The following is a 175879-nucleotide window of genomic DNA, read 5'->3' as shown; positions in this document are numbered from 1 at the left end:
AAATAATCGGAGTGTGTCACAGCAAGGCTGGTGACTAAAGAAAGTGTTGCCGCCGGTGATCTCGCAAACCTTGGTTTAAAAGAAGCGGCTAAGCGAGATGTCGGCACTGGGATTAATCAGATACCGGATATGTGGAGTTTTACCAGCTCAATGACCTCAACAGGCTGGATGAAGCGACCCGATGGTTTAATTGAACAATGGGGAGAATCATCCTTTTCCAGATCAAATGACCAGTTTTTTTATGCTGACGCTTTTTTCCCAATAGCGTTCCCCAATAAAGTTTTAAATATGAGTGTGACACTCCACGGCATCACCGATATTTCGATAATAGGAAAAACGCTCGCTGCGGATATGTTAGCAAGAACATGGGCAGCGATCCCACTGAGCAAGAAAAGCGGGGAAAACATCCCTACAGCGCAAAGAGTTATGTGGCGCGTTATTGGTTATTAAGTGAGGTTTAAATGAATTATTTCTACAGCCCAGCGAATAATGCCGCTTATCCAGAATCGTTAAAAACGGAATATCAGGCTGCGCAAACTTGGCCGGAGGATGCCGTTAAAATAACGGACGAGACTTATCAGACGTTTTTTGCCTGTGCTTCGCCAGCCGGTAAAACCAGAATAGCCGGAAAGCAAGGCCAGCCAGTTTGGGAGGATATTCCCGTTTATGTCCCTACCGAGGATGAATTAGCCGCCGAGGAGTTTGACGAGCCGATCCCCAGCTATCCAACGTTACTAAAATATGCGCAACATGGCATGATCTCACCGCCACCGTTTAAAGCTGGCAGGTGCTGGCGAGTGGACAAGAACGCACGATTTGTCGGCGTGACCGTCAAACCGGCAGTGAAGAAAGATGATGATCCAAGGTTGAAGAGGATAATGGAAGATGGCCAGACCTCGTAAGTACAACATAAATGTACCGGGTCTATCGTGCTATACCGACGCCAGAACTAAAAAGGTCTACTGGCGTTATAAGCATCCTATTACCCGTAAATTTCATGGATTAGGTGATGATGAGGCTGCAGCAAAGGCTATCGCTATTGAGGCTAATAGCCGTTTTGCCCGTCAACAAATGGGGCAATTGCTCAAAGCGCGAGATGAGATCAGTCTCAAAACTGGTAAGGCAATAACAGTTAACTCTTGGCTGGATCGCTATCTCACTATCCAGAAAGAACGTTACGACAGTGAGGAAATAAAACTCAACACACTTAAGCAAAAAAATGCACCAGTCGAAGCGTTCAGACGTCATTGTGGAATGCTAACCCTTCCTGATGTTGGCGCTAGAGATATAGCCTTTGTCATTGAAGAGTATAAGGAGAAGGGGCAAAAACGGATGGCGCAGGTTGTTCGGATGGTGCTGATCGATGTGTACAAAGAAGCTCAACACGCTGGGGAGGTGCCGCCTGGCTATAACCCTGCTCTGGCCACCAAGCAACCAGCAAACAAGGTTACCCGTATTCGCTTGAACTTTGATGAATGGGAGTCAATATTTAATGCCGCTGCCAATATGCAAGGTTATATCCAAAATGCAATGCTTCTTGCTTTGGTTACCGGTCAGCGCTTAGGTGACATCGCTGGCATGAAATTTAGCGATGTTTGGGATAATCACCTTCATATCGTGCAGGAAAAAACGGGCACCAGAATAGCCATACCCATAACCTTAAAATGTGAGACTGTCGGTTATACGCTGCAAGATGTTATAGCACGGTGTCGCAATATGATCGTTAGTCCGTACATGCTTCATTATCATCATACAACATCAATGGCTAAACGTGGTGGTCAAGTATCTAGCAACGCAATCACTACCGGATTTTCGGCGGCCAGAGATAAAAGTGGATTGCAATGGAAAGAGGGTACCCCACCTACTTTCCATGAACAGCGATCCCTAGCAGAGCGGTTATATCGAGAACAAGGAGTGGATACTAAAACATTACTCGGACATAAAAATCAGGCTATGACTGATAAATATAATGATGATAGGGGTAAAGAATGGCTGGTATTAGCTGTTTAATTGAGGGTGTTTTTTGTACAGTTTTGCAGAAGGGTTTTGCAGGAGTTTTGCAGAAGAAATATTAAGTAGCTGGAAAACCCACGGAAGCATAAGCTCCCGTGAAGTTTTATAGACATGTCAATATCACATGTGTTTAATGATAGCGTTGCCAAACTCTGAGCATTTCAGCAGCTTAGCGCCTTCCATCAAACGTTCGAAGTCATAAGTCACTGTCTTGGCCTGAATCGCGCCTTCAGTGCCTTTAATGATTAAATCAGCGGCTTCAGTCCAGCCCATATGACGCAGCATCATTTCTGCGGAGAGAATAATAGAACCTGGGTTCACTTTATCCTGACCAGCATACTTAGGTGCCGTGCCGTGGGTCGCTTCAAACAGCGCGCATTCGTCACCGATGTTGGCACCCGGAGCAATACCAATACCGCCGACCTGTGCAGCCAAAGCATCAGAAATATAGTCGCCGTTGAGGTTCATACAGGCGATAACATCGTATTCAGCCGGACGCAGCAAGATTTGCTGTAGGAAGGCATCGGCGATAACGTCTTTAACGATGATATCTTTGCCATTTTTTGGGTTCTTAATCTTAACCCACGGGCCGCCGTCGATCAGCTCACCACCAAATTCCTCACGCGCCAACTGGTAACCCCAGTCTTTGAAAGCGCCTTCGGTGAATTTCATAATGTTGCCTTTGTGAACCAGAGTAACTGATTCACGATCGTTGTCGATTGCATACTCAATCGCCGCACGCACCAGACGTTTAGTGCCTTCTTCTGAACAAGGTTTTACACCGATACCGCATTGTTCAGGGAAGCGAATTTTCTTCACACCCATTTCGTCACGCAGGAACTTGATCACTTTCTCAGCTTCTGGTGAACCGGCCTTCCACTCAATACCGGCATAGATATCTTCGGCGTTTTCGCGGAAAATCACCATATCAGTCAGTTCTGGGTGTTTTACCGGGCTTGGGGTGCCTTCGTAATAACGTACCGGACGCAGGCAAATATACAGATCAAGCTGTTGACGCAGAGCCACGTTCAGAGAACGAATACCGCCGCCAACCGGAGTGGTCAATGGGCCTTTGATGGCAACGCGATAATCGCGGATCAGATCCAGAGTTTCTTCTGGCAGCCAGACATCTTTACCGTAAACCTGAGTTGACTTCTCACCGGTGTAAATTTCCATCCAGGAGATTTTACGCTCGCCGTTATAGGCCTTCTTAACCGCTGCATCCACTACGTTGATCATAGCAGGAGTCACGTCAACGCCAATGCCGTCGCCTTCAATGAACGGAATGATCGGGTTATTAGGAACGACTAATTTACCCTTAGCGTCGACCGTAATTTTTTTACCTTCTGCCGGAACAACTACTTTGCTTTCCATCAACCTCTCCTTCAGCGCAATTTTTGTTAATGCCTTGTAAGATTCTTGTCAATAGTACTTGAATATTCGTTTCACGCCAATCCAAAACGGATTGATGTATAATGCGCTAATCAACTGGAAGCGCAATCATCATGAATAAAATCTCTGTTAAAAATCACAAAGTTAACCGATTCAGCTCCCGCTCACAGGCGAAACCTGCGCCGGTGCAAGGCCCACGTCGCGTGGTGTTACTGAATAAGCCATTTGATGTGTTACCACAGTTTACCGATGAGGCTGGACGGGCAACATTGAAGGGTTTTATTCCTTTTAATGATGTTTATGCCGCCGGTCGTTTGGATCGAGATAGCGAAGGTTTGCTGGTTCTGACTAACGATGGGAAATTACAGGCAAAACTGACGCAACCGGGGAAAAAAACCGGTAAGGTCTATTATGTTCAGGTTGAAGGTGAACCGGACGAAGAAGCACTTCGCCGTTTACGTCAGGGCGTGACGTTAAAAGATGGCCCCACGCTTCCCGCTGGCGCTGAAAAAGTGCCGGAACCGGAGTGGCTGTGGCCAAGAAATCCGCCAATTCGGGAGCGCAAATCTATCCCGACCCGTTGGCTGAAAATAACCCTGTACGAAGGACGCAATCGTCAGGTACGCAGAATGACCGCCCACGTCGGTTTTCCTACCCTGCGACTGATTCGTTTTAGTATGGGTAATCTTAGCCTGGGAGATTTACAACCCGGCCAATGGAAGGAGATTAACGATGTTTAAACCTCATGTTACCGTGGCCTGCGTGGTGCATTCTCAAGACAAGTTTTTAGTGGTTGAAGAAACTATTAATGGCAAAGCGCTGTGGAACCAACCGGCCGGTCATTTGGAAGCCGATGAAACCTTGCTACAGGCCGCAGAACGCGAACTGTGGGAAGAAACCGGTATTCGCGCGACGCCTCAATCCTTTTTACGGATGCATCAATGGGTTGCACCCGATAATACGCCGTTCCTACGCTTCGCCTTTGTGATTGAACTGGTAACCATTTTGCCTACTCAGCCTCACGATAGCGATATCGATCGCTGCCTGTGGCTAACCGCCGATGAAATATTGCACGCACCCAATCTGCGCTCTCCTCTGGTTGCCGAAAGTATCCGCTGTTATTTGCAGCCTGAGCGCTACTCGCTCGATCTAATTAGTACCTTTAACTGGCCACATTGATTCAGCCCGATAATTAATTGGCGTAATTTACCCTAAGCCGTGATTGTGCGGTGCGCCCCGACAGGCAACGTGATAAAATCCGACGCTTGTTTTTGTAATGCCTTGTTTGCCGCGCAATGCGAAACGGATTATCCATTGTCAGCACGCTCGGCGCTTAAGTTAGTGAGACTCCCATGTCAGATAACAGCCAGAAAAAAGTAATCGTCGGTATGTCCGGCGGTGTCGATTCGTCCGTTTCAGCTTACCTGCTACAACAACAGGGCTATCAGGTTGAAGGCCTGTTCATGAAGAACTGGGAAGAAGACGACGATGAAGAATATTGCTCCGCAGCGACCGATTTGGCCGATGCTCAGGCAGTGTGCGATAAGCTGGGCATGGAGTTACACACCGTCAATTTCGCCGCAGAATATTGGGATAATGTTTTTGAACTCTTCCTCGAAGAGTACAAGGCTGGGCGCACGCCAAATCCGGATATTCTGTGCAATAAAGAAATCAAATTTAAAGCCTTCCTTGAATTTGCCGCCGAAGATCTGGGCGCCGATTACATCGCCACCGGCCACTATGTTCGTCGCCACGATGTCAATGGCAAAAGCCAACTGCTGCGCGGTCTGGATGGCAATAAAGACCAAAGCTACTTCTTATATACGCTGGGCCACGATCAATTGGCGCAAAGCCTGTTCCCGGTTGGCGAACTGGAAAAACCGGAAGTCCGCCGTATCGCGGAAGAGCTGGATCTGGTTACCGCCAAGAAGAAAGACTCAACCGGTATCTGCTTTATCGGCGAGCGGAAATTTCGCGATTTCCTCGGCCGTTACCTGCCTGCTCAACCCGGCCCGATTATGACCGTTGAAGGCAAACACGTCGGCGAACACCAAGGTTTGATGTACCACACTCTGGGCCAGCGTAAAGGTCTGGGTATCGGCGGCACCAAAGAAGGTGGCGATGACCCGTGGTATGTGGTGGATAAAGACGTTGCCAACAACTTGCTGATTGTAGCCCAAGGCCATGAGCACCCGCGTTTGATGTCTACCGGTTTGATTGCTCAGCAATTACATTGGGTCGATCGCGAACCGGTTACGGCTCCATTCCGCTGCGTGGTGAAAACCCGTTACCGCCAGCAAGATATTCCTTGCACGGTTACGCCGTTGGATGACGAACGTATCGATGTGCGTTTCGACAATCCGGTTGCCGCCGTTACCCCCGGTCAGTCCGCGGTGTTTTATCAGGGCGAAATCTGTCTCGGCGGCGGTATCATCGAATCACGTCACCCCGTTAGCGACCAATAATCTCGACAGGAGCAATCGTGGCAAAGAATTATTACGACATCACGCTGGCGCTGGCAGGTATCTGCCAGTCTGCGCGTCTGGTTCAGCAACTGGCTCACGAAGGTCAATGCGACAACGAGGCACTGCATACTTCACTCAACAGCGTGCTGCTGACCAATCCCGATTCGACTCTTGCGGTGTACGGTGGAGATGAGAAATTCCTCACCATGGGGCTGGAAACCTTGCAGGTAGTGCTGAATGCCAACCGCCAAGGCCCTAGCGCCGAACTGACGCGTTACGCTCTGAGCCTGATGGTATTGGAGCGGAAGCTAAATGCTCACCAGTCAGCCATGAGCACCTTGGGCGAACGTATCAGTCAGTTAGATCGTCAGCTCGCTCATTTTGATCTCGAATCAGAGACTATGATGAGCGCTCTGGCCGCCATTTATGTGGATGTAATTAGCCCACTTGGGCCGCGCATTCAGGTTACCGGCAACCCGGCCATGCTGCAAAGCACCTTAATCCAGGCCAAAGTTCGCGCCGCCCTGTTAGCCGGTATCCGCTCTGCGGTGCTGTGGCAACAGGTAGGTGGAAGCCGTTTACAGCTTATGTTTTCTCGTAATCGTCTGTTTAAGCAGGCGCAGAGTATTCTTGCTCATCGTTAATATTTGATCCCAGGAGTTGCTACCGATGGAATTATCCTCACTGACCGCCGTATCCCCAATTGATGGACGCTACGGCGACAAAGTCAGCGCACTGCGCGCTATCTTCAGCGAATTTGGTTTGCTGAAATTCCGCGTGCAGGTCGAAGTACGTTGGCTGCAAAAACTGGCAGCCTGCGCAGAAATTAAAGAAGTCCCTGCTTTTGATGCCAACGCAAACGCTTACCTCGACAAGATCGTGGCAGAGTTCAATGAACAGGATGCCCTGCGCATTAAGGCCATCGAACGCACCACTAACCATGACGTCAAAGCGGTTGAATATTTTCTGAAAGAGAAAGTTGAAAGCATTCCTGCACTGCATGCAGTGTCAGAATTCATTCACTTTGCTTGTACTTCAGAAGATATCAATAACCTGTCTCACGCTCTGATGCTGCAAACCGCTCGTCAGGAAGTGATTTTACCTTTCTGGCGCCAGATGATCGACGCCATCAAAGCACTGGCCCACCAATATCGCGATTTGCCGCTGTTGTCCCGAACTCACGGCCAGCCTGCAACGCCATCCACCGTTGGCAAAGAAATGGCGAACGTGGCTTACCGTATGGAGCGCCAGTTCCGTCAGCTGTCTCAGGTTGAAATCCTGGGCAAAATTAACGGCGCCGTCGGCAACTATAACGCTCACATCGTGGCTTATCCGGAAGTTGACTGGCACCAGTTTAGCGAGAGCTTCGTGACCTCGCTGGGCATCAACTGGAACCCGTACACCACACAAATCGAGCCACACGATTACATCGCCGAATTGTTTGACTGCGTAGCGCGCTTTAACACTATTTTGATCGATTTCGATCGTGATATTTGGGGTTACATCGCACTCAATCACTTCAAACAAAAAACTATTGCAGGTGAAATCGGTTCTTCCACCATGCCGCACAAAGTTAACCCGATCGACTTCGAAAACTCCGAAGGTAATCTGGGTCTTTCTAACGCCGTATTGGGGCATCTGGCAAGCAAACTGCCGGTTTCCCGCTGGCAGCGCGACCTGACCGACTCAACCGTGCTGCGTAACCTCGGCGTGGGTCTGGGCTACGCGTTGATCGCCTATCAGTCAACGATGAAAGGCATCAGCAAGCTGGAAGTTAACGAACCTCATCTGTTGGACGAATTGGATCATAACTGGGAAGTGCTGGCCGAGCCGATTCAAACGGTTATGCGTCGTTATGGCATTGAAAAACCATACGAAAAACTGAAAGAGCTGACGCGAGGCAAACGTGTTGACGCCGCCGGTATGCAAGCCTTTATCGATGGCTTGGCGCTGCCAGAAGAAGAAAAAGTTCGTTTGAAAACCATGACGCCAGCCAATTATATTGGCCGTGCCGTCGCACTGGTGGATGAACTGAAGTAAGTCTTTGCAGCAGGCGGCTCCCCGTCGCCTGCTTATTTTTCAGTATCCGACGCTCTGCCGTTTAACTATCATTTACTTACACTGCCCCCTTGTTGAATAAAGGTTTAGTTTCTCCCGTTGATAATTGCCTGCGGACATCCAGGGAATAACTATCATAGGAGCAGTTATGTTCAGAAAATCTTTATTAGCAGCGGCACTTATCGCTACTAGCACTTTGGCTATCGCGGATGATTACACCTTTATCGCCGGTGGTATTCAATTCGGTTCCATTGATAATAAGCAAAGTTTCGATAAGCAATTTAACCAATCTGGCACCAGCCACATTGGTAGCGACAAAATGCACGGTTTCTACTTAAACGGCGGTTATGGCTTTGAAAACAATCTGTTCATGGCCGCTCGCCTAAGCGCTATCGCAGATAACGATCGCGGTATGGGCGATGGTTTGCTTGGCGTGGGTTATCATTTTGCTCTGACGCCAGATGCGGATATGTACCTGCTGGCCGGTGCAAGCCGCCACGCAATGCTGTACGATGTTAAGAAAGATGGCGATAAAACAGAAGCTTACAACAGCGCGACCGGTGAAGTCGGTATCAAGACTAAATTGACCCAGGACATTGGCTTAGACGTTGCCTATCGCCTGGCGGAATATGATAGCAAGATGTATCACGAAGCACGTATTGAGGCGAGCTATGCCCTAACGCAAAGTCTGGCGGCTGAAGTCGGTTATACCTACCATAACTGGAAGGTAGACGATCAGATTGGTCAGGTTGGTTTGCGTTATACTTTCTGATCCATCAATCTCACCCTTATTTTTCCGGGTAAGTTTTTACCCGGTTCAAGTTTTTTGAGGAATTTGGTATGCGCGTTTTAGTCGTAGAAGATAATGCTCTACTGCGTCATCACCTTTCGGTACAGATGCGCGAGATGGGACACCAGGTCGATGCCGCCGAAGATGCGAAAGAAGCCGACTATTTTTTGCAGGAACATGCTCCGGATATCGCCATTATCGATCTCGGCCTGCCGGGTGAAGACGGGCTAAGCCTGATTCGCCGCTGGCGTAGTCATCAAACCAAGTTGCCCATTTTGGTATTAACCGCCCGTGAAAGCTGGCAGGATAAAGTGGCGGTACTGGAAGCCGGTGCCGACGATTACGTCACCAAGCCCTTTCATCTGGAAGAAGTCATTGCCCGTATGCAGGCATTGATGCGCCGCAACAGCGGTCTGGCCTCGCAGATTATCGAATTCCCGCCGTTCCTTATCGATCTCTCTCGCCGTGAACTGTGCGTGAATCAGCAACAAATCAAACTGACCGCTTTTGAATACACCATTATCGAAACTTTGATTCGAAACGCGGGCAAAGTCGTCAGTAAAGACACGCTGATGCTACAGCTCTACCCCGACGCTGAACTACGCGAAAGCCATACCATCGATGTATTAATGGGCCGTTTGCGCAAAAAGTTGCAGGCCGAACACGAAAAAGAAGTTATCACCACTATCCGTGGCCAAGGCTACCGGTTTGATGCCAACTAATCGCCATGTTTAAATCGAACAGTAAACCTTTCTCCCTGCGCGCCCGCTTCCTGATGGCTACGGCGGGCGTGATTCTAGCGCTTTCGCTGTCCTACGGAATGGTAGCGGTGGTGGGCTATATTGTTAGCTTCGATAAAAACACCTTCCGCGCTCATCGGGGGGAAAGCAATCTGTTCTTTAGTCTGGCTCAATGGCATGACAACAAACTCAGCATTACCATTCCTCCCGAGCTGGAGCTGAATGTTCCTACGCTGGTACTGATTTATGACCATAACGGCAACATTCTGTGGCGACAGCGCCATGTGCCTGAACTGGAATCTCATATTCAGAAAAGCTGGCTTAGCAAACCCGGGTTCTATGAGTTGGATACCGGTACCGAAATCAGTAGCGCGGTATTAGGGGACAACCCCAAAGCGCAGGATCAGCTGAAGAAATACGACGACACCGACGCCAGCGCGCTAACGCACTCGGTTTCCGTCAACGCATATCAGGCGACCGAACGCCTTCCCGCTTTAACCATTGTGGTGGTAGATACTATTCCGCAAGAGCTACAGCGTTCGGATATGGTATGGAACTGGTTTAGTTATGTGCTGCTCGCCAACCTGTTGTTGGTCGTCCCCCTGTTGTGGCTGGCGGCGTACTGGAGCCTGCGCCCTATCAAAGCTTTGGTCAGCCAAATCAGCCAGCTGGAAAAAGGCGAGCGGGAACAGTTGGATGAAAATCCGCCGCGCGAGTTGCTCAGCTTGGTGCGAAACCTGAATATTTTGCTGACCAACGAGCGCCAGCGCTATACCAAATATCGCACAACACTTTCCGATCTGACCCACAGTCTTAAAACCCCGCTGGCGGTGCTGCAAACCACGCTGCGCTCGTTGCGCTCCGGCAAACAGGCCACTATCGAAGAAGTGGAGCCTATCATGCTGGAACAAATTAGCCGAATCTCCCAGCAGATTGGCTATTATCTCCATCGCGCCAGCATGCGCTCTGAACACAATGTATTAGCTCGGGAAATCCATTCAGTTCCGGCGCTTTTAGATAGTTTATGCAGTGCATTAAACAAGGTTTATCAGCGTAAAGGCGTCGTACTCACTCTGGATATCTCCCCCGAGGTCACCTTTATGGGGGAGAAAAACGACTTTATGGAAGTGATGGGCAACGTGCTGGAAAATGCCTGCAAATACTGTCTCGAGTTCGTGGAAATTACCGCCCTGCACTCGGAAAAACAACTCACCATCGTTGTGGACGATGACGGCCCTGGCATTCCGGAGAGCAAGCGCGAAGTGATTTTCCAACGCGGTCAGCGGGTTGATACCTTACGTCCTGGGCAAGGGCTGGGATTATCCGTCGCGGCAGAAATTATTGAACAGTACCAGGGGCGAATTTCCGTTACCGACAGTCCCTTAGGCGGAGCCAAAATGCTGGTAACCTTTGGGCGACAGCAAGATCAGCATCACGACGAATAATTCATAACCGGATTCATTTGCCAAATAAATTTCTCAAATGCTCTGTGCGGACGCAGAGAATCGTCCGCATTTTCTGCATCCAGTGCCATTCCTACAAAATTTGCCGCCCTGCCCCTGATACTGTCACGCGCCATCCGTTATAATCATTCGCAAGTTCACTCAATCCCTGGGATAAAAAATGGATTACCAACTCGATCTGGATTGGCAAGACTTCCTGCAACGCTATTGGCAAAAGCGCCCCGTGATCCTGAAACGCGGCTTTAAAAACTTTATCGACCCCCTATCTCCCGATGAATTAGCCGGTCTGGCTATGGAAACGGAGGTGGATAGCCGTTTGGTCAGCCATCAGGAAGGTCGCTGGCAGGTCAGCCACGGGCCGTTCGAGAGCTACGATCATTTAGGGGAAACCAATTGGTCTCTGCTGGTTCAGGCCGTCGATCATTGGCATGAGCCATCGGCAGCGCTGATGCGTCCGTTCCGTGCGCTATCAGACTGGCGAATGGATGATCTGATGATCTCCTATTCCGTACCGGGCGGTGGCGTTGGCCCTCATTTTGATCAATATGACGTATTTATTATTCAGGGTACGGGTCGCCGCCGTTGGCGCGTAGGTGAAAAAGTGCCGATGAAACAGCACTGTCCTCATCCTGATTTACTGCAAGTCGGCCCATTCGACGCCATTATCGATGAAGAAATGGAGCCGGGCGATATTCTGTATATTCCGCCTGGATTCCCGCACGAAGGCTACGCGTTGGAAAACGCGCTGAACTATTCCGTCGGGTTCCGTGCGCCTAACGGCCGGGAACTGGTCAGCGGCTTTGCCGATTACGTGCTGGCCAGAGAGTTAGGCAGCAAGCGTTATAGCGATCCAGATCTGAAACTGCGTAATCGTCCGGCGGACGTATTGCCAGAGGAAATGGATACGCTGCGCCAAATGATGCTGGAATTGTTCCAACAGCCTGAGCATTTCCAACACTGGTTCGGCGAGTTCGTGTCCCAGTCTCGCCATGAACTGGATATTTCGCCACCGGAACCGCCTTATCAGGCTGGTGAGATCTATGAGTTGCTGAGCCAAGGTGAAGAGTTACATCGCCTGAGCGGACTGCGGGTTATTCGCCTAGGTGATAATTGCTTTGTTAACGGCGAATTGATCGATACTCCGCACCTGCCTGCGGCCGATGCGTTGTGCCAACACTTTAGCGTTAGCGCCGAAATGCTCGGTGATGCGTTAGACGAGCCGTCCTTCTTGGCGACGCTGACCGAGCTGGTTAACAGCGGCTACTGGTATTTCCGCGATTAACTTGTGAGATATCCGGCAGTTTAAAGCTAAAAAAACGCCCCTCGGGTTTTGACCTAAGGGGCGTTTTTATTGGGCGAATCTATACGAAACACGCCTTTATTTATCGCAATATCATTTCATCAAAGCTGCGTTTTTCTCGCTCTGCGGTTCAGCGTTTTTGGCCCGTAGCGCGGTTAATTCGGCGATACGCATAATAACCGACACCGCCTGTTCCATTCCTTCCTGCGTAATAAATTCATGTTTTCCATGGAAATTATAACCGCCGGTAAAAATATTCGGGCAAGGCAAACCGCGGAACGACAGCTGAGCGCCATCGGTGCCTCCACGAATCGGTTTCATAATAGGTTCGATATCGCAATCACGCATCGCCTGCTGCGCCAGTTCAATAATATGCGGATGCTCCACTATGTGTTCACGCATATTGTAATAACTGTCATCGATAATGATTTCGATGTAGCAATCGCGATGTAACCCTTTACCGACCTGTTTGGCAATATCCACCATGTTTTTCTTACGAGCTTCGAAGCCATCGCGGCTGAAATCGCGCAGAATATAATGCATTTCAGCCCGTTCTACCGTGCCTTTAATGCTTTGAAGATGGTAAAAACCCTGATAACCCTCGGTATTTTCTGGGGTTTCATCTGCCGGAAGCGATTGATGATAACGAGTAGCCAATGACAGCGCATTGACCATGACCCCTTTGGCACTGCCGGGATGGACATTATTGCCGACAATTTTGATGGTCACCGAGGCCGCATTGAAGTTTTCATATTCCAGCTCGCCCACGCCGCCGCCGTCCACGGTATAGGCCCAATCGGCGTTAAAAGCATTTACATCAAAGAATTGCGCGCCTTTTCCCACTTCTTCATCCGGCGTAAACGCCACTCGAATCTTGCCGTGGGGAATATTGTTCTCTTTGAGATGCACAATAGCGGTGATGATTTCGGCAATACCAGCCTTATCATCGGCACCCAGTAAGGTTTTACCGTCGGTGGTAATCAGAGTGTGTCCAAGCAACTGGTGCAACACTGGGAACATGACCGGCGACAGAATTTCATCGCCCATGCCCAGCGCGATATCGCCGCCGCGATAGTTCTCCACAATTTGCGGATTGACATTTTTGCCACTGAAATCAGGTGCGGTATCCAAATGGGCAATAAAACCGATTGTGGGCACTTCCCAGTCAACGTTCGCCGGTAAAGTTGCCATCACGCAGCCGTGCTCGCTCAAGGTCACCGGCTCAAAGCCCAAGGCCAGCAGCTCTTGTTGCAACGCTGCCGCCAGCTTACGTTGCCCATCGGTGCTCGGCACGGATTTTACCTTAGCTTTTGATTGTGTATCGAAAGAGACATAGTTAAAAAAGCGATCGAGTAATTTGTCCATGGTTCCCACCCTCAAAATGATGGATATCATTATGGGGAAGTGATCACGATCAAATATTGCGTCAGGTCAGTTTTAAACAAACTTAAGCCAGAATAATAACGCTATGACAGAAATGACACAGGGACATTGCCAAGATGTCCCTGCATAAAAAAACGCAGTAATCCCTGAGGAAATTATTCGCCTTCGCGGTTTTCTCCGCGAGTGGTAAGAAACTCGCGGATATACTCCGGCACCACTTTACTGGCTAAGCCGTAATGTTTTTCCTCGAACTGGCTTTCTACCTGACTCGGCTCCAGATTCAGTTCTACAGTATGTGCGCCATTCAACGCCGATTCATGTACAAAACCTGCCGCCGGATAAACATGGCCGGAGGTACCAATGGAAATAAAGAAATCAGCCTCAGCCAACGCCTGATAAATATCATCCATCCCCATCGGCATTTCACCAAACCACACAATATGCGGGCGCAGCGGTGCAGGGAACTGGCAGCAATGACAACGCTCATCGGCGCTAAGATCGCCCGGCCAATCCAGAACCTGACCAGACTGAGTACAGCGTACTTTGAGTAATTCACCGTGCATATGAATCACTCGTTTACTGCCAGCCCGCTCATGAAGATCATCGATATTTTGCGTAACCAGCAGGAAATTATCGCCTAATACCGCCTCCAGATCTGCTAGCGCGAAATGTGCAGCATTGGGTGCCACTTCCGGTTGCTGTAGCTGGCGCCGACGCGCATTGTAAAAAGCCTGCACCAGTTCAGGATCGCGCTGGTAGCCTTCCGGCGTCGCCACGTCTTCAACTTTATGTTCTTCCCATAGACCGTCCGCCGCGCGAAAAGTACGAATTCCAGACTCAGCAGAAATACCTGCGCCGGTGAGTACGACCACGAAAGGTTTCTTCATTTCTGTACTGGCGGAACTATCACGGTGGAAAATACGAGAGCGAAAACGTTGATGACGCAGATGCTTATTCTTGCGAAACCGACACAGCCGATGGCGAATGCGCATAACCTATTGCCTCTTTTACTTTATTTATAATGTTTTTCTATCAGACAGATGCAAGAACGCCGCGCCACGCACCCCACCAGCATCGCCATAGCGAGCTTTCTCAATACGCGGTAAACGCGCAACGGGGAGCAAATGCGCAGCTAAACGCTGCGGTAATGCCTGATACAGATGTTCAAAGTTCGACAATCCGCCGCCTATCACAACCAAATGTGGGTCAATAATGGTCAACAGATTCCCCAGACAAATCGCCAGAACGGCGATAAAACGTTCGACATGCTCTGTGGCCTGTGCGTTACCGGCGTAGTAATTTTCGATAATACGCGTAGCGGGTAGCGTTTCACCGTAGAAATGGGCGTACATCCATTCAAAACCACGGCCTGAAATATAGTTTTCAATGCAGCCGTACTGGCCGCAACCGCAGGGAACCCGGGGAATATCTGCACCCAAAACGTCGAGCGCATCAATTGGCAGGCGAAAGTGCCCGAACTCACCGCTGATATGGTTACGTCCGGTCATCGCCTGACCGTTGAGAATAATGCCACCGCCAACGCCGGTGCCCAGGATAATCCCCAGCACGCTGGGATAAGACTGGAATTCTGGATCCCAAGCTTCGGATAAAGCGAAACAGTTGGCATCGTTATCGATACGAACTTCCCGCCCAATCAGACGGGAAAGATCGGCTTGCAACGGCATGCCCATTGCCGCCAGTACGTTCGCGGTAAACAACGTGCCGTCGTCATTGGGTAAACCAGGAATACCGATCCCTACGCTGCCCTGCGCGCCGCAAAACTCATCGGCTTCGTGGGTGAGTTCCGTCAGTACCTGCAATAATTGCTGATAATCCTGTTTTGGCGTTGGAACACGTTTTTGCCAAATACGCTGTAAATCGGCATCAAACACGCCCATTTCAATTTTGGTACCACCCATATCAAAACCGTAATACATAACTTTACCTTTATTCAGTAAACGGTTTATCAGTACCATTCAGTTCCGGCTAAAACAACCGGATTCCTCGTCTATTGTGATCGCGCTGTTACTGCCCGCTTAATACCCGCGCTGGGTCAATACGGCTGGCGCGACGGGCCGGATACCAACTGGCCACCAGACTTAGCACAATGGCCGTGGCTAATACGCAGGCCACGTCGAACCAATGCAGTTCTGAAGGTAGATAATCGATAAAATAAATATCGCTGGACAGGAAATGATGACCGATCAACGTTTCCAACCCACTGATAATATTGGTTAACTGCAATGAAGCGACAACACCGACCACCACGCCGCTGATACTTCCCACCAGCCCGGCCAGCAGGCCATACCAAATGAAAATTGCCCGAATCAGGCCGTCTTTGGCACCCAAAGTTCGCAGCACGGCAATATCACTGCTTTTATCTTTGACCGCCATCACCAGCGTAGACACAATGTTAAAACTGGCCACGCCCATCACCAGCACCATAGCTAAATACATAATGGTGCGAATCATTTGAATATCGCGATACATATAGCCGTAAGTGCCGATCCAACTGCTGTAATTCACATAAGCATTGGAGGCTTCTGCGGCGCTGCGCGTGAGATTATTGGCGTTGAAAACGTCATTAAACTTCAGTGCAATACCGGTCACGCTATCGCCCATATCCAGATATTGCTGGGCATCGCTGAGGGGCACCATCGCCAGACTGTGATCCAGTTGACCGCTGAGCTGGAACACGCCGGCAACTTGCAGACGAATACGCTTCGGCTGCAATAGCTTCATTTCCGGATCGCTATTTGGGATCATCACCGTCAGCCAGGAACCTTGCTTAACCCCTAATGCGTCCGCCAGCCCTTTACCTAAAATCACCTGCTGCTGACCAGCCTGAAAATCTTGCCAGGCGTTGTTCTGCACGAACTGTGGTAACGCGCTGAGTTTTTCTTCCTGCTCCGGATTGACGCCCTTGACCTGCACCGCCCGTAATTGGGTGCCGTTTTCCATCAGTCCAGTGAAATCAATATAGGGTGCCGCCGCCGCGACGCCGGGCACTTTTTCGATCCGCTGCAGGCTCGCCTTCCAAGCGTTAAACGGTTGATCGAGAAAAGCTATCTGACCGTGTGGAACCACGGCCAAAACGCGGTTTTTCAGCTCACGTTCGAAGCCGTTCATCGCACTCAGGCCGATAATCAGCACCGCGACGCCCAAGGCAATGCCCAGAGTGGAAATGATCGAAATCATCGATACCATCCCGCCGCGACGGCGACCACGACTAAACCGCAAGCCTATTAGCAGTGAAAGAGGTGAACTGCGCATTACTCCGCTCCCACCAACGTCAGATTTTGCTGTAACTGACCGTCACGCATTTCCAGTTGGCGGCTCATGCGATTTGCCAACTGCAAATCATGAGTAACCACCAGAAACGCAGTCCCCTGACGTACGTTCAGCTCACCTAACAGATTGAAAATACTGTCTGCGTTGCGCTGATCGAGGTTGCCGGTTGGCTCATCCGCCAACACCAGCGATGGGTTATTCACCAGTGAACGGGCAATCGCCACGCGCTGACGTTCACCGCCTGAAAGCTCGGAAGGACGATGCTGACTGCGCTGCTCCAGCCCCACCGCCGCCAACATGGCACGCGCTTTATCTTGCGCTTCTGCCGGTTTAGTCCCGCCGATCAACAGCGGCATCGCCACGTTTTCCAACGCGGTAAAGTCTGGAAGCAAATGGTGGAACTGGTAGATAAAACCGAGTTCGCGGTTACGTAACTCCGCTTTGGCGGCGGAAGAAAGCTGGCTCAGTGAGCGCCCCTGATAAATGACTTCGCCGGAGGTTGGCGAATCTAATCCGCCCAGCAGATGCAGCAGCGTACTTTTGCCGGAGCCGGAGCTACCGACAATCGCCATCATTTCACCCGGCTGAATGGTAAAGGTCACATTACGCAATACGTCGGTATGAAGTTGTCCTTCCTGATAGCGTTTGCACAGGTTTTCGCACTGCAATAAAGGTTGGTTACTCATAACGTAAAGCCTCAGCGGGTTGAGCGGCGGCAGCGCGCCAGGAAGGATAAAGCGTGGACAGCAACGCAATGGCCATAGCCAACAGCGCAATCACCGTCACTTGTAGCGGATTAATGGCAACCGGTAGCGCCGCGCCGTCTAGCAACAGGCCCAGAACCGGCATCAGCACATTGAGCTGGCTGGCGAGTAAAATGCCTAAGCCCGTGCCAAGCAACGCGCCAATCACCCCGGCGCTGGCCCCTTGTACCATAAACACCAGCATAATCTGGCGTCGGGTCAGCCCTTGAGTTTGCAGAATCGCCACTTCCCCTTGCTTCTCCATCACCAGTAATCCCAGTGAGGTAATAATATTAAACGCAGCAACGGCGATGATCAGGCTCAGCAGTAGCCCCATCATGTTTTTCTCCATGCGTACAGCCTGGAACAGTTCGCCTTTACGCTCGCGCCAGTCTTTCCACACCGTGCCTTCCGGCAGGTTTTGCTGGCTGAGAGAATCCACCTGCAACGGCTGATCGAGGAACAAACGCCAGCCAGTGATATTCCCCGCCGGGTAACGCATCAGACGAGAAGCATCCTGCTGATTCACCAGCAATTGATAGTCATCCACTTCGCTGCCAGCGGCAAAAGTGCCAATGACGTTAAACAAACGCTGGCTGGGAATGCGCCCCATCGGCGTAAACTGGCTGGCACTGGGCACCATCAGGCGAATGGTTTCACCGCGACTCACGCCCAGTTTTCCCGCCAGCTTTTCACCCATAATCAGGTTGTATTGACCCGGTTGCAGATCACGCAGATGTACATTCACTAGCGAATTGGTTAAGGGTTCGTGCTGTTCGGGATTGACACCCAGCATCACGCCGACGTTCACGCTACGCGGGCTTTGCAACACCACTTCACCGGTGGTCAAAGGCACAATATCGCTGACACCGCTTAGCCCTTTTAGCGCCGAGGCGGGGATTTTTTCCGGATCGATAGAGCCTTTGGGCGTAGTAATCAACGCCTGTGGCATCAGCCCCAGAATATTATTCTGCAAGTCCCGTTCAAAGCCGTTCATCACCGATAACACCGTTATCAGCGCCATCACGCCCAAAGTAATGCCAATGGTGGACAGCCAGGAAACAAAGCGGCCAAAGCGGTCAGAAGCACGCCCGCGCATATAACGCAGGCCAATAAATAGTGCGACAGGTTGATACATGAAATCTGTTGAGATCCTGTTGCTAAAGCAAAGTGATCGAGGATAATAAAGCGTACCGCCGCTTTATGGAACCACTAACAGCCTATATCTCCGGCTTTTATTCCAGAAATAGCGCCAATTCCACAGCCTTGCGTCATCGCATGCTAGGATAGGCAATATCGTTATTGCCGCAGTGCTGAACCAAAGAGATTGCTTAACTGCTTATGTCCCAACAATACCGTTACTCATTACCTGAGCGCCGTGGCGATATACGCCAGTTAGGCCAATTAACCGGCGCTGCCTGCGCCATCGAATGCGCCGAAATTATTGAACGCCATCCGGGACCGGTGATGTTAATCGCGCCGGATATGCAAAATGCCCTGCGCCTGCGGGATGAAATTCAGCAATTTACTGCCCACAGCGTCACGACTTTATCCGACTGGGAAACGCTGCCTTACGACAGTTTCTCCCCCCATCAGGATATTATTTCCACCCGTTTATCTTGCCTGTATCAGTTACCGGCGATGAAACGCGGCGTGATCATTCTTCCTGTAAATACGCTGATGCAGCGGGTCTGTCCTCACGAATTCCTGCACGGTCACGCGCTGGTCATGAAAAAAGGCCAGCATTTATCTCGCGATAAACTGCGTTCCCAATTGGAGCAAGCTGGCTACCGCAGCGTAGATCAGGTGATGGAACACGGTGAATTTGCTACCCGAGGAGCGCTTTTGGATTTATATCCAATGGGCAGCGAAGAACCTTATCGCATTGATTTTTTTGATGATGAAATCGACAGCCTGCGGGTATTTGACGTTGACTCTCAACGCACCCTGTCGGAAGTGGAACACATCAATTTATTGCCTGCTCATGAGTTTCCTATTGATCAGGCCGCCATTGAGCTATTTCGCAGCCAGTGGCGCGAGCAGTTTGAAGTCCGACGCGACCCTGAACATATTTACCAGCAGGTGAGCAAAGGCATCTGGCCTGCGGGTATTGAGTACTGGCAACCGCTATTTTTCAGTCAGGCGTTACCCACCCTATTTAGCTACCTGCCGGACAACACCTTATTGGTGAATACCGGCGATCTGGAAGCCGCCGCCGAGCGTTTCTGGCAGGATGTCAATCAGCGTTATGAAAGCCGTCGCATTGACCCCATGCGGCCTTTGCTGGCACCGGAAACCCTGTGGCTGCGGACTGACGGTCTGTTTAGCGAGCTCAAAGACTGGCCACGCATTCAACTTAAAACTGACGTTCTGCCGAAAAAAGCCGCCAACACCAATCTGGATTATCAGGGGTTGCCTGACGTCGCGGTACAGGCACAGGCGAAAGCTCCGTTAGATAACCTGCGCCGCTTTATTGAAGGCTTCAGCGGCAGCGTAGTGTTCTCGGTAGAAAGTGAAGGCCGACGCGAAACCCTACAGGATTTACTGGGCCGGATTAAATTACGCCCGACGCTGATTTCCCGTTTGGATGAAGTGAAAAAAACCGGTCACTATTTGATGATCGGTGCGGCGGAACGCGGTTTTCTCGATCATATTCGTCAGCTAGCGCTGATTTGCGAAAGCGATTTGCTCGGTGAACGCGTAAGCCGTCGCCGCCAGGATAATCGCCGCACTATTAATACCGATACTCTGATTCGCAATCTGGCGGAACTGCGTCCCGGCCAGCCAGTGGTGCATCTGGAGCATGGCGTTGGCCGTTATCTTGGTCTGACAACGCTGGAAGCCGGTGGTATCAAAGCAGAATATCTGATTCTGACCTATGCCGGGGAAGACAAACTGTATGTGCCTGTATCCTCCCTGCACCTCATCAGCCGTTATTCTGGCGGTGCCGATGAAAACGCGCCGCTGCATAAACTGGGCGGTGACGCTTGGACCCGCGCCCGTCAGAAAGCTGCGGAGAAAGTTCGGGACGTAGCCGCCGAGCTGCTGGATATTTACGCCCAGCGTGCGGTGAAGTCCGGCTTTAAATTCAAACAGGATCGCGAACAATATCAGCTGTTCTGCCAAAGCTTCCCGTTTGAAACCACGCCAGATCAGGAACAGGCGATTAATGCGGTGCTGAGCGATATGTGCCAACCGTTGGCGATGGACCGTCTGGTGTGTGGTGACGTCGGCTTCGGTAAAACCGAAGTGGCAATGCGCGCGGCTTTCCTTGCGGTGAATAATAATAAGCAAGTGGCAGTATTAGTGCCGACCACCCTGCTGGCGCAGCAGCATTTTGATAATTTCCGCGACCGTTTTGCTACCTGGCCGGTCCGTATCGAAATGCTTTCTCGTTTCCGCAGCGCAAAAGAGCAGCAGGTGATTCTGGAGCAGGCGGCAGAAGGGAAAATCGATATTCTGATTGGCACCCATAAATTGCTGCAAAGTGATTTACACTGGAAAGATCTGGGCCTGCTGATTGTGGATGAAGAACACCGCTTTGGCGTGCGCCACAAAGAGCGAATCAAGGCCATGCGCGCCGATGTGGACATTCTGACGCTGACCGCTACGCCGATTCCCCGCACGCTGAATATGGCGATGAGCGGTATGCGTGACCTGTCGATTATTGCCACGCCGCCAGCGCGCCGTTTGGCGGTAAAAACCTTTGTGCGCGAATACGACAATCTGGTCGTCCGCGAGGCCATTCTGCGTGAAGTATTACGCGGTGGGCAGGTTTATTATCTGTACAACGACGTTGAAAATATTGAGAAAGCAGCCCAACGTTTGGCGGAACTGGTGCCAGAAGCCCGCATTGCTATCGGCCACGGTCAGATGCGTGAGCGGGATCTGGAACGGGTGATGAATGATTTCCATCATCAACGCTTTAACGTTTTGGTCTGCACCACAATTATTGAAACCGGTATTGATATTCCTAGCGCCAATACCATTATTATCGAGCGAGCCGACCACTTCGGTCTGGCGCAGTTGCATCAGCTACGAGGCCGCGTCGGTCGTTCTCACCACCAGGCCTACGCTTACCTGCTGACGCCAAATCCGAAAGCCATGACGACCGATGCCAAAAAACGGCTGGAAGCCATTGCTTCACTGGAAGATCTCGGCGCCGGTTTCGCTTTGGCGACTCACGATCTGGAAATTCGTGGCGCGGGGGAACTGTTGGGGGAAGATCAAAGCGGCCAGATGACGACCATTGGTTTCTCATTGTATATGGAACTATTGGAAAGCGCGGTCGATGCATTGAAAGAAGGGCGCGAACCGTCGCTGGAGGATCTCACCAGCAACCAGACCGAAATCGAAATGCGTATGCCGGTGCTGTTGCCCGACGATTTTATTCCTGATGTAAATATCAGGCTTTCATTCTATAAGCGTATCGCCAGCGCCCGCGATGACGTCGAGCTGGATGAACTGAAAGTCGAACTGATCGATCGTTTCGGTCTGTTGCCGGATGCGGCGCGATTCCTGCTGCAAACCGCTTCGTTACGTCAACATGCGCAAAAACTGGGCATTAAACGGATTGAAGGCAATGAACGCGGTGGTTTTATCGAGTTCGGCGAGAAAAACAAGGTCGATCCGGTGTATCTGATTGGTTTATTGCAGCGTCAGCCGCAGATATTCCGATTAGAAGGCCCAACCAAGCTGAAGTTTATGCAGGATTTAAGCGATCGGACCAAACGTTTGAAATTTGTTGAGGAACTACTGGCCTCTTTCGAACAGCACCGTATCGCTTAACCACGCGGTTATAAGGTGGCCTCGATGACTATTGATATAAAGAATTTATCTAGATAATTGATGTAGGGAATAGTGTTGGCGCGGGAAAGGCAGAAGGAAACCCGCGTCAATGCTAATGCCACTCGCTTAACGGTAGGGGCGGATAACCACCCCGACTGACTATTAAACGATCAGAACTAACACTACACCGCGGGCTCTTGTTACGAGGTCTTGGACCACAAATATTTCGTTATGCTCGATTACTCAGAATCAGTTGACCATTTTTATCGACAGGAATCTGCGTACCTGGATCACGATCCATACGAATTTTTCCCTGCTGATCGCCAATTTTGTAGGTGACGTCATATCCCAGCATTTTCTGCGATTTGTCATACACCGTCTGGCAACGCTGCTGCGTGGTGGTGTAAGTGTCGCTTTCCTGCATATTGCTTTGCACCCGGTTACCGGCGTAACCCCCGGCTAACGCGCCTGCTACGGTGGCGATATCTTTACCGCGACCGCCACCCACTTGATGCCCCAATACCCCGCCTGCGACTGCGCCGAGTACCGATCCTGCAATTTGGTTTTCATCCTGCACCGGTTTACGGTGAGTTACCGTAACATTGCGGCATTCTTTACGTGGCGTTTTAACCGTTTCCTTTATTGGCGTAGCGGCTATCACCTGTGCGTACTGAGGACCGCTGGAAAAAACATCCATACTTGCCACGGCGGCAATTCCCAGAGCGGCAGCTATACCAATACCCACGCCTGCTAACATTGATTTGTTCACAGGAAATCCTCCTAAAATGTTACCACGCAATTTATGCCGTAGACTCCGTACCGCAGTACCTTCGCCTAACGGCGATAAATCTGACAGCGGCCTCGTAAGTTTGAACTTCGGGCGTCGGCGTGCGTGACTCGCCTCTGTTATCGGGAGTGAGTCTGCACAATGTCATTTAGGACAGCAATAAGATAAATACGCCAAATCAGCGGAAACCACAGGGAAAAGGCGGCTTTAGGACGAATCTTAGCAAGCTATTAAATGTAACGAAGGGTTTTATGCTAAAAGTTTGGCATTAGGTGCGCAATCCCAGCATGCGACTGGACAAACGGCCAATGTTGTTGCTGGCGAATTGGCGGCCTAAACTGCGTCATTGCGACTCTTGCCCGTTTGTGCGCCAAATCTTAGGTTAACTTTCCCTGACGCACACCATCGGCTCGAATGATTTTTACATCGCGCGCTGGCCGCTAATGTTCAGTTTACCTGCGGCACTGACCTCACAATTTTTCAGCGATAAACACTGAACCGGTCTTCTTAGATTTTCGCCAGCTCCAGCCGCTGCACTTTGACAACTCCGGGTTGGTCTGCCGCGACAATATCCAACTGCACCGCCCGAACGCCCGACTTCTGACGTAATCCATTCAACCAATCCAAGAGAGAATTAAAGGGCAAGGGTTCCAGCCCTATCTGAACGACCCCTTCCCGCTCCTGAATACGCTTCAGCGTAATCTTGTGCTCGGCGGCGCTGGTGCTGACCCTTTGTGATAATGAGGTAACAGAAGCGTTCTTTGCCACTGATGGGGTTTGCTGTCGCCACGCGCTAATTTCCGGTGCAGCGGCGCGCATTTTGGCAATCAACGCTCGTTGCTGTTGCAATACCCCTTCTTGCAGCGCGATCTGTCGGGTTAGCGGCTGCCATATTCCCCAATAGTATCCCCCCAAAATCAGGCTACAGAGGGCGGCACCAATCAGCCATTTCTCCCGAATTGAGCGAGGCTGCCAGTGCTGCGTCAGAATGCCTTCCCCGATGGACATGCCCTTTGATACCATCCGTTGATACAAAGGCCGTAAATTAAGACGCATGATTTTGCTTCCTTTTCAAAGTCATTCCCCCTGTAACCCGCTCGTTATCCTTCAGCAGTGCATCTTGTTTGACGGAAAAAACAGTCGCCAGATCTTCCCGCAGCGCCTCAAAGGTCGCAAAATCGGCGGCTCTCAGCCTGAGATACAATTCCTGCCGCTGTTGATCAAATTTAATTCCCTGAACATCTATCTGTTTCAGTATTCCTTTAGACTCAAGCGTTTCTGCGACCAAGGGTAGAATCACCAGCAGTTCGTCCTCTGCGGTCCCACTTCCCAGCTCCCGCAGCGCGGCATTGAGCTGCGCCCGTAAATTGACGATGCGCCGCTGTTCGGGGAACAATTGGAGGAAACTCTCTTCGGCCGCCGTGCGGGTCTGCTGCGCGCGTTCCGTGATGCTCCACAATGACACCAGTCGTTCCGCCGTCATGACACCGACAAGCACTATTAACGACGTCATCGTCGGACGCCAACGCTCCCACTGTTTCTGATAGTTCACTCGCGGTTTCCAGCGGCCACAGAGCAAACCCGCACCGCTAGTCTGAGGCGCGGGCAGCGTTCCTGATACCGTGTTCTCAATACCGCACGAATCCAGCGCCGACGCCAGTGCCGCAGGCAACTCACCGTAGACGCAGAGCTGGCTCACTGAATCACGGTCACGTAACTGTGCCTTGAGTAAGTACGGAGCCAGGGACGATTCTGCGCTCCATCCTTGCCATTGATGGGTGCGAAGCAGACAGCGTTCACCACTAACCAGCAGATGGCCTTCCGGCAACGCCAGCCAATCCGGCAATAACGTTGTCGCCAATATTTCGCCCTGATGTAGCCACTGAGTAAGATAATGCATTTTCTGATGAGTAATCACCGCAACGGTGGCCTGCTTTTCATCTATTTCCAGTATGGAAAAATGTAAATCATCAATGTCTTCGCATAAGTCTTCCTCTAACAGTGCGGGGATGATTTTCTCTGCATGTTTTTTGGAGACTTTAGGCAATTCAACTTTACGAACACCAGCCCATTCTCCGGGGAAAAACACCCGAATCGCATCGAATTTCGGCCATTGCGTCAACATATCCTGCGCCGCCCATGGGGAAATCCATTCCCCTTTAGTTTCTGGTACGAAAGGCGTTTCCGAGTCACGTCGCCATATGATCGGCTGCGCTTCGCCAAGGGGGAAAAAAAGATTCAGAGATTCACTCACTCCACTTCTCCTGTCTGATGCCACAGCACATCAAATTTTTGTGCGCCATTGCGCACGATCAAAGACTGCACGGTCAAGCTCACGTCGTTAACCTCAATACAGGAACGCAGCCAAAAGTAGCGGCTATTCACGCTCAATATCGGCTTTACCTGCGCTTTCACTTTGGCATCCACATCGGCTAATGGCGCGACGCTCAACAACTGCTCTATGCTTTCCCATCCTTTTTCCGGCCGCTGCTGCAACAGCATCTGCGCCTGAGTGGCACTAAGCCGGGGGTAAATAATGCCTCCAGAATGACACTGTGAGCGACATTTAGGGTATTAACATTAATGCTTTGTCTTGTCATGGGTAGTGTACATACCTGAGGATTAAGCCTTTGATAAACATCCGCATCTATTCCCTGAATAGCACTTAGTTCGCTGATATTCACCCGCGCTTAGGCGCAAAGAAAGGAATCGGGCAAACCAGAGACTCCCAGTCCTCTCTGCCAGACGGGTTTGCAGCGAGGCATCACTGTCGACAAACGCCTACAGACTTTCCGCAATATCCCAGCCGCACCAACACCACGATCATCGCGATGCCGCGTTTGGGTGCCGAATTCATGATTGATTTTCTGAAAACATTTGCGAGCCTTTCAACAACCAGACTCGTTCGATTTTGCGAATGACGGCGTGCGCAATGTCATGTGTATCGCCAGCGGAATAGCCTGCGGTGTCTGCCAGCTTTCCAGCCAAACCTTACTGTCATAGAATCTTAGGCTCATTTCACTGGCTGCTATAAGTTTCAGCATCGACGGTTTCACACCGCCGGGCGTATCAACCACCGGCCACGTTAATCGCTCAAGATAGCCCTGATAAAGGCGATAGTATGATCGCCGCCAAATATATTAAAAAACATTAATTGATGACGACCTAACCGCAAGGTTATTTTATTTACAACCATAAAAAGTCTATATATCAATGGAGGCATTCGAACTGATAACACCGGACATTATTTTTTTGCAATTTATTATTTATACCAGAACATATTTCTGCACTACGGACTATTATCCTTAAGCCTCACCTGGTGAAAAACTTAATATCCTGATGCGATAAAATTAGCTCTAAATACGCTGCTTGCATTTCAAACATAACAATATCAATTCGATACGCTAAATCTCTCTGATAAGAATCTGAATCACTGTTCGCAAAATCGGGTCAACCTCCGAAAACAAAAAACCGCCGCCACACTGTGACGACGGTTCTCTGTGCTACTACGAGTTTTAACTTCCCAGAACTCAATTTCCGGGTATCCGATTCGCTAAGCGAATACTGAACTTCAGGCTATTAATGCAGTTTTAACCGAGGGCGAATCACCCGGTTAATCCCGCCTACCAACATCATCAGGCCGGTTTTGGTGTAGCCATGTAACGCTACCTGATGCATACGATACAGGGAGATATATACCACTCGCGCCACACGCCCTTCCACCATCATTGAACCGCGCATCAAGTTACCCATCAGGCTGCCAACGGTGCTGAATTTAGACAGGGAAACCAATGAGCCGTGGTCTTTATACACGTAAGGTTTCAGACTTTGACCATTCAGCAACGCCAGAATGTTGCTGTAGCAACGGCTGGCCATCTGGTGAGCCGACTGCGCGCGCGGAGGCACAAAACCGCCGTTAGGCTGCGGGCAAGAGGCACAGTCGCCGATAGCGAAAATGTTGGGATCGCGAGTGGTTTGCAACGTTGGTTCAACCACTAACTGATTGATACGGTTGGTTTCCAGCCCGGCGATATCTTTCATAAAGTCAGGCGCTTTGATACCCGCCGCCCACACCATGAGGTCAGCGTTGATCAATTCGCCGTCTTTGGTATTCAGACCTTGACTGTCTGCACTAGTCACCATGGTTTTGGTCAATACACGCACGCCCAGCTTGGTCAGTTCCTGATGAGCCGCAGCGGAAATACGCGGTGGCAGCGCAGGAAGAATGCGCTCACCAGCTTCCACCAGCGTCACGTTCAGCGCCTGATTGTCCAAACCTTCGAAACCATAGCTGTGCAGCTGTTTAACTGCGTTATGCAGCTCGGCAGACAGCTCAACGCCGGTTGCACCGCCGCCAACGATAGCAATGTTAACCTTGCCTTTTTCACCCGGCTGAGCGGAATACTTCAGGAACAGATTCAGCATTTCGTTGTGGAAACGATGAGCCTGATGCGGGTTATCCAGGAAAATACAGTTTTCCTTCACGCCCGGCGTACCGAAATCATTGGATGTACTGCCCAACGCCATCACCAGAATGTCATAAGACAATTCACGCTCGGTCACCAGCACGTCGCCCTGCTCATCGCAGATTTTGGCCAGGCTGACGGTTTTGGTTTCCCGATTAATATTGGTTAATGAACCCAGTTGGAAATTGAAATGGTGATTACGAGCATGAGCCAGGTAGCTCAGCGCATCAACCCCGTCATCTAGAGAGCCAGTTGCCACTTCGTGCAACAATGGTTTCCACAAATGACTGTGGTTGCGATCGACCAGAACAATCTCCGCTTTTTTACTGCGACCCAGTTTATGGCCCAGGCTGGTCGCCAGTTCCAGTCCGCCGGCACCACCACCAATAATAACGATTTTTTTCTTTGGCGTTGTCAAAATGACCCCCTAAATGTGAACCAATTGTTAGCTAAGGGTAAATGAATAATATCCTTAGATAACATAGGGTTCGCTTGAGTAAATTCAATTATCTGACCGCAGAATATCATGCAGGGTTATTTGGTCATACCAAAATTGATATATATCAATTTATTTTGCTGAAAGACGCGGCGGGAGGATTTTTTCTAGAAGAATATTCAAATAGTTAGCGACAGGTCACAGTTTAATAATTTCAGACTTTTTTACCCAAAATCACCGTTTACCGATGGCTTTGGGAAAGAAAAAGCCCGAAGTTACCGTCAAAAAACGATCGCTTCGGGGCTCGAGTATGAGAAAAAAATGTTAATCGAGAGTTTTAAATGCCTTGATCCGCTGTAGGTGAACGGAAAGATCTTTAAACTTGTGCCCCTGCTTTTCATCCCAGACAATTTCGTAATAAGGATGCAATTCTGCCGCCGTGCGCTGACTGTCCAATGCCTCATCGTGACGGGAAAGCACCGCTAAGCAACGATCGCGGTTTTTCTCACGAAAATCCTGAACGCACTTGGTCGCGATATCCAGATACTCTTCCGGGCGGTCGATTTTACCGCTCATATTTTCCTGTGGGAACAGATTCGGGTTAAAAGCCACCTGCCGAATTCCACATAGAAAACCGATGCGTTCTGCCCAAAACCCGCCTAAACCGACGCCACAAATCAGAGGATGACTGTCACCGCCCTGCTGAATGGCTTTGTCCACTTCCTTCAATAAATGCTGCATATCGTGCCGGGGATGTAAGGTGCTGTAGCTGATAAAACGCACATCCGGATCGATGAACTGCAGTTGCAGAACCTTTTCGTGATTGCCGGGACTGGTTGAATCAAAACCGTGTAAATAGACGATCATCTTTATCCTCGCTACGACAGGGTAAATCGCACCGGACACACCCCGGTACGTGCTAGTTCCCTAACCCTTGTTTATGGGTGTCCCACCGCTCGCTGAGCGCCGTTAACGCTTTATTGGCCTGCTGCCAGCGTGGAGAGCCAAGTAGCTCTTCGCGACCGAACTGCCCACGATGATATAACCGACTCAGCTTGTCTGCTTTGACCGGAGACAGGTTATCCAGCACGCTGACGGCCCCCTGACGATTATTGCACACCAGAATCATGTCACACCCAGCATCCAGAGAGGCCTGCCCGCGTTCCGCATAGCTGCCCATGATCGCCGCGCCTTCCATCGAGAGGTCGTCAGAGAAAATAATGCCCTCAAAACCGAGCTCCTGACGCAATACCTGCTGAAGCCAATAAGCCGAGCCACTGGCCGGACGCGGATCGGCATCGGTGTAGATCACATGAGCAGGCATAATGGCATCCAGCAGGTTACGCTGAATCAGCTCACGGAATATAACCATATCATGTGCGCGGATTTCTGCCAGTGGGCGCGTATCTCTCGGCGTCTCTTTATGGGAATCAGCGGTCACCGCACCGTGGCCGGGGAAGTGTTTTCCGGTGGTTTTCATGCCTGCGCTATGCATTCCTAAAATAAAGCGTTCGGCCATTTCCAGCGCCTTTTGCGGCTCACTGTGGAATGAACGCTCGCCGATAGCGGCGCTAACGTGGCCAATATCCAATACCGGCGCAAAGCTGATATCAATATCCATGGCAATCATTTCCGAGGCCATCAGCCAACCGGCTTCTTGCGCTAAACGCCCGGCGGTTTCCTTATCGTTGAGAGCCGCAAAGGACTGCGCCGCAGGCAAACGTGTAAAACCTTCTCGAAAGCGTTGCACCCGCCCGCCTTCCTGATCGACCGCCACAACCAGCCGCTCGCGGGAAGCCGCGCGAATCTGTCGCACCAGCTCACGCAACTGTTCGGCATCGTGGAAGTTACGGCTAAACAAAATCAGCCCACCCACCAGCGGATGCTGCAAGATTTCGCGTTCTTCGGCATCCAGCTCGTAGCTGGCAACATCTAACATGACAGGACCCACAACTACCTCACGTCATTGAATAAAATATGTTGTTATCCGGCGGATGAATCCAGACCCGATAAATTAAATCGTCGGCGCAGCGGCGCTGCCCACTGCAAAAAACCTATCTCGCCGGTTTGTTTCCAGCGCACTTCAAACCACATCAGCATCAGATAATCGATCCACGGAGACCAGCGTGCTATTTGCCGCGTCAAAGCGGCGATATCCTGATAGGCTCCCGGCTGCTGACCATATTGGCGTAAAAACGCCTGCTGCCGCGCGTTGTCCCAACCGTTAAACCGAAACATCGCGGCCAACTCCAACGCCACGTCACCGTCTGCCGCATATTCCCAGTCTATTAATCTCAGACCAGAATTTGTCTCGATAATATTTCCAGGGTGAATATCCATATGCAAAGGAACCAGATTCAGCGGAAGCGGCGGTTTTTGCGCCATAAAGCGTTTATGCAGTCGCAACCAGTCCGCACTGCGGCGGGACGGATCCATTCTTTCGCTATAACCGAGTAATTGTCGATGGATATTCAACGGATAGCCGGTACGGGGAGCCTGATGCAGCCGCGCCACCAATTCCGCCAACGTGCCTCGATCGGCCAGTTGCAGGAACTGCTGGGGTTCGACCACCACGCCATCCAGCCATTCCACCACCAGCCAGTGTTGATTGGCAATCATCACTCGCGGAGATAACGCACGCGCCGACATCTGCTGCAAGATACGCTGCTCACGCTGACGATTAACGCCTAATTCTCTTTTGGCGACCGAGTGTTCCCGCGCCAGCCATTGGAAGTTTTGCCCGGTTATCCGCCAGCTTTCACCAGTTAGGCCGGATACCGGGCTGAAATGGCAACCGGCGGTATTCACCGCCGGTATCCGAGTTTCAATCAAGGCACGCAGACTCGCTTCAACGCTGTACGTTACCATGACCTGACCAGATAATTTCGCCCGTTTGTACCAACATCAGTTGCATATCGATCTCTGGCGCTTTCACGTCGCCGCTCACGTCGCTATACAGCACATATTGAGCGCTAACGTAACGTGCCAGACCAATGGCTTTGCTGCGAGAACCGAGGCTATCCTCCTCCGACAGACCTAAAGTCTGTTTCGCTGCGGTTAACTGCGCAGCCGGAATCAGGGCAAATTTCTTGTTGGATGCCAATACCTGATGCAGCGCGGCGGTAGCTTTACCGATCTGTAAGGCACCGTTGGTATTATTTTTAACGCTGTCCAGCAACAAAACGCTGCCTGCGGCAACATCGTTGGCGTTAACCATTTGCGCCACCAATGGTTCTACGCTAGCCGCCCAGTCAATAGGCTGGGGAGCTTTAGGCGGTTGAGGAACTTTATCGGCCGGTGGCGGTGTTTCAATCGGTGGCACCGGGGTAATAGGTTCAATGGTCGCAGGCTGCTCGGTCGGCTCTGGTGGCCGGGAAGGACAACCGGTCAGCACCAGCGCGGCCAACGCCACAAATAAATACCTTTTCATTATCCCACTCCAACAACACAATTATAAAAACAGATAGAGGCGCACGCTGCGCGCATCCAGATTCGGGGTGATTGACTGAATATCGACTGATGAGTTTGGCCCTATCGTGACCTTTCGGGGAGTTTCAAACGGCAGCAAATCCAGCCCCTGAGCGTCATACCAGTAGAAACGATAATTCACCGTGACGGCTTTGGTGCTGCTGCTCATTAAAGTTGATGTTGCAATACTCCGCCCCGAAAGCGTCGAGATTGCCGGCTTCTCTGCCAGAATTCCGGCGCTAAGAACCGGCGAATCCATCACAACCGCCTGCCGTTGGTTAACGGCGATACCCTGCGGCGCGCTACAGCCCAGTAAAGTGATAACAGGAATCAGAAACATTCCCGGCAGTAAAAACGCCTTGAAACGGCGCATAGGCATACCTCGATTTAGCGATGACCGGAAAAGTCGCGATGCACAGAGCCATCACTTTACCGAATAATTATAAATTGCTTAATTATTTTCGACTTAGCAGTGGCCCCAGTGGCTGACCGCCGACCAGGTGCATATGGATATGATAAACCTCCTGACCACCGTGACGATTACAGTTGATAATCAAGCGGTAACCGTCTTCGGAGATACCTTCCTGTTCTGCAATTTTTGCAGCAACGGTAATCATACGCCCCAGCGCCGCTTCATGTTCGACGGTGACATCATTAACCGTAGGGATCAGTATATTAGGAATAATAAGAATATGGGTGGGAGCCTGTGGCGCAATATCGCGAAACGCCGTAACCAGTTCATCCTGATAAACCACATCGGCCGGAATTTCACGGCGGATAATTTTACTGAAAATTGTTTCTTCGGCCATAACATATTTCCTTCGTAGGGGAAAAATCAGTGCATGCAGTATGAGCGACAATTTCTATCTGTTTCAACCTCATTAAGCAATTTCCGGCGCGAGTGCCGCAGAATCGCCCAGTTTTCTCAGTGAATTATCCTCCCCTTGGCGAGAGTCGGAAAATACCGCCCGCTGACCACAAGAAACATCAGCCAGAATCACACGTTGAAATCAAAGGTAAAGCCCATAAAAAAAGGAGGCCTAAGCCTCCTTTTTGCACTCCCCGACCTGAATTAGTGGTTACGAATGTATTCGTCCATATCCGTTTTCAGGTTATCAGATTTGGTGCCGAAGATAGCCTGAACGCCGGAACCGGCCACGACTACGCCCGCTGCACCCAGTTTCTTCAGACCAGCCTGGTCAACCTTGGATACATCCGCCACGCTCACGCGCAGACGAGTGATACAGGCGTCCAGATTGGTGATGTTCTCTTTGCCACCGAAGGCTTGAACCAGCGCAGCTGACATCTCAGTGCCGCCTTTAGTGTTTTGCTCGGTAGAGTTATCTTCGCGACCCGGCGTTTTCAGATCCAGTTTGGCAATCAGCACGCGGAAGATGGTGTAGTACACCAGACCGTAGCAGATACCTACCAGAGGGAACAGCCAGATGCGGCTACTGTTACCACTCAACACCACAAAGTCGATCAGACCGTGTGAGAAGCTGGTGCCGTCACGCATACCCAACAGAATACAGATTGGGAAAGCCAGACCCGCCAGAATAGCGTGGATAACGTACAGAATCGGCGCAACGAACATGAAGGAGAACTCGATCGGCTCGGTAATACCGGTCAGGAACGAGGTCAATGCCGCAGAAATCATGATACCGCCGACTTTAGCGCGGTTTTCCGGCTTGGCTGAGTGCCAAATCGCAATTGCCGCTGCTGGCAGGCCGTACATTTTAAACAGGAAGCCACCGGACAGTTTACCCGCAGTCGGGTCACCGGCCATATAACGTGGGATATCACCGTGGAATACCTGGCCGGCTGCGTTGGTGTATTCACCAATTTGCATTTGGAAAGGAACGTTCCAGATGTGATGCAGACCGAAAGGTACCAGCGAACGCTCAACTACGCCGTAGATGCCGAAGGCCACTACAGAGTTTTGGTAAGCTGCCCATTGGGAGAAAGTCTGAATCGCCGTACCGATTGGTGGCCAGATGAAGGACAGCGCTACGCCCAAGAAGATCGCCGTGAAGCCGGAGATAATCGGAACGAAACGTTTACCCGCGAAGAAGCCCAGATACTCAGGCAACTTAATACGATAGAAGCGGTTAAACATATAGGCTGCAATCGCACCTGCAATGATCCCGCCCAGCACGCCGGTATCGGCCAAATGCTTGGCTGCAATCTCTTCAGGAGGCAGATGCAGTACCAGCGGAGCCACAACCGCCATGGTTTTCACCATGATGCCGTAGGCTACAACCGCCGCCAATGCGGAAACACCGTCGTTATTGGTAAAACCTAAAGCTACACCAATAGCGAAGATCAACGGCATATTGGCGAAGACTGAACCGCCCGCTTCTGCCATAACATGAGAGACTACCGAAGGTAGCCAGCTAAAATTCGCGGAACCGACACCCAGCAGAATACCTGCAATAGGGAGTACGGATACCGGAAGCATTAGCGATTTACCTACTTTTTGCAGGTTTGCAAATGCGTTCTTAAACATAGTTGAGAGTGCTCCTGAGTAAATAGTGCTTTCTTACTGCTTCTCGCTTTTTATTGGCGTTACAAAGGGGGGAGTAAAGCCTTTGCGAATCGGGGTGTCTACAGCACCCCTTTAATTATTACGAAGAGTAAAATAAATAGCCTGCGTAATGTTTGATGACAGTCACGTTTCTTTGAAGAAGATGCCTTATCCAGTATAAAAAGGCTATTTTTTGTAAAGAAACGTCAGTGAAACCTTTCCACCCACAATAAAACGGGTGGAAACATTACTCGCTTAGGGAATTAATTACGAGCTTAAAAATAATTATCGTCGTAGGCTCTATTTGAGTGTGGCAGATTGTGCCAAATCATCCAGGTGGAACAGTCGACAGAAATTAGCCGTGGTGGCCTCGGCCAGCGTTTCCAGACTAATGCCCTTCAGCACTGCCATGTATTCCGCCACATCACGCACATAGGCTGGCTGGTTTTCTTTGCCCCGATGAGGAACCGGTGCCAGATAAGGTGAATCTGTTTCAACCAGAATACGATCCAGCGGCACATAACGAGCCACTTCGCGTAATTGCTCAGCATTACGGAAGGTGACTATGCCGGAGAAGGAAATATAAAAACCCAGGTCCAACAAGGTTTCTGCCGTCGCGATATCTTCAGTAAAGCAATGCAGCACCCCACCGCACTCCTGCGCCTGCTCTTCTTTCAGAATGGCCAGAGTATCTACGCGAGCATCTCGGGTATGCACAATAACCGGTTTATTCAGATCCCGGCCAATACGAATGTGTTCACGGAAAGACGCCTGCTGCAACGGAATATTGTCCTGCTGGTAGAAATAATCCAGCCCGGTTTCTCCCATCGCGATGACATTATCCGCTGCGGCCAACGCGCGCAGTTCGGCAAAATCATAGCCATCTTCCAGATTTAACGGATGCACGCCGCAGGAAAACGCCACTTCCGGACGTTCTCCGATCATTGCCGTCATGGCACGAAAACCCGGCAAGGTGGTAGCCACCGCCAGCATATAACCGACGTCACGCGCTTTGGCTTTAGCCACCACGTCATCGACGCTGGTGTGCAGCGCCTGATAATCCAAACTGTCCAGATGGCAATGGGAATCAACTAACAACATAATAAGTAAACTCTTTTACAACGAATGAGAAAATGTACGATCGGCGCCAGACAGTCTGTTTTCCCAATTGAGCAACTGCTCAGTGAGTAACAGCTCTCGGTTCACGCCGACGACTGAAGATAATTGATGGCGACAGTGCAGCCATTGATTGGCCGATTTTAGCAACACGGCGATAGAAGCTGACTCAGCCAATTGTTGCACCAACGGGCGCTGATCCTGATTGACGATAAAATTCCCTGCTCCCTGCTGCCATTTCAACGCATCCAGCAATAAAGAAGACAGCCAATACACACGATCGGCAACGTTATCCTGATTCAACTGCGGCAACAGTGACAACAAATCCTGACGGGCTAACGCCTCTACCAGCGCCTGACACAGCGCCGTTCGTTGCGCCCACTGCGCCGGTTGCAACAGTTGCTCTGCCGCAATAGGTGCGCCTTCGCTCAGCTGCAACGCCGCGAGCATGGCGACCGGCTCAGCGCTGATTTGCCGCCCCAGCCACTGCATGCTCAAGGCGGTTTCCGGGCAAGCCAGATGCCAGTAAAAACAGCGGCTACGCAGCGTTGGTAACAGGCGGGAAGGCTCAAAGCATCCCAGCAGGAAATACGTGTTTTCCGGCGGTTCTTCCAACGTTTTCAGTAAGGCGTTGGCCGCCGCATCGGTCAGGGATTCAGCCTGAGGCAGCCAGACCACTTTCGCTCCACCCTGCTGAGCATGGGAATAAAGGGTATCAATCAGGTTCCGAACCAGTTCAACGCCAATGCTGCTTTTGCCTTTTTCCGGCGACAGGACGTGCCAGTCCGGATGATTGCCAGCCAGCATCAGGCGGCAACTGTGACATTCGCCACAGCTTTTCTCTCCCTGACGTTTCTGGCACATCAGCCAGCGGCTCAATCCGTAAATCAGCGCATCGGCACCGTTGCCCGGCAGCGCATGGATCAGCAGGGCGTGATGGCCACGGCCGGCGATATGTTGCCCGACCAGTTGGCGGTAAGGTGCGTTTAACCACGGATACCAATTCATTACGCGCTTTCCCGCGCGTTTAACCACTGAGTCAGCGTTCGACGAATATCCGCGCTGACATTCTCTAGTGTCTGAGAAGCATCAATAGTTTGAATGGTTGAATCTGCTGCCGCCAGCGCCAGATATCGCTCCTGGGTGCGCTCGAAGAACGCCAAAGATTCTTGTTCAATACGATCTAACGCCCCGCGCTGGCGAGCGCGCTGCAATCCAATCGCCGGCGATAAATCCAGATACAGCGTTAAATCCGGGCGAAAATCGCCTAAAACCGTATCGCGCAGCGATGTCATCAGTTGGCTATCAATACCGCGACCGCCGCCCTGATAAGCCTGCGAAGAAAGATCGTGACGATCCCCTACCACCCAGGCACCGCGTGCCAACGCCGGTTTAATCACGTTTTCCACTAATTGCACCCGCGCGGCGTACAGCATCAGCACTTCGGCCTTATCTGTTAGCACTTCGCCATCAATACCTTGTTTAATCAGGTCGCGTAATTTTTCGGCCAACGGCGTACCGCCCGGCTCGCGGGTAAACACGATATCGTTAATACCCTGCTCGCGCAGTGTGGCAACCACGGTATCTCTGGCGGTGGTTTTACCCGCACCTTCCAGACCTTCGATAACGATAAATTTACTGTCCATTTTTATCCTTTAACGCCTGACGATAAACGCGTACTGCCTGGTTATGACTGGCTAAATTGGTGGTAAAGGTATGTCCGCCCTTACCATCAGCTACAAAGTAGAGATATGGCGTTTTAGCCGGATGTGCTGCGGCCTGTAACGATGCCAGCCCCGGCATGGCAATCGGCGTCGGCGGCATTCCCGCGATCACGTAGGTATTATACGGCGTTGGGGTGTCTAAATCCTTACGCGTGATATTTCCGGCATATTTATCACCCATACCGTAAATCACCGTAGGATCGGTTTGCAGCCGCATGCCGATACGCAGGCGATTGATAAATACCGAAGCCACTTTGGTTCGTTCATCGTTGATCGCGGTTTCTTTCTCAATGATCGAAGCCATAGTGACCAAATCATTCGGCGTTTTATATGGCAACGAGCTATCCCGCCCTTCCCACACTTGGGCAACGGCTTTTTCCATTTCTTTATGCGCCCGTTTCAGCAAAGCCAGATCCGTGGTACCTGCGGTATAAGAATAGGTGTCGGGATACAGCCAGCCTTCCGGATGTTCGGTATCTTTCAGGCCGATCAGTTCAGCAATTTCAGCGTTACTCTTACCCGCCAGCTCATGTTTGACGTAATCCGCCTGCTGCAAGGTTTCCATCCAGTCACTCAAACGAGAGCCTTCAATAAAGCGGATACTGAACTGGGCTTCTTTACCACTGGCCAGCAGTTTCAACATCTGACGTATCGTCATACCCGGCGTAAAACGATAGGTTCCGGCTTTGAAATTGGCGAGTTCCGGTTCGATCCGCAGTAACCACGGAAACAGAGTCGTATCCACAACGATATGATCTTGCAGTAATAAAGTTTCAAGCCCTACTCGGCCAGTACCCGCAGGCAGGGTAAAAATGGTGTCTTGCTTGATTTCCAGCGCGGAACCGGCGAAATTTTGCACTTTCTGATAGCCAAAAAACAGCAAACCCAAGCAGATCCCCACTAGGATGGTTAGTATTCTGAGGTTTTTTCTTTTCATCTATCGGCCATCTTTAAAATTTGGAATTGATATTAGCGATTAAATCGATATTAACAATGTGGTCGCATGAATTCATACAGCTCTCGCGAGCTATAAGTCCATTCATGCGCTTGATTAACCGAAACCAGCGGCATTAACGCGTTGCAGATCAGCACCTCATCTGCGTCTCTTAGCGTCTCTAAGGGTTCGGATACGCAGTGTAACGCGTATCTGGAAGCAAACAGTCGCGCCATAATACGACGACGCATGATACCCGCCACCCCAGAATGACTGAGATCCGGCGTAAATACTGCCTCGCCTTTGCGCCAGAATAAATTAGCCGCACAGCATTCCACCAGCTGGCCTGCAGTGTCAAGCACCAGAGCCTCGTCCGCCGTTGTCTGCTCAAGATGCGCGCGAATCAGTACCTGCTCCAAACGGTTAAGATGCTTAACCCCCGCCAGCAGCGGATTACGCGCCAACGCTACCGGACTTAACGCCAGCGTGATGCCCTCCTCGCGCCATAATGAATAATGTGCCGGATAACCACTAATCGATAATACGCGCGTCGGCTGTTCGCAGGCCTCACCGCTGTAACCCCGCCCACCGCTGCCCCGGGTCAAAATCACTTTCAGTACGCCCTGCTGAGCCTGCCACGCCAGTTCGGTCATTTCATGCTGTAATAGCGCCCAGTCAATAGTTGGCAGCAGTAAACGCTCCGCGCCTTGCTGCAAGCGTTGTATATGCATAGGCAGCCAGCAAACTTCACCATTAAGCACTCGCGCCGTAGTAAAACAGCCGTCCCCGAACTGCAAGCCTCTGTCGGTTGCAGAGAGCTGGTTTTGCGCCATACCGTTTATCAACATCATATCCAACTCTCTTTTATTTATTCGGTGGTTTATCTAGTGAGCAAACATATTAATAAGCTCTCATTGAGTTTACATCCCAAAGTTTTCTCAACCGGATATTCCACTACTTTCGGATTTATCTTTTTCTGTTCACTTACATTGGCAAACAATAGCTATAAAAAAACCCGGATAACCGGGTTTTTATCATCTGTGTTACTAATCGGTCGCTGTTACACTTTACGGAAAACTAATGAACCGTTAGTGCCGCCGAAGCCGAACGAGTTACACAGGGTGTATTCCATGCCTGAAACCTGACGCGCGGTGTGCGGAACGAAATCCAAATCACAGCCTTCATCCGGGTTATCCAAGTTAATGGTCGGTGGAATAGCTTGATCGCGCAGTGCCAGAACGGTAAAGATAGATTCTACCGCGCCAGCAGCACCTAACAGGTGACCGGTCATGGATTTGGTTGAGCTAACCATGACTTTCTCTGCATCAGCGCCAAACACCGATTTAACCGCCTGCGTTTCCGCTTTATCACCCGCTGGCGTGGAAGTGCCGTGCGCGTTGATATAGCCGATTTGCGAAGTAGTGACACCCGCGTCACGTAACGCATTCACCATAGCCAAAGCTGCGCCCGAACCGTTTTCCGGCGGCGAGGTCATATGGTAGGCATCGCTGCTCATACCAAAACCGACAACTTCTGCATAGATCTTAGCGCCACGCTTCTTCGCGTGTTCATATTCTTCCAGTACCATCATGCCGGCACCATCGCCCAATACAAAACCGTCGCGATCTTTATCCCATGGGCGGCTAGCCGCTTGTGGATCGTCGTTACGGGTTGACAAGGCTCGCGCAGCACCGAAACCGCCAACGCCCAATGGCGTACTGGCTTTTTCTGCGCCACCGGCGACCATCACGTCAGCATCATTATAAGCAATGATACGGGCGGCATGGCCGATATTGTGCACACCAGAGGTACAGGCAGTCGCGATAGAAATACTCGGTCCACGTAAACCAAACTTAATGGTCAGGTGGCCTGCGATCATATTCACGATAGTTGAAGGCACGAAGAACGGACTGATTTTCCGTGGCCCACCGTTAACCAGCGCGGTGTGGTTTTCTTCGATCAGGCCTAAGCCACCAATACCAGAACCGATAGCGGCACCGATACGGTCAGCGTTAGCGTCAGTCACTTCAAGACCGGAGTCTTGCATCGCCTGAATACCTGCCGCAATACCGTACTGAATGAAGGCATCCATTTTTCGTGCATCTTTGCGCGAAATGAATTCTTCACAGTCAAAATTTCTTACTAAGCCAGCAAACCGGGTTGCATAGGCGCTAGTATCGAAATGGTCGATCAGGCTGATGCCACTCTGCCCAGCAAGAACAGCATTCCATGTGGATTCTACTGTATTACCGACAGGAGACAGCATGCCCAGTCCAGTCACAACAACTCGACGCTTAGACACGTTTGTCCTCCAAGGAGGGAAAATAACACTTTGGGACAAAAACTTAGGCGGTCGAGTGACCGCCTAGATATGTTCGCTTACTGCTGACTAGCGTTGATAAAATCAATAGCTGCCTGAACAGTAGTGATTTTTTCTGCTTCTTCGTCTGGAATCTCGGTATCAAACTCTTCTTCCAGAGCCATTACCAGCTCAACGGTGTCAAGAGAATCAGCGCCAAGATCTTCTACGAAAGAAGCGTCGTTCAGTACTTCTTCCTGTTTAACACCAAGTTGTTCAACGATGATTTTCTTAACGCGTTCTTCGATAGTGCTCATACTCTTAAATTTCCTATCAAAACTCGCTTTCGCGATGGTTTTCGTAGTTTATAAAATGTTGAAAAAGATGCAACTAAATCTCGGCTGGTCGAACCACAATTTTGCATTATTTTGCGGTTTTCACCTCAAATAATGCAAAAAGTTCTGCCAGTGCTTAAACCATGTACATGCCGCCATTGACATGTAATGTTTCACCAGAGATGTAGCTGGCCTCGTCAGAGGCTAAAAATGCAACAGCGCTGGCGATTTCTTTAGCTTCCCCAAGCCGGTTAGCTGGTACTTGGGTTAAAATGCCTGCGCGTTGATCATCTGTCAACGCCCTAGTCATGTCCGTCTCAATAAAGCCAGGTGCCACGACGTTGACAGTAATGCCACGTGAAGCAACCTCACGCGCCAAAGACTTGCTAAAACCAATAACGCCAGCTTTAGCGGCCGCGTAGTTAACCTGCCCTGCATTGCCCATGGTCCCAACAACAGAACCAATTGTGATGATACGGCCAAACCGCTTTTTCATCATAGCTCGCATTACCGCTTTTGACAGACGGAACACGGAAGTCAGATTTGTATCCAGGATATCCTGCCACTCATCGTCTTTCATACGCATCAGCAGGTTATCACGCGTGATACCGGCATTATTCACTAAAATGTCGACTTCGCCAAATTCAGCACGAATAGTTGCCAGTACCTTGTCGATCGACGTGGGATCCACGACGTTCAACATTAAACCTTTACCCTTGTCACCCAAATAGGCGCTGATAGCTTCAGCCCCCTTCTCACTGGTCGCAGTACCAATTACAACGGCACCACGTTCGACCAATAATTCTGCAATAGCGCGGCCAATGCCACGGCTTGCGCCAGTTACCAGCGCAATTTTTCCTTCAAAGCTCATGCTATCCTCTTTATTATTGTTCAAGCGCTGCGGTCAAGGTCGCAACATCGTTTACCGGTGCTGCTGACAGAGTGTCCACGATACGCTTGGTCAGGCCAGTCAGAACTTTACCTGGGCCAACTTCCAGCAGCAGTTCAACGCCTTCTGCCGCCATAAATTCAACGCTTCCAGTCCAACGTACCGGATTGTATAGCTGACGTACCAGCGCGCTACGGATAGCTTCAGGTGACACTTCGGCTTTTACGTCTACGTTATTCACCACAGGGAACAACGGTGCCCGGAATTCAATGTCTTCCAGAGCAACGGCCATTTTATCCGCCGCGGGTTTCATTAATGCGCAGTGGGAAGGCACGCTAACCGGCAAAGGCAGTGCACGCTTGGCGCCAGCCGCTTTACAGGCCGCACCGGCACGTTCTACCGCTTCTTTGTTCCCGGCGATCACAACCTGCCCCGGCGAGTTAAAGTTAACCGGTGAAACCACCTGACCTTGTGCCGATTCTTCGCAAGCTTTGGCAATAGATTCATTATCCAGGCCAATAATAGCAGACATAGCGCCAGTACCTTCAGGTACCGCTTCTTGCATCAGTTGGCCGCGTAATTCAACCAGCTTAACCGCCTGTTTGAAATCCAGAACGCCAGCACATACCAATGCTGAGTATTCACCCAGGCTATGGCCTGCCATCATCGCAGGCGCTTTTCCGCCCTGCTGCTGCCAAACACGCCAGATGGCTACCGAAGCGGTGAGCAACGCAGGCTGAGTCTGCCAGGTTTTGTTCAGTTCTTCTGCCGGACCCTGCTGCACCAACTGCCACAAATCGTAGCCTAAAACCGAAGAGGCTTCGGTGAAAGTTTCTTCAACTATCGGGAATTGTGTAGCTAAATCAGCCAGCATACCCACGGTCTGAGACCCTTGACCTGGAAAAACCATTGCAAATTTCGACATCTTGCCTTCCTGTGAAATCAAAAGACTTTCTGTTAAATCAAAAACGAACCAGCGCAGAGCCCCAAGTGAAGCCGCCACCAAACGCTTCCAGCAGGACTAATTGACCGCGTTGAATCCGGCCATCACGTACCGCTTCGTCTAAAGCTGAAGGCACTGATGCGGCAGAGGTATTACCGTGACGATCGAGAGTGATCACCACTTTATCCAACCCCATACCTAATTTTTTCGCCGTAGCGCTGATAATGCGTAAATTTGCCTGATGCGGAACCAGCCAGTCCAGTTCTGAACGATCCAAGCCGTTAGCCTGTAACGTTTCATCGACAATGTGCGCCAGTTCGGTCACGGCCACTTTAAACACTTCATTACCTGCCATGGTGACGTAAGCAGGCTGATCCTGGGTTTCGCGATTCTGGTAAGGCAGAGTCAATAACCCGCCATAGGTGCCGTCCGCATGTAAGTGCGTTGACATAATACCCGGCTCTTCAGACGCACCCAGCAACACAGCACCAGCGCCATCGCCAAACAGAATAATCGTGCCGCGATCTTCCGGATCCAACGCGCGAGACAATACGTCGGAGCCAATCACCAGCGCATGACGCACTGCGCCACTTTTCACGTACTGATCGGCCACGCTCAGCGCATAGGTAAAACCAGCGCAGGCAGCAGCCAAATCAAACGCCGCGGTGTCTTTGATTCCTAACATCTGCTGCACCTGACAGGCAGAGCTTGGGAAAGCGTGACTTGAAGAGGTGGTGGCGACAATAATCAGCCCAACATCGTCTTTACTGACGCCAGCCATTTCCAGCGCGTTCTCTGCCGCACGGAAAGCCATTGTGGCCACATTTTCATCCGGTGCTGCAATACGACGTTCACGAATACCGGTGCGAGTCACGATCCACTCGTCGCTGGTTTCCACCATTTTTTCTAAATCAGCATTGCTGCGCACTTGTACGGGCAGATAGCTCCCCGTGCCGAGAATCTTTGTATACATGTACGTTCAGTCACTCTTGGGTAATACAGCTTCAAGGCGCGCGGCGATCCTTTCAGGAACCTGCCGCTGCACCGCCTGCACAGCCTGTTCTATTGCAACTGCAAACGCACGTTGGTTCGCAGCGCCGTGGCTCTTGATTACGATGCCCCGTAATCCTAACAGACATGCGCCATTATACTGGTCGGGGTTCAGATGCCCGAACCGCTTGGCCACGCGTTTTTGCAGCCAACGCCCCAGTAGTTTAAGCCACCAGGACTGTTTATTGTTCTCGCCCGATGATTTAAGCAACGACAAGAACATTCTTATCACGCCTTCCATGGTCTTAAGGGTGACGTTACCCACGAAGCCGTCACAAACCATTACGTCGGTTTTCCCGGTCAGCAAGTCATTGCCTTCCAGATAACCAATATAATTTATCGCCGGTGTATTTTTTAATACTGCGGCGGCTTCGCGGATATTATCTAAACCTTTGGTTTCTTCTTCGCCAATATTTAGCAGCGCGACACGCGGGGAGGTAATCCCCACGACTTCTTCGGCCATGACTGAGCCCATCACGGCAAATTGCACCAACATGGTGCTGTCGCATTCCACATTTGCTCCCAGATCCAACACCACGGTTTTACTACGGCGTTGGTTCGGGATCACCGTCATCAGGGCCGGGCGCTCTATCCCTTCTAACGGCTTAATCATCAACTTTGCCAACCCCATTAACGCTCCGGTATTCCCGGCACTCACACAGGCTTGAGCCTCACCGTTCTTAACTAAATCCAATGCGATACGCATCGATGTACCACGGCTGGCGCGAATTGCTTGTGAGGGTTTAGCGTCGCTGGCAATAACATGCTCAGCGGGAATTACCTGCAACCTTTCCAGCAACAAAGGATCGGTGTGGGCAAGTAATGGAGTGATGGCGTCGGGGTTTCCGACCAGCAGAAGCTTAAGTTGTGGATTAAAGGCCAGTGCCTGCAATGAAGCAGGCACTGTGACGCAGGGACCGAAGTCCCCGCCCATTGCATCTAACGCTAGGGTTAGACAAGTCAAGGTATCGCCTTGCTAAAGATTAGCAAGTACTACTCAGCCGATAACCTTGCGGCCGCGGTAGAAACCGTCGGCTGTGATGTGGTGACGCAGGTGAGTTTCACCGGAAGTTTTGTCCACAGACAGAGTGGCAGTGGTCAGAGCATCGTGTGAACGACGCATGCCACGTTTGGAACGAGTTGGTTTGTTCTGTTGTACGGCCATTGACCTTACTCCTTAATTACTTTTCTTTAAACTGGCTAATACGGCAAATGGATTCGGTTTCTCCACCTCTGCAGGCAGTTTACCAAATACCATGTCCGCCTCGGACACTTCACAGTGTTCAGATTCATGTACCGGAACGACCGGCAGCGAAAGAATAATTTCGTCTTCAATCATTGCCAACAGATCAACTTCGCCAAAATCGTCGACTTCGATCGGTTCGTACGCTTCCGGTAATGCTTCAGCCTGCTCGTCATTGACGATCGGGCTAAAACAATATGTTGTGTGGACATGGTGTGCGAAGGTGCCACCGCAGCGCTGGCACATCAACGTAACGTCGACGTCCGCATGACCTGTGATAACCGCCAGGCGCTGATTATCGATATTAAACGATAAGGAGGCCACGACATCGCTGTCCACACTAACCACGGATTCGGCAACGCGTGTCACTTGCTCAGGGGAATAGATACCTGCGTAATCTAATCGCTTCTGGGCAGTACGAACCGCATCAATGGTCAGGGGTAATTTTACTTTTTGCATAGGGCGCGCATATTAACTTTGTAACGACATAGAGTCAAAGAAAAAGGCCATTCAACCGCACCTTTCACCAATATTCGCTTCCTCAGCGGCGGACAGTTTAAAATGACTGATTAAATTACGCCACGGTTTATGGAAAATATTATGTCTCAGTTAGTTTTGGCTTCAACTTCTTCTTATCGCAAAGCATTGCTGGAAAAACTTCAATTGCCCTTTATTACCGCAGCGCCAGATATCGATGAAAGCCCGTTGCCGCAGGAAGACGCTCCAACCTTAGTGCAGAGACTGGCGAGCGCCAAGGCTACTGCGTTGGCTGAACACTATCCGCAGCATTTGATTATCGGCTCTGATCAGGTGTGCGTGCTGAACGGGAAAATAACCGGCAAACCGCACAATCATGAGAATGCGTTTAAACAATTACGCCAGGCCAGCGGCCAATGTGTCACTTTTTATACCGGTTTGACGCTGCTCAATTCCGCTAGCGGTCATATAAATATCCAGTGCGAAACTTTTCAGGTGTATTTCAGAACGCTAAGCGATGACGAAATAAACGGCTACTTAAGCATAGAACAGCCTTGGAATTGTGCTGGTAGCTTTAAAAGTGAGGGATTGGGAATAAGTCTGTTCGACCGTTTAGAAGGTCGCGATCCCAATACCTTGATTGGTCTGCCGCTGATTGCGCTTAATGAGATGCTGATGGAACAAGGGGTGAATGCGTTGTTAAGTCAGAACAGCGCAGATAAGCGCTAATAATAAGACAATAAAAAGAGTGATATAACAAAGTAAGGCGCACTTTTGCGCCTTACCGATGCTATTCGAAGCTGACAGCACGATTATTTTGCCGGGAAGTTTTTCCGCAGCATTAACAGGCAGTGGCGTAACTGATTATCCAACGGCGCTTCCAGCCGCATGGTTTCGCCGGTATTCGGATGCTCAAACCGTAAAGCTGCCGCATGCAGGAACAGGCGATGTAAGCCAGTGCCTTTAAGTTGCGCATCGAAATCACGGTCACCGTAACGGTCATCAAAAGCGATCGGATGGCCGGCATGCAATGCGTGAACGCGTATCTGGTGAGTTCGGCCAGTAATCGGGCTAGCTTTTACCAACGTGCAGTGTTCAAAGCGCTCTTCCACTTTAAAGCGGGTTTCCGACGGTTTGCCTTCGCTGCTCACCTTCACGACTCGCTCGCCGCTCTGCATAATATTTTTCAGCAACGGTGCCTGAACCGCCTTGCAATGAGATTGCCATTGGCCGCGAACTAGCGCCAGATAGTCTTTTTGCATACCTTTCAGCCGCAGCTGTTCATGTAGGGAGCGCAGCGCCGAACGTTTTTTCGCTACCAACAGAACGCCGGAAGTGTCGCGGTCAAGACGATGCACCAATTCGAGGAAACGCGCTTCCGGACGCAACGCTCTCAGCGCTTCAATTACGCCAAAACTCAGACCACTTCCGCCGTGTACCGCGGTTCCCGAAGGTTTATTCAGCACCAGCAGGTAATCGTCCTCAAACAGGATACAGTCGGCCAACGCCGCGACTTTATCCAGTTTTGCCGAAACGGGTGCGTCTTCACGCTCGGCCACGCGCACCGGCGGTACACGCACCACATCGCCGTCCGCCAGCTTATATTCTGGTTTAATGCGTCCTTTATTGACGCGAACTTCACCCTTACGCACGATGCGGTAGATCATGCTCTTTGGCACGCCTTTTAATTTAGCGAGCAAAAAGTTATCGATCCGCTGACCGGCTTCGTCGGCAGAAATGGTGATTAATTGTACTACTGGATTATCTGTTTTCATGGTGCGCGATTCTAATTATACAGAGGAATTAGCGCCACCCCTTTTTATGTGCTTAACTGTGAGTCTGGCTATTGAAGAGAACGTTTGCGCATTATTTTTGTTTAATAACACATCAATACTCGCCAACACTGTGAACACAGTAAAATAATCTTTACTTAGACAGCTAAAGTCACCTTGCTATATCAGTATCAGCAATGGAATAATGCAGTTAATTCCGCGTTGATTCTCGTTAGATCAAGGAACTTGTGGAATAATAAGTTTGCCTGATCGCACAAAAACGCAGCAATGGCGTAAGACGTAATGTGAAATCAAGCAATTAGCGGGCTGCGGGTTGCAGCTTGGCCGGCAAATGGGATCAGATCTGTTGTCATAAATTCAGAAGCTGCCCTCTACTAAAAGCGCTGTTTTTCAGAAAGAAACACAGGCTTACCGAGATAATGCGCCCCTATGCAGGCGACAACCGTGAGGTTGACGGCTTTGCTAGAAGACTCGGGGTCATCGGTTTATCCGGCCATGAGGTTATTTTGCCCGCAGTTCTAACGCCAATGTAAAAATAACGAGTAAGTTAAGATGAAAAGAATGTTGATTAACGCAACTCAGCAGGAAGAGTTGCGTGTTGCCCTTGTAGATGGACAGCGGCTTTATGATCTGGATATTGAAAGTCCGGGCCATGAGCAAAAAAAAGCGAATATTTACAAAGGTAAAATCACCCGAATTGAGCCAAGTCTGGAAGCTGCTTTTGTTGATTACGGTGCAGAAAGACATGGTTTCCTTCCTTTAAAAGAAATCTCTCGCGAGTACTTCCCAAGTAATTATTCCTCTCATGGCCGTCCAAACATCAAAGATGTATTGCGCGAAGGCCAGGAAGTTATTGTTCAGGTTGATAAAGAAGAACGTGGTAATAAAGGCGCAGCCTTAACCACATTTATCAGTCTCGCTGGCAGCTATTTAGTTCTGATGCCTAATAACCCGCGTGCCGGTGGCATTTCTCGCCGCATCGAAGGTGACGACCGTACTGAACTAAAAGAAGCCCTGTCTTCACTCCAGTTGCCTGACGGCATGGGGCTGATTGTCCGTACGGCTGGCGTAGGCAAATCTGCCGACGCGCTGCAATGGGACTTGTCATTCCGCCTGAAACACTGGGATGCGATTAAAAAAGCCGCCGAAGGCCGCCCTGCTCCGTTCCTGATTCATCAGGAAAGCAACGTTATCGTGCGTGCCTTCCGCGATTACCTGCGCCCGGATATCGGCGAAATCCTGATCGACAATCCAAAAATTCTCGATCTGGCCAAAGAGCATATTGCCGCTCTGGGTCGCCCGGATTTCAGCAGCAAAATCAAATTGTACAGCGGCGAAATCCCGTTGTTCAGCCACTATCAGATTGAATCTCAGATTGAATCTGCGTTCCAGCGCGAAGTGCGTTTGCCTTCCGGCGGTTCTATCGTTATCGATACCACCGAAGCGTTGACCGCGATTGATATCAACTCCGCACGCGCTACTCGCGGCGGCGACATCGAAGAAACGGCTTTCAATACCAACCTGGAAGCGGCGGACGAAATCGCTCGCCAATTGCGTCTGCGTGACCTCGGCGGCCTAATCGTTATCGACTTTATCGATATGACGCCGGTTCGCCATCAGCGTGAAGTAGAAAACCGTCTGCGTGACGCCGTTCGTCAAGACCGCGCCCGTATTCAGATCGGCCGGATTTCTCGCTTCGGTCTGCTGGAAATGTCCCGTCAGCGCCTTAGCCCGTCACTGGGTGAATCCAGCCACCACGTCTGCCCGCGTTGCAGCGGCACCGGCACCGTGCGTGACAATGAATCTCTGTCGCTGTCGATTCTTCGTCTGATTGAAGAAGAAGCGCTGAAAGAGAATACCCATGAAGTTCACGCTATCGTTCCAGTCCAGATTGCCTCTTATCTGCTGAATGAAAAACGTGAATCGGTTAATGCCATTGAGAAGCGTCAAGGCGGCGTGCGTGCAGTTATCGTACCTAACGACCAGATGCAAACCCCGCATTACTCGGTGCTGCGCGTACGTAAAGGTGAAGAAGTTCCGACCCTGAGCTACCTGCTGCCGAAACTGCATGAAGAAGAGATGGCTCAGCCACTGGAAGAAGCGCCAATGGAACGCAAACGTCCGGAACAACCGGCGCTGGCGACCTTCTCTCTGCCAACGGAAGTGCCACCGGAAGCTGAACCTGCGGCAGCGGCCAAACCTGCGGTGCAGCCAGCAAAAGCAGCCGTCAGTGCCGCACAGCCGGGTCTGTTTAGTCGCTTGATTAGCGGTCTGAAAAGCCTGTTCGCCGCACCAGCTGAAGCGGAAGTGAAACCGGCTGTCGTCGAAAAAACCGAAAATACCGATAATCGTCGTCAAGATCGTCGTAATCCGCGCCGTCAGAACAATGGCCGCAAAGATCGCGGTGACCGCACGCCGCGTGAAGGTCGCGAAAATACGCGTGAAAACGCGCGTGACAACGGCAATCGGGATGCAAACCGCGATAATCGTGACATCCGTGAAGGCCGTGAAGGCCGTGAAGATCAGCGTCGTAACCGTCGTTCTAACCAGCAAAATACCGCGGTTGAAGCTACGGTAGAAAATCGCGACAACGACAAAGCGCCACGGGAAGAACAGCAACCGCGTCGTGAACGTGGCGATCGTCAACGTCGTCAACGTCAGAATCCGCAGGAAGTGAAAGCGGCTGAAGTGGTTGAAAGCGTTGTAGCGGTAAATCTGGTAGAAGAAGTCCAGCCTGAGCAGGAAGAACGCCAACAGGTGATGCAGCGTCGTCAGCGTCGTCAATTGAATCAAAAAGTACGTATTCAATCGGCCAATGATGAACTGAACCCAGCGGATACCGCCAGTGAAAAGACTCCTGTTGTTAAAATCGCCGAGCAAACCGCGGCTCCGGTTGTTGCACAGGAAGAAGTGAAACTGTTAGCACCAGCAGCGGATGAAGACAACGGTAACGATCGTTCTGCCAATAACGAGAATGGTATGCCACGTCGTTCACGCCGTTCACCACGTCACCTGCGTGTCAGTGGTCAACGTCGTCGTCGCTATCGTGACGAGCGTTATCCAACCCAATCCGCTATGCCTCTGGCCGGGGCGTTTGCCTCTCCGGAAATGGCGTCAGGCAAGGTGTTTATTCGTTATCCGGTTGCACTGCCGCAGGAACAGCAAGTTGCTGAGCCAGCAGCGGAAAATATCGCAGAAAACCTGAATACCCAAGCGGCTGAAACACCTGCTGTGATCGCAGCACCGGCAGTCACCACCGGTCAGGCGAATTCGGTTGCTGCATCGCCAGCGATTGAACAAACCGTGGCGGTACCAGCCGTTGTCGCTGAACCTGCTGTGATTGAAGCGCCTAAAGCTGAAAAACCGGTTGAAGCGTTCACGCCAGCGCCTGCGGCTTACAAACATCAGCCAGGTGGTTCATCTTCATCAGCTGCTGCCGTACCGGGCCGCGCGCCAGTTGCTGCTCCAGTCGTTGAGGCGCCTGTAGTCAAAACTGTTGCAGTTGAAACTGCTGAAGTTAAAACTGTTGAAATGGAAACTGCTGGCGTTGAAACGACGAAAGCTGAAACTCCGGTTAACCAGCCAGCAGCGCAAGCGGTTGTTCAGCCAGAAGTGACGGCTCAACCTGCGGTTGAAGAAATCGCAGCGAAAGCGGTCACTATAGAAGACGTTGTTGCCGAAACCCTGGCTGTTGAAGCACCGTTTGAAGCTCATACCGAAACCATTGTCAGCGCAACTGACGCAGTTGAAGAAACCGCGCCAACAACAAAAGCTGTGGTAGAAGAGAATGTGGCTGAAACCGTTGTTGCTGAAGTGACTGCGACGCAAGCAGCGCCGGAAACGCCAGTAGTTGATGCACCGAAAACCGTTGAAGTGGCCGCTACCGTAGTGACCGAAGCGGTTGTTCATCCGGAAGGCGTGCGCTTCAAACATCATGCATTCGCTCCGATGACCAAAGCACCGGCTTCTGCCTCAACTCAGGCTACGCAAGCGTCAGCTCACAGTGAATGGCAACGCCCTGCGTTCGACTTTGCAGGTAAAGGCTCTGCGGGCGCGCACGCGGCAGTGAACAAGGCTACGGCACCGGCTACCAAGCCTCAGCCAGTCAAGTAACTGACAGCTAGCTCCTTAACGACAAAACCCGCCACACGGCGGGTTTTTTTACGACTGAAAACCGTAATTTCTGAGCATTAAACCGACTCAATCAGGCAATCTGTTTCAGCGTTTTGATATCCAGATTATCCAATTTGCCGTCTAACTGGCCGACAAATGCCTGGAAATGAGCGGTTTTATTGTGCTTTTGCAGCGCATCATCGGAGGCCCAACGCTCAAAGAACACAAAGGTACCCGGCTGACCGATTTCCGCATGAAGATCGTATTGCAGATTGCCGCCTTCGGCACGACTTGGCTCAATAATTTGATGCACAATAGCCTTAACATCTTCAATAAACTCTGGTTTCGCCACTAAGCTGGCGATGACGCGAACTTCCATTTTACCCTCTCCTGTTTCAATCTTCTGTCGGCCTGACGACCGATAGCTGTTTATTGCATCGAATTCACTGACGCAATACCTGTCTCTATAAGATGCCTTTTTCTAATTGTTTTCAACTTAACCCGAACAATCAGATGCATCTGTCGCACTTTCCGCTTATCCTTACACCCCGCCGGAAACACTCCCGTACCAGCAAAAAACCTCGAAATTCTCATCAAAGTGGAGCTAGCCAAATGACTGCACAATCCCAAACCCTGAAAATTCGCCGCCCGGACGATTGGCACATCCACTTGCGTGACGACGAAATGTTAGCCAGGGTACTCCCTTATACCAGTGAGGTATTTGGCCGGGCAATAGTGATGCCAAATCTGGCCACTCCCATTACCACCGTTAGCAGCGCCATTGCTTATCGGGAACGTATTTTGGCGGCGGTGCCTAAAGGCCAGACATTCACTCCGCTGATGACTTGTTATCTGACCAACCAGTTGACCGAAAGAGAGTTGACCGCAGGTTTCGAGCAAGGCGTATTCACCGCGGCCAAACTTTACCCTGCCAATGCCACCACGAACTCAACCCACGGTGTGTCCGATATTTTAGGGATTTATCCGCTGTTCGAGCAGATGCAGAAATTAGGTATGCCGCTATTGATTCACGGGGAAGTAACCGATGCCGATGTCGATATCTTCGATCGGGAAGCCCGCTTTATCGATCAGATTCTGGAGCCTATCCGCCAAAAATTCCCTGCGCTGAAAATCGTTTTCGAGCATATCACCACCAAAGATGCGGCTGATTATGTGCTTGCAGGTAATGATTTTATTGCCGCGACCATCACGCCACAGCATTTAATGTTTAACCGTAACCACATGTTAGTTGGCGGTATTCGCCCTCACCTGTTCTGTTTGCCAATCCTGAAACGTGGCACCCACCAGCAGGCTCTGCGTCAAGCCGTTGCCAGCGGCAGCGAGCGTTTCTTCCTGGGTACCGACTCAGCGCCGCATGCCAAACACCGCAAAGAGTCTTCCTGTGGCTGCGCGGGCGTATTCAATGCGCCGTCGGCCTTACCGTCCTACGCTACCGTGTTTGAAGAAATGGAGGCTTTACAACATCTTGAAGCCTTCTGTTCATTGAACGGGCCGCGTTTCTACGGTTTGCCAGTCAATGAAGATTTTGTTGAGTTGGTGCGCCAGCCCTTCACCCAGCCGGAAGAAATTTCGCTTGGTAACGAATCTATTGTGCCTTATCTGGCAGGCCAAACGCTGAATTGGTCAGTAAAAAGCTAATGTCTTTCAAGGGGAAGCGTTATTCTCTTCCCTTATTTTTCTCATTTTTTTCATTCTCCCTCTTGTCGCACATTACATTTAACTGTATAAACATACAGTATCAATATTCGGAGGATGAAACATGCGTGTTGAAGTCAGCATTGATAGAAAAAACCCATTACCCGCGGGCGCGATTGAAGCCTTAACCGGGGAGCTCACTAAAAGGCTCAATGCTCAATTCCCGGATACGACCGTCAGGATTCGTTATGCCGGAGCTAACGATCTTTCGGTACTTGGCGGAGCCAAAACCGATAAAGATCGGATCTCTGAAATATTGCAAGAAATTTGGGAAAGCGCCGACGATTGGTTTGACGCAGAATAACTCACTGTTATGCAGTTTTTGCCGGGGAGTCGCTCCTCGGCTTTTTTGTCCTCACATCATGTTCTCTGATTATTTTTTCTCAGCCCCTTGTCCTCTTTCTTTCTATGCCCATATTGAAGCTGAATCGCGTTATTGTGCATTTTCTCAGCGTTATTAAACAAATTTGTAAAGATGTTGTGTTATTCGCCAAATAAATATCTAGTTGCGTATACTGAAAAAGCTCACTCAATTATGAGCCGAATGATCCTCATTAGTTACTTCAATTAGTTACTACTTAATAAGGGGTCTATATGGACAGAAATGATGAAGTTATTCAGACTCACCCGCTCGTAGGCTGGGATATCAGCACTGTAGACGCGTACAATGCCATGATGATTCGTCTTCATTACCTGTCTTCCGTGGATCAACCCACAGAGAACGCCTTAGTCGATAGAACGCTCTGGCTGACCACCGATGTAGCACGCCAATTAATTAATATTCTAGAAGCAGGCATTGCTAAGATCGAATCAACGGATTATGTAGACATTGACCACCGAAAACACTAGTTATTTCAAAGCTAAACCCCAGGGCACCGATGAGTCTTCATCAGGTGCCTTTTTATTCGCCACTCCCGCCCTCACGCTCGTTTCGCCCCTTTAGATAGTCTTCTACTCATGTTATTACTAATACACATAATTATTACTTTTGCGTAGCCTGCCTTTATACGATGGCCTGAAGGTTTATCAGGCATATACGCTATTTCCTGGAGTCACAGAGCATGGAATATGATTTGATTGTGGTTGGCAGCGGTTCCGTTGGCTCAGCTGCGGGTTATTACGCGGCGCAGGCTGGATTAAAGGTTCTGATGATCGACAGCGGTATGCCGCCACATCAATCCGGCAGTCACCACGGCGACACTCGCCTGATTCGTCATGCTTATGGCGAAGGGGAAAAATATGTGCCACTGATTCTTCGTGCGCAAACTTTGTGGGATGGCCTGTCCACAGCGACTGGCGCGGAGCTGTTTCATGCCAGCGGCGTGATTAACCTGGGCCCGCAAGACTCCGAATTCCTGAAAAACGTACAGGAAAGTGCCCGCAAGTACGATTTGCCGATTCAGGTCATGAACGGGAGCGAAGTGAGGCAAAAATGGCCGCTTTTCACCGTTCCTGACGACTATATCGGCGTATTTGAGCCGAAATCAGGCTATCTGCAATCTGATTTGGCCGTCTCCACCCTGATTAAAGAAGTCACCGCCGCTGGCTGCGGGATTCTATTCAACTGTCCGGTTTCGGCTATTCACCCTGACGATAATGGCGTGGATGTGGTGACTATCGATGGTACCTACCGCGGTAAGAAAGTGGTGGTCACCGCTGGCACCTGGGTGAAAAAATTACTTCCTACGCTCCCCATTTCCGCCGTGCGTAAAGTCTTTGCCTGGCATCACGCAGACGGACGTTACAGCGAAGAAAATCACTTCCCCGCCTTCACCGTAGAAACTCCAGATAACGTCCATTACTATGGTTTCCCGTCGAAGAAGGAAGAACTGAAAATCGGTAAACATAACGGCGGTCAACTCATTGAATCTGCGGATCAACGCAAGCCTTTTGGCGGTTTTGCCGAGGATGGAACCGAAGTTTTCAGCTTTTTACGCAACTATTTGCCCGGCGTTGGCGTGTGTTTAAGGGGTTCATCCTGCACTTACGATATGAGTCCTGATGAAGATTTTATTATCGATACGCTGCCAGAAAGTCAAAGAATTATGGTATTTAGCGGGCTAAGTGGCCACGGTTTTAAGTTCGCGACTGCTCTGGGCGAAATCGCCGCGCTGTTTGCGCAAGATAAGGCGTCTCCTATTGATATTAAACCTTTTTCTTTGAGTCGATTTAACTGATCGTCTTAGCGTAATCGGGCTATTTATCGCAGGATATTCTGATAGTTTTAGAATCTCCTGCATTTTTTTATTATTCTGTTCATCTTCGATTATCCCACTGCTATTTCTGCTATTTCCTGCTTATTTATAATTATCCATTCGTAAATGCCGTCTATTAGCATCGCGAATCCCGAATTGACGCTAAAGCTACCTGAGGATTAACTTATTCGCGTTTGCGGCCGGGTATGGTTGCCCGTATGACAAGGATGTAACACCATGAGAATATTAATCATCGACGAATGTTATTACACTCGCTCTGGTGTAAATAAATACTTAAATAGCATGTCATCTGTAAATTTAATGGATGTAGCAACTGTTGAGCAAGCAACGCTGGTAATTCAGAGTTTCGATCCTGCGGTAATAATGGTCAATTTAACCCAATATTGTCGCTACGGCGGACATTGTCCATTGCTGGAGGAATTTATTACCCGCTGTACACGCGCCAGAGTCTATATTTATCTGGATGCATCTTATCCCTTTAGCGAAACACCAATACCTTTAACGGAGACTGTATCAATATTAGCCAAGCGGCGCTTACCCGATTTATTGCACTCACTGACACACTTGCAGGATGCTGGTAGTCAGGAAGGCTGGCAGCAAGGGACAACGCATTCGTCCTTATTTAGTCCGCAAGAACATAAAGTGATGTGTTACTGGATGACAGAAATGCCAAATTATCGCATAGCAAAAAAGCTAAATATCAGTGATAGCACCGTATATTCGCATAAAAGACATATCACCGAAAAAATAAAAGTTAGGAATCGTCTGGAGCTATGCTTTATCTATAACGTTTTTAAATATTTGTATTGAAGATGGCTCACTGTTTTCTCCATCGGTCAGCGCCTCTTTAGCTACACATTTCTTGGTAAGCTTTATTTCCATCAATAATGCCTCCGAAGATACTGGTTAACCGTATCTTTAAGGATAAAATTAATGGCAGCAATATCTTACTAGTAAAATTAAAAATCCGGCTAATATTAACCACGCTCGATATCATGGAGAATATATAGCCGGAATCTACAATGGGGATCTCACTGAAGATAACTTTAATTAATTAACTATTCTTATATTGCATGTCAGCTTTCCCCCTAACACTAATTGTTATCGTTATTGAGTCAGAGTTTCGGATTTACCTGCTACCTTCCTTATTTTTAGAAAGTAATACCCTTTATTTTTAATGATAAATACCGTAAAAGAGAAACTCTATTGGACAATATCCGTTGAGGGCTTAGTAGTAACTTATTGTTTTAATAATAAATATAACTATAATAATCACAAAGCTCAGCAGCCCGTTGGCATCCATGTTCAATAAATTATTTTCGATGTTGATCAACAACGTACGCGCACATTTAGTGTTCTACATTTGCCTATGGCTAATTTTATTGGCGCTGGATATCTACTTCTTTTTCTACGCTTAACGTCGTTCCCAACGACGGTCTATCCCGCTTTCCGAATCATTATCTTTGCGTATTTGTTGCTGAAAATGCGCGATGAGGCATACATTGATGCCGCATCGCACTGCTATGGCCTAACTCTACGACTCTTTTTCATCTGTTGCCGGTTTACCATCCCCCAGCAATACGGCAAATTTATGGCCGGTTGGCGTCAGCTCCAACGCAATTTTAGCGATGATCGTCAACGGCACCGACAGCAGCATCCCTATCGGCCCGAGTAACCATCCCCAAAATATCAATGACAGAAACACCACCAGCGTAGAAAGTCCTAGTCCACGGCCCATCATGCGCGGATCGATGATGTTGCCACCAATCAGGTTTATCAGAATAAAGCCGCCAGTAACCGCCAGCGCGTCGGCAAAGCCATTAAACAATAAAGCCTGAATAATCGGTGGGATAGCAGCCAGCACCGAGCCGATATTGGGTATGTAATTGAGTACGAATGCCAGCAAACCCCAGATAAAAGCAAAGCGAACATTCATTGATGCCAGGAATATCCAAACCACCAGCCCCGTAGCAAGGCTGATAATCGTTTTAATCACCAGATAGTGAGTGACGCCCTTTACCGCACGCTGCAAGATAGCAATGCCTTTTACCGGATCGTCGAACATTAATTGCAATTTGTACGGCAGGCGCTCAACTTCAAACAGCATAAACACCACCGTCATCAACAGCAGGAAAATACCGGTCATCGCGCCGGAAAGATGGCTAATCGAGCGAGTGACGAAATTCATGGCCGCGCCAGGATCGACGAACTTCATTACGTCATCCACGGACATATCAATATTGAAACGCACGGCAAAACCGTGTAGATCGCGAATTTTTTCCAGCATCATGCCGCGATATTGCGGTAATGAGCGGGCAAACTCATTTAAAGAATTACCGAGCATTCCTAACAGGAATGACATCAGCAAAATAATAACCACCACCAACAGTACAATTGCCAGTGTGCGGGGGATTTTGATTTTTTGCAGCAAACTCACCAATGGATTCAATACAATGGAGAGAAATACCGCCAAAAGGAAAGGTACCACGATGGGCGACGCCGCCTTGATTCCGGCCATAATCACTACCAGCATGGCCAACATGGCGACAATACGTAAACCTTTATTGCTGACTGCCGACGTTACCATAATCTGTCCTTGCATCGAGGTCGTCATCGAGAACGATGATAGAAATAGTGAGAGATCGAAAATAACAGAGCGATCCCTCAACTTAAACTTAATTTTCCGAATATAGCCAGAGGGTTGAGGCAGAAACTAACCCTTTAAGCTTAGCTTTAGTCGTCAGATTTTTCAGGCGCAGGAATATGCATAGTGGTTTGCAGTAATCCTTTTGATTTATTGAAAATCTTCACACCGTTTTCGCGGCCAGCACGACGGGCGCGCTGCTCTTCACGGGGAAGTTTCAATTCGTCCTGACAAATCTGGCTACAGCAGCCGTCAAATTTGGCAGCGCAGCTTGGACATTGAATAAACAGCAGATGGCAACCGTCATTTTTACAGTTGGTATGAGCATCGCAAGGCGTGCCGCACTGATGACAGTTCGCAATCACATCGTCCGAAATCCGCTCGCCCATGCGCTCGTCAAAGACAAAGTTTTTACCGACGAATTTCAGCGGTAAACCCTGTTCCTTGGCTTTGCGGGCGTACTCAATGATGCCTCCTTCAACGTGATAAATATTTTTGAAGCCGTTATGCAACATGTAGGCGCTGGCTTTTTCACAGCGAATACCGCCGGTGCAATACATGACGATATTTTTGTCTTTGTCTTGCTGTAGCATTTCTACTGCCATCGGCAGCTGTTCCCGGAAAGTATCGGACGGAACTTCAATCGCGTTTTCAAAATGCCCCACTTCATATTCATAGTGGTTACGCATATCAACGAACAATGTATCCGGATCGTCAATCATCTGATTAACCTGATCGGCCTTCAGATACTGGCCGACGTTTGCCGGATTAAAGCTGTCGTCATCAATACCGTCGGCAACAATGCGCTCACGCACTTTCATTCGCAGCACCCAGAAGGATTTTCCGTCGTCTTCCAGAGCTACGTTCAGGCGAACCTGATCCAACGCCGGATGAGAAGCGAATAAAACCGCTTTAAACTCATCATAACGGTTGGCGGGAACGCTGATTTGCGCATTGATACCTTCTTTCGCCACGTAAACCCGGCCAAATACGCCCAATTTCACAAATTGGCTGTAAAGGCTGTCACGGAATGCTTTGGCGTCATCCAGATTGAAGTATTTATAAAAAGAAACTGTGGTACGGGGTTCGGTTTCGGCCAACATCCGTGCTTTAAGTTCCTCATTAGAAATTCGGTTATGTAACACTGGCATGGTGTACTTTCCTGTCTTTCGAAGAGGTTTCTGAGAGATTTTTATGCAGCGAAACTGCGGTTGCGGCGAGCATTTACCCGCGCGGCGCACATCATACCCGAAACTGGGCGCGGTCACATCTTTAGGGGCCGGTTAATTGGCAGAGACTTGACGTTAGCGACGTAGATCTGTATTCCTGTTTTATTGTTCCGCTTTCCGCCTGATGGCTATCGACTCCCGCGACTCTATTCTGTTCATTATTAGATTTTACTCAGGGATTTTGGCGACTGCTTTAAAAAGGAAAATCATGCGCGCTATATTTTATGGCCTCGCCGCGTCATTCTTTTTCGCTTTTACTTTTATTCTTAATCGAGCCATGGATTTATCCGGCGGCAGCTGGATCTGGAGTGCCGCGCTGCGGTTTATTTTTATGGCTCCCATGCTGTGGTTGCTGGTAATGATGCGTGGGCAACTGCGGCAAAGTCTGAGCCATTTGCGCCAATACTGGTCAGGCTATCTGCTGTGGAGCACCGTTGGGTTTGGCCTGTTTTACGCGCCGCTGAGTCTGGCGGGATCTTATGGCGAAGGCTGGCTGGTGGCCGGTTCCTGGCAAATTACCATTATTGCAGGCTCACTGCTGATCCCGCTGTTTAAACAGCAAATCGCCACGGAACAGGGGTTACAGACGCGTCGCGGTAAAATCCCCTTCAAAGGATTGCGCTGGTCGCTGTTGATTTTGATCGGCGTTGGGTTAATGCAGTGGCAGCACGCTCAATCGTTGAACTTGCAACAAACGCTGTGGTGTTTGTTGCCGGTAACATTGGCTGCTTTTATGTATCCGTTAGGCAATCGCAAGATGATGGCTATTTGTCAGGGTGAGGTAAATACCCTCCAGCGGGTGCTAAATATGACGCTGGCCAGTCTGCCATTCTGGATTCTGCTGTCTGCCGTTGGGGTGTATCAGGTCGGCTGGCCCTCTCAGGGGCAGGTCGAGCAATCCCTGCTGGTGGCGTTGTTCTCCGGCGTGATTGCCACTTTGCTGTTCTTTGCCGCAACCAATCTGGTCAAACAGGATTATTCCCGTTTAGCAGCGGTGGAAGCCACTCAATCTGGAGAAGTGCTCTTCGCTTTGCTTGGGGAAATGGTCTGGCTGGCGGCTCCATTACCCACCAGTTTATCACTGGCGGGAATTGGGCTGGTCATTATCGGGATGATCATCCACAGCGTAGCGCCTTTTATCGGACAGCGCCGATCGTCGTCTACGGCACGGAGTTAAGGCTTTTTGCAGCGACGACAATCGGTGAAACCAGAGGCTATAATGCCAGCCAGCAATGAGGCTCCGGCCAATACCAGTAAAAAATTGTGTTGCCAGTGTGCACCTGCATAACCGAGCAGGACGCCACCGAACAATAACCCGACGCTGACTTTTTCTGCTCGCATCATCCGTTGTCTATCCCATTTATGGCGATTAATTAGCTGCATATATAATACGCTATAAAAAGAAAAACCCCTTCTTTCCGGAAGGGGTTCCGCACGCAAAGCAACAAACTGATATCAGGCTAAGCGCGTCAGTTTAGCCGGAAGCCCTTGCCGCACCGCCGCGCCGCTCACCCAATCCAGCCAGGTATTTGGCACTTCTCGGGTAGGATCGATAAATCCGAGGTCATTAAGATTAACGCCTGCGCCGATTCGGCTGTCACTCGCCATTTCCACGCCGTCAAGCTGATGCAGATTCGCACCCATTTCGCGATGACCATAACCGTGCTCAATTGCAATAACTCCTGGCATCACTCCATCTAATACACTGAGCTGCGCTTTCATGCTGCCGCCGGGGGTTTCCAGTTTGACCCAATCGCCGTGCGCCACGCCCAGCGCTTTGGCATCCTGCGGATTAATCGCCACCAGATTACTGGCTTTGACTGCCCGCAGACGCTCAATCATCGGCGTAGAGCTGCTCATCAAATGTGATTTAAACGACATCAACTGGAATGGCCAACTCTGCACGGGATAATGCTGGTGAATACTGGAGCCATCGGCCAGCCGCGGCGGATAGAAAGTCGGGCAACCCGAATAACGCTCTCCGGTCATGGCATGACGATGTTTAGCCACATTTTCATTCCAGATATGTAGCGGTTTCTTCCACTGCGGCCCAGTAGCGTCGCCGTTCCACGATTTTTCATACGGCGCAAAACGCCCGCCTCGCGCCAGTAAATACGCAACCCGCATTTGCTCATCCGGATACAAACTGCGCTGAATTTCCGGCAGTAAACGTACCACGCCGGTGAGTTGTAATTCGTCCAGTTGCGCTGCGGGCACGGGGTTTTCACCCAGATAGGCGATATTGGCTGCGGCGCGCAGATAAAAATCTTCGGCACGATCGAGCGGTAACCCCTTGCCCTGTACGTCCTGCATCGCATTTTCACCAAAACCGGGTAAAGCCAGCGCTTTCGCAACGGCGATCAGGAAACTCTCCATCGCCACCGCTTGTCCGTCGGCAGTGCGCGCCGTGCGTGACTCCACCACCGGCCAGCGGGCAGTGCTGGCTTTAACCAATACGCCAGCCCAAGGCGCGCTAAACCCCCAGCTTTCGAAATTATGTGTATCTGGCACGATATAATCAGCCAGCGCAGTGGTTTCATTGATAAAAGCATCGATGGCAATAAACAGGGGTAAATGTTTAGGATCTTTCAACTTATCTTCAACCAGACCACGTAAACCAGCGACACCGTACAACGGATTGGTCATATGGCTGATCCAGGCTTTTAGCGGGTAAGGATAGCCAGAAAGCGCCGGAGCCAATTGCTCGGTTAACTGCCCGCCGACAAAGGGGTACCACGGCCCTTTTGCAGGATACGGCGGTTCACCGGCAGCCAGTTTTTGTTGATATTCCTCAGATTTTTCGTAAGGCTGTTTACTGCGGGATAGTGACAAACCGCGAGATTTAACCTGCCCGGGGAAACTGGCCAGTTGGTAGCGCGGGCCATCAGCAAAGCCGTCAAATTTGCCTCCGCCGACGGAAACACCGCCTTTCAGATTCAGGTTACCAATCAGCGCGTTCAGCATCATAACCGCCCAAGTGGTATAAAAACCGTTGCCGCTCATCATTCCACCGTGGGAAATCACCGCCGCCTGACGCTGATAGGCGGTGAATTCTTTCGCCAACCCGCTGATGGTCGCCACCGGAACACCGCACTGCTGGCTGTATTCCTCCAGCGTAAAACGATTAGCCGCCGCACGCAGCAGGCTCAGCCCCGATTGCACGTCAACCTGCTGCCCGTCCGCCAACGTAACGCTCTGACTGACATATAGCTCCGCGTCCATCGCAACCGGTGCCGCCACCAAAGCCCCATCGCCCTGCGCCACCAGTACCGGGCTTTCTTCCCCTTCCGCAAGGATTTCACCGCTCAAATGCGCCGCCCGCAGAAACTGACCGGCCAGAGGGTGTTGCGGGCTAACAATCACCAAATGGGTAGCGTTAGTCCAACTGCGCTCTCCGGCGGCAGTCATAGCCGCCTCTCCCGGTACTTTCAGATATGGCGCGTTAAAACGTTCCTGTTCGAGAATCCAGCGAATCATTCCCATCACCAGCGCCGAATCACTGCCCGGCAGCACGGGCACCCAACGGTTATGCTGATTTGCCAGCGTGGTCGTCAGCGGCAACGCGGGAGCCACCACCACGTAATTAAAATCGTCCCGTTGGCGCGCATTGGCTAATTGTCTGCCTTGCCGTTTAAACGGGTTGCCCGATTGCGCCGGAGAGGTTCCTAAAAACAGAGCAAAACGCACATTATCCCAATCCGGTTTTACGTGTGCATTTTTATCCAAATCCCCCATTAATGCCCCAGAACCGGCGCGATAAGCCAGCCCGCAGTAAGCGCCGTGGCTACCAAGATTTTTAGTACCAAAGGCTTTGGCAGCAAAGCGTTGGATAAACGCGTCCCGCCCGTCGTCACCGGCGTTGGTCATCAGCAACTGGTTGGCCTTCGGCCCCAAGGACGGCTGAGCCGGATCGATTGGCGTATCCAGATCGCGAATCGCCCGCAGGCCGTCGACATGGCCTTCCCCAAACAGATCGCCGCCTTCCGTCACTTCTTTCACTAACTGTTCGAAACTGATACGTTGCCACTGACCTTCACCACGCGCCCCCACTCGTTTCATCGGCTCAAGAACGCGATAAGGGCTGGTCACGCCTTCCAGTAGCGTCGCGCCTCGAGCACATGCGGTAGATCTGTCCGCCAACCCTTGCTCACCGCCCATGCGGCGCAAAGCTTCGCTCACCGGTAATCCGTAGGGAAAATGGTGGTCGTGAGACAACGGGTGATAGGGGTTGCCTGCGATTCGCAAAATGCGATTTTGCGGCGTATCCACTCGCACTCGTAGCCCACACAGCGTCCAGCAGCCAAAACATTGTGTCATCGAAACCGCCTGATGCGGCGTAGCCTGCCATTCTTGCCCGGCATGGCCTTCCGGCGTGAGTGAGTTGCCGTTAATGGGGTCTCGCGTCAACTTTCCGGCGCTGCCGTCCCGCAGCCCAATTAGCGTTTTACGCACCACATCGTGATAACCTGCGCCAAAGGCCACTAATCCCCCCAGAGCCAAACCGCCTTTTAACCATTGCCGCCGCGTCGTTTTAGCCATGTTGCACTCTCCCTTCCCACCATCTGACTCCTTCACGGAGCGCAATAATTAATGTCACCCATAAACCGAACGTACCGATGATCGCCAGCAATCCGTCGGTACCCGGCGATAACTGATAAGGGTTCGCGAGCACGTTATATTTAGGCAAGGTTTGGCTTTGCATCAGCAATAGCCAACGCACCATCCAGCACATCACCATCGCCAGCAGGCTTTGCAGGATAACCACACCGATAGGTAAGCAACGTTTCAGATTCAGCAATGCCATTCCCAATAACATCAATCCAATCAATAATGTCGCAGCCGCGGTTAACGGGTGCCCGCTGGCCCACAGACGTAACGCCGCAGCAGAAAGCGTCGCGCCGCCGGCCCATAGCAACGTCACCAAGGCCAAAAGCAGTAGAGAAACCAGTTGCCAACGCGCCAGATACCTCTGAACCTGCGGCTGACGCCACAGCCACAAAGCCAGCAACGAAGGCACCGCCTGCATCGCCGTCAGGAAAATAAACAGCGGCAGCCACAGGGTGAACCACAGCGGCTGAGCGCGTAGCACCGACACTTCCCGCCCGGTATACATCAGAATCGAAAGTGCCGATAACGCCGTCAGAATCGATAACAGCCGCAGTAATCCAGTCAAAGGCCGGTTTACCCGTTGGCCGTAGATTAAGACCAGAAAATAGGTCACCACCAGCCCGCTAAACAGCGGCAAGAACAGCGAACCCCATGACATCCACGACCAGGGCGTAAAATAAGGGTAAAAATGCCAGGCGCGCGCTGGCTGATGTAAATCCGCGCTCAAAGCCAACGGTGCCACAATAGCCGCCGCGGTAGCCAACATCAGCGCCGCTCGTTCTAGCTGTGGCCCTTTATCTCGCCTGAACCAGCGTTGCCAACAGCCGAGTAACACTGCACCACAGGCCAGCCCGATAAAGAAAAAATATTGCACTGCCCAAGGTAACCAACTGATTTCCTGCGGACGCACCAGAATTTCACGAATCATGGGTGAACCTCCTGCCACAGCGCCGGTTGCCCCTGTAGCGGCCGAGTAAACACTTCATTTAAACCGAGGTAAAACACCTGTGGCTGCGTACCTTGCTCCGGTTTCAGCACCTTAATTTCGCCCTCATACTGTTTGAGCATCCGGCGCAGTTCACTGTTTTCATCGTGCAAGTCGCCGATAATACGCGCCCCGCCGACACAGGATTCCACGCAGGCTGGCAATAAACCGGCCTCCAGACGGTGTACGCAGAAAGTGCATTTATCCGCCGTTTGAGTGGTGTGATTGATAAACCGCGCCTCATAAGGACAGGCCTGCACACAGTAGGCGCAGCCTACGCAGCGCGTGTTATCGATGACCACAATGCCATCCTGCCGCTGATAGGTTGCCTGTACCGGACACACCGGTACGCAGGGCGGGTTATCACAGTGATTGCATAATCGAGGCAGCAGCACGTTGGTTACGCTGCCCTCGCCTTCTAGCGCGATCTGATACTGGTTAACGCTGGTGCGAAACTGGCCTTGCGGTGACTGATTTTCAATGGCACAACTGACGGTACAGGCCTGACAGCCGATACAGCGACGCAGATCGATCAGCATGGCATAGCGGCGCTGGGGGTTGCCGTTGCGACGGCTCGGTTCCAGTTTCCAACCGGCTTCAGCCAGCGGAACCAAAGCTGCGCCGGCGGTTAGCACGCCCAATCGCTGTAGAAACTCTCTTTTCCCTCGATCCATGGTGTTCTCCAAACCCGCCGTCGGTTAATTGATAGGAAGATGTGACGAGTTGATGGTGAGGAGTGTAGAAATTGCCAAACAGAAGCCCTATTGTGGTTTTCCACATTCCCTTTAGGGACTTGATCCAGGACAATTCACCGGGGCGATCTGGGTCATAAAAAGGAGAAGACACGTTGCGAAACCTGTTGATTATCTTGCTGTGTTACGGTGTTTCGCTGACGGCATACAGCAAAGAATGGACGATTGGCGTACTGGCATTACGCGGCAATGCCCAAACGCTGCAACGCTGGCAGCCGCTGGCGGATAGCCTCAATCAAGGCTTGCCCGATCAGCATTTTCGCTTGTTGCCATTGGATCTCACGGCGATGAAAACCGCCGTGCAACATGGGCGCGTGGATTTTCTGCTCACCAATCCAGCGCAGTACGTGCAAATAGATAGCCACTATCCGCTACGCTGGCTGGTTTCACTGCGATCCAGCCATGAGCCGAACAACGCCAGCCGCAACGTGATTGGCAGCGTGATTTTAGTCCGTCAGGACAGTCCTATCACTCAAGCGGATGAGTTACGCGGCAAACAGGTTGGCGCGGTGTCAGCGGATGCATTCGGCGGTTATCTTTTAGGTTACAAAGCCTTGCGGGACGCTGGCTTACGGCCTGGGCAGGATTTTAATCTGCACTTTTCCGGCTTCCCGGTGGATACATTGATGTATTTGCTGCGAGATGGCGCTCTGGATGCCGCGATAGTCCCCACCTGCTTGCTGGAAGATTTACAAAACGAAGGATTATTGCAGGCCTCTGATTTCAGAGCATTACTGGCTAAACCCACCACAGTGCCCTGTCTGACCAGCAGTGATTTATACCCCAACTGGTCATTTGCCGCGTTGGCGCAGGTACCGGATTCGCTGGCTGACCAAGTAACGCGGATGCTGCTCACGCCAACGGTCAGCAAGGAGCCGCAATGGGGCGCGCCTTCCTCCACCAGCCAGGTCGAAGCCTTGTTGCGCTCGATAAATCAGCATCCAGAACAGCCGCAGCTATGGCAGGCGATACTTTCCTGGGCACTACAAAACCGGCTATTGCTCGGGATTATCGCGGCAATATTGCTGCTGCTGGGTGCGAATCATATTTGGGTGGCCTTTTTAGTGCGCCGTCGCAGCCAGCAGTTAGAGCTGGCCCACCAGCAGCTACGAGAGCGGGAAACCGCACTGGAGCAAGCTCAACGCCTCAGTATTTTGGGGGAAATGGCGTCCGGCTTTGCTCATGAACTCAACCAGCCACTTTCGGCGGTTCGCCACTACGCCGAAGGCTGCGATATCCGTTTAAAACGTGAACAGCCAGATCATCCGCTGCTACCGGTGTTACAGCAAATCAGCGCCCAGGCGCAGCGAGGGGCGGATATTATCGCCAACCTACGTCTTTGGGTGGACAAAGCGCCAGCCACGTCCACGCGTATTCCGCAGTCACCTAGGAACGTGGCAGAGCACGTTTGGCAACTTATCGGCGCGCCACATCATTATCCTGATAGCAGGCTGAATATTGACCTTCCGGCTGAAATACAGCTGATGCTCCCTGCAACCTTGCTCGACCAGATATTTTGCAACCTGTTCACCAACAGCCTACAGGCCGGCGCGCGGAGACTATGTCTGAACGGCAATCAAACGCCCGAAGGAACAGAACTCAGTTTGCAGGACGATGGTGGCGGATTAACGGTTTCGCAGCTCAATCAGCTATTTATGCCATTCAAATCGGGAAAACCAGATGGCCTGGGGTTAGGTTTGGTGATTTGCCAACGGCTGATGGGCAGCCAGGGTGGGAAAATGACGTTAACCAACGCCCTTGCCGCTAACGGCGCAGCTGGGTTAGAGGTCCGATTATTCTTCCCTCTAAATTCCTCACTAAAAGGAACAAGTTAGTGTCAGTCATACATTTAGTGGACGACGATTTGGCCGTGACCGATGCCTGTCGTTTTTTATTGGAAAGTCTGGGCTATAAAGTCTGTATCTGGCATCAGGGCCAGAGTTTCCTAAACGAAGCCGATTTGTTTCAAACCGCGGTAGTACTGCTGGATATTCGTATGCCAGTGCTGGACGGCCTACAAATCCATCGGCGTTTACGTGAAGCAGGCAGCACGCTGGCGGTAGTTTTTCTTACCGGACATGGGGATGTTCCGCTGGCGGTTGAACAAATGAAGCAAGGTGCTATCGATTTCCTGCAAAAACCCGTCGCCACTCAGCCTTTGGTTAATGCACTCCAGCAGGCATTGAAACATTCCGAACAGGCGGTTTCACGCCATCAGGTCAATTTGCGCTACGCCAGCCTGACGCCAAAAGAGCAGCGGATTGCACAATGGGTAGCGCAAGGATTGATCAACCGCGACATTGCCAATAAAGCCTGTGTTTCTGTAAGAACCGTTGAGGTTCACAGAGCTAAAGTCATGGAAAAAATGGCTGCTGCGAGTTTGGCAGAATTAGTCAGTTTGCTGAATAAGCGTAGCGGCATAAGCTAGGCGTGTTTATTTTATCAACTAAAACCGGTTTATTTTGCTCAAAAATAAAGCAAATGTTACTAATAATAGTTTTTTAATGCGGTCTGTTTTCGCGTTTTTCCCTAAAAGTGCCACAATAGAACTACCTTAAATGACAGATAAACATATTGAAAGCATGATTAGCGGCCCCAGATTAGCCGCCATAACGTAAAAGTTAACTGTCCTAAATTACTACTCTGAAGCTGAGAACACATGATGCAAGTTCCTTCTTTTAATCGCTCGTTACTGCACCCAAGATACTGGCTGACATGGTTAGGCCTGGGTATCCTTTACTTGCTGGTTTTACTGCCTTATCCGGTGATTTATACACTGGGTACTTCCCTCGGCCGTTTCTCAATGCGTTTCCTCAAACGCCGCCTTTATATCGCAGAACGTAATCTGGAACTGTGCTTTCCGCAAATGTCCAAAGCGGAACGCGAGCAGCTGGTGGTCAAAAACTTCGAATCTGTCGGTATGGGACTGTTTGAAACCGGTATGGCTTGGTTTTGGCCAGACTGGCGCATCAATCGTTGGTGTAAAGTCAGCGGACTAGAACATATTGAGAAAGCTCGGGAGAATGGTCAGGGCGTACTGTTGATCGGTCTACATTTTCTAACGCTGGAGCTGGGTGCCCGCATTTTCGGCATTCATAACCCAGGAATCGGGGTTTATCGCCCCCACGATAATAAGGCAATGGATTGGATGCAGACTTGGGGCCGAATGCGCTCCAATAAATCCATGCTGGATCGCAAAGATTTGAAAGGGATGATTCGTAGCCTGAGACAAGGCGAAATCATCTGGTATGCGCCGGATCATGACTATGGCCCACGCAGCAGCGTGTTTGTTCCGCTGTTTGCCGTTGACGATGCGGCCACCACCACCGGCACTTATTTATTGGTACGCACGGCGAAACCGGCGGTGATTCCCTTCACCCCGCGCCGTCTGCCCGATGGCAAAGGTTACGAACTGATTCTGCAACCGGCGGTAGAAGACTTCCCGCTGGAAAGCGAAGTCACTGCCGCAGCCTTTATGAATAAAGTGATCGAAGAAGAAATTCAGTTGGCAACGGATCAATATATGTGGCTGCACCGCCGCTTCAAAACCCGTCCGGAAGGCGCCCCCTCGCTGTACGATTAGCGCTCTGACGCCTTTCGCAATATCACGCCGGGGCTTTCTCTGCACCGGCGTAAATCAACGCTGCATCCCTCTGGTTATTCAACGCTAGCCCTTTTTTAACGACAAAAATACCGAGCCAAGCCTTGTTAATTTGTAATCAACATGGGAATTTATCTTTCTCTTATTTCCATATGGCTTAGCTATGTACATCATTAATCTCACTTATCATCGTCCCGTTGAAGAAGTCGATACTCATCTCGATGCCCATATTGCCTGGTTACGCAAATACTACGATCAGGGCATTTTCATCGCTTCCGGGCGTAAAAACCCGCGCACTGGCGGCATTATCTTTGCCATCGCCTTACCCCGCGACGAACTGGATGCCATTCTGGCTGAAGATTCTTTCAACGCTGTTGCCCGATATGAAGTCATCGAATTTACTCCAACCATGACGTCAGACTCGCTAACTGCTCTGAAAGGTTTGTAAGACATCAATTTGCCAAAACAGGGAATGAAAGTCAGAAATTAAGGTAGGAAACGAAAAGAAATAAGAAATGAATCAGGCAGATTCAATATTTTTGAACTATTCTGTCAGTTTTATCCACTATGAGAATGATTATTAACTACACATAATTGTGTGTAATTAATAAGAGTTATTATCAGGTTATTTCTTCAATTTCTATAAGGATATACACCATGCTGGCGAGTGCAAATCAGTGGTTCACACGATTAACCGATCATCAAGACGGCGGTAAGCTACTGTTACGCCTGACTTTTGGTATTTTGATGCTATTCCACGGGGTAGCAAAAATCCAACATGGCACCAGTTGGATTTCCGATATGCTACAGGCTCAGGGCATCCCTGGCTTTGTTGCCTACGGCGTTTATATTGGTGAGATCATTGTGCCTATTCTGATGATTCTGGGGCTATTTACCCGTCCGGCGGCCTTTATTTATGCCGTTAACCTGCTGGTGGCCACTCTGATGGTTGGCACCGGTAAGTTCTTTACTCTGACCGACGTAGGTGCCTGGGGGCTGGAAAACGAAGCGCTGTATTTCTTCGGCGGTATCATCATTATGCTGTTGGGCAGCGGCCGTTACTCAATCACCAAAAACGAAGCCTACCGTTAATTCGGGTAAACGTCGGGAAATCTAGTAGATTTGATCGCTATTCCCGCGGGGTGAACAAGACCCCGCGGCTATTTTATCGCTTTTGTTTTCTCTGACCCTGCTCAGCCCCTCACGCTTTCAGACATCGCTGTACTTTGCTAACAGCTGTTAACCTTCCCGCTTTCCGCCGTACTCATTCATCTTCCTCATCGTCTTATTCAAAAAATTTATATGCTTATTCCTAGATAATAAACCTGCTTTTCATTTTTATAAAAACCGTTAACCAAATGGTTGATGTATCTATTCAACAGGCGCATACTTAACAGGCTAATCATCTGCTTTTGTGCTTTGCCATATTAACGCCCCTCACCATGACGCTAAACCGTGCCGCAGAGCTAACACATTCTTCTATCGGTAATTTATGACCTCGTCACCAGAACCTATTCACTGGAAACGGAACCTATTTGTCGCTTGGTTGGGCTGTTTTCTGACCGGTGCCGCCTTCAGTCTGATTATGCCTTTTCTGCCTTTATACGTGGAAATCCTCGGCGTGACTGGTCATCAGGCGCTGAATATGTGGTCAGGGCTGGTGTTCAGTATTACCTTCCTGTTTTCAGCCATTGCGTCGCCGTTTTGGGGCAGTTTGGCCGACCGTAAAGGCAGAAAAATTATGCTATTACGATCGGCATTAGGCATGGGGATCGTGATGGTGTTAATGGGAATGGCGCAGAATATCTGGCAATTTCTGGCGTTACGCGCCCTGCTGGGTCTGCTCGGTGGCTTTATTCCCAACGCCAATGCGCTGATTGCCACTCAGGTGCCACGACATAAAAGCGGCTGGGCGCTGGGCACGTTGTCTACCGGCGGCGTCAGCGGCGCGTTAATTGGCCCGCTGATCGGTGGTTTACTGGCAGATAGCTACGGCCTACGTCCGGTATTCTTTATTACCGCCGCCGTACTGTTCCTGTGCTTTGTTATGACGCTACTGTGCGTTAAAGAGCAATTTACGCCGGTGTTGAAAAAAGACATGCTCAACGGACGGCAGGTTTTACAATCGCTGAAAAATCCTAAACTGGTGCTTAGCCTGTTTGTTACTACCATGATTATTCAGGTGGCAACCGGTTCAATCGCACCGATTTTGACGCTGTACGTACGCGAGCTGGCGGGAGATATTCACAATCTGGCATTTGTTAGCGGAATGATTGCCTCGGTGCCTGGCGTTGCGGCGTTAATCAGTGCCCCCAGACTGGGAAAATTAGGCGATAAAATCGGCCCCGAACGTATTCTTATCGCTATGCTGGCGCTGTCGGTGTTGTTGTTGATCCCAATGGCGCTGGTACAGACGCCGTGGCAATTGGCAGTATTACGCTTTTTGCTCGGTGCTACCGACGGCGCGCTACTGCCCGCAGTGCAAACATTATTGATTTATAATTGTACAAATCAGGTGGCTGGTCGAATTTTCAGCTACAACCAATCATTTCGGGACGTTGGCAACGTCAGCGGCCCGCTGCTGGGCGCCGCCGTTTCCGCCAGTTATGGCTTCCGGGCGGTATTCTGCGTCACCGCCGTGGTGGTGTTATTTAACGCATTCTACTCATACTGGTGCCTGCGACGGCGACCGGCTCAGGCTTTGAAACAATCGGCCAATCGTCAGGAAGATAGCTAAAACTCCCCCCGGATAAGCGCAAATCTTCCCCTCCTCCACGCCAAAATTTTGCTGTGATTAAAATCACAGTTTATCGCTGACTTTTCTCTTATAAATGTCACTTATACCCACTTAAAAAGTGGCTATCATCCTTATTCTCCCCAAAACTGTCATTTTCCTCTCTTTCCAGTAAAAAATAATTTACCCGTTCAAAAAAAGGGGTAAGCTCACTCTAAAGAAAAAAGACTAACTAGTTGAAAATAAATAGATAAACCTCATTATCAGCCTCGAAATTTACACTATAATTTCGTCATAAAAATCCACATCCACCCACAGATATAAATCTAAAAAACGAGATGTATATCGACTTTTCGTCTAAATAATGGGATATAAGCACGGTAGAAAACCAAAATGACGTTATTATGGAGTTAAATCCTATTATAGAGAGTGTTAAATCGATTATTCATGAAATTAGTGACTGCCCGATAACCTAACGATAACGGACGGCATTAACAGGAGAATAAGGCGTATTGAATCACTCATACCACAGCACAACAGCCCGACCTTAACAGGCGATTTCTATGGGAAGACTTTATGCAATCCTCTAATACCAACAATAGCCGGACTTTCTTCGGCCATCCTTATCCTCTGAGTTCGCTATTCTTTACCGAGATGTGGGAGCGCTTCTCGTTTTATGGCATCCGTCCGCTGCTGATTCTGTTTATGGCCGCTACGGTTTATGACGGTGGGTTAGGTTTACCGCGAGAAAATGCTTCCGCTATCGTCGGTATTTTTGCCGGTAGCCTGTATTTAGCTTCATTGCCCGGCGGCTGGCTAGCCGATAACTGGCTAGGCCAACAGCGCGCCGTTTGGTACGGCTCTATCCTGATTGCCATGGGCCACCTTTCCATCGCTTTATCCGCATTTTTCGGTAATGACATGTTCTTTATTGGGCTGGTCTTTATCGTATTAGGAACAGGCCTGTTCAAAACCTGTATTTCCGTGATGGTCGGAACCTTATATAAGCCCGGTGATGCGCGCCGCGACGGCGGTTTCTCACTGTTTTATATGGGAATCAACATGGGTTCCTTTATTGCCCCGCTGCTCTCTGGCTGGCTATTACGCACCCACGGCTGGCACTGGGGCTTCGGTATCGGCGGCGTCGGTATGCTGGTGGCATTATTGACCTTCCGCATGTTCGTGATTCCATCAATGACTCGCTACGATGCCGAAGTTGGCATGGACTCCAGTTGGAACAGCCCGACCGTTCAACGTAAAAACGTCGGTAAATGGGTCTGCGCGGCGATGGTGGCATTGGCGGCGGTAGTCACACTGGTGGCTCAAGGCGTGATTGAAATCAATCCGGTACTGGTCGCCAGCAGTCTGGTGTACCTGATTGCCGCGTCGGTAACGCTGTATTTCGTCTATCTTTTCGCTTTTGCCGGTTTAAGCCGCAAAGACAAAGCTCGGCTGCTGGTGTGCTTTATCCTGCTGGTCTCCGCCGCGTTCTTCTGGTCAGCCTTCGAGCAAAAACCGACGTCTTTCAACCTGTTCGCCAATGATTACACCGATCGTATGGTCATGGGCTTTGAAATCCCAACCGTATGGTTCCAGTCAATTAACGCCTTATTTATTATTCTGTTAGCGCCAATCTTCAGCTGGGCATGGCCCGCACTGGCGAAGAAAAGCATTCGCCCAAGCAGCATTACCAAATTTGTCATCGGTATTTTATGCGCCGCCGCCGGTTTTGGTGTGATGATGCTGGCAGCGCAGCATGTGCTGGCCACCGGTGAAGGGGTTTCTCCATTCTGGCTGGTAGGCAGTATTCTGATGTTGACGCTAGGTGAGCTCTGCCTTAGCCCTATCGGGCTGGCGACGATGACATTGCTGGCACCGGACAGAATGCGTGGTCAGGTTATGGGTCTGTGGTTCTGCGCTTCCGCGCTGGGTAATCTGGCCGCAGGCCTGATTGGTGGACACGTAAAAGCCGATCAGTTGGATATGCTGCCAACGCTGTTTGCCCGTTGCTCCATCGCACTGGTCATCTGCGCCGCCATCCTGATTCTGCTGATTGTGCCGATTCGTCGCATGATGAATAACACCCAAGGCGCTGAAAAAACTGCGTAATTTGTCGGAATAGACTTGATAAAAAGCCAGCCTTATTTTCGGCTGGCTTTTTACTGCCCGCTCACCTGCACCACCGTTTACAGCGGCCACGCCCGTTGTTGCAACACGACGCGATAGCCATCAACGTCTTCAAAAGTTTGCCCACTTTCGTCCCAATAGGGGTTGTAGGACTCCACCACCTGAAAACCGGCTTTGAGCATTTGCTGACATTGTGTCGCCCATATGTTCGGATCCGGAAGATAAAAGACTAGCAGATTGTCTGCCGTTGGCGCACGCCCAACGGAAGTGCTGCGATGATGGGTAAACTCCAGATGATAGCCGTGATGCGGATGACCCAAAATCACACCATCAAAACCCTGATGGTCTGCAAAACTGCCCAGCACGTTCAACCCCAACCCCAAACGATACATTTCAGTGATAATATCAAGATTATCTGTCGGTCTGGCTACGCGCATGACCGCATCACTTGGTAACATGATTTTCTCCCGCCCCCAAACAGCATAGTTAACTCAAATAACTTAAAAAGCGTGGTTAATGATGAAGATCAGACTGGCTCACCTTAATGACTATTCGGCAATCCTGCAATTACAGCAGGAAAACATCCCTGAAAACCTGAGTGACGAGCAAAAAAAGCAGGGATTTATCGTTTCCCGCATGGATGAGAAACAGTTAGCCGCGATAAATAATGATTTGGGCATATTGGTAGCAGAAGATGATAATGGCGAAGTAGCTGGTTTTGTCTGCATGATGAAAACCGATGCCCGACCGCGACCGCCGGTGGTCGACGCCATGCTGGAAGCCCTGAGGCAGCAACGTTTTGAGGGTAAACCGCTAACCGAGCTGCGAGTGTTTCTCTATGGGCCGGTATGCGTCGCTCAGAATAAACGCGGTCAGGGCATCGTTAGCCAACTATTAGCCGAGGTAAAGCAACACACTCAGGCTAATTATGACGTCGGAGCGGCTTTTGTAGACGATGCCAATCCACATTCATTAGCGGTGCATGTAAAAGGGTTACATATGACGCCGGTGACAAACTTTACCTGTCACCAAAAAGGCTATAACTTGCTGGTTTTCTCAACAAGAAGCTAGAGTTGACGTTACTCGTAAGGGCCGTGCTGGGCGTCGAAAGGCAGCATAAAGGTATCAACAATCATGGAGAGAGGTACATCGAGTACCGTAATATATTTCCATGCTGAATCTCTGACGTCCCACTGTACGCCCGGATAATATTGATTGCCGTGCCCGGCTCCCGGCACCGTGCGGCTGATAATACTGCCGCAACCGGAGAGCGTCACAATACCCGTGAGAATCAGCAGCAAACGCAGGCTTTTCTTCAGTCCAATATTTAATGTTTTCTTCACGACGGTATCAGGCTCTTCAGGTAGTCAATGGTTGTCTAAGGTCGTTCATTTTAACCACATTTCGGTTGGCATATCCGCGCAAAAATCAGCGCGTATTTATAAGGCAAAACGGACAATGCGCCTAACACATTGCCCGTTATTATAACTTATAGATATTCCGCAGGATTAGCTCGGCATGGCCTGCGGGTTACGCGGCAGGTGCTGATAAAAATCAGCCCACTGTGCGTAAGCCTCTGGCTGCTGCCAAATCTTCTGGTGCAGACGGGCAATCATGACCGGATCGCTCAACAGCTCCAAACGTTGCAGCTTCCCAAGCTTCGCTGGCCCCTGACTCAACGCCTGATTCACCTGTAACTCTCGCCCGTGCTCGATAATCTCTTTCGCCCGATGACGCGCCGTAGCCATTGCGCTTGCCAGTGCGTTATAAGACGGATTCATTACCGCGTGCAGGAAGCCGTCGGCCAAAGCTCGCTGGCGGTTAAGCTGAAGATATTCCTCGGTCGCGACCAATTCACGCGGCGGATTATATTCCTCGGGTATCAGGAACAGTTTGGCACGCTTACTGGCCATACCCAGCGTTCTGCGGCTAGACAGCACAGAAACCACCGGCGACAGAATCAGCGAGAACACAATCGGCGACAGCCACCACAGGAAACGAAGATCCAGCCAAGCCACACCACCGGCCCAAATCAGCCCCAACAACAGCTGCGGCCCATGACGCACCAGCGCTTCGCTCCACGGCGTGGCGTCATCGTCCCGCTGCGGTGAATTCCACTGAACCGACCAGCCGAGAAAAGCGCTGACCACAAATACCGTATGGAACAGCATACGGACCGGAGCCAGCAGCACCGAGAACAGCATTTCCAATAGCATCGAAAACAGCAGCCGAATGTTGCCACCGTATTCTTTCGCCCCTTTGGCCCAAATCAGAATGATGCTCAGCAATTTCGGCAGGAACAGCAATACCAAAGTGGTAGAGAACAGGCCAATCGCCAGCTCAGGCCGCCATTGTGGCCACACGGGGAACAGTTGGCGCGGCTGTAAGAAATACTGCGGCTCCATTAGGGTATGCACCACCTGTAACGCAGTGGACAGAACCAAAAACATAAACCACAGCGGCGCAGACAGATAAGACATCACGCCGGTCAGGAATACCGCCCGGTGTACCGGATGCATACCTTTCACCAGAAACAGGCGGAAGTTCATCAGGTTACCGTGGCACCAACGCCGATCGCGCTTTAGCTCGTCCAGCAGATTGGGCGGTAACTCTTCATAGCTACCCGGCAAATCGTAAGCGATCCACACGCCCCAACCAGCCCGACGCATTAAAGCGGCCTCAACGAAGTCATGGGACAAGATGGAACCTGCGAACGAACCTTCCCCCGGCAACGGTGCCAAGGCACAATGCTCGATAAAGGGTTTCACACGGATAATGGCGTTATGGCCCCAATAGTGCGATTCCCCCAGTTGCCAGTAATGCAGGCCGGCGGTAAACAGCGGGCCATAAACCCGAGTCGCAAATTGTTGCACCCGCGCATACAGCGTATCCATGCCAGAGGCTTTTGGCGCAGACTGAATAATACCGGCGTTAGGGTTAGCTTCCATCAGACGAACCAGCCCCGTCAGGCACTCACCGCTCATTACGCTATCGGCGTCCAGAATCACCATATAGCTATACTGACCACCCCAGCGACGGCAGAAATCATCGATATTGCCACTTTTCCGTTTCACCCGACGGCGACGGCGACGATAGAAAATCTTGCCGTGGCCATCGACATCCCGGCACAGCTCCAGCCAAGCTTTTTGTTCGGCCACGCAGATATCCGGATCGTAGCTGTCACTTAATACGTAAATATCGAAATGTTCCAATTGCCCGGTCGCCGCCACCGATTCGTAAGTCGCTCGCAAACCCGCGAAAACCCGCTCTACGTCTTCATTACAAATCGGCATGATCAACGCTGTACGATGGGATGGATTCAGCGGTTCATTGCCCACTACGCTGGCAGAGATGCTGTATTTATCCTTGCCAATAAGCAGCTGCAGGAAGCCCATCAGAGCGGTCCAGAAACCGGCCGAAACCCAGCAGAACAAGACGGCAAACAGAATCAGAATGCCGGTTTGCAACAGGTAAGGCAGCAGCTGCATCACCGATTGTTGCCAGTTTTGATTCCAGATTTCGATCGGGTCGATCAGCGCCCAGCCCTGGTAAGGCAAGATACTTTTCATATACACGGTGGCAATACTGGTTTGTACCAATATCAGCGCCAGCAGGATATAACGACGGATTGAACCCACCGCGCGCCATTTCCGCTCGGCGTCTGCCTGTTCCGGCGTAGCCGAACGTGAAACCGTGGTGCGACCGAGCAACGAATCCCAAAAGCGTGCCACCGGATTGGTGCGCCAGGCCTCCGGGAACATGCGCGAGCGCACGATCGGCGGCGTGGCGCTAATAACAGTGCGCCCTTCTGCATCCACGGACAGTTTTTTACCGCCCTGCAATGCATCTGGCCAGCCAGCCAGCAGGCGAGCCTTAACCGACGACAGTGCGGCATCGTTATCCGCCGCGCCGTGCGGTTCCGGCTGACCCGCCGCCAGTTGGTGATGCAACTGGGCCAGCGCGTCTTTATCGTTATCAGGCAACGCCGCCCGCAATGCCTTCTGCTGCTCAACAGTCAGGGGCAAGGCGGCGAGGTAATCCTGTAATGGACTCTGAGTTGACTTATTCATCGGCAGGTAGCTGATAGCTCCAGGTTTCTGTCAGGGTTTTGTCGCCGTTGACCAGCGCTGCGCGCATTTCGATCGGTTTCTTCTCATCTTTTACTTTGACCCGCAGCGTCAAGCGCCAGCCTTTGGTTTCCGGGTTATAACGTACGCTGTTTTCCAGCAGCTCACCGTTATCGCCAACGCTGACCTGAGAAGCCAGCGGCATATTCGGATCTAAGGAGCTTAATACCGGCCCGATAAAATCAACCAGGAAAGCCACGCTGCCGTCCGGTTCGCGAATCAAATTCGACTGTTTCACATCACCGGTAGAACGTAGGGTCTGTTTGACATAACCCACGTTGTCAGAATGCAGTTTGTCTTCATCGCGGGTAAAGTGCAGACGGTAATTAAGATCCAGCGAATGCTTAGCATCGGGCAGTACGTCCGGCGTCCAGAACGCCACAATATTGTCGTTGGTTTCATCCGCAGTTGGGATTTCCACCAGCTCGACTTTGCCTTTCCCCCAATCGCCCCGCGGTTCTACCCAGGCACTTGGGCGCAGATCGTAGCGGTCGTCCAAATCTTCATATTGAGAGAAAGCGCGGCCACGCTGCAATAAACCAAACCCCTTCGGATTTTCAACGGTATAGGTGCTGATAGACAGATGTTTTGGATTATTCAGCGGACGCCAGATCCATTCACCATTGCCCGCGTGAATAGATAAGCCGTTGGAATCATGCAGCGCCGGACGGTAATTCAATACCTTAGAAGGCTGACTCGGCCCGAACAGGAACATGCTGGTGAGTGGTGCAATGCCCAGTTTGGCGACTTTGTCGCGCAGGAATACCTTAGCCTGCACATCGATTGTGGTATCTCGGCCCGGATAAACGGTAAAACGGTAAGCACCGGTAGCGCGCGGGGAATCCAGCAGCGCGTAAATCACCAAATGTTTGTCGTTAGGCTTAGGTCGTTCAATCCAGAACTCGCGAAAACGAGGGAATTCCTCACCGGATGACAAAGCGGTATCAATCGCCAACCCGCGTGCAGACAGGCCATAAACCTGCCCTTTCCCAATCACCCGGAAATAGCTGGCACCCAACAGACTCATGACTTCGTCATTTTTATCGGCTTTATTCAGTGGATAAAGCACTTTGAAACCTGCAAAACCGAGGTTTTTCACCGAGTCAGGATCGTGTTTTACCGAACCAAAATTAAAGTAATCCGGACTGTACTTAATCGGTGTGACGCTTTTGGCGGTAATCTCATTGATTTGCACCGGCGTATCGAAGTACATGCCCTGATGATAAAACTCTAACTTAAAAGGTGTTTTCAGCTTATTCCAATAGGATTTATCGTGATTGAACTGAATTTGCTGATAATCGGCGAATTTCATCTCGCGAAATTGCGAAGGAAGGTTACTCTTGGGAGCATCAAAACTTTTATCCGCCAGATTCTGGGCTTTTTTTGCCACGTCATCCAAAGTAAAAGCTGAAACCGAACAAGAGAATAAAGATAACAAAATAGCAACACTCAGCCATTTAGCGCGATTCACACTCTGGCCTTTCGATAAAATATTAACTGGCACAATTCCCCCTTTACGGGTAATTAAATTCTTAAATCCATTTTAATGGATTATCCTGTCTGGCGACAATATGATAAATCCTGATTTCATGTTTATGGCTATTGTTTAAACGACGAACTAATCATTAAGCCTAGCAAGCCTCATTGCAATAGGCTATGGAAAAATAATAAACCTTATAGTAGGGTTTTACATTCCGCCTTATCCAGTGCCGATAAAATAAGCGCGTTATTCTCTCAATTATAACAACTAGCGAATATCTATGAAGAAAAGTACTAAACAACGAGAATATTTCCTGGACGCTATTCGCGCCTATTTGATGTTACTGGGGATTCCTTTTCATCTTTCGCTGATTTACTCCAGCCACCATTGGGCAGTAAACAGCAGTATCTCGTCGCCGTCTCTAACCTTGCTGAATGACTTTATCCACGCCTTTCGCATGCAGGTGTTCTTCGTTATCTCCGGTTACTTCTCTTTTATGCTGTATCAGCGCTATGAGCGGCGGCGCTGGCTGAAAGTTCGCCTAGAACGCGTGGCTATTCCATTAATCACCGCCATTCCATTGATTACCCTGCCGCAATTTTTTTTGCTTAAACACTATACAAATAAATTACAGGAGTGGAATTCTTTTACACTTTATCAAAAAATAAATATTGCTATTTGGGAAGGCGTTTCCCACCTCTGGTTTTTGTTAACTTTGGCATTACTGACCTTAGCTGGCCTTTACCTGTTCAATAAGATTAAAAATATCAACCAATCACTTAACGGTAGGATTAATAAATTGAATAGTTTAGGAAGAATCTCACTGTTTTTCTTTCTCTTCTATTTATTATATTCTGTGGTTCGTAGAATAATATTTATACTCTCCCCAGAATTACTCTTTAATAGTGTTTTTAATTTTGTGGTTATGGAAACGCTGTTTTATGCGCCTTTCTTTATTCTCGGGGCCATGACTTTTAAATACCTTTGGCTAAAAGAAGTGTTTCTAAAGTTTTCACCGATGGCATTAATCGCTTCCGTTGTCCTATTGGCTGCCTATTGTATTAATCAACAAGTGTTTAACCCGGATTATTTTTCCTTCGAGCTGGATATCCTTATCAAAGCGCTGATGGGGATCACCATGACTAACGTGGTGTTTTCTTTGGGTTATCGTCTGCTTAACGCCTCATCGTCCGGCATTACCTATCTGGTTAACGCGTCGTTGTTCATTTATTTGGTGCATCATCCGTTAACCTTGATCTACGGCGCTCTTATCGCGCCGCATATTCAGAATAACGCTTTGGGCTTCCTAGTGGGCCTGCTGTTTGTCTGCCCTGTCGCCTTTTTGCTGTACGAAATTCATCTACGTATTCCGCTGCTAAAATTCTTGTTTTCCGGTAAAACAGCCAGCACTGTTTCCTCACAGCATAATGTTATTACCAAGTAATATGGTTGTGGCAATATCGTTAACCACTTAAAACCATTACACTGTCTACCCCTTGCAAAACAAGATGGGGCAGCAACACCTCACTGTATGCCCGTTAATCGGGCATTCTTACCGAGCAACAATCATTGGGATAAGCTTCGCTCGCAGTGATATGACAGAGGATTTGTGATGAGTACACCAGACACTACCGGGAAAAACCTGACGAATGATGCCGATATCAGCGCCGAGTTTTCCACCCTTTTTGCCTTGGTCAATCGACTCAGCAGCGCGTTGGACGGCTCCATTAACGGAAAAGATCGCAGCGTGTTGGTCAATGAGCTTTCACAACTGACCTTTTCAGAAGTGCCGAACCCCGAACGCGCCATAGTGACCGAATTAGTCAAACGCACTCTGGTCACCCTCGATCGGGCATAACGCTTTGCCTGTGCTCACCCGCTGCACCATCGGCACGGGTGAGCCGCTTCTGCTCCTGATTTCCTCGCTCAGCTCCGCTTAATTCTTCCTCAATGGGATAAAACACTTTTTTTTCCCGATTGGGCCAGAGAGATAGTTCAAAAATACAAATTTAACACCTTGAATTAGGTCATATCTTAGCTTTTAACTGCGCTTTTCTGTGTATAATTAACTTGTTTCATCCATAACCCGCCATTTATGCATAAACCAGGAGATCCCCCACCGTGGACGCGACCACTATTAACAGTCTCTTTTTAATCGGCGCAGTACTGGTGGGCGCAAGTATCTTACTCAGTTCACTCTCATCCCGTTTAGGTATCCCGATTTTAGTTATCTTCCTCGCCATCGGCATGCTGGCCGGCGGTGACGGTATCGGCGGTATTCCTTTTGATAATTATCCGGCCGCCTATCTGGTCAGTAACTTGGCGCTAGCGGTGATTTTGCTGGACGGCGGGATGCGCACCCGAGCTTCATCATTCCGCGTAGCTTTATGGCCAGCGTTATCTTTAGCGACCGTTGGAGTGATGATTACCGCGGGATTAACCGGTCTGGCCGCGGCCTGGCTATTTGATCTGGATATCATCCAGGGGATGTTAATTGGCGCAATTATAGGTTCTACCGACGCAGCGGCCGTTTTCTCACTATTAGGGGGAAAAGGGTTAAACGAACGCGTCAGCGCTACGCTGGAGATCGAATCTGGCAGCAACGATCCTATGGCGGTCTTCCTGACCATCACGCTGATAGCGATGATTTCCGCCGGCGAAACCAGCCTAAGCTGGATGTTCATCATACATTTACTGCAACAGTTCGGGCTGGGCATTATCCTGGGCCTGCTGGGCGGTAGTCTGCTGCTGCTGCTGATTAACCGCATTGAGTTAGCCAACGGTCTATATCCGCTACTGGCCGTCAGCGGCGGTATCATGATTTTTGCGTTAACCACTGCGCTGAATGGCAGCGGCATTCTGGCCGTTTACCTGTGTGGGCTGATGCTGGGCAACCGCCCTATCCGCAACCGTTCCGGGATCTTGCAAACCTTTGACGGTCTAGCGTGGCTCAGTCAGATTGGGATGTTCCTGGTATTGGGGCTACTGCTCAATCCGAGTGATTTACTGCCGATCGCCATTCCGGCGCTGATTTTATCCCTGTGGATGATTTTGTTCGCTCGCCCGCTGTCGGTATTTATCGGGCTGCTGCCTTTCCGTAGCTTTAACCTACGTGAACGTATTTTTATCTCTTGGGTAGGTCTGCGCGGTGCTGTGCCGGTGATTTTAGCGGTATTCCCAATGATGGCTGGCCTGCCAAACGCCCATTTATTCTTTAACGTCGCTTTCTTTGTGGTGCTGGTTTCTTTGCTATTACAAGGCACCAGTTTGTCCTTTGCGGCCAGGAAAACCAAACTGGTGGTTCCCCCAGCTCTGGCACCGATTTCCCGCGTCGGGCTAGATATTGATATGAACCGTCAATGGGAACAGTTCATCTATCAGCTTAGCTCGGAAAAATGGTGCATTGGTGCGGCGCTGCGCGATCTGAAAATGCCGCGGGGCACTCGAATTGCAGCGTTATTTCGCGGTAAAGACTTACTGCACCCAACCGGTAGCACCCGACTGAAAGAAGGCGATATTCTGTGTGTAATCGGTCAGGAACACGATTTGCCAGCGCTGGGTAAGTTATTTAGCCAATCGCCTACTATCACTCTGGATGAGCGCTTCTTCGGTGACTTCATTTTGGAAGCTGATGCACGACTCAATGATATCTCTAATATTTATGGATTAAATCTGGAAGACGGAATTGATGGCCAGCAAACCTTGGGTCAGTTTGTGATCTATTTATTGGGCGGAGAACCGGTTATCGGTGACCAGATCGAATGGGATGGCCTGACCTGGACTATTGCTGAAATGGATAATGACCGCGTCACTAAAGTTGGCGTAAAAATTATCACCGAGAAAGCCTGACCGTTATTTTAGCGGCTGATATTTTCTCAGCCGCCAATTCTATCTGATAAAAATCTTAACGCCGCTGGCAGTGATTGTTGTCGCCAGCGGTCATTTGCAAACCCTGCCCTTTTCTCTCCGTTGGTTTTTATATCATTCGGCTAATTTGCCGCGGCCGTTTCAATAGAAATGGCAGAACTTGGCAAACCGAAAATCCGATCAAACAACCCGTTAAAAATGAAGGTATAGCAAGGTATTAGCACAATGAGCGCCAAATCCAGATAGAAAGCTTCCAGCAAACTGATGTTCATCCACCAGGCGATTAACGGAATCAAATACACCACCAGCGTCAGTTGAAAGCCAATGGCGTGCAGCACCCGCCGTTTAACCGTGCGCGTCCGGCTGAGCTGGCGGCTTTCCCAAAACTCGAAAATATAGTTATAAACAAAGTTCCAACTCACCGCGATAGTCGTAATCATCACCGAAAGCGGGCCTGTATTTCCCGGCGAAGTCCCTGATAGCAAAGCCAACCCCAAAGCCGAAATCACCAGCCCAATAATTTCATATGCCGTGACGTACACCAGCTTTCTTTTTAACCCTTGCATAACCACCTCATTATTATTCGCTGATGAGCAATCTCCGTCGCCCATCGATTAAGGCCGCCAAGATATCGTCATTCGTACTGACATTAAAAGTTAGCTATTATCAGTTTTACTGATAGGAGGACGAATGAATTTTTCCAGTGAAAATATCGAGTTATTTTTAGCCGTTATCGACCGAGGGTCCTTCTCGGCGGCGGCCAGAGCCTTACACCGCGTACCGTCAGCGGTCAGCATGGGCATTGCTAATATGGAGGCCGAGCTTGGGTTTCCGCTGTTCGACCGTCGCTCCCGCGAACCAATCCCGACGCCATTGGCATTAGCACTGGAGCCACAGGCGCGAATAATCGCTCAGCAGCTTCAGCAGCTACGGGTTCACGCCGTCGAATTATCTCAAGGATTGGAAAGCACGTTTGCTTTAGCTATGGCGGCGGAAGTGGATAAAACACCGGTTCTGGCGGCGTTGAAAATTCTGTCTCAACGTTATCCTCTGCTGAATATCGAGGTGCTCAGCGCGCCGCAGGATGATGTGTTACATATGTTGCACTGCGGCAGAGTCAGCGTGGCGCTGGCCTTCGGCGGGCTAAGCATCAACGTGCAGGAACAATTTCAATACGTGGGCAGTGAATCATTGATTGCCACTATTTCAGCTCGCCACTGGGCGGCAGAAAATGCCAATGATGCACTTTATATTGAAGATTTAGTCACCATTCGCCAGATCATCGTTGCCAGCATGAGCCACCCTATCAGCGATACTCGTCCGCTGGTTGCAGGCAGCTATTGGCGAACCGACACGCTGGCTATGGCATTGGGCATGGTAGAAGCCGGTTTGGGTTGGGGCAATCTACCTTTTTCATTGATCGAACCCTTACTAAAACAAGAACATTTGAAACAACTGCATTTTAAAAATACCAAAAACGAGCTGAAATTACCGATTCACGCCGTTTGGCTAAAGAATCAGTCGCTAAATAAAGCCGCGCGGGAATTTGTGCAATTGATGAGCCAGTAAACTGACATGACAGCGCCGTACAAATAATGAGCTACATTTATAGGAGCCCATTCTGGGTGACATACAGTTACATCTGATTTTTTCTCTGCTTTTATTCGCCCTGAGGTAATAAAAATGGAATCACTTCCTACCAGAGATCCTGAGAACGGCCCGCCAAATAAACGACGTTCATTATTAAAAGCGGCCATTGGCATGTCAGCACTAAGCATCACCGGTGCCATTGGTTTAACCAGCCCCGGAGTAACCTATGCCGCAGCGCTGACCAAAGAAGAAAGAGATAAACTCACTCCAGACCAGATTATTCAAGGTTTGAAAGACGGTAATATCCGTTTCCGACACGGAAAAATGCAGCAACACGATTATTTAGCGCAAAAACGCGCCAGCGCCAGTGGGCAATTTCCCTCGGCGGTCATATTAAGCTGTATTGACTCCCGCGCTCCGGCTGAAATTGTTTTTGATACCGGAATTGGTGAAACATTTAATGGACGAATCGCCGGCAACATTGCCAATAACGATCTCCTCGGTAGCCTGGAATTTGCCTGTGCTGTAGCCGGTGCCAAAGTGATTCTGGTATTGGGGCATACCGCCTGCGGTGCTATCCGCGGAGCCATTGATAATGTTGAGCTGGGGAATTTAACCGGGTTACTGGCACAAATAAAACCGGCCATTGCGGCAACGGAATATAGCGGCGACCGCTCGGGCAATAACGCCGCTTTCGTGGATGCGGTAGCGAAAACTAACGTAGAGAACACGATAAAAACTATTCGTGAGCGCAGCGATATTTTGAATAAGCTGGAAAAAGAAGGAAAAATCAAGATTACCGGAGCCATGTACCAATTAGACGGCGGGGCAGTCGATTTTATCCAGATATAACAGCCGCATGACGCTTTCCCTTCAAACAGGCAGTAGCGTTCTTTTATTGTGAAAATGTTATTGTGAATGTTTTATTGCAGGTATTGATAGCGAGATTATCCGCTAAGCAAATAAAACAGTCTTCTGTTTGAAGGGAATATTTGTGCATAGCGACAACAAATGATGAAATGCAAACACGCGTTTACGGTAAAAATAGATCGTAACGTTCAATCAGGAAATATTGGATTTTAGAGAGGTTAATAAAGAGTAAAACCAAGAGATAACCAAGAAGTGAATGGCGGAGGAGGAGAGATTCGAACTCTCGAACGGTTTCCCGTCGACGGTTTTCAAGACCGTTGCCTTCAGCCACTCGGCCACCCCTCCGCAATGAGGCGCACTATAAACAGCGCGACCTGGCTTGTAAAGCCTGATTTGGTTTAATTGGACAAAAATCCGTCACCACGGCAACGAAAGCCGAATTTATCGTCAGCTTGATGAAAAATGGCGCATTGCGGTTTATCTTTGCAGTCCACTGCCACTTTCCTGTTTATCGCAGACATTTTTGGGATACCGACGAATATTTGCTAAATTAACCGCTGATTTGGTTTTTTGCATAATTGAGGCCGTATGTTGGAGTTTGAAGGTCGGATAATTGATACCGATGCTCAGGGGTATTTGAAGAATAGCGATGACTGGTCTGAAAGTCTGGCTCCTATTTTAGCCGCGCAGGAAGACATCACCCTAACCGAGCCGCATTGGGAAGTAGTTCGCTTTGTCCGAGCGTTTTATCAGGAGTTTAATACCTCGCCAGCAATTCGCATGTTGGTCAAAGCCATGGCGCAAAAATACGGCGAGGAGAAAGGCAATAGCCGCTACCTCTACCGCCTTTTTCCAAAAGGCCCGGCGAAACAGGCCACCAAGATTGCAGGTTTACCTAAACCGGTAAAATGTATTTGATCGTTCAGATCTGTTACTCACTGCATAAACTGACCGGCCTAATGGCCGGCGGTTTAATAACGAATCTTGAAGCCTTCAAATACTTCAACCGCTCTGGGTTCCGTCAACACCCGATCCACTCTTGCCCCCCGAGGCCCGCCCTGCCGCAGCCACGCCATCAGCTCTTCCACTGATTCTGACTCACCGCAGGCAATCACTTCAACGCTACCGTCATCCATGTTTTTCGCATAACCGGTGATACCGCGACTAACCGCTTCATGTTGGGTACAAAAACGGAACCCCACGCCCTGAACCACACCGTAAACATAGGCCGCGATACAGACTTTTGGCATATTTATTCCCTCATTTTTATTTTTAGTGCATATATTCCGATACCAAACTTTATTCCGATACCAAACTTATTATCGCTACTTTTCTGTTATCTCACCGCAACCATCTCATTATGGCCTTAGGCTCGTCTCACGCCAAATACAGTCAGAACAATTAATATTATTGACGTATTCCCAGATCCAATTCCGGCATAGTCAAGCGCAGATCTATCCAACGCCCTGTGGGATTATCGAACGGTTGGCCATCGTTGATGTACAATAGATCCCTGCGCAATTTCGTAAATCGAAACCAGGGTAATACTCCAATTTTAGCTATAAAAAAACCGGTCTAAGCCAGCAGAGATGAGTGATAAAGTTCGAAATCTCAATTCCTTGAGAAGGGTTTTCATCCCTGCGATTTTGGTTAGCTCATCCCTAACCGTTGAGTAAGACTTGCATGAGCAAATCTGAACAGAGGGCTTCCTGCGCCTCCAGCGGTTGTTATCCTAAGGTATTAATTAAACACCTATTTATTCGCAGCATTCGCCGCTTATCGCACTCCCCATCGCTGTAGCGCTCATTTTCTTACCGGTATCACCATCACAGACCGTTAGCACGCCAACTACGTCAAAATAAGCCGTATATTCAAGCCCCTCCAGTCCGTGATGACCGCCCACCAAAGCTAGAGTCAGCGCCGCACCGCCAGCGGAGGACGCCAGAAGTTTGTTACGTAGAGCGGGAGCCATTAGATTTCTCCTTTAATTGAAATTCTTTTCGCTTGTAGTGCCAGTTCACGCCAACGGCTCCAATCTTGCAGACAATTCCGATGATAATTGCCCATTCGTTCAACGAAAGCTCGCCCAACGCGGCCGTCAAACCACCAAGCCAGCAAGACAACTCACTGACATATTTATCCATTCGCATAGCCTCCTCCCCCTGCCGGTCTGGCTGGGCATTTGTAAGATTCAGGTGTCAACAGGAATAGCTCTCCGCCACGGCTCCTCGCGTTACGGGGGCGTGTAGACGTTGGAGTTTGACGGAGAGCCAGATACGAAAAAGCCCCGCAGAAGCGAGGCCTTGATTGACTCATCCTGGCATCCGTTGGAGATGCTGGATTTGATATTTGGGGTGAATCAGGGTGATCACCGCTTTACTTAATATATCTACCTCAGTCTGCATCAGGAAAACAGATGAGCTGCGAGATACAATGATATTCACTAAGTACCTATAAATGCAAAAAGCCCCGGTGGTTAACCCGAGGCCTTTCTCTGATGAGCCTTTATAAGTAGCCCACTATGAGAAGCAGTTTACCCCAATTTTCGGAAAAATAAATAGCTAACGATAAAATAATTCACTATTTTTTCATTAGCTATTTAATTGCTTTACTCAATAAGTTACTGGCGCGGACTTCTTCCTGCTCCAACTGGCCAATCAGCGAATCGTAAAATGGCTTAATGCTTTTATCCCAGGTTGCGGCACTGATGGCGTTAGTCAGCGAACTCACTGCCCGAAATGCGGTTGATGCCGGAATTCGCTCGTACCCGCGACCGCGGCAACGCTGACAATCGCGCTTTACTGGAAGGCCCTGTTTCTCGGTCTCTTTTTGATCCACAACGACACCGCGGCCACGGCAATCCCGGCAGGCAACGGAAACCACGCCTTTTCCCCGACACTGGCTGCAAATAACCTGAGTAGGCTGGCTATAGGCCCTCTTTTCCCGATCTTTCGCCGTTGCTACCCTGTCGATAACGAACCTTTTCCCCTTACAACAAGAACATTCCTCAACGCCTGAGGCGCTGCGGCAATAATCCTGATAGGCAAAACCCGCCAGTTTCTGTACGACTTTCACTTTAACCCTGCCATCCAGCTTACGTAAGGCTGCCACCTTATCGCATTGGGTCATGCCATATTGAGTGAGTAACTGAATCGCATCTTTGGCATCACCAGCACTTAAACCCAGCTTCCCTGAATAGGCTTTAAACCCGAGTTCAGCCTTGGACTGACACAGGCCGAAAGCTCCCATCACATCGGCGCCGGTCAATATATCGCCCGTCGCACCAGGGCTATCGGTGAAAGATTGTGATTTACAGAATAGATACTTTGTCGCTGATTCCAGGTTCATATTGCTTTCCTCGCCTGCACGCCCATCCGTAGATAGACGTAAATAAAAATCTATGCCGCTCCTTGACGTATCCCTACGCCGGACCGCAACGTTCTCAGTTCTTACTAGCGGTCAGGGTTCCCTATCCTTACTCCTCGTAACCCCTTGTGTTGGCAACGCTCTTGTCGCGTTAGCTCAGCCAATCACCTTGCCTCGCAGACTATCGTCCATAGCTATTTGGCTCCGTCACTCTGGAATCCAGCAATGTCGGTATCACGTCGCTAACCTGGTTGAACAACACGCCTACCCATTTTAAACGCCGCTCGACCCTATGAAACCACACGACACTTGCATCATCGCCAGACGCTGTTTGCTTCACAGGTCTTCTCCGTATGAATAAATACCCATTAATAATACCGCAAGTATTTATCAAATCAATATCTGCGGTATTGTTATTTTAATAGCTCTGGTATTAGAATGAGTGAATGGAAAAGAAAAAACCGCTCACGCCCGAACAGATCGAAGACGCGATGCGTTTGAAATCTCTTTATGAGGCAAAGAAAAAATCGCTGCATATCACCCAACAGGCGATAGCCGATGACCTTGACGTCAGCCAGGGCGCGATTGGCCATTACCTGAACGGCCGGAATCCATTAAACACCAAGGTCGCGGCGGCATTTGCCAAACATCTTCAGGTCTCTATTGCCGATTTCAGTCCTACGTTAGCCAAAGAGGCCGCCCTGCTTGGGGAGAATGCCAATTCGAATAACGTGAGTTATCTTGGGCAAAAATCTACGGTTGGCACCTTCCCGCTGATTAGCTGGGTGAGCGCCGGGAGCTGGCTGGAAGCGGTAGAACCCTATCGCAGAGATGAAATTGATATTTGGCCTGACACCACGGTAAATGCCAGCCCCGGTTCTTTCTGGCTACGGGTGAAAGGTGACTCCATGACCGCGCCAACGGGGTTTACCGTGCCCGAAGGAATGATTATTTTAGTCGATCCAGAGAAGGAGCCGGTCAGCGGAAAACTGGTGGTGGCCAAGCTGGAAAATGAAAACGAAGCGACGTTCAAACAGTTTATGACCGATGCTGGACGTAAGTACCTTAAGGCATTAAACCCGCATCATCCGCCGACTATTATCAACGGAAACTGTAAAATTATCGGCGTTGTGGTGGATATCAAATGGGAACATATTCCTTAATACCCAAAGCCTATAGATAAAACCACCGATTGTTATCAGAAGCAAAAAGGCAATCCTGCGGTGATTTATCATAAAAATAAATGGCTTAAGCCGGAATAAAAATCTGTTAATACATTTCTTTTACACCGGCTTGAGTGATAAATTACGCTTTCATCTCACCATTTTAATATTTCTATATTAAAATTTAATACATCCACACTCATAGCGTTCCCATCCGCCAAAGTAGTGACTCATCTCATATTACTATATGATTGTGGCCTAATTTTTGATTGATAATATGTTATCAATCCCAACGAATTGATTATAAAAGATTATTATGAATCGTGTAATTCTCGCTATGGGACGCGAAAAGTCCCTGCTCCGCCGTCATCCTTGGGTATTTTCTGGCGCCGTTGAACGTGTTGAAGGCAAACCGCTTCCTGGGGAAACCGTTGATATTATGGACAGCCGAGGTAAATGGCTGGCCCGTGGCGCGTATTCGCCAGAGTCACAGCTGCGTGCCCGCGTTTGGACTTTCCAACAGGACGAAGCCGTTGACAACGATTTCTTTATCCGCCGCTTACAGCAAGCGCAAAGCTGGCGGGACTGGATTGCGAAGCGCGACGGTCTGGACAGCTATCGCCTGATTGCCGGTGAATCTGATGGTTTGCCTGGCGTCACCATCGATCGTTTCCAAAACTTCTTTGTTCTACAACTGTTGTCTGCCGGTGCTGAATACCAGCGTGGTGCCTTGATCAACGCGCTACAGCATTGCTATCCGGAGTGTTCCATTTACGATCGTTCCGACGTATCGGTTCGTAAAAAAGAAGGTATGGAACTGACCCAAGGTCCTATTTTGGGGGATATTCCACCAGCACTGCTACCGATTCAGGAACACGGCATGAAACTGCTGGTCGATATCCAGCAGGGTCATAAAACCGGTTTTTATCTGGATCAGCGCGATAGCCGTTTGGCCGCTCGCAATTATGCCAAAGGCCGCCGCGTACTCAACTGTTTCTCATACACTGGCGCGTTCGCCGTTTCAGCCCTTATGGGCGGATGCGAGCAGGTTATCAGCGTGGATACCTCACAGGCGGCGCTGGATATCGCTAAACAAAACGTGGAATTGAACCAGCTTGATCTGAGCAAAGCCGAATTTGTTCGTGATGATGTGTTCCAACTGCTGCGGAATTACCGCACGCAAGGGGAAAAATTCGACATGATCATTATGGATCCGCCGAAGTTTGTCGAAAATAAAAATCAGTTGGCCAGCGCTTGCCGTGGTTATAAAGACATCAATATGTTAGCGCTACAGTTACTGCGTCCAGGCGGCATTTTGCTGAGCTTCTCCTGTTCAGGATTAATGCCAAATGATTTGTTCCAAAAAATTCTGGCCGATGCCGCGCTAGATGCAGGTTGTGATATACAATTTGTAGAGCAGTTCCGTCAGGCGGCCGACCATCCGGTTATCGCAACCTATCCGGAAGGTTTGTATCTGAAAGGTTTTGCCTGTCGAGTGATGTAACGTGAAGGTGATGTAACTTGAAATGTCCTGCGCTGCCCTCATATCAGAAGGCAGCGAAATGTTTTTCAGGAGGTTACTATGATCGCCAGCAAATTCGGTATTGGCCAGCAAGTTCGCCATAAACTACTCGGTTATTTGGGTGTTGTTATCGATATAGATCCCGAATATTCCTTGGATCAACCTCAACCTGAAGACGTCGTTAATAGCGATACTCTGCGATTAGCGCCTTGGTATCACGTTGTTATGGAGGACGATCGCGGTCAGGCGATACATACTTATCTGGCAGAGGCTCAGTTGGCCTATGAAGTACAGGAAGCTCATCCTGATCAACCTTCATTAGACGAATTGGCGGTTTCTATTCGCGATCAGTTACAGGCACCGAGATTACGGAACTAAGGCTTATCGCCTAAACGTTAAACCTGATGAAAACCCAACCTCAGCGTTGGGTTTTTTTATCGTTTTTTTCCATTTCCTTGCCCTGACGCCAAGACAGTTTATTGAGATAGCGCATGCAATAATTTTAGGCTTTTTCCAAACCCAGGCGCGGAATCTCAATTTTCGGGCAACGATCCATCACCACTTTAAGACCCGCATCGGCCGCTAGCACCGCCGCTTGTTCATTAATCACACCAATCTGCAACCACAACACCTTGGCGCCAATGGTGATGGCCTCCTGCGCGATGCCGTAAGCCGCTTCGGCGTTACGAAACACATCCACCATATCAACCGGATGAGGGATATCCGCCAGTTGACCGTAGGCCGTTTGCCCCAATAAAGTTTGCCCCGCCAGCTTCGGACTCACGGGAATCACCTGATATCCCTGAGAAAGCAGGTAAGCCATCACGCCATAGCTTGGGCGACCAGGATTATTACTGGCTCCGACTAATGCGATAGTTTTGGTTTTTTTCAGTACCTCAGCAATATCATTGTCATGCATATTTCAGTTCCTCTGATGTGCATAATAAATAGAACTTATTTCACCGGTTCGTGTCCCAAAAGAGCGCGGGATCGGGTCGATTATCTCAGTGTATATCATCAGCCAAAGAGGCTGAAAAGAAAGCCGACAATTGACTTCGTTTAACCTTGATCAATGTATTTTCTGTTAAATTACATTGTTTTTTCCTTTTAAATTCAAAAATATAAACATAAGCAAATAATACAAAAAGTGTCGAAATGTAATTATAATGATGTGAGGGATAATCTTTGGCGCATTATCTTGCTTATCTGACAATACAAAGATTGGGCAAAAGGAGTGGAACATGAAAATCGGTCTTATGGTTATCGCAGTTTTAATCGCCTGCGCTAGCGGTTCGGCGCTGGCAACGACGTTAAAACTGTCGCCTGAGATTGACTTGCTGGTCGTTGACGGTAAAAACATGTCCGGTTCTTTGCTAAAAGGCGCGGAAAGTCTGGAGCTGAACAGCGGCCAGCATCAAATACTGTTTAAAGTTACTAAAAATCTTCCGTCCAGCACACCTGCCCAAATGTTTTACACCTCACCGCCGCTGATCGTGGTGTTTAATACCCAAAACGTGAAATCTGTCGCCATCCACCTTCCAACGATTACTAATACGCAAGAAGGACAGAAATTTTCTCATCACCCGCTGTATCAACTGATTGATCACAATGCTCATATTCTGCCGGTACGTTCTGATATGCTGCATCCGGATGATTTAACCAGTAGCGCTTCTCTGGAAAACATCATGGCAATCTATAACTTAGGCAATCATAAAGCCTCGGTTCCCTCTTTCGCCGCGATTCCCCCTTCAACCGTTAGCGCGGTGCCCGGTACAACGCTACCCGCAGCAGGCAACGGCATCGCCGACAAAACTACGCGCCTGAACGGTGAGAACGTTTCTGAGCAAATGCTACAGTATTGGTATTTGCAGGCAGATAAAGAAACCCAACAGCGGTTTTTGCTTTGGGCCAGGAAACACGCGGCAAAACAATAGGCGCTGTTGACTCACGTGTTTGTCAGGATAACCCCCTATTCTCTCGCGCAGGCTCGCCAATGAAAGCGGCCAAAAGTCGAATGCGGCAGAATCTGATGTGAATATCGTATTTTTCAATCCCTTCTCGCAATTTCTTGCGCTCCCTCTATGCACCAAATTCCAGTTTCAGTAATCTGTCGGGAAACCTCAGTTATTTAAGGATTTTCATGGAACTGACTACACGAACCGTTGCGGCGAGGAAACATATCGCCCTCGTGGCTCATGATCACTGTAAAAAATCGCTGCTTGCCTGGGTTGAAGGCAACAAAGAGCTACTGGCGCGACACGAACTTTATGCCACAGGCACCACTGGAAATCTGGTGCAACGTGCCACGGGGATTCCGGTACGCAGTATGCTCAGCGGGCCAATGGGTGGCGATCAGCAGGTAGGCGCGCTGATTTCAGAAGGGAAAATTGATATGTTGATTTTCTTTTGGGATCCGTTAAATGCGGTGCCGCACGATCCCGATGTAAAAGCGCTGCTGCGTCTGGCCACAGTGTGGAATATTCCAGTCGCCACAAACCGTTCTACCGCTGATTTTCTCGTCTGCTCGCCGCTATTCGATCGGGAGATTGAGATTGCTATTCCCGATTACCAGCGCTACCTGCAAGATCGTCTGAAATAATCCGCCCGCCGCGGGCCAAAGCCTGCGGGGGCAACCATTTCCTGTCAGGGTTTCTTCTGTACTGACACGCCAAGATCGCGTAACTGGCTGACAAAGACTGAAGGGCGATCGCTGTCTTGTAATAACCACACTTGATGTTTAGCCCGCGTCATGGCGACATACAGTAAACGCCGTTCCTCCGCATCGGGAAAATCTTCCGGTTGCGGCAAGAGTACGTCTTCCAACACCGACTCTCTGGCTTCCGCCGGGAATCCATCGCTGCCTTCATGCAAACCAGCGATAATCACGTACTCAGCCTGCTGCCCTTTACTGGCGTGAATGGTCATAAAATCGATATTCAGTTTGGGCCAGCGCGTTTTGGCTTTCTGCAAAATATCCGGACGTAAATGATGATAGCGAGCCAAAATCATGATTCTCTCATCATGTTTAACATAGCCGCTCAGCTTATCCAGCAGCGCCTCAAGCTGTTCATGCGGCAGGATTACCACGGATTTTTTCGTGCCTTTACTCAGGCTGTTTAGCGGTTTTTTTAACTGATGAGGATTTTGTTGGATAAACTGATTGGCTATCTCACCAATGCGATCGTTAAAACGATAGGTGGTATCCAAAGCACATTCCGCTCCTTCACCAAAATGATGACTAAAGGCGGTGGTCAGCAAGAGTTCGGCTCCGCTGAAACGATAAATGGCCTGCCAGTCATCCCCTACGGCAAACAAAGATGTTTGGGTATTTTGCTTACGCAGAGCGGAAAGTAACACTGCGCGCTGCGGCGAGATATCCTGAAACTCATCCACCAGAATGTATTTCCATGGACTGACAAAACGCCCTTTCTCCAATAAATTCACCGCTTGATGAATCAAGCCGGAGAAATCAACCGCACCTTCGTCCTTCAACGCACTTTTCCACGCTTTCAGCAACGGAGCCATCAGGCGAATGCGTTTCTGGAACAGGTCGCGCACTTCCTCATCGGCTTGTTCAATCATTTCAGCCTGGCTACCGCCGTGCATCCGCATCAGGCCAAGCCAACGTTCCAGACGCCCTCCCAAACGCGCCGCCAGACGTTTATCTTGCCAGAAACTGCCTTCCGGCACGTCCCACTCCAACTCTTCGGTCAGCCACTGCCGCCAGCCTTTGGCTTGCGCTTTCTTTTCTTCACACTGCTGTTGCCAGTTTTTGATCAATAGCGAGCGACGCGCCTGACTGTCTGATTCCAGCTTACTGATAACCGGAGTTTTACGACTGCCCTGCTGAATAATATGCAGCGCCAACGCGTGGAAGGTTTTCGCCTGAATATCTTTTGTCCCCAAACGTTGCTTAATTCTATCATTCATTTCATCGGCAGCCTGACGCCCGAAAGCCAGCAGCAAGATTTGCTCCGGCAGCGCTTCCTGGCGATGTAACAGCCAACCGGCACGCGCCACCAGCACCGACGTTTTACCACTACCCGCTCCAGCCAATACCAATACCGAATCTTCCCCATTCACTACTGCCCGACACTGGGAATCGTTCAAAGGAGAGGTTTCAACCTGCTGGAAGAAGTCGCGGTGTTGTTCCAGCACGCGGTCGGTCCATTGTCGGTTACGCATCGCAACGCTCCGGGCACCCTGCTGTAACCAACGCAGGCACAGGGCATAATCGTCGCGGCACAGCTCAAATTCACTTAATCGCTCTATCGGCATTGGCAACGCGCCAAATGCTTGCTTGATGCTTTCTTGCAATTGCGCCAAATCCGAATGCTTGAACCATTTATCTTGTTGTTCAATTTTACGGATCGAAGCCACCTGGGCCTGGAGCACTTCTGCGCTAATCTGGCTCATTTCCTCGCTCCATTTTTGCCAGACGCCTAACAAATACTGATAGAAACGCTGAGTTTCCTGCCATTCGGTGCCGTGTAACCGGACAACCTGTTGCTGTGGCAGTTCAAACTCCAGTTCTCCCCATACGATGCCGCGTTTACATTGAATATTGACCAATTGATTAAACGGAATCAGATATTGATGTTTATCACCGCTCACTTCGATGCCAGCATTCAATAATCGCACCCGATTGTAGGGATGTTGAGCCAAATGCTTGCCGAAAGATGTCGCTTTAAGTTCCATATACCTGCGCCAAAACTAGTATTGAGGGAGTTTACGTATCAAAATGGAGTGTAAATAAAATAATTGAGTTTAAACAACAGCTATCAGATAGTTTACGGGTTATTGTCAAAAACGCGTAATAATGGGAAAAGGAAGATCACTTCTAGATTCACCCGCATGGCGGCTCTTCAATTTTATCAGGCAGATTAATCATTATGCGTACTGCATTGAACATTTTGAATTTTGTTTTAGGTGGTTTCTTCACAACGCTCGCCTGGCTGGTGGCTACGCTGGTCAGCGCCCTGTTGATCGTTACCTTACCATTAACCCGCTCTTGCTGGGAAATTACCAAGCTCTCCTTTCTGCCTTATGGCAATGAGGCGATCCATGTCAATGAATTATACCCGGAAAAAAGTAATGCTCTGCTAACAACCGGAGGTTCAGTATTGAACATTATCTGGTTTATTCTGTTTGGCTGGTGGCTGTGCATTTCCCATATTTTGGCTGGGATTGCCCAGTGCTTAACCATCATCGGTATTCCTGTCGGTATCGCTAACTTTAAAATAGCAGCGATAGCCTTATGGCCAGTCGGCCGCCGGGTGGTTTCGGTTGAAATGGCGCAACAAGCCAGAACCGAGAATGCTAAACGCCGCTTTCAGCAACGCTGATTGAGAATGATGCCTTACGCTCGAGTGAATCTGTTTTGCCCGAGTGTAAGGTTCGTTTTTTGCCTAAAAGCTATGTTGATTAGCCTAGGTAATGCTCAATTCGGTCAGGCTGTTTTGTTCGTTTTAGGGGTCTTTTGTGCTCACTTTTGTTTCTGATTTACGTCGCTATGCATATAACAGCAGCTTCCTGTATTACGTTCGTATTTTTATCGCCCTGACTGGCACAACGGCGCTACCTTGGTGGCTTGGCCAACCCACACTGACTATTCCTCTGACTCTGGGAGTCGTAGCCGCGGCTCTGGCAGATCTGGACGACAGGCTGGTAGGACGCATCCGCAATTTATTGATTACATTGGTTTGCTTCTTTACCGCTTCTGCCTCCATTGAATTGCTCTTTCCCTATCCCTGGCTATTTGCTATTGGCCTGACTTTTTCGACCTGCGGATTCATTCTGCTGGGCGCGCTTGGACAACGCTACGCCACCATTGCCTTTGGCGCTTTACTGATCGCGATTTACACCATGCTGGGTACATCGATGTACGCTATCTGGTATGAACAACCGTTGCTTTTGCTGCTGGGGGCTGTTTGGTACAACCTGCTGACGCTAGCTGGCCATCTGATTTTCCCTATCCGCCCACTACAGGACAATATGGCACGCTGTTATCAGCAGCTTTCGTATTATCTGGAAGCCAAAGCCAACCTGTTTGATCCTGATATCGAAGCGAATGACAATCAGCCGCTGATCGCTGTCGCCATGGCCAACGGCGAACTGGTTTCGACCTTGAATCAGGCCAAGGTTTCCCTCGTAACCCGTCTGAAAGGAGATCGCGGGCAACGGGGCACCCGCCGTACACTGCACTATTATTTCGTCGCACAGGATATTCATGAGCGCGCCAGTTCCTCCCATGTGCAATACCAAAGCCTGCGGGAGAAATTTCGTTTTAGCGATGTGCTGTTCCGCTTCCAGCGGCTGCTAACTATGCAGGCCAGAGCCTGCCAGCAATTATCGCAATCCATCCTCTTGCGTCAAAAATATCAGCACGACCCGCGCTTTGAGCGAGCGTTTACTCATCTGGACGCTACGCTTCTGCGAATGTCGGAAAAACATAAAAACCTTCCAGAGGTTAAAGCATTATCCTATTTACTTAGAAATCTGCGTGCCATTGACGCCCAGCTTGCTGGTATCGAATCAGAGCAAGTACTGGCCGAAGAAGCTAAGCCGGAAAATCGTCTGGCCGACGACCGTATTACCGGTTGGGGCGATATCTGGCTCCGAATCAGCCGCCACCTGACGCCGCAGTCAGCCCTATTTCGCCATGCGGTTCGCATGTCCGTAGTGCTCTGTATTGGTTACGCATTTATCCAATTCACCGGCATGCAGCACGGCTATTGGATTTTGCTGACTAGCCTGTTTGTCTGCCAGCCTAACTACAACGCCACCCGCCGCCGTTTAGCTCTTAGGATCATCGGAACCCTCGCTGGTATTCTGATCGGCTTACCTATTCTTTACTTTGTGCCTTCTCTGGAAGGGCAGTTGATTTTAATCGTCATTACCGGGGTACTGTTCTTTGCCTTCCGTAATGTGCAGTACGCCCACGCCACCATGTTTATTACCCTTTTGGTGTTACTGTGCTTCAACCTGTTAGGTGAAGGCTTTGAGGTCGCCATGCCACGTGTGATTGATACCTTACTCGGCTGCGGCATTGCCTGGGTCGCCGTTTCCTTTATCTGGCCAGATTGGAAATTCCGCCATCTGCCGGCGGTGGTGAACAAGACCTTCAACGCCAACTGCCGCTATCTGGACGCCATCCTGCTGCAATACCATCAGGGAAAGGACAACAGCCTGACCTATAGGATTGCCCGCCGCGATGCGCACAATAGCGATGCTGAGTTAGCTTCGGTTATTTCCAATATGTCCGCAGAGCCTAAGAATGACCGCAAAACACATGAGGCGGCATTCCGACTGCTGTGCCTGAATCACACCATGCTGAGCTACATCTCGGCGCTAGGCGCGCACCGCGAGAAACTGACCAATCCAGCCATTCTGGAGCTACTAAATGACGCTATCTGTTATGTAGAAGCGGCGCTTAGCGAAGAACCGGTGGACGATATCCGCATGAACAAAGCGCTGGCTGCCCTTTCGGCACGTAGCGCGCAATTCAGCCCCGATCCTGAAAGCAAAGAACCGCTGGTATTACAGCAGGTAGGATTGTTACTGGAACTGCTACCTGAGCTTGCCGTATTAAATAAACAAATTGGCCAGAGAAATTCGTAATTCATAAAAATAATGCGGTGATACTCACCTGCCAGTCACAGGTTGTTGATATTTTAGCGGCCTGTGACTCCCTTCACTCGGTTACGACTTAAAGGCATATCGCGTTACTCATCGTTGGTTGAACGTTCATCGCCTTCAGTTTTTATAACAAGCGCTGACCGGCATTCCTACATCATCGAACCATTCCATCAGCTCATTGCGAATTCGACGAGGTAAAACGGCATGATGATTACCTGTAATAGCGCCGGCTAATGAGAGCAGGACATTGATCCCCAAGGACTTCCTCAAGGCCCTGAGCCTAAGATAAGTGCGTTTTGCTCCTTCACTCCTCAATTCATCCGCATTCTTTATACCGACTTTCCACAGTAAACGCTCAAGAGCAATGGTCACATTAGGCAAATCTTTCAGTCGATTGGTTTCCCTGCTTTTGGTAACGACATCTTCTTCTGCTCCTTGATAGGCCAATTGAGCAAATGCGGAAAGGTTGGATTCATCCTGCCATAACTCGGGCGTAATCCAGTAATAGCGCAACGTGACGGGAATGCCCCGTTTGGAATAAACCAAACAGCACATCCCGTAGGTTTTGAATGTGTATTCGGTACGTTCGTTTGCACGTAAATACATTTCGCCTTCAGAAACCAACGCAAACATGATGCCGTTAGCCAGCAAACCATACCCGCCAAATTGAGAACGAAATGTAATCGGGCCGAGAAAAGCAAAACGATCCTGAGCCTGGGCAATCCTTTTTTCTGATAAATGCTTCATCGCTACTCCTTTAGCAAATGATTAGCCTATAGTCCTAATTTTGATGCAATAAGTGTAAGAGGAACAACTAATTGCAAAAATACGCAATATAAATCGACTATCCAATTACAAAATTAATTTGCATTAAATTTCATCGCAAATTTGCGAAGCAGTTTGAAAAATTAGGTTGATCTTCCATCAAACACCCATTACTGTATATTCATACAGTATCACTACGGGCAGGAAATCACATGCGCACACATTCACTTAAACCTCATAATTCCAACAGTCATACTTTTGCTGCTAATACATTAGCAACAAGAACCATTTCCCCTGTGGGTAGCGGACTTATCAGTGAAATTGTTTATAGTGAGAATCAGTCCGCAGTGGTTCAACTGCTCGTTCCCCTGCTGCAACAATTGGGCAAACAATCCCGCTGGTTGCTATGGTTAACACCACAGCAGAAGCTTAGCCGTTTATGGCTTGAGAAATCCGGTTTACCCGTAGATAAAGTGGTGCAGCTAAACCAGATAGATTCTTTATCTACCGTTGAAGCTATGGAAAAAGCGCTACAGACAGGAAATTACAGTGTGGTGCTCGGTTGGTTGCCTGATTTAACGGATGAAGACCGACTAAGGCTTCGCTTAGCTGCCGAGCAGGGAAATGCATATGGGTTCATTATGCGTCCGCAAAGTGACACAAAATCGAACCAAGGACAGTGTCCAACGCTAAAAATTCATTCTTATTTGTATCATTAAGTAAATTTAGGATTTATCCCATGAAATTTAACGTGAATTACATGGGAACCTCTGAATATCAGTGCAAAGCGAGTCATTACGCGGCTTGCAGCATAAAATATTGTTCTAAAAATGACCATTTTTATGCCAAAAGTGTTAAAAAACCTGCTCATTTTTGCTTTTTTTTCAGGCGGTTTATCACATCACACTTGTAACTTTCTCGCCACGTTGTAGACTTTACATCGCTAAGGTTGCTCTAAAACGCCAAATTAAACTGGCAGCGTGAATCAACGGGAGCGTTAAAACCTTAACGAAGAATTTTAACCAAGGGCTTGGCTTTACAAAAGCTCATTGCCTATTTGGATGATAACGAGGCGTAAAATGAAAAAGACAGCTATCGCATTAGCAGTGGCACTGGCTGGTTTCGCTACAGTAGCGCAAGCCGCACCGAAAGATAATACCTGGTACACCGGTGGTAAACTGGGCTGGTCTCAGTACCATGATGTCGGTACCGGCAGTGGTATCTACAACGAAAGCAACGACGGCCCAACTCACAAGGACCAACTGGGTGCAGGTGCGTTCGTAGGTTACCAAGCGAACCAATACCTTGGCTTCGAAATGGGATATGACTGGCTTGGCCGTATGCCTTACAAAGGCGACGTTACTAACGGCGCATTTAAAGCACAAGGCGTTCAGCTGGCCGCTAAACTGAGCTACCCAATTGCTCAGGATCTGGATCTGTACACTCGTCTGGGTGGTATGGTTTGGCGTGCAGACTCTAAAGCAAACGTGCCTAGCGAAAACTTCCACGCTAGCAACCACGACACTGGCGTTTCTCCGCTGGCAGCCGTTGGTCTTGAATACGCAGTAACCAAAAACTGGGCAACTCGCCTGGATTACCAATGGGTTAACAACATTGGTGATGCTGCTACCGTTGGTGCTCGTCCAGACAACGGCATGCTGAGCCTGGGTGTTTCTTACCGTTTCGGTCAAGATGACGCAGTCGCTCCAGTAGCTCCAGCTCCAGCTCCGGCTCCAGTTGTTGATACTAAGCGTTTCACTCTGAAATCTGACGTGCTGTTTGCTTTCAACAAAGCAACTCTGAAACCAGAAGGCCAGCAAGCTCTGGACCAACTGTACTCTCAGCTGAGCTCTATCGATCCTAAAGACGGTTCTGTTGTAGTTCTGGGCTTCGCTGACCGTATCGGTCAAGCTGCTCCTAACTTGAAACTGTCTGAAGCTCGCGCTCGCAGCGTTGTAGAGTACCTGGTATCTAAAGGTATCCCAGCAGACAAGATCTCTGCTCGTGGCATGGGTCAAGCTGATCCAGTTACAGGCAACACCTGTGACAACGTGAAACCACGTGCTGCACTGATCAACTGCTTGGCACCAGATCGTCGCGTAGAGATCGAAGTGAAAGGCATCAAAGAAGTTGTAACTCAGCCACAGGCTTAAGTTTACTTCTTAATAAAAACCCCGCATTGCGGGGTTTTTTTTTAACCGTTTTCGTCATCTAAAACCAAAAACCAGAATCGCAAGAAACGCCAACAAATAACGCCTGCTTCTCATTCAGTTTCTAATCGTCTTTACCCAAAATTGCCTGTAAATCTTGTTTCAGCGATGACATCTGATTGGCATATTTCTCTTTCCGTTCGGCATCTTCAATCAACATCACTACCGTTTCGGATAAAGTATGTCCTCTTCTGCGCGCCAATGCCGCCAAACGCTGCCAAACCAGGAATTCCAGATCGATAGATTTTTTGCGCGTATGCTGATGCTCGGCATTAAAATGGCGTTTACGTCTAGCCCTAATGGTTTGCTTCATCCGATTAGCCAAATCCGCATTCATATGCGCATCGATCCACTCAAGGACTTTAACCGGCTCGCTTTCCAGTTTCAGCAGTTGTTCAATCGCATCTTGAGCTGCGCTTTTTTCAACGTGGCGAGTGATAGGTTCACCTTCACGGTGTTTTTTCACCAGATAGGCCCATTTCCAACCGCTCTCAAGATTTTCCAATTGTTGATATTTCATCGTGATCTCTTCAGTGACCGCGTAACTTCAGTAAGCATAACAGCTTTATAGGAAATTTCCCCCTGCAAATCGCGTTCATTTTGGCTGTTTTTTGTACTTAAATATCAGGATGTCACACTCCTTGTCGACAACAGCCACTCTGCGTATATGCAGCCTGCGTTATTCTTGTATAATCGCCCTTTCCCTTTTTGACGATTGCATCTAACACTTTGACCAATAACCGACTTGAATGGCAGTCTTTGCTGCCAAACACAACGCCATATGAGGCGTTGTTTGCTACCGCCACTCAGTTGGCTCCCGTATCTTTTGCGGCATATCAGCCCCGGTTGGAAAATGGCCTGACGCTATTCTGTCACCCACTTTCCAAGCCGCGCTTTATGCTGATCAAGGCGCAAGAGAGTAGCGACTATCTCAACCTGCTCTCCCAGGCAATTAATGAGTTGCTGGCAAATGAAACGCCGACGCTAGCGGGCGGTGATTATCTGGTACATGGCCATCAAGTGAGCTGGCAGCCAGCTCAGCATGGCAATGAGGCTTTTGCTGCCAAATCTACCTGTTTATGTCAGGAATGGATTGAGCCAGAGCAATTATTTGGTTGCGTTAGAATCCATAAAGATACGGTCAGCTTGCAACCGGGGTTGGTCCATCAGGCCAACGGCGGCGTGCTGATTCTGTCGGTACGTTCCCTGCTGGCGCAGCCGTTAATGTGGCTACGCCTAAAGCAAATGGTGACTCAGCAGCGTTTCGAGTGGCTCTCTCCCGATGAAACCAAGCCTTTACCATTACATATTCCCTCTATGCCTCTCGATCTGCGTTTGGTTCTGGTTGGCGATCGCCTCGGTCTAGGGGATTTCCATGATATGGAACCGGAGCTGGGTGAGCTGGCCATTTACGGCGAGTTTGAAGCTGAATTGCCCCTGCTGGACGAAGAAGGCATGGCGCTGTGGTGCGGTTATATCAACGGGTTAGTACAGCAGAATAATTTGCCGCCTTTGTCCGCAGACGCTTGGCCAGTATTGTTTAAACAAGCCATTCGTCACAGTGGCGATCAGGGCAGTTTACCACTCTGCCCGCAATGGTTAACTCGCCAGTTAGCCGAAGCCGCCATGTATGCTGAAGAAGATGAAATTACCGGTAACTCGCTGGATGTAGCCGCAAATAATCGCGATTGGCGGCAGAATTATCTGGCCGAGCGGATGCAGGACGAAATCGAACTGGGCCAGATTCTGATCGACACCGAAGGTGCGGTTGTTGGCCAAATCAATGGTCTTTCGGTACTGGAATATCCTGGCCATCCGCGAGCCTTTGGCGAACCCGCGCGCATCAGCTGCGTGGCACATATGGGCGACGGCGAATTTGTCGACGTTGAACGCAAAGCCGAGTTAGGCGGTAATCTGCATGCTAAAGGCATGATGATTATGCAGGCATTCCTGAATGCGGAGCTGGAACTTGACCAGCCGATGCCATTCTCCGCATCAATCGTTTTTGAGCAATCATACGGTGAAGTTGACGGCGACAGTGCCTCTTTGGCAGAGTTATGTGCATTGATCAGTGCTCTTTCACAACAGCCAATTAATCAACAAATTGCCGTGACCGGTTCTGTCGATCAGTTTGGGAATGTGCAACCTATTGGCGGCGTAAATGAAAAAATCGAAGGTTTCTTCGAGGTTTGTCAACGTCGTGGATTAACCGCTAGCCAAGGCGTGATTTTACCGAGCGCCAATGTGCGCCATCTCTGCCTGCACCCGTCAGTGGTTGAAGCAGTACAGAACGGGCAATTCCATCTGTGGGCCGTGGATTCCGTCACTGAAGCGTTACCACTTCTGACCGGCCTGCCTTATGCCGATGAACAACAAACCAGTTTGTTAGGTATAATTCAGGAAAGGATTGCCCAAATGAATCCACAGGATCGACGCCGACCTTGGCCATTACGCTGGCTCAACTGGTTTAACCAGGGCTGATCGGACTTGTTCAGCGTACAAGTGTACGCTAATCTGCGACCTTCAATAAAATAAGGCTTACTGAGAACATGGTAGATAAACGCGAATCCTATACAAAAGAAGACCTTGAGGCATCTGGCCGCGGCGAACTGTTTGGCGCCGGTGGACCACCATTGCCAGCAGGTAATATGTTAATGATGGACCGTATCGTGAAGATGACCGAAGACGGCGGTACTCATAACAAAGGTTATGTGGAAGCGGAACTGGATATCAATCCAGACCTATGGTTCTTCGGTTGCCACTTCATAGGCGATCCAGTGATGCCAGGTTGTCTCGGCCTCGATGCTATGTGGCAGCTAGTCGGCTTCTACCTCGGCTGGTTGGGTGGTGAAGGTAAAGGCCGTGCGCTGGGCGTAGGCGAAGTGAAATTTACCGGCCAGGTATTACCTGAAGCGAAGAAAGTAACGTACCGCATTAACTTCAAACGCGTCATTATGCGTAAACTGATTATGGGCGTCGCGGACGGCGAAGTATTGGTTGACGGTAAGGTGATTTATACCGCGACCGATCTGAAAGTTGGCTTGTTTAAAGACACTAACGCGTTCTAAACGTTTCTGCGCAGGGAGAGAGCATCTCAATCCCTGCGTAATCCAGTAAAGTGAAAACAGTGCCAGTCAAACGGCATTTTTTTGAACCATAGTTACTACTATAAATGTAGTGACTGACGTTTTGCTTCTCATTTTAGTTTTACTCGACTCGTGAGGTTACCGGCAGCTAATGCAACGAACCCATTTTGACGATATGCCCTGTCCGGTCGCCCGTTCCCTAGAGCGCGTTGGGGAGTGGTGGAGCATATTAATCCTCCGCGATGCTTTTCAGGGATTGTCGCGCTTTGACGAGTTTCAGAAAAGTTTACAGCTTTCGCCTACCATGCTAACTCGCCGACTGAAACATCTGGTCGCCAGTGGCATTCTAGACAAACATTTGTATCACGCCCGCCCCGCTCGCTATGAATATCGCCTGACTCAACGCGGAATCGATTTTTTTCCGGTATTGGTGGCAATGTTTGATTGGGGTAATAAGCATCTGGCTCCGGATGGGGCCGCAGTGATTCTGGTCGATTGCCACAGCGGTGAGCCGATTCAGCCCCAGTTGCTTGATCAACGGACCCAACGGCCTATCCTTTATCAGGATGTCACCATCGCCGCAGGCCCGGTAAGCAGTGATATCGTGAAGCGACGCCTTGCATTGATGCAAGAAAAGGCGTCTGCCCGTTCCATTGAATCCGAATAAGGAAATTGTATGAGTATGCGTCGCGTGGTGATTACCGGTATGGGCGTGATTTGCCCATTGGGAACAGGTCTCGAAATCGTCTGGCAGCGCTTGCTAGCCGGGCAATCAGGTATCCGCCGGTTGCCGGATGAGATCGTGGGAGAGCTGGCAACCAAAGTCGGTGGACAGGTTCCTACGCTGGCAGCAGATCCAGAAGGCGGTTTCGATCCCGACCGCGCCGTTTTACCGAAAGATCAAAAGAAAATGGACCGTTTTATCGAGTTTGCCATGGCTGCAGCCGATGAAGCCATTGCCCATTCAGGCTGGCAGGCAATCGCCGAAGATCAACAAGAGCGCACCGCGACCGTGATTGGTTCAGGTATTGGCGGATTCCCCGCGATTGCGCATGCGGTTCGCACCACCGACAGTCGCGGCCCCAAACGGCTGTCTCCTTTCACCATTCCGTCGTTTCTGGTCAATCTGGCCGCTGGCCACGTTTCCATTAAACACCATTTCAAAGGGCCAATCGGCGCGCCGGTTACCGCCTGTGCCGCAGGTGTTCAGGCCATTGGCGATGCGGTACGTATAATTCGCAACCACGAGGCCGACGTCGCACTGTGCGGCGGTGCCGAAGCGGCCATTGATAAGGTCAGCCTGGCCGGTTTTGCGGCGGCTCGCGCCCTTTCTCATGGTTTTAACGAACACCCGGAACAGGCATCACGGCCGTTCGATAGCGCTCGTGATGGTTTTGTAATGGGAGAAGGTGCTGGCCTGCTAGTGGTGGAAGAGTTAGAGCACGCTCTGGCTCGTGGCGCAACGCCGCTGGCGGAGATTGTGGGCTATGGTACCAGCGCTGATGCCTACCATATGACTTCCGGGGCGGAAGACGGTGACGGCGCTTACAGAGCGATGAAAATCGCATTACGGCAGGCGGGTGTGACTCCCGATCAGGTTCAGCACTTAAATGCTCATGCAACCTCAACGCCGGTAGGCGATCTGGGGGAAATCAACGCGATCAAGCACCTGTTTGGCACAAACAGTCAGCTAGCCGTCACCTCCACTAAATCAGCAACCGGCCACTTACTCGGAGGCGCGGGTGGCCTGGAAACGGTATTTACCGTACTGGCATTGCGAGACCAAATCGTTCCCGCCACCTTGAATCTGACCCATCCAGATCCTGCCAGTGCCGGATTGGATATTGTCAGCGACAAAGCTCGCCCTCACCAGATGACTTATGCGCTTTCTAACGGTTTTGGTTTTGGCGGGGTTAACGCCAGTATTTTGCTGAAACGTTGGCAGGGCTAGTTTTTTGTCGCGATAAGCAAGACTATGCTGAGTAGTCTTGTCTCTGAAATGAAAACCTCCGCCTAAAGCGGAGGTTATCCTCGAATCACAGGGAGCCGCTTAAGCGGTCACAGCCCTGTCAGCCATGGCTTGTCGCCACCCTCCTAGCCAATGAGACCGGGCGTCTAACGATTGGTAGGGACAAATTTCCCTTGAACGCCCTGAAATACCTGCCTGATATCCTCTTGATAATGCCCGTTCCAGACGATCTCTTTTCTGTCTCTTCATGCCTCTTATCCCTCATTTCTTGTCTGCTGGAAAGAAAACAGTGGCTGTTTTATGTACAACCACGATTAAGAAATAGTCCTTTTGACAGGGAAAATCAATGCGCAATATTCACGCCAATGTCACATTTGTGAGCTACGCCCGTTTAATTGACTAAGTGATTGATTTAAAGGGGAGAGATAACATTATGATTTTAAATAAAAAGCCCCTTGCCATGTCATCAGAATAATGAGAAGGAAAAGGGGCTTAGACTGAATTAGTACAAAATATTACTGAATACGTTGCAACTGAGTAGCGATGTTCTGAGCTTCCTGTTGCCAGCCTTGTGCCAACGTACGAATCAGCGCGTCATAGCCATCTTCGCTCTGCTTCACTTCCAGATCAAATGGCTGCTTAATCAGCTTGCCCTGATATTTCACCACCCAAACCCCTTTGACTATTGCCTTACCGTCAAAACGGCCATGGAAACCGGTCACCGTGACATTTAACACCGCCTGATCGCTGTCCAGTGGCTGAGCTGAAACCAGCCAGCCCGGCAATGCGCTGCTCAGGTTGGTAACCAGCGTTTGCTGTAATTGCTGATCCAACGGGCTGGCCCACAGATTGTTATTAGCAATGACATACTGCACATCATTCGTCTGATAAACCACGCCGGACGCGGCCAGATAATCCGCGACGCTGACATGTTCCAGCCACAGTTGCCGAGTCACACCTTGTGTGTCGCTGCTGACGGCAACCGGCGTACCTAACGCAGGTAACTGGTAGTAGGTTTTAGACGTGCTGCTGCTACAGGCGCTGAGTACCAGCGCCATAAATACCATCATCCATTTCATCATTTTTTGGCCTTCTTAGGCTGAGGGTCTTGGCTGCCGGCGGCTTCAAATACCAGCGCGTTACTCTTTTCATTCAGGGTACGCAGTACCGGTTGCAGTTCGCGTAATACCTGATCCAAACGTTGCATATCGCCGACCATTTTATTGTAGGCAGGTGAACCCGGCTGGAAGCCTTTCATGCTGCGATTCAGCTCGGTTAACGTTTTCTGAAGATCTTGCGGCAGATCTTTCATCGCCTGACTGGAGGTGATCTCGTTCAGCGACGCCAACGTTTTCTGGGTTTCACGCATGGTTCTCTGGCTTTCGGCCAGTGTCTGCGTGACTTCATGCAACATCGGCGTTAACGGCAGATTATTGATCTTATCCAGCGTCATCATGACTTTTTGCTGAATCTGCGCTAGCCCGCCGCTCACCGTTGGTATCAGAGAATAACCCGCTATGTCCTGCGGCCCTTTCCACGGTTTAGCATCCGGATAGAAGTCTAAATCGACGAACAAAGCGCCGGTCAACAAATTGCCAGACTTCAGTGATGCGCGTAAACCACGCTCTTTGGCGGTTTTTAGAATTTGCTCAAAGTTGGCATCCGGCCCCAGATCGTTACGGAAACGGCCCGGTTCGATGCGAATTAATACCGGAATACGGAAATCGTTATCCAGGCGCTGTTTCACGCCTTCGGCATAGAACGGCACATCGCCTACGGTACCGACGCGAATACCACGGAATTCAACCGGCGCGCCAGCCTGCAAACCGCGCACAGAGTCAGAGAAGAACAGCAGGAAATCATCATGTTCGGTAAACAAGGAATTCTGAATACTGCTGCGATTATCAAACAGTTTAAACTGAGTTTTATCCTGAGTAACAGGCTTACCTAAAGCGACCCCCTCCGGCACATCGAAACTGACGCCGCCGCTGAATAAGGTCGCCAGCGAGGCCATTTCCACCCGCATTCCCTGCGAGGATAAATCCACCGCCACGCCGCTATCTTTCCAGAAGCGGACGTTGGAAGTCACCAGACTGTCATAAGGTGCGCTGATAAATAGCTGATATTGCATTAAGCGAGACGTTGGGTCGAAAGAACCGGTTTCTACCGAACCCACGCGATAACCACGGAACAGCACCGGATCGCCGGCGTTCAATTGCCCTGCCTGATCGCTATCCAACACGATACGCAACCCCTTGGCATCCGGAGAAGCTAACGGCGGTGAATCAAGCAGATGGAACTCATCATGGCTTTTATCCGTGCGGCCCGGCTGTAGCTCGATATAGGCACCAGATAATAAAGTACCCAGACCTGACACGCCTTCCCGGCCAATTTGCGGCTTAACCACCCAAAACGCTGAATCGGTACGCAGTAACTTCTCCATGCCTGAATTCAAACGCGCTTTGATGATGACCTGATTGAGATCGTTACTCAAAGTCACCATTTCTACCGTGCCGACATCGACACTGCGACTTTTGATTTTGGTTTTACCCGCTTCGATGCCTTCGGCATTTTGCGTATATAAAGTCACCTCAGGCCCTTGATGGCTAAAGTGGTAAAACAATATCCACGCGCCGATCAGGGCGGTCACTATCGGAATGATCCACACCGGAGACCAGCGTTTGATTTTTTCTATCTCTGCCACACCATGGCTTGGGTTACTGTCCGTCACCTTGCGGCTCCTTCTTGGTTGTTTCACTCATCCGATCCCAGGTTAACCGAGGATCAAAGGTCAATGCTGCCAGCATGGTTAAAATCACCACCATTGCGAATAGTAATGCGCCTATAGCCGGATAAATACTCATGAGCTGGCCTATGCGGACTAACGCCGAAAGCACTGCAATAACAAAAACATCGATCATTGACCAGCGGCCAACAAACTCGACCACTTCGTAAATAAAATGCATCCGTTCGCTATCAGTTTTGCCCTTCCCTTTCGCGTCCCAGCACAACCAGCCGATGGCCAGCATTTTCAGCGAAGGCACCATAATACTGGCGATAAAGATCACCATTGCCACCGGATAGGAACCTTCTCCCCATAGCAAAATCACACCGGCCATAATGGTCGAAGTCATTTCATTACCGAGCGCTTCGGTGATCATGATTGGCATCAGATTTGCCGGAATATACAGCAGGATAGAGGTTATCAGCAGCGCCATCGTCCATTGCAGGCTATGGCGGCGACGGGCGTAGCCGCGGGTGTGGCAACGCGGACATTCTCGTTGATTGACCGGCAAAATCGCGGTGCAGCAAGAGCAAGAACGCACGCCCTGACGGATCCCCGTGCGGCCAAAGGTCAGCTCGCAGTTTATCGCCGGAGCCGGTTCGATATCCTGCCACAGCCAGCGGCGATCCACACATTGAAAAGCTCGCACCTGTAGCAGGCAAAACAGGCAGTAAGGCACAAAACTGCTGCCGATACCGATATCTCCGTAGGCCATCAGCTTAACGAAGCTAACCAAAACACCGGCAAGGAAAATTTCCACCATACACCAGGTTTTGAACATAAACAGCGCTTTGGCCATCACGGTTTTCAGGTGTTTCGGTAGGCGAGTACCTGAACAGAGTAGGATAATCGCCATCATGCAAAATGCGGGGATTAACTGCACCAGCACCATGAACAGCGTCGCCATGCTGGCGTAATTATCGTTCAGCATAACGCGAGGAATTTGAATCAGCGTAATTTCACTGGTAATCCCTGCCACCCGCATATTAACGAAGGGGAACAGGTTAGCAACCAATAGCATAAATAACGCACTGAGCGCATAGCCTATAGGCCGTTTACGCGGTTCTTCCCACCGCATACTCAGTGTTGTTTTACAGCGCGGGCAAACGGCTTTGGTGCCATAAGATAACTTCGGCAATGCCACCAGCATATCGCACTGCGGGCACAGCATCGCGTCATTACTTTCAACATGATGATGGCCGTGATCGTGATGGCTAACAGAACACAATAGAACTCTCCTTCACGGCAATATTTCAGCGCCAAAAAATACCGTTCTGCTACACAATTCGTTTTACGCATTGGCAACAGAACGGTATGGCAGCCGTTAAGTCAGTGGAGTGCAGCAATAGCCCTACGCTCCCCCGCTTTAATTAGCCGTTTTTCTGTGCTTCCAATTCTTCCCAACGTGCAAAAGCCACTTCCAACGTTTGTTCTGCGGCGGCCAGCGCTTTTAGCACCTGCTGGGTTTCCTCATGAGGACGGGAGAAGAAATTGGCATCGCTCACCTGAGCTTGTAATGCGCTAATTTCATCTTCCAGTTTCTCAAGCTGCTGCGGCAACTGATCCAGTTCACGCTGCAAGTTATAACTGAGTTTACCTGTCGAACGCTTAGCCGACGCTGTATTCTTTTCCGGGGCAGCGGCTTTAGGCGTTTCTACCTTCGGCGCAGCCTGGCGAATCGGCTTGGCTTCAGCGCGCTGTTTATGAGCATCGTAATAACCGCCCACAAAGCTGCTGATTTCGCCGTTGCCTTCGAAAATCCAGCACTCGGTCACAGAGTTATCGACGAACTGACGATCATGGCTGACTAACAATACGGTGCCCTGATAGCCATCCACCATCTCTTCAAGCAATTCCAACGTTTCGACGTCCAAGTCGTTGGTTGGCTCATCGAGAATCAACAGGTTGCTAGGTTTCAGGAATAGTTTAGCCAATAACAGGCGGTTACGCTCTCCACCGGACAAGGCTTTCACCGGCGTCATTGCCCGCTTTGGATGGAACAAGAAGTCCTGCAAATAGCCCAGAACGTGACGTGAACGGCCATTAACCATCACTTCCTGTTTACCTTCCGCCAGGTTATCCATCACGGTGCGCTCTGGATCCAATTCAGCGCGGTGCTGGTCGAAGTAAGCCACTTCCAGCTTGGTACCGCAGTGAACCTTACCGCTATCGGCCTGTAACTGGCCGAGCATCAGCTTCAGCAAAGTGGTTTTCCCACAGCCGTTCGGCCCAACCAGAGCGATTTTATCGCCGCGTTGTACCTGCGCGGTGAAGTTTTTCACCAACACTTTATCGCCAACCTGATAATTGACATTTTCCAGATCGAAGACAATCTTGCCCGAACGCACGGTTTCTTCCACCTGCATCTTGGCGGTGCCCATCACTTCACGACGCTCAGAACGCTCCTGGCGCAACGCTTTCAAGGCACGCACGCGGCCTTCGTTACGAGTACGGCGCGCTTTAATCCCCTGACGGATCCACACTTCTTCCTGAGCCAGTTTGCGATCGAATTCAGCATTTTGCAGTTCTTCAACCCGCAGCGCCTCTTCTTTGCTCGCCAGATACAGCTCGTAGTTACCCGGCCAGGACACCAGTTTACCGCGATCCAGATCCACAATACGGGTTGCCATCGCACGGATAAATGAACGGTCATGGGAAATAAAGATGATGCTACCCTGAAACTCTTTCAGGAAACCTTCCAGCCAGTAGATCGTTTCGATATCCAAGTGGTTGGTTGGCTCATCTAGCAACAATACTTTTGGCGAACTAACCAACGCTCGACCCAGCGCCGCTTTACGCAGCCAGCCGCCGGAAAGGGAGGACAGCTCGGCGTCAGCGTTCAGACCCAACTGTTCCAGCACTTCATGAATACGGCTATCTAACTGCCACAGGCCCTGATGATCAAGAATTTCCTGTAACGCCGCCAAACGATTCAGATTTTTCTCGCTTGGATCCAGCTCAACCTGATGCAAAGTGGCATGGTAGGCTTTCAAATGCTCCGCCTGCTCCTGCACCCCTTCCGCAACGAAGTCAAACACGGTGCCAGCCACATTACGCGGCGGATCCTGTTGCAGACGCGCCACGATCAGATCTTGTTCGTACACAATGCGCCCGTCGTCCAGTGCAATTTCCTTGCTCAGGATTTTCAACAGTGTGGATTTACCCGCGCCATTACGACCGACCAAACAGACGCGTTCGTTCGGTTCAATATGTAATTCGGTATTGTCTAACAAAGGTGCATCACTGAACGACAGCCAGGCACCTGACATGCTAATTAACGACATAGTTTCTACTTTTCCTCGTTGGCATGGGTTACCAGCCAACAGTTGTGGATCTGACGATTACGGGCAAAGTCTTCGGATTGCGTTTGAGCGGTGATTTCTTTTGCAACCAGCCCCAGGGCTTCAATCCCGGCCAAATCCATCTGGAAACCACGCTTATTGTTCGAGAACATAATGGTTCCCTTACGACGCAGTAACCGTTTAAGTTCTTTCATCAGCACCAGATGATCGCGCTGTACGTCAAACGTGGTCTCCATACGCTTGGAGTTTGAGAAGGTTGGCGGATCGATAAAAATCACGTCAAACTGCTCGTCGGTATTACTTAACCAAGACAGGCAATCTGCCTGAATCAATCGATGTTGCTGGCCGGTTAAACCGTTAACCCGCAGGTTTTTCTCCGCCCATTCCAGATAGGTACGGGACATATCGACCGTAGTCGTACTGCGCGCGCCACCTAAGCCGGCATGCACGCTGGCGGTACCGGTATAGGCAAACAGATTCAGGAAATCTTTACCTTGGCTCATTTTGCCCAGCATCTGGCGCGCCAGACGGTGATCGAGGAACAAACCGGTGTCCAGATAGTCAGTCAGGTTCACCCATAGCTTGGCGTTATACTCTTCCACCAGCAGGAACTCGCCTTTCTGCGCCAGTTTCTCGTACTGGCTTTTCCCTTTCTGACGTTCGCGGGTTTTCAATACCAATTGGTTAGACGGTAAATTCAGCACCGCCAGAGTGGCATTGATCACGTCGAACAGGCGCTGACGGGCTTTTTGCGGATCGACAGTTTTGGGCGGCGCATATTCCTGTACCACCACTTTACTGCCGTAGCGATCTACCGCCACGTTGTAATCCGGCAAATCTGCGTCATACAGACGGTAACATTCGATACCCTGCTGTTTCGCCCATTTATCCAGCTTTTTCACATTCTTGCGCAGACGGTTGGCATAATCTTCTGCCACCTGAACGCCGCTGGCGCCCTGCGGGTTAGCCGCCAGCTGATAGTTTTTCTGTACACAGTCCAGCGGGCCGTTTTTCGCTTTAAATTCACGCTCGGCACGCAATTGCAAGCAGCTCAACAGTTCTGGAGAGGCGCTGAACAGCGATAAACGCCAGCCGCCAAACGCCGTCTTCATGATACGGCCGAACATATTGTGCAAGGCGATCAGCGCTGGCTCACTTTCCAAACGCTCCCCGTACGGCGGGTTACTGATCACCGTCCCTACAGGACCTTCCGGCAGCGGGTTAACCAGTTTGCTGACGTCATTGGCATTCAGCGTAATCAATTCCGCTACACCGGCGCGGCGGGCGTTGGCACGCGCCATTTCAATAACCCGACGATCGATATCGGAGCCAAAGAAGCGGGACGTGGTTTCCTGTAGGCCACGGCGAGCACGCACCTGTGCTTCCGCCGTCAGTTCGCGCCACAACTCTTCGTTAAAACTATTCCAGGCAGTAAAGCCCCAATGGTGGCGATGCAGTCCCGGAGCACGATCCGAAGCCATCATCGCCGCTTCGATCAGCAAAGTGCCGGAACCACACATAGGGTCGACCATTGGCGTTCCTGCCTGCCAGCCAGAGCGCAGAATAATCGCTGCGGCCAAGTTTTCCTTTAACGGTGCCTGCCCGGTCAGATCGCGATAACCGCGCTGATGCAGGCCTTCGCCGCTCAAATCCAACGCCACGCTGGCGGTGTCACGTTGCAGGAACACATTCACCCGAATATCCGGCTGTTGCTTGGCAACCGTTGGGCGTTGATCGATCTTGCGAGTGAAGCTATCCACAATCGCATCTTTTACTTTCAATGCGCCGTACTGACTATTGCGGATTTCTTCATTCACGCCGCTAAAATGCACGGCAAAAGTTTTGTCCACGCCAAAGATCGACGGCCAGTCGATAGCTTGCACACCCAGATAAAGATCCAGATCGCTGTGAACCTTAAATTCATTCAGGGGCAGCAGAATGCGAGAAGCCAAACGACTCCACAGCAAACTTTGGTACATAAGCCGATCGTCACCCTGAAAATGTACCCCACCCTGCACTATTTTACAGTCGTGGGCACCCAGCGCTTCGAGTTCGCTTTTTAACAGTTCTTCCAGTCCACGCGCCGTGCTGGCAAACAAAGAGTTCATATCGCACTATCACCAAAAATAAAATTGTTGCGCATTATAGCTAATCCTGTCCGCTTGTCATAAAGTTGCTCCCTTCTAATTTCATACACGCATGGAGCACATGGTGATCACACTCTCTAAACTTTACATTCACCCGGTAAAATCCATGCGTGGATTACAGCTTTCCCATGCTCAGGTCGGCAGTAGCGGCCTGGCTTTTGACCGGGTATTCATGATCACCGAACCGGATGGCACTTTTATTACAGCTCGTAATAATCCGAAGATGGTGACTTTTACTCCGGCGCTGCTGGTTGACGGTTTATTTCTTACCGCGCCAGACGGCGAAAGCGCCAGTATCCGCTTTAATGATTTTTCCCCCACTGCGGCACCCACCGAAGTATGGGGAAATCATTTTACCGCTCTGATTGCCCCTGCGGAAATAAATGACTGGCTCAGCGGCTATTTCCAACGCGAAGTTCAATTACGCTGGCTTGGGCCGGAACTGACTCGTCGGGTGAAACGCCAGCCAGAAATTCCGCTTTCCTTCGCCGATGGCTATCCCTATTTGCTGATTAATGAAGCCTCTTTTGCCGAATTACAGCAACGATGCCCCGGCAGCATTAAGATTGAACAGTTTCGGCCGAATTTAGTCGTCACCGGCGCCAGCGCTTTTGCGGAAGATAGCTGGCAGGTGATTCGCGTCGGCGATGTGATTTTCGATCTGGTGAAACCATGCAGCCGCTGTATTTTGACCACCGTCAGCGTTGAGCGTGGAAAAAAGCATCCTACCGCCGAACCTTTAACTACACTACAGAAATTCCGAACTGCAGATAATGGCGATGTGGATTTTGGTCAGAATATGATTGCACGTAATAGCGGCATTATTCGCGTCGGCGATAATATTGAAGTTCTGGCGACCAAACCGCCCCGCCCTTATGGCGCTGGCGTCGTGGCGGAGGCTTTACCGATGGTGCAGGATAGTACTCGCGCCGTCACTATTGAATATAACGGTATTCGTTTTACTGGTAATAATCAGCAGGTATTACTGGAGCAACTGGAACAGCAAAGTATTCGCATTCCTTATTCATGTCGGGCTGGAATATGCGGTAGCTGCAAAGTGACATTGTTGCAGGGTGAAGTGGCACCGTTAAAACAAAGTGCTATTGCAGAAAATGGCGTTATTCTGGCGTGCAGCTGTGTGCCAAAAGGTGATATCTCACTGACGGGGAAATAGCCTCGAAAGAACAAACCGAAATTGGGCGGATGGCATTAATCTTATCAAGCAGTCATTATCAATCAGACCGCCCGGTCAAACGCCTGAATATCGGTATTTTCTACCACTAATGGTAATAAACGATCGTTCATAATTTTAATCGCATCGCCTAGTATCAAGGTTCTGCCCGCCAGCTGTAATTGAGGCTGAGCCAATAAACATAAGCTAGCGGAATCACCGGACTCAACCACTAATACTCTAACCTCTTCCCCGGTTTCCATCAGTTTCACTAACGCCAGGCTGCCATTTTCTGGCGTTAAAACTTTTGCCTGTTGCACAAAATACCAACTTTTCGGCATTAAAGGTTTCAGGAAACGGAATGCCACCAGCGCATTTAATACCAGTTCGGCACGATGTTCGTGGCTCAATTTAATTTGGCGACATTGATCTTCGAATTCAAAATAAAGAGCAGCATCGTCCACACAAAATGCGGATTCACTAAATGCATCTGGCGTTAACATTTTAGCAGGGAAGCGAGAACGAAATATCATACCATTGGCTAAATCCAGCATCAGCCGATCGTGTTCAGCATCAAAATACCAACGCCATTTATCGTCGGGTTTAATCCGCATATTTTATTCCTTCCCATCCCACTGCCAACATTTACCGCTCAATAATTGAGTTGTCCGGTTATCTAATCAAACTCAATTCATTTACATTTATCGATGTTTATTTAAACTAACGGATAAAATATAGACGAGCTGGGGGAATAAATAAACCCCCAGACGAAAATCAAGAGAAATAATTAGATATGAGTAACAATATCTTTAATCAAACCCGGCCCACGGAAGATAAAGCCGGAATAAATTTGGACCAGTGAAGCCCCTGCTGCCATTTTTTCTCTGGCTGCCATCAGAGAATCAATTCCGCCCACGCCAATAATAGGCAAACGTCCCTGCAATTCCTGCGACAAACGGCGAATCACTTCGGTGCTGCGAGATTGCAATGGGCGGCCACTTAATCCACCACTTTGTTCACAATAATTTAAACCTTGGATCAAAGAACGATCTAAAGTGGTATTAGTAGCAATAACGCCATCTATATTATGTTTTACCAGACTATCCGCAACCTGGATCAATTCTTCTTCAGTAAGATCCGGAGCGATCTTAACGGCGACTGGCACATATTTATGATGACGCTGATGCAGTTCCGCCTGCTTATTTTTAACGGCCGCCAGCAGATCGTCCAGCGCTTCCCCATACTGTAATGAACGTAGCCCTGGAGTATTTGGTGACGAAATATTAATCGCAATATAACCGGCGTACGGATAAACTTTATCCATGCAGATCAGATAATCATCTTTACCATTCTCTACCGGCGTACCTTTATTCTTACCGATATTAATCCCAAGAATTCCGCCAAAATGTGATTTTTTAACGTTATCGACCAGATTATCCACACCAAGGTTATTAAAGCCCATCCTATTGATCAGGCCTTCAGCTTCAAGGACGCGGAATAAGCGCGGTTTATCATTTCCCGGCTGCGGCAGCGGCGTTACCGTCCCCACTTCAATAAAGCCAAATCCCATTGCGCCCAAGGCATCAATGCAATCACCGTTTTTATCCAGACCCGCCGCTAAACCTACTGGGTTTTTAAATGACAGTCCCATACAGCTCACTGGCTTCGTCGGCACCGATTGACGCACTAAAAACTCCAGCGGCGTACCCGTAATACGTTTTAATTGACGGAAAGTGAGTTCATGAGCGCGCTCTGGATTGAACTGGAACAGTGCCTTTTTAACGATCGGATAAAACATGTGATCTCCTATGCTCCCGGTGACAAGCAAGTGACTGAGGAAAATGGAATGAAAACGCGAGTTCTTCAGCCTATTCTTCTATCGATAACGTTTTCTATCGGCAACGTTCGCCAGCGGCAAGCGGGACGAACTCTCCACCGAGTGGATAAACGCACGAATGGTAAATATATCCTTTCACAAAGTAAACGTTTGCTAAGTAAAGCCCTGAAAAGAATGCTACCGGAGGCTTATTTTGATCATCACTTGTTAATGTCGGGTGTATTTATTGGTCAGGAATGAGTAAAACCAACCGCGCCAAGGGTTCCTTTCATGCCTAAAAACAATGTCTCTCTTCAGGGTAATGTCGATTCAATGCCACCTAAGCTGACGATTTAGAGGTAATCATGCTAGCGAAGCTGGTGATAGATTAGATTCGCCAAGCTGTTACCTATAGCGGAAATACTGCTGAATAAAAGAATATGAAAAACAGTATAAGTAGAAAATAATCCATTACAGATAAAGTGAGTCTTTTTTTTCTTTCATTGTTCTGTTAGGAATTGCTCTATTAGGTTTATGGATGATTCTCTATGTTTTAAATAAAGAAATATTCCCGTATCTGTCACACCCCGTTTTCGCGTCGTTATATCGCCTTGCCAACTATATGGTTGCGGATTCACTTATATGTATTATGATAATATCTGCATATATATTGATTACAGGAAAGAGTAACGTCATAGAATTTAAAACATATGCTTTTATTGGCCTACATGACGATATTTTTTCTTGCACTCGTGACTATTTTTCATTTTCACCTCACCACAACTTTGTCTACTCAAGGGTATGGGACATATTGGAAATCGAGACCAAACAGGCCAATGATATTTGTCAAAAACGCTAAAGACTTAACAGAATGGGTACACTGACCTTGAGAAAACCTGGCATTTCTCGGCATTGGCGTTTATGCATTTTCCTATTGAGAAAATACGTTATAAATCAGTGGTTTTTATTTTACCATAAGCCATGACCTGATATGCCAGCCGCATGATATTCGCAAATAATATCTTAATATTGAACGGATGTAAGCTCTTCTGGCTGCGATGCCCATGACTCAAGCTATTCGGATAATTAACGTTTAGGCCTGTCAGTATCGCATCCCTCCACTCTATGCTAGCCTACTTTTCTTGAGCGCCGTTTGGCGATGTGCGCTAGAAATCAAACTTAAGATGAAATAATTCATTTTATGCTATGCGAAAACTAGTAAACAAATATATCATTTTCATGACCAATTTGGTTGCTTATGTTCTATGGAGTCTTGCGTCAAACAACCTGAAGATATTAACCCCTGCGCAGTTCCATTTATCGTCAAGAAAATATTATTTGCCATATTTAAGTCTATTATGAAGGTTAATTCAATTCCATTATTTAAAAATATGGCCACTATTCCGCATCAGAATAACAGAAACTTAAACACGTTTCGGCATTTCAAATGAGTAGTAATATATTATATCTTTAAATTAAATTGAGCACAGGCAAGAAAAACAAGATCAACTCAGCGCTGTAAATAAAAACGGTGTATGAAATAAGTAGGTAGTATCACTGTAGAATCGGCAAAATTCATCATCAGGTTCAAGAAATAAACATCCTTGCTTTGACGGGAGTTTAACTCCCGTCAATCGCTGATTATCGCATTACGCTGCCAGCGCCTTGGTGATTTTTTCGAATAAATCGCCAGACAGATTTTCCAGTCCTTTGAGCTGTTCCAACGCCTGACGCATCTTGGCCTGACGTTCGGCGTCATAACGTTTTAATCGAATTAATGGCTCGATTAAACGTGAGGCGACTTGAGGGTTACGAGTGTTCAGATCGCTTAAGATCTCAACCAGGAACTGATAACCGCTGCCGTCTTTAGCGTGGAATGCCGCCGGATTAGCTGAAGCAAACGCCCCGATCAGCGCGCGGGTGCGGTTCGGGTTGCTCAGGCTAAAGGACGGATGCTTCAGCAACGCGCGAACCCGTTCCAGAACGTCATCGGCTGGGCTGGATGCCTGCAAGGCAAACCATTTATCCATCACCAAACCATCGTGATTCCAGTGTACATCGAAGGCTTCCAACAGCTCATCACGGCACGGCAACTGCGCCGCAACCGCCGCAGACAGCGCTGCCAGCGAATCAGTCATATTATCAGCCTGATGATATTGGGCAGAAACCAGCTTGTTAGCAAACTCGGCGTCAGCAAACGCTAAATAAGCCAGACAGGTATTTTTCAACGCACGTTTAGCAATATCTGCATGCTCAACCCGATATTCCGGCGTCTGATTAGCCAGATATACTGCCAATAGTTCGTCGGCTAATTCTTGCGCCAGACAACGAGTAATCGCTTCGTGAACCGCCCCGATCGCTTCTGGGTCAATAGTCGTCAACAACTCGGCAATTTCGTTCTCTGAAGGCAAAGTCAGAATTTGCGCAGCTAACGCCGGATCCAGCTGCTCATCCAACAATACCGCGCGGAAGGCATCTGCCACATGTAGAGGCAAGGAAAGCGGTTGTTTTTGCTGATATTTCGCTACGTTCAGCTTGAAATAGGTCGCTAGCAAGGTCTGCGCCGCATCCCAACGAGAAAACTCATTGCGCGCACGCTGCATCAGGAAAGTTAACTGTTGATCGCTATACGGATAATCCAGTTTCACTGGCGCAGAGAACTCCCGCAGCAGCGAAGGCGTTGGCTTGCAAGGCACTTGATCAAAGGTAAAGGTTTCTTCGGATTTGGTCACATTCAGCACATGATGAACCGGCAAACCGTTTCGCTGAAGTGGAATGACTTCGCCTTTGCTATCGTAAAGCTCAATATCGAACGGAATATGTAGAGGTAACTTCTCGGCCTGATCGGCAGTCGGCAAGGTTTTCTGACTAATATGCAGGTGATATTGATGTTTTTCCGCATCATAGTCATCGCGTACCGTTACTAACGGCGTACCGGATTGGCTATACCAGCGACGGAATAGCGAAAGATCGACATTGGACGCATCCTCCATCGCCTGCACAAAATCATCACAGGTGGCAGCACTGCCGTCATGGCGCTCGAAATACAGCTGCATTCCGGCCTGGAACTGAGCTTCGCCTAATAATGTATGCATCATGCGGATCACTTCCGATCCTTTCTCATACACCGTCAGAGTATAGAAGTTATTCATCTCGATAACTTTATCCGGACGAATAGCATGAGCCATTGGGCTGGCGTCTTCCGCAAACTGCGCGGCTCGCATCACACGAACATTATCAATACGGTTTACTGGACGAGAACCCAAATCGGAGCTGAATTCCTGATCGCGGAAAACCGTCAGCCCTTCTTTCAAGCTGAGCTGGAACCAGTCGCGACAAGTCACGCGGTTGCCGGTCCAGTTATGGAAATATTCGTGGCCAATAACCGCTTCGATATTAAGATAATCTTTATCAGTAGCCGTTTCTGCTTTAGCCAGAACGTATTTGGAGTTGAAGACATTTAGCCCTTTATTCTCCATCGCGCCCATATTGAAGAAATCAACGGCAACGATCATATAAATATCGAGATCGTATTCCAGACCGAAACGAGTTTCGTCCCATTTCATGGAATTTTTCAGGGAAATCATAGCCCAATCGGCGCGATCCAAATTGCCGCGATCGACGAACAATTCTAACGCCACTTCCCGACCTGAACGGGTAATAAAGGTGTCTCTTAATACATCAAAATCACCTGCCACCAGAGCAAACAAATAGCTTGGTTTCGGGAACGGATCTTCCCATTTAACCCAATGACGGCCATCAGCCAATTCGCCCTGTTCCAGACGATTGCCATTGGATAACAGATAAGGATAGCGAGCTTTATCTGCCACAATAGTCGTGGTAAAACGCGCTAATACATCTGGACGATCCAGATAATAAGTAATATGGCGGAAACCTTCGGCTTCACATTGAGTGCACAGCGCTTCGCCGGAAAGATAAAGCCCTTCAAGAGCCGTATTGGTCGCCGGGTGAATGTCATTAACGATGGTTAAAGTAAACTGCTCCGGTAATTCTTCGATAACCAGAGTTTTGTCCTGTAGACGGTAGTGAGGCCACGGCTGACCATCTACACTGACGCTTAATAACGTCAGGTCTTCGCCATTCAAGATCAGTGGGGCACCTGCGGTTCCCTGACGTTTTACTTTACTGACTGCCGTTACCGTCGTTTTCTGCGCGTCCAACTCGAAATTTAAATCAATATCGGTAATGGTGTAATCCGGCGCACGATAATCGTGACGGTATTTGGCTTGCGGCTGTTGTGTCATAAAAACCCTTTTGACGTCATCAGTGAATATGATTACCCGGTCTGGTGTTTTTGTACTCAGATGGCGGAATCTCTGTACTACAGAGACTTTCCATCCAGACTCAGAGTGAATTTAAATGTATCACAGCTGTAAAAAAAACCCAGTTGAGAACCTGAAGGATTTCTATGAACAACAGGTATCGCAGGGATAACTACGATGACCCCAATTGGTCAAGGTGATAGCCGTCAGGTAATTGAAAACCAAATACTCTGTTTATTTTATTGTCTGGCTATTACTCAGCATAACACTCGTTGCCGTTGGTGTTTTTTGTTGCGGAATATGTGTCGGCTCCAAGGTATGTGGACAAAATGAACTAGAATAGAAATAGAGTGTAAAAATACGACTGACAGTATCAGAAATATCTCTCGTTAAGTTTAATCTCAGAGTGGTATCATTCACGCAATAGCTCATCACCAACAAGCTGATTCGAATGGATATGACGGAGTAAGTGGTGTAATGCACAACGAAGGCTGATCGGGAACAATACGGCTATGAGAGTAAAATATCTTATTTATTTTTTCACACTTTCATTAATGCTATTTTTCTCTGTATTCGTTTACACCAACATATCTCGCAATAGCGCCATCGCAGAAAACAATAAATTAAACCTGTATAAAATTGAGCGATTACAAGAATTTACCGAGGCATTTCAGGCCGTATTGCACATGCATCGCTTAAAAAAAATCAGTTTAATCAAAACCGATATAAACCAGGAAGAAATCAATCAGGCAGTAATAACTGCCACTAAGAAAATAGCGATATTTAAAAAAAATGCCAATTCAATTATGGTTGAAAAACTGGGAGCCACTTATAAATACCTGGTAATTTCTTCGGTTCAACTGATGGATAAATTAATAGCCAATGATTTGCGTGCAAGTTCAGGAATGCCTTTGGTCAATAGTTATCTCTATGACCTGAATAATGCATTTTATATCTCTGAGGTCAAACAGAAATACTCGCTTTATACTATCGACAACCGTCTGATAAAATCTGAATCATATATCTTCCTAGAAGCCATCAGAATAAATAGCCGTTTGGTTATGACCCTTACCGATTTAGTCGATCAGATCGTTGATATCAATTTAGCCAAAGTTCAGCGACCAGAGCCCTATCTTAAAGCGATCCAACTTACCGGCGTGCTCTACTCGCTGCAACCTCGTTTCGGTTTTATCGAAAAAACATACAGACTCAATCAGATGAGTCACGTAGTCAACGATTTACAAGGCAAGATATCGCTGCAAAACAGCGAAAAAATCGCCAATGATTTATATCTCTCTATGACCAAAAACGAAAAGTACAATGTCAGAGATATTTATGAGTATGTAAATTATATTGACTCAATTTCCCAAAGATTTAATAGCCAAGTATTTGAAAAAGAAATAAAATCACTCAAAAGTAACATCCTAAAAAGTAACATAAGAGTAGAGAGTACCCTTTCCATCGGAATGCTATTAGCTCTATTTATTATCGTCCCATGCCTGATATTTTGCGTTAATATCAATAAATGGTTATCTGAAACTACAACGAATATCAAAAAGCTCTCTCAGGGAAATATGAATATTGAGAATCAGGGGGTTTATCTGAGTCAGGATCTTATTGCTATTACCGACGCAATTAAAGATCTGCGCCGTTATCAGTTAGATAAAGTCCTTCTTGAATCTGAAAAACAAAACCTGATTGGTGAGCTGGAAAAAGCGTCCTTTATTGATCCGCTGACCAATATTTATAATCGTCGAAAACTGTTTAACCTGTGTGAAGCCATGCCTGCCGCTAGTTATCCGATGGCTTTCGCTTTGATCGATATCGATAACTTCAAGTCACTTAATGACACCTACGGCCATGATGTAGGTGATAAGGTGCTGATTGAATTCAGTAAGCTCCTGATATCCCATTTCCGCTCCACCGATATCTTTTCACGCTACGGCGGAGAAGAGTTCGCCATTGTATTAAGTAACTGTACGCCGGAGGACGCAATTCGAATCATGAATAACCTACGGTTAAAAGTGAAACAACTGACGCTGAAATTAGAAGATGGCACCACGGTTATGTTCCGTATCAGCTGCGGCATTGCCATGCTAAACAACTACTCAGAAATGAAAAGGGCTATTAAGCAAGCGGATGAAGCCTTGTATTATTGCAAAGGCAATGGCAAAGATCGGGTCAGTTTTTATACCGCAAACGGTTTTATTTAGCCTAATAACAGAACAACCACGCCGTTTTTATTGTGGTTTTCCCACACAATTAATTCCTTATAAAAATAACTGTAATAAAATTTATCTGAATAGCGCAGTTTCTGACGATAAATCAACCAGGTATTTTGTTTCTGTTAAGAATAAAAAATGACAAATAATAACCCTACATTTCGGGTGACCAATAAATAACCCCTGCATCTAAGTCACGAAAATATTTAGCTTATTTTATTTTCCATAGACTAAAAGGCCGACGAGTAAAGTTGATGGCACGTTTAACTCTAGATCTTGTTACGCCATTTATGGTGTTATGAGGGTTCAATCACAGGATAATACCGGTATACTCCTGCAACTTTATTGATTATGCCGAATCTGGAAAATGCTCCTACGAGGATGCTGTAACGCGCCATGACTCAAGACGCCTCTCCGATTTTGACTTCATTGCTTGATACGGATGCTTACAAGCTTCATATGCAACAAGCAGTGTTTCATCGTTATCGCCATATTACCGTTGCTGCGGAATTCCGCTGCCGCGGTGACGAATTGCTGGGCGACTATGTGGATGAAATTCGTCGTCAGATCGCTCTTATGAGTGAACTGGCGTTAACCAAGGACGAATTCGCCTATCTGTCCGGCCTCCCCTTCTTCAAATCCGATTATCTGAATTGGTTACGAGATTTTCGGTTCAACCCGCAGCAGGTCACCGTATCCGCCCGCGAGGGGAAACTGGATATTCGAATTTCCGGTCTGTGGTGTGAAGTTATTATGTGGGAAGTACCATTGCTGGCGGTTATCAGCGAAGTGGTGCATCGCCACCGCTCGCCGCAGATCGTCCCGCAGATGGCTATCGAGAAACTCCGCGCCAAGCTGTTACAATTCAATCAATTAAGCGGTGATGTGGATATCTCCCGTTTCAAATTGATGGATTTCGGCACCCGTCGCCGTTTCTCCGGTGAAGTGCAGCAGGCGGTTGTCAGCACCTTACAAGCAGAGTTTCCTTATTTGGTTGGCACCAGCAATTACGATCTGGCTCGCCGATTATCTCTGACGCCGGTGGGCACTCAAGCACACGAATGGTTCCAGGCTCATCAGCAAATCAGCCCCGAGCTGGCGAGCAGTCAGCGCGTTGCCTTACAAGCCTGGCTGGATGAATATCCGGATCAACTGGGGATTGCTCTAACCGATTGCATTACCATGGATGCTTTCCTGCGCGATTTCGATCTGCCTTTTGCCACTCGCTATCAGGGTTTACGCCATGACTCAGGGGATCCGGTAGAATGGGGTGAAAAAGCCATTGCTCACTTTATCAAGCTGGGAATTGACCCAATGAGCAAAACGCTGGTGTTTTCCGATAATCTTGATCTGGAGAAGGCGCTGTATTTATATCGCCATTTCTATCAGCGGATCAATCTGGTCTTTGGTATTGGCACCCGCCTGACCTGTGATATTCCGGGTGTCAAACCGCTAAATATCGTGATTAAGCTGGTGGAATGCAATGGAAAGCCCGTGGCCAAATTGTCAGACAGCCCTGGAAAAACCATTTGCCAGGATCCAGCCTTCGTTGATGAACTGCGTGAAGCCTTTGATTTGCCTTTAGTACAAAAGGCTAGCTAACCGCAGGGTGCCGGGTGAGTCTCCCTCATCCGGCCTATTTCACTCTCCCTCCTTTATATAGCATCAGATACAGAGCCACGATCTTCGCCATCCGCCGATTTATTTATCTTAACCGCAGAAATCTTGCACTAATCCGATGATTTCCTCTTGTGTCCTGCACTGCCGCAAGTAACATAGCAACATCCCCATATTTTGGGTTTTAATTTATTTCTGAACCAAAACTTATAAAGAGAGAAATCTATGAGCGTAGTGCCTGTAGTCGACGTACTGCAAGGCCGTGCTGCGGTTGACAGTGAAGTCACCGTACGCGGTTGGGTGCGTACCCGGAGAGATTCTAAAGCTGGCATCTCCTTCGTCGCCGTTTATGACGGTTCCTGCTTTGATCCGTTACAGGCCGTCGTTAATAATACTCTGCCGAATTATCAGGACGAAGTGCTGCATCTGACCACCGGTTGCTCGGTTGAAGTGACCGGCACCGTCGTTGCCTCTCCGGGTGAAGGCCAGAGTTTCGAAATTCAGGCGACCAGCGTGAAGGTTGTCGGCTGGGTGGACGATCCGGATACCTATCCGATGGCGGCCAAGCGCCACAGCATCGAATACCTGCGCGAAGTCGCTCACTTACGCCCACGTACCAACCTGATTGGTGCCGTTGCGCGCGTTCGCCACACTTTGGCGCAGGCGATTCACCGTTTCTTCCATGAAAACGGTTATTTCTGGGTTTCTACTCCGCTGATTACCGCATCCGATACCGAAGGCGCAGGCGAAATGTTCCGCGTATCGACTTTGGATCTGGAAAACCTGCCGCGTACTGACGAAGGCAAAATCGATTTCAGCGAAGATTTCTTCGGTAAAGAAGCCTTCCTGACCGTATCGGGTCAGCTAAACGGTGAAACCTACGCCTGTGCGTTATCCAAGGTTTACACCTTCGGCCCGACTTTCCGCGCGGAAAACTCCAACACCAGCCGCCACCTGGCTGAATTCTGGATGATTGAGCCGGAAGTCGCTTTCGCCTCTTTAGATGATGTTGCAGCTCTGGCTGAAAAAATGCTTAAGTACGTCTTCCAGGCCGTTCTGGACGAGCGAGCTGACGATTTGGCCTTCTTTGCTCAACGTGTAGATAAAGATGCGATCGATCGTCTGCAACGTTTCGTAAGCTCCGACTTTGCGCAGGTAGATTACACCGACGCAATTGAAATCCTGCTCGCATCTGGCCAGACCTTTGAAAACGAAGTGTCGTGGGGTATCGATCTGTCATCCGAGCACGAACGCTATCTGGCTGAGAAACACTTCAAAGCGCCGGTAGTGGTTAAAAACTACCCGAAAGACATCAAAGCTTTCTATATGCGTATGAACGAAGATGGTAAAACCGTAGCCGCGATGGACGTATTAGCGCCGGGTATTGGGGAAATCATCGGGGGTTCACAGCGTGAAGAACGTCTGGATGTTCTGGACCAACGTTTGCAAGAAATGGGCCTGAATAAAGAAGATTACTGGTGGTATCGTGATCTTCGTCGCTACGGCACCGTGCCACATTCTGGTTTTGGTCTTGGATTTGAGCGTTTGATCGCCTATGTGACCGGCGTACAAAACGTCCGTGACGTGATCCCGTTCCCACGTACCCCCAGAAACGCCAGCTTCTAAATTAATCATTTCCAATTGATTTCTGTTAGTTGTCTAAAAAAAAGCCAGCTTATGCTGGCTTTTGTCATTTTTTAAAGTTTGATATTAGTCACAAAGTTCCCTTTATTTTACATTTAGTAACACTTTGTCTTTTAATGAAACAGTTTCTGTCAATTAGTAGCATTTTCGGTGTGGATTAACCGGTCTGTGAATGGAACACTGCGTCTCAGACACAGACGACACCAAACTCTCAACAATAGTTCCAAAAAAATTATTGGCGGCAGTGGCAGGTGTCCGAATAACACCAATGAGGGTAATAATAATGATGAAGCGCAATATTCTTGCAGTAGTAATCCCTGCTCTGTTGGCTGCTGGTGCAGCAAATGCGGCAGAAATCTACAATAAAGACGGCAATAAACTGGACCTGTACGGTAAAGTTGATGCCCGCCATCAGTTCTCCGATAACGCAGGCCAAGACGGCGACGAAACTTACGTTCGTTTCGGCTTCAAAGGCGAAACCCAAATTACTGACCAACTGACCGGTTACGGCCAGTGGGAATACAACGTTCAGGCTAACCACGCTGAATCTCAGGGCGACAAAGGCAACAAAACCCGTCTGGGCTTTGCTGGTCTGAAATTTGCTGACTACGGTTCATTCGACTACGGCCGTAACTACGGCGTAATCTATGACGTCAACGCATGGACCGATATGCTGCCAGTATTCGGCGGCGACGGTCTGTCTGCATCTGACAACTTTATGACTGGCCGTTCTACCGGTCTGGCAACTTACCGTAACACCAACTTCTTCGGCCTGGTTGATGGTCTGAACTTTGCCCTGCAATACCAAGGCAAAAACGAAGAAAGTCGTGACAACATTAAAGATGAAAACGGTGACGGTTTCGGTATCGCTTCTACTTATGATATCGGTTATGGCGTGACCTTCGGTGCAGGTTTCTCTTCTTCTAACCGTACTGATACCCAGAAACATTTCACCACTGCCGGCGGCGACAAAGCGCAGGTATGGAACGTAGGTGCTAAATACGACGCAAACAACGTATACCTGGCTGTAATGTATGCTGAAGCGCTGAACACCACACCATACGGCAACAAAAGTGATACCATCGCTAACAAAAATCGTGACATCGAAATCACTGCGCAATACCAGTTCGATTTCGGCCTGCGTCCTTCCCTGGGTTACGTCCAGTCTAGAGGTATAGAACTGAACAACTCAACTGCTGCTGGTGGCGCAGATGCAGGCGCAGCAATTGGTGATCAAAACCTGGTGAAATATGTTTCTGTTGGTACTTACTACTACTTCAACAAAAACATGTCTACCTACGTTGATTACAAAATCAACCTGCTGGACAAAAATGACTTCACCGAGCGTAACGGCATCAACACTGATGACGTAGTGGGTGTTGGCTTGGTTTACCAGTTCTAAGTTGTCCGACTTAATGCCAACTCGGTTGGTGTAAGTAAAAAAGGCAGGGCTTCGGCTCTGCCTTTTGATTTCTGTATTTTACTTTTAAACCCTGACTCACATTGTGCATAATCTGCTACTTCCTGAGTAATTCTGACGATTTTTCACCCGTAATCACCCCGCCTCACAAGATTGATCTCTTTTTCTCGCAAACGGTTGGCAAAGCCCTGAACTGGCGCTACCCTGATGATTCTGTCCGCTTAACTCTAAGCCATGGAAGCATCTGACATGTTTGAAAAAATCACTGCTGCACCTGCCGATCCTATTCTGGGTCTGACCGATATTTTCCGCGCCGATGACCGCCCAAATAAAATCAATCTGGGTATTGGTGTTTATAAAGATGAAACCGGTAAAACGCCGGTGCTGACCAGCGTGAAAAAAGCTGAACAGTATTTGCTGGAAAACGAAACAACAAAAAACTATCTGGGTATAGACGGCCTGCCGGTCTTCGCCAGCTGCACTCAGGCATTGCTGTTCGGTAAACAAAGCCCAATCGTAACGGAAAAACGTGCGCGCACTGCGCAGACTCCGGGCGGCACTGGCGCATTGCGTATCGCAGCCGACTTTATTGCTCACCAAACTTCAGCTAAACGCGTTTGGGTCAGTAACCCAAGCTGGCCAAACCATAAGAATGTATTCTCCGCTGCCGGTCTGGAAGTGGTTGAATATAATTATTATGACGCAGCCAACCACGCGCTGGACTTTGATGGCCTGCTGAAAAGCCTGTCAGAAGCCCAAGCCGGTGACATAGTGCTGTTTCACGGCTGCTGCCATAACCCGACCGGTATCGATCCAACCGACGAACAGTGGGCTAAACTTGCCGAACTGTCTGTGGCTAAAGGCTGGCTGCCGCTGTTCGACTTCGCCTATCAGGGTTTTGCTCGTGGTCTGGAAGAAGACGCTCAGGGCCTGCGTATTTTCGCCGCTAGCCATAAAGAACTGATCGTTTGCAGCTCTTACTCTAAAAACTTTGGCCTGTACAACGAACGCGTCGGCGCCTGCACCATCGTTGCGGCAGACAGCGATATCGCGGAGAAATCCTTCAGCCAGGTCAAAGCGGTTATCCGCGCTAACTACTCTAACCCACCGGCTCACGGCGCCTCAGTCGTTGCTACCATTCTGAGTAATGACGCGCTGCGTGCTATCTGGGAACAAGAGCTGACCGATATGCGTCAACGTATCCATCGGATGCGCCAACTGTTTGTTAATACCCTGCAAGAGAAAGGGGCAAAACAGGACTTCAGTTTCATCATTAACCAGAACGGCATGTTCTCGTTCAGTGGTTTGACCAAAGAACAGGTGCTGCGTCTGCGTAATGAGTTTGGCGTGTATGCGGTGAATTCAGGTCGCGTTAACGTAGCTGGCATGACACCAGACAACATGGCTCCACTGTGTGAAGCCATCGTCGCGGTACTCTGATTCAATTTTCAGTGGATTGTGGTTAAAGGGTGCCTTAGGCACCCTTTTTAGGTTTTAGCTCCGACGCCGCTTCTTCGAAGGTCGCCTGATTGATATTTTTTTCGATAAACTCAGCCATAGGCATTGGCCGGCCAAATAGATAACCCTGTAGATAGTCAACATTACACGCTTGCAGATAACGCGCCTGCGTTTCGTTTTCCACCCCTTCCGCTATCGTCATCAACCCCATTTTCGTTGCCAGATCGATGACATTCTCCACGATGATGCTGGATAACGCATCAGAACCGATCATTCCAACGAAGCTCTGGTCAATTTTCAGGAAGTCTACTTTGAATTTTTGCAGATACACCAGACTAGAGTGGCCGGTACCAAAGTCATCTATGGCAATAAATACGCCTAAGGCATGCAGTTCAGCGAACAAACGATCGGTAATTTCATCGGCAACAATCAATTTCCGCTCGGTCAGTTCCAGCGTAATATTGATAGGCTTTTCTGCAAAGGCGGCAATAAATGCGCGGCAGTCATCTACCAGACTTAAATCACGACAATGGTCGGCACTGATATTGAAACCAAAATGGAAATCATCCGGTAGCTGGCTGGCATAAGGAGCAAACATACTGCTGACCTGCTGCATAATAGAGCGTGTCATCGGCACAATTAATCCGCTATCTTCTGCCAGAGGAATAAAACGGTCTGGCTGAATCATGCCATGAGTTGGGTTATGCCAACGCATTAGCACTTCGCAACCGATACAGTGCTCCCCTTTCCCAGTCACTACCGGTTGCAGGTAAGGCACGAACTCCCCGTTTTCCAACGCAAGATTGAGTATCTGCATCGGCGAAGAGGATTTTCCGCACAAACGGAATACCAGAAACGCGGAAATAAAACCTAACAGAGGGAAAAATATTAAGCTGCCGGTGGCATATTGCCAGGCATAGGCTAGATACTGGCCATGAGTCAGGGTAGTTGAGATGGAATACGCATATTTTTCCGAAGCAAGAGTCAACGGCATGTTTTTATGCAATGGGTTACCTGCATGGGTATTTCCCGCGGCATCCATCCAACGATCGCCGATAATCAATCTGAGCTGTATATCCCCGCTCAGCAGGTTAAGAATATTATGTAAGTAATAACCATCAATGCCAACCAGGGTGCTGTAGTCCCCGGCCACCTGTCGGTATATCACAACCGGTCGTGAAGGCGTCACTTTATTTCCCGACATCAGGTATAGCTGACCATCAACGTAAGCCGATGAATTGACGTAATCGTCATAAGGGCCATAAAGGGAAGTGCAATAAATCTGGTTGCCCCGTCGAGTTAAATTTACCGAGCGGACGTCGGGAATTGTAGCCACCTGATCGCGTAAATTTTGAACTACCTGTAAGCAAGGTTGCCCTAGGCTGCCCTGTACCCGAGTCGCGGCAAGATGAGCATTATCAAAAATACGGTCAATCATTTGCCGAGCATGCTTTAACTTAGTTTCGGCGTCTGAGTGCATATTATTAACTGTCTGCACATAAATAACGCCAGCACCAAATAGGATAAACAGCAGCAACACCAAAAAGGATAGTCCCAATCGGGGCAACAACTTTCTTAAACTGGAACGACGAAATGGCATAGTAAATTCCATGAAACGACTATAAAGCTGCTATAAGAAAAAATGATTGTTATTTATTTCCTCTACGGTAAAGCTGGCTAATAAATTAATCTTCGAGGTTAGCCCAACATCATTCGAGACCATACTACTGTTAGTATTGTTCGCTGCGGATATTACACAAATTTATTTATCGTTTCTTGAGGAAAATACTCGGGTTTACCTTATTCGATCAAAACACATTTAAAAAGGCGCCAATCGGCGCCTTTAGAACATCTACTGCAGGGTAGAACCATTTACCAAATGGCCGGTTCGTCGATAATAAACGGATTGCTCTGCCGTTCATGGCCAAGGGTAGACATCGGGCCGTGACCGGGAATAAACGCCATATCATCACCCAAAGGCAGTAGCTTCTGTTTGATGGAGTCGATCAACTGCTGATGATCGCCGCGTGGGAAATCACTACGACCAACGCCGCCTTTGAAAATCACATCGCCGGTTAAGGCTAACCTCGCCTGCGGGTTGATAAAGACAATGTGCCCCGGGGTATGCCCCGGACAATGAAGCACCGATAACCGCATTTCGCCCACATTTATCTCATCACCTTCTTCCAACCAACGCGTTGGCTCAAACGACTGACACTCCCCCAGACCGAACATACGGCTCTGTGCTGGCAAGCCTTCCAACCAAAAACGATCTTCTTTTTCCGGCCCGATGATAGGCACCTGATAGAATTCGGCCAGTTCTGCCGCCGCGCCAACGTGATCTAAATGGCCGTGAGTTAACAGGATCTGCGTGACCGTGACGCCCAAACGACGCACTTCAGCAATGATTTTTTCGGCGTCGCCACCGGGATCGACCAAAGCAGCCTGCAATGTTGCATCACACCAAATCAAAGTACAATTTTGGCTGAACGCCGTTACCGGAATAATATGATATTTCATAAGGCTCCAACTCCAGTGGCCTAACCGATAAAGCTATCCCACTGGCTGAATATTGCTGATCACCAGGTCCGCGCCGGCCCGGTATCAATATGCACAAAGTTACTACGTGGGTAATATCCTACACCACCTGCACGCATTTTTAATGCCGCTTTACGGATATTACTTAGCTGAATACCTTCGATATGGAAATCCATCGCTTTACCCAAGGTGTGGAAGCTATGTTTGGCGACGCCTCGGCTATGTTCACGCATTTCATTATTGGTATTTAGCGAACGGTAGCCAGAAATAAGCTGTACCGGCTTGGTGGTACCAAGCAGACCTTGTAAGCGGTAGAGTTGATCAAACAGGCGTGGGTCAATGGGCTTAACTTTGTTGGCACGATAATCGCGGAAAATATGATTTAAGCGACTCAATTCTTCTTTATTGTAACCTTTGCCGTCAAAAAATTCGGCTTTGATAGACTCACCTGTATTCAGGTTATTTAAGGTCAAGATCCGTGGGCGGGGAGTAGAAAGGGTCGCGAATGCGTGCCCTGGTAACAGCGAAAGGCCCAGCGCTGTCCCGCCTAAGGTTAGCCACTTGCGGCGATGATTGTCGATTTTATCCATGATCGTTTCTACCCGGCAATAATGTCAAAAGTAAGCGCAAAACGCACCGCCCCGAACCATAACCGCCCGCGGAAAACCAGTCAACCCGCGTGAGGCGAAGGTTCCTAGGCGCTCGCAAAAATGAGCGCCTGTCAGACAACCAAGTATTCAGACCATTAGTTATTGAGTTTTACTGCATTTATTGTATTAAAAGCTCTGCTTGTGGTGTGATTTGTGCACCCGATCTCACCGTTTTATCATAATTGTAAATATCTGTGCGGAATTGAGGTTTACCATCGTCCGCAACCCACGCCGTCAGATAATACAGTTGCACCGGAATACGCTGACGAATATTCACGTAAGTGGTATCCCCTTGTTTTAACGTGGATGATATCCGCGCATTGTTCCAACCCGCATCCTGCAACAGCATATTGGCCAGATCGGAGGCCTTGTTCACGCGCACACAGCCGGAGCTTAATGCCCGAATATCTTTCTGGAACAGGCCGTGGTTCGGTGTGTCATGCAGATAAATGGCATCAGAACTTGGCATATTGAATTTATAACGCCCCAGGGAGTTAGACGCTCCTGGCGCCTGACGCAGGCGGTACGGGAAGTTATTCGGCGAGATCGTGCTCCAATCAATCATTGAAGGAACGATAACTTCCGCATCATTGCTCCAGCCAGATAACACCGTATAGCCGTGACGCTGGAAATAACTGGAATCATTGCGCGCTTTCGGCACGATATCCTGACGCACCAGTGAGGTTGGCACGTTCCACGGCGGATTGACCACCACATTATTTAGCGCGCTACTCATCAGCGGCGTTTTACGGCTAGGTCGGCCGACAATCACGCGTGACGACAATACTTCAGTACCATTCTGGTAGTAACTCAGCGAATAGTTCGGGATATTCACCATGATGCCCGTGTCGATCTGCCCCGGTAGAATACGCAGCCGCTGAATATTCAACGCCAGCAGACTGGCTCGCATTTGCGGAGAAACGTTGAGCCATTCGCGGGTTCTCGGACCAATCACGCCATCATCGGTTAGACCTTGCCATTGCTGGAAGCGTTTTACCGCCGCGACCAGATCTTCGGTGTATTGATTGTCGGTCACGCTCAGCGCACTGCCGGAATGTTTAGCTACCGGAGTCTGCGGAGAAGTGACCATTTCAGAGATCGGGGCCGCCGCCGGGCTAACTACCAGCGAATGAGCCTGCGCACGAGTTTTTTCTTCATCGACGGATAAATCGTCGTTAACTGCGGCGACCGAAGGATTATCCATCGGAATCACTTCCGGCGACTTAACCGGAGCGGCTGGAGCGGCGTTTAGCATGCCACTGCGATCCAGTATTTCTCGCAGCGCAGGAATATCATCGCTAAGCTGACCAGGGCGCAACGTCGCCGCGCCGGTAAACTGCGGCCAAGGACGATGGTCGGCCAGCATGGTTTTCAGCGCCTGATGCATCTTTTCATACTGCGGATGCTGTGGTACCAAAGTCGAAAGGTAGGCGGCAGTATTGCCTTCGCGTATGGCTTGCTGCCAACGGTTCAGTATCGTGGCAGGCGGCATGGCCATTTTGTAAGGGACGTTGCTATAGAGCCAAACGCTGCCGTTGGCGCCAACGCCTGACACAAAGTGCAGGTAGCCCAACATTGCGTCTGACAGAATCACATCTCGCGCCATTCCTTTGACTTCCGGGTCGCTCAACCATTTTACCCATTGCATAAACTGCGGCTGAATGCCGGACATCGCTAGTTCAGCTAATTGCTGCTGAAATCTCTTTACCGCCAGACGATCCTGCCACATCGGCCGCATCTGGTTAGACGCATATAGCGCCGCCAGATTGGAAGCGTAATAAGGCGTGATATTTTTTGGCAGCACGGCCAGCAGTTTAGAGCGGCTCTGCGCTACCGACATGGTTCCTGTCTCCACGGGCAAAGCCGCAGAGTCGACGGGCAAAGTCGGTGCAGTGGCTGAAGCGCTGAACATAGGTATCTGGCTACAGATAAGTGCGCAATATAGGGCTAATGGCCGTAGTGAATTTCTCTTTTCTAGCGACATTCTATGCCCCCGGTATGCTCATCTAAGTACGTCATAGTTTGTCGTGACCATTACTAATAAGTTTTATTATACAAACAGAAATGATATTTGACTTATTTATACGACAAAGTAAATCGATTCTTTACGCTAACAGATTTCTCACATCGATAAAATGGAAGCTCATTTTATTTAAGCTATAAAAAATGGCCGTCTGTTAGCGGCCATTTTCATTTATTTACGCCTCAGTTAATTCCGAAGTTATTGCGGTATTTCTGTCTGTGTTGTCGCGATAGCCGGTAAATCATTGGCGAAACCGCGTAATCCAACCACATGAACATGCTCATGATTCTGGAAAACTTTACGCACTAGTTTATAGGTGGTGCCTTTTTCCGGACTGATATTTTCCGGCGCAGCGATAATTAATTGCATTTCCAATCGTTCACACAGCTCGAACAGCGTCGCAATAGATTTCGCATCCAGTCGTGCGGCTTCATCAAGGAACAGCAAGCGACAAGGAGAAATATCTTTCCCGCGCAGGCGACGAGATTCCTCTTCCCAACTCTGCACCACCATCACCAGAATAGACATACCGGTACCGATAGCTTCACCGGTAGACAACGCCCCGCTCTCCGCGCGTAGCCAACCGTCTGCGCCACGGAAAACTTCAACTTCCAGCTCAAGGTAGTTACGGTAATCTAACAGCTCCTCACCGATGGTTTGCGGCAAACGCTGCCCCATATCCATTTGCGGGTTCAGGCGTTGATACAGTTTGGCCAGCGCCTCCGAGAAGGTCAGACGGTTGCTGTTAAACAGATCCTGATGCTGCTCCTGCTGCTCAGACAGCACATCCAGTAAAGTGGCATGGGCTTCACGTACATTCACGTTCAACCGCACGCTTTTCACCTGTCCGAAGGAAACCGCCTGCAAGCCTTGGTTCAGCATACGAATACGGTTCTGCTCGCGCTGAATGGTTTTGCGGATGATATTCGCCACACTTTTGGAGCTAATTGCCAGTTTTTGTTCACGGGCAGTCAGTTCTTCGGTCAGGCGACCCAGCTCGATTTCCATCTGTTCAATGGCTTCAACCGGATCGTCGGTGCGAATAATATCCTGACGAATACGCTCGCGCAGATGCTGGTAAACCGCGATATAGAACTGAATTTTGCGTTCCGGACGCTTCGGATCTTCCGACAGACGCAGCACATCGCGCAGATGTTCGTTATCAGATACTGCCAGACGCAGTGCGCCTAGGGCTTTATCCGACATCGAACGCAGTTCTTCGCCGTCCATATACGCCAGTTCACGACGATGTAAGCGACGCTCGACGCCGTTATCTTTCACCATACGCATCACCGCGCACCAGCCGGATTTGGCATTCACCACCTGCTCGCGAATCTGGTGATAATCTCGCTCCAGTTTGCGCAGTTTCTTTTGCAGGCTATCCATTTCCGCTTCACAGAAGGTCAACTGTTTTTCCAGCTGATTACGACGTGAACGGTTGGTGCTGAGCGCCGCATGCAATTCATCGCGACGAGCTCGCGCACGCGCTTCTGCATTCGCATCGGCCTGAACGCCAATATCCTGCAATTCCTGGGTCAGCTCTTTGAGCATATCCCGCTTAGCATCATAAGAACTTTTCAGTGACGCCAGTACCTGACTGTACTGAGTGAACTGGGTCTGGTATTGACGTAATTGCTCGCGAGCGCGAGTACGATCGGCTTCCGCGTGCTCCAGACGTTGACGCAGTTTGTCGTTCAGATCGGAGTTTTCATTCAGCATACCGGCAGAATCGGTATAGCTGAAGTGAGCCCGGCGCTGAACCACTTCCGTTAAGGCAAAGGCCTGCTGCTTGGCCTGACGCTGACTGTTTTGCGCCTGAATATAGCTTTCTTTCAGCTGTTCATGCTGCTGCGGATCGCTTTGCAGCACCGCCAGTAAAGGCTCCAGCTTGATCAGAGCATTACCGTGCTGCTGAATATGACGCGCCGCTTCCTGCGCTTCAGCCAACTCTTCGCTGATTTCTTCCACCCGATCCTGCAAAGCGTCGTCAAGCAGCAAAGACACCAGCGGAATCAGTCGATTCAGCGCCGCAATGCCTTCTTTAGCCTGTTCAAACTGCTGACGCTGCTGCTGATTTTGATCTTCGTGAGCACTCAGAGCGCGCTCAATTTCACCGCGACGGGTATTCAGCAGGCGAATTTCAGCTTCTGGATCCGCATCGAAAGCCACCGCCAGATGAGAACCAATAAAGCGGCTGAATGCCTGATGGGCGCGCTGGGTTTTCTGTACGTCGAAGGAAAGCGTGGCATAACGTTCCGCCAGACTGTCACGCTCGGCGTGCAGGGTTTCCAGACGATTTTCCCGCGCCGCGCGGCCAAACAGCGGCACTTCCGGATAGCGGGAATAACGCCATTGGCGATCGGCGATTTTCACCACCACCGCTTTTTCATGTTCTTCGACGGCAAATACGCTGTCATCAAAGGACTGCGGGTCTCCTTCGATCAGATACAAGTCTTCCGGACAGTCTTCCAGCCCCACCAACTGATCGCGAACCAGCGACAGATCCGGTACCACGATACCGTGGCGAGATGGACCGTAGAGCGCGGAGAAGTACGGCGCATCGTCGATAGTGACATCGTCATAGATTTCAGACAGCAATACGCCGCCGAAACGCTCGGCTAACGCCACCATGCGCGGATCTTCCGCACCACTTGGCTGGCTCAGACGCTCAATTTGCGCTTCAATCTGACGTTTACGTGCCGCGACTTCATCGCGCTCAACGGTAGTTTCACGTTCGCGCTCAAGCAGTTGCTGCATGTATTCCGTCACCTGACGGCTGTCTTCCAGCGATACCCCACTTTGCTCACTCAGTTGATTCAGTGCGTCCTGCGCCGCAAGCCAGATGGGCGCACGGCTGGTTAGCGTCTGAATTTTCTGCTTAATCTGTTCCAGTTCCTGGCGCATTTCCATGCGGCGTTCACCGGCATCGGACACGCTGAGGGACAATTCCTCAACTTTTTGCTCCAGCTCACGCTGTAATTCTTCCAGCTCTTCAGGCTGATAAACCTGGCCCTGACGCTTACAGAACTCCTGCAACAGACGCTCGGCATCCTGCTGAGAACGCAGGCGCTGCTCCAGCTCAGACAAACGCATACGCAGCGGTTGTACTCGCTCCGCCAGATGTTGCTGCGACGGCCAATCACGCAATAATTCCCGTGCGGTCTGCCAGGCTTCGCTGCGGCTCACCTGACCGGCAATATTAACCACCAGCTGATAAGCCTGTTCAAACTGACTGTGCGCCGCATCAGCCACGCTGAGCTTTTGTTCCAGCAACAGCAGCGATTCCGTAGCTTCCTGCTCTTTAGCATGGAAAGTGTCCAGCCAATCTTCGGCGTTGTCAGCAGTCAAATCCGGGATCTGACACAGCGCACGCGCGCGCTCCAAAGCCTGTAAAGCTTGCTGATACTGAATGGCGCGAGTTTGCTGCACATCCAGCGCCTGCTGATAATCTGCCAGCTGGCTTTTCAGCTCATCCACTTCTTGCTCGGCCGCTTCCGCACGGGCTTCGTTTTCCGCCTGCTGTTCGCTGGCTTCGGCCACCACTTCGTTCTGTTCTTCCAAGCGGTAAGTCAACTCTTCCAAATCGCTCTGATAACGCTCGATTTTTTCCTGCTGACGCATCGCCGTTTGCACCAAATTCAGGTGGTCGCTGGCGGCCTGATAATCGGTTTCCAAATCGGATTCAGCGGCGCTTTGTTCCGCCAGCTCGCGGGACATTTCTACGTGACGATACTGCTCAGTCACCAACTGCTTGCGGCTGCTAAGTAAATCGCGGCGCAGCACTAACGCGCCGTCCAGATGAATCCGGCGCTCGTTGGCGTGACGCATATAATCCGCCGCCACGTAGGAAGTGGCTTCGGAAATCAAATGCTTGAACAGATCACGATCCGATTGAGTCACGCGAATCGCTTCCAGCGTCATGCGGTTTTCCCGCAGCGCGGCTTCCATGTCCTGGAAGGCTTTACGCACGCCACTGTTTTCCGGCAACAGATAGTCGCGCAGCGAGCGGGTAATGGCGCTGGAAATCCCGCCATACAGAGAGGCTTCAATCAATCGGTAAAACTTGCTGCGATCGGCAGAAGAACGCAGGCGTTTTGGAATCACACCCAAATCAAACATCAGGGAGTGATAATCGGTGATGGAGTTAAATTGCTTAAACTGCACCCCTTCCATTTCTTCCACACGCTCTTTCAGCTCTTGCAGAGAAAGCACTCGCGCCTGACGCTCGCCTACCACTTCGGTGAGGATCTGCGTCGGCTGAATCGCCGTTGGCAAGCCCTGAATGGTGAAAGGTTTGATATCAACTTTACGATCGCGACCGGCCACCTGCTGCAAGCGCACCCCGACCACCACGCGCTGGTGACGGGAATTGATCACATCCAGCGTGGAATAACACACCCCGGCACGCAGTTTCCCGTGTAACCCTTTATCGCGGGAACCGCTGGTGGCACCGGCTTCGGTGGTGTTACGGAAATGCAGCAAAGTCAGATCGGGAATCAATGCCGTCACGAAAGCCGCCATGGTGGTGGATTTACCGGCTCCGTTACCGCCGGACAGCGTAGTAACCAACTCATCCAGATCGAAGGTGCGGGCAAAGAAACCGTTCCAGTTTACCAGCGTGAGTGAGCGAAATTTACCGCGTTCAATCATTCCTGTTCATCCTCTGCACTTTCCGCGGCATTCGCCTGGGTTGATTCGTTCTCGTCGTTATCGTCTTGCAGCGACAGACTGTTTTCCACCGCCATCGCTTCGCCATCACGAATCATACGTAACTGCGCTTCCCGCGGGTCATCGCCGCTGCGCACATCGGCACCAAAACGGAATACCGCTTCAGTAATACGGAATTTGCTGCTGTCGTTGCCCATAAAGTAGAGCATACCTAAACGACGTAAGCGGTTGAGAGAAGTACGGACTTTCTCCTGCAACTTTTGCTTATCCAGATCGGAACCGGTAGAGCGCTGGTTAACAAACTTCAGCAACTTGCTCTCATCCGCCAGACTCAGCAACTCTTCATACATTTCCTGCTGGCTGAAAATCCCCTCGTGAGCCAGACGTTCCGGGCTGAGATAGAGATAGCACAGAATTTTACCCACCATCATGTCCAGTTCGGACAAGACCGAACGCGGGATCAGCGTGGTTGAACGCGGACGCAAATAGAAGAAACCTTCCGGCGCACGAATCAGCTCAACGTTATAGCGGGTATAAAATTCTTCCAACTGATCCTGAAAATCCATCAGGAAGGCGTGGTTGTCCAACTCATCTATGCCAATATGTCGGCCAGCTCGCAGCTGACTGTCCAATGCAGGAAACAGCGAATTGCTCAATGCCTGCGCCAGTTTAACTGGCATTACTAACTCAATATTTGTCGATGACATGTGCCTGCACCTTGGCTCCGTAATCATTAATCGCCAGCCATTCCGCCGGTAACCCTGAAAAATCGGCTTCGGCCACACCGAGGCGAACCGCCTGGTCGACCAGGATACGAGCCACGTCAAAATGACGAGCACGCGGATATTGCGCAAGATAATCGCGCATCACTTCCCCCAGATTAAGCGGTATCTGCTGTTGTTGATACACCAGCAGCGCCTGTTCAATCATGGCGGCAATTTGTTCGCGGATTTCGTTGAACTCTTCAAATTCGAGATCCGGCGGCAGTTCCCCGGTCACTTCCTCACTACGCAGAGCCAGTTCTTCATCACGCATATCCAGCATGCGGTCGGCGTTGGCGTAGGTCAGTGTCCACGGGTTATCAAAGTAATTCTGTACCGACTGACGTAAACGCTGAGCGAATACGCGGTTTTTATCCATATCGATAGCGGTACGAATAAATTTATGCACGTGGCGATCGTAACCGATCCACAGATCGATGGCCTGCTGTCCCCAGCTAATAATGCGATCCAGTTTGCTTTGCAAATCAAACACCAGCTTATCAACCAGATCCAAACCTGCATTACCGATAGTAGCTTCCTGAATACGCAGTAGATTAGCCTGTAATTTATCCCCGGCGGCTTCCAGCGTATCTTGCAGCTCGCGCAGGGTACCGGAAGTTTCAGACAACAACAGCTCACAGCTGGCAATCGCCGCGCGCCAGTCCTGATTGAGCAAAGCGGCGATATCTTCTTTCACGCTGTTTTGCTGCTCATCCATCAGGCGCTGGGTCATATCGATACTATCGAAGATTTCTGCGACGGAATATTTCAGCGGGGCAAAGACGTTACGATGCCAGTGGAATTCGTCGCCGCCCTCTTCTGCCGCTTCCGCCGCGCGCTGTAACTCTTGCGCCACAATAGATAACTGCATGGAAAGACGCAGCGTAGAGAATTCACGTTGACGAATATAATAATCGGTAATGCCGATGCCCAGCGGCGTTAGTCGGTAAATGGCATTGCCATCCGCCAGTTCGCTGGTGAATCGGTTAAGAAGACGCTGCCGAACCATATCATTAATGGCGTTATTGGCCCGTACGGCAACGGTTTCGTGGGTTTGTTCAAAGCCTTTACTGACGTGACGAAACGCATCGATCAGCTCGCCTTCGCTCATTTCGCCGTCCAACCGCTCACCGTTTAAGGTGGCAATGGCCAGAATAAATGCCAAACGCTCCGTTGGCAGCGAAATCGAGAAATCATTTTTTCGCGCCCAGGCGACCAGTTCGGGTACTGTCTGGGAAAATTCACTCATAGTTGGTCCTTCAGGTTCGGCTTAAACGCCATAACATGCACGTAGCGCCCCAAACTAATAAAGGGTTCCTGCCGACAATAGCGCTGTTCCAGCGCCAGTAGCTCAGCAAATTCTTCCACCTGCTGCTGTTTGTTCTTTAAGTAATCGTGGAACACCCGCACTCCCGTCTTGCCGCTAATGGTCATCCCCATTTGCTCAAGCCAGCCATAAACCTTAGGCGGGTCCAAAGGATACTGCGGCGACAGAGAACGTCGGCGGCGTCTTTTCACATCAGGCGTAGCCAGTTGGAAGTTACCCAACACGGCGTTTCGCATCACCAGGCCGTTTGAATTGAAAAACATCAGGGACAGGGCGCCGCCGGGGGTTAATGCATCACAAAGTACCTGTAAAACCTCTTCGGGTTCCGCAATCCACTCCAACACCGCGTGAAACAATACCAGATCAACCGGCTGTTCCAAATGTTGGGTGATATCCTGAGCCGCACTTTGTATAAATTGCATGTTGTGGCTCACACCTTTTTCCTGCGCAGCCGCCTGCGCGCGCTGAATCATCTCGCCGGAAAGGTCGCACAACATTACCTGATGTCCAAGGGCAGCCAACTGAGAGGCCATATGTCCTTCACCACCGCCCGCGTCGAGAATCCTTAGCGGTCGCTGCGGCAACTGTGTCAACAGCTCGGTGATATCTTGCCAAACCACGGCCTGACGAATCATTCCCTTCGTCGTGCCGTAGATATTACGCGAGAATTTTTCGGCAATATCATCGAAATTGCGATCCTGCTGCATGGACAACTGCTCCGTTAATGAAATCTATACCTTTTCACTTTCGCTCTATCGCCTGTAAGCCAGGGTACGAAACTTCGCGGGTATATAACGACAGGGGAAAAAGAGTTCGCCCCAAATATGCTATTTTGGCACAGCCAGACGTAGAATAAATCTTCTTGGGCAGTAATCCCGCCCGGATGCCGTTTTTTCAGCCAAAAGGTTCACTTTTTCATGCTATTCACCCTAAAAAAGTTCCTTGGCGGGTTATTAATGCCGCTACCACTTTTACTTATATTAATAGGTTTGGCTTTAATCCTATTATGGTTTACCCACTGGCAAAAAAGTGGCAAGGCGCTGCTCACCCTAAGCTGGTTAGTATTATTGCTTATTAGCCTGCAACCCGTGGCCGATCGTTTATTGCTACCTATCGAAAATAAGTATGCCACTTATCAGGGTAATGATCGGGTAGATTACATTGTTGTCCTCGGTGGCGGCTATACCTTTAATCCGAATTGGGCACCCAGCGCGAATTTATTTCCCAATAGTTTGCCAAGAGTCACTGAAGGTATTCGACTGTATTTACAGCATCCGGGCAGCAAACTGGTATTTACCGGCGGCTTTGGCCCCGCTTCGCAAAGCAGCGCCCGAACCGCTGCGCAGGTTGCTCAAAGTCTGGGCGTAGCGAGCAGTGATATTGTGATGTTGGAAAAACCGAAAGATACCGAAGAAGAAGCGGCAGACGTGGCCACTCTGGTGGGAGATAAACCTTTCCTGTTGGTCACTTCGGCTAATCACCTGCCGCGCGCCATTAATTTCTTTACTGCCAAGGGATTACATCCTATTCCCGCCCCAGCAAATCAATTAGCCATTACCAGCCCGTTACACAGCTGGGAACGCGCTATTCCCGCCGCCAGCTATCTTTATCACAGTGAACGTGCCTGGTACGAAACCTTAGGGAAACTCTGGCAATGGGTGAAATCCCCCGCCGACGCTCCAAGTCATTAACCCTAAGGAAAGGGAAATCAGGCAAGCCAAGGCAATAGTTGGCTGGCTGCGCGATCAAACAGTGGCCGGTCGAAATAGCCGGTGTGAATAAATCGTCCGACTAATTCCCAAAGCGTGTACAGCCAGCGGCGGTAGACAAAAGCCTCAGAAACCGGGGCTTTCTGCAAATAGCGGTACAATAGCTGGCTTGGCATCCCTTCTTCGCTCAGACGGAAAAGATCGTATTCGCGCGGAGCCCACAGCACCGAGCCGGGATTTAACATCGCTAATAACTGATCGCTACGGGGATCTTTCAGCATACTTCTCAGAGTTAAATTACCGTGAATCAGCACGCAACTGTCGTCAAAATCGGCAAAAAGCTGAGATAATCCCGCCCTAGAACGGTATAAAACGGCACGGTCGTCCAGAGTGACTAGCGGTGAGCTGAGGTTGCTTAAACTGGACCATAACACCTCTACCCGCTGTTGATACCAGCTAAACCAATCATTTTCCTGCATACTGTCTACATTGCCGACGCAGCCGTGGCTATCAATGCGATGCCAGGCCAGTACGCCTTCAACGATTTGATCCATCAATACATTCCAGCGTTCTGGCGTCCGTGGGGGCGCTTCCACTGAGACGCCCCTTAGTCGTTCCATTAGCAGAATTTCTTTGTAAGGAGTCTGATGGGTCATCACCAAACCATAGACCGTAGGTAAACGAATATCTCCGTCCCGCGCCAGCATCGACAGTTTATAGGCCTCCTGCTGGGCAATGCCCTGACAAACATAGCTTTTCGCCAATAACGGGATCGCGTGCCCCTGTTTGTCATAAATTGCAAACAAATGGGCATAAGGCTGCTCACTGACACATTCAAGCCGGGTAATGGATTCACCCAATACAATACTTAATTCGGCCTTTAACTGTTCCATACTAGGTTTGCCCATTATGACTGACAGCAGAATGACGATTGCGGTAGAACACCATAATGAGATGAGCTTGGGGATATTTCCAGAATGCAGATCAAACAAAAGCGGGCAAACAACAAAAAGGCGGGGAAATAATTACGCCGGGTGACCAGCACTCCGGCGTTTGGTTTTGCTATCTTTTTACAATTTTGGTTTTACAATCGACCTAGGGTTTCGGCGCGACTTTCTATCTACTTGATTTATTGAGTAGAATATCCCGTACTCTTTGCAGGTCTTCCTGGGTATCTACGCCCACCGCCGGCGCGGCTTTCGCCACGGCAACGTGAATTTTCTCTCCGTACCATAAAACCCGCAGTTGTTCGAGCAGCTCGATCTGTTCCAGCTTACTTGGCGCCCAATTAACATAGCGGCGAATAAAACCGGCGCGATAAGCGTAAATCCCGATGTGACGTAAGAAGCAGTCACCGATGCTGTCTTTAGACTGAGCAAAACGCTCTCTTTCCCACGGAATCGCCGCGCGGGAGAAATACAGCGCGTAGCCCTGAGCATCCATCACCACTTTCACTGCGTTGGGATTAAAAGCTTCTTCGCTGCTTTCAATTGGCACCGCCAATGTCGCCATACCGGCGCTGGAAGCCGCCAGATTGCTAGCTACCTGGCTGATAATCACCGGAGGAATGAGCGGTTCATCGCCTTGTACGTTGACAATAATATCGTCATCAGCGAAACCGTAGCGTTCAATCACTTCGGCCAGCCGCTCAGTACCGGACTGATGATCGGCGCGAGTCAGACAAACTTCGCCGCCTGCGGCCTGCACGGCACGAACCACGTCATCATGATCGGTGGCGACAATCACCCGACTGGCACCAGACTCCAGTGCGCGCTCCATCACATGTACCACCATCGGCTTACCGCCAATGTCCGCCAGCGGTTTACCCGGCAGCCGGGTTGAAGCATAACGAGCAGGAATAATCGCGATAAAACTCATGCGTGCTTCTCATCAACGGAAAGGGCGCGCGCTTCATTCTCCAGCAAAACCGGAATGCCATCGCGAACGGGGTAAGCCAGATTGTCGGCTTTGCACACCAACTCCAGATTTTCTTTATTAAAATACAGTTTGCCATTGCACACTGGGCAAGCAACGATTTCGAGTAAACGGTGATCCATACACCCTCCGAGGACGTGGAGCTATCGACAGCAGGAAAGCGTAAGAGAATAGCATATCCACTCAGGCAGGTTAACCAACTCAATATTCCATTACTGCGAGCGATAACTCATCAAGAACGGCAACAAAGAAAAATGGCATTTTTCGGTGAATGTTATTGATATGTTGAAATACGGGGAGTAGAATTTTGTGACTTACATCACACAATGTATTTCTTGGATTGAAGATGAAACTGTTTCATAAAATCATCGCGATGTTCGCTAACTTTAGTCATTAAGAATCGAATAAAATTCAGATTTTAATTAACCAAATAAAGAGCACCTGTATTACCATCGCATATCGAAGTATCGGTAAAATACAAACGGCTACCTTGGTAGCCGTTTGCTTTAGAAAGCAATCACATCGGCCGCAGAAGGCCCGTGAATACTTTTGTAAGTGGAGAACTCTACGTTTTGTCCTTCACTTAGTGATTTATTTTTGGTGTTGGCAATTGCCATTTTGCTGACATAAACATCCAGCCCACCATCGAGTGGCGAAATAAAACCGTAGCCTTCCAGCTGGTTGAACCATTTCACCCGACCCATTTTTAACGTCATAATAAATTTCCTTTTACTGGGCATCCTAACAACTCATTTTTATTTATTGTTTAGATGCAGTTGCCCATCCTAAAGTTTTTTGATTAAACCTCTATGAGCTTGAATTAATGAAAAAACCCGCATAATGCGGGTCTTAGAATTTTTAAATATTCAGGTCAACGGTTAGCGCATTTGCTTTACCATTTTTTATCCTAAAATATTTTAAACATTATTAATCTCTTAATTACAGAGCAACAACGTTTGCAGCAGCCGGCCCGCGCGGGCTGTCTTCAACGGTGTATTCTACACGCTGGCCTTCAGCCAGAGTTTTGAATCCGTCAGTGGCGATTGCAGAGAAATGTACGAATACATCTTTGCCACCGTCGTTTTGTTCAATAAAACCAAAACCTTTGCTTTCGTTGAACCATTTAACTTGACCAGTCTTCTTAGACATAAACTTTACCTTCAAAAATATTTATAACTCGCCATAAGGCACTTATTGCTATCTAAAATAGCTGGACTGTATTCAGGAACGTTACTTATGGAAGTTGTTTACCGGAGATTCTTAGAAGGTTCGTCTTTGAAGCGGAATCAAATGATAACGGCTTGGGAGGAACTGCTAGTACTCTTTATACTCTCACTACACACGCTTACACATAAATAGGTCTGCATCACAGGCCGCGGCTATTAACGCATAAAATAAATAGCCGCGCAACTATTTTCTCTTCTATTTTATTGCCGAAATAAGAATCAATGAGAGCTGGCGCATAATTCCTCAATATTCTCCTGCGGGTTGTCCTCGACTCTGCGTTTCCTGCCTAGACTAAAAGGCAGCTTAGCGTTGATGTATCCCTATTTTTTCTAAGCCATTTTCGTACTAAGAAAAACAGTAAAAAATATAGACGATAAAAGGAGTTACCCTATTATGAACACCCCACAGCTGATTCAGCCAGATCAGATTCGCGCTGGATTCTCTCGTGCCATGTCCGAGATGTACCAAACTGAAGTTCCTCTTTACAGCACCCTATTGCAGATTGTTGCCCAAACCAATCAGCAGGCGATAGCTGAACATCCGGAACTGAAAAAACACTTAGCCCGCACTGGCGAAATTGAGCGGCTGAATATGGAGCGGCACGGCGCAATCCGCGTCGGAACCGCCGCCGAACTAGCGATGTTACGCCGCCTGTTTGCTGTGATGGGCATGGTTCCTGTGGCCTATTACGATCTGGCTCCAGCGGGAGTGCCAGTACATTCCACCGCGTTTCGCGCCATCCACGAGACATCGCTTCAGGCCAGCCCGTTTAGGGTATTCACTTCCCTGCTGCGGCTGGAACTGATCGAACAACCGGAATTACGTCAGCTAGCGGCGGAAATACTGGCGCGCCGCACTATTTTTACTCCACGCGCTCTTGAGCTGATTAAACGTCATGAAATCGCTGGCGGTTTGACTCGGCAAGAAGCTGACGACTTTATCACTCAGGCTTTAGACACTTTCCGCTGGCACAATGCTGCGACCGTAAGCGCCGAGATATATCAACGCCTGCACGACCAGCACCGCCTGATTGCCGACGTAGTCGCATTTAAAGGGCCGCACATTAATCATTTAACGCCACGAACGCTGGATATCGACGCCGTTCAACGAGCAATGCCGGAGCATAGTATTACGCCTAAAGCGGTAATCGAAGGCCCGCCAGCCCGCCGCTGCCCTATTTTGCTGCGCCAAACCAGTTTCAAAGCGTTGGAAGAGCAGGTTGCTTTCCCACAAGCAAATGGACAGAGCATTCAGGGTAAGCATACTGCACGTTTCGGCGAAATCGAACAGCGTGGCGCCGCTCTAACCGCCAAAGGGCGTGCATTATACGATCGCTTATTACAAGCCGCACAGGATGAACTGCAACAGCCCGCCTGTGAGAAAAATGCCAATAGGTATATGGCACTGCTGTCTCATCACTTTAGCGCCTTCCCTGATGATCACGAGGCGATGCGCTCGCAGAAACTGGCCTTCTACCGCTATTTTCCAACGGGGAAAATGCCAGATATCGAGCTAAAAAACCGCAACAGTGCTTCTCTCGACGATCTTATCAATAGCGGTTATATCGACTTTGAACCTTTGGTGTATGAGGATTTTCTGCCAGTCAGTGCCGCAGGAATATTTCAGTCGAACCTGGGAGATAAAGCGCGCACGCACTTTAGCGAACACTCCAGTCGGGAAGCGTTTGAGCGAGATTTAGGCACGCCGGTTATCGATGAACTGGCACTGTATGAAGATACACAGCGCCGCTCGATAGCGGCCTGTGCTCAGATTCTAGGTTTGCCTGAGATTTTATCGGATTAGGTGATGCGCTAATCGTCAGCGCTACGTAGCGAAATAATCCGAGCCAATAATTGCTCGGTCTGTGCTGGCGGTAATTCTGCCGTTACCGGCAGATACCACCAATTAGGCTGAGCAAACTTGCAGCATTTAACCGCATCTTTCTCGGTCATTAACAGGGTTTGACTATCACTGGTCAGACTCTGGAGCTGGGACAGCGAAAAATCCTGATGATCAGCAAAAGCGTGTTCTTTCTCTATCGTAACCCCTAATTGACGTAAGGTTCGGAAAAAGCGTGGCGGATGCCCGATACCAGCCATGGCAACGATATTCTTTAGCTGTTCAGCAGGCAATTGCTCACCAGTCAGAATATTCACCGCATGCCCCGCTTTTAGCAGCATTGGCACTTCTCCCGCAGCCGCGGTTCCGCCGTTCGTGATAATGGCATCCACGGATGCCAATCGCTCAGGCCTTTCACGCATTGGCCCGGCAGGCAACCACCAGCCGTTACCAAATCGACGAACGCCGTCCACCACCACAATTTCAAAATCTCGTTGCAAAGCATAATGCTGTAAACCATCGTCGGTGATAATCACATCAAGAGCATGGTTTTTTAGCAGAGCCTGAATCGCCTCCGAGCGTTTCGGCGCAACGGCTACAGGCGCACCGGTACGTTGGAATATCAACACCGGCTCATCGCCAGCCTGCGTCGTTGGTGTATTTTCATTCAGCACCAACGGGTAGCTATCGGCTTTTCCACCGTAACCACGAGAAACAACGCCAACGCGTTGACCCCGCAGCCGCAGTTGCTCCACCAGCCAGATAACGACTGGCGTCTTGCCGTTGCCACCAGCAGTCAGATTCCCCACCACCACGACGGGTACAGGGGAACGCCAGCTAGTACGCAAACCCAGTCGATAACTGCTTTTTATCAACCAGCTAATCCCACCGTACAGCCAGGATAGCGGTAATAACAGCCAATACAGTCGCGATTCGCCTGACCAGATACGCTCAATCATTGGCCAAACTGCATGCGGCTAAGCTGAGCATAGGCGCCTTGACGAGCGAGCAGCTCGCTGTGTTCCCCACGTTCGATAATGCGGCCGTCTTCAATAACCAGAATTTCATCGGCTTTTTCAATCGTCGACAGACGGTGAGCAATCACCAACGAGGTGCGGTTTTTCTGCAATTCATCCAACGCCGCCTGAATAGCTCGCTCAGATTCAGTATCCAAAGCCGAAGTCGCTTCATCCAAAATCAGAATCGGGCAGTCACGCAGTAATGCGCGGGCAATAGCAATACGCTGGCGCTGACCACCAGAAAGCATCACGCCGTTTTCACCAATCACCGTATCCAGACCGTTATCCATTTTCTCAATAAAGTCCATGGCATAGGCCATGCGCGCCGCTTTTTCTATCTCTGCGCGGGTATATTGTTCATCTCTGGCATAGGCAATGTTATTAGCGACGGTATCGTTGAATAGATGTACGTTTTGCGAAACCAGCGCCACCTGATTACGCAGAGAACTAAGTTTGTATTCCCGCAGGTCGTGGCCATCCATCAGGATACTGCCGGAGCTGACGTCATAAAAACGAGTAATCAGGTTAGCAATCGTTGATTTACCCGAGCCTGAACGCCCTACCAAGGCTACGGTTTTACCGGCTTCGATATGCATATTGATATCTATCAGCGCTGGCGTTTCTTTGCCTGGGTATTTAAAGGTCACATTACGGAAATCGATATCCCCTTTTACGCGATCGATTTCTAATTTGCCGTCGTCTTTTTCCTGTTCCATATCCAGAATACTGAATAACGTCTGACAGGCCGCCATACCGCGTTGGAACTGGGCGTTGACGTTAGTCAGAGACTTCAACGGACGCATCAAGGCAATCATGGAAGAGAAAACCACGGTAATAGTACCGGCAGTCAGCGTTTCCATCACGCTTGGGAAACTGGCAGCATAAAGCACAAATGCCAGCGCAAATGAAGCAATCAACTGAATAATAGGATCGGAAATAGAAGAGGCAGAAACCATTTTCATGCCCTGCTGACGCATCCGGTTACTCACGGTATCAAAACGTTCGGTTTCTACTTTTTGACCGCCGAAGATCAATACTTCTTTATGCCCTTTCAGCATCTGCTCAGCGCTGGTCGTCACCTGCCCCATGGTGCTTTGCATATTCTTACTGATATTACGGAAGCGCTTGGATACCATGCGAATAGCGATGGAAACGATCGGCGCAATAACGATTAAAATCAGCGACAACTGCCAGCTGTAATAAAACATCATGATAAACAGGCCGATAATCGACGCACCTTCTCTCACTACGGTAATCAACGCGCTGGAAGAAGAAGAAGCCACCTGCTCGGAATCATAAGTAATCCGCGACAGCAATGTGCCTGTAGATTGTTGATCGAAAAAAGATACTGGCATGCCCATCATATGGCTAAACAGGCGGCGGCGCATATGCATCACCACTTTGCCCGAAACCCATGAAATACAGTAGCTGGAGATAAAACCGCTGATCCCGCGAACCAACATCAATCCAATAATGGCCAGTGGCATCCACATCAGGATAGAACTGTTCGACTTACCAAAACCATCATCCAGCAACGGTTTTAACAACGACAGCATAAAGGTATCGCTGGCCGCATTCAGAATTAGCGCTATCGCCGCAGCGATAAGACCGGTTTTAAAAGGAGCGATCATCGGCCAAAGGCGACGGAAGGTCTGCCAGGTGGAGAGATCTTTATCATTCATCATTCAAATACCAGTACCAGAAGAAATAGCGGCCTATTCTACTCATTATGGCTCCCAACACCAAATCGCTGGTGGTACCAACGGGGAAATAATTGTTCTCTATAACCTTTAATCTGCCAATCATGGTCTGAGAAAGAGATACTGAGCTGCCCAGAGCGCGATGTATCACGCCAGATAATCCCATTTTCTTTGTAACGATTGATGACTTTTTTCGCTGGCAAGTGCCATTGGTTATAACGTGATGCCGATGCCATAGCTAATTCAGGCTGTACCGCGCGGAGAAAAGGAGCGATAGACGAGGTATTGCTCCCATGATGTGGAACCTGTAGCAACGTAGACCGCAATTTATGGCGGGATGTTTTAACCAGCTGTCGCTCGCTTTTCCTTTCAATATCTCCGGTAAGCAGCAGACTATGCTTGCCCTCTGAAATGCGAATGACGCAGGAATCGTCGTTTTGCGCATTTTCGGTCAATTGTGGCGGCCAGAGCACCTCAAAATCAAGCTGCTGCCACTGCCAGCGATCCCCTCGCCGACAGGGTAATAACCCCCTATTGGGTTCAATATTCTTTATGGGAAAAGGTGCCCTCACTTTAGCCATAGGAAAGGCAGCGCGAATCAACTCTAACCCGCCGGAATGATCCAAATGATCGTGACTCAGAATAATATGATCCACCGTTAAACCTCGCCATTTGAGATACGGCAAAATCGCTTTTTCCGCCATGCTGCCCGTCCTCCAGCGATTACCGGTATCAAATATCACCGCCCTGCGTTCCCGCTCTATAACGATGGCTAAACCATGTCCAATATCCAGCATATCAACTCGCCATCGGTGGGTATCTCGCCGTTGAGCGATAAGAATCAAATTGACGCAGAGAGCAATAACGGCGAAAGGATATAAACTCCACCACCGGAAACGCCATATCACTACGCCCAGCCAGCCTAGACAGCCAATCGCCATCGCCGTTTCGCCAGTGTGCTGCCAGCCTGCTTTTAAGTTGTTTAAAGGCAGCATAGCGATCTCTAGCGAGCTATTGGCCAACGACCAGAAGACTTCCGCAAATGAGGAGAAAAATGAAAATACCAATGCTACTAACACCAAGGGAACGGTGATAAATGACACTATTGGCATCGCCCATAAATTCGCGGGAAACGAGGATAGGCTAATGCCATGAAATAGGAGCATTTGCAACGGCATGAGTAACAACATCATCCCAAATTGTAAATGCGCCAGGCGGAGTGGCCAGGCATAGCGATTTTTCGTTAGAAATGGGGAAAGTAGTGGAACCCAGTGCAGCCAAAACAGCAAACTCAGTACTGCCATACAGGATAACCAAAAACTATCTGATAGCAGTGTTAAAGGCTCACTAAGCAGTATCAGTGCCACCGCCCATAGCCAAACCTGCCAAGGGCTGGATAGAACGCCAAACAGCCGTAAAGCTAACCACAGCGTTAAAACCAATCCTGCCCGCAATGCCGGTGGGTTAGCACCCGCTAGCCAAACATAGGTTAATGCGAGCAGCCACCCGCAAAGTAATGGCAATAAGGGGCCTATCCAGCGCGTCGGAAATAAATATTGAATCGCTCTCGCTAATAAACGGCCAAATAACGCCGCCATAACAATATGTAGACCCGAAATAGCCATAAGGTGCGCAGTGCCGGTTTTTCGCAAAGTCTCCCACTGCTGTAGTGATAATTCCCCCCGCTCGCCAAAAGCCAGCGCTAATAGCAAGGACCTCTGACTATAGGACTGCAATTGCCGATCTGTTCTAGAGATGATGTCCTGCCGTAAATGACAATTCCCCTCCAACATCCGCCCAGTGATAATTCGCCCGGTCAGAGGCCGTCGATTGGCCATTGCCCAACGTTGGCTATCGAATCCGCCTTCATTAAGCAAGCTGTGTACTGGCCTCATGCGGATCTTTAGCTGCCAGCGCTGGCCAGAACAGGATGCAGGCCATTTTTTTGGCCAATGGACCGAAACGGAAACCGGTGGAAAGACTCGACGACCATCTGCCTGCTCGATTTTCAATAGCATTCTGGCGCTCTCCTCCCTATGGCTAATTAAAGAAATGCTGGCGACAGTAGCAACGATCAACTTATCTCCCTGAACCATATACTCTATTTGATTCACCAGACCGGCAGCCTGCCAGTTTCCCCATAAAAAGCTCAATATTGGCAAAGCCGCAAACCGAGCATTTTTATAACCGCTAAGCCACAGGATAATGGCGGTAAACAGCAATAATAAAACTGGCACAGTACCCGGTAAGCGTGGGATAAACATCAGTGGTAGCAAACCTATAATTAACGCCCCAGCACATCGATCGATTGATAACACAGTAAAAAATCATCCTTTGATAATTAGCTATTGGTCTTTTCACAGCATCCTGCCGCTAAGCGTATTTTCAGTATTAAAGCGTGCTTTACCAGCATCAAGACTAAATCCTCCGAGGAGCCTCGAAAGCGAGTTTCAGCGGTTGCAAATACCCAAATGGAATTGCGACAAACTTCAAAAAATAGTGACTAGTTAGAAAGAAATAACGTGAGGAAAACAGCGGATGATTGGTTTAACTCAGAGTGAAAGTGAATACAGGGGGAAGGATTAACTTAAAAAACGAGTTTTTAATTCAGTACAGGATAAGTGAGCTGGAAATAAAGGCGTTATTTGGCAAAGAGGTTTTTATCAGAATTCGATGATTATAAAAAGAAAAACGGCGCCATAAAGGCACCGTTTCATATTTTCACAAGCAATAACCCGGCTGGTTGCGAACAACTTAACCGTAGATATTAGCGCGATCACGTAATTCTTTACCCGGCTTAAAGTGCGGAACGTATTTACCTTCCAACTCTACTTTATCGCCAGTTTTCGGATTACGACCAACACGCGGAGCACGGTAGTGAAGAGAAAAACTGCCAAATCCGCGGATCTCAATGCGCTCACCTTCGGCTAATGTTCCAGCCATATGTTCAAGCATTTCTTTCACTGCATCCTCAACGGCCTTCGCCGGTACATGAGATTGCTGGCCAGCAAGTCTTTCAATAAGTTCAGACTTGGTCATATTACCTCCAAGCTTTGCAGCTAAACTACCGTATAGGGGCGGAGAAACCGCCCCCCGTTATTACTCGCCTTTTGCAGCTTTGAACGCTTCAGCCATAGCGTTAGAGAAGTTGCTTTCTTCTGGCTTACTGTTAACAGTAGCGATTGCATCTTTCTCATCAGCTTCGTCTTTCGCACGAACAGACAGGCTAATTACGCGGTTTTTACGGTCAACGCCAGTATATTTGGCTTCAACTTCATCACCTACGTTCAGTACCAGCGTTGCATCTTCAACGCGGTCACGAGTTGCTTCAGAAGCACGCAGGTAACCTTCTACGCCGCCTGCCAATTCAACTGTAGCACCTTTAGCGTCAACTGCAGTTACTTTACCAGTAACAATAGCACCTTTCTTGTTCATAGACAGGTAGTTATTGAACGGGTCTTCTGCCAGTTGTTTCACGCCCAGGGAGATGCGCTCGCGCTCTGCGTCAACTTGCAGAACAACAGCTGCGATCTCGTCACCTTTCTTGTATTCACGAACTGCTTCTTCGCCTGCAACGTTCCAGGAGATGTCAGACAGGTGAACCAGGCCGTCGATGCCGCCGTCCAAGCCGATGAAGATACCGAAGTCAGTGATAGACTTGATTTTACCTTCAACGCGGTCGTTTTTGTTGTGAGTTTCTGCAAACAGCTGCCATGGGTTAGATTTGCACTGTTTCAGGCCCAGAGAAATACGACGACGTTCTTCATCGATGTCCAGAACCATAACTTCCACTACGTCGCCTACGTTAACAACTTTAGACGGGTGAATGTTTTTGTTGGTCCAATCCATTTCAGAAACGTGTACCAGACCTTCAACGCCTTCTTCGATTTCTACGAAGCAGCCGTAATCAGTCAGGTTGGTTACACGACCAGTCAGCTTAGTGCTTTCTGGGTAACGTTTAGCGATAGCAACCCATGGATCTTCGCCCAGCTGTTTCAAGCCCAGGGATACACGAGTACGTTCGCGGTCGAACTTCAGCACTTTAACAGTGATTTCGTCGCCCACATTGACGATTTCGCTTGGATGCTTAACGCGTTTCCAAGCCATGTCAGTAATGTGCAGCAAGCCATCAACGCCGCCCAGATCAACGAATGCACCGTAGTCAGTCAGGTTCTTAACGATACCTTTAACTTCCATGCCTTCTTGCAGGTTTTCCAGCAATTGATCGCGTTCTGCGCTGTTTTCTGATTCGATAACGGCACGACGAGAAACAACTACGTTGTTGCGTTTCTGATCCAGCTTGATGACTTTGAACTCAAGCTCTTTGCCTTCCAGATGCAGAGTATCGCGAACTGGACGCACGTCAACCAGTGAACCTGGCAGGAACGCACGGATGCCGTTCAGTTCGACTGTGAAGCCGCCCTTCACTTTACCGTTGATCACGCCGATTACAGTTGCAGCAACTTCGAAAGCTTTTTCCAGAGTCAGCCATGCTTCGTGGCGCTTAGCTTTCTCACGGGACAGCTGAGTTTCACCGAAGCCATCTTCAACTGCGTCCAGTGCAACGTCAACTTCGTCGCCAACCTGAATTTCCAGTTCGCCTTGCGCGTTCTTGAACTGTTCTGCTGGAATTGCGGATTCGGATTTCAGACCGGCGTCAACCAGTACGATATCTTTATCGATAGAAACAACAACACCACGGACGATAGAGCCCGGACGTGTTTCAATTGTTTTCAGGGATTCTTCAAAGAGTTGAGCAAAAGATTCTGTCATGTTAATAATCTTCAGGATTCTTAAGTTTAACGTCCATCGGGCATCCTGCCTAATGGGGTTGTTTCACATGCCTCGCCGTCCATCCTTGGCAGTAAGGTTAATTTGCCCGTTAATAACAAGTTATTAAGAGCTCGGTTCTTGCTACGCTGACGTTATTAACACGACGGCAACGCTAAAACTTTTTGGGCATACGCCAGCGCTTGTTCAATCACCTGCTCGATGGACATACTGGTTGAATCCAGTATTAACGCATCGGCTGCGGGTACTAAAGGCGCTATAGACCGATTACGATCGCGATCATCTCGCTCCTGTATCTCGGCTAAAAGACGTTCAAAGTTAACATTAAAGCCCTTTTCCTGCAACTGTAGCATGCGTCTGTGTGCTCGTTCTTCCGAACTGGCATCAAGAAATATCTTCACTGGCGCATCGGGAAACACTACGGTTCCCATATCTCTGCCGTCGGCAATCAGACCCGGCGCTTCGCGAAATGCCCGCTGACGGCGCAACAGCGCCTCACGAACACGCGGGAAAGCGGCTGCCTGAGAGGCGGTATTACCCACTGTTTCAGTGCGGATAGCATTGCTGACATCCTCACCTTCAAGAATAACGCGTAATTCTCCGTTTTCTGCGACAAAACGGACGTCGAGATGGGCGGCAAGTGGAACCAGTGCCTCTTCGGTGCTGATATCGACCTGATGATGCAACGCAGCCAAGGCTAAAACGCGGTAGATTGCACCTGAATCCAGTAAACGCCATTTCAGCGTTTCAGCCAGTGCTTTACACAGCGTGCCTTTGCCTGCACCACTCGGTCCATCAACGGTTATCACCGGGGCTATCGCCGTCATTTCTCTCTCCTTTCGGTAGGCAAAACCTCTTGTCTACCCCATCGGGTAAACACAGGTGCGACATTATACGCCGCATCTGCGAGAACTGTTACCCTGCGAGGTGTAGTTGCTGAAAATAAAACCACACCACGTTGAATAAGTTTAGGGAAAATTGATGTGTTTTGCTGAACATATTTTCAATTTGTATAAATGGGAAGGTTATCCCGCCCATTTATTAATAAGAAGCATACTTTAATACAAACCATGCTTAAACCAGCAGAATCATGCGGTTTGGCTTAAGCGAGCCAACTGTTCGAAATAGTCAGGGAAGGTTTTTGCGGTACATTTCGGATCGAGAATAGTGACCGGCGTATCCGATAACGCCACCAGCGAGAAACACATCGCCATACGATGATCGTTATAAGTGCCGATCTCTGCCGCGATCAGCTGCGCAGGTGGAAGCACGCGAATATAGTCGTGGCCTTCTTCCACTTCTGCTCCAACTTTACGCAGTTCGGTGGCCATGGCTGCCAGACGATCGGTTTCTTTTACCCGCCAGTTATAAATATTGCGAATGATTGTTGGCCCTTCGGCAAACAGCGCGGTGGTAGCAATGGTCATCGCCGCATCGGGAATATGGTTCATGTCCATATCGATGCCTCGTAACTCCCCTCGGCTACATTCGATATAATCATCACCCCAACGGATGATTGCACCCATTTTTTCCAATACGTCAGCAAATTTGGTATCGCCCTGCACGCTTTTCTTACCGATTCCGGTCACACGTACAGTGCCACCTTTGATCGCTGCCGCAGCGAGGAAGTAAGAGGCGGAGGACGCATCGCCTTCTACCAGATATTCACCCGGCGAACGATAAGTTTGGCCGCCCGCAATATAGAAGATCTGATAGTTTTCGTGCGTCACTTCAACGCCAAAGCTTTGCATCAAATGCAAAGTAATATCGATATAAGGTTTGGAAACCAAATCGCCTTGAATACGAATTTGCGTATCCTGCGCAGCCAAAGGTGCTGCCATCAACAGCGCCGTCAGGAACTGGCTGGATACGCTGCCGTCAACGGTCAGCTCGCCGCCGCGGAAACCACCGCGAATACGCAGCGGCGGATAATTTTCCTGTTCCAGATAATCAATCTGCGCGCCGCCCTGACGCAATGCGTCCACCAAATGGCCTATTGGGCGTTCTTTCATACGTGGCTCGCCGGTTAATATCACGTCGCCGTGGCTCAGGCACAAAGCAGCAGCCAATGGGCGCATTGCGGTGCCTGCGTTACCGAGGAATAACTCTACCGGCTCAGCGGCCAACAGCGGGCTCCCCAGCCCGTCAATCTCACATTGGGTGCGATCGGCGGAAAGACGATAATTAACGCCCAACGTTTTCAGGGCATTCAGCATATGGCGAATATCATCGCTATCTAACAGATTGTTTAGCCGGGTTGTCCCCTCAGCCAGTGCCGCCAGCAGCAGGGCGCGATTAGACACACTTTTGGAGCCGGGAAGATTAACGGTGCCGTCAATCAGCGCGATGGGTTGTAACGTCAGGGATTCCAGCATGGGAAAAACACTCTCCAGTCTTCTATTAATCAACAACCCCGCATGAACGGGGCTGTTTTGAGGCAAAAAATGGCGGCACATACCGCTAAATACATTGGGAAAATAACTGCCGATAAAGCAGGAAATCCCTGAAACGCTATCAGGCATGGCGACGTTCAAAGTCAGCCATAAAATCAGTTAATACTTTAACGCCTTCAATCGGCATAGCGTTATAAATGGACGCCCGCATACCGCCTGCAACCCGATGGCCTTTCAACGCTTGCAGGCCCAACGCTTCGGCCTCACTGAGGAAAACGTTATCCAGTTCCGGTTTAGCCAGTTGGAACGGAATATTCATCCAGGAACGGTTGGCCGCGGCCACCTGATTGCGATAAAAATCGCTGCTATCAATAGCACTATAAAGTAATTCGGCTTTGGCGCGGTTACGTTTTTCCATTTCCACCAGACCGCCCTGCTCTTTCAACCACTTAAAGACCATGCCGGAAAGATACCAGGCGAAGGTTGGCGGCGTGTTGAACATCGAGTCATTCTTCGCCAATACCTGATAATCCAAAATAGACGGCACATGTTTGTGCGCTTTGCCCAGCAGGTCTTCACGAACAATCACCAACGTCAAACCCGCAGGCCCGATATTCTTCTGTGCGCCAGCGTAAATCAGGCCATAGCGGCTGATATCAATAGGACGGGAAAGAATCGATGAGGAATAATCGGCCACCACGATTTTATCGCCAAAATCGGGATCTTCATGGATCGCCACGCCGTCGATGGTTTCGTTCGGGCAATAATGCACATAGGCTGCATCCGCGCTTAACTGCCATTGGCTCATAGGCAGAACGCCGGTCAGACCATCAATTTGTGCTTTAATATCAATAACATTTGGCTCGCAATATTTCTGAGCTTCATTAATGGCGCTGTGTGCCCAATAGCCGCCATCGATGTAATCTGCCGAGGTTTTATCACCCAGCAGATTCTGCGGCACTGCGGCAAATTGCGCTCTGGCTCCGCCGTGGCAAAACAGCACTTTATAATTATCAGGAATTTTCAACAGATCCCGCAGATCCTGTTCGGATTGCTCGGCCACTTGAATGAATTCTTTACTGCGATGGCTGATTTCCATCACTGAGGTGCCAATGCCATGCCAGTTGCATAATTCTTGTTGTGCACGACGCAGAACTTCCACCGGCAGCATTGCTGGGCCAGCGCTAAAATTGTAAACCTGTGTCATTTCCCCTCACCGCTTTCACTGAGATAATCATCGTTTTAACCCATACATCGGTTTTATCATTCGCATTCAACGGCTGCAACGCTTATTCATCCAGAAGGTCGAAAGCGTCCCGGCGTTTTATAGCGGTTCGCCCGCCTATTGGCATTTCATGCAGAATTATTCGCTGAAAGTTAATGACTATGCGACTCACTACGCGATAGATAACTCAATTTGAGCTTGAATGACGTCAGGTGCGCGTTAGCGGCGGGTTTTGGTGCGAAAAAGGATTCGGGATAAAAAGGGGCAGCGAGCCGCCCCCGAATTAATAAAATGAACGACTTAGTAAGTCAGGAACATTTTTTGAATTTCCTGCGGATTTTTGGTCTGCGTTAAGGCTAATTGCAGCAATACGCGAGCTTTTTGCGGATTCAACAGGCCAGAAGCCACAAAACCGTACTTGGTATCGTCAACTTCAGCATCCTGCGTGGTAGAACCGGTTGGTACGCGAGAAGAACGCACCACGGCGACGCCATTGTGTGCCGCAGTTGCCAGAGTGTCGAAGACGCTGTGGTACATGTTGCCATTACCCACACCGGCGCTGACGATGCCCTGATAACCATCGGCGATAAAGGCTTTGGCTGGAAGATCGGACGCGTTTGCATAGCTATAAACGATGCCAACTTTCGGCAAGGTCGTCAGTTTGGTGACGTCAAACGGAGTTTGTTTGTGTTCGCTTGCGTGCAGATAATTCACTTTACCGTCATGGATCAAGCCGACGGTACCGGTGTTTGGTGACTGGAAGGTCTGTACTGAAGTGGTGCTGGTCTTGGTCACATCGCGGCCATCCAATACCACATCGTTCATTGCCACCAAGACGCCGCGCTTGGCTGACTGCGGATCACTGGCAACAACCACTGCATTATAAAGATTCAGTGGGCCATCAGCGCCCATTGCTGTAGCTGGGCGCATTGCGCCAACCACAACCACAGGTTTATCGCATTTTACCGTCAAATCGAGGAAGTAAGCCGTTTCTTCCAGAGTATCGGTACCGTGAGTAATCACAAAACCATCGGTTTTTGCACAGTCTGCATTGATTCTCTTAGCCAGTTTCAACCAGACATCGTCATTCATGTCTTGGGAACCGATATTGACCAATTGCTCGCCGTGTACGTTGGCAATGTTTTTGATTTCCGGAACTGCATTAACCAAGGCATCCACACCAATTTTCCCCGCGGTGTAGTTGGATTTGGTGGCTGAATCGCCGCCGCCAGCAATGGTGCCGCCGGTCGCTAACAGCGTAATATTCGGCATAGCCAAGGCCGAACCACTAATCCCTGCCAAAATCCCTGCCAAAACGGTTAATTTTAAAGACTTCATCTTGCCAACTCCCTTTTTTATAAATGAATGAATTATCCGGTAAATCCACACAAATACTGTGACATATATTGTGCTTTAGGAATACATGGAGCTATCGGCCAAAACCCCGTATGATTGCGCGTTTTTAGTACGGTCAAAAAGTGAAAAACATGACGCAAACTTTTATCCCCGGCAAAGACGCTGCGCTGGAAGACTCCATTTCCCGTTTTCAGCAAAAACTGAGCGATCTCGGTTTTAATATTGAAGAAGCTTCCTGGCTCAATCCGGTTCCTCATGTTTGGTCAGTGCATATCCGCGATCGCGACTGTCCGCTGTGTTTTACCAACGGCAAAGGCGCGAGCAAAAAGGCCGCACTGGCCTCCGCTCTGGGTGAATATTTTGAGCGTTTATCAACTAACTATTTCTTCGCTGATTTTTATTTGGGTAAAGAAATCGCCAACGGTGAGTTCGTTCATTATCCCAATGAGAAGTGGTTCCCTATTCCGGCTGATGGCTCCCTGCCACAAGGCATTCTCGATGCCCGGCTGCACGCTTTTTATGACCCAGACAAAGAGCTAAATGCCAATGATCTGGTGGACTTACAGTCAGGTAACGTTGAGCGCGGAATCTGTTCCCTGCCCTTTACCCGTCAATCTGACCTGGAGACAGTATATATTCCTATGAATATCATAGGAAATCTTTATGTGTCTAATGGTATGTCTGCTGGTAATACCGCCAATGAAGCACGTGTCCAAGGTTTGTCAGAAGTTTTCGAACGCTATGTGAAAAACCGCATTATTGCGGAATCCATCAGCCTGCCCGAAATCCCGCAAGAGGTGCTGAACCGCTACCCTGGCGTAGTTGAAGCCATTGCAAAACTGGAAGAGGAAGGTTTCCCAATCCTTTCTTATGACGCCTCTTTGGGCGGCGCTTACCCGGTTATTTGCGTCGTCTTATTCAACCCTTCTAACGGAACTTGTTTTGCTTCATTCGGCGCGCATCCTGACTTCGGCGTAGCGCTGGAGCGCACCGTGACCGAATTGTTGCAAGGCCGCAGCCTGAAAGATTTGGATGTTTTCACCGCTCCAACCTTCGATGACGAAGAAGTGGCCGAACACACCAATCTGGAAACTCACTTTATCGATTCCAGCGGTTTAATTAGCTGGGATATGTTCAAGCAGGACGCAGACTATCCGTTCGTTGACTGGAATTTCAGCGGCACAACCGAAGAAGAATTCGCTACGCTGATGGCGATCTTCAAACAGGAAGATGCTGAAGTTTACATTGCAGATTATGAGCATTTGGGCGTTTACGCCTGCCGTATTCTGGTACCGGGTATGTCCGACATCTATCCGGCAGAAGATTTGCTGATGGCCAATAACACTATGGGCGTACATCTGCGTGACACTCTGCTGGCGTTGCCAGGCACCGAGTGGAAGCCAGAGCAGTATCTGCAATTGATCGAACAGCTGGACGACGAAGGTCTGGATGATTTTGCCCGCGTGCGTGAACTGCTGGGCATCGCCTCTGGGAAAGACAACGGCTGGTATACCCTGCGCGTTGGCGAGCTGAAATCCATGCTGGCGCTAGCCGGTGGTGATTTGGAGCAAGCGTTGATTTGGGTTGAGTGGACGCAGGATTTCAACGCCTCCGTATTTACTCCTGAACAGGCTAACTATTACCGTTGCCTGCAAACCTTGCTGCTGCTGACTCAAGAGCCGGATCGCGATCCTGCCCAATATCATGGCGCATTCGTGAAAATGTACGGTCAAGATGCTGTGGATGCCGCTTCTGCCGCCCTTTGTGGCGAAGTTCGCTTCCACGGGCTGTTTAGCATCGATCCTGATTTGAAAGCATTACCGGCACATCAGGCGCTGTTGGGAGCCTATGAGAAGTTGCAAGCGGCCAAGCGTCGTTACTGGGCAAAAAACTAATAGCTTTGTTCCAGTTCTGAAAACTGCTATCTCATCAAGCGACGGCGAATCCTATGGGTTCGCCGTTTTTTTACCCTACATTTATCTATCCTCATTTTTATCGCTGTATGTTCTATAAGCGCCGAGTTATATAAACTGTGCGCTTAATAAATAGACATCTCAGCGCCTGAATTATTATTTATGCAGAAATTCCCATCGCCAGAATTATTTTTTCATCAAAAAACAGTTATTATTTTTGGGAGAAAATGGCACTTTTAGACAAATAATTCCGCCTAAAGCTCGCATTCTTATGGGCAGGTAAATAAATAGTTAATTTTTAATAGCGTGGTTGAAGGCGATAATCTACAAATTACGCTATTTATTAACCTTTTCTTCATCGAATTGAACGTTTAATCAAAATTTTTTGTAAATCTTAAAATATTTTTTCTCTTTAAATATCAATGAAATAACATGATTAACCATTGAGATTGCAGGTGTTTATGGCTGATTAAAGTGGCCCAATATGATCCACGTCAATTTTCACGCTATACTGCTTTGCTAGTATCTCGTTGTGCTTTATTAACCCTAAAGAGAGAGTTAGTGTGAAAGCTGACAACCCCTTCGATGCATTACTACCCGCGGCCATGGCGAAAGTAGCCGAAGATGCCGGTGTCTACAAAGCCACCAAGCATCCGATGAAAACTTTCTATCTGGCAATTACTGCGGGCGTGTTTATCTCAATCGCTTTTGTATTTTACATTACAGCTACTACTGGCACCGCGGGCGTTCCTTTCGGCTTTGCGAAATTAGTTGGCGGTATCTGCTTCTCACTGGGTTTGATGTTAGTCGTGGTATGCGGCGGCGACCTCTTTACTTCCACCGTATTAACCACCGTAGCGAAAGCCAGCGGCCGGATTACCTGGCGTCAGTTGGGGACTAACTGGGTGAATGTTTACGTTGGAAACCTGGCCGGAGCGCTGTTTTTTGTCGCCCTGATCTGGTTTGCCGGTCAATACATGGTTGCCAACGGCCAATGGGGCTTGAATGTGCTGCAAACCGCAGATCACAAATTGCACCATACTTTTATTCAAGCAGTATGTTTGGGCATTTTAGCTAACCTGATGGTGTGCTTAGCGGTATGGATGAGTTACTCCGGCCGTACCATTATGGACAAAATGTTCGCGATGATTCTGCCAGTCGGTATGTTTGTCGCCAGCGGCTTTGAACATAGCATCGCCAACATGTTTATGATTCCTATGGGCATAGTGATTAAAAACTTCGCTTCGCCTGAGTTCTGGCAAGCCATAGGAGCAACACCTGAGCAATTTGCTAATCTGACCGTAAGTAACTTTGTTATCGACAACCTCATTCCTGTTACCATCGGTAACATCATTGGTGGCGGGTTATTGGTAGGGTTAACTTATTGGGTAATTTATCTGCGCGGTGACCAGCAACATTAAAGTGTGGCCGCTACGTCTGGTTTTCGAAGAAATTCACATTAAAAGGTAGATGCATTATGACCGAACTTAATGAAAAATTGGCCAACGCATGGCAAGGTTTTACCGAGGGTGACTGGCAGAACGAAGTAAACGTTCGTGACTTCATCCAGAAGAACTACACCCCATATGAAGGTGACGAATCCTTCCTGGCCGGCTCTACCAAAGCAACCGATGAGCTGTGGGCCAAGGTCATGGAAGGCATCAAACTGGAAAACCGCACTCATGCGCCAGTTGACTTCGATACCGACGTAGCATCAACCATCATCTCCCACGACGCTGGTTACATTAGCAAAGATTTGGAAACCATCGTTGGTTTGCAGACTGAAGCACCATTGAAACGCGCCCTGATTCCATTCGGCGGCATCAAAATGGTTGAAAACTCCTGCAAAGTTTACGGTCGTGAGCTGGATCCACAGCTGAAAAAAGTGTTCACCGAATACCGCAAAACCCATAACCAGGGCGTATTCGATGTTTACACCAAAGACATCCTGAACTGCCGTAAATCCGGTATCCTGACCGGTCTGCCGGATGCTTATGGTCGTGGTCGTATCATCGGTGACTATCGTCGCGTAGCCGTTTACGGTATCGACTTCCTGATGAAAGACAAACTGGCTCAGTTCAATTCATTACAGTCACGTCTGGAAAACGGCGAAGATCTGGAAATGACCATCCAACTGCGCGAAGAAATTGCTGAGCAGCATCGTGCACTGGGTCAAATCAAAGAAATGGCAGCTAAATACGGCTGCGATATTTCTCGTCCTGCGACTAACGCCCGTGAAGCGGTACAGTGGACTTACTTCGGCTACCTGGCCGCGGTGAAATCCCAGAACGGTGCAGCGATGTCCTTCGGCCGCGTGTCTACTTTCCTGGACGTGTACATTGAACGCGACATGAAAGCCGGCAAACTGACCGAAATCGAAGCGCAAGAGTTGATTGACCATCTGGTGATGAAACTGCGTATGGTTCGCTTCCTGCGTACCCCTGAATACGATGAGCTGTTCTCCGGTGACCCAATCTGGGCAACTGAGTCTCTGGCTGGTATGGGCGTTGACGGTCGTACTCTGGTAACTAAAACCAGCTTCCGCTTCCTGAATACCCTGTACACCATGGGGCCATCTCCAGAGCCGAACATGACCATTCTGTGGTCTGAGAAACTGCCGTTGAACTTCAAGAAGTTCGCAGCGAAAGTTTCTATCGACACCTCATCTGTACAGTATGAAAACGATGATTTGATGCGTCCTGACTTCAACAACGATGACTATGCCATCGCATGTTGCGTCAGCCCAATGATCGTCGGTAAACAAATGCAGTTCTTCGGCGCTCGTGCCAACCTGGCGAAAACCATGTTGTACGCAATCAACGGCGGCGTTGACGAAAAACTGAAAATTCAGGTAGGCCCGAAAGAAGCGCCAATGATGGACGAAGTGCTGGACTATGACAAAGTCATGGAACGCATGGACCACTTCATGGATTGGCTGGCTAAACAATACGTGACTTCGCTGAACATCATTCACTACATGCATGACAAGTACAGCTACGAAGCTGCGCTGATGGCTCTGCATGACCGTGATGTATATCGCACCATGGCTTGCGGTATCGCAGGTCTGTCCGTTGCTGCTGACTCCCTGTCTGCTATCAAATACGCGAAAGTAACGACTATTCGTGATGAAGATGGTCTGGCAGTCGACTTCAACATCGAAGGCGAATATCCACAGTTCGGTAACAACGATTCTCGCGTTGATGACATCGCCTGTGACCTGGTTGAGCGCTTCATGAAGAAAATTCAGAAGCTGCGTACCTACCGTAACGCGGTACCAACTCAGTCAGTTCTGACCATTACCTCTAACGTGGTTTATGGTAAGAAAACCGGTAACACCCCAGACGGTCGTCGCGCGGGTGCCCCATTCGGTCCAGGTGCTAACCCAATGCACGGTCGTGACCAGAAAGGTGCTGTTGCCTCTCTGACTTCCGTTGCCAAACTGCCGTTTGCCTATGCGAAAGATGGTATTTCTTATACCTTCTCCATCGTACCAAACGCTTTGGGTAAAGATGACGAAGTGCGTAAAGCTAACTTAGCGGGTCTGATGGACGGTTACTTCCATCACGAAGCGTCCATCGAAGGTGGTCAACACCTGAACGTGAACGTGATGAACCGTGAAATGCTGTTAGACGCGATGGAAAATCCGGAAAAATATCCGCAGCTGACCATCCGTGTATCGGGTTACGCAGTACGCTTCAACGCGCTGACCAAAGAACAGCAACAGGATGTTATTACTCGTACTTTCACTCAGTCGATTTAATAACCCGATACGCAAAGAATTTGGAGTGACGGACAGGTAGCAAGAAAACAAAGCCCGATGAACTGACTTAAGTCGCTGATTTAGGCTCGTGTATCCGCTAACAACCCTGTTGCTTCAAGTCCGAAGGGTATAAACTTAAAGGCTCCACGACTGTGGGGCCTTTACTTATCAAGCACAGCTATTTTCACCAACCACCGCACGATGTACTTGCCAGAAAAGTCTGTTTTGCCAGCCATCTACCCTGAGTGGGTGCCCGGCAAAACAGTTTTATCCGACCTAGCGTCGGCAGCAGGAGTGCCAGCTCAGACGTTGTGATCGCCCGAATCACCGAGCTAACAAGGGCATCCCCTTCCTCCTGCCCTGCCGCCGTTATGTTGATTTCGACTGCTATTGAACGGTCAATTTGGAGAACCCCCTGCAATGTCTGTACTTGGTGACATAAAGCAAGGCTCAACACATTGAAATAAAAGGATTTATTTCAAGAAACGTCCACATATTGTCCATGTCGATGCTATTACTACTTTTGTTGAACAAGAACGCCCGCTTTAGCGGGCGTTCTTGTCTCTGGAGAAAAGCAGGATTGGCGTATCAACTTGTCAGAACATCAACACTTGCCCGCCTGCTTGCGGGTGAGGCGGTACTGGGTTAATCTCGCCAGGCTTTGATATTGAGCGCATAAAACTTTCCATCGTCACAAAGGTATGTCCGCAATTCACATTGGTGCACTGGTGATAGCGTTCTTTGGTTTCGATGGTGATCTGGCTGCTGCTGCGGGTATGGGCTGCGCTGTGGCATAAAGGGCAATTGAACATGATCCGGACTCCGGCATCATCCCGGCTATGGCCGGTGTTAATGATAATTATGCGTGATTGTTGATTCAAAATCATCACTCCATATCCAAATCATCTATTTTCACCTCTAATTCCAGCGCGGTAGTAAAGCCGCTGTCATTCACGGAATGAGTGACCGTGACCAACGTCCAGTCGGCGTCATCTATCTGTTTTTTAAAGCCAGTGACTTTAATCGGCACTTCGGGGTAGAGATCGGCTCGCCCCTTGGCTAACTGAATGGAGAACTTGGCCGCGCCGCGTTGCAGCCGTTCCCAATTGGATTTAGCCGCTCGCTGCGCATTGTGTTTGTGGGCGTAAGTGGTGCGCAAGGTCAGCACATTCTCATCAGTGCCGATCAGATATTCACCTTGTTTCTCTTCGGGTTCTTTGGGCTTGGCGGTAGTGGTCGCCTTGCGTTTACGCTTTCGTTTTACCTTAACCACTGGTTTTTCCGTGGTACGGGTATTCAACCAGTTAGCCACCACGCCGGTATAAGCGCCCCGGTCAGCCATACTAAATTGATGGCCGTCACCCAAACTGCGGATAATAGTCATCACTGGAATAGGTTTACCGCTGGCGGTTTTCGCCTGGCCTTGTTTGATAAATAACAGATTGCCCTTTTTTACGGCGGCAATAGCCCCGTATTGTTTTGCCAGTCGGGTAATTAAATTGCCGTCTGATTCGTTGGTTTGGTCTATATGTTCGACGATTAAATCAGACATGGCCTTATTTAATGTGGGTGTGAGTTTATTGCGCTCGGCAATTATCTTCATTATCCCGCCAATGGTGGTTTTATGATAAGACTGATCGCGGCGAATATTGAGCGTTTCACGAAAATCCGCACTGCGGGCGCGAATAGTCAGCTTATCCGGTGCGCCGCTGTGCTCTATTTCATCCACGGTAAAGGTGCCTTTATCAATCAAGACCGCCCCTTGCCAGCCTAGCGCAAGCGCTATTTTAGCCCCTCGGCGGGGCAGCACTAACTGGCCGTCTGAATCATCCAGTTCCATATCAAGCTGGTCGGCCTCAAAACCGCGATTATCGGTTAGGGTTAATGACATCAGTCGCTTTTTAATGCCGCCGCTTTTATCGATACCATCCACGGTAATAGCATAATCCGGCGCGTTATGACCGTTATTGGACAGGATATCAATCATGATAATAAGCCGCTGGCGGTGTCAGAGATTTGCGCGGCAATATCATCAAATTGCTGTGATAAATCACCAAACATTTCTTTTAAGGATTCATCAGTGCGTTTTAGCGTCAGCGTGAATTCAATCTTGCGCGCTGAACCATCACTGAAAAAGATACTTTTGGTACGGCTAAGATTCTCAATCACAAACATGCCGTGAATGGCACCGTTCCCCTCAATCAGTGACCAGGCTTTGCCGGTTTCAGCCATCAACTGCAAGGCCATGAGCGAGGCTTTACCGCCAGTCAGTTCAGGGTATAGCACACCGGATAAGGTAATCGATTCTTCATCTGGCCCCAAAAACTGGCTGATTGGCCGCAAGCCGATGCGGGCATTTGTCGGGTGACGCCATGCCATTTGATGCTGAAAATCTTGATAGGGGACGGTTTGCAACATAAAGACAAACATCCCTAATGCCATCATCATAAGTCGCTCCTTAATCAATATCCCGATAACTGCTGTTCATTTTTGCCCTGGCGCTGCGCTCAAGGGCGCTCAACTGGCGGGCAATTTCCCGCGCAATATCTATCGGAGAATCATTGGGTTGGGCGATAACCTGAATGGGTGCATTGATATGCACCGGCGTTTCTTTGATTATCGTCGTGTGAGTCTGATGGGTGGCTCCCGCCTGAGTCGGCGGCAGGCTATAGGGATGCATCGGCGCGGCAGCCGCCTCTCCGCCGCTGAACATCAGGGCGGCAGCGGTTGCCATTGCGGCGGTGTTTCTGCGGCTGGTGACATTCACCGGGCCACTGACAATCTCCGGCCCATACTCTCCCACTACGCCAAATTTTCCCAATGGGATACGTCCGCCCGCGTCATGCTCGCCGGTAAATCTTTTGCGAATAGCCTCGGCGCTGTGACCGGTTGGCATCGGGGCAAACGTGACACCGGCGGCCTGAGCGGCAGCGGCAACCCCCGGATGGGTTGCTGCCAGCGCTTTGGTTTTCTCCGACCGTTCCCGCACCTCATCCAGTTTTTTTAGTACCCATTGGATAGAGTCGGTCAGGGCCTTCATCGGAGTCAGCGCCAGATGGATACCGTCCGCCAGAAATTGGCCGAATGCTTTACCGGCATCAGCGGCTCCGTTTAAATCGCGCGTGGTGGATTGCACCGGTTCCAGTAGTTTCTTGAACCAGCCCCAGACCTTTTTCACCCCGCTGGCGATCCACTCAAAAACGGGGGCCAGTGGCTTGAAGGCTTCTGTAATCGGCGCGGCAGCTTGCCGGAATCCGTCAACAACGCCTCTCAGAAATGCCTTAATCGGTTGCCAGTATTGGTAAATCAGCAAGCCAACGCCGGCGATTGCCATACCAATCAAACCAATTGGACTGAGTAAAACACCCAAAACACTGGATACGCTGACCAGGGCGAAACGCAGGAATTTAAGCGGGGATTTTGCCAGCCAGGCGAGGCCGCGACCGAGCATTTTAAATGCCCCAATACCCGACTGAACCGGTGATTTCGCCACATTAACCAGCGCACCGCCCAGACTTTTGAGGGATTGCACCCCGTTTTTTCCGGCATGGCGCGACATGGACAATATCGACTGGCCGAAATTGCCAAATTGGCGGGCGGTGATCGGGGTGGTGCTGGCGAGACGGGACATGCCCGCAGACAAATTGGGCAATAAGCGAATACCCAACACGCGGGTACTGAAACGCAGCAAGGCCAGCGGCCCCAAAATCCCCACTACGGCGATCGCCAGTGCCCCAAAAGCGGTTGTTGTTATCGCGATAGCGGCACCAATCTTTACAACGGCTTGGCTGATTTGCGGGTGTGCTTTGAGGAATTCGGCCACGCCGTGCATAAATTCGCTGATGCCTTTTGCCGCAGAGCGCAGCCAGTCGTTATTTTTCTCGAACAGCTCAACGCTGATATTTTCCATGGCCGCGTGCAATATGGTCATATCACCGGTCAGGTTATCCAGCATGGTGGAGGAAACCCGTTTTGCCTCGCCGTCATACTCGCCCGGCTGGCCGCGCATTTTCCCAAGAGAACCATTACCGGCAGCATGCATTAGCACACCGAACCCAGTCACTGCATATTGCCCGGCGATATCTTTAAAAATAGCACCGCGCTCAACGTTGCCCATCTTGCCGGTTTTCTCATTGATATCTTTGAGGATATCCACTAAATCACGCATATTGCCGTTCTTGTCCGAGGTTTTCACCCCCAGATCGGACACGGCCTTGGAGCCACCAATACGGCTTAAAATACTGCGCATGGTAGTACCAGCCTGACTGCCCTGAATACCGGCGCTGCCGAGCATTGCCGTGGAAGCCGCGACGGTCTCCAGACTCTGCCCGTACTCCCGACCTACACCCGCAGAGTATTTCAGCGACTCTCCCAGCATCGGAATGTCCACGTTATTTCGGGTAAATAACGCGGTGAGGACGTCAGCAACGTGATCCATCTTCTCGGCGGGGATCCCCATCGCTGTTTGAATGTTAGAGGCGATATCGGCGGTGGTGCCTAAATCAATATCCCCGGCGGCGGCCAGATTTAACATGCCCGGCATCGCGCCCAAAACCTGCTTAGGTGAATAACCGGTACGACCAAGAAAATATTGGCCCTGCGCGACTTCCAGATCGGTAAATTTGGAGGACAGCGGCAACGTTCGGGCCTGCTGGCGCATGGCCTGCATATCGGCTGAGTTCTTATCGGGGATGCGGGTCACCGCCTGAGTTTTACTCATCATGGCGTCAAAGTCATAACCCACATGCAACGCTCCGGCGATCCCTCTTCCCATAGCTTTACCCGTTGCCATGGAGGTATAGCCTAATCCGGCCGCCAAGGCTTTGCGCTGATTGCTGGCATCAAAATGATTACGAGCCTGATTAAGCCGTTGTTGTTGCTGAGCCTGTTGCTCCAGACGCCGCTGTTGGCTGACTAGTGCGGCAGTGGTGCTGGAAATATTGGCTTTTAAGCTGCGCTGGGCGTCACCCAGTCGGTGAGTGGCAATACCGCTATTTTGCAGGGCGCTACGCTGATGGTGCAAAGAGGTCCGCAACTCGCTGTATTTCTGTTTAAGTTTACTGGCTTCCTGTCTGGCCTTTTGAAACTGGCGGGCCTGTTTGGCGGTAGTGCCCCCGGAATTTCTCGCCGCGATATCATACTGGCGTACTTTTTCGCGGGCTGCCGCCAGCGCCTGAGCCGCACCGATAACGGCGGTTTTAGTCTGACGAAACCCCTCAATACTGGCCGACTGGTTATTTAGCTGCTTTAACTGGTCTTTGGTGGCTTTAATGGCGACGGCCAGCGTTTTATTGCTGGCCTGAATGGATTTAAACGGGCGGGTAACTTTATCGACTGCGCTAAGTAGAATCTGCAAGCGAAGGTTTTTATCACTCATCACTGCCTCCGTTGCGGATCACGGCTTTATGTCGCCATGCTAATAATTCACCTAATGACATGGGATCGGTGACGGTGGGCGGCCAGTGAAAAATGACCGCGATATCCGCCGTCAGGTCGTCTACCGTCAGGCTGTCAGGAAATCGGATTTGACCGAATTCGGTAAGAAAAAAAGCGCCACGGCGTTCGCCAACTGATACATATCCGCCGGATCGAGGTTGCTCACTTCCTGCGTGGTCAGATTTGGCGTGGTGACGCGGGGCAGCACCTTAATCAGCGAATCCACATCCGTATCTAGCAGCGCCTGGAGCTTGGCTCCACGCAACGCGCCAGCATTCGGTTTCGTGACCGTAATTTCGGTAATGATGGTATTACCGCGCACAATAGGTACATCCAGTGTAATGGTGTTGAACTGCTCTAAATCGGTGAGCGTTTCCGGGGTCGTGTCTGGGGCTGTCGTCGTTTTTTTCATGGTCATTATCCAAAGGGAAAATAAAATGGCGGCGCAAATAAATGCGTCGATAAGGTTACAGGCCGATATTGCGGCGATGGGCTTCGAGCCTATCTTCGCCGTTGACCATTTCGACCATATTCACGGTATCGATCTCGATCAGCACTTCGCCGTCCCACGTCAATTTGTAGTAGACGCATTTGGTGGCGATTTTTACCGTGGAGCTATCGCCCTGTTTGCTGTCGCCGGGGTCGATTTCCTCATGACGGCCTCGCACCACCACTTCTACCGCGTGGGTTTCGCCGGTGTCGTCCCGTTGGTAGGAACCGGCAAAGCGCAGCATCACGCCGTCAACTTTGGTCACGCCCCATTGTTTGTAAACCTCGGCATCGATACCGCCCAGCGTCCAGTCCAGATTGAGGGCATCATCGGCCAGCCCCAAATCCACCTTGGCGCTGCCGTTCATGCCGCCGCCGCGATAGTCTTCAAATTTGCGGCCCAGCTTGGGCAAAGTAAGTGATTCGATCACGCCCTGATAGCTGTTCCCGGCGTTGAATAAATTCAGGTATTTCAGTTTGCGTGGTAATGCCATAATGTCGGTTCCTTAGCTGTTAACGGATTGGGCGAAGTTGGCCAGATAGCGATCGGTGATGCGCTGGCGCAGCATCAAATCTTCCAGCGGTGGCACCGGTGTATAGTCGTAATCAATAAACAGGCGACCCGCTTTGAGGGTGTCTTTGCTGTTGACGTCCTCGTCATACCAGCAATCGCCATCGATGATGTAACCCTGTGATTTCAGCTCGCGCATTTTGGCGCGGATACCTTCAATAATGTCCTTTACCAGTGACGGGTTTAGCGGCTTATCGTTGGCCCACATATGCGCTTCGGCTACGGTGTCAGCCAACACTTGCGCAGTTCGGGTGTAGTTCTCAAAGGCAAATAACGGATCATCAGAGCAGGAGCGGGAACCCCAGAAACGATAGCCATCTTTGCGGATCAGCGTAGTGACGTCTTTACTGTTGAGTAAATTGGCATCGGTGGCGCTGTTTTGCAGGTCCCAAAACACATCGGCACTGATGCCAGTAACACCATTAACCCCTACGTTAGACAGCGATTTATGCCAGCCAACGTCATTATCAATCTTGGCGCGCAAGCCCAAGGCACGGGCGGTGGCGTAAGCAGTGGTTTCAGCATTGTTGACGGTATCCCAGTTAAGAAAGTCCGGCCAAATCAACATGGCTTCGCGCTGGCTGAAATTCTCCCGGTACTTCATCGCGTCCTCCATGGTCTTGCAGCCGTGGGCGCTGATATAGGCGAAAGCCCGCAGATTCTGCGCGACGGATAATAATTCTGTGGATACGGCCAAAGTGTCATGACCGGGTACGCCCAAGATGCGTGGCTGTACGCCGAGTTTTCCCTGAGCGGCTAACAGGGCTTTCATGCCAGTTTTGCGGCCGTCGGGTGTGGCTCCACCGATAATATTGGAGGTGGTTTCGGCTTCAGTTTCGCCCTGAGCCACGCGAACAACCACGGTCAGCGGACGGGTTTGGTCGCTGATGGCCTCCAGTGAATGGGCTAAGGTGCCGGTTTCGCCCGCTTTGCCGCTGGCGGCCAGCACATCGGTGAGCAAAACGGGGGTATTCAGGGGAAAGGCTTTGGCGTCGGCATCATCGGAGGTACAGACCATTCCGACCACCGCCGTGCTGACGGTGCGAATTGGGCGAGTGCCTTCGTTAATTTCAATCACGCGCGCGCCATGATGATAATCGGTTGACATGGTTTTTCTCCGGTTAAGCGTTCAGGCGCTATGATGCCGGATTGTTGAGCGCGGAGCAGGTGATGGGTGTTGTGTAGGGGATGGCACAAGAGAGCAGAGAACGCCCCGGCCAGCGGGGCTAAAAATCAGTCTTCCGGCACCAAGACCGGGATAATATCGCGTTACCCCTCAACATAAATACATACCCTATTACGATTGCCTCTCTGCCCCAACCAGTATCGCCGAAACCTCATTAGACAGCGTAGTCATATCCGCCAGTACGCCGGTGACGCCCTCCGGCTTGACCAT

At 49.6% G+C, this 175879-nt stretch carries 153 protein-coding genes, 1 tRNA gene and 1 pseudogene; 61 read left to right on the top strand and 94 right to left on the bottom strand.

Annotated elements, in window-relative coordinates:
• Window positions 1-30: 30 nt before the first annotated feature.
• The 3 genes from DBA33_RS08140 to DBA33_RS08125 are packed head-to-tail and all read left to right on the top strand — an operon-like array spanning window position 31 to window position 2010.
• The gene (locus tag DBA33_RS08140) at window positions 31-450 is read left to right on the top strand and encodes a hypothetical protein (RefSeq protein ID WP_120806163.1); all 420 of its coding nucleotides are present in this window, start codon (window positions 31-33) and stop codon (window positions 448-450) included.
• A gap of 11 nt (window positions 451-461) precedes the next feature.
• Complete coding sequence (locus DBA33_RS21245; RefSeq protein ID WP_346341323.1) at window positions 462-902, top strand: excisionase; 441 nt, start codon at window positions 462-464, stop codon at window positions 900-902.
• Window positions 886-2010 (top strand): phage integrase Arm DNA-binding domain-containing protein, encoded by a 1125-nt coding sequence (locus tag DBA33_RS08125; RefSeq protein WP_064513112.1) that lies wholly within the window; start codon window positions 886-888, stop codon window positions 2008-2010. The genes DBA33_RS21245 and DBA33_RS08125 overlap by 17 nt, the downstream gene beginning before the upstream one ends.
• 123 nt (window positions 2011-2133) lie before the next feature.
• On the opposite strand, the gene icd is transcribed toward DBA33_RS08125, so the two are convergent.
• Complete coding sequence (icd, locus tag DBA33_RS08120) at window positions 2134-3387, bottom strand: NADP-dependent isocitrate dehydrogenase (RefSeq protein ID WP_049596391.1); 1254 nt, start codon at window positions 3385-3387, stop codon at window positions 2134-2136.
• Window positions 3388-3518: 131 nt separating this feature from the next.
• Between icd and rluE the strand changes: the two genes are divergently transcribed.
• The 9 genes from rluE (at window position 3519) to DBA33_RS08075 (ending at window position 12203) form a co-directional block, all read left to right on the top strand.
• A complete protein-coding gene (rluE, locus tag DBA33_RS08115; protein ID WP_120806162.1) occupies window positions 3519-4145 on the top strand; it encodes a 23S rRNA pseudouridine(2457) synthase RluE in 627 nt (208 codons plus the stop codon).
• Entirely contained in the window at window positions 4138-4584 is a 447-nt protein-coding gene (locus tag DBA33_RS08110) for an NUDIX hydrolase (protein ID WP_064513107.1), read from the top strand. Before rluE ends, DBA33_RS08110 begins: the two co-directional genes overlap by 8 nt.
• A 173-nt stretch (window positions 4585-4757) precedes the next feature.
• Window positions 4758-5870: a tRNA 2-thiouridine(34) synthase MnmA gene (gene mnmA, locus DBA33_RS08105; protein WP_064513105.1), complete on the top strand. Its 1113-nt coding sequence runs from the start codon at window positions 4758-4760 to the stop codon at window positions 5868-5870.
• Window positions 5871-5887: 17 nt separating this feature from the next.
• The gene (gene hflD, locus DBA33_RS08100; protein WP_049596395.1) at window positions 5888-6514 is read left to right on the top strand and encodes a high frequency lysogenization protein HflD; all 627 of its coding nucleotides are present in this window, start codon (window positions 5888-5890) and stop codon (window positions 6512-6514) included.
• A gap of 25 nt (window positions 6515-6539) precedes the next feature.
• Window positions 6540-7910 (top strand): adenylosuccinate lyase, encoded by a 1371-nt coding sequence (gene purB, locus DBA33_RS08095; protein WP_064513103.1) that lies wholly within the window; start codon window positions 6540-6542, stop codon window positions 7908-7910.
• Between the two features lie 166 nt (window positions 7911-8076).
• Complete coding sequence (locus tag DBA33_RS08090) at window positions 8077-8700, top strand: outer membrane beta-barrel protein (protein ID WP_120806160.1); 624 nt, start codon at window positions 8077-8079, stop codon at window positions 8698-8700.
• Between the two features lie 68 nt (window positions 8701-8768).
• Entirely contained in the window at window positions 8769-9440 is a 672-nt protein-coding gene (phoP, locus tag DBA33_RS08085) for a two-component system response regulator PhoP (protein ID WP_120806158.1), read from the top strand.
• A 5-nt stretch (window positions 9441-9445) separates the two neighbouring features.
• Window positions 9446-10903 carry a two-component system sensor histidine kinase PhoQ gene (phoQ, locus tag DBA33_RS08080; protein WP_064513099.1) on the top strand — a complete coding sequence of 486 codons (1458 nt, stop codon included), beginning with the start codon at window positions 9446-9448 and terminating at the stop codon, window positions 10901-10903.
• Between the two features lie 178 nt (window positions 10904-11081).
• Complete coding sequence (locus DBA33_RS08075) at window positions 11082-12203, top strand: cupin domain-containing protein (protein ID WP_064513097.1); 1122 nt, start codon at window positions 11082-11084, stop codon at window positions 12201-12203.
• A 111-nt stretch (window positions 12204-12314) separates the two neighbouring features.
• Here the strand turns inward: DBA33_RS08075 and pepT are convergent, their stop codons facing one another.
• From pepT to lolC, 6 genes are all read right to left on the bottom strand, one after another.
• Window positions 12315-13586, bottom strand: coding sequence for a peptidase T (gene pepT, locus DBA33_RS08070; protein ID WP_120806156.1), 1272 nt, complete (start codon window positions 13584-13586; stop codon window positions 12315-12317).
• Between the two features lie 173 nt (window positions 13587-13759).
• Complete coding sequence (gene cobB, locus DBA33_RS08065; RefSeq protein WP_120806154.1) at window positions 13760-14596, bottom strand: Sir2 family NAD+-dependent deacetylase; 837 nt, start codon at window positions 14594-14596, stop codon at window positions 13760-13762.
• Between the two features lie 24 nt (window positions 14597-14620).
• Complete coding sequence (gene nagK, locus DBA33_RS08060) at window positions 14621-15541, bottom strand: N-acetylglucosamine kinase (RefSeq protein ID WP_064518220.1); 921 nt, start codon at window positions 15539-15541, stop codon at window positions 14621-14623.
• An 88-nt stretch (window positions 15542-15629) separates the two neighbouring features.
• Entirely contained in the window at window positions 15630-16877 is a 1248-nt protein-coding gene (lolE, locus tag DBA33_RS08055; RefSeq protein WP_120806152.1) for a lipoprotein-releasing ABC transporter permease subunit LolE, read from the bottom strand.
• Window positions 16877-17581, bottom strand: a complete 705-nt coding sequence (gene lolD, locus DBA33_RS08050; protein WP_064513088.1) for a lipoprotein-releasing ABC transporter ATP-binding protein LolD — start codon at window positions 17579-17581, stop codon at window positions 16877-16879. The genes lolE and lolD overlap by 1 nt, the downstream gene beginning before the upstream one ends.
• The gene (gene lolC / locus DBA33_RS08045; RefSeq protein ID WP_064513086.1) at window positions 17574-18776 is read right to left on the bottom strand and encodes a lipoprotein-releasing ABC transporter permease subunit LolC; all 1203 of its coding nucleotides are present in this window, start codon (window positions 18774-18776) and stop codon (window positions 17574-17576) included. The genes lolD and lolC overlap by 8 nt, the downstream gene beginning before the upstream one ends.
• Before the next feature lie 203 nt (window positions 18777-18979).
• On the opposite strand from lolC, the gene mfd reads away from it, so the two are divergent.
• Window positions 18980-22426, top strand: a complete 3447-nt coding sequence (gene mfd, locus DBA33_RS08040) for a transcription-repair coupling factor (RefSeq protein ID WP_064513083.1) — start codon at window positions 18980-18982, stop codon at window positions 22424-22426.
• 229 nt (window positions 22427-22655) lie between these two features.
• Here mfd and DBA33_RS08035 read toward each other — a convergent pair whose 3' ends face one another.
• From DBA33_RS08035 to yceD, 26 genes and pseudogenes are all read right to left on the bottom strand, one after another.
• Window positions 22656-23195: a glycine zipper 2TM domain-containing protein gene (locus DBA33_RS08035; protein ID WP_064513081.1), complete on the bottom strand. Its 540-nt coding sequence runs from the start codon at window positions 23193-23195 to the stop codon at window positions 22656-22658.
• Window positions 23196-23720: 525 nt separating this feature from the next.
• Window positions 23721-24269 carry a type II secretion system protein GspM gene (gene gspM / locus DBA33_RS08030; RefSeq protein WP_064513079.1) on the bottom strand — a complete coding sequence of 183 codons (549 nt, stop codon included), beginning with the start codon at window positions 24267-24269 and terminating at the stop codon, window positions 23721-23723.
• Entirely contained in the window at window positions 24259-25467 is a 1209-nt protein-coding gene (gene gspL / locus DBA33_RS08025) for a type II secretion system protein GspL (protein ID WP_064513077.1), read from the bottom strand. Before gspL ends, gspM begins: the two co-directional genes overlap by 11 nt.
• Window positions 25464-26012, bottom strand: a pseudogene (locus DBA33_RS08020) (general secretion pathway protein GspK); the annotation flags it as partial. The pseudogene DBA33_RS08020 and the gene gspL, both read right to left, overlap by 4 nt.
• 89 nt (window positions 26013-26101) lie before the next feature.
• Window positions 26102-26350, bottom strand: a complete 249-nt coding sequence (locus DBA33_RS08015; protein WP_120806150.1) for a type II secretion system protein GspJ — start codon at window positions 26348-26350, stop codon at window positions 26102-26104.
• A gap of 442 nt (window positions 26351-26792) precedes the next feature.
• Window positions 26793-28097 (bottom strand): NAD(P)/FAD-dependent oxidoreductase, encoded by a 1305-nt coding sequence (locus tag DBA33_RS08010; RefSeq protein ID WP_064513074.1) that lies wholly within the window; start codon window positions 28095-28097, stop codon window positions 26793-26795.
• A gap of 342 nt (window positions 28098-28439) precedes the next feature.
• The gene (ycfP, locus tag DBA33_RS08005) at window positions 28440-28982 is read right to left on the bottom strand and encodes an alpha/beta hydrolase YcfP (protein ID WP_064513072.1); all 543 of its coding nucleotides are present in this window, start codon (window positions 28980-28982) and stop codon (window positions 28440-28442) included.
• A gap of 52 nt (window positions 28983-29034) precedes the next feature.
• A complete protein-coding gene (gene nagZ, locus DBA33_RS08000) occupies window positions 29035-30054 on the bottom strand; it encodes a beta-N-acetylhexosaminidase (protein WP_162975182.1) in 1020 nt (339 codons plus the stop codon).
• Window positions 30055-30098: 44 nt separating this feature from the next.
• Window positions 30099-30983, bottom strand: coding sequence for a thiamine kinase (thiK, locus tag DBA33_RS07995; RefSeq protein WP_120806147.1), 885 nt, complete (start codon window positions 30981-30983; stop codon window positions 30099-30101).
• Window positions 30964-31545 (bottom strand): penicillin-binding protein activator LpoB, encoded by a 582-nt coding sequence (lpoB, locus tag DBA33_RS07990; RefSeq protein WP_064513068.1) that lies wholly within the window; start codon window positions 31543-31545, stop codon window positions 30964-30966. Before lpoB ends, thiK begins: the two co-directional genes overlap by 20 nt.
• 21 nt (window positions 31546-31566) lie before the next feature.
• A complete protein-coding gene (locus DBA33_RS07985; protein WP_120806145.1) occupies window positions 31567-31956 on the bottom strand; it encodes a DUF1425 domain-containing protein in 390 nt (129 codons plus the stop codon).
• An 82-nt stretch (window positions 31957-32038) separates the two neighbouring features.
• A complete protein-coding gene (gene hinT, locus DBA33_RS07980; protein ID WP_064513064.1) occupies window positions 32039-32392 on the bottom strand; it encodes a purine nucleoside phosphoramidase in 354 nt (117 codons plus the stop codon).
• Window positions 32393-32655: 263 nt separating this feature from the next.
• The gene (gene ptsG, locus DBA33_RS07975; RefSeq protein ID WP_064513062.1) at window positions 32656-34089 is read right to left on the bottom strand and encodes a PTS glucose transporter subunit IIBC; all 1434 of its coding nucleotides are present in this window, start codon (window positions 34087-34089) and stop codon (window positions 32656-32658) included.
• Window positions 34090-34407: 318 nt separating this feature from the next.
• On the bottom strand, window positions 34408-35208 hold the full coding sequence (locus DBA33_RS07970) for a metal-dependent hydrolase (RefSeq protein WP_064513060.1): 801 nt from the start codon (window positions 35206-35208) through the stop codon (window positions 34408-34410).
• Between the two features lie 15 nt (window positions 35209-35223).
• Window positions 35224-36231 carry a DNA polymerase III subunit delta' gene (gene holB, locus DBA33_RS07965; RefSeq protein ID WP_064513058.1) on the bottom strand — a complete coding sequence of 336 codons (1008 nt, stop codon included), beginning with the start codon at window positions 36229-36231 and terminating at the stop codon, window positions 35224-35226.
• The gene (gene tmk / locus DBA33_RS07960; protein ID WP_120806143.1) at window positions 36231-36869 is read right to left on the bottom strand and encodes a dTMP kinase; all 639 of its coding nucleotides are present in this window, start codon (window positions 36867-36869) and stop codon (window positions 36231-36233) included. The genes holB and tmk overlap by 1 nt, the downstream gene beginning before the upstream one ends.
• The gene (gene mltG, locus DBA33_RS07955) at window positions 36859-37884 is read right to left on the bottom strand and encodes an endolytic transglycosylase MltG (protein ID WP_120806141.1); all 1026 of its coding nucleotides are present in this window, start codon (window positions 37882-37884) and stop codon (window positions 36859-36861) included. Before mltG ends, tmk begins: the two co-directional genes overlap by 11 nt.
• A gap of 50 nt (window positions 37885-37934) precedes the next feature.
• Window positions 37935-38732 carry an aminodeoxychorismate lyase gene (gene pabC, locus DBA33_RS07950; protein WP_064513051.1) on the bottom strand — a complete coding sequence of 266 codons (798 nt, stop codon included), beginning with the start codon at window positions 38730-38732 and terminating at the stop codon, window positions 37935-37937.
• Window positions 38733-38941: 209 nt separating this feature from the next.
• Entirely contained in the window at window positions 38942-40183 is a 1242-nt protein-coding gene (fabF, locus tag DBA33_RS07945; protein ID WP_071889724.1) for a beta-ketoacyl-ACP synthase II, read from the bottom strand.
• A gap of 77 nt (window positions 40184-40260) precedes the next feature.
• Window positions 40261-40497 (bottom strand): acyl carrier protein, encoded by a 237-nt coding sequence (gene acpP, locus DBA33_RS07940; RefSeq protein ID WP_064513047.1) that lies wholly within the window; start codon window positions 40495-40497, stop codon window positions 40261-40263.
• 154 nt (window positions 40498-40651) lie between these two features.
• Window positions 40652-41386: a 3-oxoacyl-ACP reductase FabG gene (gene fabG, locus DBA33_RS07935; RefSeq protein WP_064513045.1), complete on the bottom strand. Its 735-nt coding sequence runs from the start codon at window positions 41384-41386 to the stop codon at window positions 40652-40654.
• A 13-nt stretch (window positions 41387-41399) separates the two neighbouring features.
• The gene (gene fabD / locus DBA33_RS07930) at window positions 41400-42329 is read right to left on the bottom strand and encodes an ACP S-malonyltransferase (protein ID WP_064513043.1); all 930 of its coding nucleotides are present in this window, start codon (window positions 42327-42329) and stop codon (window positions 41400-41402) included.
• A 37-nt stretch (window positions 42330-42366) separates the two neighbouring features.
• Window positions 42367-43320 (bottom strand): beta-ketoacyl-ACP synthase III, encoded by a 954-nt coding sequence (locus DBA33_RS07925; protein ID WP_120806139.1) that lies wholly within the window; start codon window positions 43318-43320, stop codon window positions 42367-42369.
• A gap of 6 nt (window positions 43321-43326) precedes the next feature.
• Window positions 43327-44361: a phosphate acyltransferase PlsX gene (gene plsX, locus DBA33_RS07920; protein WP_071889721.1), complete on the bottom strand. Its 1035-nt coding sequence runs from the start codon at window positions 44359-44361 to the stop codon at window positions 43327-43329.
• A gap of 33 nt (window positions 44362-44394) precedes the next feature.
• On the bottom strand, window positions 44395-44562 hold the full coding sequence (gene rpmF / locus DBA33_RS07915; protein ID WP_002210931.1) for a 50S ribosomal protein L32: 168 nt from the start codon (window positions 44560-44562) through the stop codon (window positions 44395-44397).
• A gap of 12 nt (window positions 44563-44574) precedes the next feature.
• Window positions 44575-45099, bottom strand: coding sequence for a 23S rRNA accumulation protein YceD (yceD, locus tag DBA33_RS07910; protein ID WP_049596428.1), 525 nt, complete (start codon window positions 45097-45099; stop codon window positions 44575-44577).
• 141 nt (window positions 45100-45240) lie between these two features.
• On the opposite strand from yceD, the gene DBA33_RS07905 reads away from it, so the two are divergent.
• Window positions 45241-45846, top strand: a complete 606-nt coding sequence (locus DBA33_RS07905; protein ID WP_064513037.1) for a nucleoside triphosphate pyrophosphatase — start codon at window positions 45241-45243, stop codon at window positions 45844-45846.
• A gap of 83 nt (window positions 45847-45929) precedes the next feature.
• On the opposite strand, the gene rluC is transcribed toward DBA33_RS07905, so the two are convergent.
• Window positions 45930-46892, bottom strand: a complete 963-nt coding sequence (rluC, locus tag DBA33_RS07900; protein ID WP_064513035.1) for a 23S rRNA pseudouridine(955/2504/2580) synthase RluC — start codon at window positions 46890-46892, stop codon at window positions 45930-45932.
• Window positions 46893-47462: 570 nt separating this feature from the next.
• Here rluC and rne point away from each other — a divergent pair.
• Window positions 47463-51023 (top strand): ribonuclease E, encoded by a 3561-nt coding sequence (gene rne, locus DBA33_RS07890; RefSeq protein WP_071889718.1) that lies wholly within the window; start codon window positions 47463-47465, stop codon window positions 51021-51023.
• A 91-nt stretch (window positions 51024-51114) separates the two neighbouring features.
• Here the strand turns inward: rne and DBA33_RS07885 are convergent, their stop codons facing one another.
• Window positions 51115-51402 carry a putative quinol monooxygenase gene (locus DBA33_RS07885; RefSeq protein ID WP_049596432.1) on the bottom strand — a complete coding sequence of 96 codons (288 nt, stop codon included), beginning with the start codon at window positions 51400-51402 and terminating at the stop codon, window positions 51115-51117.
• Between the two features lie 233 nt (window positions 51403-51635).
• On the opposite strand from DBA33_RS07885, the gene pyrC reads away from it, so the two are divergent.
• From pyrC to DBA33_RS07855, 6 genes are all read left to right on the top strand, one after another.
• Window positions 51636-52682 carry a dihydroorotase gene (gene pyrC / locus DBA33_RS07880; protein WP_064513031.1) on the top strand — a complete coding sequence of 349 codons (1047 nt, stop codon included), beginning with the start codon at window positions 51636-51638 and terminating at the stop codon, window positions 52680-52682.
• A 121-nt stretch (window positions 52683-52803) separates the two neighbouring features.
• The gene (gene dinI / locus DBA33_RS07875) at window positions 52804-53043 is read left to right on the top strand and encodes a DNA damage-inducible protein I (protein ID WP_064513029.1); all 240 of its coding nucleotides are present in this window, start codon (window positions 52804-52806) and stop codon (window positions 53041-53043) included.
• A gap of 290 nt (window positions 53044-53333) precedes the next feature.
• A complete protein-coding gene (gene bssS / locus DBA33_RS07870) occupies window positions 53334-53588 on the top strand; it encodes a biofilm formation regulator BssS (protein WP_049596435.1) in 255 nt (84 codons plus the stop codon).
• 212 nt (window positions 53589-53800) lie between these two features.
• Window positions 53801-54916: an N-methyl-L-tryptophan oxidase gene (solA, locus tag DBA33_RS07865; protein WP_064513028.1), complete on the top strand. Its 1116-nt coding sequence runs from the start codon at window positions 53801-53803 to the stop codon at window positions 54914-54916.
• Window positions 54917-55171: 255 nt separating this feature from the next.
• Window positions 55172-55765 carry a LuxR C-terminal-related transcriptional regulator gene (locus DBA33_RS07860; RefSeq protein ID WP_064513027.1) on the top strand — a complete coding sequence of 198 codons (594 nt, stop codon included), beginning with the start codon at window positions 55172-55174 and terminating at the stop codon, window positions 55763-55765.
• Between the two features lie 491 nt (window positions 55766-56256).
• Window positions 56257-56373, top strand: a complete 117-nt coding sequence (locus DBA33_RS07855; protein WP_049596438.1) for a DUF2770 family protein — start codon at window positions 56257-56259, stop codon at window positions 56371-56373.
• A 116-nt stretch (window positions 56374-56489) separates the two neighbouring features.
• Here the strand turns inward: DBA33_RS07855 and DBA33_RS07850 are convergent, their stop codons facing one another.
• Together DBA33_RS07850 and DBA33_RS07845 are read right to left on the bottom strand one after the other, a co-directional pair.
• Complete coding sequence (locus DBA33_RS07850; RefSeq protein ID WP_064513025.1) at window positions 56490-57542, bottom strand: AI-2E family transporter; 1053 nt, start codon at window positions 57540-57542, stop codon at window positions 56490-56492.
• A 146-nt stretch (window positions 57543-57688) separates the two neighbouring features.
• Entirely contained in the window at window positions 57689-58750 is a 1062-nt protein-coding gene (locus DBA33_RS07845) for a rhodanese-related sulfurtransferase (RefSeq protein ID WP_064513023.1), read from the bottom strand.
• 286 nt (window positions 58751-59036) lie between these two features.
• On the opposite strand from DBA33_RS07845, the gene DBA33_RS07840 reads away from it, so the two are divergent.
• A complete protein-coding gene (locus tag DBA33_RS07840) occupies window positions 59037-60005 on the top strand; it encodes a multidrug resistance efflux transporter family protein (protein WP_064513021.1) in 969 nt (322 codons plus the stop codon).
• Here DBA33_RS07840 and DBA33_RS07835 read toward each other — a convergent pair.
• From DBA33_RS07835 to ttrB, 4 genes are all read right to left on the bottom strand, one after another.
• Complete coding sequence (locus DBA33_RS07835; protein ID WP_162975179.1) at window positions 60002-60172, bottom strand: hypothetical protein; 171 nt, start codon at window positions 60170-60172, stop codon at window positions 60002-60004. The two genes, DBA33_RS07840 and DBA33_RS07835, sit on opposite strands and share 4 nt — an antisense overlap.
• Before the next feature lie 111 nt (window positions 60173-60283).
• Window positions 60284-63367: a tetrathionate reductase subunit TtrA gene (ttrA, locus tag DBA33_RS07830; protein ID WP_064513017.1), complete on the bottom strand. Its 3084-nt coding sequence runs from the start codon at window positions 63365-63367 to the stop codon at window positions 60284-60286.
• Window positions 63360-64364: a tetrathionate reductase subunit TtrC gene (gene ttrC / locus DBA33_RS07825; RefSeq protein WP_120806138.1), complete on the bottom strand. Its 1005-nt coding sequence runs from the start codon at window positions 64362-64364 to the stop codon at window positions 63360-63362. Before ttrC ends, ttrA begins: the two co-directional genes overlap by 8 nt.
• Entirely contained in the window at window positions 64361-65095 is a 735-nt protein-coding gene (gene ttrB / locus DBA33_RS07820) for a tetrathionate reductase subunit TtrB (RefSeq protein ID WP_064513014.1), read from the bottom strand. Before ttrB ends, ttrC begins: the two co-directional genes overlap by 4 nt.
• 173 nt (window positions 65096-65268) lie before the next feature.
• Between ttrB and ttrS the strand changes: the two genes are divergently transcribed.
• The 7 genes from ttrS to DBA33_RS07785 all read left to right on the top strand — a co-directional run bounded on the left by ttrS (window position 65269) and on the right by DBA33_RS07785 (window position 73617).
• Window positions 65269-67008: a tetrathionate respiration histidine kinase TtrS gene (gene ttrS, locus DBA33_RS07815; protein WP_064513012.1), complete on the top strand. Its 1740-nt coding sequence runs from the start codon at window positions 65269-65271 to the stop codon at window positions 67006-67008.
• Window positions 67008-67601 (top strand): tetrathionate respiration response regulator TtrR, encoded by a 594-nt coding sequence (gene ttrR, locus DBA33_RS07810; protein ID WP_064513010.1) that lies wholly within the window; start codon window positions 67008-67010, stop codon window positions 67599-67601. The genes ttrS and ttrR overlap by 1 nt, the downstream gene beginning before the upstream one ends.
• Window positions 67602-67832: 231 nt before the next feature.
• Entirely contained in the window at window positions 67833-68756 is a 924-nt protein-coding gene (locus DBA33_RS07805; RefSeq protein WP_064513008.1) for a Kdo(2)-lipid IV(A) acyltransferase, read from the top strand.
• A 181-nt stretch (window positions 68757-68937) separates the two neighbouring features.
• A complete protein-coding gene (locus tag DBA33_RS07800) occupies window positions 68938-69222 on the top strand; it encodes a YciI family protein (protein ID WP_064513006.1) in 285 nt (94 codons plus the stop codon).
• Window positions 69223-69431: 209 nt separating this feature from the next.
• Window positions 69432-69866 carry a DoxX family protein gene (locus tag DBA33_RS07795; protein WP_064513004.1) on the top strand — a complete coding sequence of 145 codons (435 nt, stop codon included), beginning with the start codon at window positions 69432-69434 and terminating at the stop codon, window positions 69864-69866.
• A 400-nt stretch (window positions 69867-70266) separates the two neighbouring features.
• Window positions 70267-71511 (top strand): multidrug efflux MFS transporter MdtG, encoded by a 1245-nt coding sequence (gene mdtG, locus DBA33_RS07790; protein ID WP_120806136.1) that lies wholly within the window; start codon window positions 70267-70269, stop codon window positions 71509-71511.
• A gap of 573 nt (window positions 71512-72084) precedes the next feature.
• Window positions 72085-73617, top strand: a complete 1533-nt coding sequence (locus DBA33_RS07785) for a peptide MFS transporter (protein WP_064513000.1) — start codon at window positions 72085-72087, stop codon at window positions 73615-73617.
• Window positions 73618-73694: 77 nt separating this feature from the next.
• Here DBA33_RS07785 and DBA33_RS07780 read toward each other — a convergent pair whose 3' ends face one another.
• Window positions 73695-74093, bottom strand: coding sequence for a VOC family protein (locus DBA33_RS07780; protein WP_120806134.1), 399 nt, complete (start codon window positions 74091-74093; stop codon window positions 73695-73697).
• 61 nt (window positions 74094-74154) lie between these two features.
• Between DBA33_RS07780 and DBA33_RS07775 the strand changes: the two genes are divergently transcribed.
• Window positions 74155-74706 (top strand): GNAT family N-acetyltransferase, encoded by a 552-nt coding sequence (locus tag DBA33_RS07775; RefSeq protein ID WP_120806170.1) that lies wholly within the window; start codon window positions 74155-74157, stop codon window positions 74704-74706.
• Window positions 74707-74714: 8 nt separating this feature from the next.
• On the opposite strand, the gene DBA33_RS07770 is transcribed toward DBA33_RS07775, so the two are convergent.
• From DBA33_RS07770 to DBA33_RS07760, 3 genes are all read right to left on the bottom strand, one after another.
• Window positions 74715-74978, bottom strand: coding sequence for a YceK/YidQ family lipoprotein (locus tag DBA33_RS07770; RefSeq protein WP_235600998.1), 264 nt, complete (start codon window positions 74976-74978; stop codon window positions 74715-74717).
• Between the two features lie 165 nt (window positions 74979-75143).
• Complete coding sequence (mdoH, locus tag DBA33_RS07765; RefSeq protein ID WP_064512997.1) at window positions 75144-77705, bottom strand: glucans biosynthesis glucosyltransferase MdoH; 2562 nt, start codon at window positions 77703-77705, stop codon at window positions 75144-75146.
• Window positions 77698-79233, bottom strand: a complete 1536-nt coding sequence (locus tag DBA33_RS07760; protein WP_120806168.1) for a glucan biosynthesis protein G — start codon at window positions 79231-79233, stop codon at window positions 77698-77700. The genes mdoH and DBA33_RS07760 overlap by 8 nt, the downstream gene beginning before the upstream one ends.
• A gap of 289 nt (window positions 79234-79522) precedes the next feature.
• On the opposite strand from DBA33_RS07760, the gene mdoC reads away from it, so the two are divergent.
• The 3 genes from mdoC (at window position 79523) to DBA33_RS07745 (ending at window position 83091) form a co-directional block, all read left to right on the top strand.
• On the top strand, window positions 79523-80686 hold the full coding sequence (gene mdoC / locus DBA33_RS07755) for a glucans biosynthesis protein MdoC (RefSeq protein WP_120806132.1): 1164 nt from the start codon (window positions 79523-79525) through the stop codon (window positions 80684-80686).
• Between the two features lie 168 nt (window positions 80687-80854).
• Window positions 80855-81100 carry a hypothetical protein gene (locus DBA33_RS07750; protein WP_064512994.1) on the top strand — a complete coding sequence of 82 codons (246 nt, stop codon included), beginning with the start codon at window positions 80855-80857 and terminating at the stop codon, window positions 81098-81100.
• A 263-nt stretch (window positions 81101-81363) separates the two neighbouring features.
• Window positions 81364-83091: a potassium/proton antiporter gene (locus DBA33_RS07745; protein WP_064512993.1), complete on the top strand. Its 1728-nt coding sequence runs from the start codon at window positions 81364-81366 to the stop codon at window positions 83089-83091.
• A gap of 140 nt (window positions 83092-83231) precedes the next feature.
• On the opposite strand, the gene DBA33_RS07740 is transcribed toward DBA33_RS07745, so the two are convergent.
• The gene (locus DBA33_RS07740) at window positions 83232-83675 is read right to left on the bottom strand and encodes a PACE efflux transporter (RefSeq protein ID WP_064512990.1); all 444 of its coding nucleotides are present in this window, start codon (window positions 83673-83675) and stop codon (window positions 83232-83234) included.
• 124 nt (window positions 83676-83799) lie between these two features.
• Between DBA33_RS07740 and DBA33_RS07735 the strand changes: the two genes are divergently transcribed.
• Window positions 83800-84678: a LysR family transcriptional regulator gene (locus DBA33_RS07735; protein ID WP_120806130.1), complete on the top strand. Its 879-nt coding sequence runs from the start codon at window positions 83800-83802 to the stop codon at window positions 84676-84678.
• Window positions 84679-84792: 114 nt separating this feature from the next.
• Window positions 84793-85551 carry a carbonic anhydrase gene (locus DBA33_RS07730; protein ID WP_120806128.1) on the top strand — a complete coding sequence of 253 codons (759 nt, stop codon included), beginning with the start codon at window positions 84793-84795 and terminating at the stop codon, window positions 85549-85551.
• Window positions 85552-85826: 275 nt separating this feature from the next.
• On the opposite strand, the gene DBA33_RS07725 is transcribed toward DBA33_RS07730, so the two are convergent.
• Window positions 85827-85914 (bottom strand) — tRNA-Ser (locus DBA33_RS07725).
• A gap of 243 nt (window positions 85915-86157) precedes the next feature.
• On the opposite strand from DBA33_RS07725, the gene tusE reads away from it, so the two are divergent.
• Complete coding sequence (tusE, locus tag DBA33_RS07720) at window positions 86158-86487, top strand: sulfurtransferase TusE (RefSeq protein WP_049596459.1); 330 nt, start codon at window positions 86158-86160, stop codon at window positions 86485-86487.
• Window positions 86488-86540: 53 nt separating this feature from the next.
• Here tusE and yccX read toward each other — a convergent pair whose 3' ends face one another.
• From yccX to DBA33_RS07700, 4 genes are all read right to left on the bottom strand, one after another.
• Window positions 86541-86819, bottom strand: a complete 279-nt coding sequence (gene yccX, locus DBA33_RS07715; RefSeq protein ID WP_064512985.1) for an acylphosphatase — start codon at window positions 86817-86819, stop codon at window positions 86541-86543.
• 506 nt (window positions 86820-87325) lie between these two features.
• Window positions 87326-87541, bottom strand: a complete 216-nt coding sequence (locus tag DBA33_RS07710) for a hypothetical protein (protein ID WP_120806127.1) — start codon at window positions 87539-87541, stop codon at window positions 87326-87328.
• The gene (locus DBA33_RS07705) at window positions 87522-87719 is read right to left on the bottom strand and encodes a phage holin family protein (protein WP_064512980.1); all 198 of its coding nucleotides are present in this window, start codon (window positions 87717-87719) and stop codon (window positions 87522-87524) included. The genes DBA33_RS07710 and DBA33_RS07705 overlap by 20 nt, the downstream gene beginning before the upstream one ends.
• 445 nt (window positions 87720-88164) lie before the next feature.
• Complete coding sequence (locus DBA33_RS07700; protein WP_120806125.1) at window positions 88165-88917, bottom strand: antitermination protein; 753 nt, start codon at window positions 88915-88917, stop codon at window positions 88165-88167.
• Window positions 88918-89381: 464 nt separating this feature from the next.
• On the opposite strand from DBA33_RS07700, the gene DBA33_RS07695 reads away from it, so the two are divergent.
• The 3 genes from DBA33_RS07695 (at window position 89382) to hspQ (ending at window position 91998) form a co-directional block, all read left to right on the top strand.
• A complete protein-coding gene (locus DBA33_RS07695) occupies window positions 89382-90098 on the top strand; it encodes an XRE family transcriptional regulator (RefSeq protein ID WP_064512976.1) in 717 nt (238 codons plus the stop codon).
• Window positions 90099-90411: 313 nt separating this feature from the next.
• Window positions 90412-91602, top strand: coding sequence for a 23S rRNA (cytosine(1962)-C(5))-methyltransferase RlmI (gene rlmI / locus DBA33_RS07690; RefSeq protein WP_179207933.1), 1191 nt, complete (start codon window positions 90412-90414; stop codon window positions 91600-91602).
• 78 nt (window positions 91603-91680) lie between these two features.
• Window positions 91681-91998, top strand: a complete 318-nt coding sequence (gene hspQ / locus DBA33_RS07685; RefSeq protein WP_064512972.1) for a heat shock protein HspQ — start codon at window positions 91681-91683, stop codon at window positions 91996-91998.
• Window positions 91999-92122: 124 nt separating this feature from the next.
• Here hspQ and DBA33_RS07680 read toward each other — a convergent pair whose 3' ends face one another.
• Window positions 92123-92539 (bottom strand): CoA-binding protein, encoded by a 417-nt coding sequence (locus DBA33_RS07680; RefSeq protein WP_064512970.1) that lies wholly within the window; start codon window positions 92537-92539, stop codon window positions 92123-92125.
• 322 nt (window positions 92540-92861) lie between these two features.
• Here DBA33_RS07680 and DBA33_RS07675 point away from each other — a divergent pair, with 322 nt between their 5' ends.
• The gene (locus DBA33_RS07675; protein ID WP_064512968.1) at window positions 92862-93554 is read left to right on the top strand and encodes a DUF2057 family protein; all 693 of its coding nucleotides are present in this window, start codon (window positions 92862-92864) and stop codon (window positions 93552-93554) included.
• A 206-nt stretch (window positions 93555-93760) separates the two neighbouring features.
• The gene (locus tag DBA33_RS07670; protein ID WP_064512966.1) at window positions 93761-94219 is read left to right on the top strand and encodes a methylglyoxal synthase; all 459 of its coding nucleotides are present in this window, start codon (window positions 93761-93763) and stop codon (window positions 94217-94219) included.
• Window positions 94220-94263: 44 nt separating this feature from the next.
• Here the strand turns inward: DBA33_RS07670 and helD are convergent, their stop codons facing one another.
• Window positions 94264-96318 (bottom strand): DNA helicase IV, encoded by a 2055-nt coding sequence (helD, locus tag DBA33_RS07665; RefSeq protein WP_064512964.1) that lies wholly within the window; start codon window positions 96316-96318, stop codon window positions 94264-94266.
• Between the two features lie 194 nt (window positions 96319-96512).
• Here helD and DBA33_RS07660 point away from each other — a divergent pair, with 194 nt between their 5' ends.
• Together DBA33_RS07660 and yccS are read left to right on the top strand one after the other, a co-directional pair.
• Window positions 96513-96965 carry a YccF domain-containing protein gene (locus tag DBA33_RS07660; protein WP_064512962.1) on the top strand — a complete coding sequence of 151 codons (453 nt, stop codon included), beginning with the start codon at window positions 96513-96515 and terminating at the stop codon, window positions 96963-96965.
• Between the two features lie 136 nt (window positions 96966-97101).
• A complete protein-coding gene (gene yccS, locus DBA33_RS07655) occupies window positions 97102-99240 on the top strand; it encodes a YccS family putative transporter (RefSeq protein WP_120806123.1) in 2139 nt (712 codons plus the stop codon).
• 135 nt (window positions 99241-99375) lie between these two features.
• On the opposite strand, the gene DBA33_RS07650 is transcribed toward yccS, so the two are convergent.
• The gene (locus DBA33_RS07650; RefSeq protein ID WP_064512958.1) at window positions 99376-100005 is read right to left on the bottom strand and encodes a TfoX/Sxy family DNA transformation protein; all 630 of its coding nucleotides are present in this window, start codon (window positions 100003-100005) and stop codon (window positions 99376-99378) included.
• Window positions 100006-100235: 230 nt separating this feature from the next.
• On the opposite strand from DBA33_RS07650, the gene sulA reads away from it, so the two are divergent.
• A complete protein-coding gene (gene sulA, locus DBA33_RS07645) occupies window positions 100236-100742 on the top strand; it encodes an SOS-induced cell division inhibitor SulA (protein ID WP_120806121.1) in 507 nt (168 codons plus the stop codon).
• 360 nt (window positions 100743-101102) lie between these two features.
• Window positions 101103-102176 (top strand): porin OmpA, encoded by a 1074-nt coding sequence (gene ompA, locus DBA33_RS07635; protein WP_064512954.1) that lies wholly within the window; start codon window positions 101103-101105, stop codon window positions 102174-102176.
• Between the two features lie 121 nt (window positions 102177-102297).
• Here ompA and matP read toward each other — a convergent pair whose 3' ends face one another.
• Window positions 102298-102753, bottom strand: a complete 456-nt coding sequence (gene matP, locus DBA33_RS07630) for a macrodomain Ter protein MatP (protein WP_064512953.1) — start codon at window positions 102751-102753, stop codon at window positions 102298-102300.
• A 209-nt stretch (window positions 102754-102962) separates the two neighbouring features.
• On the opposite strand from matP, the gene DBA33_RS07625 reads away from it, so the two are divergent.
• The 4 genes from DBA33_RS07625 to fabF (DBA33_RS07610) all read left to right on the top strand — a co-directional run bounded on the left by DBA33_RS07625 (window position 102963) and on the right by fabF (DBA33_RS07610) (window position 107270).
• Window positions 102963-104714 (top strand): Lon protease family protein, encoded by a 1752-nt coding sequence (locus DBA33_RS07625; protein WP_162975181.1) that lies wholly within the window; start codon window positions 102963-102965, stop codon window positions 104712-104714.
• A gap of 68 nt (window positions 104715-104782) precedes the next feature.
• Window positions 104783-105301 (top strand): bifunctional 3-hydroxydecanoyl-ACP dehydratase/trans-2-decenoyl-ACP isomerase, encoded by a 519-nt coding sequence (fabA, locus tag DBA33_RS07620; protein WP_049596478.1) that lies wholly within the window; start codon window positions 104783-104785, stop codon window positions 105299-105301.
• 169 nt (window positions 105302-105470) lie between these two features.
• Window positions 105471-105986: a helix-turn-helix domain-containing protein gene (locus tag DBA33_RS07615; protein WP_120806116.1), complete on the top strand. Its 516-nt coding sequence runs from the start codon at window positions 105471-105473 to the stop codon at window positions 105984-105986.
• A gap of 9 nt (window positions 105987-105995) precedes the next feature.
• Window positions 105996-107270, top strand: coding sequence for a beta-ketoacyl-ACP synthase II (gene fabF, locus DBA33_RS07610; RefSeq protein ID WP_120806114.1), 1275 nt, complete (start codon window positions 105996-105998; stop codon window positions 107268-107270).
• Between the two features lie 99 nt (window positions 107271-107369).
• Here fabF (DBA33_RS07610) and rmf read toward each other — a convergent pair whose 3' ends face one another.
• The 6 genes from rmf to rlmKL form a co-directional block, all read right to left on the bottom strand.
• Window positions 107370-107537, bottom strand: a complete 168-nt coding sequence (rmf, locus tag DBA33_RS07605) for a ribosome modulation factor (protein WP_038402188.1) — start codon at window positions 107535-107537, stop codon at window positions 107370-107372.
• 266 nt (window positions 107538-107803) lie between these two features.
• The gene (gene pqiC / locus DBA33_RS07600; protein ID WP_064512945.1) at window positions 107804-108370 is read right to left on the bottom strand and encodes a membrane integrity-associated transporter subunit PqiC; all 567 of its coding nucleotides are present in this window, start codon (window positions 108368-108370) and stop codon (window positions 107804-107806) included.
• Window positions 108367-110019 (bottom strand): intermembrane transport protein PqiB, encoded by a 1653-nt coding sequence (pqiB, locus tag DBA33_RS07595; RefSeq protein ID WP_064512943.1) that lies wholly within the window; start codon window positions 110017-110019, stop codon window positions 108367-108369. The genes pqiC and pqiB overlap by 4 nt, the downstream gene beginning before the upstream one ends.
• Window positions 110006-111301 (bottom strand): membrane integrity-associated transporter subunit PqiA, encoded by a 1296-nt coding sequence (gene pqiA / locus DBA33_RS07590; RefSeq protein ID WP_071889715.1) that lies wholly within the window; start codon window positions 111299-111301, stop codon window positions 110006-110008. Before pqiA ends, pqiB begins: the two co-directional genes overlap by 14 nt.
• A 142-nt stretch (window positions 111302-111443) precedes the next feature.
• A complete protein-coding gene (locus DBA33_RS07585) occupies window positions 111444-113357 on the bottom strand; it encodes an ABC transporter ATP-binding protein (RefSeq protein WP_064512941.1) in 1914 nt (637 codons plus the stop codon).
• A 5-nt stretch (window positions 113358-113362) separates the two neighbouring features.
• A complete protein-coding gene (rlmKL, locus tag DBA33_RS07580; RefSeq protein ID WP_064512939.1) occupies window positions 113363-115483 on the bottom strand; it encodes a bifunctional 23S rRNA (guanine(2069)-N(7))-methyltransferase RlmK/23S rRNA (guanine(2445)-N(2))-methyltransferase RlmL in 2121 nt (706 codons plus the stop codon).
• A gap of 100 nt (window positions 115484-115583) precedes the next feature.
• On the opposite strand from rlmKL, the gene DBA33_RS07575 reads away from it, so the two are divergent.
• Window positions 115584-116696 (top strand): YcbX family protein, encoded by a 1113-nt coding sequence (locus DBA33_RS07575; RefSeq protein ID WP_120806112.1) that lies wholly within the window; start codon window positions 115584-115586, stop codon window positions 116694-116696.
• A gap of 62 nt (window positions 116697-116758) precedes the next feature.
• Here DBA33_RS07575 and DBA33_RS07570 read toward each other — a convergent pair whose 3' ends face one another.
• Both DBA33_RS07570 and pyrD read right to left on the bottom strand, forming a co-directional pair.
• Window positions 116759-117307 carry a cell division protein ZapC gene (locus DBA33_RS07570; protein ID WP_120806110.1) on the bottom strand — a complete coding sequence of 183 codons (549 nt, stop codon included), beginning with the start codon at window positions 117305-117307 and terminating at the stop codon, window positions 116759-116761.
• A 173-nt stretch (window positions 117308-117480) separates the two neighbouring features.
• Window positions 117481-118491 (bottom strand): quinone-dependent dihydroorotate dehydrogenase, encoded by a 1011-nt coding sequence (gene pyrD / locus DBA33_RS07565; protein WP_064512935.1) that lies wholly within the window; start codon window positions 118489-118491, stop codon window positions 117481-117483.
• Window positions 118492-118539: 48 nt separating this feature from the next.
• Here pyrD and DBA33_RS07560 point away from each other — a divergent pair, with 48 nt between their 5' ends.
• Window positions 118540-118770, top strand: coding sequence for a hypothetical protein (locus tag DBA33_RS07560; RefSeq protein ID WP_128821787.1), 231 nt, complete (start codon window positions 118540-118542; stop codon window positions 118768-118770).
• Between the two features lie 1388 nt (window positions 118771-120158).
• On the opposite strand, the gene pepN is transcribed toward DBA33_RS07560, so the two are convergent.
• Window positions 120159-122774, bottom strand: a complete 2616-nt coding sequence (pepN, locus tag DBA33_RS07545) for an aminopeptidase N (protein WP_064512931.1) — start codon at window positions 122772-122774, stop codon at window positions 120159-120161.
• A gap of 530 nt (window positions 122775-123304) precedes the next feature.
• Here pepN and DBA33_RS07540 point away from each other — a divergent pair.
• From DBA33_RS07540 to DBA33_RS07520, 5 genes are all read left to right on the top strand, one after another.
• Entirely contained in the window at window positions 123305-125005 is a 1701-nt protein-coding gene (locus DBA33_RS07540) for a GGDEF domain-containing protein (RefSeq protein WP_064512929.1), read from the top strand.
• A 405-nt stretch (window positions 125006-125410) separates the two neighbouring features.
• Window positions 125411-126616 carry a nicotinate phosphoribosyltransferase gene (gene pncB / locus DBA33_RS07535; RefSeq protein WP_120806107.1) on the top strand — a complete coding sequence of 402 codons (1206 nt, stop codon included), beginning with the start codon at window positions 125411-125413 and terminating at the stop codon, window positions 126614-126616.
• Window positions 126617-126856: 240 nt separating this feature from the next.
• Window positions 126857-128257, top strand: a complete 1401-nt coding sequence (gene asnS / locus DBA33_RS07530) for an asparagine--tRNA ligase (protein ID WP_064512925.1) — start codon at window positions 126857-126859, stop codon at window positions 128255-128257.
• A 304-nt stretch (window positions 128258-128561) separates the two neighbouring features.
• Window positions 128562-129677, top strand: coding sequence for a porin OmpF (gene ompF / locus DBA33_RS07525; protein ID WP_162975183.1), 1116 nt, complete (start codon window positions 128562-128564; stop codon window positions 129675-129677).
• Window positions 129678-129944: 267 nt separating this feature from the next.
• Window positions 129945-131135, top strand: a complete 1191-nt coding sequence (locus tag DBA33_RS07520; protein WP_064512921.1) for an amino acid aminotransferase — start codon at window positions 129945-129947, stop codon at window positions 131133-131135.
• A 34-nt stretch (window positions 131136-131169) separates the two neighbouring features.
• Here the strand turns inward: DBA33_RS07520 and DBA33_RS07515 are convergent, their stop codons facing one another.
• The 8 genes from DBA33_RS07515 to cmoM all read right to left on the bottom strand — a co-directional run bounded on the left by DBA33_RS07515 (window position 131170) and on the right by cmoM (window position 143827).
• Window positions 131170-132753 carry a cyclic diguanylate phosphodiesterase gene (locus DBA33_RS07515; RefSeq protein ID WP_084414269.1) on the bottom strand — a complete coding sequence of 528 codons (1584 nt, stop codon included), beginning with the start codon at window positions 132751-132753 and terminating at the stop codon, window positions 131170-131172.
• Between the two features lie 272 nt (window positions 132754-133025).
• Complete coding sequence (locus DBA33_RS07510) at window positions 133026-133673, bottom strand: MBL fold metallo-hydrolase (RefSeq protein ID WP_064512919.1); 648 nt, start codon at window positions 133671-133673, stop codon at window positions 133026-133028.
• Between the two features lie 59 nt (window positions 133674-133732).
• Entirely contained in the window at window positions 133733-134281 is a 549-nt protein-coding gene (locus tag DBA33_RS07505) for a YcbK family protein (RefSeq protein ID WP_064512917.1), read from the bottom strand.
• 178 nt (window positions 134282-134459) lie between these two features.
• On the bottom strand, window positions 134460-136325 hold the full coding sequence (gene ldtD, locus DBA33_RS07500) for a L,D-transpeptidase (RefSeq protein WP_120806103.1): 1866 nt from the start codon (window positions 136323-136325) through the stop codon (window positions 134460-134462).
• Between the two features lie 237 nt (window positions 136326-136562).
• Window positions 136563-141014 (bottom strand): chromosome partition protein MukB, encoded by a 4452-nt coding sequence (gene mukB / locus DBA33_RS07495; RefSeq protein ID WP_064512913.1) that lies wholly within the window; start codon window positions 141012-141014, stop codon window positions 136563-136565.
• Window positions 141011-141739, bottom strand: a complete 729-nt coding sequence (gene mukE, locus DBA33_RS07490) for a chromosome partition protein MukE (protein ID WP_064512911.1) — start codon at window positions 141737-141739, stop codon at window positions 141011-141013. The genes mukB and mukE overlap by 4 nt, the downstream gene beginning before the upstream one ends.
• Window positions 141720-143042, bottom strand: a complete 1323-nt coding sequence (mukF, locus tag DBA33_RS07485) for a chromosome partition protein MukF (protein WP_049596498.1) — start codon at window positions 143040-143042, stop codon at window positions 141720-141722. Before mukF ends, mukE begins: the two co-directional genes overlap by 20 nt.
• Window positions 143039-143827: a tRNA uridine 5-oxyacetic acid(34) methyltransferase CmoM gene (cmoM, locus tag DBA33_RS07480; RefSeq protein ID WP_120806102.1), complete on the bottom strand. Its 789-nt coding sequence runs from the start codon at window positions 143825-143827 to the stop codon at window positions 143039-143041. Before cmoM ends, mukF begins: the two co-directional genes overlap by 4 nt.
• 210 nt (window positions 143828-144037) lie before the next feature.
• Here cmoM and elyC point away from each other — a divergent pair, with 210 nt between their 5' ends.
• Window positions 144038-144811 carry an envelope biogenesis factor ElyC gene (gene elyC / locus DBA33_RS07475; protein ID WP_064512909.1) on the top strand — a complete coding sequence of 258 codons (774 nt, stop codon included), beginning with the start codon at window positions 144038-144040 and terminating at the stop codon, window positions 144809-144811.
• A 17-nt stretch (window positions 144812-144828) separates the two neighbouring features.
• Here the strand turns inward: elyC and DBA33_RS07470 are convergent, their stop codons facing one another.
• From DBA33_RS07470 to DBA33_RS07450, 5 genes are all read right to left on the bottom strand, one after another.
• A complete protein-coding gene (locus DBA33_RS07470) occupies window positions 144829-145722 on the bottom strand; it encodes a YcbJ family phosphotransferase (RefSeq protein WP_064518209.1) in 894 nt (297 codons plus the stop codon).
• A gap of 223 nt (window positions 145723-145945) precedes the next feature.
• Entirely contained in the window at window positions 145946-146707 is a 762-nt protein-coding gene (gene kdsB / locus DBA33_RS07465) for a 3-deoxy-manno-octulosonate cytidylyltransferase (protein ID WP_064512907.1), read from the bottom strand.
• Window positions 146704-146886, bottom strand: coding sequence for a Trm112 family protein (locus tag DBA33_RS07460; protein WP_004717378.1), 183 nt, complete (start codon window positions 146884-146886; stop codon window positions 146704-146706). Before DBA33_RS07460 ends, kdsB begins: the two co-directional genes overlap by 4 nt.
• A gap of 384 nt (window positions 146887-147270) precedes the next feature.
• Window positions 147271-147480: a cold-shock protein gene (locus DBA33_RS07455; RefSeq protein ID WP_049596502.1), complete on the bottom strand. Its 210-nt coding sequence runs from the start codon at window positions 147478-147480 to the stop codon at window positions 147271-147273.
• A 223-nt stretch (window positions 147481-147703) separates the two neighbouring features.
• On the bottom strand, window positions 147704-147913 hold the full coding sequence (locus DBA33_RS07450) for a cold-shock protein (RefSeq protein WP_004717375.1): 210 nt from the start codon (window positions 147911-147913) through the stop codon (window positions 147704-147706).
• A gap of 471 nt (window positions 147914-148384) precedes the next feature.
• Here DBA33_RS07450 and DBA33_RS07445 point away from each other — a divergent pair, with 471 nt between their 5' ends.
• Complete coding sequence (locus tag DBA33_RS07445; RefSeq protein WP_120806100.1) at window positions 148385-149794, top strand: VOC family protein; 1410 nt, start codon at window positions 148385-148387, stop codon at window positions 149792-149794.
• Between the two features lie 8 nt (window positions 149795-149802).
• Here the strand turns inward: DBA33_RS07445 and lpxK are convergent, their stop codons facing one another.
• From lpxK to ansB, 9 genes are all read right to left on the bottom strand, one after another.
• Window positions 149803-150789, bottom strand: a complete 987-nt coding sequence (gene lpxK / locus DBA33_RS07440) for a tetraacyldisaccharide 4'-kinase (RefSeq protein WP_064512902.1) — start codon at window positions 150787-150789, stop codon at window positions 149803-149805.
• On the bottom strand, window positions 150786-152534 hold the full coding sequence (gene msbA / locus DBA33_RS07435) for a lipid A ABC transporter ATP-binding protein/permease MsbA (RefSeq protein WP_064512900.1): 1749 nt from the start codon (window positions 152532-152534) through the stop codon (window positions 150786-150788). The genes lpxK and msbA overlap by 4 nt, the downstream gene beginning before the upstream one ends.
• A 35-nt stretch (window positions 152535-152569) precedes the next feature.
• Complete coding sequence (locus DBA33_RS07430) at window positions 152570-154813, bottom strand: ComEC family protein (RefSeq protein WP_240442692.1); 2244 nt, start codon at window positions 154811-154813, stop codon at window positions 152570-152572.
• A 490-nt stretch (window positions 154814-155303) separates the two neighbouring features.
• Window positions 155304-155588 carry an integration host factor subunit beta gene (gene ihfB / locus DBA33_RS07425; protein ID WP_049596507.1) on the bottom strand — a complete coding sequence of 95 codons (285 nt, stop codon included), beginning with the start codon at window positions 155586-155588 and terminating at the stop codon, window positions 155304-155306.
• A 60-nt stretch (window positions 155589-155648) separates the two neighbouring features.
• Window positions 155649-157322: a 30S ribosomal protein S1 gene (gene rpsA, locus DBA33_RS07420; RefSeq protein WP_049596508.1), complete on the bottom strand. Its 1674-nt coding sequence runs from the start codon at window positions 157320-157322 to the stop codon at window positions 155649-155651.
• A gap of 155 nt (window positions 157323-157477) precedes the next feature.
• Window positions 157478-158167 (bottom strand): (d)CMP kinase, encoded by a 690-nt coding sequence (gene cmk, locus DBA33_RS07415; RefSeq protein ID WP_049596509.1) that lies wholly within the window; start codon window positions 158165-158167, stop codon window positions 157478-157480.
• A 261-nt stretch (window positions 158168-158428) separates the two neighbouring features.
• Window positions 158429-159715, bottom strand: a complete 1287-nt coding sequence (aroA, locus tag DBA33_RS07410; protein WP_064512896.1) for a 3-phosphoshikimate 1-carboxyvinyltransferase — start codon at window positions 159713-159715, stop codon at window positions 158429-158431.
• 139 nt (window positions 159716-159854) lie between these two features.
• Complete coding sequence (serC, locus tag DBA33_RS07405) at window positions 159855-160940, bottom strand: 3-phosphoserine/phosphohydroxythreonine transaminase (protein WP_120806096.1); 1086 nt, start codon at window positions 160938-160940, stop codon at window positions 159855-159857.
• 318 nt (window positions 160941-161258) lie between these two features.
• The gene (ansB, locus tag DBA33_RS07400) at window positions 161259-162296 is read right to left on the bottom strand and encodes an L-asparaginase 2 (protein ID WP_064512892.1); all 1038 of its coding nucleotides are present in this window, start codon (window positions 162294-162296) and stop codon (window positions 161259-161261) included.
• Between the two features lie 149 nt (window positions 162297-162445).
• Here ansB and ycaO point away from each other — a divergent pair, with 149 nt between their 5' ends.
• The 3 genes from ycaO (at window position 162446) to pflB (ending at window position 167987) form a co-directional block, all read left to right on the top strand.
• Complete coding sequence (gene ycaO, locus DBA33_RS07395) at window positions 162446-164209, top strand: 30S ribosomal protein S12 methylthiotransferase accessory factor YcaO (RefSeq protein ID WP_120806094.1); 1764 nt, start codon at window positions 162446-162448, stop codon at window positions 164207-164209.
• A 581-nt stretch (window positions 164210-164790) separates the two neighbouring features.
• Window positions 164791-165648 (top strand): formate transporter FocA, encoded by an 858-nt coding sequence (gene focA / locus DBA33_RS07390; RefSeq protein WP_064512889.1) that lies wholly within the window; start codon window positions 164791-164793, stop codon window positions 165646-165648.
• A gap of 56 nt (window positions 165649-165704) precedes the next feature.
• The gene (gene pflB, locus DBA33_RS07385) at window positions 165705-167987 is read left to right on the top strand and encodes a formate C-acetyltransferase (protein ID WP_064512887.1); all 2283 of its coding nucleotides are present in this window, start codon (window positions 165705-165707) and stop codon (window positions 167985-167987) included.
• 596 nt (window positions 167988-168583) lie between these two features.
• Here the strand turns inward: pflB and DBA33_RS07380 are convergent.
• The 8 genes from DBA33_RS07380 to DBA33_RS07345 all read right to left on the bottom strand — a co-directional run bounded on the left by DBA33_RS07380 (window position 168584) and on the right by DBA33_RS07345 (window position 175591).
• Entirely contained in the window at window positions 168584-168799 is a 216-nt protein-coding gene (locus DBA33_RS07380; protein ID WP_120806165.1) for an ogr/Delta-like zinc finger family protein, read from the bottom strand.
• A gap of 74 nt (window positions 168800-168873) precedes the next feature.
• Complete coding sequence (locus tag DBA33_RS07375) at window positions 168874-169974, bottom strand: phage late control D family protein (RefSeq protein WP_120806092.1); 1101 nt, start codon at window positions 169972-169974, stop codon at window positions 168874-168876.
• Window positions 169971-170435 carry a phage tail protein gene (locus DBA33_RS07370; RefSeq protein WP_064514937.1) on the bottom strand — a complete coding sequence of 155 codons (465 nt, stop codon included), beginning with the start codon at window positions 170433-170435 and terminating at the stop codon, window positions 169971-169973. The genes DBA33_RS07375 and DBA33_RS07370 overlap by 4 nt, the downstream gene beginning before the upstream one ends.
• A gap of 10 nt (window positions 170436-170445) precedes the next feature.
• Entirely contained in the window at window positions 170446-173364 is a 2919-nt protein-coding gene (locus tag DBA33_RS07365; protein ID WP_120806090.1) for a phage tail tape measure protein, read from the bottom strand.
• Window positions 173357-173467 carry a GpE family phage tail protein gene (locus tag DBA33_RS21155; protein WP_256966697.1) on the bottom strand — a complete coding sequence of 37 codons (111 nt, stop codon included), beginning with the start codon at window positions 173465-173467 and terminating at the stop codon, window positions 173357-173359. The genes DBA33_RS07365 and DBA33_RS21155 overlap by 8 nt, the downstream gene beginning before the upstream one ends.
• A gap of 23 nt (window positions 173468-173490) precedes the next feature.
• Window positions 173491-173835, bottom strand: coding sequence for a phage tail assembly protein (locus DBA33_RS07355; RefSeq protein ID WP_120806089.1), 345 nt, complete (start codon window positions 173833-173835; stop codon window positions 173491-173493).
• A 55-nt stretch (window positions 173836-173890) separates the two neighbouring features.
• Window positions 173891-174406, bottom strand: a complete 516-nt coding sequence (locus tag DBA33_RS07350; protein WP_120806087.1) for a phage major tail tube protein — start codon at window positions 174404-174406, stop codon at window positions 173891-173893.
• A gap of 12 nt (window positions 174407-174418) precedes the next feature.
• The gene (locus DBA33_RS07345) at window positions 174419-175591 is read right to left on the bottom strand and encodes a phage tail sheath protein (RefSeq protein WP_120806085.1); all 1173 of its coding nucleotides are present in this window, start codon (window positions 175589-175591) and stop codon (window positions 174419-174421) included.
• Window positions 175592-175879: the final 288 nt, after the last annotated feature.

Source organism: Yersinia sp. IP36721 (assembly GCF_003634395.1).
Taxonomy (GTDB): domain Bacteria; phylum Pseudomonadota; class Gammaproteobacteria; order Enterobacterales; family Enterobacteriaceae; genus Yersinia; species Yersinia entomophaga.
Note: the sequence above shows the minus strand (reverse complement) of the source record. Positions and strands in the feature narration are given on the sequence as shown.

Bases quoted from the DNA above. Each gene is read 5' to 3' on its own strand.
- DBA33_RS07700 (WP_120806125.1), bottom strand. From the start codon at position 88,917: ATGAACCTGGAATCAGCGACAAAGTATCTATTCTGTAAATCACAATCT.
- DBA33_RS07350 (WP_120806087.1), bottom strand. From the start codon at position 174,406: ATGGCATTACCACGCAAACTGAAATACCTGAATTTATTCAACGCCGGG.
- DBA33_RS07365 (WP_120806090.1), bottom strand. From the start codon at position 173,364: ATGAGTGATAAAAACCTTCGCTTGCAGATTCTACTTAGCGCAGTCGAT.
- DBA33_RS07445 (WP_120806100.1), top strand. From the start codon at position 148,385: ATGAACACCCCACAGCTGATTCAGCCAGATCAGATTCGCGCTGGATTC.
- DBA33_RS07860 (WP_064513027.1), top strand. From the start codon at position 55,172: ATGAGAATATTAATCATCGACGAATGTTATTACACTCGCTCTGGTGTA.
- ycfP (WP_064513072.1), bottom strand. From the start codon at position 28,982: ATGATCGTCTATTTACACGGTTTTGATTCAACCAGTCCCGGCAATCAC.
- ycaO (WP_120806094.1), top strand. From the start codon at position 162,446: ATGACGCAAACTTTTATCCCCGGCAAAGACGCTGCGCTGGAAGACTCC.
- mukB (WP_064512913.1), bottom strand. From the start codon at position 141,014: ATGATTGAACGCGGTAAATTTCGCTCACTCACGCTGGTAAACTGGAAC.
- pncB (WP_120806107.1), top strand. From the start codon at position 125,411: ATGACTCAAGACGCCTCTCCGATTTTGACTTCATTGCTTGATACGGAT.
- fabF (WP_120806114.1), top strand. From the start codon at position 105,996: ATGAGTATGCGTCGCGTGGTGATTACCGGTATGGGCGTGATTTGCCCA.
- purB (WP_064513103.1), top strand. From the start codon at position 6,540: ATGGAATTATCCTCACTGACCGCCGTATCCCCAATTGATGGACGCTAC.
- DBA33_RS07805 (WP_064513008.1), top strand. From the start codon at position 67,833: ATGATGCAAGTTCCTTCTTTTAATCGCTCGTTACTGCACCCAAGATAC.
- DBA33_RS07985 (WP_120806145.1), bottom strand. From the start codon at position 31,956: ATGCGCCGTTTCAAGGCGTTTTTACTGCCGGGAATGTTTCTGATTCCT.
- DBA33_RS07710 (WP_120806127.1), bottom strand. From the start codon at position 87,541: ATGGCTCCCGCTCTACGTAACAAACTTCTGGCGTCCTCCGCTGGCGGT.
- DBA33_RS07740 (WP_064512990.1), bottom strand. From the start codon at position 83,675: ATGCAAGGGTTAAAAAGAAAGCTGGTGTACGTCACGGCATATGAAATT.
- DBA33_RS07680 (WP_064512970.1), bottom strand. From the start codon at position 92,539: ATGCATGACAATGATATTGCTGAGGTACTGAAAAAAACCAAAACTATC.
- thiK (WP_120806147.1), bottom strand. From the start codon at position 30,983: ATGGTAACGTACAGCGTTGAAGCGAGTCTGCGTGCCTTGATTGAAACT.
- DBA33_RS07730 (WP_120806128.1), top strand. From the start codon at position 84,793: ATGGAATCACTTCCTACCAGAGATCCTGAGAACGGCCCGCCAAATAAA.
- ttrA (WP_064513017.1), bottom strand. From the start codon at position 63,367: ATGGCTAAAACGACGCGGCGGCAATGGTTAAAAGGCGGTTTGGCTCTG.
- solA (WP_064513028.1), top strand. From the start codon at position 53,801: ATGGAATATGATTTGATTGTGGTTGGCAGCGGTTCCGTTGGCTCAGCT.
- bssS (WP_049596435.1), top strand. From the start codon at position 53,334: ATGGACAGAAATGATGAAGTTATTCAGACTCACCCGCTCGTAGGCTGG.
- hspQ (WP_064512972.1), top strand. From the start codon at position 91,681: ATGATCGCCAGCAAATTCGGTATTGGCCAGCAAGTTCGCCATAAACTA.
- matP (WP_064512953.1), bottom strand. From the start codon at position 102,753: ATGAAATATCAACAATTGGAAAATCTTGAGAGCGGTTGGAAATGGGCC.
- rlmKL (WP_064512939.1), bottom strand. From the start codon at position 115,483: ATGAACTCTTTGTTTGCCAGCACGGCGCGTGGACTGGAAGAACTGTTA.
- ldtD (WP_120806103.1), bottom strand. From the start codon at position 136,325: ATGTCGCTAGAAAAGAGAAATTCACTACGGCCATTAGCCCTATATTGC.
- DBA33_RS07670 (WP_064512966.1), top strand. From the start codon at position 93,761: ATGGAACTGACTACACGAACCGTTGCGGCGAGGAAACATATCGCCCTC.
- DBA33_RS07970 (WP_064513060.1), bottom strand. From the start codon at position 35,208: ATGTTGTTAGTTGATTCCCATTGCCATCTGGACAGTTTGGATTATCAG.
- DBA33_RS07460 (WP_004717378.1), bottom strand. From the start codon at position 146,886: ATGGATCACCGTTTACTCGAAATCGTTGCTTGCCCAGTGTGCAATGGC.
- aroA (WP_064512896.1), bottom strand. From the start codon at position 159,715: ATGCTGGAATCCCTGACGTTACAACCCATCGCGCTGATTGACGGCACC.
- DBA33_RS07835 (WP_162975179.1), bottom strand. From the start codon at position 60,172: ATGATGCGAGCAGAAAAAGTCAGCGTCGGGTTATTGTTCGGTGGCGTC.
- mdoC (WP_120806132.1), top strand. From the start codon at position 79,523: ATGAAGAAAAGTACTAAACAACGAGAATATTTCCTGGACGCTATTCGC.
- pflB (WP_064512887.1), top strand. From the start codon at position 165,705: ATGACCGAACTTAATGAAAAATTGGCCAACGCATGGCAAGGTTTTACC.
- icd (WP_049596391.1), bottom strand. From the start codon at position 3,387: ATGGAAAGCAAAGTAGTTGTTCCGGCAGAAGGTAAAAAAATTACGGTC.
- fabD (WP_064513043.1), bottom strand. From the start codon at position 42,329: ATGTCGAAATTTGCAATGGTTTTTCCAGGTCAAGGGTCTCAGACCGTG.
- DBA33_RS07840 (WP_064513021.1), top strand. From the start codon at position 59,037: ATGCGCGCTATATTTTATGGCCTCGCCGCGTCATTCTTTTTCGCTTTT.
- DBA33_RS07800 (WP_064513006.1), top strand. From the start codon at position 68,938: ATGTACATCATTAATCTCACTTATCATCGTCCCGTTGAAGAAGTCGAT.
- DBA33_RS07380 (WP_120806165.1), bottom strand. From the start codon at position 168,799: ATGTTCAATTGCCCTTTATGCCACAGCGCAGCCCATACCCGCAGCAGC.
- DBA33_RS07450 (WP_004717375.1), bottom strand. From the start codon at position 147,913: ATGTCTAAGAAGACTGGTCAAGTTAAATGGTTCAACGAAAGCAAAGGT.
- yceD (WP_049596428.1), bottom strand. From the start codon at position 45,099: ATGCAAAAAGTAAAATTACCCCTGACCATTGATGCGGTTCGTACTGCC.
- nagK (WP_064518220.1), bottom strand. From the start codon at position 15,541: ATGTATTACGGTTTTGATATGGGTGGTACCAAAATTGAAATGGGCGTG.
- pyrC (WP_064513031.1), top strand. From the start codon at position 51,636: ATGACTGCACAATCCCAAACCCTGAAAATTCGCCGCCCGGACGATTGG.
- DBA33_RS07455 (WP_049596502.1), bottom strand. From the start codon at position 147,480: ATGACGTTAAAAATGGGTCGGGTGAAATGGTTCAACCAGCTGGAAGGC.
- DBA33_RS07520 (WP_064512921.1), top strand. From the start codon at position 129,945: ATGTTTGAAAAAATCACTGCTGCACCTGCCGATCCTATTCTGGGTCTG.
- acpP (WP_064513047.1), bottom strand. From the start codon at position 40,497: ATGAGCACTATCGAAGAACGCGTTAAGAAAATCATCGTTGAACAACTT.
- helD (WP_064512964.1), bottom strand. From the start codon at position 96,318: ATGGAACTTAAAGCGACATCTTTCGGCAAGCATTTGGCTCAACATCCC.
- phoQ (WP_064513099.1), top strand. From the start codon at position 9,446: ATGTTTAAATCGAACAGTAAACCTTTCTCCCTGCGCGCCCGCTTCCTG.
- DBA33_RS07515 (WP_084414269.1), bottom strand. From the start codon at position 132,753: ATGCCATTTCGTCGTTCCAGTTTAAGAAAGTTGTTGCCCCGATTGGGA.
- pepN (WP_064512931.1), bottom strand. From the start codon at position 122,774: ATGACACAACAGCCGCAAGCCAAATACCGTCACGATTATCGTGCGCCG.
- lpxK (WP_064512902.1), bottom strand. From the start codon at position 150,789: ATGATTGAGCGTATCTGGTCAGGCGAATCGCGACTGTATTGGCTGTTA.
- dinI (WP_064513029.1), top strand. From the start codon at position 52,804: ATGCGTGTTGAAGTCAGCATTGATAGAAAAAACCCATTACCCGCGGGC.
- DBA33_RS07355 (WP_120806089.1), bottom strand. From the start codon at position 173,835: ATGAAAAAAACGACGACAGCCCCAGACACGACCCCGGAAACGCTCACC.
- DBA33_RS07615 (WP_120806116.1), top strand. From the start codon at position 105,471: ATGCAACGAACCCATTTTGACGATATGCCCTGTCCGGTCGCCCGTTCC.
- DBA33_RS08110 (WP_064513107.1), top strand. From the start codon at position 4,138: ATGTTTAAACCTCATGTTACCGTGGCCTGCGTGGTGCATTCTCAAGAC.
- DBA33_RS08075 (WP_064513097.1), top strand. From the start codon at position 11,082: ATGGATTACCAACTCGATCTGGATTGGCAAGACTTCCTGCAACGCTAT.
- DBA33_RS07750 (WP_064512994.1), top strand. From the start codon at position 80,855: ATGAGTACACCAGACACTACCGGGAAAAACCTGACGAATGATGCCGAT.
- DBA33_RS07925 (WP_120806139.1), bottom strand. From the start codon at position 43,320: ATGTATACAAAGATTCTCGGCACGGGGAGCTATCTGCCCGTACAAGTG.
- mfd (WP_064513083.1), top strand. From the start codon at position 18,980: ATGTCCCAACAATACCGTTACTCATTACCTGAGCGCCGTGGCGATATA.
- yccX (WP_064512985.1), bottom strand. From the start codon at position 86,819: ATGCCAAAAGTCTGTATCGCGGCCTATGTTTACGGTGTGGTTCAGGGC.
- lpoB (WP_064513068.1), bottom strand. From the start codon at position 31,545: ATGAAAAGGTATTTATTTGTGGCGTTGGCCGCGCTGGTGCTGACCGGT.
- DBA33_RS07850 (WP_064513025.1), bottom strand. From the start codon at position 57,542: ATGGTAACGTCGGCAGTCAGCAATAAAGGTTTACGTATTGTCGCCATG.
- fabG (WP_064513045.1), bottom strand. From the start codon at position 41,386: ATGAGCTTTGAAGGAAAAATTGCGCTGGTAACTGGCGCAAGCCGTGGC.
- cobB (WP_120806154.1), bottom strand. From the start codon at position 14,596: ATGCGCATTCGCCATCGGCTGTGTCGGTTTCGCAAGAATAAGCATCTG.
- DBA33_RS07570 (WP_120806110.1), bottom strand. From the start codon at position 117,307: ATGCGGATTAAACCCGACGATAAATGGCGTTGGTATTTTGATGCTGAA.
- fabA (WP_049596478.1), top strand. From the start codon at position 104,783: ATGGTAGATAAACGCGAATCCTATACAAAAGAAGACCTTGAGGCATCT.
- DBA33_RS07370 (WP_064514937.1), bottom strand. From the start codon at position 170,435: ATGATGATGGCATTAGGGATGTTTGTCTTTATGTTGCAAACCGTCCCC.
- DBA33_RS07780 (WP_120806134.1), bottom strand. From the start codon at position 74,093: ATGTTACCAAGTGATGCGGTCATGCGCGTAGCCAGACCGACAGATAAT.
- DBA33_RS07905 (WP_064513037.1), top strand. From the start codon at position 45,241: ATGTCTCAGTTAGTTTTGGCTTCAACTTCTTCTTATCGCAAAGCATTG.
- holB (WP_064513058.1), bottom strand. From the start codon at position 36,231: ATGAATTGGTATCCGTGGTTAAACGCACCTTACCGCCAACTGGTCGGG.
- DBA33_RS07845 (WP_064513023.1), bottom strand. From the start codon at position 58,750: ATGCCAGTGTTACATAACCGAATTTCTAATGAGGAACTTAAAGCACGG.
- DBA33_RS07345 (WP_120806085.1), bottom strand. From the start codon at position 175,591: ATGTCAACCGATTATCATCATGGCGCGCGCGTGATTGAAATTAACGAA.
- pyrD (WP_064512935.1), bottom strand. From the start codon at position 118,491: ATGTTTTATCCGATCGTTAAAAAGGCACTGTTCCAGTTCAATCCAGAG.
- rmf (WP_038402188.1), bottom strand. From the start codon at position 107,537: ATGAAGAGACAGAAAAGAGATCGTCTGGAACGGGCATTATCAAGAGGA.
- phoP (WP_120806158.1), top strand. From the start codon at position 8,769: ATGCGCGTTTTAGTCGTAGAAGATAATGCTCTACTGCGTCATCACCTT.
- elyC (WP_064512909.1), top strand. From the start codon at position 144,038: ATGCTATTCACCCTAAAAAAGTTCCTTGGCGGGTTATTAATGCCGCTA.
- ansB (WP_064512892.1), bottom strand. From the start codon at position 162,296: ATGAAGTCTTTAAAATTAACCGTTTTGGCAGGGATTTTGGCAGGGATT.
- hinT (WP_064513064.1), bottom strand. From the start codon at position 32,392: ATGGCCGAAGAAACAATTTTCAGTAAAATTATCCGCCGTGAAATTCCG.
- DBA33_RS07660 (WP_064512962.1), top strand. From the start codon at position 96,513: ATGCGTACTGCATTGAACATTTTGAATTTTGTTTTAGGTGGTTTCTTC.
- DBA33_RS07470 (WP_064518209.1), bottom strand. From the start codon at position 145,722: ATGGAACAGTTAAAGGCCGAATTAAGTATTGTATTGGGTGAATCCATT.
- mltG (WP_120806141.1), bottom strand. From the start codon at position 37,884: ATGAAAAGAAAAAACCTCAGAATACTAACCATCCTAGTGGGGATCTGC.
- DBA33_RS07560 (WP_128821787.1), top strand. From the start codon at position 118,540: ATGAAAACGCGAGTTCTTCAGCCTATTCTTCTATCGATAACGTTTTCT.
- DBA33_RS07795 (WP_064513004.1), top strand. From the start codon at position 69,432: ATGCTGGCGAGTGCAAATCAGTGGTTCACACGATTAACCGATCATCAA.
- ttrB (WP_064513014.1), bottom strand. From the start codon at position 65,095: ATGGATCGAGGGAAAAGAGAGTTTCTACAGCGATTGGGCGTGCTAACC.
- nagZ (WP_162975182.1), bottom strand. From the start codon at position 30,054: ATGTTAGATGTTGCCAGCTACGAGCTGGATGCCGAAGAACGCGAAATC.
- pepT (WP_120806156.1), bottom strand. From the start codon at position 13,586: ATGGACAAATTACTCGATCGCTTTTTTAACTATGTCTCTTTCGATACA.
- DBA33_RS07735 (WP_120806130.1), top strand. From the start codon at position 83,800: ATGAATTTTTCCAGTGAAAATATCGAGTTATTTTTAGCCGTTATCGAC.
- DBA33_RS07540 (WP_064512929.1), top strand. From the start codon at position 123,305: ATGAGAGTAAAATATCTTATTTATTTTTTCACACTTTCATTAATGCTA.
- kdsB (WP_064512907.1), bottom strand. From the start codon at position 146,707: ATGAGTTTTATCGCGATTATTCCTGCTCGTTATGCTTCAACCCGGCTG.
- DBA33_RS08125 (WP_064513112.1), top strand. From the start codon at position 886: ATGGCCAGACCTCGTAAGTACAACATAAATGTACCGGGTCTATCGTGC.
- tmk (WP_120806143.1), bottom strand. From the start codon at position 36,869: ATGGACAGTAAATTTATCGTTATCGAAGGTCTGGAAGGTGCGGGTAAA.
- lolE (WP_120806152.1), bottom strand. From the start codon at position 16,877: ATGCGCAGTTCACCTCTTTCACTGCTAATAGGCTTGCGGTTTAGTCGT.
- DBA33_RS07650 (WP_064512958.1), bottom strand. From the start codon at position 100,005: ATGAAGCATTTATCAGAAAAAAGGATTGCCCAGGCTCAGGATCGTTTT.
- rluE (WP_120806162.1), top strand. From the start codon at position 3,519: ATGAATAAAATCTCTGTTAAAAATCACAAAGTTAACCGATTCAGCTCC.
- sulA (WP_120806121.1), top strand. From the start codon at position 100,236: ATGCGCACACATTCACTTAAACCTCATAATTCCAACAGTCATACTTTT.
- DBA33_RS07695 (WP_064512976.1), top strand. From the start codon at position 89,382: ATGGAAAAGAAAAAACCGCTCACGCCCGAACAGATCGAAGACGCGATG.
- DBA33_RS07775 (WP_120806170.1), top strand. From the start codon at position 74,155: ATGAAGATCAGACTGGCTCACCTTAATGACTATTCGGCAATCCTGCAA.
- lolD (WP_064513088.1), bottom strand. From the start codon at position 17,581: ATGAGTAACCAACCTTTATTGCAGTGCGAAAACCTGTGCAAACGCTAT.
- mdoH (WP_064512997.1), bottom strand. From the start codon at position 77,705: ATGAATAAGTCAACTCAGAGTCCATTACAGGATTACCTCGCCGCCTTG.
- DBA33_RS07675 (WP_064512968.1), top strand. From the start codon at position 92,862: ATGAAAATCGGTCTTATGGTTATCGCAGTTTTAATCGCCTGCGCTAGC.
- DBA33_RS07430 (WP_240442692.1), bottom strand. From the start codon at position 154,813: ATGTTTATCCCACGCTTACCGGGTACTGTGCCAGTTTTATTATTGCTG.
- DBA33_RS07510 (WP_064512919.1), bottom strand. From the start codon at position 133,673: ATGAAATATCATATTATTCCGGTAACGGCGTTCAGCCAAAATTGTACT.
- DBA33_RS07375 (WP_120806092.1), bottom strand. From the start codon at position 169,974: ATGATTGATATCCTGTCCAATAACGGTCATAACGCGCCGGATTATGCT.
- mdtG (WP_120806136.1), top strand. From the start codon at position 70,267: ATGACCTCGTCACCAGAACCTATTCACTGGAAACGGAACCTATTTGTC.
- asnS (WP_064512925.1), top strand. From the start codon at position 126,857: ATGAGCGTAGTGCCTGTAGTCGACGTACTGCAAGGCCGTGCTGCGGTT.
- ptsG (WP_064513062.1), bottom strand. From the start codon at position 34,089: ATGTTTAAGAACGCATTTGCAAACCTGCAAAAAGTAGGTAAATCGCTA.
- msbA (WP_064512900.1), bottom strand. From the start codon at position 152,534: ATGATGAATGATAAAGATCTCTCCACCTGGCAGACCTTCCGTCGCCTT.
- rne (WP_071889718.1), top strand. From the start codon at position 47,463: ATGAAAAGAATGTTGATTAACGCAACTCAGCAGGAAGAGTTGCGTGTT.
- cmk (WP_049596509.1), bottom strand. From the start codon at position 158,167: ATGACGGCGATAGCCCCGGTGATAACCGTTGATGGACCGAGTGGTGCA.
- rpmF (WP_002210931.1), bottom strand. From the start codon at position 44,562: ATGGCCGTACAACAGAACAAACCAACTCGTTCCAAACGTGGCATGCGT.
- DBA33_RS07855 (WP_049596438.1), top strand. From the start codon at position 56,257: ATGTTCAATAAATTATTTTCGATGTTGATCAACAACGTACGCGCACAT.
- cmoM (WP_120806102.1), bottom strand. From the start codon at position 143,827: ATGCAGCAGGATCGCAATTTCGATGATATTGCCGAAAAATTCTCGCGT.
- pqiC (WP_064512945.1), bottom strand. From the start codon at position 108,370: ATGATGAAATGGATGATGGTATTTATGGCGCTGGTACTCAGCGCCTGT.
- mnmA (WP_064513105.1), top strand. From the start codon at position 4,758: ATGTCAGATAACAGCCAGAAAAAAGTAATCGTCGGTATGTCCGGCGGT.
- DBA33_RS21245 (WP_346341323.1), top strand. From the start codon at position 462: ATGAATTATTTCTACAGCCCAGCGAATAATGCCGCTTATCCAGAATCG.
- gspM (WP_064513079.1), bottom strand. From the start codon at position 24,269: ATGCGTCTTAATTTACGGCCTTTGTATCAACGGATGGTATCAAAGGGC.
- DBA33_RS07785 (WP_064513000.1), top strand. From the start codon at position 72,085: ATGCAATCCTCTAATACCAACAATAGCCGGACTTTCTTCGGCCATCCT.
- DBA33_RS07575 (WP_120806112.1), top strand. From the start codon at position 115,584: ATGGTGATCACACTCTCTAAACTTTACATTCACCCGGTAAAATCCATG.
- DBA33_RS07885 (WP_049596432.1), bottom strand. From the start codon at position 51,402: ATGGAAGTTCGCGTCATCGCCAGCTTAGTGGCGAAACCAGAGTTTATT.
- ompF (WP_162975183.1), top strand. From the start codon at position 128,562: ATGAAGCGCAATATTCTTGCAGTAGTAATCCCTGCTCTGTTGGCTGCT.
- rluC (WP_064513035.1), bottom strand. From the start codon at position 46,892: ATGAAAACAGATAATCCAGTAGTACAATTAATCACCATTTCTGCCGAC.
- mukF (WP_049596498.1), bottom strand. From the start codon at position 143,042: ATGAGTGAATTTTCCCAGACAGTACCCGAACTGGTCGCCTGGGCGCGA.
- DBA33_RS07505 (WP_064512917.1), bottom strand. From the start codon at position 134,281: ATGGATAAAATCGACAATCATCGCCGCAAGTGGCTAACCTTAGGCGGG.
- ttrC (WP_120806138.1), bottom strand. From the start codon at position 64,364: ATGATTCGTGAAATTCTGGTGCGTCCGCAGGAAATCAGTTGGTTACCT.
- DBA33_RS07585 (WP_064512941.1), bottom strand. From the start codon at position 113,357: ATGTCGTTAATTAGCATGTCAGGTGCCTGGCTGTCGTTCAGTGATGCA.
- rpsA (WP_049596508.1), bottom strand. From the start codon at position 157,322: ATGACAGAATCTTTTGCTCAACTCTTTGAAGAATCCCTGAAAACAATT.
- serC (WP_120806096.1), bottom strand. From the start codon at position 160,940: ATGACACAGGTTTACAATTTTAGCGCTGGCCCAGCAATGCTGCCGGTG.
- pabC (WP_064513051.1), bottom strand. From the start codon at position 38,732: ATGATGTTGATAAACGGTATGGCGCAAAACCAGCTCTCTGCAACCGAC.
- tusE (WP_049596459.1), top strand. From the start codon at position 86,158: ATGTTGGAGTTTGAAGGTCGGATAATTGATACCGATGCTCAGGGGTAT.
- mukE (WP_064512911.1), bottom strand. From the start codon at position 141,739: ATGTCATCGACAAATATTGAGTTAGTAATGCCAGTTAAACTGGCGCAG.
- ihfB (WP_049596507.1), bottom strand. From the start codon at position 155,588: ATGACCAAGTCTGAACTTATTGAAAGACTTGCTGGCCAGCAATCTCAT.
- DBA33_RS08090 (WP_120806160.1), top strand. From the start codon at position 8,077: ATGTTCAGAAAATCTTTATTAGCAGCGGCACTTATCGCTACTAGCACT.
- ompA (WP_064512954.1), top strand. From the start codon at position 101,103: ATGAAAAAGACAGCTATCGCATTAGCAGTGGCACTGGCTGGTTTCGCT.
- DBA33_RS07705 (WP_064512980.1), bottom strand. From the start codon at position 87,719: ATGCGAATGGATAAATATGTCAGTGAGTTGTCTTGCTGGCTTGGTGGT.
- lolC (WP_064513086.1), bottom strand. From the start codon at position 18,776: ATGTATCAACCTGTCGCACTATTTATTGGCCTGCGTTATATGCGCGGG.